Origin of the sequence: Sphaerisporangium krabiense, from assembly GCF_014200435.1 — a bacterium.
GTDB classification, from domain to species: Bacteria; Actinomycetota; Actinomycetes; order Streptosporangiales; family Streptosporangiaceae; genus Sphaerisporangium; species Sphaerisporangium krabiense.
Window position 1 is genome coordinate 970,754 of the sequence record NZ_JACHBR010000002.1, and the last position, 209,247, is coordinate 1,180,000.

General features: G+C 72.9%; 179 protein-coding genes, 6 tRNA genes and 1 pseudogene (2 of these 186 only partly in view). 123 read left to right on the top strand and 63 right to left on the bottom strand.

The features are described 5' to 3' along the window. The 4 genes from glgA to pgeF all read left to right on the top strand — a co-directional run. Nucleotides 1-856, top strand: the 3' portion of a protein-coding gene (glgA, locus tag BJ981_RS32215; protein WP_184617140.1) for a glycogen synthase. The gene continues 320 nt to the left of window position 1, outside the view; 856 of the gene's 1,176 nt are visible here — the last part of the coding sequence; its start codon lies beyond the left edge, outside the window; its stop codon occupies nucleotides 854-856. A gap of 190 nt (nucleotides 857-1,046) precedes the next feature. Then, nucleotides 1,047-2,876, top strand: coding sequence for an AbeC-like domain-containing protein (locus BJ981_RS32220; RefSeq protein ID WP_184617141.1), 1,830 nt, complete (start codon nucleotides 1,047-1,049; stop codon nucleotides 2,874-2,876). 21 nt (nucleotides 2,877-2,897) lie between these two features. After that, nucleotides 2,898-3,239, top strand: coding sequence for a hypothetical protein (locus BJ981_RS32225; protein WP_184617142.1), 342 nt, complete (start codon nucleotides 2,898-2,900; stop codon nucleotides 3,237-3,239). Between the two features lie 71 nt (nucleotides 3,240-3,310). Further along, on the top strand, nucleotides 3,311-3,997 hold the full coding sequence (gene pgeF / locus BJ981_RS32230) for a peptidoglycan editing factor PgeF (protein WP_184617721.1): 687 nt from the start codon (nucleotides 3,311-3,313) through the stop codon (nucleotides 3,995-3,997). Here the strand turns inward: pgeF and BJ981_RS32235 are convergent. Beyond that, nucleotides 3,940-5,340 (bottom strand): acyltransferase family protein, encoded by a 1,401-nt coding sequence (locus BJ981_RS32235; RefSeq protein WP_184617143.1) that lies wholly within the window; start codon nucleotides 5,338-5,340, stop codon nucleotides 3,940-3,942. The two genes, pgeF and BJ981_RS32235, sit on opposite strands and share 58 nt — an antisense overlap. A 203-nt stretch (nucleotides 5,341-5,543) precedes the next feature. Here BJ981_RS32235 and BJ981_RS32240 point away from each other — a divergent pair, with 203 nt between their 5' ends. After that, a complete protein-coding gene (locus BJ981_RS32240; protein WP_184617144.1) occupies nucleotides 5,544-6,791 on the top strand; it encodes a sensor histidine kinase in 1,248 nt (415 codons plus the stop codon). After that, entirely contained in the window at nucleotides 6,782-7,429 is a 648-nt protein-coding gene (locus tag BJ981_RS32245; protein WP_184617145.1) for a response regulator, read from the top strand. Before BJ981_RS32240 ends, BJ981_RS32245 begins: the two co-directional genes overlap by 10 nt. A 7-nt stretch (nucleotides 7,430-7,436) precedes the next feature. On the opposite strand, the gene BJ981_RS32250 is transcribed toward BJ981_RS32245, so the two are convergent. Continuing rightward, nucleotides 7,437-8,180 carry a GNAT family N-acetyltransferase gene (locus BJ981_RS32250; RefSeq protein ID WP_184617146.1) on the bottom strand — a complete coding sequence of 248 codons (744 nt, stop codon included), beginning with the start codon at nucleotides 8,178-8,180 and terminating at the stop codon, nucleotides 7,437-7,439. Between the two features lie 327 nt (nucleotides 8,181-8,507). On the opposite strand from BJ981_RS32250, the gene BJ981_RS32255 reads away from it, so the two are divergent. Together BJ981_RS32255 and BJ981_RS32260 are read left to right on the top strand one after the other, a co-directional pair. Continuing rightward, the gene (locus tag BJ981_RS32255) at nucleotides 8,508-9,209 is read left to right on the top strand and encodes a hypothetical protein (protein WP_184617147.1); all 702 of its coding nucleotides are present in this window, start codon (nucleotides 8,508-8,510) and stop codon (nucleotides 9,207-9,209) included. Continuing rightward, the gene (locus BJ981_RS32260; RefSeq protein ID WP_184617148.1) at nucleotides 9,206-10,693 is read left to right on the top strand and encodes an NADH-quinone oxidoreductase subunit NuoF family protein; all 1,488 of its coding nucleotides are present in this window, start codon (nucleotides 9,206-9,208) and stop codon (nucleotides 10,691-10,693) included. The genes BJ981_RS32255 and BJ981_RS32260 overlap by 4 nt, the downstream gene beginning before the upstream one ends. Nucleotides 10,694-10,754: 61 nt before the next feature. Here the strand turns inward: BJ981_RS32260 and BJ981_RS32265 are convergent, their stop codons facing one another. Then, entirely contained in the window at nucleotides 10,755-11,540 is a 786-nt protein-coding gene (locus BJ981_RS32265; RefSeq protein ID WP_184617149.1) for a zf-HC2 domain-containing protein, read from the bottom strand. Beyond that, nucleotides 11,537-12,082: a sigma-70 family RNA polymerase sigma factor gene (locus BJ981_RS32270; protein ID WP_184617150.1), complete on the bottom strand. Its 546-nt coding sequence runs from the start codon at nucleotides 12,080-12,082 to the stop codon at nucleotides 11,537-11,539. Before BJ981_RS32270 ends, BJ981_RS32265 begins: the two co-directional genes overlap by 4 nt. A 166-nt stretch (nucleotides 12,083-12,248) precedes the next feature. Between BJ981_RS32270 and BJ981_RS32275 the strand changes: the two genes are divergently transcribed. After that, entirely contained in the window at nucleotides 12,249-12,887 is a 639-nt protein-coding gene (locus tag BJ981_RS32275) for a DUF4142 domain-containing protein (protein ID WP_239139613.1), read from the top strand. A 142-nt stretch (nucleotides 12,888-13,029) separates the two neighbouring features. On the opposite strand, the gene BJ981_RS32280 is transcribed toward BJ981_RS32275, so the two are convergent. The 4 genes from BJ981_RS32280 to BJ981_RS32295 all read right to left on the bottom strand — a co-directional run bounded on the left by BJ981_RS32280 (nucleotide 13,030) and on the right by BJ981_RS32295 (nucleotide 20,599). Continuing rightward, nucleotides 13,030-15,396 carry a GMC oxidoreductase gene (locus BJ981_RS32280; protein ID WP_184617151.1) on the bottom strand — a complete coding sequence of 789 codons (2,367 nt, stop codon included), beginning with the start codon at nucleotides 15,394-15,396 and terminating at the stop codon, nucleotides 13,030-13,032. A 64-nt stretch (nucleotides 15,397-15,460) separates the two neighbouring features. After that, nucleotides 15,461-16,561, bottom strand: a complete 1,101-nt coding sequence (locus BJ981_RS32285; protein ID WP_184617152.1) for an alpha/beta hydrolase — start codon at nucleotides 16,559-16,561, stop codon at nucleotides 15,461-15,463. Between the two features lie 149 nt (nucleotides 16,562-16,710). After that, entirely contained in the window at nucleotides 16,711-19,614 is a 2,904-nt protein-coding gene (locus BJ981_RS32290) for a helix-turn-helix transcriptional regulator (protein ID WP_184617153.1), read from the bottom strand. A 325-nt stretch (nucleotides 19,615-19,939) separates the two neighbouring features. Then, a complete protein-coding gene (locus BJ981_RS32295) occupies nucleotides 19,940-20,599 on the bottom strand; it encodes a TetR family transcriptional regulator (protein ID WP_184617154.1) in 660 nt (219 codons plus the stop codon). A gap of 120 nt (nucleotides 20,600-20,719) precedes the next feature. Here BJ981_RS32295 and BJ981_RS32300 point away from each other — a divergent pair, with 120 nt between their 5' ends. Continuing rightward, on the top strand, nucleotides 20,720-21,916 hold the full coding sequence (locus tag BJ981_RS32300) for a cytochrome P450 (protein WP_184617155.1): 1,197 nt from the start codon (nucleotides 20,720-20,722) through the stop codon (nucleotides 21,914-21,916). 12 nt (nucleotides 21,917-21,928) lie between these two features. Next, nucleotides 21,929-22,129, top strand: a complete 201-nt coding sequence (locus BJ981_RS32305; RefSeq protein WP_184617156.1) for a ferredoxin — start codon at nucleotides 21,929-21,931, stop codon at nucleotides 22,127-22,129. Nucleotides 22,130-22,162: 33 nt separating this feature from the next. Here BJ981_RS32305 and BJ981_RS32310 read toward each other — a convergent pair whose 3' ends face one another. Next, a complete protein-coding gene (locus tag BJ981_RS32310; protein ID WP_184617157.1) occupies nucleotides 22,163-22,636 on the bottom strand; it encodes a hypothetical protein in 474 nt (157 codons plus the stop codon). 244 nt (nucleotides 22,637-22,880) lie between these two features. On the opposite strand from BJ981_RS32310, the gene BJ981_RS32315 reads away from it, so the two are divergent. Next, on the top strand, nucleotides 22,881-24,371 hold the full coding sequence (locus BJ981_RS32315) for a DUF1996 domain-containing protein (protein WP_239139612.1): 1,491 nt from the start codon (nucleotides 22,881-22,883) through the stop codon (nucleotides 24,369-24,371). 108 nt (nucleotides 24,372-24,479) lie between these two features. Here BJ981_RS32315 and BJ981_RS32320 read toward each other — a convergent pair whose 3' ends face one another. Then, entirely contained in the window at nucleotides 24,480-24,626 is a 147-nt protein-coding gene (locus tag BJ981_RS32320) for a hypothetical protein (RefSeq protein ID WP_184617159.1), read from the bottom strand. A 314-nt stretch (nucleotides 24,627-24,940) separates the two neighbouring features. Here BJ981_RS32320 and BJ981_RS32325 point away from each other — a divergent pair, with 314 nt between their 5' ends. From BJ981_RS32325 to BJ981_RS32335, 3 genes are all read left to right on the top strand, one after another. Then, entirely contained in the window at nucleotides 24,941-26,320 is a 1,380-nt protein-coding gene (locus BJ981_RS32325; protein ID WP_184617160.1) for a cytochrome ubiquinol oxidase subunit I, read from the top strand. Beyond that, the gene (locus BJ981_RS32330) at nucleotides 26,320-27,333 is read left to right on the top strand and encodes a cytochrome d ubiquinol oxidase subunit II (RefSeq protein ID WP_184617161.1); all 1,014 of its coding nucleotides are present in this window, start codon (nucleotides 26,320-26,322) and stop codon (nucleotides 27,331-27,333) included. Before BJ981_RS32325 ends, BJ981_RS32330 begins: the two co-directional genes overlap by 1 nt. 193 nt (nucleotides 27,334-27,526) lie before the next feature. Next, nucleotides 27,527-29,413 carry an ABC transporter ATP-binding protein gene (locus BJ981_RS32335; protein ID WP_184617162.1) on the top strand — a complete coding sequence of 629 codons (1,887 nt, stop codon included), beginning with the start codon at nucleotides 27,527-27,529 and terminating at the stop codon, nucleotides 29,411-29,413. A 441-nt stretch (nucleotides 29,414-29,854) separates the two neighbouring features. On the opposite strand, the gene BJ981_RS32340 is transcribed toward BJ981_RS32335, so the two are convergent. Together BJ981_RS32340 and BJ981_RS32345 are read right to left on the bottom strand one after the other, a co-directional pair. Beyond that, entirely contained in the window at nucleotides 29,855-30,220 is a 366-nt protein-coding gene (locus BJ981_RS32340) for a hypothetical protein (RefSeq protein WP_184617163.1), read from the bottom strand. Between the two features lie 352 nt (nucleotides 30,221-30,572). Next, nucleotides 30,573-30,938: an STAS domain-containing protein gene (locus tag BJ981_RS32345; protein WP_184617164.1), complete on the bottom strand. Its 366-nt coding sequence runs from the start codon at nucleotides 30,936-30,938 to the stop codon at nucleotides 30,573-30,575. Nucleotides 30,939-31,612: 674 nt separating this feature from the next. Here BJ981_RS32345 and BJ981_RS32350 point away from each other — a divergent pair. Beyond that, complete coding sequence (locus BJ981_RS32350; RefSeq protein ID WP_184617165.1) at nucleotides 31,613-32,338, top strand: sulfotransferase family protein; 726 nt, start codon at nucleotides 31,613-31,615, stop codon at nucleotides 32,336-32,338. Between the two features lie 209 nt (nucleotides 32,339-32,547). Here BJ981_RS32350 and BJ981_RS32355 read toward each other — a convergent pair whose 3' ends face one another. Both BJ981_RS32355 and BJ981_RS32360 read right to left on the bottom strand, forming a co-directional pair. Further along, nucleotides 32,548-33,570: a sporulation protein gene (locus BJ981_RS32355; RefSeq protein ID WP_184617166.1), complete on the bottom strand. Its 1,023-nt coding sequence runs from the start codon at nucleotides 33,568-33,570 to the stop codon at nucleotides 32,548-32,550. A gap of 138 nt (nucleotides 33,571-33,708) precedes the next feature. After that, nucleotides 33,709-34,074 carry a YybH family protein gene (locus BJ981_RS32360; RefSeq protein ID WP_184617167.1) on the bottom strand — a complete coding sequence of 122 codons (366 nt, stop codon included), beginning with the start codon at nucleotides 34,072-34,074 and terminating at the stop codon, nucleotides 33,709-33,711. A gap of 103 nt (nucleotides 34,075-34,177) precedes the next feature. Here BJ981_RS32360 and BJ981_RS32365 point away from each other — a divergent pair, with 103 nt between their 5' ends. Together BJ981_RS32365 and BJ981_RS32370 are read left to right on the top strand one after the other, a co-directional pair. Next, complete coding sequence (locus tag BJ981_RS32365) at nucleotides 34,178-35,089, top strand: LysR family transcriptional regulator (protein ID WP_184617168.1); 912 nt, start codon at nucleotides 34,178-34,180, stop codon at nucleotides 35,087-35,089. A gap of 58 nt (nucleotides 35,090-35,147) precedes the next feature. Beyond that, nucleotides 35,148-35,957, top strand: coding sequence for a thioesterase II family protein (locus BJ981_RS32370; RefSeq protein WP_184617169.1), 810 nt, complete (start codon nucleotides 35,148-35,150; stop codon nucleotides 35,955-35,957). 84 nt (nucleotides 35,958-36,041) lie between these two features. On the opposite strand, the gene BJ981_RS32375 is transcribed toward BJ981_RS32370, so the two are convergent. After that, the gene (locus BJ981_RS32375; RefSeq protein ID WP_184617170.1) at nucleotides 36,042-37,496 is read right to left on the bottom strand and encodes a glycosyltransferase family 39 protein; all 1,455 of its coding nucleotides are present in this window, start codon (nucleotides 37,494-37,496) and stop codon (nucleotides 36,042-36,044) included. Between the two features lie 439 nt (nucleotides 37,497-37,935). Here BJ981_RS32375 and BJ981_RS32380 point away from each other — a divergent pair, with 439 nt between their 5' ends. Continuing rightward, nucleotides 37,936-38,205 carry a hypothetical protein gene (locus BJ981_RS32380; protein WP_184617171.1) on the top strand — a complete coding sequence of 90 codons (270 nt, stop codon included), beginning with the start codon at nucleotides 37,936-37,938 and terminating at the stop codon, nucleotides 38,203-38,205. A gap of 52 nt (nucleotides 38,206-38,257) precedes the next feature. Here the strand turns inward: BJ981_RS32380 and BJ981_RS32385 are convergent, their stop codons facing one another. Continuing rightward, on the bottom strand, nucleotides 38,258-38,758 hold the full coding sequence (locus BJ981_RS32385; protein ID WP_184617172.1) for a GyrI-like domain-containing protein: 501 nt from the start codon (nucleotides 38,756-38,758) through the stop codon (nucleotides 38,258-38,260). Nucleotides 38,759-38,813: 55 nt separating this feature from the next. Continuing rightward, entirely contained in the window at nucleotides 38,814-39,839 is a 1,026-nt protein-coding gene (locus tag BJ981_RS32390; protein ID WP_184617173.1) for a sigma-70 family RNA polymerase sigma factor, read from the bottom strand. A gap of 63 nt (nucleotides 39,840-39,902) precedes the next feature. Between BJ981_RS32390 and BJ981_RS32395 the strand changes: the two genes are divergently transcribed. After that, nucleotides 39,903-40,265, top strand: a complete 363-nt coding sequence (locus BJ981_RS32395) for a YciI family protein (RefSeq protein ID WP_184617174.1) — start codon at nucleotides 39,903-39,905, stop codon at nucleotides 40,263-40,265. A gap of 41 nt (nucleotides 40,266-40,306) precedes the next feature. Here the strand turns inward: BJ981_RS32395 and BJ981_RS32400 are convergent, their stop codons facing one another. Both BJ981_RS32400 and BJ981_RS32405 read right to left on the bottom strand, forming a co-directional pair. Continuing rightward, the gene (locus BJ981_RS32400; protein WP_184617175.1) at nucleotides 40,307-41,173 is read right to left on the bottom strand and encodes a glycerophosphodiester phosphodiesterase; all 867 of its coding nucleotides are present in this window, start codon (nucleotides 41,171-41,173) and stop codon (nucleotides 40,307-40,309) included. A 131-nt stretch (nucleotides 41,174-41,304) separates the two neighbouring features. Continuing rightward, nucleotides 41,305-41,472, bottom strand: coding sequence for a hypothetical protein (locus BJ981_RS32405; protein WP_184617176.1), 168 nt, complete (start codon nucleotides 41,470-41,472; stop codon nucleotides 41,305-41,307). A gap of 72 nt (nucleotides 41,473-41,544) precedes the next feature. Between BJ981_RS32405 and BJ981_RS32410 the strand changes: the two genes are divergently transcribed. After that, a complete protein-coding gene (locus tag BJ981_RS32410) occupies nucleotides 41,545-42,144 on the top strand; it encodes a dihydrofolate reductase family protein (RefSeq protein ID WP_184617177.1) in 600 nt (199 codons plus the stop codon). Between the two features lie 136 nt (nucleotides 42,145-42,280). Here the strand turns inward: BJ981_RS32410 and BJ981_RS32415 are convergent, their stop codons facing one another. Together BJ981_RS32415 and BJ981_RS32420 are read right to left on the bottom strand one after the other, a co-directional pair. Continuing rightward, nucleotides 42,281-42,493, bottom strand: a complete 213-nt coding sequence (locus BJ981_RS32415) for a DUF3072 domain-containing protein (protein WP_184617178.1) — start codon at nucleotides 42,491-42,493, stop codon at nucleotides 42,281-42,283. Nucleotides 42,494-42,569: 76 nt separating this feature from the next. Beyond that, nucleotides 42,570-43,220, bottom strand: coding sequence for a winged helix-turn-helix transcriptional regulator (locus tag BJ981_RS32420; protein ID WP_184617179.1), 651 nt, complete (start codon nucleotides 43,218-43,220; stop codon nucleotides 42,570-42,572). Between the two features lie 115 nt (nucleotides 43,221-43,335). On the opposite strand from BJ981_RS32420, the gene BJ981_RS32425 reads away from it, so the two are divergent. Continuing rightward, the gene (locus tag BJ981_RS32425) at nucleotides 43,336-44,040 is read left to right on the top strand and encodes an alpha/beta fold hydrolase (RefSeq protein ID WP_184617180.1); all 705 of its coding nucleotides are present in this window, start codon (nucleotides 43,336-43,338) and stop codon (nucleotides 44,038-44,040) included. A gap of 140 nt (nucleotides 44,041-44,180) precedes the next feature. Continuing rightward, nucleotides 44,181-44,693 (top strand): SRPBCC family protein, encoded by a 513-nt coding sequence (locus BJ981_RS32430; RefSeq protein WP_184617181.1) that lies wholly within the window; start codon nucleotides 44,181-44,183, stop codon nucleotides 44,691-44,693. Between the two features lie 410 nt (nucleotides 44,694-45,103). Here the strand turns inward: BJ981_RS32430 and BJ981_RS32435 are convergent, their stop codons facing one another. After that, nucleotides 45,104-46,834: a penicillin-binding transpeptidase domain-containing protein gene (locus BJ981_RS32435; protein WP_184617182.1), complete on the bottom strand. Its 1,731-nt coding sequence runs from the start codon at nucleotides 46,832-46,834 to the stop codon at nucleotides 45,104-45,106. Nucleotides 46,835-47,001: 167 nt separating this feature from the next. Further along, the gene (locus tag BJ981_RS32440) at nucleotides 47,002-47,511 is read right to left on the bottom strand and encodes a hypothetical protein (protein WP_184617183.1); all 510 of its coding nucleotides are present in this window, start codon (nucleotides 47,509-47,511) and stop codon (nucleotides 47,002-47,004) included. Nucleotides 47,512-47,979: 468 nt separating this feature from the next. On the opposite strand from BJ981_RS32440, the gene BJ981_RS32445 reads away from it, so the two are divergent. Next, nucleotides 47,980-49,575 carry a PP2C family protein-serine/threonine phosphatase gene (locus BJ981_RS32445; protein WP_184617184.1) on the top strand — a complete coding sequence of 532 codons (1,596 nt, stop codon included), beginning with the start codon at nucleotides 47,980-47,982 and terminating at the stop codon, nucleotides 49,573-49,575. Next, on the top strand, nucleotides 49,575-49,943 hold the full coding sequence (locus BJ981_RS32450) for an STAS domain-containing protein (RefSeq protein WP_184617185.1): 369 nt from the start codon (nucleotides 49,575-49,577) through the stop codon (nucleotides 49,941-49,943). The genes BJ981_RS32445 and BJ981_RS32450 overlap by 1 nt, the downstream gene beginning before the upstream one ends. Nucleotides 49,944-49,946: 3 nt before the next feature. Here BJ981_RS32450 and BJ981_RS32455 read toward each other — a convergent pair whose 3' ends face one another. From BJ981_RS32455 to BJ981_RS32470, 4 genes are all read right to left on the bottom strand, one after another. After that, complete coding sequence (locus BJ981_RS32455; protein ID WP_184617186.1) at nucleotides 49,947-50,993, bottom strand: hypothetical protein; 1,047 nt, start codon at nucleotides 50,991-50,993, stop codon at nucleotides 49,947-49,949. A gap of 147 nt (nucleotides 50,994-51,140) precedes the next feature. Next, nucleotides 51,141-51,215 (bottom strand) — tRNA-Val (locus tag BJ981_RS32460). Nucleotides 51,216-51,230: 15 nt separating this feature from the next. Continuing rightward, a tRNA-Gly gene (locus BJ981_RS32465) sits at nucleotides 51,231-51,303 on the bottom strand. 67 nt (nucleotides 51,304-51,370) lie between these two features. Then, the gene (locus BJ981_RS32470; RefSeq protein WP_184617187.1) at nucleotides 51,371-52,027 is read right to left on the bottom strand and encodes an ACT domain-containing protein; all 657 of its coding nucleotides are present in this window, start codon (nucleotides 52,025-52,027) and stop codon (nucleotides 51,371-51,373) included. Nucleotides 52,028-52,191: 164 nt separating this feature from the next. On the opposite strand from BJ981_RS32470, the gene dusB reads away from it, so the two are divergent. Beyond that, nucleotides 52,192-53,304 (top strand): tRNA dihydrouridine synthase DusB, encoded by a 1,113-nt coding sequence (gene dusB / locus BJ981_RS32475; RefSeq protein WP_239139611.1) that lies wholly within the window; start codon nucleotides 52,192-52,194, stop codon nucleotides 53,302-53,304. Nucleotides 53,305-53,340: 36 nt separating this feature from the next. On the opposite strand, the gene BJ981_RS32480 is transcribed toward dusB, so the two are convergent. Next, the gene (locus BJ981_RS32480) at nucleotides 53,341-55,824 is read right to left on the bottom strand and encodes a DEAD/DEAH box helicase (RefSeq protein ID WP_184617188.1); all 2,484 of its coding nucleotides are present in this window, start codon (nucleotides 55,822-55,824) and stop codon (nucleotides 53,341-53,343) included. A gap of 144 nt (nucleotides 55,825-55,968) precedes the next feature. Between BJ981_RS32480 and BJ981_RS32485 the strand changes: the two genes are divergently transcribed. Together BJ981_RS32485 and BJ981_RS32490 are read left to right on the top strand one after the other, a co-directional pair. Next, a complete protein-coding gene (locus tag BJ981_RS32485) occupies nucleotides 55,969-56,610 on the top strand; it encodes a hypothetical protein (protein ID WP_184617189.1) in 642 nt (213 codons plus the stop codon). A 45-nt stretch (nucleotides 56,611-56,655) separates the two neighbouring features. Next, on the top strand, nucleotides 56,656-57,276 hold the full coding sequence (locus BJ981_RS32490) for an HD domain-containing protein (RefSeq protein WP_184617190.1): 621 nt from the start codon (nucleotides 56,656-56,658) through the stop codon (nucleotides 57,274-57,276). 124 nt (nucleotides 57,277-57,400) lie between these two features. Here the strand turns inward: BJ981_RS32490 and BJ981_RS32495 are convergent, their stop codons facing one another. After that, entirely contained in the window at nucleotides 57,401-57,862 is a 462-nt protein-coding gene (locus BJ981_RS32495; protein ID WP_204070597.1) for a MarR family winged helix-turn-helix transcriptional regulator, read from the bottom strand. Between the two features lie 57 nt (nucleotides 57,863-57,919). On the opposite strand from BJ981_RS32495, the gene BJ981_RS32500 reads away from it, so the two are divergent. Continuing rightward, nucleotides 57,920-58,312, top strand: a complete 393-nt coding sequence (locus BJ981_RS32500; RefSeq protein ID WP_184617192.1) for a VOC family protein — start codon at nucleotides 57,920-57,922, stop codon at nucleotides 58,310-58,312. A 15-nt stretch (nucleotides 58,313-58,327) separates the two neighbouring features. Here BJ981_RS32500 and BJ981_RS32505 read toward each other — a convergent pair whose 3' ends face one another. Both BJ981_RS32505 and BJ981_RS32510 read right to left on the bottom strand, forming a co-directional pair. After that, nucleotides 58,328-59,071, bottom strand: a complete 744-nt coding sequence (locus BJ981_RS32505) for a rhomboid family intramembrane serine protease (RefSeq protein ID WP_184617193.1) — start codon at nucleotides 59,069-59,071, stop codon at nucleotides 58,328-58,330. A gap of 156 nt (nucleotides 59,072-59,227) precedes the next feature. Next, nucleotides 59,228-59,635 carry a nitroreductase family deazaflavin-dependent oxidoreductase gene (locus tag BJ981_RS32510; protein ID WP_184617194.1) on the bottom strand — a complete coding sequence of 136 codons (408 nt, stop codon included), beginning with the start codon at nucleotides 59,633-59,635 and terminating at the stop codon, nucleotides 59,228-59,230. Nucleotides 59,636-59,784: 149 nt separating this feature from the next. Here BJ981_RS32510 and BJ981_RS32515 point away from each other — a divergent pair, with 149 nt between their 5' ends. The 8 genes from BJ981_RS32515 (at nucleotide 59,785) to BJ981_RS32550 (ending at nucleotide 69,716) form a co-directional block, all read left to right on the top strand. Continuing rightward, nucleotides 59,785-61,254 (top strand): SDR family oxidoreductase, encoded by a 1,470-nt coding sequence (locus BJ981_RS32515; protein WP_184617195.1) that lies wholly within the window; start codon nucleotides 59,785-59,787, stop codon nucleotides 61,252-61,254. Between the two features lie 121 nt (nucleotides 61,255-61,375). Beyond that, nucleotides 61,376-62,521, top strand: a complete 1,146-nt coding sequence (locus tag BJ981_RS39525; protein WP_184617196.1) for an endonuclease domain-containing protein — start codon at nucleotides 61,376-61,378, stop codon at nucleotides 62,519-62,521. Next, a complete protein-coding gene (locus BJ981_RS32525) occupies nucleotides 62,514-63,167 on the top strand; it encodes a hypothetical protein (protein WP_184617197.1) in 654 nt (217 codons plus the stop codon). Before BJ981_RS39525 ends, BJ981_RS32525 begins: the two co-directional genes overlap by 8 nt. Further along, entirely contained in the window at nucleotides 63,164-66,562 is a 3,399-nt protein-coding gene (locus BJ981_RS32530) for an ATP-binding protein (protein WP_239139610.1), read from the top strand. The genes BJ981_RS32525 and BJ981_RS32530 overlap by 4 nt, the downstream gene beginning before the upstream one ends. Nucleotides 66,563-66,896: 334 nt before the next feature. Beyond that, a complete protein-coding gene (locus BJ981_RS32535; protein ID WP_184617198.1) occupies nucleotides 66,897-67,943 on the top strand; it encodes a hypothetical protein in 1,047 nt (348 codons plus the stop codon). Between the two features lie 166 nt (nucleotides 67,944-68,109). Next, nucleotides 68,110-68,826: a hypothetical protein gene (locus BJ981_RS32540; protein ID WP_184617199.1), complete on the top strand. Its 717-nt coding sequence runs from the start codon at nucleotides 68,110-68,112 to the stop codon at nucleotides 68,824-68,826. Nucleotides 68,827-69,008: 182 nt separating this feature from the next. Beyond that, a complete protein-coding gene (locus tag BJ981_RS32545) occupies nucleotides 69,009-69,173 on the top strand; it encodes a hypothetical protein (protein WP_184617200.1) in 165 nt (54 codons plus the stop codon). 114 nt (nucleotides 69,174-69,287) lie between these two features. Then, nucleotides 69,288-69,716, top strand: a complete 429-nt coding sequence (locus BJ981_RS32550) for a hypothetical protein (RefSeq protein WP_184617201.1) — start codon at nucleotides 69,288-69,290, stop codon at nucleotides 69,714-69,716. 13 nt (nucleotides 69,717-69,729) lie between these two features. On the opposite strand, the gene BJ981_RS32555 is transcribed toward BJ981_RS32550, so the two are convergent. Together BJ981_RS32555 and BJ981_RS32560 are read right to left on the bottom strand one after the other, a co-directional pair. Continuing rightward, entirely contained in the window at nucleotides 69,730-70,638 is a 909-nt protein-coding gene (locus tag BJ981_RS32555) for a MurR/RpiR family transcriptional regulator (RefSeq protein ID WP_184617202.1), read from the bottom strand. A gap of 111 nt (nucleotides 70,639-70,749) precedes the next feature. Continuing rightward, nucleotides 70,750-72,252, bottom strand: a complete 1,503-nt coding sequence (locus tag BJ981_RS32560; RefSeq protein ID WP_184617203.1) for a glycoside hydrolase family 3 protein — start codon at nucleotides 72,250-72,252, stop codon at nucleotides 70,750-70,752. Nucleotides 72,253-72,628: 376 nt separating this feature from the next. Between BJ981_RS32560 and BJ981_RS32565 the strand changes: the two genes are divergently transcribed. From BJ981_RS32565 to BJ981_RS32575, 3 genes are all read left to right on the top strand, one after another. Then, complete coding sequence (locus BJ981_RS32565; RefSeq protein WP_184617204.1) at nucleotides 72,629-74,197, top strand: glycoside hydrolase family 10-like protein; 1,569 nt, start codon at nucleotides 72,629-72,631, stop codon at nucleotides 74,195-74,197. A 58-nt stretch (nucleotides 74,198-74,255) separates the two neighbouring features. Then, entirely contained in the window at nucleotides 74,256-75,254 is a 999-nt protein-coding gene (locus tag BJ981_RS32570; RefSeq protein WP_184617205.1) for an N-acetylglucosamine kinase, read from the top strand. A gap of 130 nt (nucleotides 75,255-75,384) precedes the next feature. Beyond that, the gene (locus BJ981_RS32575; RefSeq protein WP_239139609.1) at nucleotides 75,385-76,026 is read left to right on the top strand and encodes a hypothetical protein; all 642 of its coding nucleotides are present in this window, start codon (nucleotides 75,385-75,387) and stop codon (nucleotides 76,024-76,026) included. A 7-nt stretch (nucleotides 76,027-76,033) separates the two neighbouring features. On the opposite strand, the gene BJ981_RS32580 is transcribed toward BJ981_RS32575, so the two are convergent. Next, nucleotides 76,034-76,615: a hypothetical protein gene (locus BJ981_RS32580; RefSeq protein ID WP_184617206.1), complete on the bottom strand. Its 582-nt coding sequence runs from the start codon at nucleotides 76,613-76,615 to the stop codon at nucleotides 76,034-76,036. A gap of 140 nt (nucleotides 76,616-76,755) precedes the next feature. Between BJ981_RS32580 and BJ981_RS32585 the strand changes: the two genes are divergently transcribed. The 3 genes from BJ981_RS32585 to BJ981_RS32595 all read left to right on the top strand — a co-directional run bounded on the left by BJ981_RS32585 (nucleotide 76,756) and on the right by BJ981_RS32595 (nucleotide 82,008). Next, nucleotides 76,756-78,414, top strand: a complete 1,659-nt coding sequence (locus BJ981_RS32585) for an NAD(P)/FAD-dependent oxidoreductase (protein WP_184617207.1) — start codon at nucleotides 76,756-76,758, stop codon at nucleotides 78,412-78,414. Further along, nucleotides 78,411-79,865, top strand: coding sequence for an ATP-binding protein (locus BJ981_RS32590; protein ID WP_184617208.1), 1,455 nt, complete (start codon nucleotides 78,411-78,413; stop codon nucleotides 79,863-79,865). Before BJ981_RS32585 ends, BJ981_RS32590 begins: the two co-directional genes overlap by 4 nt. 97 nt (nucleotides 79,866-79,962) lie before the next feature. Continuing rightward, nucleotides 79,963-82,008: a family 20 glycosylhydrolase gene (locus BJ981_RS32595; RefSeq protein ID WP_184617209.1), complete on the top strand. Its 2,046-nt coding sequence runs from the start codon at nucleotides 79,963-79,965 to the stop codon at nucleotides 82,006-82,008. A 121-nt stretch (nucleotides 82,009-82,129) separates the two neighbouring features. Here BJ981_RS32595 and BJ981_RS32600 read toward each other — a convergent pair whose 3' ends face one another. Together BJ981_RS32600 and BJ981_RS38810 are read right to left on the bottom strand one after the other, a co-directional pair. Continuing rightward, entirely contained in the window at nucleotides 82,130-83,248 is a 1,119-nt protein-coding gene (locus BJ981_RS32600) for a YeiH family protein (protein WP_184617210.1), read from the bottom strand. Then, the gene (locus tag BJ981_RS38810) at nucleotides 83,248-83,379 is read right to left on the bottom strand and encodes a hypothetical protein (RefSeq protein WP_260325344.1); all 132 of its coding nucleotides are present in this window, start codon (nucleotides 83,377-83,379) and stop codon (nucleotides 83,248-83,250) included. The genes BJ981_RS32600 and BJ981_RS38810 overlap by 1 nt, the downstream gene beginning before the upstream one ends. Before the next feature lie 302 nt (nucleotides 83,380-83,681). Here BJ981_RS38810 and BJ981_RS32605 point away from each other — a divergent pair, with 302 nt between their 5' ends. Continuing rightward, complete coding sequence (locus tag BJ981_RS32605; protein ID WP_184617211.1) at nucleotides 83,682-85,196, top strand: serine/threonine-protein kinase; 1,515 nt, start codon at nucleotides 83,682-83,684, stop codon at nucleotides 85,194-85,196. Between the two features lie 176 nt (nucleotides 85,197-85,372). Here BJ981_RS32605 and BJ981_RS32610 read toward each other — a convergent pair. The 3 genes from BJ981_RS32610 to BJ981_RS32620 all read right to left on the bottom strand — a co-directional run bounded on the left by BJ981_RS32610 (nucleotide 85,373) and on the right by BJ981_RS32620 (nucleotide 85,631). After that, a tRNA-Val gene (locus tag BJ981_RS32610) sits at nucleotides 85,373-85,447 on the bottom strand. 11 nt (nucleotides 85,448-85,458) lie between these two features. Then, a tRNA-Cys gene (locus BJ981_RS32615) sits at nucleotides 85,459-85,529 on the bottom strand. A gap of 29 nt (nucleotides 85,530-85,558) precedes the next feature. Next, nucleotides 85,559-85,631: transfer RNA gene (locus tag BJ981_RS32620), tRNA-Gly, on the bottom strand. A gap of 171 nt (nucleotides 85,632-85,802) precedes the next feature. On the opposite strand from BJ981_RS32620, the gene BJ981_RS32625 reads away from it, so the two are divergent. Then, nucleotides 85,803-86,543: an ArsR/SmtB family transcription factor gene (locus BJ981_RS32625; protein ID WP_184617212.1), complete on the top strand. Its 741-nt coding sequence runs from the start codon at nucleotides 85,803-85,805 to the stop codon at nucleotides 86,541-86,543. A gap of 15 nt (nucleotides 86,544-86,558) precedes the next feature. Continuing rightward, nucleotides 86,559-88,130 carry a histidine ammonia-lyase gene (gene hutH, locus BJ981_RS32630; protein WP_184617213.1) on the top strand — a complete coding sequence of 524 codons (1,572 nt, stop codon included), beginning with the start codon at nucleotides 86,559-86,561 and terminating at the stop codon, nucleotides 88,128-88,130. A 7-nt stretch (nucleotides 88,131-88,137) separates the two neighbouring features. Here the strand turns inward: hutH and BJ981_RS32635 are convergent, their stop codons facing one another. After that, nucleotides 88,138-89,355: an NAD(P)-binding domain-containing protein gene (locus BJ981_RS32635; RefSeq protein WP_184617214.1), complete on the bottom strand. Its 1,218-nt coding sequence runs from the start codon at nucleotides 89,353-89,355 to the stop codon at nucleotides 88,138-88,140. 60 nt (nucleotides 89,356-89,415) lie between these two features. Between BJ981_RS32635 and BJ981_RS32640 the strand changes: the two genes are divergently transcribed. The 3 genes from BJ981_RS32640 to BJ981_RS32650 all read left to right on the top strand — a co-directional run bounded on the left by BJ981_RS32640 (nucleotide 89,416) and on the right by BJ981_RS32650 (nucleotide 92,279). Further along, nucleotides 89,416-90,342: a LysR family transcriptional regulator gene (locus tag BJ981_RS32640; protein ID WP_221315421.1), complete on the top strand. Its 927-nt coding sequence runs from the start codon at nucleotides 89,416-89,418 to the stop codon at nucleotides 90,340-90,342. Nucleotides 90,343-90,355: 13 nt separating this feature from the next. Next, complete coding sequence (locus BJ981_RS32645) at nucleotides 90,356-91,342, top strand: chorismate-binding protein (RefSeq protein ID WP_239139607.1); 987 nt, start codon at nucleotides 90,356-90,358, stop codon at nucleotides 91,340-91,342. 106 nt (nucleotides 91,343-91,448) lie between these two features. Then, nucleotides 91,449-92,279, top strand: a complete 831-nt coding sequence (locus BJ981_RS32650; protein WP_184617215.1) for an aminotransferase class IV — start codon at nucleotides 91,449-91,451, stop codon at nucleotides 92,277-92,279. Here the strand turns inward: BJ981_RS32650 and BJ981_RS32655 are convergent, their stop codons facing one another. Beyond that, nucleotides 92,280-93,701, bottom strand: coding sequence for an LVIVD repeat-containing protein (locus tag BJ981_RS32655; protein WP_239139606.1), 1,422 nt, complete (start codon nucleotides 93,699-93,701; stop codon nucleotides 92,280-92,282). A gap of 96 nt (nucleotides 93,702-93,797) precedes the next feature. Between BJ981_RS32655 and BJ981_RS32660 the strand changes: the two genes are divergently transcribed. After that, nucleotides 93,798-94,436, top strand: coding sequence for a DUF305 domain-containing protein (locus tag BJ981_RS32660; protein ID WP_239139605.1), 639 nt, complete (start codon nucleotides 93,798-93,800; stop codon nucleotides 94,434-94,436). Between the two features lie 50 nt (nucleotides 94,437-94,486). On the opposite strand, the gene BJ981_RS32665 is transcribed toward BJ981_RS32660, so the two are convergent. Continuing rightward, complete coding sequence (locus tag BJ981_RS32665) at nucleotides 94,487-94,900, bottom strand: SsgA family sporulation/cell division regulator (protein WP_114032276.1); 414 nt, start codon at nucleotides 94,898-94,900, stop codon at nucleotides 94,487-94,489. 449 nt (nucleotides 94,901-95,349) lie between these two features. Between BJ981_RS32665 and BJ981_RS32670 the strand changes: the two genes are divergently transcribed. From BJ981_RS32670 to BJ981_RS32700, 7 genes are all read left to right on the top strand, one after another. Continuing rightward, nucleotides 95,350-95,421: transfer RNA gene (locus tag BJ981_RS32670), tRNA-Val, on the top strand. Nucleotides 95,422-95,604: 183 nt separating this feature from the next. Further along, nucleotides 95,605-96,510, top strand: coding sequence for a helix-turn-helix domain-containing protein (locus tag BJ981_RS32675; protein WP_184617217.1), 906 nt, complete (start codon nucleotides 95,605-95,607; stop codon nucleotides 96,508-96,510). A gap of 150 nt (nucleotides 96,511-96,660) precedes the next feature. Next, nucleotides 96,661-97,134 carry an SPW repeat protein gene (locus BJ981_RS32680; protein ID WP_184617218.1) on the top strand — a complete coding sequence of 158 codons (474 nt, stop codon included), beginning with the start codon at nucleotides 96,661-96,663 and terminating at the stop codon, nucleotides 97,132-97,134. Nucleotides 97,135-97,218: 84 nt separating this feature from the next. Then, nucleotides 97,219-98,235 carry a DNA topoisomerase IB gene (locus BJ981_RS32685; protein WP_221315422.1) on the top strand — a complete coding sequence of 339 codons (1,017 nt, stop codon included), beginning with the start codon at nucleotides 97,219-97,221 and terminating at the stop codon, nucleotides 98,233-98,235. Nucleotides 98,236-98,271: 36 nt separating this feature from the next. Further along, nucleotides 98,272-98,700, top strand: coding sequence for a phage holin family protein (locus BJ981_RS32690; RefSeq protein ID WP_184617219.1), 429 nt, complete (start codon nucleotides 98,272-98,274; stop codon nucleotides 98,698-98,700). Then, on the top strand, nucleotides 98,697-99,338 hold the full coding sequence (locus tag BJ981_RS32695; RefSeq protein WP_204070591.1) for a DUF3618 domain-containing protein: 642 nt from the start codon (nucleotides 98,697-98,699) through the stop codon (nucleotides 99,336-99,338). Before BJ981_RS32690 ends, BJ981_RS32695 begins: the two co-directional genes overlap by 4 nt. Before the next feature lie 176 nt (nucleotides 99,339-99,514). Beyond that, a complete protein-coding gene (locus tag BJ981_RS32700; RefSeq protein WP_184617220.1) occupies nucleotides 99,515-100,483 on the top strand; it encodes an alpha/beta hydrolase in 969 nt (322 codons plus the stop codon). 6 nt (nucleotides 100,484-100,489) lie between these two features. On the opposite strand, the gene BJ981_RS32705 is transcribed toward BJ981_RS32700, so the two are convergent. Then, on the bottom strand, nucleotides 100,490-101,353 hold the full coding sequence (locus BJ981_RS32705) for an NAD(+)/NADH kinase (protein WP_184617221.1): 864 nt from the start codon (nucleotides 101,351-101,353) through the stop codon (nucleotides 100,490-100,492). Nucleotides 101,354-101,813: 460 nt separating this feature from the next. On the opposite strand from BJ981_RS32705, the gene BJ981_RS32710 reads away from it, so the two are divergent. The 3 genes from BJ981_RS32710 to BJ981_RS32720 all read left to right on the top strand — a co-directional run bounded on the left by BJ981_RS32710 (nucleotide 101,814) and on the right by BJ981_RS32720 (nucleotide 104,808). After that, nucleotides 101,814-102,146, top strand: a complete 333-nt coding sequence (locus tag BJ981_RS32710) for a histone-like nucleoid-structuring protein Lsr2 (RefSeq protein WP_184617222.1) — start codon at nucleotides 101,814-101,816, stop codon at nucleotides 102,144-102,146. A 1,040-nt stretch (nucleotides 102,147-103,186) separates the two neighbouring features. Beyond that, nucleotides 103,187-103,636 (top strand): hypothetical protein, encoded by a 450-nt coding sequence (locus BJ981_RS38815; protein ID WP_184617223.1) that lies wholly within the window; start codon nucleotides 103,187-103,189, stop codon nucleotides 103,634-103,636. After that, nucleotides 103,633-104,808 (top strand): zinc-dependent alcohol dehydrogenase, encoded by a 1,176-nt coding sequence (locus BJ981_RS32720; protein ID WP_184617224.1) that lies wholly within the window; start codon nucleotides 103,633-103,635, stop codon nucleotides 104,806-104,808. Before BJ981_RS38815 ends, BJ981_RS32720 begins: the two co-directional genes overlap by 4 nt. Before the next feature lie 233 nt (nucleotides 104,809-105,041). Here the strand turns inward: BJ981_RS32720 and BJ981_RS32725 are convergent, their stop codons facing one another. Continuing rightward, a complete protein-coding gene (locus BJ981_RS32725) occupies nucleotides 105,042-105,404 on the bottom strand; it encodes a hypothetical protein (RefSeq protein ID WP_221315423.1) in 363 nt (120 codons plus the stop codon). A gap of 111 nt (nucleotides 105,405-105,515) precedes the next feature. Between BJ981_RS32725 and BJ981_RS32730 the strand changes: the two genes are divergently transcribed. From BJ981_RS32730 to BJ981_RS32745, 4 genes are all read left to right on the top strand, one after another. After that, nucleotides 105,516-106,928, top strand: coding sequence for an outer membrane protein assembly factor BamB family protein (locus BJ981_RS32730; RefSeq protein ID WP_184617226.1), 1,413 nt, complete (start codon nucleotides 105,516-105,518; stop codon nucleotides 106,926-106,928). Between the two features lie 105 nt (nucleotides 106,929-107,033). Next, entirely contained in the window at nucleotides 107,034-107,702 is a 669-nt protein-coding gene (locus BJ981_RS32735) for a CBS domain-containing protein (protein ID WP_184617227.1), read from the top strand. 35 nt (nucleotides 107,703-107,737) lie between these two features. Next, complete coding sequence (locus BJ981_RS32740) at nucleotides 107,738-108,607, top strand: universal stress protein (RefSeq protein ID WP_184617228.1); 870 nt, start codon at nucleotides 107,738-107,740, stop codon at nucleotides 108,605-108,607. Nucleotides 108,608-108,701: 94 nt separating this feature from the next. Continuing rightward, entirely contained in the window at nucleotides 108,702-110,339 is a 1,638-nt protein-coding gene (locus BJ981_RS32745; RefSeq protein WP_184617229.1) for a GAF domain-containing protein, read from the top strand. Nucleotides 110,340-111,130: 791 nt separating this feature from the next. On the opposite strand, the gene BJ981_RS32750 is transcribed toward BJ981_RS32745, so the two are convergent. The 4 genes from BJ981_RS32750 to BJ981_RS32765 all read right to left on the bottom strand — a co-directional run bounded on the left by BJ981_RS32750 (nucleotide 111,131) and on the right by BJ981_RS32765 (nucleotide 115,052). Then, a complete protein-coding gene (locus BJ981_RS32750; RefSeq protein WP_184617230.1) occupies nucleotides 111,131-111,781 on the bottom strand; it encodes a response regulator transcription factor in 651 nt (216 codons plus the stop codon). A 371-nt stretch (nucleotides 111,782-112,152) separates the two neighbouring features. Further along, nucleotides 112,153-112,542 carry an Hsp20/alpha crystallin family protein gene (locus BJ981_RS32755; protein WP_239139604.1) on the bottom strand — a complete coding sequence of 130 codons (390 nt, stop codon included), beginning with the start codon at nucleotides 112,540-112,542 and terminating at the stop codon, nucleotides 112,153-112,155. A 477-nt stretch (nucleotides 112,543-113,019) separates the two neighbouring features. After that, nucleotides 113,020-113,286: a DUF1876 domain-containing protein gene (locus BJ981_RS32760; protein ID WP_184617232.1), complete on the bottom strand. Its 267-nt coding sequence runs from the start codon at nucleotides 113,284-113,286 to the stop codon at nucleotides 113,020-113,022. Between the two features lie 119 nt (nucleotides 113,287-113,405). Then, a complete protein-coding gene (locus BJ981_RS32765; RefSeq protein WP_184617233.1) occupies nucleotides 113,406-115,052 on the bottom strand; it encodes a bis-aminopropyl spermidine synthase family protein in 1,647 nt (548 codons plus the stop codon). A gap of 148 nt (nucleotides 115,053-115,200) precedes the next feature. Between BJ981_RS32765 and BJ981_RS32770 the strand changes: the two genes are divergently transcribed. The 3 genes from BJ981_RS32770 to BJ981_RS32780 all read left to right on the top strand — a co-directional run bounded on the left by BJ981_RS32770 (nucleotide 115,201) and on the right by BJ981_RS32780 (nucleotide 118,610). Continuing rightward, nucleotides 115,201-115,815: a glycoside hydrolase family 25 protein gene (locus BJ981_RS32770; RefSeq protein WP_184617234.1), complete on the top strand. Its 615-nt coding sequence runs from the start codon at nucleotides 115,201-115,203 to the stop codon at nucleotides 115,813-115,815. A gap of 78 nt (nucleotides 115,816-115,893) precedes the next feature. Continuing rightward, nucleotides 115,894-117,861 carry a threonine--tRNA ligase gene (thrS, locus tag BJ981_RS32775; RefSeq protein WP_184617235.1) on the top strand — a complete coding sequence of 656 codons (1,968 nt, stop codon included), beginning with the start codon at nucleotides 115,894-115,896 and terminating at the stop codon, nucleotides 117,859-117,861. Between the two features lie 203 nt (nucleotides 117,862-118,064). After that, nucleotides 118,065-118,610: an HIT family protein gene (locus tag BJ981_RS32780; protein WP_372436985.1), complete on the top strand. Its 546-nt coding sequence runs from the start codon at nucleotides 118,065-118,067 to the stop codon at nucleotides 118,608-118,610. A 119-nt stretch (nucleotides 118,611-118,729) separates the two neighbouring features. Here BJ981_RS32780 and BJ981_RS32785 read toward each other — a convergent pair whose 3' ends face one another. The 3 genes from BJ981_RS32785 to BJ981_RS32795 all read right to left on the bottom strand — a co-directional run bounded on the left by BJ981_RS32785 (nucleotide 118,730) and on the right by BJ981_RS32795 (nucleotide 125,364). After that, nucleotides 118,730-120,847, bottom strand: a complete 2,118-nt coding sequence (locus BJ981_RS32785) for a hypothetical protein (protein ID WP_184617237.1) — start codon at nucleotides 120,845-120,847, stop codon at nucleotides 118,730-118,732. A 327-nt stretch (nucleotides 120,848-121,174) separates the two neighbouring features. Continuing rightward, entirely contained in the window at nucleotides 121,175-122,824 is a 1,650-nt protein-coding gene (locus BJ981_RS32790) for a glycoside hydrolase family 10-like protein (protein WP_184617238.1), read from the bottom strand. Nucleotides 122,825-123,210: 386 nt separating this feature from the next. After that, nucleotides 123,211-125,364 (bottom strand): elongation factor G-like protein EF-G2, encoded by a 2,154-nt coding sequence (locus tag BJ981_RS32795; RefSeq protein WP_184617239.1) that lies wholly within the window; start codon nucleotides 125,362-125,364, stop codon nucleotides 123,211-123,213. A 298-nt stretch (nucleotides 125,365-125,662) separates the two neighbouring features. Here BJ981_RS32795 and pgsA point away from each other — a divergent pair, with 298 nt between their 5' ends. From pgsA to BJ981_RS32885, 18 genes are all read left to right on the top strand, one after another. After that, nucleotides 125,663-126,262, top strand: coding sequence for a phosphatidylinositol phosphate synthase (gene pgsA / locus BJ981_RS32800; protein WP_184617240.1), 600 nt, complete (start codon nucleotides 125,663-125,665; stop codon nucleotides 126,260-126,262). 49 nt (nucleotides 126,263-126,311) lie between these two features. Beyond that, complete coding sequence (locus tag BJ981_RS32805) at nucleotides 126,312-127,226, top strand: phosphatidylinositol mannoside acyltransferase (protein WP_184617241.1); 915 nt, start codon at nucleotides 126,312-126,314, stop codon at nucleotides 127,224-127,226. A 7-nt stretch (nucleotides 127,227-127,233) separates the two neighbouring features. Then, nucleotides 127,234-128,448, top strand: coding sequence for a glycosyltransferase family 4 protein (locus BJ981_RS32810; RefSeq protein WP_184617242.1), 1,215 nt, complete (start codon nucleotides 127,234-127,236; stop codon nucleotides 128,446-128,448). Continuing rightward, nucleotides 128,445-128,984, top strand: coding sequence for a LemA family protein (locus tag BJ981_RS32815; protein WP_204070589.1), 540 nt, complete (start codon nucleotides 128,445-128,447; stop codon nucleotides 128,982-128,984). Before BJ981_RS32810 ends, BJ981_RS32815 begins: the two co-directional genes overlap by 4 nt. 158 nt (nucleotides 128,985-129,142) lie before the next feature. Beyond that, complete coding sequence (locus BJ981_RS32820) at nucleotides 129,143-130,159, top strand: DUF3048 domain-containing protein (protein WP_184617243.1); 1,017 nt, start codon at nucleotides 129,143-129,145, stop codon at nucleotides 130,157-130,159. A gap of 134 nt (nucleotides 130,160-130,293) precedes the next feature. Next, the gene (gene pdxS / locus BJ981_RS32825; RefSeq protein WP_184617244.1) at nucleotides 130,294-131,208 is read left to right on the top strand and encodes a pyridoxal 5'-phosphate synthase lyase subunit PdxS; all 915 of its coding nucleotides are present in this window, start codon (nucleotides 130,294-130,296) and stop codon (nucleotides 131,206-131,208) included. Nucleotides 131,209-131,618: 410 nt separating this feature from the next. After that, nucleotides 131,619-133,118 (top strand): alkaline phosphatase D family protein, encoded by a 1,500-nt coding sequence (locus tag BJ981_RS32830; RefSeq protein ID WP_239139601.1) that lies wholly within the window; start codon nucleotides 131,619-131,621, stop codon nucleotides 133,116-133,118. A 148-nt stretch (nucleotides 133,119-133,266) separates the two neighbouring features. Further along, nucleotides 133,267-133,848, top strand: coding sequence for a pyridoxal 5'-phosphate synthase glutaminase subunit PdxT (pdxT, locus tag BJ981_RS32835; RefSeq protein ID WP_184617732.1), 582 nt, complete (start codon nucleotides 133,267-133,269; stop codon nucleotides 133,846-133,848). Between the two features lie 3 nt (nucleotides 133,849-133,851). Next, nucleotides 133,852-134,604 (top strand): YebC/PmpR family DNA-binding transcriptional regulator, encoded by a 753-nt coding sequence (locus BJ981_RS32840; RefSeq protein ID WP_184617246.1) that lies wholly within the window; start codon nucleotides 133,852-133,854, stop codon nucleotides 134,602-134,604. A gap of 54 nt (nucleotides 134,605-134,658) precedes the next feature. Beyond that, nucleotides 134,659-135,843, top strand: coding sequence for a GNAT family N-acetyltransferase (locus BJ981_RS32845; protein WP_184617247.1), 1,185 nt, complete (start codon nucleotides 134,659-134,661; stop codon nucleotides 135,841-135,843). A gap of 134 nt (nucleotides 135,844-135,977) precedes the next feature. Next, nucleotides 135,978-136,523, top strand: coding sequence for a crossover junction endodeoxyribonuclease RuvC (gene ruvC, locus BJ981_RS32850; protein ID WP_184617733.1), 546 nt, complete (start codon nucleotides 135,978-135,980; stop codon nucleotides 136,521-136,523). Next, the gene (ruvA, locus tag BJ981_RS32855; protein ID WP_184617248.1) at nucleotides 136,520-137,140 is read left to right on the top strand and encodes a Holliday junction branch migration protein RuvA; all 621 of its coding nucleotides are present in this window, start codon (nucleotides 136,520-136,522) and stop codon (nucleotides 137,138-137,140) included. The genes ruvC and ruvA overlap by 4 nt, the downstream gene beginning before the upstream one ends. A 9-nt stretch (nucleotides 137,141-137,149) precedes the next feature. Then, on the top strand, nucleotides 137,150-138,199 hold the full coding sequence (gene ruvB / locus BJ981_RS32860; RefSeq protein WP_184617249.1) for a Holliday junction branch migration DNA helicase RuvB: 1,050 nt from the start codon (nucleotides 137,150-137,152) through the stop codon (nucleotides 138,197-138,199). A 358-nt stretch (nucleotides 138,200-138,557) separates the two neighbouring features. Next, nucleotides 138,558-138,950, top strand: a complete 393-nt coding sequence (gene yajC, locus BJ981_RS32865; RefSeq protein ID WP_184617250.1) for a preprotein translocase subunit YajC — start codon at nucleotides 138,558-138,560, stop codon at nucleotides 138,948-138,950. Nucleotides 138,951-139,029: 79 nt separating this feature from the next. Further along, a complete protein-coding gene (gene secD / locus BJ981_RS32870) occupies nucleotides 139,030-140,775 on the top strand; it encodes a protein translocase subunit SecD (protein WP_307837851.1) in 1,746 nt (581 codons plus the stop codon). Beyond that, nucleotides 140,775-141,857: a protein translocase subunit SecF gene (gene secF, locus BJ981_RS32875; RefSeq protein ID WP_184617251.1), complete on the top strand. Its 1,083-nt coding sequence runs from the start codon at nucleotides 140,775-140,777 to the stop codon at nucleotides 141,855-141,857. Before secD ends, secF begins: the two co-directional genes overlap by 1 nt. Before the next feature lie 92 nt (nucleotides 141,858-141,949). Then, the gene (locus tag BJ981_RS32880; protein ID WP_184617252.1) at nucleotides 141,950-142,468 is read left to right on the top strand and encodes an adenine phosphoribosyltransferase; all 519 of its coding nucleotides are present in this window, start codon (nucleotides 141,950-141,952) and stop codon (nucleotides 142,466-142,468) included. A gap of 234 nt (nucleotides 142,469-142,702) precedes the next feature. Beyond that, on the top strand, nucleotides 142,703-144,892 hold the full coding sequence (locus tag BJ981_RS32885) for a RelA/SpoT family protein (protein WP_184617253.1): 2,190 nt from the start codon (nucleotides 142,703-142,705) through the stop codon (nucleotides 144,890-144,892). A 373-nt stretch (nucleotides 144,893-145,265) separates the two neighbouring features. Here the strand turns inward: BJ981_RS32885 and BJ981_RS32890 are convergent, their stop codons facing one another. Both BJ981_RS32890 and BJ981_RS32895 read right to left on the bottom strand, forming a co-directional pair. After that, a complete protein-coding gene (locus BJ981_RS32890) occupies nucleotides 145,266-146,498 on the bottom strand; it encodes a DUF349 domain-containing protein (RefSeq protein WP_184617254.1) in 1,233 nt (410 codons plus the stop codon). A 58-nt stretch (nucleotides 146,499-146,556) separates the two neighbouring features. Continuing rightward, complete coding sequence (locus tag BJ981_RS32895) at nucleotides 146,557-147,411, bottom strand: peptidylprolyl isomerase (RefSeq protein WP_184617255.1); 855 nt, start codon at nucleotides 147,409-147,411, stop codon at nucleotides 146,557-146,559. A gap of 191 nt (nucleotides 147,412-147,602) precedes the next feature. Here BJ981_RS32895 and BJ981_RS32900 point away from each other — a divergent pair, with 191 nt between their 5' ends. The 3 genes from BJ981_RS32900 to aspS are packed head-to-tail and all read left to right on the top strand — an operon-like array spanning nucleotide 147,603 to nucleotide 151,299. Then, entirely contained in the window at nucleotides 147,603-148,286 is a 684-nt protein-coding gene (locus tag BJ981_RS32900) for an MBL fold metallo-hydrolase (protein WP_184617256.1), read from the top strand. Next, nucleotides 148,286-149,545, top strand: coding sequence for a histidine--tRNA ligase (gene hisS, locus BJ981_RS32905; protein WP_184617257.1), 1,260 nt, complete (start codon nucleotides 148,286-148,288; stop codon nucleotides 149,543-149,545). The genes BJ981_RS32900 and hisS overlap by 1 nt, the downstream gene beginning before the upstream one ends. Then, nucleotides 149,542-151,299: an aspartate--tRNA ligase gene (gene aspS / locus BJ981_RS32910; protein WP_184617258.1), complete on the top strand. Its 1,758-nt coding sequence runs from the start codon at nucleotides 149,542-149,544 to the stop codon at nucleotides 151,297-151,299. The genes hisS and aspS overlap by 4 nt, the downstream gene beginning before the upstream one ends. A gap of 75 nt (nucleotides 151,300-151,374) precedes the next feature. Here aspS and BJ981_RS32915 read toward each other — a convergent pair whose 3' ends face one another. After that, a complete protein-coding gene (locus tag BJ981_RS32915; protein ID WP_184617259.1) occupies nucleotides 151,375-152,301 on the bottom strand; it encodes a peptidylprolyl isomerase in 927 nt (308 codons plus the stop codon). A gap of 306 nt (nucleotides 152,302-152,607) precedes the next feature. Here BJ981_RS32915 and BJ981_RS32920 point away from each other — a divergent pair, with 306 nt between their 5' ends. From BJ981_RS32920 to BJ981_RS32960, 9 genes are all read left to right on the top strand, one after another. After that, nucleotides 152,608-153,069, top strand: a complete 462-nt coding sequence (locus tag BJ981_RS32920) for a DUF2231 domain-containing protein (RefSeq protein ID WP_184617260.1) — start codon at nucleotides 152,608-152,610, stop codon at nucleotides 153,067-153,069. Between the two features lie 79 nt (nucleotides 153,070-153,148). Beyond that, nucleotides 153,149-154,465, top strand: a complete 1,317-nt coding sequence (locus tag BJ981_RS32925; protein WP_184617261.1) for a replication-associated recombination protein A — start codon at nucleotides 153,149-153,151, stop codon at nucleotides 154,463-154,465. A gap of 195 nt (nucleotides 154,466-154,660) precedes the next feature. Beyond that, nucleotides 154,661-155,047 (top strand): DUF948 domain-containing protein, encoded by a 387-nt coding sequence (locus BJ981_RS32930; RefSeq protein WP_184617262.1) that lies wholly within the window; start codon nucleotides 154,661-154,663, stop codon nucleotides 155,045-155,047. Continuing rightward, nucleotides 155,044-155,316, top strand: coding sequence for a hypothetical protein (locus BJ981_RS32935; RefSeq protein WP_184617263.1), 273 nt, complete (start codon nucleotides 155,044-155,046; stop codon nucleotides 155,314-155,316). The genes BJ981_RS32930 and BJ981_RS32935 overlap by 4 nt, the downstream gene beginning before the upstream one ends. Nucleotide 155,317: 1 nt before the next feature. Next, nucleotides 155,318-157,990 (top strand): alanine--tRNA ligase, encoded by a 2,673-nt coding sequence (gene alaS, locus BJ981_RS32940; protein WP_184617264.1) that lies wholly within the window; start codon nucleotides 155,318-155,320, stop codon nucleotides 157,988-157,990. A gap of 178 nt (nucleotides 157,991-158,168) precedes the next feature. Further along, nucleotides 158,169-158,666, top strand: coding sequence for a Holliday junction resolvase RuvX (ruvX, locus tag BJ981_RS32945; RefSeq protein WP_184617265.1), 498 nt, complete (start codon nucleotides 158,169-158,171; stop codon nucleotides 158,664-158,666). Further along, nucleotides 158,663-160,042 (top strand): endolytic transglycosylase MltG, encoded by a 1,380-nt coding sequence (gene mltG / locus BJ981_RS32950; protein ID WP_204070586.1) that lies wholly within the window; start codon nucleotides 158,663-158,665, stop codon nucleotides 160,040-160,042. Before ruvX ends, mltG (BJ981_RS32950) begins: the two co-directional genes overlap by 4 nt. 157 nt (nucleotides 160,043-160,199) lie before the next feature. After that, the gene (gene mltG, locus BJ981_RS32955) at nucleotides 160,200-161,363 is read left to right on the top strand and encodes an endolytic transglycosylase MltG (protein WP_184617266.1); all 1,164 of its coding nucleotides are present in this window, start codon (nucleotides 160,200-160,202) and stop codon (nucleotides 161,361-161,363) included. Then, the gene (locus BJ981_RS32960) at nucleotides 161,363-162,199 is read left to right on the top strand and encodes a shikimate dehydrogenase (protein ID WP_184617267.1); all 837 of its coding nucleotides are present in this window, start codon (nucleotides 161,363-161,365) and stop codon (nucleotides 162,197-162,199) included. The genes mltG (BJ981_RS32955) and BJ981_RS32960 overlap by 1 nt, the downstream gene beginning before the upstream one ends. Here the strand turns inward: BJ981_RS32960 and BJ981_RS32965 are convergent. Together BJ981_RS32965 and BJ981_RS32970 are read right to left on the bottom strand one after the other, a co-directional pair. Next, nucleotides 162,174-162,596, bottom strand: coding sequence for a type II toxin-antitoxin system VapC family toxin (locus tag BJ981_RS32965; RefSeq protein WP_184617268.1), 423 nt, complete (start codon nucleotides 162,594-162,596; stop codon nucleotides 162,174-162,176). The genes BJ981_RS32960 and BJ981_RS32965 overlap by 26 nt on opposite strands. Then, nucleotides 162,593-162,841, bottom strand: a complete 249-nt coding sequence (locus BJ981_RS32970) for a type II toxin-antitoxin system Phd/YefM family antitoxin (protein ID WP_184617269.1) — start codon at nucleotides 162,839-162,841, stop codon at nucleotides 162,593-162,595. The genes BJ981_RS32965 and BJ981_RS32970 overlap by 4 nt, the downstream gene beginning before the upstream one ends. A 394-nt stretch (nucleotides 162,842-163,235) precedes the next feature. On the opposite strand from BJ981_RS32970, the gene infC reads away from it, so the two are divergent. The 7 genes from infC to BJ981_RS33005 all read left to right on the top strand — a co-directional run bounded on the left by infC (nucleotide 163,236) and on the right by BJ981_RS33005 (nucleotide 170,570). Beyond that, nucleotides 163,236-163,817: a translation initiation factor IF-3 gene (infC, locus tag BJ981_RS32975; RefSeq protein WP_311745968.1), complete on the top strand. Its 582-nt coding sequence runs from the start codon at nucleotides 163,236-163,238 to the stop codon at nucleotides 163,815-163,817. Between the two features lie 153 nt (nucleotides 163,818-163,970). Next, complete coding sequence (rpmI, locus tag BJ981_RS32980) at nucleotides 163,971-164,165, top strand: 50S ribosomal protein L35 (protein WP_184617270.1); 195 nt, start codon at nucleotides 163,971-163,973, stop codon at nucleotides 164,163-164,165. A 24-nt stretch (nucleotides 164,166-164,189) separates the two neighbouring features. Further along, nucleotides 164,190-164,573: a 50S ribosomal protein L20 gene (gene rplT / locus BJ981_RS32985; protein ID WP_184617271.1), complete on the top strand. Its 384-nt coding sequence runs from the start codon at nucleotides 164,190-164,192 to the stop codon at nucleotides 164,571-164,573. A gap of 113 nt (nucleotides 164,574-164,686) precedes the next feature. Next, nucleotides 164,687-165,499: a TrmH family RNA methyltransferase gene (locus BJ981_RS32990; protein WP_184617272.1), complete on the top strand. Its 813-nt coding sequence runs from the start codon at nucleotides 164,687-164,689 to the stop codon at nucleotides 165,497-165,499. Between the two features lie 150 nt (nucleotides 165,500-165,649). Continuing rightward, complete coding sequence (locus tag BJ981_RS32995) at nucleotides 165,650-166,735, top strand: sensor histidine kinase (RefSeq protein ID WP_184617273.1); 1,086 nt, start codon at nucleotides 165,650-165,652, stop codon at nucleotides 166,733-166,735. Between the two features lie 257 nt (nucleotides 166,736-166,992). After that, entirely contained in the window at nucleotides 166,993-168,033 is a 1,041-nt protein-coding gene (gene pheS / locus BJ981_RS33000; protein WP_239139603.1) for a phenylalanine--tRNA ligase subunit alpha, read from the top strand. After that, nucleotides 168,033-170,570, top strand: coding sequence for a phenylalanine--tRNA ligase subunit beta (locus BJ981_RS33005; protein WP_184617275.1), 2,538 nt, complete (start codon nucleotides 168,033-168,035; stop codon nucleotides 170,568-170,570). The genes pheS and BJ981_RS33005 overlap by 1 nt, the downstream gene beginning before the upstream one ends. A 48-nt stretch (nucleotides 170,571-170,618) precedes the next feature. On the opposite strand, the gene BJ981_RS33010 is transcribed toward BJ981_RS33005, so the two are convergent. The 5 genes from BJ981_RS33010 to BJ981_RS33030 all read right to left on the bottom strand — a co-directional run bounded on the left by BJ981_RS33010 (nucleotide 170,619) and on the right by BJ981_RS33030 (nucleotide 180,094). Then, complete coding sequence (locus BJ981_RS33010) at nucleotides 170,619-173,807, bottom strand: penicillin acylase family protein (RefSeq protein WP_184617276.1); 3,189 nt, start codon at nucleotides 173,805-173,807, stop codon at nucleotides 170,619-170,621. Nucleotides 173,808-173,924: 117 nt separating this feature from the next. Beyond that, nucleotides 173,925-175,697, bottom strand: a complete 1,773-nt coding sequence (locus BJ981_RS33015; RefSeq protein WP_184617277.1) for a hypothetical protein — start codon at nucleotides 175,695-175,697, stop codon at nucleotides 173,925-173,927. Nucleotides 175,698-175,718: 21 nt separating this feature from the next. Beyond that, the gene (locus BJ981_RS33020) at nucleotides 175,719-177,671 is read right to left on the bottom strand and encodes a hypothetical protein (RefSeq protein WP_184617278.1); all 1,953 of its coding nucleotides are present in this window, start codon (nucleotides 177,669-177,671) and stop codon (nucleotides 175,719-175,721) included. After that, nucleotides 177,668-178,669, bottom strand: a complete 1,002-nt coding sequence (locus tag BJ981_RS33025) for an ATP-binding protein (RefSeq protein ID WP_184617279.1) — start codon at nucleotides 178,667-178,669, stop codon at nucleotides 177,668-177,670. The genes BJ981_RS33020 and BJ981_RS33025 overlap by 4 nt, the downstream gene beginning before the upstream one ends. Nucleotides 178,670-178,693: 24 nt before the next feature. Beyond that, nucleotides 178,694-180,094, bottom strand: a complete 1,401-nt coding sequence (locus tag BJ981_RS33030) for an amino acid adenylation domain-containing protein (RefSeq protein WP_184617280.1) — start codon at nucleotides 180,092-180,094, stop codon at nucleotides 178,694-178,696. A gap of 264 nt (nucleotides 180,095-180,358) precedes the next feature. Here BJ981_RS33030 and BJ981_RS33035 point away from each other — a divergent pair, with 264 nt between their 5' ends. From BJ981_RS33035 to BJ981_RS33075, 9 genes are all read left to right on the top strand, one after another. Further along, nucleotides 180,359-181,789: a DUF4407 domain-containing protein gene (locus tag BJ981_RS33035; RefSeq protein ID WP_184617281.1), complete on the top strand. Its 1,431-nt coding sequence runs from the start codon at nucleotides 180,359-180,361 to the stop codon at nucleotides 181,787-181,789. Next, on the top strand, nucleotides 181,782-183,413 hold the full coding sequence (locus tag BJ981_RS33040) for a protein kinase domain-containing protein (RefSeq protein ID WP_184617282.1): 1,632 nt from the start codon (nucleotides 181,782-181,784) through the stop codon (nucleotides 183,411-183,413). The genes BJ981_RS33035 and BJ981_RS33040 overlap by 8 nt, the downstream gene beginning before the upstream one ends. A gap of 135 nt (nucleotides 183,414-183,548) precedes the next feature. Next, a complete protein-coding gene (locus tag BJ981_RS33045) occupies nucleotides 183,549-188,387 on the top strand; it encodes a hypothetical protein (RefSeq protein ID WP_184617283.1) in 4,839 nt (1,612 codons plus the stop codon). 1 nt (nucleotide 188,388) lies between these two features. Then, nucleotides 188,389-189,573, top strand: coding sequence for a multicopper oxidase domain-containing protein (locus tag BJ981_RS33050; RefSeq protein ID WP_184617284.1), 1,185 nt, complete (start codon nucleotides 188,389-188,391; stop codon nucleotides 189,571-189,573). Next, nucleotides 189,566-191,245: a multicopper oxidase domain-containing protein gene (locus BJ981_RS33055; RefSeq protein ID WP_184617285.1), complete on the top strand. Its 1,680-nt coding sequence runs from the start codon at nucleotides 189,566-189,568 to the stop codon at nucleotides 191,243-191,245. Before BJ981_RS33050 ends, BJ981_RS33055 begins: the two co-directional genes overlap by 8 nt. A gap of 197 nt (nucleotides 191,246-191,442) precedes the next feature. After that, nucleotides 191,443-192,339: a multicopper oxidase domain-containing protein gene (locus BJ981_RS33060; RefSeq protein WP_184617286.1), complete on the top strand. Its 897-nt coding sequence runs from the start codon at nucleotides 191,443-191,445 to the stop codon at nucleotides 192,337-192,339. Between the two features lie 38 nt (nucleotides 192,340-192,377). Beyond that, entirely contained in the window at nucleotides 192,378-192,941 is a 564-nt protein-coding gene (locus BJ981_RS33065; RefSeq protein WP_184617287.1) for a hypothetical protein, read from the top strand. Nucleotides 192,942-193,056: 115 nt separating this feature from the next. Then, complete coding sequence (locus BJ981_RS33070; protein WP_184617288.1) at nucleotides 193,057-195,105, top strand: copper resistance CopC/CopD family protein; 2,049 nt, start codon at nucleotides 193,057-193,059, stop codon at nucleotides 195,103-195,105. Next, nucleotides 195,102-197,015 (top strand): S8 family serine peptidase, encoded by a 1,914-nt coding sequence (locus tag BJ981_RS33075; protein ID WP_184617289.1) that lies wholly within the window; start codon nucleotides 195,102-195,104, stop codon nucleotides 197,013-197,015. Before BJ981_RS33070 ends, BJ981_RS33075 begins: the two co-directional genes overlap by 4 nt. 1 nt (nucleotide 197,016) lies before the next feature. Here the strand turns inward: BJ981_RS33075 and BJ981_RS33080 are convergent, their stop codons facing one another. After that, nucleotides 197,017-198,327 (bottom strand): MFS transporter, encoded by a 1,311-nt coding sequence (locus BJ981_RS33080; RefSeq protein WP_239139600.1) that lies wholly within the window; start codon nucleotides 198,325-198,327, stop codon nucleotides 197,017-197,019. A gap of 64 nt (nucleotides 198,328-198,391) precedes the next feature. Continuing rightward, nucleotides 198,392-200,065: a class I adenylate-forming enzyme family protein gene (locus tag BJ981_RS33085; protein WP_184617290.1), complete on the bottom strand. Its 1,674-nt coding sequence runs from the start codon at nucleotides 200,063-200,065 to the stop codon at nucleotides 198,392-198,394. 180 nt (nucleotides 200,066-200,245) lie between these two features. On the opposite strand from BJ981_RS33085, the gene argC reads away from it, so the two are divergent. From argC to tyrS, 10 genes and pseudogenes are all read left to right on the top strand, one after another. Further along, nucleotides 200,246-201,268 carry an N-acetyl-gamma-glutamyl-phosphate reductase gene (gene argC, locus BJ981_RS33090; protein ID WP_184617291.1) on the top strand — a complete coding sequence of 341 codons (1,023 nt, stop codon included), beginning with the start codon at nucleotides 200,246-200,248 and terminating at the stop codon, nucleotides 201,266-201,268. 40 nt (nucleotides 201,269-201,308) lie between these two features. Next, nucleotides 201,309-202,460: a bifunctional glutamate N-acetyltransferase/amino-acid acetyltransferase ArgJ gene (argJ, locus tag BJ981_RS33095; protein ID WP_184617292.1), complete on the top strand. Its 1,152-nt coding sequence runs from the start codon at nucleotides 201,309-201,311 to the stop codon at nucleotides 202,458-202,460. Next, the gene (gene argB / locus BJ981_RS33100) at nucleotides 202,457-203,389 is read left to right on the top strand and encodes an acetylglutamate kinase (protein ID WP_184617293.1); all 933 of its coding nucleotides are present in this window, start codon (nucleotides 202,457-202,459) and stop codon (nucleotides 203,387-203,389) included. The genes argJ and argB overlap by 4 nt, the downstream gene beginning before the upstream one ends. Further along, nucleotides 203,386-204,588: an acetylornithine transaminase gene (locus tag BJ981_RS33105; protein ID WP_184617294.1), complete on the top strand. Its 1,203-nt coding sequence runs from the start codon at nucleotides 203,386-203,388 to the stop codon at nucleotides 204,586-204,588. Before argB ends, BJ981_RS33105 begins: the two co-directional genes overlap by 4 nt. After that, nucleotides 204,585-205,514 (top strand): ornithine carbamoyltransferase, encoded by a 930-nt coding sequence (argF, locus tag BJ981_RS33110; protein ID WP_184617295.1) that lies wholly within the window; start codon nucleotides 204,585-204,587, stop codon nucleotides 205,512-205,514. The genes BJ981_RS33105 and argF overlap by 4 nt, the downstream gene beginning before the upstream one ends. Then, nucleotides 205,511-206,026 carry an arginine repressor gene (locus tag BJ981_RS33115; RefSeq protein WP_184617296.1) on the top strand — a complete coding sequence of 172 codons (516 nt, stop codon included), beginning with the start codon at nucleotides 205,511-205,513 and terminating at the stop codon, nucleotides 206,024-206,026. The genes argF and BJ981_RS33115 overlap by 4 nt, the downstream gene beginning before the upstream one ends. Before the next feature lie 12 nt (nucleotides 206,027-206,038). Continuing rightward, nucleotides 206,039-206,281 (top strand): annotated as a pseudogene (locus BJ981_RS33120) (hypothetical protein); the annotation flags it as partial. Between the two features lie 56 nt (nucleotides 206,282-206,337). Then, nucleotides 206,338-207,753 (top strand): argininosuccinate lyase, encoded by a 1,416-nt coding sequence (argH, locus tag BJ981_RS33125; RefSeq protein ID WP_184617297.1) that lies wholly within the window; start codon nucleotides 206,338-206,340, stop codon nucleotides 207,751-207,753. Further along, the gene (locus tag BJ981_RS33130) at nucleotides 207,735-208,382 is read left to right on the top strand and encodes a DNA-3-methyladenine glycosylase (protein ID WP_184617298.1); all 648 of its coding nucleotides are present in this window, start codon (nucleotides 207,735-207,737) and stop codon (nucleotides 208,380-208,382) included. Before argH ends, BJ981_RS33130 begins: the two co-directional genes overlap by 19 nt. Nucleotides 208,383-208,494: 112 nt before the next feature. Further along, nucleotides 208,495-209,247: the 5' portion of a tyrosine--tRNA ligase gene (tyrS, locus tag BJ981_RS33135; RefSeq protein WP_184617299.1), read on the top strand. The gene runs 510 nt beyond the window's last position; 753 of the gene's 1,263 nt are visible here — the first part of the coding sequence; it begins with the start codon at nucleotides 208,495-208,497; its stop codon lies off the right edge, out of view.

Sequence of the window (209,247 nt, forward strand, 5' to 3'; positions counted from 1 at the left end):
GGTCACCACCCACAGCCTGGAGCCGCTGCGCCCCTGGAAGGCCGAGCAGCTCGGCGGCGGCTACACCCTGTCCTGCTGGGCCGAGCGCACCGCGCTGCTCGCCGCCGACGCGGTGATCGCCGTCTCGGAGGGCATGCGCCGCGACGTGCTGGCCTGTTACCCCGAGATCGCGCCCGAGCGGGTCAGCGTCATCCACAACGGCATCGACACCGCGCAGTACGCGCCCGACCGCGGCACCGGCGTCCTGGCCCGCCACGGCATCGACCCCGGCCGGCCGTACGTGGTCTTCGTCGGCCGCATCACCCGGCAGAAGGGCCTGGCCCACCTGCTGCGCGCCGCCCGCGCCTTCGACCCGGGCGCCCAGATCGTGCTCTGCGCGGGCGCTCCCGACACGCCCGAGATCGCGGCCGAGGTCACCGGCCTGGTCGAGGAACTGCGGACGGGCCGGGCGGGCGTCGTGTGGATCTCCGAGATGCTCCCGAGGCCCGAGGTGATCCAGATCCTCACCGGCGCCTCGGTGTTCGTGTGCCCCTCGGTGTACGAGCCGATGGGCATCGTCAACCTGGAGGCCATGGCCTGCGAGACCGCCGTCGTGGCCACCGCGACCGGCGGCATCCCCGAGGTGGTCGCCGACGGCGAGACCGGCCTGCTCGTGCCCATCGACCAGGGCGTCGACGGCGAGCCGCACGACCCGGAGGCGTTCGCCGCCGCCATCGCCGAACGCGTCAACGCCCTGCTCGCCGACCCGGCGCGCGCCGCCGCGATGGGCGAGGCCGGCCGCCGCCGCGCCGTCGAGCACTTCTCCTGGCCCGCGATCGCGGCGCGCACTCGGGAGCTCTACGCGACATTGCTCTAAGAAACGTTATTAGCGTCGGTCCGAAAAGGGGCTCGACCCCCGGCCGTTCCTACTGATTCCCGGAAGATTCTCGCCGTACGTCGCGCCCTTTGCCGGTATCTCTGAAACATCTCTGGAAAAGCCCCCTTATAAAGGTGGGCCGCTCTAGGCTTGCCGCAGCCGTGACGCTCGGAGGACGCCGGGAGGACGCATGGTCGTGGAGGATCCCCGGGCGGGCGGGCCCCAGGCGGGGCAGGCGGGCCAGACCGGGCAGTACGGGGCGCCGTACGCGGTCCGGCCGCCCATGGGCAACACGACGCGCTACCTGTGCGCCGGGGCGTACCTGGACACCGGATTCCGGAACAGGGTCCTGGAAGAGACATTGCGCGATGAGTTCCGCGCGATTCCCCCCTCGTACGGCGATTTCGACGTGGCCCCGGTCATCCACCACTGCCGTCGCGCCCGCACCATGCTGGCGGTGCGCGACCTGCTCATCACGCTCGTCTTCGTCGTGGGGCTCTTCACGCAGTTCGTCACCACCTTGGGCTGGCTGTTCGTCCTCACCCCGTACGCCCTGCTGACGCTCGACCGGATACGCCGCGGGCCGCTGGTCGTCCGCCTGCTGCTGTGGGCCTGGGCGATCTACTCCGGCTTCACGATCGTGATCACCGCGCTGGTCGCGTTGTTCGTGAGCGTGCTCGGCCCCCTGGTCGGCCTGTTGTTGTTCGGCGCGCCCGGCACCGGCGCTTCCAGCCTGATGCTGCGCTCGGCCGGGTCCACGCCGGTCGGCGTGTTCGCCGTGCCCCTGGCCACGCTCGGCATCGCCCTCGCCTACCGCGTCGTGACCTACCTGACGCTCGTCGGCTCCCTCAAGCCCGGCTCGCCCGAGCCCGAGCCCGCCCGGCCCGACCCGCCCAAGCTCGCGCGCCGTCTCGACTACATCCGCAGGGCCCAGCGCGGCAACGTCACCATGTACGCCAACGAGGACGCGTTCATGGGCGCCGGCGCCATCGAGCGCGCCTGGTCCATCGCGGTGGAGCTGGACCGCGCGCGGGGCGCCGACGGCGGAGAGCGGCGGCAGGCGCCCGCCGACATCGACCCGGTGGAGCTGCACGCCCACGTCCGCGACCGGCTCGTCCAGATGCGCGACGGCGTGCTCAGGCAGAACGAGAGCCTCCACCTGCTGCGCATGGGCGACCACGTCGTCACCCGCGGGGCGTTCGGGACGCCGGGCCCGGGACGTCCCCTCCACCCGCTGATCATCCACGGCGGGCCGGGGAAGGCGCCCGGCCACGAGCGGCCCGAGGACCAGGGACGCCCCCGCTACCAGGCCACCCCCGAGGAGATCGCCGCCGTCATCCGCCACCCGCAGGGCGGCGTGCGCTACTACCAGCGCGTCACGGTCGGCGGCTCGGGCCAGGAGATCCGGGACGCGCACGGCGGGCTGGTCGCGCCCGCGGAGGACCTGGAGGTCCTCACCTCGGCCTTCATCTACCTGGCCGTCGAGGGCCGCATGCTGTACACGCAGTTCGTCGTCACCGTGCTGCCGCCCGCCAAGGCCCTCTACCACATCGTCGACGAGCTGCCCACGATGAACGTGGCACGCCTGGTCTGGGAGGCCGTCCGCGCGCTGAAGCTCCACCTGCTCGCCGACGTGGCCGCGGCGCCCGCGCGCCTGGCCCGCACCGCCTGGCAGGCGGCCCGCCGGGCCCTCACCGCCCCCGACCCCGCCGACTACCTGGTCTACCGGTACGGCGCGCGGCTGAGCGCGCGGGAGATCGGGGCCGCCCCCGAGCCCCAGACGCACATCCAGGTGCTGGACACCCTCAAGTACACCAAGCTGATCGAGCAGCGTCTCACCGAGGCCGTGCTCGACTTCCTGGAGGAGCGCGGGATCGACACCGCCGGCTACCGCCTGCAGGCCGCGAGCGTGTCGATGAACACGCTCATGGTCGGCGCGGGCGGCACCGTGAGCGGGCCGGTCAGCTTCGGCGCGCACTCCTCCGCCACCGTCAACAACCTGGGCCGCGCGCCCGTCTGAGGCGATCGGGAGGACCATCCGATGGGCGACGAGTATCGCGTCGAGGTGAGCGGGCGCGCCGACGGGCCGATCGCGCTCGGCCCGCACGCCCGCGCCACCGTCAACAACATCGGCGCGCCGGTCTCCCGGGACGACGCCGCCGAGCTGCTCGACCGGCTGGAGCGGCTCATCGACGCGCACGCCGGCGAGATCCGCGACCCTGACAAGGCGTCCAGGGACCTGGCGGACGTGCGCGGCGAGCTGGAGGAGGCGTCCCCCGACCGCGACCGCGTCCTGGACGCGCTGCGGCGGCTCGCGGCCCGGGCGGCGGAGGTGACGGTCATCGTCGAGGTCGTCTCCCAGGTGCGGGAGCTGTTCTCCTGACCCACGCGCCCCGCCCCGTCCCCGCGGGCGCTCAGTACACTGGCGGCGTGCTCGTGATCGACCGGGTCAGGATGGCCTTCACCGACCGCCACGGGGGAGTCAGCTCGGGGGCGTACGGCACGCGCAACCTCGGCGGCGGCGTGGGGGACGACCCCGGGGCCGTCGCGGAGAACCGCGCGCGCACCGCCGAGGGCTTCGGCCTCGACCCCGCGGGCGTGGTGTTCATGCGGCAGGTCCACGGCCGCGACGTCGCCCACGTGACCGGGCCGTTCGGCGGCGAGCCGCCCCCGCTCGACGGCGTGTTCACCGACAGGCCCGGGCTCGGACTGGCGGTGCTGGTCGCCGACTGCGCGCCCGTCCTGCTCGCCGACCCCTCCGCCGGCCTGGTCGGGGCCGCGCACTCCGGCCGCGCCGGCACCGCCGCCGGGGTGGTGACCGCCCTGGCCGAGGCCATGCGCGCCCGCGGCGCCCGCGACCTGGTCGCGCTGGTCGGCCCGCTCGCGTGCGGTGCCTGCTACGAGGTGCCCGAGGCGATGCGCGCCGAGTTCGCCGCCGCCCTGCCCGAGGCGTGGTCGACCACCCGCGCGGGCACCCCGGCCCTGGACCTGCGGGCCGCGATCGCCGCTCAGCTCGCCCGTGCCGGAGTGGAGGACGTCCGCCACGACGCGCGCTGCACCATCGAGACCGCCGAGCTGTTCTCTCACCGGCGCGACCGCCCGACCGGCAGGTTCGCCGGATACGTCTGGCTGGACGGCTGAGCGGCCGGCGCCGAGAGCCCCGCCACCGCCGCCGTGCGGGACGCGCGTGCGCTCGCCCGCCGCCGCATCGGCGTGACCAGCGCCACCCCCGTCAGCACGGCCGCCGCGCCCAGCATCGGGGCGACGCCCGGCGCGAAGCCGGTGACGGTCAGCGTGAGCAGCCCCGCCCCCGCCAGGCCCGTCGCCGCGGCGACCCGGAGCGCGCCCGGGTCCGCGCCGGCCGCGGCGGGCGGCTCCTCGTGCCGCGCGAACAGCCGGATCAGCGGCCAGGCCACCAGCGCCAGCGCGGCCAGCCACAGCGGCCACCCCGCCAGCCACGCGGCGCTCGCCGGTGCGGGGGTCGCCAGGCCGAAGCCGACCACGGCCACGCCCGCGACGACGAACAGCGCGCTCATGTGCCACAGGTAGACGGTCATCATGCGCGGGCCCGCCCACGCCGCGACCCGCGCCACCCGGGGACGCGCGGCCAGGCGGACGATGCGGGGACGCAGCAGCATCGCCAGCCCGATCTGCCCGAACGCCACGCCGAGCAGCGCCACGGTCGGCGGGGCCATGTTGGAGATCGCCCCCGGCAGGCCGATCATGCTGCCCGGGTACGGCCCGAAGGCGACCAGGGCGGCGGCGGTGGCGAACCCGCCCGCGGCCATGAGCCGGAACCCGGCGAGCCTGCCCTTGGCGTAGAGGAAGCCGAGCTGGTGGACCGCCAGCCAGACGAACACCACGTTGGCGTACCCGGCCGCCTCGGCGCCGGTGAACCGGATCACGTCGGTGAGCACGGCGGCCACGGCCAGCGCGGCGGGCACGCGCCCGCCGAACCGTTCGCCGAGGCGCAGCAGCCACGGCGTGGCCGCCACCGCGACCAGGTAGATCGCGAGGAACCACAGCAACTGCCCGGCCAGCCGGGCGGCGACCAGCACGGGCTGCTCCGCCAGCCCGAGCGCCAGCAGCAGGTGGGGGAGCGGGATCCACACCACCGCCAGCGGGAGCACCGGCCAGGCCAGGCGCCGCACGCGGCCGGCCAGCCAGCGCGCGTCCCCGCCGCCGCGCGCGGCGTGCGACCGGTGGCTGATCGCGTTGGCGGCGCCGCCGGCGAAGAAGACCAGCGGCATGACCTGGGTGATCCAGGTGATCAGGAACGCGCCCGGCGCGCTGAAGGCGTTGCCCGTGGTGACCTGTCCCCCGGCGTAGGAGAGGACCGGGATGCTCCAGTGCTCCAGCACCACCATCCCGATGCCGAACAGCCGCAACAGGTCGATGAACACGTCGCGGCCGGGGCGGGTCCTGGCAGCCGGGGGCGGTGGTCCGGCCGGGGTGACCGGGGGGACGGCGAGCTGGGCGGGCATGAGGGCACCTCGTATGACGGGGAGAGGAATCCGGGTGGAGAACCCGTGCTCCGACCCTCTCGCCGCGGGCGGGGCGCGCGCAGTGACGGCTGCGGGTGTCTTGCCGTCCGCTCACCTGACCGGTCGCGGTAGTGCTGGCCCTACCGTCCACTGGCCTGTGCGCTGGCTCGAAGCGCCCCCTCGGGCCTCGTACCTTTGAGGGCATGACCTCCCCTTTCAAGCGTCTCGGCACGGACACCCGCTATCTGCTGCTGGGCTTCCCCCTGGCCGTGCTGAGCTTCTGCCTGCTGCTGCCGGGCCTCGTGGCCGGGATCGGCACGGCCGTGGTGTGGCTGGGGCTGCCGATCCTGGCCGTGACCCTGCTGGCGGCCAGGGGTTTCGCCAACGTCGAGCGCGGCTGGCTCCCCGAGATCCTCGGCAGGCCCGTGGCCCTGCCGCGCCGCAAGCGGGCGCCTGAGGGGGCGGGCCGGACGCGCCGGCTGATCCAGCCGCTGCTGGACGGCCAGTCGTGGCTGGACCTGCTGCACGGCATCGTGGTGTTCCCCGTGGCGGCCATCACCTTCGTCCTGACCGTTGCGTGGTGGGGCGTGACGCTGACCGGGCTGCTGTACCCCCTGTACGGATGGATCATCCCCCAGTCGCACGACAACGTGCAGCTCCCCGAGCTGCTCGGCCTCGGCAGGGGCTACACCGTGGACGCGCTGTTCTACGTCGCGGTCGGGGCGGTGTTCGGGCTGACCCTGCCGCTGGTCCTGCGGGGCGCCGCGCTGGTGCAGGCCGGTCTCGGCCGGGCGCTGCTCACCGGGGTGGCCGAGCTGCGCGAGCGCATCGACGACCTCACCGAGGGACGCGCCGCCGCGGTGTCGGCCGAGGCCGACGCCCTGCGCAGGCTGGAGCGCGACATCCACGACGGGCCGCAGCAGCGCCTGGTCCACCTGGCGATGGAGCTGTCGCGGGCCCAGCGCCAGATGCGCAAGGACCCACAGGCCGCCCAGGCGACGATCGCCGAGGCGATCACCGCGACCCGTGACACGCTGGACGAGCTGCGCGCCCTGTCGCGCGGCATCGCGCCGCCGATCCTCAGCGACCGCGGCCTCGCCCCCGCGCTCGCCGCGCTCGCCGGCCGCTGCACGGTCCCGGTGGAGCTGGACGTGCAGACCGCCGAGCGGTACACGGCCGTCGTCGAGAACACCGTCTACTACGTGGCGGCCGAGTCGCTGACCAACGTCGCCAAGCACAGCAGGGCCGAGCTCTGCACGCTGTCGCTCGTCCGCCTGGGGGACACGCTGGTGCTGAGCATCGGCGATGATGGGGTCGGCGGCGCCCACGTCGCCAAGGGGCACGGTCTGTCCGGCCTCGCCGACCGGCTGCGCGCGGTCGACGGCGAGCTGGCCGTCCAGTCGCCCGTCGGAGGTCCCACTTTGATCGTCGCGGAGGTGCCGTGCGGGTAGTCGTCGCCGATGACGCCGTGCTCATCAGGTCCGGCCTGATCAGGCTGCTGGAGGAGTTCGGCTGCGAGGTGGTGGACGCGGTCGGCGACGGCGACGCCCTGGTGAAGTCCGTCGTCGCCCACCGTCCCGACATCTCGGTCGTGGACGTCCGCATGCCGCCCGGCTTCACCGACGAGGGCCTGCGCGCCGCCGTGGAGGCCCGGCGGCGGGTGCCGGGCTCCCCGATCATGATCCTTTCGCAGTACGTCGAGGTGTCCTACGCCGACGACCTGCTGGCCGACGCGCGCGGCGCGGTCGGCTACCTGCTCAAGGACCGCGTGGCCGACGTCGACGAGTTCCTGGAGGGGCTGCGTCGCGTGGCCTCCGGCGGCACCGTTTTCGACCCCCAGGTGGTGGCCCAGTTGATGGTCAGGCGACGGCGCGACGACCCGCTCGCGTCGCTGACCCCGCGCGAGCGCGAGGTGCTCGGCCTGATGGCCGAGGGGAAGTCCAACCCGGCGATCGGCCGGCAGCTCGTCATCACCGACGGCGCGGTCGAGAAGCACGTGCGCAGCATCTTCAACAAGCTCGGCCTGTACGCCGACGACGGCGACCAGCACCGGCGGGTGCTCGCCGTGCTGGCCTACCTGCGCTCCTGACCGCCGCTCAGCCGGGGACGACGACGGTGACCGACGAGAGCACGTGCCGGAACCCGAGGCGCTCGTACAGCCGCCGGGCCGGGTTGCCCTCGGTGACGGCCAGGCCGAGCGCGGGCAGCCCGTGCAGGGTGGCCAGGGCGAGCGCCCGGCGCAGCATCACGGCGCCGAGGCCGGCGTACCGCGGGTTCGGGTCGCGGAAGACCTCGTAGATCCACGGGCCGGCGAGCGGGGGGTCGCCGTGGCCGCCGACGAGCACCCCGGCGACCACGCGGTCGTCGCGCAGCAGCAGCCCCCCGCAGGGCAGCAGCGGGCCGTAGGACTCGCCGGCCAGCAGCGGCGCGAGCTCCCCTTCGAGGGCCTCGGCGTCGGTGATGGGATTGTGGTCGGGGTGGCCGGCCGGATAGGCGGCGCGCCAGGCGGGGAACACCTCGGCGGCGGGGACGGCGTCGCAGGACACCACGCCGTAGCCGGTCTCGGCCCATTCCGCGGGGGCGGGGTCGACGCGCAGGTCCCGCGAGTGGACGTGGGCGTGCCGCCGCGGGCGGGCGCCCGCGGCGACCAGGCGGCGGGCGAGGTCCTCGTCGCAGGAGATCACCCAGCCCGGCATCTCGCGCAGGATCACCTCGACCGCGCCGGGGGCGAGCTCGCGGGCGAGGTCGGCCCAGGGACGTCCGGCGCGCGTGCTCTCGACGTAGCTGAGCACCGGGCGTCCGGCCTGGTCGGTGGCCGTCCGGCGGCTGAGAGTCTCCACGCCGTCCAAGTTAGGGCCGTCCGGACCGAACGGCCACTGCTTTTCGGGTGATTTGCCCTGGTTGCCGACTCTGTGCGCGAATCATCCGGCAGAGATTTACCGGAGTCAGGATCCCATTCAAGTGCCCGAGATTTATGTAACGTTCTGGTACCAGCGGGACCGGTGAGGCGCTAGTGTGATCGCGCGCGCAAATGTCCCGATGATCCCGGTAGGCACCCAGCAGCACGTTGTCCGGTATGGACCGGCCGACGTTATCTGGCGGAGGACGGGATGAAAGAAACGCGGCATAGACGTGCCCCGCAGCGAACCCGCCCACGAGGCCCCCTCGTGGCAGGCCTGTTCACGTCCACGTCGCTGATCGCCGGGACGGCGCTCTTCGGGGCGTCGGTCTTCGGCGACGTGCAAGGCTTCCTCATCTTCTACTCGGGGGTGTTCACGCTCGTTGCGCTGACGGCGACGGTGCTGGCCGGCCTGGCCGCCACCGACCGGATCCTCCTCGCGGTACGGCACCGCGTGCGTCTCCAGGCCGTTCACCGGGCCGCCGCGGTCCTGTCCGCCGGCTTCCTGATCACACACGTCGTCCTCCAGATCCTGCGAGGACGCCTGGACCCCGCGGCGGCGTTCCTCCCCGGACGGGCCGGGCAGGCGGTCGGCCTCGGCACGATCGCCGCCTACCTGCTCGTCCTCGCCGCCGCGACCGGCGCCTTCCGCGGGCGCTTCGCCACCATGTCCCGCCCATGGGTGTGGCGCACCCTGCACGTCACGGCCTACCTGTGCTGGCCGCTCGCCATCGTGCACGGGCTGACCGCCGGGCGCGAGCCCGCCGACTGGGTGACCTTGTGTTACGTCGCCTCGCTCGTCGCGGTCGGGCTCGGCCTGCTGGTCCGCATGGTCGTCACCGTCGGCCCGAGGCGGGGCGCCCCGGCCGCCCGTCCGGCCACCATCGGCCGCAAGGCCGAGTACATCCGGGTCGACGACGTCTTCGACGAGGAGTTCTGGGTGACCTTGAGAAAGGAGGTGCGGCGATGAACGGGCCCGGCGTGCCCGAGGTGTTCAGGATCGGCCCCGGCCGGCTCACCGCCGGCCTCGACCGCACTCCCCGCCTGGACCACGACACGCACCGCAGGGTGCACGGCCGCCTGCCGCGGCTGCCCGTCGACGATCTGATCGCCCTGGCCGAGCTCGGCGACCTGCGCGGCAGGGGAGGCGCGGGCTTCCCCTTCGCCCGCAAGCTCCGCGCGGTCATCGACGCGGCCGGCCGCCGGGGCGCGCCCATCACGGTGGTCGTCAACGCGACCGAGGGCGAGCCCGCCGCCGCCAAGGACAAGGTGCTGCTCACCCGAGCCCCCCACCTGATCCTGGACGGCGCGGACCTGGTCGCCCGCGCGCTGGACGCCCGAGAGATCGTCGTGGGCGTCGCCCACGGCGGCCCGGGGGAGCGGTCCCTGCTCAACGCCGTGCACGAGCGCGGCATGACCGACACCGTGCGCGTCGTCCGCATGCCCGACCGGTTCATCTCCGGCGAGAGCGGCGCCCTGATCGCCGGCATCAACGGCGAGCGCCCGATCCCGCCGGGCCGCAAGGTCCGCGCCAGCGAGATGGGCGTCGGCGGCATGCCGACCATGCTGTCCAACGCCGAGACCTACGCCCAGCTCGCGCTGCTGGCGATGCTCGGGGTGGACCTGTACTCCTCGGTCGGCACCCCGCTCGAACCGGGCACTGTCCTGCTGTCGGTCAGCGGCTCGGCGCGGCGCCCCGCCGTCGTGGAGACCCCCACCGGGGTGCGGCTGCGCGAGGTGCTCGACCTGTGCGACGCCGTCGTGGGCAAGGGCGTGCTGCTCGGCGGCTACCACGGCACCTGGATGTCCGCCGAGGCCGCCGAGCGCGCGGAGGTGTCGCGGGCCGGGTTCGAGGCCCTCGGCGGGGCACTCGGCGCGGGCATCGTCGTCCCGCTCGGCGAGGGCTCCTGCCCGCTCGGCGAGACCGCCAGGGTGGCCAGGTACATGGCCGAGCAGTCGGCCGGGCAGTGCGGCCCCTGCTACATGGGCCTGCCCGACCTGACGCGGGCGTTCGGCGCGCTCGCCGACGGCGACGGGCACATCGAGGCCGTCAGGCGGGCCGCCGAGATCATCCGCGGGCGCGGAGCCTGCGGCCACCCCGACGGCACCGCGCGGTTCGTGCTGTCGGCCGTGGACGTCTTCGCCGAGGACATCATGACCCACGCCGCGTACGGCACCTGCGGGCTGCCGGTGCGCGGGGTGCTCCCGCTGCCACAGGAGAACCGGGTCAAGGCCCGGGAGGCGCAGCTCACCGTGGACTGGTCGCGGTGCGAGGGGCACGGCCTGTGCGCCCACGTCGTGCCGGAGCTCATCGGCCTGGACCAGCACGGCTATCCCGTGGTCAGCACCGCCTCGGTGCCGTTCCGGCTGGAGGGCGACGCGCGCCGGGCGATCGAGATGTGCCCCGCGCTCGCCCTGCGCCTGGCGCCCGCGCCCGCCGAGGCGAGGAGGTAGGGAGAGGGGGCACACGGGGCGTGGCGGACGTCCGTGGCGGCCATGCCCGCCACGGGCGTCGTCAGGCGACGGGGATCTCCAGCAGGCGCACGCCGTCGTCCCTGCGGACCTCGAAGCGGGCGATCTCCGCGGTGGCGAGCGCGGTGGCGCCGGTCAGCCGCAGGGGATCGGGGTGGCCGGGGACGCCGAAGCCGTCCCCGGGCCGGATGCGCCAGCCCGACACGACGTCGGTCCCGCCGTCGCGCGAGACCGCCACCAGGCTGCACCGTTCCGGACCGGTGACGCCGCTGAGCTGGAAGGCGACCTCGGTGCCCCAGCTTCGCGGCGTCAGGCCGACCTTGCCGCTCACCCCCGTGCCTGAGCTCGCGCCCTCGCGGAACTCGGTCGTCGCCGGGGCGCCGGCGGGAGCCGCCACGGCGCCGCCGATGCCGGGCCACAGCCGGGAGGCCGCCACGCCGCCGGTGACGCCGATGAACAGCACGGCCGCCACGCCCAGGGCGACGGCGCGGCGGCGCCGGGCGAGCTCCTCCCGCGACTCCCCGGCGCGGGGCTGCGCGTGCCGCCGGGCGCGGCGGCGGGGCGGCGGCAGGTCCCTGACGACGCGGCCGGGCGCGGGGGAGCCGTGCGGCCCGTCGAGGGATCCGGCGGGCCGCGGGACGGCGCCGCGCACGTCGCCCCTGATCAGGTCCAGGGCGTCGGGCAGCGCGTACATCTCGCGCAGCTCGTCCTGGCAGCTCGGGCAGTCGAGCAGGTGACCCTCGAACGCCTCGGAGTCCTCCTCGTTCAGCACCCCGAGGATGTACGCCGCCACCTCGGCATGCGGGGGCGAACCCATGAGGCCGGTCACCCCCTCTCCTTCATCGTCTTCTGCAGGGCGCGCAGCGCGTAGTACACCCGGGACTTGACCGTCCCGGGCGGCACGCCGAGCACCTCGGCCGCCTCATTGATCGTACGGTCGTGCAGGTAGGTCTGCACGAGCGCTTCCCGATGCTCCTCCGACAGGCTGTACAGGGCCTCCGACACCACCATCGCCGACAGCGTCGGCTCCGAGCCGTCGGGGACGGCGACGCTGTCGAGCCGGTCGGGTTCGACCTCCTGCGGGCGCGCCGAGCGCTGCCGGCGCGCGTCGATGACGATCCTGCGCGCCACGGTCATCAGCCAGGCCCACAACAGGCCGGGTTCCCTGTTCAGCTTCCCCGCGTTCCGCCACGCGCGGAAGACGGTCTCCTGGACGACATCCTCTGCCCATTGCCGGTCGCCTCCGGTCAGTCTGCGCACGTTGCGGAGGAGGGGGCCGCCGAACTCGCGATAGAGCGTCGCGACCAGCTGCTCGTCCGACTCGTCGTGCGGCACCTCCGGTCCGGACCGGACGCTGCGATGACGCTGCACAGGCACATGGTGGCAGCGCACCACCGGTCACGTGAGCAAATCACACAACTTCCGTAAAGATTTAAATTCCCTCCGAAATCCATGAACCGCCCCCTGGCGTGGGCCGTACCTCCCCCTGACAAGCGCGCCCTTGGGATCCGGGACGACGGAAGGGAGAAAGCGTTCGGTGAACCGGCTTCAGCTCAGGTCCATACGGCTCGTCGAGGTGCTCGCCGCGCTCGCGTTCCTGGTCATCGCCACGATCACGGTCTTCGCCATCGCCCCCGGCATCGTGCCGGGCGCCGGCGGGGCCTCGGGGGAGTGGACCGGGACGGAGTCGGGCCCGCTCGGGCCCGCCGACCGGGACTTCCTGGTGAAGGTGCGCCAGGCCGGCCTGTGGGAGATCCCGACCGGGCAGCAGGCGCAGGAGCGCGCGGGCAGCGAGCGGGTCAAGGAGGTCGGCCGGCACCTCGTCGCCGACCACACCAAGCTCGACGAGCAGGTGCGCGCCCTGGCCGCGCAGCTGAAGGTCCCCCTGCCGAGCACGCCCACGGCCGACCAGCAGAACTGGATGGCCGAGCTGTCCACCAAGACCGGAGAGGAGTACGACCGCACCTTCGCCGACCGGCTGCGCTTCGCCCACGGCAAGGTGTTCGCCGTCGTCGCCGCCGTGCGCGCGGGCACGAGGAACGACGACATCCGGGCGTTCGCGCAGGTCGCGGTCGACGTGGTCATGAAACACATGACGCTTCTCGAAAGCACGGGCAAGGTCGACTTCGCGTCGTTGCCCACGCCCCCGCCTCCCTCCCCTAACCCCTCCAAGTAGGGGACGAAGGCGTCAAGGTCATCGTCTCAGTCAGGAAAAGCCACGTACGACCGCGACCGCGCCGCGGAGACCCGGAGCCGGCGGCCGATCGGCGGGGGATCCACCTCCCACTCGACCGATCGGCCGCCTCGGGGTTTCCGCCTCACCCCGGTCCGTAGACGTCCCAGAGCTGGCCGACGAAGAACCTCCCGAACCGCGCCAGCGCGGTGAGGCCGTGCGGCCCCTCGGTGGAGAAGCTCTTCAGCGTCGCGGCGAGTTCCATGGGCTGGATGTGCAGCGTCCCCGCGCCGACCACCACCGCCTTCTCGTCCTCGCCCTCCGGGACGTGACCCTCCAGCAGACGCGTGTAGAGGGTCGATGTGTCGAGCCACAGCCGTGTGGCGGGCCCGTGATGAACGTCCTTGTACCCGGCGAGCGTGCGGCGCCTGTCCTCGCCGTCGGTGAACCACAGCCGGTAGCGCATCTCGCGGTGGTCGGGCCGCTCGCCCGGCGCGAACAGGTTGAACCAGCCCCGCTCCACCGGGCGCCGCCCGCCGAGGAAGTCCGCCTCGACCCAGCCCTCGGCCCGCGCCGGATGCGCCGGCAGGGCCAGGAAGCGGTCCACGTCGTCGACCTCGATGGTGAGCTCGAACGACACCCGGTCCCCGTGCGACCTGCCGTTGACCTCACGGGACCGCGGGTCCGACACCCCGACGGAGACGAACCCCGCCATCTCCTCACTGAAGGACAGCGACGTGGGCTCGGGGGCGGGCTCGCCCGCCGTGACCGGCCTCCGCGCCTCCTGCGGCGGGCTCGCCGCCGCGCTTCCGTTCATCACGCTCATCAGAGCCCGGCCTCCTCCATGCCGGCGTCCGGCCGGCCGTCGTTCCAGGATGCGGGTGCACATGCGGTCGGCGAGCGCCGCTATCGTCAGCGAGGGGTTGGCCCCCACCGGACCCGGCAGGGCGGCCCCGTCGGCGACGTACAGCCCGGGATGGCCGAACATCTCGCCGTGCGCGTCACACGCGCCCTCGCCGGCGTGACGTCCCATCGGCACGCCGCCGAGCGGGTGGACCGTGATGATGCGCTTGCCGAGCCAGGCGGGCATGTCGGAGTGCTCGGCGCCGAGCACGTCCGACACCCGGCGCATCGTCGCGCGCAGCCGGTCGAAGTGCTCCTCGCTGCCCTCCGAGCTCCACTGGACGTCCAGCTTGCCGTCGCGCAGCCGCAGCCGCCCGTCCGGGACGTCCCTGCCCATGCCGAGCAGCGGCAGCGAGCTGCCCGACAGCTCGCCCCGGCCGATCAGGTCGGCGATCTCGGCCGACATGTTGGTGTCGCGGGTCAGCAGCGCGCGCAGCCGGTCGGCCAGGAAACGCGCCGCCCGCTTCACCTCGCTGCGGACGTCGGCCCCCTCGACCAGCCAGTCGATGAACGCGGGGTACCCGCCGTCCTGGATGTAGGCGCCGCGGCCGACGTCGCGCGGGCCGTCCAGCTCGTCGGCCAGGCGGATCGCGCTCGTGATCACCGGGCCGCGGCTCGCGGTGATCGTGCGGGTCCTGCTGCGGTCCTTGGCCCGCAGCAGGAACGTGAGCAGGTCGCCGTTGCCGGAGAACCGGGTGCCGAGCGCGTCGCTCAGCCCGGGCAGGTTCGGGCGGCTGCGCAGGAGCAGCAGCGTCGTGCCGTAGGTGCCCGCGGCGAGCACCAGCCGGTCGCAGCGGATGGTCCGCCGCCCCGAGCCCGGGTGGTGGCGCACGTAGTCGACCTCGTACCCGCCGTCCGGGTGCGGCCTGACCTCCTTGGCCTCGCGCAGCGTGCGCAGGTCGGCGCCGTGGTGGCGCGCCGCGGAGAGGTAGGTGTGGTCCAGGCTGTTCTTGGAGCCGTCGTTGCAGCCGAAGTCGCACTCGCCGCACAGGCGGCAGGTGCGGCGCGGCACCCCGTGCAGGTTGCCGTACGCGGGGTCGGAGATGGGCACGCCGATGCCCGGCTCGGCGCCGGGGAAGGGGGCGAAGTTGATCGCCAGCGGCGGCAGCCGCCAGTCCAGCCCCAGCTCGGCCGCCGCGTCCTGCATGGCCCGGGTCTTCGGCGTGTCCGAGTACACCGGGTGGTCCAGCGGGTACGGCGTGACGCCGACCATCTTCTCGACCGCGTCGTAGTGCGGGTCCAGCTCGGCCCGGGTGACCGGCCACGTCTCGTACCCGCCCGTCGGCAGCGGCTCCTCGTGGACGAACCAGCGCTCGTCCTTGCGGAGCATGACGTTGGCGTAGATCAGCGAGCCGCCCCCGAGCCCGCTGCTCACCACCGAGTCACAGCCGCTGAAGCTCCACACGTCGAACATGCCGTAGTGGCCCTCGGCCGGATCCCAGAACGCCTTGCTCATCTCGGCGGGGCTGCGCGGGAACATGCCCGGCGCGTAGGCACGGCCCCGTTCCAGCACCACCACCGACAGCCCCGCCGAGGCCAGGCGATACGCCGCGACCGAGCCCCCGAATCCGGACCCGACGACGACGGCATCGACATGCTCTGTGCTCATCGCGCGAACTCCGTTCGCGCGGTGTTCGGGCGCGATTCATGGGTCTTCATGGCGTTCATCGCGATCACCCGGCGTGGCGCTTGAGGAAGTCGAGGATGCGCGGGAACACGTCGACGTGGGCGTTCTTGCCGATCAGGGGGTCGATGTGCCCGTAGCCGGGGACGATTTGGAGCTCGTGCAGGCCGGGGGCCCGCTTGGAGAGGATCCTGTGGCAGACGATGTTGCTGTCGGCGAACACGTCGTTGTGGTCGCCGGTCATGAACAGCACCGGCGTCTCGACCTGCCCCGCCTCCGCCAGGTAGTCCTCCGGGAGGCGGTCGTGTAAGGGGTTGCCGGGGTCGCACTTGACCGCGCGCCCGGCCATCGCCATCTTGCGCATGTGCCGGTAGTAGTTGACGTCGGCCGCGCCGTTGAGGTCGGCGAGGCGCTCGTGGACATGGGTCCGCGGCGCGAGGTTCGCGTGCCGGTACATCGCCGGCCGGCCACTTCCCCACATGAAGCTCTGCATGTGGCAGGCCGGCTCCCGGCACTCCGGATGGAAGAACGAGACGAGCCGCGAGAGCATGCGGCGGCGCGTGAACGGCGGGGCCTCGCTGAACCGGGGGTCCAGGTACGAGACTCCGAGACCGTACTCCAGCAGCGCGGGCCCGAGGAGCAGTTTGACGCGGGACCAGGCCGGCACCCGCGGGGTCAGGCCCACGCTGTTGGCGACCATGCTCGTGACGCCGTCGAGCGCGCCGCCGAACAGGCTCATCTGGAAGGAGACCGACCCCAGGCAGTGCGCGATGACGTGGATCCGCCGTGCCCCAACGTGACGGCGGAGCTCGGTCATGGCGGCCGGGTGGTCGAAGGCGGCGATGTCGTCGAGCGACTGCCGCCGGGTCTCCATGTTGTAGGGAAACCTGTTGCTCATCCGGAAGTCGAGCGTCCAGACGTCGCCGAAGCCGCTGTCCAGCAGGAAGCCCACCAGGTTGCGGTGCTCCGGCATGATGAACATGTCGCTGGACGAGGTCAGGCCGTGGATGAGAAGGACGACGTCGTCGGACTCCGCCCCGTGGAATCGCGTCAACGTCAGGCCGAGCTCGTCCTCGGTCGAGAAGGGGTGGACCGAGACCTCGGCACCCGTCACGCCTTCCAGCGTGTACCGCGGGATGCGATGCTCCATCTGACCGTCCTCCTACTGGTGACCCGCTCCAACAATGCCAACGGGCGGGTGCGCGCGGCATCGTGGAAACCCCGTACATCGGTGCGGAAACCCCGTACGTCGCCCTCAGGGGTCTCCCGTAGGTGAGACAACGGTTCCGCGCCCGTGGTTCACGCCCGGTTCAGCTTCGTCGCCACGCCGACGCGCGAGGTGACGCCGAGCTTGGCGAACACGCGGGACAGGTGGGTCTCGACCGTGCGGACGCTGAGGAACAACTGCTCGGCGATCTGCTGGTTGGTCAGGCCCTCGGCGACCAGGCGCGCGATCTCCGACTCGCGGGGGGACAGGCCCTGCGCGCCGCCCTGCCCCGCCGGGGCCGCGGACGACACCCGCACGCCGAGGCGGCGCTGCTCGCGGGCGGCCTGGGCCGACAACGCCTTGGCCCCGCAGTCCTGGAAGATGTCGGCGGCGTCGCGCAGGTACTCGAGGGCCCGGCGCCGCTCGCCGGCCTCGCCGTAGGCCTGCCCGGCCGTCATCAGGGCGCGCCCGGCGTCGATGCGCCGCTCGCCCGCGGTGAGCAGGCGGGCCGCCTCGCGCGCCAGCTCCGCGGCCCGCGCCGGGTCGGAGGGACGGACGGCGTGCGCCCGGGCGAGGGGGAGGAACCCCGAGAAGACCGGCAGCGCGGGCGCGGTGATGTGGGTGGCCGTCTCGGCCCAGCGGGCCGCCTCCTCCACGCGGCCCCGGGACGCCTCGGCCAGCGCGAGCAGCTCGCAGCTCGCCATGAGCGTGCCCCGGTCCAGGCGGGGGTCGTCGAACCGGCCGCACGCCTCGACGATCGCGTCGACGCCCTCGTCCAGCCGCCCGGCCGCCACCAGCGCGACGCCCCGGGCGTGCCGCGCCATGTCCACCCACACCTCGCCGAGCCCGACCCCCGAGCGCAGGGACTCGTCCACGGCGGCGAGCGCGGCGTCGTGGTCGCCGGCCCACGCCGAGGACAGGCAGGACTGGGTGAGCGCGAAGACCAGTTGCTGGCCCGACTTCAGCAGCCGGGCGCCCTCGACGGACTCCATGGCCGTGGCCCGCGCGTCGGGCAGCCTGCCGAGCACGGTGAGCGTCCTGGCCCGGCCCGCGAGCAGGTTGGTCAGGATGTAGGTCTGCCCGGTGGAGCGGGCGACGGCGATGGCGCGCTCGAAGTGGCGCAGCGCCACCGAGTAGCGCCCGAGGTTGGTCTCGGCCCAGCACAGCCAGGCCACCGCGTCCAGCCATTCGGCGAGATGCTCGTCCAGGGCGGTGCTGACCAGGCGGTCGGCGGCGTCGGCCGCGCGCAACGCCTCGGCCATGCGCCCGGCGGCGAAGGCGGGCATCGGGCGCAGCGCGGCCACCGCCATGGCGAGGTCGGGCTCCCAGTCGTCGCCGGAGTCGGGCATGAGATCGAGCACGGCCTGGGCGGCGCGGAAGTCGACGCGCATCATGCTCTCGGCCACCAGGCGCATGCGCAGCGGGATGGCCGCGGCGGCGCGCGGGTCGGGCATGCGGCGCAGCTCGTCCAGCAGCAGGGCGCGGGCCTCGGCGGGCCGGTCGAGCTGGCGCTCCATCAGCGCGCAGATGCGGGCGGCCCTGGCGCGGCGGGCGTGGTCGTCGGCGGGCAGCAGGCGCAGCAGCTCACGGGCGGTGTCGCGGCCCTCGGCCAGCCGGCCGCTGACGCCTTGGGCGCGGGACAGCTCCATGAGTAGCTCCAGCCGGTCCTCCAGCGTCCCCGGTTCCTCGGGGGTCAGGTCCAGCGCCTTGCGCAGCCAGTGCGAGGCGGTGACCGGGGCGTGCGGCGCGACCGCGCGCGCCGCCTCCACCAGCGTGGCGATCGCCCGCTGGTCGCCGAAGGAGCCCGAGCGTTCGACGTGGTGCGCCTGGACGGTGGCGGGGGCGCCGAGCTCGGCCAGGTGAGAGGCCAGCCGGGCGTGCGCGGCGAGCTGCCACCCGGCCGCCGCCGACTCGTAGGCCGCACGCCGCACCAAGGGGTGGCGGAAACGGAAGCGCCCGGCCGCGGCCGGGCGCACGATGTCTCGGGCGACCAGTTCGTTGAGGCCGTCCAGCGCGACCGCGTCGGGCACCTGCGCCGCGATCGCCGCCAGCGCCGGCACGAACTCGTCGGCGGTCACCGCGGCGGCCTGGGCGATCAGCAGCGAGTCTCCGGACAGGTCGCTGAGCTCGGCCCGCAGCGCGGCCCGCACCGTGAGCGGCAGGTCGCCCACCTCCAGCTGGCCCATGCGGGCCAGCGCCTCCAGGTAGAAGGGGTTGCCGCCGCTGGCCTCGTACAGGGCGCGGATGCGGGTCCTGTTGACGCGGGGGCCGAGGAACTCCTCGACCTCGGCCTGGTTGAGCGGGCCGACGGTGACCTGCCGGCCGCGGGCGCCGGCGCTGAGCGCGAGCGCGGCCAGCCGGGGGGTGACCTGGGCGGGGCGGTAGGCGACCGCGACCAGCACCTTGCCGCGCGGCGGGTGGCGCACCAGGTGGTCCAGGAACTCCGCGGAGCTGTCGTCGGCCCAGTGCACGTCGTCCAGGATCAGGGCCAGCCCGGCGGGGCCGGCCAGTTCGTCGATGAGCTGGCGCAGCGCGCGGTAGAGCCGGTAGCGCACCATGCCGCTCTGGTCCTCGCCCTCGGGCGGGGCGGCGTCCTCGGCCTGGTACATCTTGGCGGCGAGGGCGGGGAACACCGTGGCGAGCCGGTGGGCCTGGGCGGTGCTCAGCCGGCCCGCCAGGTCGTCGCGGCGGCTCTCCAGGTGGTCGTCCAGGGCGTCGATCAGCGCGCTGAAGGGCATCATCTGCTCGAATTCGGCGGCCCTGCCCCACAGCGTGGTGAGGCTACGGGCGGCGGTGAGGCCGGCGAGTTCGGTGAGCAGCCGGGACTTGCCGGCGCCCGGCTCTCCGACCACGGCGAGGAACTGGAACCCGGTGGACGTCGCGTCGACCGTCCGGCCGAACTCGCGCATCGCGTCGCGGCGGCCGACGAGCGGGGTCCCACCGGGGCGGGCCGTCTCGGTGCCCTCGCCGGATGGCAGCGTCTCAGGACCGTTCATGTCTGTACCCCACAGCGAGACGGAACACCACGAACAGCCGCGCCGCAATCCAATTCCGTGACGGATTTGAGGCGGTGCTCCACCGGAGTCGCGGTGTCCACGGTCGAGGGCTCGCCGTTCGCACGCCCTCGGAGCATGATTTTGTCGTAAAACGGGCTGGTGGCGGGGTGATCAGCCCGATCAGACCTTTTGTGACCAATTCACGCGGCCTGTGGCGTGATCAGTTAGTCTTATGTGGCGGTTTCGCACACCGTGCGTTGGGCTATAGTTCCGCCTCTATGTCGTCGCTGTCCGGATGTGGACGCTCACGCTGGGCGGAGGGTGATCAGGCGCGCCCGGCGCCGCCCAGCGAGCCGAGCCCGAGCGCGGCGATCTCGGCCCCTCTGAGCGCCGCGGCCCACATCGCCTCGGCCGACTCGTCGCGTCTCCGGCACGCCATGGCCGCCACCTTGGCCGCGCCGACGAACGCCCCCACGGCCGCCGCGGCCTCGACGTGGTCCAGCTCGCCCTCGTAGGCGCGCTCGACGGCCTCGACCAGCTCCATCTGGACGTCGAAGAGCAGGTGCAGGGCCCGGGCCTGCAGCGCGGGGACGGACATGATCAGCCGGTTGCGGGCCGGCAGCAGCCTCATGGCGAGCCGCGCGTCCTCCAGGGCGTCGTTATCCTCCTCGTCCTGCGGGCCGCGCGGGCCGCGGAAGATCGCTTCGGCGACGCGGCGCAGCAGGTCGACCACGGGCTCGCCGGGCGCGCGGTCCGCGATGATCGCGAGCGCGCGGTCGCTCCGCGCCCGGGTGTCGAAGAAGATCACGTCTTCCTTGCTCGCGAAGTAGCTGAAGAACGTGCGCGTCGAGACCTCGGCGGCGGCGGCGATCTCGGCCACCGTCGTCTCCTCGAAGCCCTTGCGCTCGAAGAGCCGCACCGCCGTCTCCACCAGCGTGTGACGCGTGCGCAGCTTCTTGCGCTCTCTCAGCCCTGGACCGTTCATACGCGAATTTTACTGCATGCACTGCTTCTTTTCATCCGTTGCAATTTCGGAGGATGTACTGTTTTCTTAGGACCTGCAGGCGTGTCAAGTCTGGACGGACTTCCAGTCAAGGAGCGTGTCATGACCAACGCGATGCACGAGCCGGTCACCTTTCCCGTGACGCGTGAGCACCCCCTCGATCCCCCCCAGGACTTCACCCGGTGGCGCGAGGACGCCCCCCTCCGCCCCATGCTCTTCGCCGACGGCCACGTCGGCTGGCTCGCCACCGGGTACGCCGCCTCCCGCGCGGTGCTCGCCGATCCGCGGTTCAGCAACGACGTCCAGGTGACGCACCCGCCGATCCCGCAGCGCATCCGGCAGCAGACCCTCGCCAAGTTCCCCGGGTTCTTCCTGCGCGAGGACCCCCCGGAGCACACCCGGTTCCGCCGCCTGCTCACCGGGCAGTTCACCGTGCGCCGCATGCGGCTGCTGGAGCCCCGGATCGAGAAGATCACCTCCGACCGGCTGGACGCCATGGAGCGCGAGGGCTCGCCGGTGGACCTGGTGCAGAGCTTCGCGCTGCCGATCCCGTCCCTGGTGATCTGCGAGCTGCTCGGCGTCCCCTACTCCGACCACGACCGGTTCCAGCGCGACTCCTCCGCACTGCTGAACCTGGACAACTCCATCGAGCGGGCGCGTGAGGCCATGGAGAGCCTGCTGGACTACGTCAGAGGGCTCGTGGCGCGCAAGCGGGAGGAGCCCGGCGACGACCTGATCAGTGGTCTCATCGCCACCGGAAAGCTCACCGACGTCGAGATCACCGGCGCCTCGGTGCTCATGCTCGTGGCCGGCCACGAGACCACGGCCAACATGCTCGCGCTCGGCACCTACACTTTGCTGCGCAACCCCGCCCAGCTCGCCGCCCTGCGCGCGGACCCGTCACTGGCCGAGCCCGCCGTCGAGGAGCTGCTGCGCTACCTCACCATCGTCCACCTCGGCCCGGTCAGGACCGCCACCGAGGACGTCGAGATCGAAGGGCGGACGATCAGGGCCGGCCAGTCGGTGACGGTGTCCCTCTCCGCCGCCAACCGCGACCCCGGGCGCTTCGGGGATCCCGACAGCCTGGACATCACACGACAGGCCACCGGGCACCTCGCGTTCGGGCACGGAATACACCAATGCCTCGGACAGCAACTCGCCCGGATCGAGATGCGCATCGGCTACCCTGCACTGCTGGGGCGCTTTCCCGGCCTGCGCCTCGCGACTCCCGGCGAGGAGGTCGCGATGCGGTCCAACATGGCCATTTACGGAGTTCACCGCTTGCCGGTCGCTTGGTAGGAGGTAGCCCTCATGCGGATCAAAGCCGACACCGAAGTCTGCATCGGCGCGGGCATGTGCGTGTTCACGGCGGGTGACGTCTTCGACCAGGACGAGGACGAGGGCACCGTCGTGGTGCTCCTGCCCGAGCCGCCGCCCGACAGGCACGCGGCGGTCCGGCGCGCCGTGCAGGTCTGCCCGTCCGGCGCCCTGTCGATCTCGGAGAACGCGTGAGGTCCGCGCGTCCGTGAGCACATCCCCGGCGGCTCATCGCGGCGGCGCCCCGGCGCCCGCGGGCGCCGCCGGGCCGGACTCCGCCCGCGACGGCATCGCGTGCCCGCCGCCGACGACGCCGCCCCCGAGCGTCGCGCGGAACGACTCCAGCATCTCCGTGTCGTTGCCCGAGATCACCCATCGGGCGCCGACGAGGTAGGCGCCGCCCCACTTCCTGGCCTCCGCGAGCCACGCGTCCCTGCCCTCGTCGGTGGAGAACGTGGTCACCGTGTACTGGCCCGTGCCGGTCCCGCACACGCCCTGCCGCAGTTCCTCGGCGTCGGTCTGGACCCGCGGTCTCGCGCAGCCGGTCCTGGCGGCGAGCTGCTTCAGCGTGGCGGGCGGCCCCGGGTTCGCCCCGGCGGCGGGCGCGCCGGAGGGCTCGCCGCACCCGGTGACGAGCGCGAGGGCGAGTGCGGACCCGAGAAGCGCGGACGCGCGGGCCGCGGCGGAGGTGGGACGTCGCATGGCAGGTCTCCCGTTCGGTGTGAAGTGCCGGGGGCGTCGGGGAATCGGCCGCCGACAGCGGGTACGGCGTCTCCACGCTCCCGGTTCACAGCACTTCGTCCGCCGCGGGCCTGTCGCGGCGCGGCGGCATGCCCGGCACAGAACTTCCCGCGATCGTCGAACCGTCGCGCCGTCGCCCGCGTACCTCGTCCCGATGGGCCACGACACCAGGCCTCCACGAGCACAGACTCCGGGAGGGGTTCGAATGATCCGAGACAGGCACAGACGGCGGCGCCGGCCGGTCCTGCGCGCGCTGGCTCTCGGCGGGGCAGGGGTGGGCCTCGTCCTGGCGAGCATGACGCCGGCCGCGTGGGCGGACGAGACACCGTCACCCGCGCCCGCCTCCGCCTCCGCCCCCGCCTCCGCCTCCGCCGAGCCGGAGGCGGGCGCGCGGAGCGCGGTCCGCCGGGAGGCGGGCCGGGTGAGCTGCCCGTCGGTCGCCGAGCGGCTGAACGGCCTGGGCTCGGCCGCCGACCCCGCGGTGCGGCGCGACCTCGCCCTGCTGGACCGCCAGATCGCCCAGGCCGACCGGCGCCTGGCCGGGCTCGGATCCCGCGCGACCGCCGGTCAGATCAGGGCGTTCGTCCTGAACCCGCTCCGGCTCCAGCGGCAGGCCGTCGTCGGACGTGTCGCGGACGTCCTGCGGCGCGCCGGCGAGGACGTCACGGTGCTACGCGGGGTGACCACGTGCACGGTCGCCGAGGCCGGCCAGGAGCCGTCCCCGAGCCCCACCGCGACCGGCCCGGCGGCGTCCCCTTCCCCCACGGGGGACGGCGGCGGCGCGTCGCCGTCGCCGAGCCCCACCGCGACCGGCGCCGGCGGGCCGTCTCCTGACGACTTCGTCGACATCCGCCGCGTCCGGCCCAACGTGAACACCCCCGCCGTCCGGCGGGGCGGCTCGCGGGGCACGTTCGTCTCCCGGTGCGGGCGCAACGAGCAGGGCCACCACAACTCCGACAACGTCATCGTGGCGCCGGGCGTGACCAACGGCGCGCACCACGTCCACGACTACGTGGGCAACCTCGACACCAGCGGCCTCTCCACCAACGAGAGCCTCCAGGCCGCGGGCACGACCTGCGCCAACGGCGACAGGTCCGCGCACTACTGGCCGGTCCTGCGCCTGCGGAGGGGCCAGGGGAGCGACGCCGGCGAGCCGGGCGGCGGCCTGGACGGCAACGTCGGCCGGATACTCAGGCCCGCCTCGGTGACGCTGACGTTGCGCGGCAACGCCACGGCCAAGGTGGTCGCGATGCCGGCCTTCCTGCGCGTCATCACCGGCGACGCCAAGTCCTTCACCAACGGCACGACCAACGCCAACGCCCGCTGGACCTGCACCGGGTTCGAGAACCGTCAGCTCACCGACAAGTACCCGATCTGCCCGCGCGGCAGCCAGGTCGTGCGGCTGCTGCGGTTCCAGAGCTGCTGGGACGGCAGGAACACCGACAGCGCCAACCACCGCACGCACGTCGCCTTCACCGCGGCGGACGGGTCGTGCCCCGAGGGCTTCCAGGCCGTCCCCGCCCTGGAGCAGCGCGTCGCCTACGACGTGCCGCCGGGGCCGGTGTTCGCGCTGGACAGCTTCCCCGAGCAGCTCCACAAGCCGGTCACCGACCACGGTGACTTCATCAACGTCATGCCGGACACGCTGATGAGACAGGCCGTCGCCTGCATCAACAGCGGCCGTCGCTGCGGCTGACCCCCCAGGCCGCGCACGGCGAGGCGCCGCCCCGCGACTCGGTTCGCGGGGCGGCGCCGTAACCGTCCTCAGGGCTGGGTTCGCCCCGTGCCGGCGACGTCGCCGGGGTCAGTCCCAGTCGTCGTCCCAGTCATCGTCGTCGTCCCAGTCGTCGTCCCAGTCGTCGCCGCCGCGAAGGCGGGCGGAGGCGGGCGCCGTGACGGTGAGCACGGCGACGGTGAGAAGGATGCCGGTGGCGATGAGTCGTCTGAGCATGAGAATCAACTCCGTAACCCTGGTGGCGCTGATCTGTGAGTGTCGCGATGGGTTCCCGGGATACGCAGTACGGCGCAGTACAGCCCAACCCTAACCACGCCATCACCGCAGAAGCACCCGGAAGCGGGCAAACCACCGGCATGGGTTCGGACAAAGCGGACGTCGTGCCTTTCCCGTGTCCGCCCGCCGTCAAACGGCTCGCGCGGCGCGCCGCCCAGAAGCCGCCCTCGCGTCCGTCCACGGCTTAACCTGCGGAAACGGAGATCATTTCGCGTGCCGGCCCTGCGGCGCGCACGGGAGCGGGGGAGAGGCGGATGGGGACGTGGCAGTGGGCCGCGGGCCTGGTGGCGGGCCCGGCGAGCCCACAGGACCTCATCGCGGCGCGCACGCAGATGGCGTTGTCGCTCGGCTGGCACATCGTCCTCGCCTGCCTGGGCGTCGGCATGCCCACGCTGATGGTCCTCATCGAATGGCGCGGCCTGCGCACCGGCGACGAGGCCTACCGGCGGCTCGCCCTCCAGTGGGCCAAGGCGATCGGCGTGCTGTTCGCCGCCGGCGCGGTGTCCGGCACCATCCTCAGCTTCGAGCTCGGGCTGCTGTGGCCGGCCATGATGGGCATGTACGGCCAGGTCATCGGACTGCCGTTCGCGGCAGAGGGCATCGCCTTCTTCATCGAGGCCATCTTCCTCGGCATCTACCTCTACACCTGGAACCGCGTGCCGCCCAAGGCGCACCTGTTCGCCGGCCTGGCGGTGGCGTTCTCGGGCGCCCTGTCGGCATTCCTCGTGGTCTGCGCCAACGCCTGGATGAACACGCCGGTCGGCTTCGCCGTGGCGGGCGGCCGGGTGCGGCAGGTGAGCCCGTGGCGCGCCATGTTCAACCCGGCCGTGCCGCACGAGGTCCTCCACATGATCGTGGCGGCGTTCATGGTCACGGGCTTCCTCGTCGCCGGGGTCTACGCGGTGGGCCTGCTGCGGGGCGGCACCGACCGGCGCCACCGGCTGGGCTTCATCGTGCCCTTCACCCTCGCGGCGGCCTTCACGCCCGTCCAGATCGTCGTCGGCGACTACGCCGGCAAGTCCATCCACGAGCTGCAACCCGCCAAGCTCGCCGCGGCGGAGGCGCTGTTCCGCACCCAGGCGGGCGCGCCGCTCAGCGTCGGCGGCTTCGTCTCCGGCGACCGGCTGCACTACTCCATCGAGATTCCGAAGGCGCTGTCGGTGCTGGCCGGAGGCAGCTTCGACACCGTCGTGCAGGGCCTGGACCAGGTGCCGAGGGCCGACCGCGCGCCGGTCGCCATCGTCCACCTCGCCTTCGACCTCATGGTGGCCATGGCGTTCGCGCTCCTGCTGCTGTCGGCCTGGTTCGCCTGGAGCTGGTGGCGCAGGCGCGACCTGCCCCGCTCGCGGTGGTTCCTCCGCTTCGCGGCGCTGTCCGGCGTGGCGGCGGTGGTCGCCACCGAGGCGGGCTGGACGGTCACCGAGGTCGGCAGGCAGCCCTGGACCGTGTACGGCCACATGCGCACCGCCGACGCGGTGAACCCCGCCCCGGGCCTGTGGGTCGGCTTCGCCCTCGTCCTGCTCGTCTACCTCGTGCTGACCGTCGTCATCCTGTACGTCCTGCGGCTGCTCAGGACCGAGCGTCCCGTCGCGCCCCAGGAACCCGAGGAGCTGCCCGAGGCGAAGGCGCGCTGATGGACCTCGCGCAGATCGTTCTCGTCGTGATGTGGGCCGGCGTCACCCTGTACGCGCTGCTGGCCGGGGCCGACTTCGGCGCGGGCGTCTGGGACCTGCTGGCCGGGCGCAGCCGAGAGGGCATGCCCCGCCGCGAGTTCATCGAACGGGCCATCGGGCCGGTCTGGGAGGCCAACCACGTCTGGCTCGTCTTCGTGCTCGTGGTGCTGTGGACCGCCTTCTCCGGCGTCTTCGCCGCCGTGATGTCCACCCTCTACATCCCGCTGACGCTCGCCGCGCTCGGCATCATCGCCAGGGGGACGGCCTTCGCGTTCCGCAAGGCGGCGCGCGAGCTCTGGCAGCAGCGCCTGTTCGGCGGGGCCTTCGCCCTCTCCTCGGTGCTCACGCCGTACTTCTTCGGCGCGGTCGCGGGCGGCATCGCCTCGGGGCGGGTGCCGGCGGGCCTGGCCCGCGGGAGCATCTTCACGAGCTGGCTCAACCCGACCTCCGCGCTGGGCGGCGTGCTCGCCGTCCTGGTGTGCGTGTACCTGGCGGGGGCGTACCTGTGCGGCGACGCGGTCAAGGGGGGACGGCCGGACCTGGCCGAGTGGTTCCGCGTGCGCGCGCTGGCCGCGGCGGCGGTGATCGGGGTGGTCGCCCTGGGCGGCATCGCGATCCTGTGGTGGGACGCCCGGCCGCTGTACGAGGGCCTGACCCACCGCGCCCTGCCGATCCTGCTGGCGAGCGTGGTGTTCGGCTCGGCGTCGCTGGTCCTGCTGTGGTACAGGCGGTATTCGCCGGCCAGGGCCGCGGCGATGCTCGGCGTCATCGCGATCCTCTGGGGCTGGCCGCTCGCGCAGTATCCCGTCATGCTGCCGCCGGCCCTGACCTACCGGCAGGCGGCCGCGGAAATGTCGGTGCTGGCCGCCACAATCGTCGTCATCGCGGTGGGCGTGCTGTTGATCGCTCCGTCCATGGCGTGGCTGATCAGCGTCCAGCGGCGCGGTCTGCGCGGCGAAGAGCCGCCGGCCTGACCCGTCCGCGCGCCCGGCCCGCCGTGCACGGCCGGTGACACGCGGGCCCTTGACCTCAAGATTAGTTGAGGTTCTAGGGTTCCGAGGTGGGTCACCGGTCCGGCGGAGAGCACGCCCCGGTGATCGGCGACCGCCGCGAGCGGCGACCGTACGGAACAGGAGCGGCCGGAGCGCCGGGAGACGGGGTGTCGTGATGGACATGGAAGTGACGGCGTGGCATTCGCTGTATCACGCGATGCACGCCAACGAGGACCGGCGGCCCTTCTCCGGGGCGACGCTGCGGCGCATCGCCGCCTTCGCCCGGCCGCACCGCCGCATGCTCGTCTTCTACTTACTGCTCAGCGTCGTGGGCGCGGTGCTCGCCGTCGCCTCGCCCGTGCTCGCCGGGCGCGTGGTCGACGCCATCGTGCGGCGCGAGGCCCTGGACCTCGTGGTCACCCTCGCCGTGCTGATCGCCGTCATCGCCCTGGTCGACGCCGGGCTCGGCCTGGTCACCCGCTGGCTCTCCGCCAGCATCGGCGAGGGCCTCATCCTCGACCTGCGCAGGGCCGTCTACGACCACGTCCAGCGCATGCCGGTCGCGTTCTTCACCCGCACCAGGACCGGGGCGCTGGTCAGCCGCCTCAACAACGACGTCATCGGCGCCCAGCGGGCCTTCAGCGACACGCTGTCCGGCGTGGTCGGCAACGTCGTCACGCTGATCCTCACGCTCGTCGTCATGATCGGCCTGTCCTGGCAGGTCACGCTGCTGGCGCTGCTGCTGCTCCCCGTCTTCGTGCTGCCCGCGCGGCGCATGGGCTCGCGCCTCGCCCGCCTGGAGCGCGAGGCCGCCGGCCACAACGCCCACATGAGCACGCAGATGACCGAGCGCTTCTCCGCGCCCGGCGCGACGCTCATCAAGCTCTTCGGCAGGCCCGCCCGCGAGTCGGCCGAGTTCGCCGCGCGCGCCAGCCGGGTCCGTGACATCGGCGTGCGCACGGCGATGGTGCAGTCGGTGTTCGTCACGGCCCTCACCCTGGTGTCCGCCCTCGCGCTCGCCATCGTCTACGGCCTCGGCGGCTTCTACTCCCTGCGCGGCGGGCTGGAGGCCGGCGACGTCGTCGCCCTCGCCCTGCTGCTCACCCGCCTGTACGCGCCGCTGACCGCCCTGGCGAGCGCGCGCGTCGAGGTCATGAGCGCGCTGGTCAGCTTCGAGCGGGTCTTCGAGGTGCTCGACCTCAAGCCGCTCATCTCCGACAAGCCCGACGCCCGCGCCGTCCCCGAGGGGCCGGTCTCGGTCGAGTTCGACGACGTGCGCTTCTCCTATCCCTCCGCGGACAAGGTGTCGCTGGCCTCCCTCGAAGAGGTGGCGACCCTCGACACCCGCGGCGGCGCCCAGGTCCTGCACGGTGTGTCCTTCGCGGTCGAACCCGGGCAGATGGTCGCGCTCGTCGGCTCCTCCGGCGCGGGCAAGTCGACGATCGCCCAGCTTCTGAACCGCCTGTACGACGTCGACTCCGGCGCCGTGCGGCTGTCGGGCGTCGACGTCCGCGACCTCGCCGGCGAGTCGATCCGCGACACGCTCGGCATGGTCACCCAGGACGGCCACCTGTTCCACGAGTCCGTCCGCGCCAACCTGCTGCTGGCCAGGCCCGAGGCGAGCGAGGACGACCTGTGGGAGGTGCTGCGCCGCGCCCGGCTGGACGCGCTGGTGCGGGCGCTGCCCGACGGGCTCGACACCATCGTCGGCGAGCGCGGGTACCGGCTGTCGGGCGGCGAGCGCCAGCGCCTGACGATCGCGCGCCTGCTGCTCGCCCGCCCGCGCGTCGTGATCCTCGACGAGGCCACCGCGCACCTGGACTCCACCTCCGAGGCCGCCGTGCAGGAGGCCCTGGGCGAGGCCCTCGCCGGGCGCACCGCCGTTGTCATCGCCCACCGCCTGTCCACGGTCCGCGCGGCCGACCTCATCCTCGTCATCGAGGACGGCCGGGTGGTGGAGCGTGGCACCCACCTCGACCTGCTGGCCGCCGGCGGCCGCTACGAGCAGCTCTACCGCACCCAGTTCGACGAACACCCCACCCCCGAACCCGCCACCCGCTGACCCCTCACCGTTCCCCACCCTCACGCCCCGCCGACGCCGGATGGCCGTGCCCGCACCGCTCTTCAGTGCGTGCCGCACGGCCGTCCGGCGTGCCGGCCGCGCGTGACCGGGCCACGGCCGGCACGGACGTCTTCTTCCCGCGAGGGAGGGTTCCGGCCAGGCCGGTCACCGGTTGAGCCTCGCGGGGCTCTTCCGGCAGGGGAGTGGCCGGGTGGGCACTCCCCGGACGTGAGGGCACGACGGTCTCGTAGGGAGGGCGGGAAAGTTCGGTGCTCTCCCACGGACGGCGATGTGCGGTGCCCAGGCTGAAGTGGTGTGCGGTCTCCCTGCGGAGAACCGGTGCCATCTCCAAGGCGCGACAGGTGCGGAACCTCCGAAGGGGGAGACGGGGAGTCTTCCGGTGGAAGTGAGAGGGCGGTATCGGGGGGAGTGGTGGGTGGGTCAGCGGTCCCAGGGGGCGGTTTCGCCCATTTTTGCGTAGTAGCGGGCGAGGTGGGCTTTGACGCCTTCCACGTCGGCCTTGGGGATGTCGATGCCGCCGCGCGCGCCCTGCATGATGGCGCCGGCGGCCATCACGGCGTGCGGCACGACGGTCAAGCGCCCGTTGATGACGTCGGCGATCGGCAGCTTGTAGGAGCCGAACTCGTCGGGCTTGTCGCCGTCGTACCAGATGTGGGCCTCGCGGTAGCGGGCGTTCGGCTCCTTCTCCGCGCCGGCCCATTCCCGGACGTGCTTGTCGGCGGCGGCCCCGTCCCACTCGCGTTCGCGGTCGGCCAGCGGCAGGTCCTGGAACTTGGTGACGGTCATGGTGACACTCCTCCCCGAGCCGCGCGCAGGACGCGCGTACATGGCTGTGCCTACCCGTTCCCGGCTCACCGAACGAGCACGCCCGCCACTTCGCCCGGCGCGCCGGGGTAGGGAAGAGCGGCATTGTGAGATGACCCGCGCGGGCCGCGTCAACTGCGAGACCCCTCCGTGCGGGGTCAGTAGTGCGACGGCTCCAGGGGCCAAGGGGCCGGAGTGCGACGGCTCCGTGTGTCCGGGAGTTCGCAGTGCGACGGCTCCGTGCGGCCGGGGCAGAGTGGGAAGGGTGCGGAACGGCCGTGGTCGAGAGTGCGACGCGGGCGGGACGGCCGGGGGCGGGAGCGTATGGGTCGGGTCAGGAGAAGGTGAGGGAGGCGCGGCTTTCCAGGGGGCCGCCGGCGAGGGCGGCGTCGACGGTGGGGTAGATGTCGAAAGCGGCGTCTATGCCGGTCAGAGTCATGATCCTTCTCGGGGTGGGGTGCAGGGAGCACAGCGCGCACGTGCCGCCGCACCTCTGCGCCTTGGCGCCCGCGCGGACCAGGACGCGCAGGCCGGAGGAGTCGATGAAGCTCATACGCGAAAGATCGAAGATCAGTTGAGGTGGTCTGGCGCGGAACGCCTCGTCGATGTCCTCGCCCAGCCTGGGAACCCCGTTGCGGTCCACCTCGCCGATGATGGCGATGACGGTGAACTCGCGACGGTTCTCCCGACTTACCGTCAACGGCATGTCGTAACCTCCACGGCTGGGGACCTGCCCCTTACAGTCTGTTCCCGGTGGACGTGCGATTACAAGAACGTGGGGCACGCAAAACGTCCGGAGTCAAGTATTCACCCAACCCCGACACCTGTGATCCATCCCGGTCCTGACAGCCGCCCGCAGGGCCGCGCGGTATGTCGGACCTGCGTGGACGGTCTCGTTTGCGGCTTTTCACCCGCGCCTGATGCCAGTGGTTTATCCAGGTCCTGACGTTCTTTCGTGGGTTCGTGCGGTGTGTCGGCCCTGCCTGGATGGTCGCCGTTTGTCGCTATTCGACCGTGCCTCGTGCCGGTGGGGTTGTCCGGATTCTGATGTCTTCCCGTGGAGCGCGCGGTGTGTCGGTCCTGCGTGGACGGCCTCTGTGGCCGGGCATTCATCTGCGCCTGGTGCTGGTGGTCTGTCCTGGTTTCGACGTCCTCCCGCGGAGCCGCGTGGGGGTGTCGGACGCACGTGGGCGGTCTCTGTTCGTGGTGTTCGCCTGTGCCCGGTGCCGGTGATCCCTCCAGGGGCCGGCCTCTTCCGTGGGGGCGTGCGGTGTGCTGGTGCTGCGGGACGGGGTCTCTTTGTGGGGATATGGGGCGGGTTTTGCTTGTTCGGCGGGAGTCTGGGGGGAGGGGGCGGCGCGGTGGGGGAGGCGTATGCGGGTCATCGGAGTGGGGTTCGGCCGGACGGGGACGTTGTCGCTGAAGGCGGCGCTGGAGAGGCTGGGGTTCGCTCCCTGCAATCACATGCGGGAGGTCATGGCCAGCCCCGCGCTGATCCATGGCTGGCTCGACATCGTCGAGGGCCGATCCCGGGACTGGGACGGGGTGCTCGGCGGGTTCGACGCCACCGTCGACTGGCCGGCGGCCGCGTACTGGCGGGAACTGGCCGCGCACTATCCGGCCGCCAAGGTCGTGCTCACGGTCAGGGACCCCGAGGCGTGGTACGCGAGCATGTGCGCCACGATCTTCGACGAGGCTCGCGCCCACGGGCCGGCGGTGCGACTGCTGGCGCGGCTCAGCGCCGACTACCGCGCGTTCCGCCGCATGGCCTACCTCGCCGTGATCCAGCGGTCGCTCGGCGGCGTGGGCACGGACAAGGAGGCGCTGATCCGGCGCTTCGAGGAGCACGTGCGCGAGGTGCGCGCGGCGATCCCCGCGGAGCGGCTGCTGGTCTACGACGTGCGGCAGGGGTGGGCGCCGCTGTGCGCGTTCCTCGGCGTGCCCGTGCCGGACGAGCCGTTCCCCCGGCTCAACGACCGCCAGACCTTCGGCCGCCTGCTGCGGAAGTTCATGCTCCGCACGGCCTTCCGTCTCTCTCCGGCACGCGGCCGGCGCCCCCCGACTCTCCCGTCCCCCCGAGGAGCCCGCCCCCGCTCATGAACCGCCCCGTACGCACCGGCGCCCCACGCCCGTACCCCCGCCACTGACGCGACCTCCCACGGCGGCGTCCGTGCTCATGCGAACCCTCGCGCCTGTACCCCCGTCCGCGGCTCACGCGACCTCCCAGGTCGGCGAGCCCCCGCTCGGCGGCTCCCGTGCGGCGCGGTCAGCGTCGCCGGGAGTCTGGCACGGGGGTCGTGGGTGCGGGTTCACCAGTCGCCGTCGCCGTCGTCGCCGTCGAACAGGTCGCCGATCTCGTCGATGGCCTCGGCCGCCACGATGCCGCCGATGACGCCGGCCGCTCCGGCCGCCGCCACCGTGCCCCAGCCGGGGCCGTGGTGGCGGTCGTCGTAGTGGCCGCCGTGCGGGTGGTGCGGGTCGCCGTGGTGGCCGTACGGGCCGTGGCCGTACGGGTCGTGACCCATGCCGTGGCTCATCCCGTGACCCATGCCGTGGCCGCCGCGGTGGGCCAGGCCGTCCATCCAGCGGGCGATCTCGGCGGCCCAGTCCATCTGCAGGGCCTGCTCGTGGCCGACCTGGAAGCGGCCGTAGACGTCGTGCCCTGAGGTGAACAGGCCGCCGCGCTTGTCGGCCTCCAGGACGACGGCCAGCCCGTGCGGGTCGGCGACGAACGTCAGCTCGACCTCGTTGACCCGGCCGGCCCACTGCGCGGGCGGGTAGTACTCGATCTCCTGGAAGAACGGCAGCCGCTGGTGGACGCCGTGGATGCGGCCCGCCTCCATGTCGGCCTTCTTGAGGTGGAAGCCGAGCCGGGCGAAGGCGTCGAGGACGCGCTCCTGCGAGGGCAGCGGCATGACCGCCACGGGGTCGAGGTCGCCCTTGTCGACGGCCCTGGCCACCGAGAGCTCGGTGCGCACCCCGACCGTCGCGCCGCGCAGCGGGCCGCCGAGGGCCTCGGTGATCGGCGTCTCCCAGGGGATGGAGAACTGGAACGGGACGGCGTGCCGCCGGCCCGCGCCCAGGTGGAAGGGCCCGGAGACCCGGACCTGGAAGAACTCCGAGGTTCCGGTGTGCTCGTGGTCTCCGGACTCGATCTCGACGCGCGTGACGAGCCCGAGCGCGATGTACTCGACGTCGAAGTCCAGCTCACCGCCCTGGACGCGCACCTCTCCGCTCAGCGTGCCGCCGGGGCGCACGCGCGGCGTGGCGAGGACCGTGTCCACCGAAGGACCCCCGACCCCCAAGGCTCCCAGCATCCTCTTGAAGACCACGGCCACCTCTCCTGCTGTCGTCGGGCGTGACGAAGACTCTAAGCGGACTCAGGCCGGACTCTGATCGGACTGATCGGATTCCGGTCGAAGAGGCAACGAGCCGCGCCCGGCGGCGGTTCCCGCGTCGCGGGGGCCGGCTCACCCGGTGGGCGTGACGAATTCGGGGCGGTCCAGCACGCGCAGCCAGGTGCCGTCCTGCTGGCGGCGCGCCACCTGCGCCCGCGCGCCCGCGCCGTCCTTCGGCGGGGTGGAGGTCAGCGCCAGATCGCCGCTGACCAGCGTGGGAAGCGGCGTCTCCGGCGCGAAGCGCGGCGCCTGGGCCAGCACCTTCTCCCACAGCGCTCGGATCGCCTCGCGGCCCGTGGTGAAGCTCCCGGGCGGGTAGGCCATGACGGCGTCCTCCTCATAGAGGGCGGCGACCCCTTCGGCGTCGCCGGCGTTGGCCCGTTCGACGAACAGGCGCGTGAGGTCCTCGGGCCTGCGGGCACGCTCGCGTTCCGTCATGACGATCTCCGATCCGGTGGTCTTCTGCTGACAGCACCGAGCCTGCCAAGCGAGCGGCCAGAAGTCCAACAGATGGTTCTGCTGAGATCTAGAATCATCTCTTATGGAACTGCGGCAACTGGAGTACTTCGTCGCGGTGGCCGAGGAGGGTGGCTTCACCCGCGCGGCCGAACGCGTGCACATCAGCCAGTCAGGGGTGAGCGCCCAGATCCGGCAGCTCGAGCGCGACCTCGGCGCCCCCCTCATCGACCGCTCCGCCCGCACGGTGACGCTGACCGCCGCGGGGGCCGCGGCGCTGGAGCACGCCCGCGCCGCGCTGGCCTGCGCCGACGCCGTCCGCAAGGCCGTGGACGAGGTGAACGGGCTGGTACGCGGCCGTCTGACGGTGGGCATGGTCACCGGCTGCACCGTCACGGGCCTGTTCGACGCCCTCGCCGCCTTCCACGGACGCCACCCCGGCGTGGAGATCACCCTGGTCGAGGACAACTCCGACCGGCTGGTCGAGCGGGTCCGCGCCGGCGCGGCGGACCTGGCGCTGATCGGCGCCTCGGGCGCGCCCCCCGAAGGGCTGCGGGCGCTGCCGATCATCAGCGAGCCGCTCGTCGCCGCCGTGCCGCCCGGCCACCCCCTCGCGACCCGGCCCGCCGTGACCCTGGACGAGCTGGCAGGCCATCCGCTCGTGTGCCTGCCCGAGGGGACGGGCATCCGCGCGGTCCTCGACGAGGCGTGTGCCGCCCGCGGCGTCCGGCCCGGCATCGCGCTGCAGGCCACCGCGCCGGGCACGGTCGCCGACCTGGCCGTGCGCGGGCTCGGCGTGGCCGTCCTGTCGGAGTCCATCGCCGCCGGGTACGCGGGCTCCCTCGTGGCGCTGCCCATCGAGGACGCCGGCACGCCCGCCGTCCTGGCGCTGGTCTGGAGGCCCGCCGCCGGCCCCGCGCCGCACGAGTTCGTCCGGCACGCCCGCGAGGCGTTCGACGTCCCTGAAGATCGCGGACCGGTGGCGCGGGCGCGATGATAGGGAGGCCGGCGGGCGCGGTCCCGCCGCCGGATCCTGTGAGCAGAGTGGGGAGATCATGTCCGTGCCGCCCGGCCCGTCCGACCGTCCCGTCCCGTCCGCGCTGCCGTTACGGTCGGGGAGGTCCGCCTGGTCCACCTGGTTCCGGTGCACCAAGACCCGTCCGTTCGCGAGGCTCAGGCTGTTCTGCTTCCCGTACGCGGGCGGGTCCGCCGCCATCTACCACGACTGGCACCAGGGGCTTCCCCCGGCCGTCGAGGTGCGCGCCGTGCAGTACCCCGGCAGGGCCGACCGCATGTCCGAGCCGCTGGTCGGCGACGCCGGGCGGATGGCGGAGCTGATCACCGAGGCGATGGGCCCGCTGCTCGACCGCCCGGCCGCGCTGTTCGGCCACAGCATGGGCGCCCTGCTCGCCTACGAGGTCACCCGCGCGCTGCGCGACCTCGGCACCCCGCCCGTGCACCTGTTCGTCTCCGGCAGGAGGGCGCCGCACCTGCCGTCGCGGGAGGTGCCGGTGGCGGACGCCGACGACGCGACCTTCATGAGCCAGCTGAGCGCCCTCGGCGGCACCGACGCCGACATGCTCGCCGACCCGCAGATCCGCGAGCTGACCTTCCCCTATCTGCGCAACGACTTCCGGCTGGTGGAGACCTACGTGCACCAGGACGGGGTGCCGCTGGACGTCCCGGTCACCGCGCTCGCGGGCGACGCCGACGCCACCGCCACCCCGGACGAGGCCGCCCGCTGGAGCGAGACGACGACCGGTGCCTTCACGGCGCGGGTGCTGCCCGGCGACCACTTCTACCTCGTCCCCCGGCAGGACGAGGTGCTCGCCGAGATCACCGCGGCGCTGGACCCGTACCTGTAGCCCGTCCCGGCGAGGCGGGCGCCCGCGAGGAACCGGTACCTGGTGTGGCGGCCCGCCGCGGCCGGTGGCCCGGCACGCGGTGGGTCAGCGGGGCTCGCGTTCGAGGAACAGCACGGTCACGCCGCGCAGCGACCACAGCCGCCGCACCGCGTACCTCTTCTCCAGCAGGTAGTTCACCTTCGGCAGGGCCACCTCTCCCACACCGAACCGTGAGGGGGCCGTGGTGCCGGGCCGCACCGCGCGGTCGGTCTCCTCGCGCACGAGCCAGACACGGTCCCCGATGTCGGTGCGCGGGTTCAGCTCCGCGGGCATCCGCCCGTAGTGGGCCAGGCCCTCGCGGACCCACGGCGCGGCGTACGCGATCGTGTCGCCCGGCCGGAGCATCGAGCCGATGACGGCCGCGGCGTCCCGGTAGGCCACCTGGTGACCGGTCGCGCCGCGGGCGTGGATCTGCTGGGGGAGGGCGAGCGCGGCGGCGACGGCCAGGGCGGCGACCTGGAGCCAGGGCCGTGCCCGCGCGAGGGCGGCCCCGGCGAGCAGGGCGAAGGCGGGCGCCGAGGCCAGCACGTACCGGGAGTTGTAGACGGGCGTGCCGAGGTAGGAGACCGCCACCAGCACGACGACGGGCAGCACGCCCCAGACCACGGCCCCCGCCACGAACGCGCGCTCGCGCGGCTCGCGCCGGGCCAGGTACACCGCGCCGGCGAGGCCGCCCAGTGCCAGGAGCCAGCCGAGCACCACGGCGGGCAGGTCGCCGGGCTCCGGCTCGGGCAGCCACGCGGTGACCGTGCTGCGCACGAGCACCAGGTTCTGCCAGGCGGGCGTGCCGAGCCAGTCGACCTGTCCCACCTGCCCCGCCGACAGCGCGGCGAGCGCGACCGCGGGCGGCGCGCCGAGGGCGAGCCACGGCAGGCACCGCCGGGTGATGACGAGATGCGCGGGCAGCACGAGCACGGCGAACAGGTGCGTGCAGGGCAGCAGCGCGACGGCCAGGACGTACCGGCCCCAGCGGCCGGTCTCGGTGGCGCGGCGCAGTGCCCAGAAGGAGAAGACCGCGGCGGCGACGGCCATCGCGTAGGGCCGCGCCTCCTGGCCGAACCGGGCCATCGACGGCAGGAGCAGCAGCGCCGCCCCGGCCGGTACCCCGGCCCGCGCGCCCGCCAGGCGGCGGCCGAGGTCGGTGAGCAGCCCGGTCGCGGCGGCGACGGCGAGCGCGGAGGGCAGCCGGACCCACCAGTCGGCCGTGCCGAGCCGCGTCCACGCGTACATGAGCAGGTAGTACGGCAGGAAGACCGCGTCGCGCTGGCGCAGCGTCTCCCACAGCGTGTCCAGGGACGTCACCGCGCCGAGGGTGGCGAGCTCGTCGGCCCACATCGACGGCGCCCAGGACCACGCCACCGTGACCGTGAACGCGACCGCGGTCATGACGGCCACGGTGGGGTGGAGGCGTGCGCCGCGTGGCCGGGACGCGTGCGCGCCGCGCTCCCGCGCGGCCGCCGTCCGCTCGCCGCCCGCCACGCCGGGTGCCGATATTTCCATGGACGCACATATTGGCCGAGACATCATGCGGTGCCAAACGAACGGCTTTCGGTACGGAGGTCGCGACGGCCCACGGCCGGTGGCCGCCGGCGGCCCGCCCGGCGTGCCCCGCGGGCGCCGCGTGCTCCGTACGCCGATCTCCGGAATTGTCGGTTTTATGGGTATAAGTGCATTTGTCGCGGTCCGACGGAGGCTTTCCCAGCTGATATCGCCACCCCTGGAAAGCCCACGGAAAGCCTATTCGGCGGAGGATCTCGGGTGATTCGGAGGTATAGGTCTGAATGAACGCATGATTCGGTCATCCGCCGGTGAAACATGAGCAGGTGTATGCCTGTCGTGTCCCCCGATGCGACGGTTCCGGCGGGGGTGCGATCGGCGTAGACTGCTCCACCACGATGATCCCGGGGCGCCGTCGTGGCGCCGGACGAGGACGGTGGCGATGCTGGTCGAGCTGACGATGCACAGCGCCGGGCTCGGCCCCGCGCCGAATTCGCCGATCGACGGCATTCGCATATTGGCCCTGCTGCCCGAAGAATGGCGTAAAGACCTGCGGCAGGCCAATGGCGAGATCGTCATCCGCGTCGAAACCGGCGACGACGTCACCAGCACCGAGATCAGCGCCCGGGTGGAACAGGCGCTGACCGACCCCGCCGTCAGCCACTGGCGCCTGCACGCCTGCGACCCCGTGCCGGGCCCGGACGCCGTGTGAGCGCCCCGCCGGGCCCGGCGGGCGTGTGCCACCCGCCGGGCGCGCGCGGGACTCAGGCGTCGCCGGCGAGCCGGTAGGCGATCTCGATCGACCACTTGTCCATGTCGGGCTGCACGGCCGGGTCGCTCAGGTAGAACTCGAACCGCCCGCCCCACACCTCGTGGCCGTCCTCGTGCCGGTTGTCCCACCGCAGCCCCTGGGCCGGGCCCCACTTCTCCAGGGCGGTGAGCGACTCCAGCAGGCGGTCCGGGTGCCCGGCGTGGAGCAGCGTGGCGTACCTGCCGCCGGGGATCACTCCGGCGATCACCCGGCCGTCCCCGGTCACCGGGGCGCCGACCGGCACGCCGACCTCCAGGCTGATGTCCCCCCGCGGGTCCACCGTCCAGTACCGGTAGAACAGCGGGCCCGCGGGCGGGACGCCCCGGTCCCGCAGCCACGTGTAGACCTCGGGCACCAGCGCGTTCACCCGGTCCCACTCCCGCAGCGGCGCGGTGATCGGGATGGCGGCGTACGGCCGCTCCTCCCGGGTCTCGACCGTCGGTTCGTTGGTCATGATTCCCCCTTCAGGGTCGTCGTCATACCCCTGATACGAGCCGGAGGGCCGGAACTCATCGCCCGCCAGGCCGGGCGGGCGGCCCGAACAGCGGGAAGAGCGCCTCGGCGTCGAGGAACGTCGTCACGCCCGTGATCCGGCCGCCGCGCACGTCCAGGATCAGCAAGCCCCACGGCGCGAGGACCCCCTCCCGCGGGGTGTACTGCGCGAACGCGGGAGAGCCGTTGGCGGCGACGGGGACCAGCCGCGACCCGTGACAGTGGCCGTCCGCCCCGAGCAGCGCCGCGCGGATCGCGGACCGGCCGCGCAGCCACCACCCGAACGGCGGCATCTGCATCGTGGCGTCCTCGTGGAGCAGCGCGACCATGCCCTCGACGTCGTGGCGCTCGAAGGCGTCCGCGTACCGCGCCAGCAGCGCACGCTGCGCCGCGTCCAGGGGCGCGAACGGCTCGCCCGGGTCGGGGTCGCGCTCCTTGAGCGTCGCGCGGGCCCGTTGCAGGGCGCTGTTGACCGCCGTGACGGTGACGCCGAGCAGCCCGGCGACCTCCGCGGCCGTCCAGCGCAGCACGTCGCGCAGGATCAGCACGGCCCGCTGGCGGGGCGGCAGGTGCTGGAGCGCGGCGACGAACGCCAGCCGGATCGTCTCGCGCGCGACGGCCAGCTCGGCGGGGTCGCCGGACGGCAGCACCCGGTCGTCCGGGACCGGCTGGACGAACGCCCGCCAGGGCAGCGGCGGCCCGAGCGGCGTGCCGGGCTCGCAGGCCGGGCCGAGGTCCACGGCCAGGGCGCGGCGGCGCGCGCCCCGCAGCATGTCGGTGCAGACGTTGGCCGCGATCGCGTGCAGCCACGCCTTCGGCGACGCCCGGCGCTCGTCGTAGCGGTCGAACGCCTTCCAGGCGCGCACGAGCGTCTCCTGCACGGCGTCCTCGGCCTCGAACGCCGACCCGAGCATGCGGTAGCAGAACCCGGTCAGCGCGGTCCGGTGGCGTTCCAGCAGCTCGGCCGGGTCGCCGGCCGCCGCGGGGCGGCCGGAGGAAGACTCGTGAAGATTTTCCGCCGCCGCGTGTCGAGGAACCGTCATGCGCTCCGACCCATGTGTGTGACGCGCCCGCCGCGGGCGCGCGAGACCGTGAGGAGCACCGGGATGAAGTACATGCTGCAGATCTACATGAACCCCGCCGTCTGGGAGTCGGTGTCCGAGGACCAGCGTAACGAGGTCTTCGCGGGTCACGGGCGGTTCATCAAGCTCATCACCGAGTCGGGGGAGATGGTCGGCACCGAGGCGCTGGCCGATCCCTCGGCGGGCGTCACCGTCCGGGTGCGCGGCGGGGTGGTCACGCCGACGGACGGGCCCTACGCCGAGGCCAAGGAGTTCTTCTGCGGCTACTACGTGGTCGACTGCGAGAGCAGGGAGCGCGCGGTCGAGCTGGCCGCGCTCATCCCCGACGCGGCGCTCACCGGCATCGAGGTCCGGCCGTTCCTGGACACCAGCGGAGCCGACGTCTGACCGGCGGGGGAGCGCCCACACGGGCGCTCCCCGGCCGACCGCTACTTGGGCAGCGCCCCGGCCAGCGTGGCCGGCTTGTCGGTGAGGATGCCGTCCACCCGGTAGGCGGCCAGGCGGCGGGCGACCGCGGGGTCGTCCACCGTCCAGGTGAAGACCCGCATGCCGAGCCGGTGCACCCGCCGGACGTACCCGGCGGTGAGGTCCTGGTACGGCGGGTTGATCTGCCGGGCGAACGCGGCCAGGCCGGCCAGCCGCCCGGCCGGGGGCGTGCCGAGCAGGCCGACGGGGACCTCGGGCATGAGCCGGTGGAACCGCCGCATCGAGCCCCAGTCGAAGGACTGCACGACCAGACGTCCCGGGCGGAGCCAGGCGGGGTGACGCCGCAGCTCGCGCTCGACACGGGCCTCGATGCCCGGGTACAGGCCGGGCGCCTTGACCTCCAGCAGCAGGCCGAGCCCGCTCGCCTCCATCGCGCGCAGCGCCTCGCCGAGGGTCGGCACGCGCTCGCCACGGTACCGGGCGGAGAACCACGCGCCCGCGTCGAGCCTGCGGATCTCGTCGAGCGTGAGGTCGCGGACCCGCCACGGCGACCGGCCGGGGAAGACCCGCTCGGCGTCGGTGGTGCGGCCGAGCGTCGTGTCGTGCACGAGGACCAGCCGGTGGTCCTTGGTCTCCTGCACGTCGGTCTCGAACATGTCGGCGCCCTGCCGGCCCGCGAGCCGGAAGGCCGCGACCGTGTTCTCCGGCGCGTGGGCCGACGCCCCGCGGTGCGCCACGTTGACGATCTTCGCCGGCGCCGCCGCGGCCGTGTCGGGCGGTCCGTCCAGCGCGTGCGCGGGCGGGATCAGGAGGGCGAGGGTGGTCGTGAGGATCGTGGTCGCGAGGATGAGGCCCGGTCGTCGGAACATGCGTCTCCTCAGGCTCGGCGTTGCCCCTGCATTCTGAACCTGACCGCTGAGCACGACCACGAGTTGATGGTTGGGTAACCCTTAGGTGCCTGCTAAATGAGTATTTGTCCGTAGCCGTTCCGGCCGGTGGCTCATTGAGCGGACGCGGTGCCGGTCTCGGTGCTGGTCAAGGGGCCGGCCGCCGGGCCGGCCTCCGACAGGGCCGGCCGGGTGAGCGGGAGCTCGCCGACGCGCCCCTTGACGACGTGGACGTGCCCGCCGCCGCCCGGGGTCCGCCGCCGCCCGGCGCAAGTGCGCAATCCCGCGCGTATACAAGCCCGTGCCGCCGATAGGACGATTGCCGCAGTTCTTGGTGGTGAAGGGAGCGAGCTATGAAATTGACGTTGACGACCTTCCTCTCGCTGGACGGGGTGCTGCAGGCCCCGGGACAGCCCGACGAGGACCGTGAGGGCGGGTTCGAGCACGGCGGCTGGCTGATCCCGCACGCCGACGAGGACATGGGCACGTTCGTCGGCGAGTGGTTCGAGGACGCCGACGCGTTCCTGTTCGGCCGCAAGACGTATGAGATCTTCGCGGCGCACTGGCCGAACGTCGTGGACGACGACGACCCGACGCCCACGCGGCTGAACAAGTGCCCGAAGTACGTCGTCTCACGGACGCTGGACACCCCGGACTGGGCCGGGACGACCGTCATCAAGGACGACGTCGTGGCCGAGGTCCGGCGGCTGAAGAGCGAGCCCGGCAACGAGCTGCAGGTGCACGGCAGCGGCGAACTGGCCCGCACGCTGATCGAGCACGGCCTCGTCGACGAGTACCGCCTGTGGTTCTTCCCGGTCTTCCTCGGCTCGGGCAAGCGGCTGTTCGAGGGCGCGAAGGTTCCGGCCACGCTCCAGCTGGTCGACAGCAAGAAGACCAGCACCGGGGCCGTCATCCACATCTACCGCCCGGCGCCCGAGACCCCGGAGTCCTGAGCCGGTCCTCAACCGGGCACGCCGGGGACGCCGTTCCCCGGCGGAGCCCTCCGGCGCCGCGGACGGCACAGGCCGTCCGCCGCGCACGGCCCGGCGGCGCCGCAGGGAACGCCGCGGCGCCGCCGGGCCGCCCGGGTCAGCGGCCCTTGCCCTCGGCGGGCCCCAGCCGGTCGCTCTGCCGCTGGAGCTCGTCGATGAGCTTGGACGCCTCGGCCTTGCTGAGGCCGTCGGGGACGTCCCGGCCCGCCTCCCTGGCCAGCGTGCTCAGGTACGACTCCTGCGGCGCGGTCATCGGCTCATCGCCGGTGGCCCACTCCTCCGGGTCCTTCTCCACGGGTCCTCGGCTCATGGCGCTCCCTTCCTCGAACGCCCGTTCTACCCCTGCGACCTCGCCGTAACCGCCGCGCGGGGTAAAGGCCGGTCCGTCACGGCGCGGGAGCCGGACGCGGGAACAGGGTGAGGAACCGGTCCGCCGTCCCGGCGTCGCCGGTGAGCCTCAGGTCGCCGGCCGCGATCGCCTCGGCGGGCGGCAGCCGCCGGAAGACCAGGGACCGGAGCGTGGCGACGTCGGTGTCGAGGACGGCGTCGGGCCGGTCGGAGTCACCCCGGACGATCTCGATGCGGCCCCCGGCCACCTCGGCGCGGAACCGGTCGTCCCCGAGCGTCAGGCCGATCGTGGCGCGCATGTCCCCGGCCGCGGCGGCGTCGAAGGTGGTCCGCAGCGCGAGCACCAGCGCGGCCGCGCTCAGCTCCGCCCGGCTCGCCAGCGGGGCGCGGCCTCCCCACCGCGCCAGGGGTACCAGGACCGCCTCCAGCTCCCGCCCCCGGCCGGTCAGCTCGTACACCCAGGCGTCCAGCGGCGGCCCCAGCCTGCGCCGCCGCACCACCCCCGCGGCCCGCAGCTCGCGCAGGCGCTGGGACAGCACGTTCTGGCTCGCGCCCGGCAGGCCCGTCCGCAGGTCGGTGAAGCGCCTCGGGCCGGCGAGCAGCTCGCGGACCACCAGCAGCGCCCACCGCTCGCCGATCACGTCGAGGGCCCGCGCGACGCCGCACGGGTCGTCGTAGCTGCGTGCCATGGGCCGAGCATACGTGGCCTTTACCTTCGTGAATCCTCGCACCTGAGCAGGAGCCGGTGCTAACTTAGGACCTCTATTCGAACGCATTCGAACCCGAGAAGAGGAAGCCTCCGCGATGGCCACCTACGTCCTCGTCCACGGCGCGGCGTCCGACTCCTGGTACTGGCACCTGGTCGCCCCGGAACTGCGGGCGCGCGGCCACGACGTCGTGGCGCCGGACCTGCCGTGCGGCGACGACGCGGCCGGCTTCCCCGAGTACGCCGACACGGTCGTGGCGGCGATCGGCGACCGCGTCGCCTCCGGCGCCGACCTGATCCTGGTCGCGCAGTCGCTCGCCGGGTTCACCGCCCCGCTGGTGTGCGAGCGGGTCCCGGTGCGCCTGCTGGTGATGCTCGCCGCCATGGTGCCCGCCCCGGGGGAGTCCGCCGGCGACTGGTGGGGCAACACCGGGCAGCCGCAGGCCGCGCGCGAGCTTGCCGAGCGCGAGGGCCGTTCCGTGGAGTCCGGCGAGGCCGTCACCTTCCTGCACGATGTCCCGCCCGCCGTCGCCGGCGAACTGCTGTCCAGGCCTTCGCCCGGCCAGTCCGGCACGCCGTTCGCCGCGCCGTGGCCGCTGGACGCCTGGCCGCGGGTGCCGACCCGCTTCCTGCTCTGCCGGGACGACCGGCTGTTCCCCGCGCCGTTCATGCGGCGGGTCGTCCGGGAGCGCCTCGGCATCGTCCCCGACGAGATGGACGGCGGCCACCTGCCCGCGCTCGCCCGTCCCAAGGAGCTCACCGAGCGTCTGGAGGCCTACCGTGAGGACGTGGGGCCGCGCTGAGCCGCCCCGACCCCAGAGACACCCCTATCGGGCCGGGCACGGGGAACGCGGCGCGTGTCCGGCCTGATATCTAGCGTAAGGAAATCGAGCTACGCAAGGACGGCGCCGCGCCCCGGTGCCGGCCGACCACGGAGGTCCACATGGAGGATTACGGCGTCACCGGAGCGCGGGTGGACCTGGAGGTCACCGTCGACCTGCCCCCCGACCGCGTCTGGGAGCTCATCACGTCGGTGTCCCGCATCGGCGACTGGAGCCCGGAGTGCCGGTTCGAGGGCTGGGTCGGCGAGGACGGCCCCGTGCTGCCCGGCACGCGCTTCGAGGCGCGTAACCGCAGGCAGGACATGGAATGGACGGTCACCTGTGAGGTGACGGAGGCGGAGCGGCCCACCACGTTCGCCTGGGTGGTCCTCGACCCGAAGGGCGACCCCGACGCCCCCTCGTCGCACTGGCGCTACGACCTGCGGCCCGGCGACGCCCCCGGGCAGACCGTCGTGCGCCACGGCTTCGAGCACGGCGCCGGCCACAGCGGCCTGCGCGACATCATCGCCCGCGATCCCGAGCACGCCTCCGCCATCCTCGCGGGCCGCCTCCAGGAACTGCGCGCGCACATGACCCAGACCCTGGGGGCCATGACCCTGACCCCGGCCTCCTGACCCGCGCGCCCTTGCCGGAGGCCATCCCCTCCGGCAAGGTTCCACGGTGAGATGACCGCCCTGCTCGTGGGCGACCACGGGCGTCCACATCGTCCCGTGGCGTCGAGCTCGTCGAGCACCCAGAAGGCGACCTCGACGGGGTGAGGCTGGATGCCCGGCCCCCGCAGATCGGGCTCCAGCGCGTTGCCGAGGCCGCCGTCGGAGTTCTGGTGGACCCGGAGAGCGCCGAGCGCGCGCGAGCGCGACCCGTCCCGGAGCGGCGCCGCGAACCGCGAGCGGTCGATCAGGCGGGCGTCACGCTCCAGGTGTCTCTCGGCCGAGGCGAGCGCCTCGGGGGTCACCGTCTTCATGCCGGCGACCATACGGGTCCCCACCGACAATTCCGGTCCGGCCGACCTCGGCCGCGGGTTTCACTCCAGGGACTTGAGGAACCTCGCGGCCACCGGGGCGGCCACCTGGCCGCCGGCGCCGCCGTTGCGCACCAGGACGGCGAACGCCAGGGAGCCGCGGTAGCCGACGAACCAGGCGTGCGCCGCGGCGCCGGAGACCTCGGCGGTGCCCGTCTTGCCCGCGGTGCCCGGCGGGAGCCCGGCCCGCGCGGCGGTGCCCTCGGTGACCACGGCGGCCATCATCGTGCGTAGACCGGCGGCGATCCCCTGGTCCAGGGGCGCCTCGGGGGCGCCGCGCCCGGCGTCCGGCCTGATCACCGCCTGGCGCCAGGCGCCGCCCGCCACCGCCGCCGCGACCTCCGCCATGCACAGCGGGCTGGCCTGCACCGAGTTCTGCCCGATGGCGTCGGCGCCGAGCCCGTCGGCGTCCCGGGAGTCTCCGATCCTGCAGGAGCTCAGCCCCGGCTTCTCGCGGAAGCCGAAACGGTCGGCGGCCTCGGCGCGCAGCCGTCCGTCGCCCAGCCGCTCGTAGGCCTGCCGCACGAAGGTGGTGTTGCAGGACAGGGCGAAGGCCTTGGTCAGCGAGATGTCGCCGTGGTCGGCGCCGCCGTCGTTGGTGAAGCGGCGCGCGTTGGGGATGGTGTATGCGCCGGGGCAGGCCACCGTGGAGCCGGGGCCGAGGCCGGCGCGCAGCAGCGCCGCGGCGGTGACGATCTTGAACGCCGATCCGGGCGGGTACAGGCCGTTGAAGGCCCCCTTGCCGCCGAGGGTGTCCGCCACCGCGCGGATCTCGCCGCTCGGCACGTCCACGGCCACCAGAGCCGCGGGACGCCCCACGCCTTCCAGCGCCCGCGCCGCGGCGGCCTGGACCGGGCCCGAGATCGTCGTCCTCTCCTGGGCGGAGGCGGGCGGCGCCGACGACAGCAGCACCCGGCCCGAGGGCCGCTCCTCCAGCCGCAGCTCGGTGACCGCGCCGTCCAGCCCGGCGAAGTAGTCGCCCGCCTTGCTGTCCGCGGGGAAGGGCTTGCCCTCCCGGGTGAGCGCGGCGGGACGCCGCACCTTGTTCTCCACGAGGCGCACGGAACCGCCGTCCTTCAGCGCGGGGTGCAGGACCTCAGGCGACCAGAGCACCTTCCACGCCCCGGCGCGCACGCCGAGGCGCAGCACCGAGGAGAACGGCCACGAGCCGAGCCCGGCCACCTGGCGGACGCCCTGGAACGGCATCTCGGCCGTCTCGGCGCCCTGCCGGACGAGCGGCCCGGGGGAGAGCGACAGGGCGGTGACGCGCAGGTCGCGCGTGAAGGCGCGGTGCCGCTCGGCGAGGTCGGCCGGCGGGTCGGCGACGGTGCCGCGCATGGCGGTGTAGTCGCCCTTGAGCCAGGCGCCGAAGAACCGCGCCGCCACGGGCTCGGGCCCCTCCGTCCCGGCGGGCGCGGACGTCGCGGGCGTGACGGCGGGAGCGCCCGTCGCCGCGAGCGGCTGCCCGGGGACCGAGGGCGCGGGGACCGGCGGGAACGTCCCGGCGTCCGGCACCGGCGGCGCGGACACCGCGGGCTCGGACACCGCCGGCGCGGGGGCCGCGGGCGTGGGGGAACCCGCGGCGGCGCGCGAGGCGTCGCGCGCCGGAGGTTCCACCGGGCCGGGGGAGCCGAGGAGCATGTACACGGCGCCGAAGGCGACCATGACGATCACGAGGCCCACCATGACCTGGGGCCATTTGGCGCGGAGGCCGCCGCCTCCCGGCACGCTCATCGAAAAGCCCACCCGTTTCCCATCGAGACAGATGCTAAATGAGACGACCGCGCGGGGTGCCTGGTTGTGGTGAATTCGGCGTTCTGTCCGCCCCCGTATTCGGAATGACCGTCACGCAGGGTATTCCGCGGCGGCCCGTACGTGAGCGGCGGGCCTGCCGGCGGGTTTCATGGGCCGGGCGCGGGAGTGCCGTACGGCCAGATGCACTGGTCGAGATAGCCGAGCACGTGCAATTTATGGACGCTCGGATAATGGGCGACCGCCAGCCAATATCCCTCCCGGCCCGGATATATCCTCCAGCCGCCGCCGTGGCGTTCCACCCGGGCCGCCCTGGCCCGCCAGTGCGCCACCACGGCCGCCTGGAAGCGTTCGATCTCGCGCCGTGAGACGTTCCGCGTGGACGCGGTGTACAGCACGCCGGGTTCGATCCGCCCGGTCGTCCCGGCCCCGAACATCTCCGTCCCGCAGTCGGAGGGGGACTCCTCGTAGGTCTCGTCCGGGGTGCGGACGAGCGCGAGCCCGCCGGGGGGAGCGGCACGGAAGGTCTCCTGCAGGTAGCTTTCGATGCGCGCCTGGGCCTGCGCCTTGGTCATCGTGTGATCGGGCGCCCCGCATCCCGGCGCCAGAGAGAGCACCGCCGCCGCCGTGGCGGCCCAGCCGCCCGCCCGCGACCTCATCGCGGCCCCGCCCCGGCTCCGTACGCGCCGGCCCATTCCTCACGGCCGCGCCCCGCCGTGGACGGCCTCACTCGTAAGCCGGCCGGCATACCGCCCTCGTTCATCGCTCCCCATTTCGAGAAAGGTCCGGGAAACGTGTTTCTCCCGGCCCGAAAACCCGGACGCCTGAGGATTCGAGCCCCCGCCTCGTCGGCCTCGTGGAGCTTTTGACTACCGTGGCCCGTCATTGGTTCCACCGGATATTTCCCTCGTGTCCGGTGAATCGGGGCGGCCTAGGGCGCTCCGCGGACGCGGTGCCGCCGAGCCGACACTCCGGGCACCGAGGGAGGCGACGACCCTGACCGCCCGGGCTCGGGCATGGAACACTGTTGTCTGCCGCACGGCCGACACGCCGGTCCGCGGCGTCGCGACGCGGAAGGCGGGTGATGGGCCATGGGCGGAGGTGACTCCGTCTTTCACGCCACCTCCGTGACCACGTCCACCGGCCGCCCGGCCGCACCGCCGGCCAAGCCCGTGCCCCCTGTGCCCGCCGCGCCGCACGCGCGCGACGCCGCGGAGGCCGTGGCGCTCGTGCAGGCCGTGCTGGACGGGGTCCCGGCGCAGGCCGCCTGGTCGGTGCCCGTCCACGACGGGGACGGCGAGATCGTCGACTTCGAGCTGCGCGCCGCGAGCCCGCAGGCCAGGGACATCCACGGCCGCGTCGGCAAGGATCTGATCGGCGTCCGCGTCACCGCCGCCTACCCCTCGGTCAGGGACACCGAGCTGTGGCGCAGCTACCTGCGGGTCATGAGCACGGGCGAGCCCGAGGAGGTCGCCCGCTACCAGCACGTCGAGACGATCGAGGGCCTGCCGCACCGCTCCGTCTTCACCGTCAGGGCCACCCGGGTCCTCGGCGGCCTGCTCGCCGCCTGGATCTGCGACGACGAGAAGGACCGCCTGGTCACCCGCCTCGGGCACACCGAACGCCTGGCCAACCTGGGCTGGGGGCACTGGAACCTGGTCACCGGCGAGGTCGAGTGGTCCCCGCAGCTCTACGCCCTCCTCGGCAGGGACCCGGCCGACGGGCCGCTGGACCCGAGCGGCTACCGCGCCATCACCCATCCCGACGACCTGCCGGTCATCGACGACGCGCTCGCCGCCCTCCGCCTCGCCGACTCGCCGTGCGAGTTCGAGGTGCGGGTGCGCGCCGGCGGCGAGGTGCGGCTGGTCCGCGCCGTGGTCGAGGTCAGCAGGGACGGCGCCGGCCGTCCCACCGAGGTCCACGGCCTGATCCAGGACGTCACCGACTGGCGGAGCACCGCCGACCAGCTCGCCGTGGCCAGGCGCCTGCTCGCGGAGGAGTCACGGCTGACCGCCGAGCTGCAGCACATCATCATGCCGGTGCAGGAGGACTTCCTCACGCTGCCCGGCCTGCGGGTCGGGGTCCGCTACGACGCCGCGGCCGCCGCGCCGCTCGGCGGCGACTGGTACCAGGCCCTCCCGCTGGACGGCGACGAGGTGCTGCTCGCGGTCGGGGACGTCGCGGGAAGCGGCCTGCCCGCCGCCTCGGCGATGGCCAAGCTCCGTCACGCGATCACCGGCCTGGCCTTCGCCCAACAGCGCCCGGACGAGATCCTCGTGGCGCTGAACCGCCTGCTGCGCCGCCTGCGCCCCGACGTCCTCGCCACGGCCGTCGTCGCCCGCTTCCGCCCGCGGGACCGCACGCTGACGTTCACGCACGCGGGCCACCCGCCCATGCTGCTGGTCCGGGGCCACACGGTGCGCAGGCTCCTGCACCCCGGGGTGCTGCTCGGCGTCTTCGACGACGTCGAGTACACCCCCGCGACCGTGCGGCTGGAACAGGGCGACATGCTGGTCATGTTCACCGACGGCCTGATCGAGCTCCCCGGCCGCGACCTGTTCGAGGGGCTGGACGAGCTGGCGGCGACGATCGCCGAGGTCATCGCCGCCCGGCCGCCCGACCGGCTGGCGGCGGTGATGGACGCGATGGTGCCGAGCAACACCGGCGACGACACCTGCATCCTGGTCGCCGAGCTGACCCCCGCCACATCGGAGGCGGTCTGATGACCGAACCCCGCCTCGCGACCGCCGCGTCGTTCAGCGCCGTGAGCCGGGCGGGCGCCGGCGTGCTGACGATCCGGGGGCGGCTCGACTTCACCACCGAGCGGCGCGCCACCGAGTTCCTCGACCGGGCGTTCGCCCGGTTCGGCCCGAACCTGGTGCTGAACCTGCTGGAGGTGGACTTCCTGGACTCCCGGGCCACGGGCCTGATCGTCTCCTGCTGGCGGCGCGCCGCGGACGCGGGCGGGCGGCTGGCGCTGGTCGCGGTCGAGCAGGGCTCGGCGCGGGTGCTGTGGATCACCGGGATCGCCGGCCGGGTGCCGGTCTTCCCCACCGTCGAGGAGGCCCTCGCGGGCGCGCCGCCCGCCTGACGGTCAGCCGGTCCCCAGCGCGGCGTGACGCTCGCGCACCTCGGCCCAGCGCCGCCGGTGGAACGTCACGGTCCCGTGCACCAGGCCCGCCAGCTCCACGCTCAGATCGCCGTCCAGCCCCGCGTACAGGTCGTCCAGGGCGGCGTCCCCGTCCGGGTGCGGAGCGTCGCCGGCCGTGAGCTCCCCGGTCGGCAGGCAGCGCAGCACGGCGCGGGCGAACGCCTCCAGGCGCGAGGGCAGACCGGCGCCGGGCAGGGCCTCGGCCGCCGCGGTGATCCTCTCCCGCACCGGCGCGTACTCCAGGCGCAGCCGCCGCAGCTCGGCGGCCACCTCATGGACGCGGCGCGGGAAGCGCGGCGTCTCCTCCTCCCACGCCTCGGGCACCCGGGCGGCCAGGGACTCCAGCACGCGCAGGTACCCCTTGTGGACGGCGTGAAGGTCGGCGAACAACGGCTCCAGGCCCTCCGGCGCGACCGGCGGGGACGCCAGGATCTCGCGTAATCGGTCGGCGGCCTCCCGCGTCGCGGCGGCCGAGCCGATCTCGGGCATGCCGCTGCGGACGATGCGCGCCCGCAGCCGCGCGACGTCCGTCTCCCAGGAATTCCGGCGCAGCTCGATTCCCTCCAGCGACGCGAGCGGCTTCAGCCCAGGCGACTTCGGGAAATCATTCGGCCGCAGGGCGCGCGCCCCGTCCACATAGACCGGAATCACCGCCACGGGCGCGTTCAACGCCGATTCACACACGCGCCGGACGTGGTCGCCGGGCAGGTCGACGCGCCGCCGCCCCTCCCCGTCCGCGAGCCACCGCACACCGATCATGACGATCACCACGGCGGAGCGTTCCAAAGTCGCGATGACCTGGGCGGACTCCGGCGCGACCTCCTCGGCGGCGGCGGCGCCGTCCCCGGCCGGGGAGGGGGCGAGGTGGACGTGGCGCGGGCCGAAGACCTGGCGCAGTTCACGCGCGAGCGCGACGGACGTTTCCCCGGTGTCGTCGGCGCGATGGCTGATGAGAATCAGCGGATCGAGTGTTCCGGAAGGGGCGGGCATGCGACATACGTTACCGTCGCCATGATTTTCCGACCGGTATCGAGAAAAGGCGAAATTTCACTGTTCTGCGCCGGGAATTTTCCGGAATTCGGCCGTTCCGCGACCGCGCGCGACCCCGGCGGAACGGAGCCGCCGGGGCGCGGAAGATGGTGGGCGATACTGGGATTGAACCAGTGACCTCTACCGTGTCAAGGTAGCGCTCTCCCACTGAGCTAATCGCCCTCGATGAGGGATCAGAGCGGACGACGGGATTCGAACCCGCGACCCTCACCTTGGCAAGGTGATGCTCTACCAGCTGAGCCACGTCCGCGTGCCCCGCCCCTGGCCACCGCCCGGGGGGACGACACGAGACTCTAGCGGGTTTTCCCCGCGCGTGCCTAACCGGCGTGGGATCCGCGGAAGCCGCGCGCGACGCCCCGCTCGATCGCCGGCAGCGTCAGGAAGATCTCCAGGATGCGGGTGAGCCGGTGCACCTCGATGCGGTGGAAGGGCGGCCCCTCGGCCCTGGCCAGCAGGAACGTCAGCGCGAGCGGCGGCAGCGGCGCCGCGATGATGTGCAGCCCGGACGGCAGCGTGTGCGCCTCGGGACGCAGGGGCGTGATCGAGGGGAACGGCACGTCGTCCGGGGCGCGCCAGCTGGAGTGCAGCACGGTCCGCGGGACCTTCTCGGTCGCGGCGGCGGCCCAGTCGGCGCTGAACAGCACCGGCATCGAGTCGATCATCGTCGCCAGCGCCCGGTCGCCCGCCGCGGTGATGTACTTCAGGATCTCCAGCTCGGGGTAGGTGCCCGGCGCCTCGCGCGTGCTCCACACCCCTTCGACGACCACCCCGGACACGCCCTCCAGCCCCTGCGTGAGCGCGTCGCGCGGCGCGGAGTCCGGCCAGTACACGGTGAGATCGTCCACGGCCCTGCCCTCGCCGCGCTCCAGCACGACGAGCTGGATGATGTCGGCCCCCGCGACGCCCAGCACCCGGGTCACCTGGCCCAGGGCCCCCGGACGGTCGGGCAGGGAGATCCGCAGCCTCAGCAGCATCCAGGCCCCTCCCCGGTCGCGTTCGGCGGCACCCCTTCTCGAACCCAGTCCCAATGTAGCCGCACGCGCTCGGGCCGGTCCAAGACGCCCGCTCGTGGCGCGCCCGCCCGGCCGTGTACGGCGATTCGACCCGTCCGGTCCGGGTGTGGGGTACAAATGGGCTGGTGAAGATAGGGGCGATCGACGTCTGGCCTCCCGTGGTGCTCGCTCCCATGGCGGGCGTCACCAACGCGGCGTTCCGCACGCTGTGCCGCGAGCAGGGCGGTGGACTGTACGTGTCCGAGATGATCACCACCCGGGGCCTGGTCGAGCGCAACCCCAAGACGCTGGCCATGATCCGGTTCCCTGAGGGGGAGGCCCCGCGCAGCGTCCAGCTCTACGGCGTGGACCCTGAGGTCGTGGGCAGGGCCGTCCGGATCATCGCGGAGGAGGGCCTCGCCGACCACGTCGACCTCAACTTCGGCTGCCCGGTGCCCAAGGTCACCCGGCGCGGCGGCGGCTCGGCGCTGCCCTACAAACGCGGCCTGCTGCGGCGCGTCCTGCGCGCGGCGGTAGCGAACGCCGGCACTCTCCCCGTCACGATGAAGATGCGCAAGGGCATCGACGACGACCACCTGACCTACCTGGACGCCGGCCGCATCGCCGCCCAGGAGGGGCTGAGCGCGGTCGCCCTGCACGGCCGCACGGCGGTGCAGCACTACGGTGGGACGGCCGACTGGGAGGCGATCGCCCGGCTGAAGGACGCCGTCCCCGAGATCCCCGTGCTCGGCAACGGCGACATCTGGACCGCCGACGACGCCCTGCGCATGATCCGCCGCACCGGCTGCGACGGCGTGGTGGTGGGCCGCGGCTGCCTCGGCCGTCCCTGGCTGTTCCGCGACCTCGACGACGCCTTCGAGGGCCGCGCCGAGCGGGCCCGCCCCACCCTCGGCGAGGTCGCCGCGACGATGGCCCGGCACGCCGCGCTGCTCGTGGAGTGCTTCGGCGGCGAGGCGCACGCCGTGCTCGACTTCCGCAAGCACGTCGGCTGGTACCTCAAGGGCTTCGAGGTCGGCGCGGACCTGCGCCGCGACCTGGCCACCGCGGGCTCCCTGGAGGAGCTGCGCGGCCACCTGGCCCGCCTGCCGGCCACGCTGCGGTGGCCGGGCGCGGCGGCGGACGGCCCGCGCGGCAAGACGAACGCCCGTGACCGCGTGCACCTGCCCGTCGGCTGGCTCGACGACCAGGGCGACGTCACGGTCTCCGCCGAGGCCGAGCTGGACGTCTCGGGAGGCTGAGCGCCACGGGACTCCGAGCCGGTTTCCGAGCCGGCCTCAGAGGCGGTTGAGCCCGACGACGTGGACGACCGCCCGCCCCTCCTCGTCGGAGGCCGCGAGGTCCACCTGGGCGTCGATGCCCCAGTCGTGGTCGTCGGCCGGGTCGTGCAGGACCTGCCGCACCCGCCACAGCTCCTGCTCCTCCTCGATCTGCAGCAGGGCCGGGCCGCGGGCGTCCGGGCCGGTGCGGATCTCGTCGTGCTCCTCGTAGTAGGCGTCCAGGGCGGCCGGCCAGTCGATGTCGGCCAGCTCGGCGAGCTCGTCGTACTTCTCCAGCGCCGCCAGCTCGACCATGCGGAACATGGCGTTGCGCACCAGGACCCGGAACGCCCGCCGGTTGCCGGTGACCGGCCGGGTGTTCTCCTCCAGGCCCGGGCGCTCCACCTCCTCGGAGGGGTTCTGCAGCTTCTCCCACTCGTCCAGCAGGCTGGAGTCGACCTGGCGCACCAGCTCGCCCAGCCACTCGATCAGGTCCTGGAGGTCCTCGGTCTTCATGTGGTCGGGGACCGTGCGGCTGAGCGTGCGGTAGGCGTCGGCGAGGTAGCGCAGCACCGTGCCCTCCGAGCGCGCCAGCTCGTAGAACTGGACGTACTCGGCGAAGGTCATCGCCCGCTCGTACATGTCGCGCACCACCGACTTGGGGCTCACCGCGTGGTCGCCCACCCACGGATGCCCGCGCCGATAGGTCTCGTACGCGCCGAACAGCAGGTCCTCCAGCGGCATGGCGTAGGTGACGTCGGTGAGCAGCTCCATGCGCTCCTCGTACTCGACGCCGTCGGCTTTCATCTGCGCCACGGCCTCGGCGCGCGCCTTGTTGAGCTGGGAGTGCAGGATCTGCCGTGGGTCGTCCAGCGTCGACTCCACGATCGACACCACGTCCAGGGCGTAGGTGAGGGAGGCGGAGTCGAGCAGCTCGAAGGCGGCGAGCGCGAAGGTCGACAGCGCCTGGTTGAGCGCGAAGTCCTCCTGCAGGTCCACGGTCAGCCGCGCCATGCGGCCGTGCTCGTCCGGCTCGCTCAGCTTCTCCACGACGCCGCCCGCCAGCAGCGAACGGTAGATCGCGATCGCGTGGCTGATGTGCCGCCGCTGCGCCTTGCGCTCCTCGTGGTTGTCGGTCAGCAGGCTCTTCATCGCCGCGAAGCAGTCGCCCGGCCGGTTGATGACGGCGAGGAGCATCGCGTTGCTGACCTTGAACCGGGAGTTCAGCGGCTCGGGCTCGGCCTTCTGGAGCCGCTCGAAGGTCTCCTCGCTCCAGTTCACGAAGCCCTCGGGCGGCTTCTTGCGCACCACCCTGCGCCGCTTCTTCGGGTCGTCGCCCGCCTTGGCCAGCGCCTTCTCGTTCTCCACGACGTGGTCGGGGGCCTGGCAGACGACGTGGCCGAGGGTGTCGAAGCCCGCCCGCCCGGCCCGTCCGGCGATCTGGTGGAACTCGCGGGCGCGCAGCAGGCGGACGCGGTTGCCGTCGAACTTGCTGAGCGCGGTGAACAGCACCGTGCGGATCGGGACGTTGACGCCGACGCCCAGCGTGTCGGTGCCGCAGATGACCTTCAGCAGGCCGGCCTGGGCCAGGCGCTCGACCAGGCGGCGGTACTTCGGCAGCATCCCGGCGTGGTGGACGCCGATGCCGTGCCGGACCAGCCGCGACAGCGCGCGGCCGAACCGCGTGGTGAACCGGAAGTTGCCGATGAGCGCGGCGATGGCCTCCTTCTCGGCCTTGGTGGACATGTTCACGCTCATCAGGGCCTGCGCCCGCTCCATCGCCGCGGCCTGCGTGAAGTGCACGACGTACACCGGCGCCGACTTCGTGGCCAGCAGCTCTTCGAGCGTCTCGTGCAGCGGCGTGGTGCGGTAGCCGTAGAACAGCGGCACCGGGCGCGTGGCCGACCGCACGACCGCGGTCTCGCGGCCGGTGCGCCGCGTCAGGTCCTTCTCGAAGCGGGTGACGTCTCCCAGCGTGGCCGACATCAGGATGAACTGCGCCTGCGGCAGCTCCAGCAGGGGCACCTGCCACGCCCACCCGCGGTCGGGCTCGGCGTAGAAGTGGAACTCGTCCATCACGACCTGGCCGATGTCGGCCCGGGCCCCGTCGCGCAGCGCGATGTTGGCGAGGATCTCGGCCGTGCAGCAGATGATCGGCGCGGAGGCGTTGACCGAGGCGTCGCCGGTCATCATGCCGACGTTCCCGGTGCCGAACAGCGCGACCAGGTCGAAGAACTTCTCCGACACCAGGGCCTTGATGGGCGCGGTGTAGAACGTCCGCCGCCCGTCGGCCAGCGCCGCGAAGTGCGCCCCGGCGGCGACCAGGCTCTTACCGGAACCGGTCGGCGTGGAAAGGATCACGTTGTTGCCCGAGACGACCTCGATCAGCGCCTCCTCCTGCGCCGGGTAGAGGGTCAGCCCGCGGTCGGCGTTCCACGCCGCGAACGCCTCGAACAACGCGTCGGGGCCGGTGTCCTGGGGGAGGTGCTGGAGGAGGCTCACCCCTCAATACTGCCGAAGGCCGCGCCGTGGTCGGGCCACCTTTCGCTCTCGGCGCGCGGCCCGGCGCCCCGGCGGTGAACCGTGGGCGGCCCCGCCGCGTCTTCTGCCGGGGCCCGGGCGGGTCCCGGTGGAAGGGAGATCCGAATGCGTGGAGCGAGGACCGCCGCGGCGCTGGCCGCGGCGGCGATGATCGTCGTACCGGCGAGCGCCGAGGCGGCGGCGGCCCAGGCGCACGTCCCGGCGGCCGCCGCCGCCGCGAGCCCGGCGAAGGTCGCGAACAAGCTGCTTCGGGCCTGGCTCCGCGACGACAGGGCGGCCGCGGCGGCCGTGGCGTCGCCCGCGGCCGTGAAGACGCTGTTCGCCTACGTGTACCGGGCGCCGGACGAGTTCAACGGATGCGCCGGCAACGCCTGCCGGTTCACCCACACCAGCGTGCGCGTGCCCGGCGGCCTCAACGGGATCCTGATGATCGTCTCCGGCGGCAAGGTCGCCAAGGTGTACGAGTCCCGGCACGTCACCGCGCCGGAGAAGGCCGCGCAGTACCTGTTCGCGGCGTGGAAGGCCGGCGACAGGAACCGCGGCCTGGAGATCGCGTCCACGGGCGCGGTGAAGACGCTGTTCCGCACCAGGTTCGGCGGGGCCGGCTACATCTTCCAGGGCTGCCAGGCCGAGCGCGGCGGCAGATCCTGCGCCTACTCCTACGAGGGCGGCGCCATGTTCCTGCACCTGCGCGGGAGCAAGATACGCGGCTACGAGGTGCGGTCGATCTCCTACATCGCCGACTGAGCGCCGACTGCGCGCCGAGGCGGCGGGCGGTGGCACGATGGGCGCATGCGTGACCTGCCCGCCGCGTGGCGCGCGCTCGCCGGGGACTCGGCCGCGTCCCAGGCCGTCGGGGCCGAGCTGGCCGCCCGCTGGGCCGAGCCGCACCGCCGCTACCACACCCCGGCCCACCTGCGCGCCGTGCTCGCCGCCACCGAGCCGCTCGCCGGCCACGCCCGCGACCTGGTGGCGGTGCGGCTGGCGGCCTGGTTCCACGACGCCGTGTACGAGGGCAGGCCGGGGTGGGACGAGGAGCGCAGCGCCCAGCTCGCCTCCTCCCGGCTCGCGCGCCTCGGCGGCGGCCTCGCGCGACGCGCCGGGGAGGTCGCCCGGCTCGTGCGGCTGACCGCCGGGCACGGCCCCGAGCCCGGCGACCGCGACGGCGAGGTGCTGTGCGACGCCGACCTCGCCGTGCTCGCCTCGCCCGGCTACGACGCCTACGCCCGCGCGGTCCGCGAGGAGTACCGCCACGTGCCCGAGGAGGCGTTCAGGACGGGCCGGGCATGCGTCCTGGCGGGGCTGCTGGCGATGCCCGCCCTCTACCGGACCGCGCCCGCGCGGGAGATGTGGGAGAAGACGGCCCGCGCGAACGTGCGCGCCGAACTCGCCGCGCTGACCGCCCCCCGCTGACCGTCCGGCCGCCCCCCGCTGACCGTCCGTCGTCCGCGACACGTCCGCGGCCCAGGCGGTGACGGACGCCGTCCGGCGAGCCGCCACCGTCCGGGGTACCGCTCCCGTCCGGGGACCCGGGGGGTCACGGATACGCGGCCCGCGCGTCCAGCCCCGCGTACGCCTTGCGCAGCAGGTGGTGCAGCGTGCGCCGCTCGTCCGGGTCGAGGGCCGCGAGGACCGCCTCGTGGGCGTCCTGCGCCGAGCGGACCGCCTCGGCCAGGGCGCGGCGGCCCTCGTCGCTGACGCGCACCGAGTAGCGGCGGCGGTCGGCGGGGTCGCGCCCGCGCTCGACCAGGCGGCGGGGGAGCAGGACGTCCATGACCGCGACCAGGTCGCTCGGGTCGATGCCGAGCCGCCTGCCGAGATCGCGCTGCGAGGCCGGCCCGAAGTCGGCGAGCGCGGCCAGGACCGCCAGGTGCCACAGGCCGAGCCCCAGCGGCTCCAGCCGTTCCCCGACGGCCCGCCTGCCCGCCTGGCCGGTCTTGGACAGCACGAAGGCCGTGATTCCGAGCAGGGACGGCGGCAGTTGCGGCACATCGGTCACCCCGGCATGATAGGGCACCACCAATCGTTGGTACTCCCCAACCATTTGGAGCGCGTGATGGACGCCCTGTACCCCCGGGTGCTGGCCGGTGACTTCGCCGGCTGCTTCCGCTTCTACGACGGCCTGCTCGGCAAGGTGGCGGGCGGCACCCTTGTCAAGGGCGACCCGTCCGGGCCGTACGCCAACTGGGACCTCGGAGGCGAGGCCCTGCTGGCGCTGCTGGACAGGTCGATGATGGACGGGGTCACCCCGCTCGCCCCGTCCGGGCCCTGCGACGCGGTCATGCTCGTGCTGAAGGTCGAGGACGTGGGGGCCGCCGCGGCGGTCGCCCGCGAACACGGCGGACGCCTGGTCGCACCGCCGGTCGCGCGCCCCCAGTGGGGCCCCACGGTGAGGACCGCCCACCTGCGCGACCCCGACGGCAACCTGGTGGAGCTCCAGTCGTACTGACCGCTCCGGGGCCGCTCACAGCCCTAGGTCGTCCAACTCCTTGTAGAGGGCGGCGCGCGAGGGGTCCACGGCGGCCGGACGGCCCGCGGGCGGCGGCCCCGCGGGCACGCCCGGGACGGGCCTGGCCGCGCCCGGCACCGGCCGGGTGGCGGCCTGCGGCGGGACGGCCGCGGCGCGGGGGCGGCGGTCGCGGAAGAACCAGCCGCCGAGGATGCCCCCGGCGAAGCCGAACAGGTGGCCCTGCCAGCTGAACTCGTCGGTCGGCAGCAGACCGGTGAAGTGGTAGGCGAAGCACAGCGCCATGACCAGCCCCACCACGATGTCGATGCCGTGCCGGTCGAACAGGCCCTTGACCAGCACGTAGCCGAAGTAGCCGAACACCACGCCGCTCGCGCCCGCGGTGACGCTGTGCGGGCTCGCCACGAACCACACGCCGAGGCCGCTGGTCGCCGCGATGATCGCGGTCACGCCCAGGAACTTGCCCACCCCGCGATAGGCGGCGAGGAAGCCGAACACGAACAGCGGGCCGGAGTTGCCCTCGATGTGCGCCCAGCTCCAGTGCAGGAACGGCGCGGTGACGATGTCGGGTAACCGGGCCGGGTCGCGGGCCGCGATGCCGAACGACTGGCTGAGGGAGTAGCCGGTGGCCCAGTTGGCGATCTGGACCAGCCAGATCAGGGCCAGGAAGCCGACCATGACCCAGAACGCCTTGCGGGCCTCGGCGATCATGATCTCGGCCGTCCGGGAGTCGCCGCCCATGCTGTCTCCTGCCTCGTGCACGCGCCGGAACCTGTGGCCGGACGCCCGGGCAGCACCCCGTCGGTCCGTCACGGTATTTTCGCAAACACCGCGCCGGTAGGGCCACCGGCCGCGTAACCCGTACACGACCGGTGGCCCGGCGTTCGCCCGCTCCGCTCAGCCGCCCGCGCGTTCGAGGATCACGACGGGGATGTCGCGGTCGGTCTTGGCCTGGTAGTCGTCGTACTGCGGCCAGGTGGCGGCCATCAGCCGCCACACCTCCGGCTTCTCCTCCGGCGTGGCGGTGCGGGCGCGTGCGGTGAACCTGTCACCCTCGACCTGCACCTGGACCTCGGGGTTGGCGGTCAGGTTGTGGTACCAGTCGGGCGACTCGGGCGCTCCTCCCTTGGAGGCCACGATGACGTAGTCGTCCCCATGGCGCTGGTAGATGAGCGGTGTGGTGTGCTCCCGGCCGCTGGCGCGGCCGGTGGTGGTCAGCAGAAGGACCGTGGTGCCGTTCCAGTCGTGCCCTTCCTTGCCGTCCGTGGCGCGATATCTGTCGACATGCTCTTTTCCGTAAAGCATCCGTTCACCCTCCGGGTCGACCTGTACGCGGATGGCCTACCCCCTGCGGCGTGGCTCATCCAGTGTCGGATCATGCCCTCGGTGAACCCCGCACGGAAGCGCAACCGCGGATCCCGCCGGGTACGAAGTCGGCATCGGGGGTGATGCGGATGACCCGGTGCCTCGTCACCGGCGCGACCGGCTACATCGGCGGCAGGCTGGTGCCCGAGCTTCTGAAGGCCGGCCACGAGGTGCGCTGCATGGCGCGCTCGGCCCGCCGCCTGCGCGACCAGACGTGGATCGGCCGCGTCGAGGTCGCCGAGGCCGACGCCACCGACCACGCGGCCACCCGGGCCGCGCTGGAGGGTATGGACGTCGCCTACTACCTGATCCACACCATGGCCGCGGGCCGCGGCTTCCCCGAGCGCGACCGCAGGGCCGCGGAGGCCTTCGCGGCGGCGGCCGAGGAGGCCGGGGTCGGCCGCGTCGTGTACCTCGGCGGGCTCGCCCCCGAGGAGCGGCCGTCGGCGCACATGGGGTCGCGGTCCGAGGTGGAGCGCGTCTTCCTGGAGTGCGCGGTGCCCGCGGTCGCCTACCGGGCCTCGGTGATCATCGGATCGGGCTCGGTGTCGTTCGAGATGCTGCGCTACCTGACCGAGCGGCTGCCGGTGATGACCACGCCCCGGTGGGTGGGCACCCGCACCCAGCCCATCGCGATCCGGGACGTGCTGCGCTACCTCGTCGAGGCGGTGCGGATCCCCCGCGAGGTGAACCGGGCCTTCGACATCGGCGGGCCCGACGTCCTGACATATGCCGACATGATGCGCGGGTACGCGGCCGTGGCCGGGCTGCCGCCCCGCCTGATCATCCCGGTGCCGCCGCTCACGCCCCGGCTCTCCAGCCTCTGGATCGGCCTGGTCACCCCGGTCCCGGCGAACGTGGCCAGGCCGCTGGTCGAGTCGCTGCGCGACGAGGCGGTCTGCCGTGAGCACGACATCGCCCGGTACGTCCCCGACCCGCCGCACGGGCTGGTCGACTTCCGCGCGGCCGTGCGGCTGGCGCTCCAGCGCGTCAAGGAGGCCGACGTCGCGACCCGCTGGTCCTCCGCCTCCACCCCCGGCGCCCCCAGCGACCCGCTGCCCACCGACCCCGACTGGGCGGGCGGCAGCCTGTACACCGACGAGCGTTCCCGGGTCGTGGACGCGCCCCCCGAGGCCCTCTGGCGGGTCATCGAGGGCATCGGAGGCCGCAACGGCTGGTACTCCCTGCCCCTCGCCTGGGACGTCCGCGGCCTGCTCGACCGGGTGGTCGGCGGGGTCGGCCTGCGCCGGGGGAGGCGCGACCCCGCGCGGCTGCGCGTCGGCGACGCCCTGGACTTCTGGCGGGTGGAGGAGATCGAACCGGGCCGCCTGCTGCGGCTGCGCGCCGAGATGCGCCTGCCCGGGCTGGCCTGGCTGGAGCTGACCTGCCGTCTCGACCACGGCCGCACCGTGTACGGGCAGCGGGCCGTCTTCCACCCGCGCGGACTGCTCGGGCACCTCTACTGGTGGGGCGTCTCCCCGTTCCACGGGCTCATCTTCGGCCGCATGCCGCGCAACGTGGCCAAGGCGGCGGAGACATTCGCCGGTTCCCGTTCCTGAATTAGCAGATATCGGGCAAAATACCGAGACTCCGGAAAAGTCATGGGCCTGGTATCCCCGACGTATAACCTTCGCACGCTGATGTGACGCAAGCGCAGAGGGAATACAGAAGGAATACGGTGTGGCGCGTTCGTGGGCTGAGTCGCCGGGAGAGGTCGCACATTCCTGGGCGGAGCTGCCCGCGGACCGGGTCGTGCTCCTGGCCGGCGCCGACGCCGCCGCGCGCGCCCTGACGGACGAGCCGCCGCCCGACGCCGCGCCCGCCATCCTCACCTACGTCCCGGTGGCCGCGCGGTCCGTCGCGGAGGCCGCGGGCCACATGCTCGACGCCCTCCAGGACGCCGCCCTCGCCCTGTTCCCCGCCTGGCTCCCGGACGCCGCCGGCATCGAACCGGGGGCCTCGGGAACCCTCGCCGTCCGGGCCCTCGCCCTGCGCGCCGCCGCCACGAGCCACCATTTCGGCCCCTTCCTCGCCGACCTCGCCGAATCCGCCCTCCACCACGCCGACGGCACCCCCCGCCACGCCGCTTCAGGCGGCCCTCCCGGAGCGCGCTCGGATGGTCTGTCCGGCACGGGCGCCTTCGCTCGGACGTCCCGGTTCGCGCCCGAGGTGCGCGCGGCCGGGCTGGCCCGCGTGCTCGCCACGGGGCTCCGGCGCTCGGGCGCCGCGCTGCTCGTACCGGTGCCCGAGGGCTTCTCCCACGCCGACCAGGACCTCCTGCTCGCCGCGGCCGAATGGCTGGCCGCGCGGGGCGGGTTCGGCGTGTGGCTGACCGGAGCCCTCTCCGCGTCCGCCGACCGCGTCACGCGCGTGACCCTGCGCCTGCCCGCGAGCGCCCGTCCCGAGCCCTCCACGCCTTCCACGCCCCCGCCGCGCGCCGTCACCTTCCCCGCCGTCACCGGGATGCCCCACCCCGCCAGCCAGGCCGAGAAGACCCTGGAAAGAGCCCTCGCCACGCGCCCCTGGTCCCACGGCCGCGCCTGGAACCAGACCTACCGGTCAGGCCCGCTCGCCAACCCGATCCGGGTCGACCTCATCTGGCGCCGCGAACGCTGCATCGTCGAAATCGACGGCGAAGACCACCACAGACCGGACCGCTACGCCGCCGACCGCCTGCGCGACGTCCAGTTGCAACTCGACGGCTACGCGGTACTCCGCTTCACCAACGCCCAGGTCCTGACGGACGTCGAAGCCGTCGCCGCCCATCTGGAGCGATTCCTGAAAACCCGCCGCGACGCACCCGCGAAAGGATCCCCCCGTGTCTGACGAGAAATTGTCCCTCCCCGAACTCGCCGTCTTGGTCGCCCTCATGCGGGAGGCCAGAGAGGTCTCCAACGCCGACCTTGAAGAGAAATACGGGTTGCGGCTCGACGGAAAGCGTCGCGTGCGGCTGAACGACATGAAGCTGGTGGAGACCCGCAAAGAGGGACGCGTATTCGTCCATATGCTGACCGACGACGGCTGGAGCCGGATGCGGAGGGAGATCGGGGCGGGGTTGCGGAACCCGCAGATCACGAAATCCCCGAAAGTGCTCGTGGAAGGCTTGGCCGCCGGGCTTTTCACCATCATGGAACGGACCGGTCACAGCCTCGCGGACGTTTTCGCGCCGTCGCCCGATCCCGCGCCGGAACCGTCGCCTGTCCCGGAACCCGGCGACGTCGAGGGACGGATACGGGCGGCTTACAGAGAGCTGGCGAACGAGCCCGGCGCGTGGGTCGGCATCGCGGAGATCAGGTCGCATCTCGGCGATGTGCCGAGGGCCGAGGTGGACGAGGCGCTGAGGGCGATGAACCGTATGGACGGCGTCAGCCTGGTCCCCGACTCCAACAACAAGGTTCTCACTGAGAAGGACCGCGAGGCCGCGGTGACGATCGGTGACCAGGACAAGCACCTCATCTGGATCGGAGCATGATGAACGGCGAGGAGCGGCGTGCTCTGGAGGCCCTGCGGTTCAACTACGCGGAGGTCGCGGATGATGTATGGCGGCCGTCGGAGTTCCATGTGGACGGCCTGCACCGCCCGACCGTGCAGGCGCTCCTGGACGGGATGGGCGAGGCGAGCGACAGCGTCACGGCCAGTCCGATCGGGGTCGTCGTCCAGGGACAGCGTGGGTCCGGTAAGACACACCTGCTCGGATGGGTGCGGGAACGTATCCAGAGAGAGGGCGGCTACTTCTTCCTCGTGAGCCTTCTCGACGCCAGGGACTTCTGGGACAGCGTCCTGGTGTCGATGCTGGACAGCCTCGCGCGTGACGCCGACGCCGACACCCAGCTCAGGACGTTCCTGAGGCAGCTCTCCTCGCGCGTCGGCATGCCGCGCGTAGAGCGTCTTCAGCTTTTCGGCCACGCGCCGCTGACCAGAACCACCCTGGACGGGTTCGTGGACGCGCTGCGCCGCTTCGATGCGCGGGTCGGACGTGAGACTCAGGACACCGTGCGAGCGCTCGTCCTGCTCGCCTCCGACGATTTCCACGCGCAGGACATCGGCACCTCGTACTTGGTGTCGCAGCCGGAGGAGGAACCGGGCGAGCGCGCGGCCTGGGGGATAAGGGAAACGAAGAAGACCGCGCAAGAGATCGTCAGGGACGTGTTCAGGCTGCTGGCCCTGACCGGGCCATCGGTGATCGCGGTCGATCAGATGGACGCGGTCATCGCGCAGACGTCGATCTCCGCCAAGTCGGGCGCGGAGTTCGACTGGCGCGAGGCGCTGGGGGTCGAGCACATCGCCGGCGGCTTGATGGCCTTGCGGGAGCACACCAGTCGCACGCTCATAGTGATCTCCTCTCTGCCGACATCATGGGTTCTGCTCAAGACACTGGCCGTGGACAGCGCGCGCGACAGGTTCCGCGAGATCACCCCGCTCCAGTCCATCCCGAGTGCGAAGATCGGAAAGGATCTGGTCGAGAAGCGGCTCGGGAAGCGTTACCGGGCCGTCGGTTTCCGTCCCCCCTATCCGACCTGGCCGGTGAAGGAGGCCGCTTTCGAGAACGCGCCCGACTTCACCGTGCGGCAGCTCCTCATAAAGATCGACGAGCATGTCAGGAACTGTCTCGTCGGCGACGAGCTTCGCGAGCTGGAGCACCTCGCCGGCGACTCCGGTCCGGTGATCGACCGGGACCCCGTGATCGACACCGCGGCGCTGAAGGTGCTGGACGAGCGGTTCGCCGCCCTGAAGGACGCCGCGGCGGCCGGTCCGGCCCTCGATCCGCAGCGCGAGGACGCGGTGATGCCCGCGCTGCTGTCCGCCGGGCTCGCCGCCTGGATCGCCGGGCACGGCGACGCCGGGCGGGAACTCGGCCAGGACGCGCCGCCGAGTGGAAAGCCGTCCCTGCACGCGCGGCTGCGGCGGAGCCTGGACGAGTCCACCGAGGACGAGGCGCACTGGGCGTTCCGTGCCATCGCCGCGCAGCATCCGATCGCCGTGCTCAACCGCCTGCGGGCCGCGTCTGTGGCCGCGGGACTCAACTCGGGGGCCTCGCGGCGGCGGCTGTTCGTCCTGCGCAACGACGAGTGGTCCGGCGGGCCTCGTACCCGCGAGGCGGTCGCGGAGTTCGAGCGGCTGGGCGGAAGGGTCCTGCCCGTCGGGGCGGAGGATCTACGGACCCTGGCGGCGCTCAAGGAGTTGATGGCGGAGAACGCGCCGCAGTTGCCCGCGTGGCTCGTGGCGCGCAAGCCGGCCACTGAGGTGACGCTGCTGAAGGACGCGCTCGCCGACGTCTGGACCGTTCCTGTCGCAGGGCGGGATGGTTCGGGGTCCGAAGCCGTGGAGGGAGACACCGGTGGCGAGCTGATCGAGCAGGAGGAGCGGGCCGCCGAAGAGCCGGTGAAGGGAGGGCTCGGCCCCAAGGGGGCGGAGGCCCTGAAAGGCGTGAGGTCGCTGCGCGTCCTGCAGAGCGCGCCGGCTGCGGCCGATGACGGGAAGGCCGCGGATCGTGCCGCGGGAGAGTCCGCCGCCGGCGCCGGCGGGCCCGCCGCGAAGGCGGATGATCGCCCCGGAGCGGAACCCCGCCTGGAAGGGGATGTCCGTGCGGGAGGGACACCTCGCCTGAGAGACGCTCATGCCGGAGCGGCACATGTGGTCGAGGTGGGGCGGGAGTTCTCGGGGGCGGAGGTGGTGGCGGTCGGTCTGGAGGGGTTGCGGAAGCACGCCGTGATCTTCGCGGGGTCGGGGTCGGGGAAGACGGTTCTGATACGGCGGGTGGTCGAGGAGTGTGCGCTGCGCGGCGTGTCGGCGATCGTGCTGGATCCGAACAACGACCTGGCCCGGTTGGGGGACGCCTGGCCGGAGGACCCTCCGCAGTGGGGGCCCGGTGACGCGGACAAGGCCAGGGAGTATCTGGCCGCGACCGATGTCGTGGTGTGGACGCCGGGGCGGGACGCGGGCCGGCCGCTCACCTTCCAGCCGTTGCCCGACTTCACCGGTGTCGTGGACGATCCGGACGAGTTCCGTGAGGCGGTCGGCACGGCGGTGGAGTCGCTGGCTCCGCGCGCGAGGCTGACCGGGAACAACACCAGGGCCCACCGGGGCATGGCCGTGCTGAGGGAGGCCCTGACCTACTACGCGCGGCGCGGCCAGGTGACGTTGAAGGGGTTCACCGAGGTGCTGGCGGCGCTGCCGGAGGGCGTGAGCGAGCTGCGCGACGCGCAGAAGCTCGCCGCGGACATCGCCGAGAACCTGCACGCGGCGACGGTGAACGACCCTCTGTTCGGCGGGGAGGGCACGCCGGTGGATCCGGGGGTGCTGCTGACGCCGGCCGCGGGCAGGCGGGCGCGGGTGTCGGTGATCAACCTGGCCGGGCTGCCGTCCGACGGGCAGCGGCAGGGGTTCGTCAACCAGCTTCAGATGGCCCTGTTCTCCTGGATCAAGCGCAACCCGGCGGGGGACCGCCCGCTCGGCGGCCTGTTCGTCATGGACGAGGCGCAGACGTTCGCGCCGTCGGGGGCGATGACCGCCTGCACGCACAGCACGCTGGCGCTGGCGTCCCAGGCGCGCAAGTACGGGCTCGGGCTGGTGTTCGCGACGCAGTCGCCCCGCGGGTTGCACAACAGGATCCCGGGGAACGCGGCGACGCAGTTCTTCGGCCTGCTGAACGCCCCGGTGCAGATCGAGGCGGCCAAGGAGCTGGCCAGGGCCAAGGGCGGCGCCGTCGCCGACGTGGCGCACCTCGGCGCGGGAGAGTTCTACGCGGCCCTGGAGGGCGGCGGGTTCCGCAAGGTGCGCACGTCGATGTGCCTGAGCCACCACCCGAAGAGCGCCCTGACCACGGACGAGGTCATCGCCAGGGCGCGACGTCCGCTGGAGGGCTGACACCGCTCGGGGGCCTTCCCGGCGACGGCGAAGGCCCCCGGAGGGTGCTGCCCGATGTCATGAGGCCCCTGGAGGGATCGCTGCCCCGATGGCGGACGGCCCTCGGAGGGATGGCCGTCAGATCTTCGACGGTGACGGCTCTGTGCCGGTTGGAGAGGGAGAAGCCCCTTGGGGATCGCTACCCCGATATGTCATTACGTGGACGAGCGTTCCGTATGTGCGGAAGACTGTCCGGATCGATCACTGGCCGAGCGGGGAGGGCACGGCCAGGCACCGCGGCCGCCTGCCTCCTCGCTCCCGACGCACCACGGGAGCACGGATGAGTGCGAGCCGCATGACCGCGACGGACCCCGGGCCCTTCAAGCTCAGGCGGAACACCCGGGACCTCCCGAAGGCCGTCGAGACGCTCGCCAAGGCGCTGCCCGCCCGCGACCTGAAGACCGTCCTGGCCGACGCCAACCGCACCGCCGTCCGCAAGGGCGGCACGTCGGCGTTCGGCGCGATGACCCCCAAGCCCGCCGACTGGTACTGCTTCGAGGAGGGCGACGACCAGACCACCGACTGGTACCCGCAGGGCGTCGCGGTGTCCGCGGAGGCGGGCCGTCCGGACCTGCGCACGTTCGCGGTGAGCTGGTACTGGAAGCCCGAGGGCAAGGCCACCGAGCGGGGCGTGCGCATCTCGTTCCTCAGCACCGACACCCGCAGGTACCGCCACGTCCTGCTGGTCGAGCCCAAGCCGGACGGCTCCTACGCCGCGGTGAACATCCACGCGGGCGGCGTCGCCTGGTACGGCGACCTGCTCTACGTGGCCGACACCTCGCGCGGGTTCCGGGTGTTCGACCTCCGGCGGATCTTCGAGGTCAAGGGGGACGACGACAAGATCGGCAAGCAGGGCGGGCGTTACCACGCGTTCGGCTACCGGTACGTGATGCCGCAGGTGGACGCCTGGTCGGCCACCGGGTCCGCCCGGTTCTCCTTCGCGGCGGTGGACCGCAGCACCACCCCGCACACGCTGATCACCGGCGAGTACGTCGACCCGGCCGAGGACCCGGGCGTGGCCGGCAGGGTGGCGCGCTGGCCGCTCGCCGCGGACGGCACGCCGGTGGCGGACGCGGACGGGACCGCCGCCGCGGCCGACGCGTTCACGCTCGCGGGCGCGAAGATCCAGGGCGCGCTGTCGCACAAGGGCGCCTGGTACCTCAGCCAGGCGGCGTCCTCGACGGTCAACGGGTCGCTGCTCGTGGTGCCGGACGGGCGGACGGCGCAGGTCAGGAGGTTCCCCGTGGGCCCGGAGGACCTGACCTGCTGGGGGGAGAAGAACCAGCTCTGGTGCGTCACCGAGTTCAAGGGGCGCCGCGCCCTGTTCACCGTCCCGCTCTGAGGCCGGCTCTCCCGTTCGGGGGACGGCCCGCTTGCACGACTTGCGGACGGCTTGCGCGGGAGGGGTCAAGCGGACGTCAAAGACCGTGCAGGCGGGCCCGCGTATCACTGGGTGTGCAAGGCCCCGGCGCCAAGGGACCGGGAAGCACTCGCCCCAGGAGAAGAAGATGAAGCGCACCCTGCTCGGTCTCGCCGCCGCCGCCACGCTGGCCGGACTGGCCGTCACCGTCCCCGCGGTCTCCGCCTCGGCGGCCACCGGCGACTTCGGCCCCGACACCTGCCGCCAGGGCTTCGTGTGGCGTGAGGCCCGTCCCTCCGACCGCGTGTGCGTCACCTCCGGGACCCGCACCCAGACCCGAAACGACAACGCCGCCGCCGCGTCCCGGTGGACCTCCGGCGCCTTCGGGCCGCACACCTGCGTGCAGGGCTACGTCTGGCGGGAGGCGTTCGCCGGCGACGACGTCTGCGTCCTGCCCGCCGTCCGCTCGCAGGCGCGCGCCGACAACGCCGCCGCGGCCGACCGCAGGGTCTCCGCCCGCCTGTGGGTCACCAAGTACACCGTGCCGCCGACCGACAACGGCGACGGCACCTCGACCACGACCTCGGTGGACGACATCCCGCGGCTCAAGCTGAGCGGCGACCACTTCAACTTCGGCCAGGTCAAGCTGTACCTGCGCTACAACACCGGCCGCACGTTCTGGAGCGGCGCCGTGGCGGCGAGCGCGCACGGCGGCTTCGCGGGCGGCAGCTTCGGCAAGAAGAGCGGGGTGTTCGACTGCTCGGGCGCCGGGCGCGCGGCCAACGGGTACGCGCAGGCGTACGACGTGGTGTCCGGCCGCTGGTCGGCCAAGGTTCCGGTGCGGATCGGCTGCGCCGTCCTGTGAACCGCGGCTCGTGGGCCGGCCCCTGCGCGAGGGGTCGGCCCTCCGGCGTTTCCAGGGAGAACACGGGAGAGAACACCGGGGGAGGGGGACCCCGGGAGCGGTCTCAGGGCCGTCCCTGACTCCTCCCTGAAGTCGCCTCCGGCCTATGTCGCCGGGCGTCGCGGCCGCCTAGCGTGAATGCCATGGGACGCATTCTTCTTATCGCCATCGCGGTCATCGCCGGTTTCTTCCTGCTCGGCAGCGTGCTGGGCCTCATCGCCGGCCTCGTCAAGTGGGCCCTGATCATCGGCGTGGTCGCCCTCGCCGTGCTGGCCCTCACCAAGATCTTCAGCTCGCGGGCGGGCTGACCCGCGCGGCGCCCGCGGGGACGCGGAGGGGCCGGGTCGCCGGGCGGGTAGCCGCCCAGGCGGATGGGGTATGTGCTCGGTAACCGGGCACATGCCTAGGAATCTGGAGGAACCATGCGATACCTCGCACGTCCCCACCAGATCCCCCCGAGAGTCGCCGTGGGCGCGTACTTCCTGGATTCGGGCCTGTCGAAGTTCGACGCCGACGAGGAGACGGCCCAGGGGGTGCACGGCATGGCCGTGCGCGCCTACCCCTTCCTCGGCAAGGTGGACCCGGTGCTGTTCACCCGGGTGCTGTCGATCAGCGAGATGGCCCTCGGGGCGGCGCTGCTGACGCCGGTGGTGCCCTCGCTCGTCGCGGGGGCCGCGCTCACGGGCTTCGCCGGCGGGCTGATCGGCCTGTACCTGCGCACACCGGGCATGACCCGGCCGGGCGGGGTACGGCCGAGCGACCAGGGCAAGGCCGTCGCCAAGGACGTCTGGCTGCTCGGCATCGGCCTCGGCCTGGTCGTCGACGAGTGCGTCCACGAGTGCGCCGGATGAGCGGCCGGCGCACTCACCAGCCCTTGCGGCCCCGCGTCCGCGTGTCCGACACGAAGGCGTCCAGGGCGTCGCGGGTCGCGCGCAGCGCCTCGTTGGCCACCTCCGACGTCCGCTGCGCCACCCCGACGAACACGTAGTCCACGATCAGCAACTGGCTGATCCTGCTGGCCAGCGCGCCGGGACGGAACGCCGTCTCGCGCCCCGCGGAGATCAGCACGTGCCCGCACACCTCGGCCAGCGACGAGCGCGGATTGTTGGTGATCGCGACGGTCGCCGCGCCCGCCTTGGCCGCGCGCCGCAGCGGCTCCACCACGTCCGGCGTCTCGCCCGTGGTGCTCACCCCCACCGCGACGTCGCCGGGCCTCAGCAGGACGGCGCTGGTCAGCGCCAGGTGGGCGTCGGTGAACCCGTGCGCCGACAGCCCGATCCGCATCAGCTTCTGCGCCATGTCCAGGGCCACCAGCCCGGAGGCCGCGACCCCGTACACGTCGACGCGCCTCGCGGCGGTGATGGCCGCCACCACCTCGCCGAGCAGCTCGGGGGAGAGCTGCGCCGCGGTGTCCTCCAGCGCCTGCGCCTCGGCCCGCGTCACCTTGGCGATCACGTCGGACAGGGGGTCGTCCGGGGCGAGGTCGCCGGGCACCAGCCGGTCGGGTCCCTGGCGCGTCGTGGCGGCCGCGGCGGCCAGCGCCAGCCGCAGCTGGGCGTAGCCGGAGAAGCCGAGGGCGCGCGCGGTGCGCACGATCGTCGCCTCGCTGGTGGCCGAGGTGGCGCTCAGCTCGGTGATCGTGCTGCGCGCCACCGTCGCCGGGTCATCGAGGATCAGCCGGGCGATGATCTGCGCCGAGGGGGTCAGCGAGGGGAGTACGGCACGCACCCGGGCGACCAGGTTCTCCGGGGTCGAGCCTTCCGGGTCGATCATGGGGGTCCTTTTCTGTTACCGACACATTACTCAATCATGGCCATTTCCGGACCGCTCCATGGCCGTGCGGCACGCGAACGCGACCAGGGGGAGGAGCGGGCGGCCCGTGGCTCAGCCGGAGGTGAGCCACTCGGCGGCGGCGATCGCGCTCACCCGCGAGTCTCCGCCCGTGGACAGATGGACCGCGCCGCAGGGACGGCCGGGCAGCCCCATCTCGATCACCACGGCGTCCGGGCGGCGGCGCAGCACCTCCGTGAGCACCCGGCGCATCCACGCGTGCCGGTGGGCGTCCCGCGTGACCACGACCGGCGGCGGATCCCCGTGGCCGCCCAGGGGAGGGACGGCGTGGTCGCCGGGCGTCAGCGTCACGCGGGCCGTGCCGGGCAGCCGCGCCGCCAGCGCCTCGGCGAGCCCGTAGGGAGGAGCGTCGCCGATCGCCTCGTGGGGGCGCACGGTCATCTCGATCACGATCGGCGCCCGGGTCAGCACCGGCCGCGCCACGGCCCCCTCGCCCGGCACGGCGCGCAGCGCCAGCCGCGCGCTCTCCAGGCCGAGCCGCGACACCCCGTACTCGGGGTCCAGCGGCACGGCGAGCCCGCCGGCGGGGCCGCCGCCCGCCCAGGCCGTCAGCGCGGCCACGCGGCCCGCCGCCTCGGCCAGCCGCGCCTCCGGCAGCGTCCCGTCGCGGACGGCGCCCGCGATCGCCTCCCGCATCGCGGCGACGTTCTCGCCTCCGGGGGAGGAGATCCCCACGCAGATCGCGTCGGCGCCCGCGGCGAGCGCGCGCACGGCCACCTCCGGCTGCGACATGCGCGCCGAGATGGCCCTCATCTCGATCGCGTCGGTCACCAGCAGGCCCTGGAAGCCGAGCTCCTCGCGCAGCAGGTCCGTCATCACGCGGCGGCTCAGCGTGGTGGTCAGGTCCGGGTCCAGGGCCGGCACCATCAGGTGACCGCACATGATCGCCTGGACGCCCGCCGCCACGGCCGCGCGGAAGGGGGGCAGGTCGCGGCGCTCCAGCAGGTCGCGGGAGGCGTGCAGGGTCGGCAGGGCCAGATGGGAGTCGGTCACGGTGTCCCCGTGGCCGGGGAAGTGCTTGGCGCAGGCGGCCACCCCCTGGGCCTGCAGCCCGGTGACCCACGCCGCCGCGTGCCGGGCGACCAGGCCGGGGTCGGCGCCGAAGGACCGCACGCCGATCACCGGGTTCGCGGGATCGGCGTTGACGTCCACGTCCGGCGCGTAGTCGAGCGTGACGCCCGTGGCCGCGAGGAGCCGTCCGATCTCGGCCGCGGTGCGCTCGGTCCTCGCCACGTCGTCGAGCATGCCGAGCGCGGCGTTGCCCGGCCACGAGCTGCCGCGGGCGGCCTCCAGGCGGGTGACCGTGCCGCCCTCCTCGTCCGCGGCCACGATGACCTCGGGGTTCTCCTCGCGGAGCCGGCGCACCACCTGCGCGGGGTCCCCGTCGATGTTGCGCGCGAACAGCACCACCCCGCCGAGCCCTCCGGCGAGCTCCCTGAGCACCCAGTCCGGCGGCGTGGTGCCGTCGAAGCCGACCTGGAGCACGGCGGCGGCCAGGCGGCCGAGATCGGACCTGCGGGACGAGCGATCGGGCATGAGAGGCGCCTCCGGTGGCGGGACGTGGCGGGCGGCCGCACCGTGGCGTCCGGGCCGGTGGAGGCCGGACGGTGCGGGCGGGTGGTCGGACGATGATCCTTCCGGGTTCTGGGCGGTGACCGCTTCGGAGGTCTTTGCCCCCGATGTGGCACTACGCGACACTTGACGTATCTTCTATGAAGATTTCCTTCATGAGCTCTCGGTTAGGTCACGGCCTGATGACAATTCTCTTCGAACCCCTCCCCCCGGATGAAAGCGACCGCCAACTCCGCCCGCGCGACGCCCAGCAGGCCCGCCCCCTCGCCGAGCCCCTCACCCGCCCCATCCCGCACCCGATCGCGCCCCGCCGGACCGGAACCCTGCCCGGAGACGTGTCATGAACACCGACCCGGTCGGCCGCAGGTCCGTGCTGAAGGGCCTGGCCGCCGCCGCGCTCGTCCCCGCCGCCTACCTCGGCGTGCGCGCCGTCACCGGCGAGGCCGGCGCCGAGGCGCCCGCGGGCGACGCCGCGCTCGAACCCGCCCTCGCGCCCGCGCCCCGCCAGATGCGCGGCATGTGGATCGGCACCGTCGACAACGACAGCTGGCCCTCCCGCCCCGGTCTCAGCGCCGAACGGCAGAAGGCCGAGTTCACCGCCTTCCTCGACTTCGCCACGGCCAAGCGCTTCAACGCGGTCTTCGTGCAGGTGCGCCCCACCGCGGACGCCTTCTGGCCCTCGCCCCACGAGCCCTGGTCGCAGTACATCACCGGCGTCCAGGGCCGCGACCCCGGCTACGACCCGCTGGCCTTCATGGTCGAGGCCGCGCACGCCCGGGGCCTGGCCTTCCACGCCTGGTTCAACCCCTACCGGGGATCCCTCCAGCCCGACCCCGCCCGGCTCGCCCCCGGCCACCCGCTGCGGCGCGACCCCGGCTGGGCCGTCTCCTACGACGGCAAGCTGTACTACAACCCCGGCCTGCCCGAGGTCCGCGCGTTCGTCCAGGACGCCATCATGGACGCGGTCACCCGCTACCCCATCGACGGCGTCCACTTCGACGACTACTTCTACCCCTATCCGGTCGAGGGGAAGTGGTTCGACGACTCCGCCGCCTACGCCCGCCACGGCGGCGCCTTCCCCGACCGCGCGGCCTGGCGCCGCCACAACGTCGACCGGTTCATCGAGGAGATCTCCCACCGGGTCCGGTCGGAGAGGCCGAACCTGCAGTGGGGCGTGAGCCCGTTCGGCGTGTGGCGCAACCGCGCCTCCGACCCCGGCGGCTCGGACACCAAGGCCCTGCAGTCCTACGACGACCAGTACGCCGACACCCGCGGATGGATCGAGAAGGGGTGGCTCGACTACGTCGTGCCGCAGCTCTACTGGACCATCGGGACGCCCGCCGCCGACTACGCCGAGCTGGCCGCGTGGTGGGCGCGGGCCGTGGCGGGCGGCGACACCCAGCTGTGGATCGGGCAGGCCGCCTACCGGGCCTGCGCGCCCGGCGAGACCGGCGCCTGGCGCGACCCCGCCGAGCTGTCGCGCCACCTGGACCTCGGCCGCGACCACCCGGCGATCGGCGGCGACGTCTACTACAGCGCCAGTGACCTGCGCGCCGACCGCCTCGGCTTCACCACACGGCTCTACCAGGACCACTACACCCGGCCCGCGCTGCCGCCGCTCCTGCCGCGGCACGCCGACGGCCCCCGGCCGCACCGGCCGGTGCTGACCGGCGTCCGCCCGGCCTCCGGCGGCGTCGAGATCTCCTTCGCGGCCCCCGAGCCGCCCCGGCCCCGCCTCTACGCCGTCTACCGCTCCGACGGCGGCGCCCCGGCCGAGCTGATCGCCACGCTGCCCGGCGCGACGGAGGGCCGCCACACCGACCCCGGCGGCCGCCAGGACTCGGTCTACCACGTCACGGCCCTGGACCACGCCAACCGGCAGAGCCACCCGAGCCGGCGCCCCGCCTGACCGTGGACGGCCGTCGGGCGCGGCCCATACTCGCGCGAATCCGGGGCAGGAGAGGCTTATGGGCGAGGCCGTGCCGTTGGTCGTCGGGGTGGACGGCGGAGGGACGAGCACGCGCTGCCTGGCCGCCACCATGGACGGCGAGATCGTCGCGCGCGGACGGGCGGGCGGAGCCAACCCCCGCTCGGCGCGCGACCCCGGCGGCAACCTGATCCGCGCCCTCACCGAGGCGCTCGCCGCGCTGCCGTCCCCCCTGAGCCCCGCCGGAGTCGCCGGCGGCGTGTTCGGCCTGGCGGGGAGCAGCGAGTCCGGGCGCAGGCAGGCCGGTGAGCTGGCCCGCGGCGCGTGGCGCGCCGCGGGGCTGACCGGGCTGCCCGTCGTCGTGCCCGACATCGTCGTGGCCTTCGCCGGCGGCACCTCCGCCCCGGACGGCGGCCTGCTGCTGTCCGGGACCGGCGCCGTGGCCGCCCGCATGGAGCGGCGCGCGATCGCGCACCGCTACGACGGCTACGGCTGGCTGCTCGGCGACAAGGGCTCGGGCTTCTGGATCGGACGCCGCGCCGTCCAGGCCGCGCTGGCCCGCCTCGAAGGCGGCGGGCCGCCCACCGTCCTCACCGACCGCGTCCTCGCCGCCCTGGAGGACACGCCTCCGGGACCGGACGGGCGCGCGGCGGCGCTGCGGGCCGAGGCCCTGATCGCGGCCGTCTACGACCACGAGCCCGCGCGGCTCGCGACGCTCAGCCCCGTCGTCGAGGCGGCGGCCAGGGAGGGCGACCCCGTGGCGCTGGCCATCCTGGACGAGGCCGCGCGCCGCCTGCTGGCGACCCTGGAGGCCGTCGGCCCGCTCGGCCCCGGGCGGCCGATCGTGCTCGCGGGCTCCTTGCTCACCGGTCCCACCCTGGTGGCCGAGCGCGTCCGCGCCGCCCTGCCGGGCCGGGACGTCTCCTACTCCCGCGACGGTGCCGCCGGGGCCGCCGCGCTGGCCCTGCGCGCCGCGTGGCCGGGCGACGGTGAGGACCCGCGCGCCGAGGCGGCGCACCGCCGCCTCCTCGCCCCCTGACACCACGGGGCCCGGGACGCCCCTGCCGCCCGGACGGCCGGATCACCTCCCGTCCCGCGAGATGATCGTGACGGTGAGGTCGCGCCGCCGTGCGGCGGGCGGCGAGGCGGCGGGACGACGGGGGAGTGCCATGGGCGGCGCGCGTGTGCCGGGTGCCGGGGAGGCGGGGGAGGCCGCGCGGGCCACGAGGTCCTCCGACGTGCTCGCCCGCTGGGTGACCGAGGTGTTCGCGCCGCAGGTGCTGGTCATCGGCCTGCCGCCCGTGGTCGGCCTGATATCGGACGGCTGGCCGGGCTTCTGGTGGGGGCTCGTGGCCTCGGCGCTGTGCGGCGGGATCCCGGCCGGCGTCATCGCGCTCGGCGTGCGCGCGGGACGGCTGGACTCGCGCCACATCGTCGACCGCTCCCGCAGGACCGGCCCGCTGCTGGTCGCCGTCGCCGCCGTCCTTGCCGCGCTCGTCCTGCTGGCCGCGCTCGGCGCGCCGCGGCTGCTGGTCTCCACGGTGGCGGCGATGCTCGCCGGGCTCGCGGTGACGGTCCCGGTGACGCTGCGCTGGAAGATCTCCTTCCACGCCGCCGTGTCCGCGGGGACGGTGCTGGTGCTGTCCCGCGTGCTGCCCGCCACGCCGACCCTGGCCGCGGGCGGCCTGGTCGTCATCCTGGTCTGCTGGGCGCGGGTGCGCCTGACCCACCACACCTACGCCCAGGTCGCGGCCGGTGCGGTCGCCGGGGCGGCCTCGGCGTGGGCGGTGCTGGCCCTCACCGGCGCGTGAGCCCGTCTCAGCCGGGAGGCAGGGGCGCCCGCTGCCACAGCGGGTCGCGGTAGAGGACCACCGCGGGGCCGCGCAGCAGCTCGTCGGGGGCCGAGAGCATCACCAGCTCGCCCGACGCCTCCAGCTCGCGCAGCACGTCGCGCACCCGCGGCCCCACCGGGAGCCGCCCGCGCGCCAGGCCGAGCGACTCGCGGACGGTGTCGGCGACCTGCGACAACCGGAACGGCCCGGAGAACCCGGCGACCACCTCGCGGACCAGGGCCGTCGTGATCACCTCGGCGGCCTCGCCGTGCGCGACCTCCCAGACGAGCTGGACGTTGCGGCGGCCGGTGGCGGCGCAGGCGGCGCACCGCTGGACGAACCCGGGCACGAGCTCCCGGTCGGCCGAGCCCAGGCACGCCGAGCACTGGCCGGTCTCCATGGCGTGCAGCTCGGCGGCGACCCTGGCCGGCAGCGGCGCGCCGCACGAGCAGGCGAAGGCGCGGAACGCCCCGCCCTCCACCAGGGCGCGCTCGTCGGCGTCCTCGGGGATCTCCTGCCAACGGGTGGTGATGGTGTGCGTCGCGGGCCGCGTGGTGTGCTCGGTCATCCCCTGTGACTCTACTCACCCCGGCGCCGCGGGGGTCGCGAAACGGACGCAAGCCGCGTCGGGGGTCACGCCGGGCGCCCGGAGGTCATGGAGCTCCAGGACCGGGCCATGTTCCCACCATGACGTGGTTTCATGGTTCCATGGCGAACCCGGCGATTTTGACCGTCGACGACGACCCGGCCGTCTCACGGTCGGTGGCCAGGGACATCAGGCGCCGGTACGGCGATCGCTACCGTGTCGTGCGCGCCGATTCCGGCCAGGCCGCCCTGGACGCGCTCCGCGAGCTGAAGCTCCGCGGCGAGCAGGTCGCCGTCATGCTCGCGGACTACCGGATGCCCCACATGAACGGCATCCAGTTCCTCGAGTCCGCGATGGACATCTACCCGCGCGCCCGCCGCGTGCTGCTCACGGCGTACGCCGACACCGAGGCGGCCATCGACGCGATCAACATCGTCGACCTGGACCACTACCTGCTCAAGCCGTGGAACCCCCCGGAGGAGAAGCTCTACCCGGTCGTCGACGCGATGCTGGACGCCTGGACGGCCGCGCCCGACGAGACGATCAACGACATCCGCGTCATCGGCCACCGCTGGTCGGCGCCCTCCTACGCGGTGCGCGACTTCCTGGCCCGCAACCTGGTGCCCTACCGCTGGCTGCTGGCCGACGACCCCGAGGGGGGCCGCCTGCTCGCGGCCGCGGGCCTCACCGTGGACGACGTGCCGCTCGTGCTCTCCTCCGACGGCACGGCCCTGGTCAAGCCCGGCGAGGCCGAGCTGGCCGCCCACGTCGGCCTGACCACCACCCCCGCCGAGGACTTCTACGACCTGGTCGTGGTCGGCGCGGGCCCGGCGGGGCTCGGCGCGGCCGTGTACGGCGCCTCAGAGGGCCTGCGCACGGTGCTGCTGGAGCAGCGCGCCACCGGCGGGCAGGCCGGGCAGAGCAGCCGCATCGAGAACTACCTCGGCTTCCCCGACGGCGTCTCCGGCGCCCAGCTCACCGAGCGCGCCCGGCGGCAGGCCCTGCGCTTCGGCGCCGAGATCCTGACCACGCGCGAGGTCGTCGGCCTGGAGTCCGGCGGCACCACCCGGCTGCTGCGCTTCGGCGACGGCAACGCCATCGCCGCGCACACCGTGGTGCTGGCCACCGGCGTCTCCTACCGCATGCTGGAGGCGCCCGGCCTCGCCGAGCTGACCGGCCGCGGCGTGTTCTACGGGTCGGCCGCCACCGAGGCCCCCGCCTGCGCGGGCGAGGAGGTCTACGTCGTCGGCGGCGCCAACTCCGCGGGTCAGGCGGCCATGCACTTCTCCCGGTACGCCCGCCGCGTCCACATCCTGATCCGCGCCGGCGACCTGCGCCGGTCGATGTCGCAGTACCTGATCGACCAGATCGAGGGCACGCCGAACATCACGGTCCATCCGTACACCTCGGTGGCCGGGGGCGCGGGGGACGACCACCTGGAGCGGCTGACGCTGTGCGACCCCCGCTCCGGCGAGGTGCGCGAGGTTCGGACGTCCTGGCTGTTCATCTTCATCGGGGCCGAGCCGCGCACCGACTGGCTGGACAAATCCATCCTGCGGGACGATCGTGGCTTCGTGCTCACCGGTTCGGACCTGCTCGCGGACGGCCGCCGGCCGCCGGGATGGTCGCTGCCGCGCGATCCGTACCACCTGGAGAGCAGCATGCCGGGCGTGTTCGCGGCGGGCGACGTGCGCGCCGCCTCCGTCAAACGCGTCGCCTCCGCCGTGGGGGAGGGCGCGATGGCCGTTTCGCTGATCCACCGTTACATGGAGACGCAATGACCGAGCCGGGCGACACCGCCGGGCGCGGCGAGGCGGGCGGTGAGCGTCTCACCCCCGGCGAGCTGCGCAGCCTGTTCCTGTTCGAGTCCCTGACCGACGCCCAGCTCGCCGTGTTCGCCGGCGAGGGCCGCGTGGAGCGCCACGCGGCGGGCGAGATCGTCTGCCACGAGGGCGACCCCGCCACGTGCTTCTACGTCCTCCTCGCCGGCACCGTCTCGCTGACCCGGCGCGTCAAAGGGGACGAGGTCGAGATCAACCGCACCGACCAGCGCGGCGTGTACGCGGGGGCCATGCAGACCTACCTCGCGGATCAGGTCAAGCAGAACTACACCGCCTCCCTGCGCGCGGTCAGCGACGTCGAGCTGTTCTCGATGCCCGCCGCCGTGATGGCCAAGGCGCTGCGCGACTGGTTCCCGATGGCGACGCACATGCTGGAGGGCATGTTCGTCGGCATGCGCGTCAACCAGACCATCGTCGGCGAGCGCGAGCGCCTGCTGGCCCTCGGGTCGCTGTCGGCGGGCCTCACCCACGAGCTGAACAACCCGGCGGCCGCGGCCGTGCGCGCCACCGCCGTGCTGCGCGAGCGGGTCGCGGGCATGCGGCACAAGCTGGCCCTGATCGCCGACGGGCGGCTGGACGGCTCGCGGCTGCGCGACCTGGTCGAGCTGCAGGAGGAGGCGGTGAAGCGGGCGGCGAGCGCGGTGCCGCTGTCGGCCCTTGAGACGGCCGACGCCGAGGACGAGCTGGGCGACTGGCTGGACGACCACGACATCGCCGGCGGGTGGGAGCTGGCCGCCACCCTGGTCGCGGGCGGCATCGACTCCCGCTGGCTGGACCGCATCAGCGGCGCGGTGGGCGGCGAGAACCTGGAGCCCGCCATCCGCTGGCTCACCTACACGATCGAGACCGAGCTGCTGATGGGCGAGATCGACGACGCGGTGAGCCGCGTGTCGTCGCTGGTCCAGGCCGCCAAGCAGTACTCCCAGCTCGACCGCACGCCGTACCAGACCGTCGAGGTGCACGAGCTGCTCGACGCCACGCTCACCATGATGCAGGCGAAGATCCCGGCGGGGGTCCGCACGGTCAAGGAGTACGATCGCACGCTGCCCGAGATCCCGGCCTACGCCGCGGAGCTGAACCAGGTGTGGACCAACCTCATCGACAACGCCCTCGCGGCGATGCACGACGGCGGCGGCGTGCTGACCCTGCGCACCGGCCACGAGGCGGACCGGGTCTTCGTCGAGATCGCCGACACCGGGCCCGGCATCCCGGACGAGATCCGGCCGCGCATCTTCGAGCCGTTCTTCACCACCAAGCCGGTGGGGGAGGGCACGGGACTCGGGCTGGACATCTCCTATCGCATCGTGGTGAACAAGCACCACGGCGACATCCGCGTCGAGTCCGCGCCCGGTGACACCCGCTTCCGGGTGATCCTTCCCATCGTGGCCTAGCGAACCCGCCGCGACCTTGACCTCCAGGCTTGACGCTCCCCTTTCTAAAAGTAAAGCTTACTAAAAATTAAGCCTCTTACGCCTGCGAGGGACGCCTATGAGCCTCTCCTTACCGTCCCGATCCTCGCCGTCCGGCCCCGTGCCGTCCGGTGCGGCGCGCCGCCTGCGGCACGCCGCCCGCCGGGCGACCGCCCGCCTCACCGTGGTCCTGACGCTGGCGGCCGGCGCCGGCCTCGTGGCGGTCACGGCGACGTCCCCGGCCTCGGCGGCGTCGATCGGCAGGATCGTGCCCGCGCCGGTCTCGGCCCAGCCCTCCGCGACCACCTACACCCTGCCGCCCGACGCCCGCGTCCAGACCCAGGCCGGGTCGGCGCAGGCGGCGGGCGTCGGCGCCTACCTGGCCGGCGTCCTGCGCCGCTCCACCGGCTACGCCCTGCCGGTGACCCCGGCGCGCGGCGCCCCGTCCTCGGGCATCTCCCTGCTGCTGACCGGCGCCCCCGAGACGGCGGGTGAGCAGGGCTACCAGCTCGACGTCACCGCCAAGGCGGTGGTGATCCGGGCGCGCACCCCGAACGGCCTGTTCAACGGCGTGCAGACGCTGCGCCAGCTCCTGCCCGCCGAGATCGAGAGCGCCACCGCGCGCCCCGGCCCCTGGGTGATCCCCGGCGGACGCGTCGTCGACCACCCCCGGTTCGCCTACCGGGGCGCGATGCTCGACGTCGCCCGCCACTTCCACCCGGTGGAGACGGTCAAGCGGTATATCGACAGGATCGCCCTCTACAAGATCAACTACCTGCACCTGCACCTGACCGACGACCAGGGCTGGCGCATCGCCGTGGACGGCTGGCCGCGCCTCGCGACCTACGGCGGCAGCACGCAGGTCGGCGGCGGCCCGGGCGGGTACTACACCAAGGCCGACTACAAGGAGATCGTCGCCTACGCCGCGCAGCGGTTCGTCACGATCGTCCCGGAGATCGACCTTCCCGGTCACACCAACGCCGCGCTCGCCTCCTACGCCGAGCTGAACTGCGACGGCGTCGCCCCGCCGCTCTACACCGGCATCCGCGTCGGGTTCAGCTCCCTGTGCACCTCCAAGGAGGAGACCTACACGTTCGTCAAGGACGTGCTCACCGAGCTGGCCGCGATCACCCCCGGCCCGTACCTGCACATCGGCGGCGACGAGGCGCATTCCACCCCTGCCGCCGACTACGCGGCGTTCATGAACCGCGTGCAGCCCATGGTGGCGGCCGCGGGCAAGACGGCCATGGGCTGGCACCAGATGGGCGCGCCCGCCGTCGGCGACGTGCCGGGCCGCGTCCTGCAGTACTGGGGGACCACGGCCTCGGACGCCACGGTGAGCGCGGCCGTCGCGCGCGGCGCCAAGGTCGTGCTGTCCCCGGCCAACAAGGCCTACATCGACATGAAGTACGACGCCTCCACGCCGCTCGGGCTGAGCTGGGCCGGCTACGTCGAGGTCCAGACGGCCTACGACTGGAACCCGGGCGCCTACCTCGCCGGGGTGCCGGAGTCGTCCGTGCTCGGCGTCGAGGCGCCGCTGTGGACCGAGACGCTCCTGACCGAGGAGCACATCGAGTACATGGCCTTCCCCCGCCTGCCCGCCATCGCCGAGCTCGGCTGGTCGCCGTGGTCCACGCACGACTGGGAGGGCTTCCGTGCCCGCCTGGGCGCGCAGGCGCCCCGCTGGACGGTCATGGGCATCGACTTCTACCGGTCCCCGCAGGTCGTCTGGAGCCCCGGCGCGGTGACGCACGAGGCCGAGGACGCCACGGTCTCCAAGGCCGCCGTGCGCGCCGACCACCCCGGGTACTCCGGGTCCGGGTACGTCGACTACACGGGCGGCAAGGGGGCCTACGTGCAGTGGGACGTCGCCGCGGCCGAGGCCGGGTGGGCGACGCTGCGGGTGCGCTACGCCAACGGAGGCCGCGACGACCGGCCGCTGACGATCGAGGTCAACGGGCGGACCGTCGCGCGGCGCCTGGCCTTCCCGCCGACCGGGTCGTGGTCCTCGTGGCGGACCAGGACGCTCACCGTGAACCTCCCCGCCGGGACCAGCACGGTGCGCGCCACCGCGGCCGGGCGCGGCGGCGGGCCGAACGTCGACCTGCTGGAGGCGCGCTTCTAGCGATCCCCGACGAAGGACGGTCCGGGCCCCGCGCGTGGGCGCGGTGGCCCGGACCGTCCCGGGCGTCCCCGCCGGTCGCGCGCGGCGGCACCCCCCGGGCCCCACGCGCGACCGCCGGGAGTCATTCCACGGTGAAGCCGCTGAACAGCAGGACCGCCAGCCCCAGCGCCACCAGGATGTTCAGGACCGTCGCCGAGGCGAAGACGGCCACGGGACGCCACCCCGCCTCGCGCAGCGCCGCGACGCGGAACTCCAGCCCGATGCTGACGAAGGCCAGGATCAGGAACCACACCCGCAGGTCGTTGGCAACGCCGATCACCGCCTTGCCCTCGGCCGCGGTGACCGTGGTGAGGTACCAGGTCGCGATGACCGAGGCGGCGACGAAGCCGAGGACGAACTTGGGGAAGCGCCGCCACAGCTCGCCCGCGCCCGGCCGCGCCGCGCCGGGACGCCGCTCGACGCGGAAGGCGAACCAGGCGGTGAGCAGCACGACCACGACGCCGATGAGGGCGTTCTGGGTGACCTTGACGATGGTCGCCACCGCCAGGGCGTTCTCACCGACGATGGCGCCCGCGGCGGTGACGGCGGCGGTGGTGTCGATGTTGCCGCCGATCCACGCCCCTGCCACCTCGGGGCTCAGCCCGAACGCCGAGGCCAGCGCGGGCAGGATGAAGATGGACGGCAGCGCGAAGACGATGACGAGGCTGGCGCTGTAGGCGAGCTGCTCGCGACGGGCCTGCACGGCGCCGGCCGCCGCGATGGCCGCGCTGACGCCGCAGATCGACACCGCCGACGACAGCAGCGCCCTGAGCTTGTCGTCCAGCCCGAGCCTGCCGCCGAGCCACCAGGTGAACAGGAAGACCGTGGTGATCAGCACGATGGCCTGGACGATCGCGGGCCCGGCCGCGGTGACGATCACCTTGAGGTTGATCGACGCGCCGAGCAGGACCAGGCCGGTCTTGATGAAGAACTCGGTCCTGAACCCGCCCGACAGGCGCTCGCGGACGCCGGCCGCGGTCAGGACGGCGTTGCCGAGCAGCCCGAGGGCGATGGCGTAGACGGGGTACTCGATCGCCTTGGCCAGGTCGGAGCCTTCGAACCAGGTGGAGACGTTCTTGTCCAGATAGCGGGTGGCCGCGCCGAGCGCCAGCACGACCAGGACGCCGAGGGCGGGCCACCACCACGCGGGGGCGGCGGGCGCGGGGGCCGGGCGGGCGGTGGTGACGTCTTCCGCGCTCATCACGGCACCAGCCCGGTCGGGATGACGCCGAGGATGACCAGGACCAGCAGGACGAGGCCGAGGATCGTGGCCGCCCAGTCCTCGTTCAGGGTGCGGCCGCCACCGGCGGGGGGCGGCTCTGGCTCGCTCATGGGAGTGGTCGCCTTTCCATGGCCGTCACGGCCATCTCTGGCCGGGCGAGGACACCCCCGGGACCCCGCCCGCGCCGCGCGGGAGATCGTGCAGCCTGATCCTGTGCCACTTTCCCCGATAAATCAATAGGGAATACATGAAAACTCGGGTGCGCCGGCCCTCCCGTGCCCGAACGGTGATCCGGGCGTGCGGGTGTTTCGGGCCCTGCGGAGGTGGCGGGCCGCCAGAATGGGCGCTGCCGAATCCCACGAGATCGCACGGAGGACTGAGCGTTGAGGCTTGCACGGATCGCGGGCGCCCGGTGACCCTGCTCGCCGGGCGGTACCGGCTGATCGCGCCCATCGGCCAGGGCGGCATGGGCACGGTGTGGCGCGCGGCCGACGAGCTGCTGCGCCAGGAGGTCGCGATCAAGGAGGTGCTCCTGCCGCCGGAGCTCGGCGCCGAGCACCGGGCCGAGCTGCGCGAGCGCACGCTGCGCGAGGCCCGCGCCGCGGCCAGCCTGCGCTCGCACCCCTCGATCGTCACGGTCCACGACGTGGTGCTGGAGGGGGGGCAGCCCTGGATCGTGATGGAGCTGGTCCGCGGCCGGTCGCTGGACAAGATCGTGCGCGAGGGCGGGCCGCTGCCGCCCGCCCGCGTGGCCGCCATCGGCCTCGCCGTCCTCGACGCCCTCGGCGCCGCGCACGCCGCGGGCATCCTGCACCGCGACGTCAAGCCCGGCAACGTGCTGATCACCGACGACGGGCGCGTCCTTCTCACCGACTTCGGCATCGCCACCATCGCGGGCGACCCCGCGCTCACCCAGGCCGGCCTGCTGAGCGGCTCGCCGGGGTACACCGCGCCCGAACGGCTGCGCGGCGAGCCCGACGGCCCGCCGTCCGACCTCTGGTCGCTCGGCGCCACGCTCTACGCGGCCGTCGAGGGGGTCCGGGCCTTCCAGCGCGACAACGCGGCGGCGGTCATGGCGGCCGTGATGATGCACGAGCCGCGTCCCCCGCTCCTGGCGGGACCGCTCGCCCCCGTGCTGGCCGCGACGCTGGAGAAGGACCCGGCGCGGCGCTGCCCCCCGGACTGGGTGGCGGCCCGGCTCCACGAGATCGCCTCGGGCGCGGTCACCGGCTCCGGCGCGACCGGCGCCGCGGGCCCCTACGGGCCGACCCGGCCGGTGCCCGTGCGGCGCGGCAGGCGCGGCACCTCCGTGATCATCGCCGCCGTGCTGGCCGTGACGGTGCCGGCGGCCGGGTTCGCCCTGTGGCGCACCGGCGTCCTGCCCGCGATCGGCGCGATCGGCGGCCCGGCCATCTCCTCGCCCGGCGCCGTCCCGCCCGCGACCGGAGGTCCGCCCGCCGCGACGGCCTCTCCCGCCCGGGCCCCGCTGAAGGCCGACCCCGAGGCGTGCGCGCTGCTCACCCGCGCGCAGGTGCGGCTCATCCTGGGCGCCCCGGGCAAGGAGCAGTTCATGACCAAGGACGCGTGCATGTGGACCGCGCCCGACGGCACGTTCGTCAGCATCCAGAAGTACCGGTTCCCCACGGTGGACGTCGCCCGCACGACCTTCGACACGACCCGGTCGAACATGAAGGACGAGCCCCGGCGCTACCCGGGCACCCGCCTGCGCGAAGGCCCGGCGGTGGGCGACGCGGCCTACGGCTGGACGCGGCGCAAGGACTCGATCGGCTCCGGCTACGAGACGACGGTCATGTTCAGGACCGCGAACGTCTGGGCGAGCCTCTACCACTTCGGCCACGAACCGGGCTTCGCCGCCGCCGACCGGATGGCCGCGTACGTCGAGAAGGCGTTCCTGGCCGCGGGATGAGGCGGGGCCCGGGGCGCGCCGCCGAGCGCGCCCACGGGTCCACGCCCGGCAGAACCGGACGGCCCGAAAAAACCGGCTGGAAAGCAAAGGGCGCCGTACCCGGCTCGGGTGCGGCGCCTCATGGCGGCCTCATCGGTCCTGGCCGTCACGGCTCAGGGACATCGACGAGGCGATGGTGGTGGGCGATACTGGGATTGAACCAGTGGCCTCTACCGTGTCAAGGTAGCGCTCTCCCACTGAGCTAATCGCCCGGGTACAACAGAGGTGGAGACGGGATTTGAACCCGTGTACGCGGCTTTGCAGGCCGCTGCCTCGCCTCTCGGCCACTCCACCGGGCAAGCCCCCTCGTGGAGACCTCTCCGAGCGGACGACGGGATTCGAACCCGCGACCCTCACCTTGGCAAGGTGATGCTCTACCAGCTGAGCCACGTCCGCGTGTTCGGCCGGTGAACGCCCGGCCTCACGCAGAGAACTCTAGCGAATCCCGGCCAACTCCCCAAACCGAAATCGTGATCCGGTGAGACGGTCCCGGCGCCGCCCGCGGGCCGGAGGTCCCGCGGGACGCTTCGACGGGGGACGAAACATGCGTGGGTTAGCGTCGGAGACATGGCAGAACACCAGGCCGGACACCAGGCCGGACACCAGGCCGAGGCCGACATCGCCTCCGTCGCCGCCCTGATCGCCGAGCCCTCGCGGGCGGCCGTGCTGACCGCCCTGCTGGACGGGCGCGCCCTCGCCGCCGGCGAGCTGGCCCGGCTGGCGGGGGTCAGCCCCGCCACGGCGAGCGCCCACCTGGCCCGGCTGCTGGACGGCGGCCTGCTGAGCGTGGCCGGCCAGGGACGGCACCGCTACTACCGGCTCGCGGGACCCGAGGTCGCCGAGATCCTGGAGGTCCTGGCCCGCGTGAGCCCGCGCCTCCCGGTGCGGTCGCTGCGCCAGTCCCGGCGGGCGCGGCTGCTCGGCGAGGCGCGCACCTGCTACGACCACCTCGCCGGGCGGGCGGGGGTCGGCCTGCTCGCCGCGATGCTCGCGGCCGGCCACCTGACCGGCGCGGACGCCTTCGAGGTCACCCCGGCGGGGGAGGAGGCCCTGGCCGGGCTGGGCGCCGACCTCACGGCGGCGCGCCGGTCCCGGCGGCGGTTCGCGGCCGCCTGCCTGGACTGGACCGAGCGCCGCCCCCACCTCGCGGGCGCGCTCGGCGCCGAGATCACCCGCGCGCTGCTGGAGCGCGACTGGTACCGGCGGGAGCCGGCCGGACGCGCGCTCCGGCTGACCGAACTCGGAGAAAAGGGGCTGGCCGCTATGTTCCCCTGTAAGGGGCTAACATCGCATACGCCAGTTACCTAGCAAGAGAGTGACACCATGCGCGACAACGAGGTCGTGAGCGCCGGGAACACCGACGCCGTCGAGGTCGGCCCCCGGCCGCTGAGTTTCGCCGAGGTGGTCCGCGTGGCCAGGCACGGCGCCGCCGTCCGTTTCAGCGATGAGGCGGTCACGGCCATGGCGCGCGCCCGCGCCCGCGTGGAGGAGCTCGCCGCGAGCCCCACCCCCGCCTACGGCGTGTCCACCGGGTTCGGCGCCCTCGCCACCCGTCACATCGACCCCGAACTGCGCGCCCAGCTCCAGCGCTCCCTCATCCGCTCCCACGCCGCGGGCTCGGGCCCCGAGGTCGAGACCGAAGTGGTCCGCGCGATGATGCTCCTGCGCCTGCGCACGCTGGCCACCGGCCACACCGGCGTCAGGCCGTCCACCGCCGCCCTGCTCGCCGGTCTGCTCAACACGGCCATCACCCCGGTCGTCCGCGAGTACGGCAGCCTCGGCTGCTCGGGCGACCTGGCCCCGCTGTCCCACGTCGCCCTCGCGCTGATGGGGGAGGGCGAGGTGCGCGACCGCGACGGCGAGCTCAGGCCCGCCCGCGAGGCGATGAAGCGGGCCGGGCTCGAGCCGGTCGAGCTGGTCGCCAAGGAGGGGCTCGCGCTCATCAACGGCACCGACGGCATGCTCGGCATGCTCGTGCTCGCCCTGGACGACCTCGGGCGGCTGTTCCGGGCCGCCGACATCGGCGCCGCCATGAGCGTGGAGGCCCTGCTCGGCACCGACCGGGTCTTCGCCGCCGACCTGCAGGCCCTGCGTCCCCACCCCGGCCAGGCCGCCTCCGCCGCCAACCTGGTCACGCTGCTGCGCGACTCGGGCATCATGGCCTCCCACCGCGACGACTCGTGCACCCGCGTGCAGGACGCCTACTCGCTGCGCTGCGCCCCCCAGGTGGCCGGGGCCGCCCGGGACACCGCCGCGCACGCCGCCGCGGTCGCGGGCCGCGAGCTGGACTCGGCCGTCGACAACCCCGTGGTGCTCGCGGACGGCAGGGTCGAGTCGAACGGCAACTTCCACGGCGCGCCGGTCGGCTACGTCCTGGACTTCCTGGCGATCGCCGTGGCCGACCTCGCCTCCATGTCCGAGCGCAGGACCGACCGCATGCTGGACGTCGCCCGCAGCCACGGCCTGCCGGCCTTCCTCGCCTCCGACCCCGGCGTGGACTCCGGGCACATGATCGCCCAGTACACCCAGGCGGCGATCGTGTCGGAGCTGAAGCGGCTGGCGGCGCCCGCGAGCGTGGACTCGATCCCGAGCTCGGCCATGCAGGAGGACCACGTGTCCATGGGCTGGTCGGCCGCGCGCAAGCTGCGCCGCGCGCTGGACGGGCTCACGCGCGTGCTGGCGATCGAGATCCTCACGGCCAGCCGGGCCATCGAGCTGCGGCTGCCGCACCGGCCGGGGCCCGCCACCGGCGCGGTGGTCGCCGCGCTGCGCCAGGAGGTGCCGGGGCCGGGCCCGGACCGGTTCCTCTCTCCGGAGATCGAGGCCGTCGTGCGCATGGTCGCCGACGGCATGGTGGTGTCGGCGGCCGAGTCCGTCACCGGCCCGCTGGCCTGACCCGGCGTCACGGGCGGGGCAGCGCCGCGACGACCTCCACCTCGATCACCAGGCCGGGGCGGAACAGGCGCGGCACCTCCACGGTGGTGCTGGACGGCGGCTCGCCGGGGACGCGCCGCCGCCGCACGGCGCCGTACGCCGGCAGGTCGGCCATGTCGGTCAGGAACGTCTTGATCGTCACCACGTCGCCGAAGTCGCACCCCTGGTCGGCGAGGATGGCCTCCAGGTAGTCGAACACGACCTCCGACTGCCGGGTGACGTCGCCCTCGCCGATCACCCGGCCGTCCGCGTCCAGCGCCGCCTGCCCGGACACGAACAGCAGGCCCCCGGCGCGCACGGCGTGCGAGTACAGCCCGGCGGGGGCGGGCACGGCGGCGGGGTTCACGCGCGCCGGCCGTTCCCGCGCCGGCGCGTCGCGCCCGGCGCCCCGCAGTGTGGGGGAGGTGACGATGGCGGTGAGGTCGGCATCGGCCAGTCCCGCCGCGGCGGCGCCGTCCAGTCGCGCGCGGGCCGCCGCGGCGAGCGTCGCCGCCGGGTGAGCGGCCAGCGCGAGGTCCTTGGCGGCCAGGCCGATGGAGTACCGCGCGGGCGGGGGCCCGGCGAGTGCCGGGCGCACCCGTTCCACCACCGGCCCGAGCGGCGTGCCCGCCAGCACCTCCAGCAGCGCCGCGGGGTCCACCCCGCGCTCGGGGGCGCGGGCCAGGGACTCGGCCAGCAGCACCTGGGCGGGGACGAGCGCGCCCATCACCGCGAGCTTCATCGCCGCGCCCGCGCCGAGCGGCCCGACCTCGCGGACCGCGCCGAACACCTCCAGCACCGGGCGGCAGCGCGCCAGGTCCTCGGGCGCGCCGCCCGCCAGCACCGTCAGCGTCCCCTCGGCCGCCGGGCCGACGCTCCCCAGCACCGGCGCGTCCACCAGCCCCACGGCGGCGGGCAGCGCCGCGCGCAGCCGCGCCACCGCCTCGGGCCCGATCGTGGACATCTCCACCACCAGCGCGCCCGGCCGTGGCCGCGCCGCGGCGAGGACCTGCTCGACGGCCGGAGGATCGGCCAGCATCGTGACGACCAGGTCGGCCTCCGCCGCCGCCTCGGCCGCCGTCGCCGCCACCGCCGCGCCCGGGACCTCCCGTGCCGTACGGTTCCACACCGTCACCTTGTGCCCGGCCGCCACGAGGCGGCGGGCCATCGGGGCGCCCATGCGACCCAGTCCGAGAAATGCGATCACGTGTCCCGACGTTATGCCGATGCCGAGCCATGCCACCAGCGACGGCTTGGTATGGGAGCCATGCGTGGGAGGAATGTGTTCGAGACCGAGGCCCTGCGGGTGCTGGACGCCGTGGCCCGCACCGGGTCGTTCACGGCGGCGGCCGAGGAGCTGAGCTACACGCAGTCGGCGGTGTCGCGCCGCGTCGCCGCGCTGGAGCGCGAGGCGGGCGGGCCGCTGTTCGAGCGCCTGGCGCGCGGCGTCCGCCCGACCCCGGCCGGCGCCGTCCTGCTCCGGCACGCCCGCCAGGTGCTGGAACTGCTCGGCCGCGCCGCCGACGACCTGGCCGCCGTCCACGCCGGCACGGGGGGCAGGCTGCGCGTGGGCGCGTTCGCCAGCGCCAACGCCGTCCTGGTGCCCGAGGCGCTGCGCGCGTTCAGGAGGTCTTCGCCGGGCGTGGAGATCTCGCTGGCCGAGGGGCTGAGCGCCGGGCTGCTGGAACGGCTGCGCGAGGGCGCCGTGGACCTCGCGGTGGTCAGCGACTACCCGTCCGGCCTGGCCGAGGCCGGGGACGCCGACCTCGTCGCCCTGGGCACCGACGAGCTGCTGCTGGCCCTGCCCGGGGGCCACCGCCTAGCGGAGCGGCCGGTGGTGGACCTGCGCGACCTGCGGGAGGAGAACTGGATCGAGGGCGCGCCGGCCGGGCACGCCACGATGCTCGCCGAGTCCTGCGCGCGCGCCGGGTTCGTGCCGAAGATCGGCGTCCGCATCGGCGAGTGGACCGGCAAGATGGGCTACGTCGCCGCCGGGCTCGGCGTGGCCCTCGTGCCGTCCATGGCCGCGGCCGCCGTGCGCGGCGACCTGGTGCTGCGGTCCCTCGGCGAGCTCGCCCCGCGCCGCCGGGTGTTCGCGGCGCTCCCGCGGCGGGTCCGGCTGCCCGCCGCCGAGACGTTCCTCACCTTCCTGCGGCGCGGCGCGGCCGGATGGCGCGCCGATGCGGTGATTTAGGGACAATGTAAACGTGTATTTCGCCCATGTCGGAGGTCGGCTGGCGACGGAACTCCAGGACGTGACCACCGACCTCGCCGCCCTGGACGCCGGCGGCTGGTGGGCCGTCGTGGTGACCTACGAGGGGAAGGTCACCTGTGCCCGCTTCCGCGACGTCCGCCCGGCCCCGCTGCCCCGCCCCTCCGGCCCCTGGCCCGGCTCCCTGCGGTGGACCTCCTCCCTGGACCGGGAGAGCTACGAGGACGGCGTGCGGCGCATCCGCTCCTATATCGAGCAGGGCGAGGTCTACCAGGCCAACCTGTGCCGCGTCCTCACCGCGGAGCTGCCGGGCGACGCCGACCCGCTCGTGCTGGCCGGGCGGCTCGCGCGCGGCAACCCCGCCCCGTACGCGGCCACCGTCGTGGTGCCGGGCATGACCGTGGTGTCCGCCTCGCCCGAGCTGTACCTGTCGCGATCGGGCGACGTGGTGGAGTCCGGGCCGATCAAGGGGACCGGCGTGACCGCGGCGGACCTGCTGGAGAAGGACCACGCCGAGAACGTCATGATCGTCGACCTCGTGCGCAACGACCTCGGCCGGGTGGCCGAGGTGGGATCGGTCACGGTGCCGTCCCTGTGCGCCGTCGAGGAGCACCCCGGCCTGGTCCACCTGGTCTCCACCGTGCGGGCCCGCCTCGCGCCCGGGCAGGGCTGGCCCGAGCTGTTCGACGCGACCTTCCCGCCCGGTTCGATCTCCGGCGCGCCCAAGTCCTCGGCCCTGAGAATCATCGCCGAACTGGAGCCGGAGCCGCGTGGGCCCTACTGCGGGGCGGTAGGCTGGATCGACGCCGACCGGCGCCGAGCGGCGCTCGCCGTCGGCATCCGCACGTTCTGGGCCGAGCGCGGCCGCCTGCGCTTCGGCACCGGAGCCGGCATCACCTGGGGCTCCGACCCCGCGCGCGAATGGCGCGAGACCGAGCTGAAGGCCGCCCGGCTCATCGCCCTCGCCTCCGGGCAGGCCTGACGTCCGTCCCTCCGCACGGCGACCTGGACGCGGTCACCCGGATCCCGGGTAGACCTCGCAGTACCCGCCGTACTTCGGCGGCCTCGTCAGAACGGAGAACTTCCCGATGAACGTACCGGTCTGGGTCAACGGCGACCTGGTGGACCCCGCGCGGGCCAGCGTCTCGGTCTTCGACCACGGCCTCATGGTGGGCGACGGCGTGTTCGAGACGATCAAATGCGTGAACGGCGAGTCGTTCGCCCTCACGCGCCACCTGGAGCGTCTCGCCCTGTCGGCCGAGCGCCTGGGCCTGCCCGCGCCGGACCTCGCCGCGATCGCCGGCGGCGTGCGCGCCTGCCTCGCCGCGGCCCCGCCGTGGCCGCTCGGCCGCGTCCGCGTCACCTACACCAGCGGGAACGGGCCGCTCGGCTCCGACCGCGGCAACCAGGGCACCACCGCGATCGTCATCGTCGGCGCGCAGGCGCCCTTCCCCGAGGCCGCGAGCGTCACCGTCGTCCCCTGGCCCCGCAACGAGCGCGGCGCGCTCGCCGGGGTGAAGAGCACCTCCTACGGCGACAACGCCAAGGCCCTGGCCTACGCCAAGGCGCACGGCGGCGAGGAGGCCGTGTTCGCCAACCTCGCCGGTGACCTGTGCGAGGGCACGGGCAGCAACGTGTTCGTCGTCAGGGACGGCCACCTCATCACCCCGACGCTCGCCTCGGGCTGCCTGGCCGGGGTGACGCGCGCGCTGGTGCTCGAATGGCACGGCGGCGAGGAGGCCGACGTGCCGGTCGCGGCGCTGCGCGAGGCCGAGGAGGCGTTCCTGACCTCCACGACCCGCGACATCCAGCCCATCCGCGTGGTGGACGGCGCCGTCCTGCCCGCCGCGCCCGGCCCCGTCACCGCCAAGGCGATGCGCGTCTTCGCCGAGCGCGCCGCGGGCGACCTGGACCCGTGATCACTCCGGGTAGGAGACCTGGGTCTGGGCGTTGAGCTCGTCCATCCGCACCGGCTTGGCCGGATCGGTGAGCGGGTCGTCGATCGCGATGACGTCCAGGCCCTTGGTGATGTCGCTGGAGTAGATGTAGCCGTTGTAGTAGTACGCCGACCACGACCCGCCGAGCCTCATGGGCTGCCCGGCGTCGGGGTCGAGCGGCCCCCGGTCGACGTACGCGATCTCCTTGGGGTGGTCGGGGTCGGTGAAGTCCGCCACCGTGATGCCGCCCTGGTACCACCCTTGCACCAGGATGGTCTTGCCCGGCACGGGGATCAGCGAGCCGTTGTGCGCCACGCAGTTCTCGGAGCTCGTCTGGTACCGCGGGATCTTGAAGTATCCCCGGCGCTTCAGCTTGCGGTCGGCCGTGATGTCGTACACCGCGTCCGCGCCGCGCAGGGGACCGGTCTCGGCGTCGCAGGTGGGCGCGATGCCGCCACCGAGCTCGTCGGAGAAGATCACCCGGCTGGCGTCGTTGGTGAAGGTCGCCGAGTGCCAGGTGGAGAAGTTCTCGGTGTCGATGACCTGCTGCAGCACCTTGGGGCGCGCGCGGTCGGAGATGTCCATCAGGATGCCGTTGCCGATGCAGGCGCCCGCCGCCAGGTCCTTCTCGGGGTAGACGGTGATGTCGTGGCAGCCGCTGGTGGCCCCCGGCTTGGAGTCGTCGAAGCCGTCGTGGAACAGCACGGGCTGGGCGACCACCTTGGCCTGGGCGGGGTTCTGGACCGGCACCTCCACGACGGCGATGGAGTCGTGCGGCGGCGGGCAGTGCGAGCCGGACGGGCCGAAGGAGGAGACGTAGAGGTACACCTTCGAGGCGTCCTTGCCGGGCACCAGGGTGTGGGTGTGCGAGCCGCAGGCGGTGGCCAGCGACTTGATGTAGCGGGGCTTGGTCTTGTCCGAGATGTCGAAGATCCGGATGCCCTCCCAGCCCTCGTCCGGGGCGCCGGGCTCGCTGGTGCAGGTGTCGCCGTCCCGCGGCTCGTCGATCGAGAGGAACAGCAGGTTCCCGGACACCGAGATGTCGTTCTGGCCGCCGGGGCAGACCACCCGCGTGACCACCTTGGGCTTGGTGGGGTCACCGATGTCGACGATCGTGAAGCCCTCGAAGTTGCCGACGAAGGCGAAGTCGCCCTGGAAGGCCAGGTCGGTGCCCCACGCGTGCTCGCCGTCGAACGGCGCCGAGGGCGGGACGTTGGCCACCAGACGGGCGTTCGGGCTGTGCTGGAGGCCGTCCGCCGAGGTGGGCGCGGCCGAGGACGCGCCGCTGGGCGCCGCCGTCCCGGCCTTCGGAGTGGTGGCGGGCTCCGGGTCGCTGACGCATCCCGCCATGACCAGGATCGCGCCCATCGCCGCGGCGGCCGTCCCGCTACGCCACCTGCCCACAAGTACCCCCCGCTATTGGAATGATCACTGGGATAGTGCCCCAGTATGGAAGCTATGTCGAAGCGGGTCGGTGCGGGTGGGGTTTTCGTAACGGTTGTGCTGGCATCCGGACTCGGGACGATCCTCGCCGGCTGCACCGGCGATCCGGCCGGCGAGCGCGCCCCCATCGTGGTCGGGAGCGGCGCTCCGGTGGTCGTCCCCGGCGCGCCCGGGCAGGACGCGCGCACCGCGACGCCGGGGGAGCGCCTCGGCCGCGAGGAGTCACGGGCCTCCGCCGCCGACGTGCTCTTCGCCGAGCGGATGATCCCGCATCACCGGCAGGCCCTGGAGATGGCCGGCCTCGCGCCCGCGCGGGCGTCCGACCCGCGGGTGAGGGCCCTGTGCGAGCGGATCGTGGCGGCCCAGCGCCCGGAGATCGACGTGATGTCCCGCTGGCTGCGCGCGCTCGGCCGGGACGTGCCCGCCGAGCATTCCGGGCACGGGGCGGACGGCTCCGGGGAGCCGGACAGGTACGGAATGGCGGGCCTGGAGGAGATGAACCGGCTGCGCGCCGCGCGGGGGGAGGCGTTCGACGCCCTGCTGCTGCGGCTGATGATCCGCCATCACGAGGGGGCGGTGGCGATGGCGGAGGAGGAACGGGCCGGCGGCACCGACCGGATACTGCGGGCCATGGCCAAGGACGTCGTCGCCGGGCAGCGGGCCGAGATCGTCAGGATGCGCGCGCTGGAGAGGTGAGAACGCGCGGAATCGGGGAAGCGTGGCGAGGGATGGCGGGACAGGGAGGTTCAGGAGCTCCAGAGCATGTTGGACAGCTCTTCGTCCAGGTCCATGAAGTCGGTTTCGCGGCCGGCGGACACCAGTTCGTAGGTGCGGTGGAGGAACTCGGTCAGCGGGTGCAGCGGCACCTCGAACAGGGCCTGACCGAAGGGGGAGGTGAGGCTGATGTTGAGCGTGCGCTCGCCGTCGGCCCGCGCGGGCCACACCTGGACGTCCCCGTCGCCGACGCGGCGCACGATGCCGACGGTCAGCAGCTCACGGGCGAAGATCCACTCGACCGGCTCGTCGTTCCCCACGTGGAAGGCCATCCTGATGGCGTACGGGTCATCGGCCGTGTAGCTCAGGCCGGCGAGCAGGGGGACGGTCGTACGGTCGGGGACCACGAGTCGAAGGCCCAGCTCGGCAGAGACGGTGGCGTTCATCGTCAGCCAAACCTTTCGTAGGTGGATCCCCTGCGCGGGGCTTGGGTCGCGGTGCTCTGAAGGACTTCGTCCGGCGCCATGTCTGCGGAACGAAGGCACTGCAGGAGAGATTCCGCTCCTGAGGGCTTCTGTAACGCATATCACAGCGCGACATTTATGCCTCTACCTGGTCAAACATCGCTTAGAGGTGCCTGTTTGCAAGGGTTTTGCGCGTCGTACCGGCCGTCCTACAGGGCATCTACGGGTGTCTCCGGGTAAAGATCATAAGTGGTGCGATTCGGATGAGTATGGGGCATGACGATGCTATGACAACAGGGCGCCACGCCGTCGGAGTCCCGCCAACCTTTCCATGATCGTTTCCGCTCGCCGGTTCGCCAGCGCCCCGCGGAGTGAGGTATGGTTTTCCGCGTCGGGCCCGCCTCACGGAGACGGGAACCCCGGCGCACGAAGGGCGATTAGCTCAGCGGGAGAGCGCTTCGTTCACACCGAAGAGGTCACTGGTTCGATCCCAGTATCGCCCACCGCATCTCCGTGCACGAAAGGCCGGTTCGCCGCAGCGAACCGGCCTTTTCCGATCTCCGGCCCCGGCGCGGGCGTCGTTCGCGGCGAGCCCGGGCACGGCGCCGCGATATCCGCACTGGGCGCGCTCCCAGCGTGGGAGGCTGGTGACGCACGGTGTACGCGCGCAGTGACGGAGATAAAGCATGAACCGTTTTCCGGCGGAGGGCGACCTGGACGAGGATCAGGTCATCGACCATCGGCGGGCCGGTCCCACGGTGCTGCGCATGCTGGTGGGAGCGGAGTTGCGCCGGCTGCGCGAGGCCGCGGGCGTCACCCGGGCCAGGGCGGGGTACGAGATCCGGGCCTCCGACACCAAGATCAGCAGGCTGGAGCTCGGCCGCACCGGCTTCAAGCCCCGCGACGTGCAGGACCTCCTCACCCTGTACGGGGTGACCGACGACGCCGAGCGTGAGCCTCTGCTGGTCATGGCGCGGCAGGCCAGCATGCCGGGGTGGTGGCACGCCTACGCCGACGTCACCCCCGCCTCGCTGGAGTCCTACATCGGACTGGAGCAGGGCGCGGCGGTGATCCGCACCTGGGATCCGCTGTACGTCCCCGAGTTGTTGCAGACCGAGGACTACGCGCGGGCGCTGGTCCAGGCGCTGAACCGCGGCGCCGCCGAGGCGGAGAACGAGCGCCGCGTCGCGCTCAGGATGCGGCGGGCGCGCATCCTCACCGACCCGGGCACCGTCACGCTGTGGGCGGTCCTGGACGAGTCCGCGCTGCGGCGCCGGGTCGGCGGCACGGCGACGATGCGCGGCCAGCTACGCCACCTGATCGAGGCGGCGGCGCTGCCGAATGTCACGATCCACGTCCTGCCGTTCAGCCACGGCGCCCACGGCGCGATGGGCGGACCGATCGCGATCATGCGGCCGCCGGCGACCGAACTGAGCGACGTGGTGTGCCTGCCGCAGCTCGTCGGGACGATCTACCCGGACCGGCAGGCCGACGTCGACCGGTACTACGCGGTCATGAACGCCCTGGTCGTCGACGCCGAATCCGCCGCCGGCACGGTGCGGCTGCTGGAGGACATGCTGAAGGAGTACTGAGCCCGCACGGGCCCGGCGGCGCGTCGGCTCAAACCAGATGATCGGCCATCATCAGCCGAAATATTTGCCGATGCCCCAGTGACCTGCGTTTTCGCCCGGGTATGGCCAAATTGATCCGTTCCGCGAAGGAAGTCGGAAGGCGGTGAGGTCATGACTAGACCGACCGGCCTGGAGGCGCATCCCGATATCGTCGCGATGCGAGCCAAGTACGAAAGGGCGGGTTCGAGCGTGGTCGCGCAGGTGATCGAGGGGCTCATCCTGCTCGCCGGGCTCTATCTCGCGATATCTCCGTGGGTTGTGGGCTTCATCACGGGCCAGCCCAGGCTCTCGGTGAACAACTTGATCACCGGGCTCGTGGTGGCCGCCCTCGCCCTGGGGTTCGCGTCCGCGTACGGTCGCACCTACGGGCTCACCTGGATGCTGCCGATCCTGGGCATCTGGACGATCATCACCCCGTGGGTCATTCGATCGGTTTCGACCGGCACGATTGCCAACAACGTCGCCACCGGCGCCGTCATCCTGCTGCTGGGACTCGGCGCCATGGCGGTGGGGACCCGGTCGCCGATGCACGGGGAGAGGATGCACGGCGACAGGCTGCACGGCAACCGGTCCGGCAGGGTGTGAGCGAGCGCCCCTCGGGTGTGGCGGCACGCCCGCCACACCCGTGCCACCGCGGCGATCGTCCTGTTTGTCGCCTCACGTAGGGGTATGGGGTTCGTCGTGACGGTGGAACTGCGGGAGAGCAGCCCGGCCGAACCGGGTATCCGCCGGCGGCGCCGGGGACGTGGTTTCAGCTACCACTGGCCCGACGGCCGGAAGGTGACGGGCCACCGGGCGCTGCGGCGCATCAGGGCCCTGGCCATCCCCCCGGCCTGGTCGGAGGTGTGGATCTGCCGGTCGGACGACGGCCACATCCAGGCGGTCGGCACCGACACCGCAGGACGGCGGCAGTACCGCTACCACCAGGTGTGGCGCGAGGAGCAGGACCGCGCCAAGCACGAGCGCGTGTGCCAGATGGCGGTCCGGCTCCCGGCCTTCCGGGAGCGCGTCGCCAAGGACCTGTCCGGAGAGGGGCTCACCCGCGACCGGGTCCTGGCCGCGGCCGCGCGGATGCTGGACATCGGGTTCTTCCGGGTGGGAGGCGAGGAGTACGACTCCTTCGGCCTGGCGACGCTCCGCATGGAGCACGTCACCTGTAAGAAGGGCCAGGTGACCTGCACCTATCCGGCCAAGGGCGGCAAGATGCGGGAGGTGGAGATCATCGACAGGGACGTGTGCCGCGTGGTCACCGAGCTCCACCGGACCGGCGAGGAGGGTGACCTGCTGCGCCACACGGACGGCTCCGGCTGGACCGACGTGCACAGCGAGGACATCAACGCCTACCTGCGCGAGACGCTGGAGTGCGAGGTGTCGGCCAAGGACTTCCGCACCTGGCACGCCACCGTGCTCGCCGCCGTGGGCCTCGCGGTCTCCGCCCGCGCCCGCCACAGGACCGGCAGGAAACGCGCGGTCAACCGGGTCGTCAAGGAGGTCGCGGACTACCTGGGCAACACGCCCGCGGTGGCCCGTGCCTCCTACATCGACCCGCGGGTGATCACCGCCTACGAGAAGGGCCGCACGATCGAGAAGGCGTTGACACGGCTCGGCGCCGAGGCCGGGTTCGGCAGCCTGGCCACCCACGGCGGCGTGGAACGGGCGGTCGTCGCGCTGCTGCGCCGCACCTAGCCCCGCCACCCCGCCGAGGAGAGAAAGGGAAACGCCATGACCGACCTGATGAGGGAAACGCGGGCCGAGACCAACCCGTACGCCTCCCTCTCGACCGCCGAGCTGATCAAACATCTGTCGGAGGACGTGTCCCGGCTGGTGCGCGACGAGATCAGGCTGGCCACCATGGAGCTGAGCCGCAAGGGCAAGCGCGCCGGGCTCGGCGCGGGCCTGTTCGGCGGCGCCGGGGTGATGGCGCTGTACGGCGGCGGCGCGCTGGTCGCCACGGTGATCCTGGCGCTCGCCCTCGTGCTCCCCGCCTGGCTCGCCGCCCTGATCGTGGGCGTCGCGCTGCTGATCGTGGCCGCCCTGATGGCGCTGGTGGGCAAGGAGCAGGTGAGCAGGGCCACCCCGCCGCTTCCCGAGGAGGCCATCCGGAGCATGAAGGCCGACGTCGACGTCCTGAAGGAGAGTGCGCATCGATGACCGAGACAGATCCCATCGGCCGCCCGTACCGGCCGACCGCCGGCGAGGTCGGCCTGCACAGGCAGGAGCCGGGCACGGCGACCAGCCCCGACTCGCTGGGCCAGTCGCTGAACATGCCGCAGGTGCACGCCGCGCCCAAGCCCTACGTCAAGCCCGTGGTCAGCCACGGCAGGGGCGATCCCCTCGCCGGGCTGTCGGAGTCCTCGCTGGAGCCGAGCCACGAGGCGCCGCCCGAGACGTACGACGAGGTGTCCGGCTACGGCCGGTCGCGCTACTACTGGAGCGAGGAGGACCGGCTGCGCGACGACATCCACCGCACCCGCGAGGAACTCGGCCTCACCGTCGAGGCGCTCGCGCAGAAGGTGGACGTCAAGGCCCGCGCCCGGCGCAAGGTGAGCCAGACCAAGGACAAGGCCGCCGAGATGGCCGGACGGCTGCGCGGCGGCCCGCACCCGCACAAGGTCACCGCGGACGGCGCGGGCACGACTCGTGCGGCCGGGTCCGTCCCGGTGGGCACCGGCGGCGCCGACCGCCGTCCCGCCGCCCTCATCGTGGCGGGGCTGGCCACCATGATCGGTGCCGGCTGGGCGGCCTGGGGGCGCAGGCGGTACCGCGGCGGCGCGCTGCGCCACCGGTGAGCCCGGCGGACGGCGGGGGCCCTCGTGCCCCCGCCGTCCGCGTGTCCGGGCCATCGTGCTCAAGAAGCGGCTGATGAGCAGGGAAACCGCGGGTCATCGGCGGCATGTCGCCGCCGGCGGCTCGCCGGGGGACGCGCATCCTGAGGGGAGCGCCGCCTTCCGCGAGGGGATGACCCATGCCGCTTCACCCGAACATCGATCCCGAGCTCGCCGAGGGCCTGGAACAGGCGTTCCTGCCGCCCGTCGACCTCGCCCGCATGGGGCACGACGAGCTTCCCGGCGTGCGCGGCCGGATGCGCGCGGCGTTCGCCGACATGCCGCCCCTCGTCGCGCCCGGGGTTCTGGTCGAGGACCTGCGCGTCCCCGGCCCGGACGGCGACCCCGACATCCGGCTGCGCGTCTACCGCCCCGAGGACGCGGACGGCCCGCTGCCCGTCCTGTACTGGATGCACGGCGGCGGCATGGTGCTCGGCATGGTCGAGATGGACGACGGCACGCTGTCGCGCTACGTCCGCGAGGCCGGCTGCGCGGCGGTGTCGGTGGAGTACCGCCTCGCCCCGGAGAACCCGCACCCGGCGCCGGTCGAGGACTGCTACGCGGGCCTGGTCTGGACGGCCAAGAACGCCGGGGAGATCGGCGTCGACCCCGCCCGCCTCGCCGTCGGCGGCTCCAGCGCCGGCGGCGGCCTCGCGGCGGGCACCGTGCTGCTCGCCCGCGACCGGGGAGGGCCGCAGGTGGTCTTCCAGATGCTGCTCTCGCCCATGCTGGACGACCGCAACGTCACCCCCTCCAGCAGGGAGTTCGACGAGGCCGTCCTGTGGAGCCGCGGGGAGAACCTGTTCGGCTGGACCGCCCTGCTCGGCGCGGACACGGGCACCACGGCCGTGTCGCCGTACGCCGCGCCCGCCCGCGCCGCCGACCTGTCGGGCCTGCCGCCCGCCTACATCGACGTCGGTGAGCTGGAGGTCTTCCGCGACGAGTGCATCGACCACGCCCAGCGGCTGCTGCAGGCCGGGGTCTCCACCGAGTTCCACCTGTTCCCGGGCGCCTTCCACGGCTTCGACGCCGTGTTGCCGGACGCCGCGGTCAGCAGGCGCGCGGTCGCGGGACGGATGGCGGCCCTGCGGCGCGCGCTGGCCGGCTGAGTCCGCTCAGTCCACCTCGGCGCTGCCGGTGACGCGCAGCTTGCGCCGTGCCCGCTCGTAGAAGGTGGTCGTGCCGAGCCGCACGACGTGCCCGGCGCCGCGCACCGCGGTGACCGTGACACGGTCGCCGGAGGACAGGCGCCCGTGCACGGCGCCGTCCACCTCCACGGCCAGCTGACCGCTGGAGGGCAGCAGCTCCAGCGCCACGTGCTCGTCGGCGGACAGGACGAGCGCCCGGTTGAACGTCGAGTGCGCCGCCGCCGGCACGACCAGGAAGCCCTCGACCCGGGGCGAGACGATCGGTCCCCCGGCCGAGAAGTTGTAGGCGGTCGAGCCGGTGGAGGTGGCCACGATCACCGCGTCGGAGGAGTAGCGCACGAACGGGTCGCCCTCCACCGAGATCGCCACCGCCGCGAGCCGGTCGCCGGGGATGCGCACCAGGGCGATGTCGTTGAACGCGGTGACCTGCCTGCCGTCCGGGAGCGACGCCCGCACCGCCATGCGCGGCTCGACGGTGAACTCGTGGTTGTCGATGGCCGACAGCGCGGGCTGCAGCTCCTCCACGTCGATCTCGGCGAGGAAGCCCAGCCGTCCGAGGTTCACCCCGAGCACCGGGGTCGAGCGTCCGGCGAGCAGGCGCATCGTGCGCAGCATGGTGCCGTCCCCGCCCAGGCTGACCACCAGGTCGGCGCGCTCGACCAGGGCGTCGGGGCCGACCGCCTCGGCGCTGCAGTCGATGCGGCCCACCTCGTCGGGCAGGCCGAGCACCGTGACCTTCCTGGTCCGCGCCCACTCGACGATGACGTCGATGGCCTCCTTGGAGTCGCGCTGCGGGTGCAGCACCAGCCCGACCGTCGTGACCATGCCCATGAGGCCACTGTACGGGCGGGCGCCGGTCGCGGGGACGGGTGTCGGCGCGCCGCTCGTGACGATGAGAGAGACCTGAGCCGCGCGGCCAATACCATTGAAGCGCCGCCCCGGTCCGGCGTTGTCCGCAAGAGGTCAGATGGGCTGCCTTATCAAGGAGCGACCACGCTTTCCGGACGCCCGTTCTTAACGCGACAACGCCCACCTCACCGGCAATCCGTGTAGTCGGCCATGGCCCGCGGCGGGCCCGCCCCTGGTCCGGGGACCATTTTTCGCGCGCCCCCGGGGCCCGGCGTCCGGGTTCGGCGCTGGTGGGCACGGCGATAATCAGGCAAGAGCCGGAAACCCGCTAAGTCGGCCACCGCGGACCGGCCAATGTGCCGTGCTGTTCTCCGAGTGGGATGCCCGGGAAACCGGGTATATTCTTGGGGTGTCAAACTAAGGCCTGTGAAAGGAGTGGGAGATGGCGACTCAGATCCAGACGCTACTCATCGACGACCTGGAAGGTGGGGAAGCAAAAGAGACCGTGTTCTTCGCCATTGACGGCACCAGCTACGAGATCGATCTGAACGACAAAAACGCCAGGAATCTCCGGGAGGCGCTTTCGCCTTTCGTGTCCAGTGCCCGCCGGGCGGAGAGTGCCCCGTCCCGGGGACGCAAGCGCGGCGCGCCGCAGCGTCCGGCCCGTGACAAAAGCTCAGAGATCCGCGCTTGGGCCAAGGCGCACGGTCTGAACGTCAGCGAGCGGGGCCGGATCGCCTCGCACATCGTGGCCCAGTACGAAGCGGCGCAGTGATTGATTAACCCGTCACGTCGCGATTAGCCATGTGGCGAGCGTGTCGTCCTCCACCGGGCACATGTCTCGCGGGCCGCTCAGCGCGGCCGAGCTCGCGCCGGGCGAATGGCCGCCGAGGCGACGAGGCGGCCCGAGCGCGGCTTTCCACCCCCGTGGCCTGCCCTCCTGTCGGCTCGCGGGGTCACGACGCTCCGGGAGCGGGCGCCCGGAGCGACGTTGCAGGGTCTAGTGCCGGGCTTCGAGGAATTTGTCGGGAAGTGCACTATTCCCATACCGGGCCGGTGCGTTAGCGCACCGGTCGCCGATCGCGGCGCCGTTCACCGGGCGCGCCGATCTGGGACCGTTCCCAAAACATGAGCGGGCATCGCGCACCGGCGCGTCACCCCTTTCCTCGTATAACGCCCGGCCCGTCCGGGTCACGCGTTCAGCGTCGCTTCCCGGGCCCCGGCCCCTATGCCAGGTGCGGATCCACGAAATCATGTGTGACGTTCGGCACTTGACGGGAGGGCGGATGTACGCCACCATCGGACGTTCCCGCGCGCCTCACTCGGCGGCGCGTCCGGTTCACGGGTGGCCCGCTTCGCGGCAAGGGGTGCCCCCTGCCGCCGGATCCGCAATCTAATGGCCATGCGAAGCGTCGATTGTCCGGTTCATTTCGCCGGGCCGGCGCAATCGCGGCGCTCCCCGAGCCCGCCCGCGTGACCGCCTCCGGCCATTCGTCCGGCCGGCTCCCTCAATCCCCGGTGTTAGAGCCCTGAACCTTAAGGCATGCCCGGCGGGGCCTGTTTTGGGCCGTTCCGGCTCTCCTTGGCCGCGAATCCCGGGCGACCCTTTCGTGCCGTTGGGACAGCAAGGTATGGCGGTATGTCCTGGCTTTCTAGCTCCTATAAGGGATAGGAGACGGCCGTCCGGAAGTCAAGCGGTTCACAACTCCTTCCCAAGTGCCCTTGCCCACAGGTAGCGATGTACGCGGATGGGTAGCGATCGAAGCAGTTGTCCATACCGGGGGAGAGGGCATGAAACGTGCTGTTTTGGGGGCGATGACGGTCGGAACCGTCGGCATCGGCGTGACGCGATGGATGGGCCGGCGTCGCACGAAGGCCAGGGCCGCGCGCGAGGCGGGCCGGTGGATGGTGGTCACCGTCAACCTCCACCCGGAAGAAGTCGTCCCCGGCGGCCGGCTCCCCGAGCCCCTCGCCGCGCTCGGGGACACGATCGAGGTGCAGGTGCGCGAGGCGCCGGGCGACCGGGGCACCGAGCTCGCCGCCCGCCCGCTCACCCGCACGCCGTCGGGCACCGAGGAGGTCCTCGCGCGGCTCGCCGGCACCGACCCACGCCAGGCGGTGCGGCGAGCCCTGCGGGAGTCCAAGTGCCTGCTGGAGACGGGCGAGATCCTGCGCCCCGACATGGAACCCTCACCGCCCACCACGCCCGGGGGGCGGCTCGTGGACGTCGCCTCGCGGCGCGGGGCAGGGGAGGGGCGGCTGTGAAGGCGCTGTGCTGGCAGGGCGTGAACGAGCTGTCGGTGGAACGCGTCCCCGACCCCCAGATCCTCAACGCCCAGGACGCCATCGTCAAGGTCACGATGACCGGTACCTGCGGCTCCGACCTGCACCTGCTCGGCGGCTACATCCCCGCCATGCGCGCCGGCGACGTCATCGGCCACGAGTTCATCGGCGAGGTGGTCGATGTCGGTTCTGAGGTCCGCCGCCACCGGGTGGGCGACCGCGTGGTCGTGTGCTCGATCATCGGCTGCGGCCGGTGCCGGCACTGCGAGGACAACGAGTGGTCGCTGTGCGAGAACAGCAACGTCAAGCCCGGCGTCACCGACCTCGTCTGGGGCGGCGCGACGGCGGGCATCTTCGGCTTCTCGCACGCCCTCGGCGGCTTCCGGGGCAGCCACGCCGAGTACGTCCGCGTCCCCTTCGCCGACCAGGGTGCCTTCGCCGTGCCGGACGGCGTCGACGACGTCAGCGCCCTGTTCGCCTCCGACGCCGCGCCCACCGGCTGGATGGGCGCCGACCTCGGCGGCGTGCGGCCCGGAGACGTGGTCGCGGTGTGGGGCTGCGGCGGGGTCGGTCAGATGGCGGCCGGCGCCGCCATGCTTCTCGGCGCCGAGCGCGTCATCGCCATCGACAAGTACCCCGAGCGGCTCGCCATGACCGAGCGCCACGTCGGCGCCGAGACCATCGACTACTCCCGCACCGACGTCATCGCCGAACTCAAGGAGCGCACGGGCGGGCGCGGCCCCGACGTGTGCATCGAGGCCGTCGGCCTGGAGGCCGACAGCAGCAGGCCGAGGCGGCTGTACGGCGAGGTCAAGCAGCGGCTGGGCCTGGAACTGGACCGCCCCTTCGCGGTCAGGGAGGCCATCTACGCCTGCCGGACCGGCGGGTCGGTGTTCATCCTCGGCGTCTTCGCCGGGCTGTCGGACCGCTTCCCGCTCGGCGCGATGATGAACAAGGGGCTCACCGTCCGGGGCGCGCAGCAGCACGGGCACCGCTATATCCCCCGGCTGCTCGACCTGATCGACAGAGGGGAACTGCGCACCGCCCACCTCGCCACGCACACCATGTCGCTGGATCAGGCGCCCAAGGGCTACGACATGTTCAAGAACAAGAAGGACGGCTGCGTGCGGGCCGTCTTCCGGCCCTGGGCGTAGGCGGGGGCGCGGGCTCGCCTGACGTGCGGCGACGGCTGATCTCAGGAGTGGCGCGGATGTGAGGGACGCCGGGGACATGCTCGGATTTCGCCGGACATGGGCGATATGGCGTCAATATCATGCACCGTGTGAATCACGGGGAATCGCATGGTCCGTACAATCCACCGCCCCCCGAGCCCGGCGCCCCGCGTCCGGGGGGCCCGCGTCCGGGGGCTCCGCACTGGGCGGGCGGATCACCTGAGGCGCCGCAGGGACAGGGCCCCTACCACCCGCACGCTCAGGGTCCCTACGACCCGCACGCTCAGGATCCCTACGACCCGCACGGCCAGGGAGGCCCGTACGCCGACCCGTACGGGCGGCCCGCTCCGCCCGTGCCGCAGGGTCCCTACGGGCAACAGGGGCCGTACGCGCCGCCGGGCGGCCCGCAGCCGCCGCAGGGACAGCCGCCGTACGGCCCGCAGGGGCAGGGCGCGCCCTACGGAGCACCAGGACGATACGGGGCGGGGCATCAGGGGGCCGGACAGTACGGCGGCGGGCAACACGGGGCGGGGCACGGGCAGCCCGGGCAGTACGCGGGCGGGCAGTACGGGACGCACAACCCGTACCCGCAGCCAGGACCGCAGGGGCCCTACGCTCCCCACCCGAACGCCCCGCAGGGCCCTTACGGCACGCCGCCCCCGCCACGGCAGGGAGGCGGGCGGGCCGCGATGATCGTCGCGGGCGCCGCCGTCCTCGTCATCGCGATCGTCGCGACGGCGCTCGTCGTCCTGCGTCCCTGGCAGAGCCGGGACCCGAGCCGTCCCAGCGGGGGCGCCACCGCGGCGGGCCGCGAGGACGAGAAGGAGCGCGAGCCCGGCGCCGAACTCGGCGGCGCGCTCGGCTGGAAGGTGCCCGCGGCCTCCGGCAGGGAGCGCGCGGGCACCTCCGGCGTCCTCGGGTCATGGGCGACGCCCACGTCCTTCGTCCGCGCCGACGACTCGGCGATCGCCTCCTTCGAGGCCGGGAGCGGCAAGCCCCAATGGCAGCTCAAGCCACCGGCGGGCGGCAAGTTCTGCGGCGTGAGCCAGGAGTCGGCCGGCGGCGCCGTCGCGCTCGCCTACGGCCTGGAGCGCGAGTCCCCCTACGTCAAGGGCGTGACCAGCGTCGAGTGCGCCGACGTCGTCCTGGTCGACCTGGCCACCGGGCGCAGCGTCTGGCGGGCCGAGCTCACCGGCACCTACACCGTCACGGCCGCGAAGCGCATCGGCGCGACGCTGCCGCGCACCATGTCGCTCGCGGTCACCGGCGAGGCCGTGGTCGTCGCCTACGAGTGGAGCGCGGTCGGCCTCTCGCTGCGCGACGGCGCCGTGCGCTGGGAGCAGAAGCGGCTGCCGGTGAAGGGCGACGGCGTGTCGTCCTGCTTCTTCAGGGACGCGCTCGCGGGCAGGGACGGGGCCGTCCTGCTCGCCACCTGCGACAGGGACAACCCGATCGCCGTGCTGGCGGTCGACCCCGCCACGGGCGAGCGGCGCTGGCGCCGCGACCTCACCGCCGCCGAGCTCGGCGACGACTCCCCGAGCGGCAAATGGCTGCTGGCGGCCGACCCCATCGTCGTGGCGGTCCCCGAGATCCAGGACTCCGGCCGTTACCTCGTGCTGGACGACACCGGCCACCTGAGGTCCACCATCGCGCAGGGCGGAGCGTACGGGAACCTGGACATGCGGCCCGTCGGGCTGAGCGGGGGCGGCCGTCCCCGCTACCGCGTGCTGGTGACGCGCGACACCCTGGTGACCGCCACCTCCGCCACCCGCGTCACCGGCCTGCGCGACACCAACAGCCTGGTCGCGTTCGACCTGGCGACCGGGCGTCCCCGCTGGACCAAGGGGCTCGGCGAGAAGGACACCGCGGTGCCCGCCGTGATCGACGGGGACACCGTGATCGCGATGCGCACGGGCACCTACGAGGACCCGCCGCAGGCGTTCCGTCTCGCGCTCGCCGACGGCCGGGGCGGCCCCATGGGCCCCGCCTACGACCGCGAGCTGATCTACACCCCGGCCAACTGCCTCTACCGGTTCTCCGGCGGGCGGCTGTTCCTGGTGAGCAACATCGACACCAAGGTCGGCGCGGTGGTGCTCCGCTGACCGGCGCCTGAGCCGAAGGTCCCCCTGGCCTGGGACCTTCGGCGCTGACGGCCGCCCGCGCGCGGCGGGATGCTCGAAGGGAGACCGCGAACCGAAGAGGCGGCGATGATCATGCGCGTGGGGGAGGTCATGGGCAGGGTGGCCATCGCCGTGCAGCCGAACACGTCGTTCGCCGACGTCGTCGAGACGATGCGCCGCTTCAAGGTGGGGGCGGTGGCGGTGATCGACGCCGACCGGCGGCCGGTGGGCATCGTGTCGGCCCACGACCTCCTGCTGCGGCAGATCGACGCGCCGGCCGGCCACTGGATCTTCGAGGGACGCGCGCGCAGGACCGAGCGGGCCAAGGCGACCGGGAGGACCGCCGCCCAGGTCATGACCACCCCCGCGATCACCGTGACCGAGGGGACGACGGTCAGGGAGGCCGCCCGGGTCATGCACGACCACCACGTCAGGCAGCTGCCGGTCATCGACCGCGACAGCGGCAAGATCATCGGCACCGTGCACCAGTCCGACCTGCTCAAGGTCTTCGAACGCCCGCCCGCCGAGGTGCGCGCCGAGGTGGAGGACGCGCTCGCGCGCGCCGCCGTGGACCCGGCCTCGGTGACGGTCGGCGTCGAGCACGGGCTCGTGTCCTTGCGCGGCACGGTGCCGCTGCGCTCGCAGATCCCCCGGATCGTGGAGGGCGTGCGCGCGATCGACGGTGTCATCCAGGTGGACGACCGGCTGTCCTACGAGAGCGACGACCTGGTCACGGTGCCGCCGCTGTTCCTGTGACCCGCCGGGTCCGCGTGGGCTCTGGGGGAGGGGCCATGACGGGAAGGATCGTCGTCGGCATCGACGGCTCGCCGTCCGCGGTGGCGGCGGTGGAATGGGCGGCCGACGAGGCGGCGCGCGCCGGGGCGGCACTGAAGATCGTCCACGTGCGCGAGCCGTGGTCGTACCAGTTCCCGGTCCGCGCGGGCACGCCCGCCCCCGACTCGCTGACCGTGTACTGGAGGCGCGTCCTGTCCACCGCCGCCCAGTGGGTGCACGCCAACCGGCCAACGGTCCCGGTGACCTGCGCGCTCGTCGTCGGCGCCGCGGCCGAGCGGCTCACCACCGAGTCCGAGGAGGCCGACGAGCTGATCCTCGGCAGCAAGGGGCTCGGCGGGCTGCCCGGGATGGTCCTGGGCTCGGTGGGACGGTCGGTCGCCGGGCGCGCCGCGGGACCGGTGATCATCGTGCGCCGCGCGGGCCACGCGCGGCACGGCGCCGTCGTCGTCGGCTTCGACGGATCGGCCTCCTCGCAGGCCGCCCTGGCCTTCGCCCTCACGCAGGCGCGGGCGCGAGGGGCGCGGGCGCGGGTCGTCTACGCCTGGCACACCCCGCCCTTCACGCCGTACGGCACCGTCTACGCGGGCGCGGCGCACGAGGCGCTCGCCGAGGAGTGCGCGCGGATCCGCGGCCTGCTCGGGCCGTGGCAGGACCGCTACCCGGACGTGCGGATGACCGGGACGGCCGTGCGCGGCCATACCGTGCCCGCGCTCGCCGACGCCTCGCGCGAGGCGGACCTGGTCGTCGTCGGCTCCCCGCCGCCGGGGCCGCCCGGGACGGCGTTCGCCGGGTCGGTGGGGCAGGGGGTGCTGCGCCGGGCGCGCTGCCCGGTCGCGATCGTGCATCCGCGGGGGACGGCCGCGTGAGGTGTGGCGGGTCCTGTCCTAAGTATTGAGAAATGTCCCGCTTGATGGTGATTTATCAAGATTTGGATGGTTCGGTGGGTGGGACAACTCCGGTATGACGGACGTGCGGCCGCGTTCGTTGATACCGCGCACGCGTCTCGACGAACTGCTGTCCGAGCTCCAGGTCCGGCTCGACACGGTGCTCGCCACCCGCGACCGCGTCCACGCGCTGCTGGACGCGGTCGTCGCCGTGGGCAGGGACCTGGATCTCGAAACCGTGCTGCGCCGCGTCGTCGAGACCGCCACCACCCTGGCCGGCGCCCGCTACGGCGCGTTCGGCCTCGTCGGCGAGGGCGGCACGCTGGCCCGGTTCCTCCCCACCGGGCTGACGGAGGACGAGATCGCCGCCATCGAGCACTGGCCGCACGGCCTCGGCCTGCTCGGCCTGCTCATCAAGGAGCCCCGCCCCCTGCGGCTGCCCCGCATCACCGGCCATCCCGAGTCGTACGGCTTCCCGCCCGGCCACCCGCCCATGGGCGCCTTCCTCGGCGTGCCCGTCCGGGTCCGCGGCGAGGTCTTCGGCAACCTCTACCTCACCGAGAAACGCGGCGGCGGCCCGTTCGAGGAAGAGGACGAGGCCGTCGTCGTCGCCCTGGCCACCGCGGCCGGCGTCGCCATCGAGAACGCCCGCCTGTACGAGGAGACCCGCGCCCGCGAGGCGTGGCTGCACGCGTCCGCCGAGATCACCACCAGCCTCCTGTCCGGCTCCGCCCCCCACGACGTCCTCACCCTCCTCGCCCGCCGGGCCCGAGAGATGGCCGCCGCGGACGTCGCCGCCGTACTCCTCCCCACGGCAGACGGCAAAAGACTCCGCGTCGCGCTCGCCGACGGAGCGGCCCCGCCGGACATCGCCGCCGGGGCGGCATCGGTGGACATCGCCGCCGGGGCGGGACCGGTGGACATCGCGGACGGGGTGGCATCGGCGAAGTTGGCGGACGGGGTGGCATCGGTGGATGTCGCTAATGGGGTGGCATCGGCGGAGTTCGCGGACGGGGTGGCATCGGTGGATGTCACCGATGGGGCGGGACCGGCGGAGTTCGCGAACCGGGTGGCACCGGCAAAGTTCGCGAACCGGGTGGCACCGGCGGACTTCGCCGACGGAATGATGCCGGAGGACGTCGCCGCCGCCGAGATCGCCGTGGACGGCTCCCTGTCAGGCCGCGCCTTCAGTGGCGGCGAGCCCGTCGTCGTCACCGGCCTCGACGAGACCGAGATCCCGGCCGTCGTCTCCGGCGGCATGCGGATCGGGCCGGCCATCGCGGTTCCGCTGGGCGCCGCCGGGGCCGTGCGGGGAGTGCTTTCGCTTGGCAGGCGGTCGGGCCGGCCGCCGTTCGACCCCGGGCACGCGCGCATGCTCGGCTCCTTCGCCGGGCAGGCGGCGATCGCGCTCGAACTCGCCGAGGCCCGCGAGGACGCCGCGCGGCTCGGCCTGCTGGAGGACCGCGACCGCATCGCCAATGACCTCCGCGACGTCGTGATCCAGCGGCTGTTCGCCGTCGCGATGACCTTGATGAGCGCGATCCGCCTGGTCGACGACCCCGAGGCCGCCTCCCGCCTCCGCCGCGCCGTGACCGAGCTGGACGTCACCATCGGCCACATCCGCTCAACCATCTTCGCCCTCCACTCCCCACCAGACCCGCCCATCCCCCGCCCACCCCTCCAACTCCCCACCCCCGCTCGCCCCCGCGCGTGACACCCGCAGTCCCCCAGCCCCGCTCGCCTGCGCGCGTGGCGCCCACCGTCCGCCAGCCCCGCTCGCTTGCGCGCGTGACGCCCGCCGTCGCTCACCCCAGCCTCCAACTCTCCGTTGCTCACCCAGCCTCCAACTCTCCGCCGCTCGTCCCCGCCGCCGCTCGTCCCCGCGGCCGTATGACCCCGCGCGTGACACCCGCTGTTCCTCGTCCGAGGCTCCGATTCCCTGCGGCTGTTTGTCCCCGCGCGTGACACCCGCCGTCCACGCCCGAGCCTCCGACTCGCCACCCCGCCCCCGCGCGCGCGACGCCCGCAGACCCATGACGCCCGCAGACCCATGACGCCCGCAGACCCATGACGCCCGCAGACCCATGACGCCCGCAGACCCATGACGCCCGCAGACCCATGACGCCCGCAGACCCATGACGCCCGCAGACCCATGACGCCCGCAGACCCATGACGCCCGCAGACCCATGACGCCCGCAGACCCATGACGCCCGCAGACCCATGACGCCCGCAGACCCATGACGCCCGCAGACCCATGACGCCCGCAGACCCATGACGCCCGCAGACCCACGACACCCGCCTCTCACCACAACCACCCGTCGAGCCCTGGTCATGGTGCCCCGACCTCTCCGGCCGTGTGTGTCCGGTCCTTCTCACACGTGGCGCCGGTCCCGCCCGGTTGTGGTGTCGGGCTTACGCCGCATAGGCATCGCTCACGCGCGGTCAGGGCGTCGCTCCCGCGCGGCCGGGGTGCTCCGGCTCGCGTGCGCCTTGTGTCGGGGCGGTTCAGTCGTCTCGGCTGTGGCGTTCCGTTCTCAGACGGGCGGCTAGGGCCGCCGCCTGGGTGCGGCGGCGCATGTCCAGCTTGGCGAGCAGGTTCGAGACGTAGTTCTTGACCGTCTTCTCGGCGAGGAACAGGCGCTCGCCGATCTGCCGGTTGGTGAGGCCCTCGCCGATCAACTCCAGGATGTGCCGCTCCTGCGCGCTCAGCGCGGCGAGCGGGTCCTTGGACGCGGCCTGCTCGCGCAGCCGGCGCAGCATCGACGCGGTGCTCCGCGGGTCGAGCAGCGACTCGCCGGCCGCCACCGTGCGCACCGCGCCCACCAGGTCCGACCCGTGGATCTGCTTGAGCACGTACCCTGCCGCCCCCGCCATGATCGACTTGTAGAGGGCGTCGTCGTCGGCGAAGGAGGTCAGCATCAGGCACGCCAGCCCGGGCGTGCGCGACCGGACCTCCCGGCAGACGTCCACCCCGTTCCCGTCGGGCAGCCGCACGTCCAGCACGGCGACGTCCGGCCGGAGCGCCGGGATCCGCGCCACCGCCTGCTGGGCCGTCCCCGCCTCCCCGACGATCTCGATGTCCTCCTCCGAGGACAACAGCGCCGCCACCCCGCGACGCACGACCTCATGGTCGTCCACCAGAAACACCCGGATCATGCCCCGACGCTAACCACTCCGCTCCTCCCACCTCGCCGAACACGCTCCGGCGTGTCCCTTCGGGTTCGCCGTGCGACGGCAGGGCGGCGAGTGGCCGCCGACGGGACAGATGGGTATCCGCCCACGGGACGATGGGTGGGGCCGTCCACGGGGATGGGTGTCCGTCCACGGGGCGATGGGTGGGGCCGTCCACGGGGATGGGTGTCCGTCCACGGGGCGATGGGTGCCCACCTGCGGCGCCATGGATACCCCGGCGGGGCGATGGGGTGATCGCCGATAGGGGCGGGGTACGGCTGTCCGAGGTGGCACGGGGCATCCGGACCCGCGCGGTGTGGCGGGTCCGGAGTGCGCCGGGCGACGGATGTCCGGGGTCAGCCGCCCTGCTTCTCGATCGGCACGCGTTGGGCCTCCGGCCGGTCCTGGGCGAGCGGCACGTCCACTTCGAGAATGCCGTCGTGGTACACCGCCTTCACGCCGGTCTCGTCGGCGTTCGGCGGCAGCGGGATCGTCCGGCTGAACTCGCCGTACACGAACTCGGTGCGGTGCGGCTCGGACTTCTCCTCCTTGCGCTCGCCGCGCACGGTCAGCATGCCGTTCTCGACGGTCACCTCCACGTCGGCCTCCGGGTCGATGCCGGGCAACTCGGCGCGGACGATGTAATGGCCGTCCCTGACAGTGTCCTCGAAGCGGACCATCCGGCCGCCGGCGTACGGCCTGGCGCCGCTGAACGGTGCTTCAAGCCAGTCCAATAGGTCAGGCACCAGGCCGCGTGGTTGACGGCGCGTTGGCATGGCCATGTGAACCTCCCCTGGCTCCTCTGGTCGTTCACCTCCATCTGACGCCGCTCCCAACCCCCGGTGCAGCGGCCGTAGGTCCCGAACCCGCAGGCCCTTGGCCCTACCTCGCGGCCCCCTCGCCCCTGCCTGCCTGTTCGCAGAAGCTTTCCGCGCGAGCCCATACGCCAGGCGAATCCACTCCGCCCGGGGCAGCCCGCCGGGCAAGTCCACTCCAAGGTCAGGTCCACATGCCAGGCGAATCCACTTCGCGCGGGGCCCGTACGCCGGGCAGGTCCACTCCGCGCGGGGCCCGCACGCGAGGCAAGTCCACTCCGCGTGGGGATCGCGCGCCGGGCAAGTCCGCTCCATGTGGCGGGTGCGTGGACGGGCCGTGGCTCCGCTCGGCGCGGGGTCACGGGCGCGTCCGGGCGTTCGGAGGGGCCGTCCCTGGCGCGTGCGGTCTTAGGCGGGGCGGCCCTGGCCGGCGAGTTGGGCGACGTCTTCGGCGGCGTCGCCGGTCAGTTTGTCGGCCAGGTCGGCCAGCGCGCGGCCGACCGCCAGCTCGTCCCCGATCTCGGGCACCGGGCGGTCGGCGGGGTTGCGCCTGGCGTACCCGATGCTCTCGTGCCGTGTGCCGGACCTGGTGAGCAGCACAGCCCTGGCCGTGGTCACATCGTCGTTGTCGTCCTCGGTGATGTGGATCTCCACGGTCCACTGCTTGTCGAACATGACGCCACCTCCCGCGGTACTTCCTCCCTCAACCATCTCGCACGCCGTTCGCGGATCCCGCGCGACCCCATACCTGGGCACGGGCCCGCGCCACCTCGCACAGGGAACGGACACGCCGCCTACCCTCGCGGCGTCGCTCGTCGGTCGACCTTGGGGCCCGGCTCGTACGGCGCCTCGGGCGCGGCCTCCTCCGACGTCTCGGCGGCGCGCCGCAGGGAGGCGGCCACGGCGCCGGGAAGGGCCTGGAGGCGGTGCGCGGGCAGTTCCAGCAGGGTGACCTCGTCCGCCCAGGGGGCGACCTCGGTGACGATCGCGCGCGCCTGTTTCTTGGTGAGATGTCCGTACGCCCTGATCAGGCCCTCGCGCCAGACGTTGGCCGCCCGGCCGTGCGCGGCGTCCAGCAGCGCCCGCAGCAGTCGCTCGTCCCGCCCCTCCGGCGGCGGCAGCCGCGCCGCCTCGACCACGCCACCCCCGGCCGTGATCGCGTACAGGGACTCCAGCGCGCCGAGATCGTGCGGCGCGTCCTCGGTGAGAACGCGGACGTGGCGGGCGCGCGTGGCGAGCAGCAGCCGGGGGAGCGCCGCGCCCAGCCCCGGCGGCAGCGCGATCGCCACCCGGGCGGGGGAGGACGCGTACGGCTTGGCCAGCCACGTGGACAGGCGCGCCCTCGGTGTCCGGGGCGCGACGTCCTTGGGCCAGTCGCCCACCAGGACGTCGAACTCGCCCTCCTCGACCCCTCGCGCCCCGGCCGTGGAAGGCGCGGGGGACGGCCGCGCCTCGACCGACTGCGGACCCTGGGTATAGATGGCGGTGCCATAGCCCTCCACCCGAGCCGCGACGGCCGGGCGGGTCTTGCTCGTGGGACGGAGGACGTACAGGTCGGCCGCCGACCCGATGGCCTCCGCCCCGAAATATCTATTGAAATCTGGATAAACAGCCTCAAAAGACAAATTGAGGTCGTAAAGGGAACGTTGCACCTTCAATGCGAGCATCGGCGTACGCTCGCTCGCCCCGTACGCCAGCAGCACCCGCCCCTGCTCGGGATCGCGCAGCCCCTCGACGGCCCGCGCCACGAACAGCCCGACGCCCTCGGGCGTGTACGGCGGGTCGGTGATCGCCAGATCGGCCTGGCCGCGCGCCGACGGCGGCAGGCCGAGGCGGAGATCGGCCCAGCGGGTCACGACGTCCAGCCCCAGGGCCTCCGCGCGTTCGCCGATGTAGGCGAGGATGCGATCGTCCACGTCCACGACGGTCACCTGGACGCCCGGGTGGATCATGGCGACCGCCAGCGAGGTCAGGTCATGGTCGCCCACGCACAGCAGCCGCGAGCCCGGCAGCCAGAACCGCGCGCCGAGCAGCAGGGCCCGGCGCACCACCGTCTCGGGGGTCGCGGCGACGTGGTCGAGGACGTGACGCCCGCGCGGCCCGCCCGCGACCAGCTCCGCCATGCGCCGCACCACGTCCCCGTACCGGGGGAGCAGATGGGCCACCGGGTCGGCGGGGGAGCCGGGCACCTCGCCGCCCTCGTCCAGCAGCGCGCGGTACGCCTGCGCCTGCTCCCCGGTCAGCCGGAAGCGCTCACCGGACCGCTGCGGCCCGGCCTCGCGCAGCAGGGCCTCGACGGCCCGCCGGGAGGTCGCCGTCTCGCGGACCAGGGCGGCCAGGGTCCACCACTCGCCGTCGCAGAGCAGCGCGAGGGCCGCGCGCAGCCGCCGCGCGTCCACCCCGGCCTCGGCCAGCAGCCTGCTCACTCCCTCGGACGCCATGCGGCAACCCTATCGGCGGCCCCGGCGCCCTCCTCCCGTCCGCGTCCCGGCTGTGGACAACCGGACGCCCGGGCGTGTCCGGCCATGCCCAGGACGGCTCTCGTGGCTAAACTCCCCCGGGGCGACCGACGGGGGGAGCGTGGCCCTGATGTTGAACGGCATAGACGTGTCCAATTGGCAGGGCGCCGTCGACTGGGCGGATCATGCCATCGACGGCGTCGACTTCGGCTTCGCCAAGGCCAGCGAAGGCACCGGGTTCACCGACAAGTGGTTCGCCCGCAACTGGGCGGCGATGCGGGAGAACTGGATGGTCTGCGGCGCCTACCATTTCGGGCATCCCAAGGGCGATCCCGAGGACCAGGTGCGCCATTTCCTGGACGTGATCGACGCGGCCGGCGGCCTGCGCAGGGGTGACCTCATCGCCCTCGACCTGGAGCGCTCCGCTCACCTGCCGCCGCACGAGGTGGCCGAGTTCGCCCGCCGCTGGTGCCGTGTGATGACCTTCGTCACCGGCGTGCGGCCGATCATCTACACCTTCCTGTCCTTCGCCAGGAAGGGCTACTGCCACGGGCTGGAGGACTACCCGCTGTGGATCGCCGCGCCGAGCCACCCCAAGGGGCGCCCGGCCGTCCCGCCGCCGTGGAACCGCTGGACGATCCACCAGTACTCGCACGGCCGCATCGACCGCAACGTCTTCCGAGGCGACCGGGCCCAGCTCACCGCCCTCGGTTTCCAGCCCGACGACGGGCGCCGCAAGGCATAGGGGCGGCGATATCGGGGGGCGGTTCCCGGTAGCATCGGGCTCGTAAACCGGAAGCCTCGCCCATTCTTGGAGCCCATCGTGTCCGCCGCCCTCGAAATACGCGTCACCCTCGCCGGAGCCGAGCGTGTGGTGGCGGGCGGCACGACGGCCGGGGAGGCCCTGGAGGCCGACGGCCGCACCGTCATCGCCGCGAGGATCAACGGCGAGGCCCGCGACCTCGCCACCGTCATCGCCGAGGGCGACGTCGTCGACCCGATCGCGATCGACGGCGAAGAGGGGCGCGCCATCCTGCGCCACTCCACCGCCCACGTGATGGCCCAGGCCGTCCAGGAGCTCTTCCCCGACGCCCGGCTCGGCATCGGCCCGCCCGTCGAGAACGGCTTCTACTACGACTTCGACGTCGAGCACCCGTTCACCCCCGACGATCTGAAGCGCATCGAGAAGCGCATGCGCGAGATCGTCAAGCAGGGGCAGCTCTTCTCCCGGCGCGCCGTCTCCGACGACGCCGCCCGCGAGGAGCTGGCCGCCGAGCCGTACAAGCTGGAGCTGATCGGGCTCAAGGGCGGCGCGGCCGACGAAGAGAGCGTCGAGGTCGGCGGCGACCAGCTCACCATCTACGACAACCTCGACGCCAAGTCCGGCGAGTTGTGCTGGAAGGACCTGTGCCGGGGGCCGCACCTGCCGTCCACCCGGGTCATCCCCGCCTTCAAGCTGATGCGCTCCGGCGGGGCGTACTGGCGGGGCAGCGAGAAGAACCCCCAGCTCCAGCGCATCTACGGCACCGCCTGGGAGTCCCGCGAGAAGCAGGACGACTACCTCCACATGCTGGAGGAGGCCGAGAAGCGCGACCACCGCAAGCTGGGCGCCGAGCTCGACCTGTTCTCCTTCCCGACCGAGCTCGGCTCCGGTCTCGCGGTCTTCCACCCCAAGGGCGGCGTGGTCCGCCGCCTCATGGAGGACTACTCGCGGCAGCGCCACGAGGAGGCCGGGTACTCCTTCGTGAACACGCCGCACATCACCAAGGAGAACCTGTACCAGATCTCCGGCCACCTGGACTGGTACGCCGACGGCATGTTCCCGCCCATGGAGCTCGAGGGCGCGCGCTACTACCTCAAGCCCATGAACTGCCCGATGCACATCCTGATCTTCCGGTCGCGCGGGCGGTCCTACCGCGAGCTGCCGCTGCGCCTGTTCGAGTTCGGCACCGTCTACCGCTACGAGAAGTCGGGCGTGGTGCACGGCCTCACCCGCGTCCGCGGCATGACGCAGGACGACGCGCACATCTTCTGCACCCGCGACCAGATGCAGGACGAGCTCAAGAGCCTCCTGCGGTTCGTGCTCGGGCTGCTGCGCGACTACGGCCTCGACGACTTCTACCTGGAGCTCTCCACCCGCGACCCGAAGAAGTCCGTGGGCAGCGACGAGGTCTGGGAGGAGGCCACCGAGGCCCTGCGCGTCGCCGCCGAGTCCGAGAACCTCGAGCTCGTCCTCGACCCCGAGGGCGCGGCCTTCTACGGGCCCAAGATCTCGGTCCAGGCCAAGGATGCCATCGGCCGCACCTGGCAGATGTCCACCATCCAGGTCGACCTGAACCTGCCCGAGCTGTTCGAGCTGGAGTTCCAGGGGGCGGATGGGGCGCGGCAGCGTCCCGTCATGATCCACCGGGCGCTGTTCGGATCGATCGAGCGGTTCTTCGGCGTCCTCGTCGAGCACTACGCCGGCGCGTTCCCTCCCTGGCTCGCGCCCGTCCAGGTCATCGGCATCCCCATCGCCGACGCCCACGTGTCGTACCTGAACGACGTCGCCAAGCGGCTGCGCGAGCACGGCATCCGGGTCGAGGTCGACTCCTCCGCCGATCGCATGCAGAAGAAGATCCGCAACGCCCAGAAGGCCAAGGTGCCCTACATGCTGCTCGCCGGCGACGAGGACATCGCTGCCGGGGCGGTCTCCTTCCGCTACCGCAACGGCGAGCAGAAGAACGGCATCCCGCTGGAAGACGCCATCGCCGAGATCATCAGCGCCGTGGAGAACCGCACCCAGGTCTGACCCGGGGTCCCCGCGCGCCGGTCTCCGGCATCGGCCCTGGTCCGTCCCCGGGCGCGTCGCGCGCGCTCGGGGTGGACTCCGGGTCCGGCCCGTTCGATCTTCCCGCCGGCCTCGGCCCGGACGCGGCGCGGGGGAGTCGGTCCTTTGTGCTGCGCACGATCCCGGCGGGCGAGAAAGGGCGGGCTGGTCCTATGCTGCAAGACATGCAGGAGCCCATTGAGCAGTCCGGTGCCGGAGAGCCCGACAACTTCCGGCGTCTGTGGACCCCGCACCGGATGGCCTACATCAAGGGCGAGAACAAGCCGACCGGCACCGGCCCCGGAGACGGGTGCCCGTTCTGCGAGATTCCCGGGATGAGCGACCAGGACGGGCTCATCGTGGCCCGCGGCTCCAGCGTGTTCGCCGTCCTGAACCTCTACCCGTACAACTCCGGCCACCTGATGGTCTGCCCGTACCGCCACGTGGCCGACTACGCCGACCTCGACGACGCCGAGACCGCGGAGCTGGCCGACTTCACCAAGCGGGCGATGCTCTCGCTGCGCAAGGCCAGCGGCGCCCAGGGCTTCAACGTCGGCATGAACCTCGGCCACGTCGCGGGCGCCGGCATCGCGGGCCACCTGCACCAGCACGTCGTGCCCCGCTGGGGCGGCGACACCAACTTCATGCCGGTCGTCGGCCACACCCGGGTGCTCCCCCAACTCCTCCAGGACACCCGGGACCTCCTCGCCGACGCCTGGCCCACCCCCTGACCGACGTTCGGCCCACGCCTCACCGACGCCTGGCCGCCTTGACGGACGCCGCCTGACCGACGCCGCCTTCTGGCATCCCCGGCGGCCCTACGGCTGGGGCCAAGAGCTCGGATGGTGGCTCAGGTCGGCAGGGGATCGAGGACCGGCTTGGGGCGTGCGGGGTCGCCGGGGGCCAGGGCGGCGATGCCGGCCGAGAGGACCAACGGGACCGCGAGGGCCAGGGCCATGGAGAGGACGGCCGCGCCCGAGTCGTTGACGAGCATGCCCACCACGCCGCTCACCAGCGTGCCGACCAGGCCCGCGCGCAAGGTGGGCGCGCGTTCGAACGCCACCGGGAGCACCCCGGCGCTGGCCGCCCCGGGACGCAGCAGCGCGAAGACCAGGAAGGCGAACGCGGCCAGCACGATCGGCATGAGGTTCGGCGAGAGAAGCGTGCTCAGCATGGCCGTCAGCTTGCGCAGGATCACCGGCAGGAAGGTGCCGTCGAGGACCTGTCCGACGAACCGCCCCAGATGCGTCTGGGACCCCGGAGGACGCAGGTGGTCCAGGTAGGCGATGGCCAGCACCAGGACGCCGCCCGCGACGCAGAACGCGCCCAGCTTGAGCACCGAGACGCGCTTGCCCGCCACCAGCAACGCGGTCACCGCGATGCCTGGCACGAAGGCGATGACCCCGCCGAAGTCGCTGCCCACCCCGGGCCAGCCGTCGAGGATCATGGCGAAGCCGCCGAGCCCCGCCACGAGCGCGACGGCCCAGGGACGGCGGCCCGTCCGGACGAGCCGGTCGGCGACCGCGGTGGCCACCAGCAGCACCGCGGTGGCGAGCAGGGCGAAGGGGATGTTCCCGAGCCCGTAGTAGCGGGCGCCGACCACGCCGGTGTAGCCCATGACGCTGTCGAGCTGCAACGGGGTGCCGGTGAGAAGGTCGCCGAGCAGCACCGCGGCCGTGACGGCCGCCACGACCGAGGAGGGGCCGAGGACGCTGGCCGCCCGGGGACGGCCCCGCAGGCGCGCCCACAGGGCCGGGACCGCGAGCGCCAGCGAGGTGAGCGCCGCCGTGCAGAGCAGGATGCCGGAGACCAGCGTGAGCGCGGGCAGCGGGGCGGCGTCCCAGGGCGTGAGGTTGATCAGGTAGGTCGAGACCGGCACCGAGGCGAGCCCGAGGGCCGCGACGCGCACGCTCTCCAGCCCGCGGCGGCGGCGCAGCAGCAGGAAGGCCACCGCGTAGAACGCCACCTGCGCCACGGCGAGCAGCGTGAAGAACAGCCCGCCCACCGCGCGGATGGTCTGACCGGCGAGATCGGCCCGCCGCAGCGACGTCACGGCGTCGTCGAGGGAGGTCGGGCGGCCGGGCGACCACGGCGTGCCGATGACGGTGGGCGGCACCGCGAGCCCGGCCGTGGCGAGCATCGACGCCGTGATGTCCGGGAGGATCACCATGTCGTCGCGCTGGGTGGACCGCGCGCCGAGGAGACGGCCCTCGGCGCCCGGCGCCCGCCACATCGCCGCGCGCAGGTGCGGCTCGGAGCCGTGGTCGGCCAGGCCGGCGACGGCGACGGCCGTGTCCGGCGGGAGCTGGGCGAGCACGGCGCCCGCCTTGGCGTCGGCCGCCTTGAGCGCGGCCTTGCGCTGGGCGGAGGAGAGCTTGTCGGGAACCTCCGCGAGCCGTTCGTCCTGGATGTAGGGGCGGATCAGATCGTCGACGTCGACGGCGAGCACCCGGCAGGCCGACCAGTCGGTGACCTTGTCGGGCGAGGACGCGTAGCGGTCGACCCGCCCGGACCGGTCGGCCAGCGCCAGGACCGCGCCGGGACCGACCGCCGAGGTGCACTGCCCGGCCGCGTGGACGGCCTCGCCCAGCGTGCCCGCGAACTGCACGTCGCGGACCGTCCAGAGCCAGTTGAAGTCGGGGATGACCGCGCCCGCGTCGCGCTGCTCCGCCGGCGGGGGAGGACCGCAGCGCGAGCCGACCGAGGAGCGGACCCCGGCCGAGACGGTCAGCCAGCCGTCGTACGGGCAAGTGGTCCTGCCGACGGCGCGGACCGACAGCGAGCCGAGCGCGCTCTGGCCCGCCAGCCGCCACAGGTGGGGAGTGTCGGCGGCGGTCACGTCGTCCCAGTGGAGGCCCGGCACGCCGATCAGGGCGACCCGGGCGGGGGGAGTGTCGGCCCGCGCGGCGGCGGGGGCCAGGAGCAGCCCCGAGATGATCACGGCCAACGCGCCGAACGCCCGCCTCACCGAAGACCTCCCATGATCGACTTCCGGCGAATTGTTGGAACCGTACGGGAAGGGCCGCCGTCCGGTCCAGGAAACGGCCGGATACGTGGGCGGCGGCCCGGGCGACCGGCCGGAGACCGGCCGTGCCCGGGTCCACAGTAGACGGCCCGGCGACCGCGAACGGCCTGGAGAACCGTATCTGTGGACAAGGAGGCGTCGTCCACAGGGACAGGCGAGGCGGCGATACGGAAGCGGGGACAGGGAGACGCCGTCCACGGCGCGGGCGGGCGGTCCGCGGACGGCCGCCCGGCGTCAGGGCGGGACGGTCCGCGGGACGGCCGCTTGGCGTCAGGGCAGGACGGTGCTCGCCGGGGGGCTCTCGTTGGTGAGGCGGTCCAGGGCCGAGACGAGATAGGTGCCGCCGTCCTTGACCGGGTAGCTCTGCTCGGCGCCCTCGGCCGCGGGGACCACGGCCAGCAGGCCGCCGGCGTCCGCGGTCGCGCACGGCCCGGCGTCGCCGTCCGTCACGCGGTAGACCGCGTACGCGCGGGCGCCGGGGGAGGACCTCCACACCAGCGTGTCGCCGGAGCGCCGCAGCCCCACGGGGGTGGCGGGCGCCGCGCCGCCACGGGCCTCCATGAGCGGGAGCAGCGCCGGGCGCGTGTAGTGGTCCTTGGCGATGGCGTCGAGCACGCCCAGCGGGTTCCTGGCGAGCTGGGCGGCGCTGAAGTAAACGTCCCCGCCGACCTCGGGGTACTTGCGGTTGAGCGTGAGGTGGGCGGGCAGCTCGCCGGGCCTGGCCCAGGCCGGGGTGTCCTCGGCGCCGACCCTGTAGAGGGCCTGGCCGACGTAGAGGTGCACTCCCGTGTCCTTGACCGCCTTGGCCCACCAGGGCACGAGCTTGGCGTAGTCGGCGGCGGCGAACCCGCGCGGCCAGTAGAGCTGCGGCATGACGTAGTCGATCGACCGGGCCTTGATCCACGCGCGCGCGTCGGCGTAGATCGCGTCGTAGGCGGACAGGCCCTTGGTGTCGGAGCCGGACGGGTCGTCGGACTTGTTGCGCCAGATGCCGAACGGGCTGATGCCGAACTTGACGTACGGCTTGGCCGTGTGCACCGCCTTGCCGACCTCGGCGACGAGCTTGTTGACGTTGTCGCGGCGCCAGTTCGCCAGCGACTTCCCGTCACCGTACTTCGTAAAGGCGGCGGCGTCGGCGAACTTCGTGCCCTTGCCGGGATAGGGGTAGAAGTAGTCGTCGAAGTGGACGCCGTCGATGTCGTACCGCTGCACCACGTCCGTGACGACCTTGACGGTGTGCGCGCGGACCTCCGGCAGGCCGGGGTTGTAGTACAGCTTGCCCTCGTGCTTCACCACCCAGTCCGGGTGCTGCCGCGCGGGGTGGCCGGCGGGCAGCTTGGCGTCGGCCTTGTCGGCGGCCCGGTAGGGGTTGAACCAGGCGTGGAACTCGAGCCCCCGCTTGTGCGCCTCGGCGATCAGGAAGGGCAGCGGCTCCCAGCCGGGGTCCTTGCCCGCGGTGCCGGTCAGCCACTGCGACCAGGGCTCGTACGGCGACTTGTAGATCGCGTCGGAGGCGGGCCTGACCTGCACGAACACGGCGTTGAACCGGAGCTTGACCGCCTGGTCGAGTATGCGGACGTACTCGGCCTGCTGCCGGGCGGGGGTGAGTCCGGTCTTGGACGGCCAGTCGACGTTGTGGACGGTGGCGATCCACACGCCGCGAAGCTGCCGCTTGGGGAAGGCGGCGCTCATCCGGCACGGCTCCGGCGCGGACTTTCCCGTGGTCCCGCGGCCGGTCGCGGACTTGCCCGCCGCCGCGCGGCCCGAGGCGGACGCGCCGGCGGTCTCGCGGCCCGAGGAGGCGGGCTTGCGGCTCTCGCTGTCCGCGGGCGCGGCGCCGGGGCCGAAGAAGTAGGCGAGGCCGGTGGTGACCACCGCGATGGCGGAGGCCGCGAGCAGAGGCCGATGTCCGTTTCGCATGAGACAGCAGTCTGGCATCGGCAAAGAGATGGTAAGGCCGGATAAAAGAAATCATCCTGTGATGCCGCCGTGACGCTCGGGACGGGGGAGGCCGGCGGTTCCGGGCCCGGAACCGGCCCGGCGGCGGCGATTTCCGGCGCCCACCTGGGGATGCGGCGGCCCGCCCGGCCATGGTCACCGGGCAGGGAAGGACAGACGGCATGTGCGGCCGCCGCGCGGGTGACATGTGGCTTACCGCCGCCCCACGCGGGAGCCGGAGCGGGCGCGGGACGTCCCGCGGCGGCCGTCCGCGACGGCGGGGGGCTCGTCATGGCGCCACCTCCCTGGACGTGACGTGGACCTGGCCGGGCGGCGGCCGCTCGCGTCCGCCGCCCGGCCGTGGCCGCCTACTCGGGCGCGGCCCGCAGCTTGTCGGCGAGGTGCGAGGGCAGCGGCTCGTACCTCAGGAACGACCGGTGGAAGCTCCCGGTGCCGTGCGACATGGACCGCAGGTCGATGGCGTACCGGGTGATCTCCAGCTCGGGCACCTCGGCCTTGACCAGGGTGCGCCCGACGCCCACCGGCTCGGTGCCGAGGACCCGTCCCCTCCGGGAGGACAGGTCGGACATGACCGCGCCGACGTGGTCGTCCTCGACGAGGATCGACACCTCGTCCACGGGCTCAAGGAGCAGCACGGGCACCTTGGCCGCCGCCTCCTTGAGCGCGAGCTGCCCCGCGATCTGGAACGCCATGTCCGAGGAGTCGACGGAGTGCGCCTTGCCGTCGTGCAGCGTCACCCGGATGTCCACGACCGGGTACCCGGCGAGCAGGCCGCGCTCCATCTGGGCGCGCACCCCCTTCTCGACCGAGGGGATGAACTGCCGCGGCACGACGCCGCCGACGATCTTGTCCACGAACTCGAACCCGCCGCCGGACGGCAGGGGCTCGACCTCGACGTGGCAGATGGCGTACTGCCCGTGCCCGCCGGTCTGCTTGACGTTGCGCCCCATGCCCTTGGTCTTGGCGCCGAGGGTCTCGCGCAGGGGGACCCGCAGGTCCACGCGCTCGACCTCGACGCCGTGGCGCTTGGACAGGTGGTCGAGCAGGACGTCGGCGTGCGCCTCGCCCATGCACCACAGCACGAGCTGCCGGGTCTCGGCGTTGTTCTCCAGGCGGAGCGTCGGGTCCTCGGCGACCAGGCGCGCCAGGGCCTGCGACAGCTTGTCCTCGTCGGCCTTGGACCTGGCGCGCACCGCGACCGGCAGCAGCGGGTCGGGCATGGTCCAGGAGCGCACGAGCAGCGGATCGTCCTTGTCGGACAGGGTGTCGCCGGTCTCGGCACGGCTCAGCTTGGCCACCGCGCAGATGTCGCCGGCCACGCAGCGGGTCGTCGTGCGCTGCGTCTTGCCGAGGGGCGAGGACAGCGCGCCGATGCGCTCGTCCACGTCGTGGTCCTCGTGGCCGCGGTCGGCCATGCCGTGGCCGGAGACGTGCACGACCATGTCGGGGCGCAGCGTGCCGGAGAACACCCGCACGAGGCTGATGCGCCCGACGTAGGGGTCGCTGGTGGTCTTGACGACCTCGGCGACCAGCGGCCCCTCGGGGTCGCAGGTCACCGCGCGCGCCGGGCGTCCGTCGATCGTGGTGACCTCAGGGAGCGGGTGCTCCATGGGGGACGGGAAGCCCTGGGTGATGACCTCCAGCAGCTCCCGCATGCCGACGACCGCTCCGGGCGCGGCGCAGGTGGCGAGCACCGGGTGGAAGCCCCCGCGCGCGACCGCCTTCTCCAGGTCGTCGATCAGCACCTTGGTGTCGATCTCCTCGCCGGACAGGTAGCGGTCCATGAGGGTCTCGTCTTCGCTCTCCTGGATGATGCCCTCGATGAGCGTGCCCCGGTAGGCGTCGATCTGCTCGCGGTAGGCCGCGTCGGGCTCCACCTCGGCGCAGGCGCCGGAGCCGTAGTCGAAGAACTTCTCCGACAGCAGCCCGATGAGCCCCTTGACCCCGCCGTCGCCCGTCACGGGCAGGTAGAGCGGCGCCACGCCGTCGCCGAAGACGTCCTGGCAGGTGGCGACGACGTCGTCGAAGTCGGCCCGCTGGTGGTCGATCTTGGTGATGACGACCGCGCGGGGCATGCCGACCGAGGCGCACTCCTCCCACAGCATGCGGGTGAGGCCGTCGATCCCGTCCGCCGCCGACACCACGAACAGGGCGGCGTCGGCCGCGCGCAGCCCCGCGCGCAGGTCGCCGACGAAATCGGCGTACCCGGGGGTGTCGAGAAGGTTGATCTTGATGCCGTTGAAGGTCAGCGGCGCGAGCGCGAGGTTGATGGAGCGCTGCTGGCGCATCTCGACGTCGTCGAAGTCGCTGACCGTGGTGCCGTCCTCCACCCGGCCCGTGCGCTGGATGGTTCCCGTCGCGGCCAGAAGCGCCTCGACGAGGGTGGTCTTGCCCGATCCGGAATGGCCGACCAGCGCGACGTTGCGCACCGCGTCCGGCCGGTCGGCCGAGGGTGCCCTGCCCGCGGCTCCTGCTGGTCCGCCCGTGGTCTTCTCCGGCACGTCGCCTCCCGCGTTTCGCCGTGAGATGCGGCCGCGCGCGGCCACATCGTCCGCCGCCGCGCCCGCCGCCCGAGAGAGCGCGGTGCCCTACACCCTTTACCTCTGTGGCGCGGATCACAAGAGGCGCCGGGCAAATGATGACGCCGGGACGTGTCCCGGCGTTCGCCGGGCGGTCGCTCCCCCGTCTTCTTCCCTTACCCTTCCGCCGGGGTCCACCCACCCGTTTTCGCGTCCGGCGGGCCGCCTCACCAGGTCTCGTTCGAATCCGGGGTCACATGTGGCCTACGATCGGACCGCGATGTTGAAGCTCCTGCGCCCCGCCGTCACCCGTGTCCTGACCCCTCTCGGCCAGGCGCTGGCCCGCCGGGGCGTCAGTCCCAATGTCGTCACGCTCGTCGGCACTCTCGGCGTGGCCGGGGGAGCCCTCGGGTTCTACCCGCGCGGCCAGTTGTTCCTCGGCACGGTGGTCATCACCGTCTTCGTGCTGGCCGACATGCTCGACGGCGTCCTCGCCCGCATGCTCGGCACCGGCAGCCTCTGGGGGGCGTTCCTGGACTCCACCCTCGACCGCGTCGGCGACGCCGCGATCTTCTCGGGCCTGATCCTGTGGTTCATGGCGACGGGCCAGCGCGTCCTGGCGGGCGTCGCCCTGTTCTGCCTGGTCGCCGGGGCGGTGGTGTCGTACGCCAAGGCGCGGGCCGAGGGGCTCGGGCTGACGTGCGACGTCGGCCTCGCCGAGCGGTCGGAGCGACTGGTCACGGTCCTGGTGGCCGCCGGCCTGTCGGGGCTCGGCGTGCCGTACATCCTGGCCGTGGGTCTCTGGCTGCTCGCGGCGGCGAGTGCTTTCACCGTGGGGCAGCGTATTCTCCACGTTTACCGTCAGACAGTGCCAACATGAACTTGAAGCGTTCTTCTCGCACGTGTCCGGCGTCTCACGACTTCTGGGGGTGACCCTCGCATTGGGTGATCGGCTCGTCGTCTGGGCCTTCCACCTCGGCTGGGTCCTCGTGCCCAGAGTGCCCGAGCGGATGGCCGCGTGGGTGTTCCGCCTCATCGCCGACGTGATGTGGCGGCGCCGGGGCAAATCGGTGCGCCGCCTGGAGTCCAACCTCGCCCGGGTGACCGGCAAGGACGCCGCGGACCCCTCGATCCGCGACCTCAGCAGGGCGGGCCTGCGCTCCTACTTCCGCTACTGGCTGGAGGCGCTGCGCCTCCCGGTGATCGGCAAGGATCGCATCCTGGCCGGCGTGCGCGCCGAGGGCAAGGAGAAGATCTTCTCGACCGTGGACGGCGGCCGGGGCATCGTGCTGGCCCTGCCCCACATGGGCAACTGGGACCTGGCCGGCGCCTGGCTGATCCACAACGGGTACCCGTTCACGACGGTCATGGAGCGGCTCAAGCCCGAGTCCCTGTACGAGCGTTTCGTCGCCTTCCGCGAGAGCCTCGGCATGGAGGTGCTCCCGCTCACGGCCAAGGGCGGCGGCACCGCGCACGCCTTCGGCACGCTGGCCAGGCGCCTGCGCGAGGGACGCGCGATCTGCCTGCCCGCCGAGCGCGACCTCACCGAGAGGGGCGTCGAGGTCGACTTCTTCGACGGCAGGACGCGCATGGTCGCCGGCCCGGCCATGCTGGCCCTGCAGACCGGCGCGCCGCTGCACCCGGCGACGCTGTGGTTCGACGGCGACGGCTGGGGCGTCCGCATCTACGACGAGGTCCCCGTCCCCGCGGAGGGCACCCGCCAGGAGAAGATCACCGCCATGACGCAGGGCATGGCGCGCGCGTTCGAGGAAGGCATCTCCGAGCACCCCGAGGACTGGCACATGCTGCAGCGAATCTGGCTCGACGACCTAGAGCCCCGGTGAGCGCGCCATGAGGGTCGGCATGGTCTGCCCCTACACCTGGGAGGTCCCCGGCGGCGTCATGGCGCACGTCCGCGACCTGTCCGAGGCGCTCATCGCCGACGGCCACCACGTCTCGGTCATCGCGCCCGCCGCCGACGACGCGCCCCTGCCGTACTACGTGACCTCGGCCGGGCGCGCGGTCCCCGTGCCCTACAACGGCTCGGTGGCGCGCCTGGCGTTCGGCTTCCTGTCGGCCGGGCGGGTGCGCAAGTGGCTGCGCGAGGGCCGCTTCGACGTCCTGCACGTGCACGAGCCGGCCGTCCCCTCGGTGGGCCTGCTGGCCTGCTGGGCGGCCCGCGGCCCGATCGTGGCCACCTTCCACGCCTCCTACCAGCGCTCGCGCGCGGTCTCGGTCACCGCGCCCGTGCTGCACACCGCGCTGGAGAAGATCACCGGCAGGATCGCCGTCTCCGACGCCGCCCGCAAGACGCTGGTCGAGCACCTCGGGGGCGACGCCGTGCTCATCCCCAACGGCGTGACGGTCTCCCGGTACGCCGAGGCCGAGCCGCTGCCCGGCTGGGGCCCCGACGGCGGGGTCATCGGCTTCCTCGGCCGCATGGACGAGCCGCGCAAGGGCCTGCCGATCCTCCTGGAGGCGTTCACGCTGCTCGCCCCGGAGCGCCCCGGGCTGAGGCTGCTCGTGGCCGGGCCGGGCGACGCCGCCGACGCGCTCGGCAGGCTCCCCGCCGCGCTGCGCGACCGGGTCGGCGTGCTCGGCATGGTCAGCGAGGAGGACAAGACCCGCGCCTACCACTCCGTCGACGTCTTCTGCGCCCCGAACACCCACGGCGAGAGCTTCGGCATCGTCCTGGCCGAGGCCATGGCGGCCGGCGCCACCGTCCTGGCCAGCGACATCCCCGCCTTCCGCCGCGTGCTCGGCGAGGGCCAGGCGGGCGCGCTGTTCACCACCGGCGACGCCGCCTCGCTTGCCCGCGAGGCCGCGGCCCTGCTGGACGACCCCGAGCGCCGCGCCAAGCTGGCGGACGAGGCGCGGGTGGCCGTCCGCAGGTACGACTGGTCCACGGTCGCGCGCGACGTGGTCCGGGTGTACGAGACGGTGACGGCGACCGCGGGCGGGGGAGTCGAGGAGGAGCAGCAGGCCCGGGGTGGCCCGCGGCGGCACGCGAAGCACCCGGCGGGGGCCGGCGAGGGCGCGCGCTCGGACCGGCGTGAGGCGCCGTGATCAGCCGGTTCCTGATCCTGGGCGTCCTCCTCGTGCTGGTCGCCGTCTACATCTCCTGGCGGGCGGGGCGGCTGGACCGCCTGCACATCCGCCTGGAGACCGCGCGCGCCGCCCTGGACGCCGCGCTCGTGCGCCGCGCCGCCGTCTGCATGGAACTGGCCGCCTCGCGCGTGCTGGACCCCGCGACCAGCCTCGTGCTGGCCGCGGCCACGCACGAGGCCCGCACCGCCGGGCCCGACGAGCGCGAGCACGCCGAGAGCGACCTGTCGCGCACGCTGCGCGCGGTGATGGACCAGGAGCGGTTCCGCGAGCGGCTGGCCGAGACCCCGGCGGGCGCCGAGCTCATGGCGGAGCTCGACACCGCGGTCACCAAGGTCATCTACTCGCGCCGCTTCTACAACAACGCGGTGGGGGTGACCCGGCAGGCGCAGCGCCGCTGGCTGGCGCGCGTGCTCCGCCTGGCCGGGCACACCGAGTATCCGTCGTTCTTCGAGATCGACGACGCCGAGCCTGCGGCCTTCGCGCAGCAGTCCTGACGGGGACCGGTCCATTTCCGGCCGCTCTTGGGCATCTCTTGACCTTGGTTCCCGACGCATCCCCATGAATCGGGAAAAGTTCGGCGGAGCAGCGGGAAGCCGTTCCGTCCATCGGTAAGCTCATGGCGTTTTCATGAGAAATCGGGAGGAGCCGAACTGTGCGGGTAAAACGGGTCATCAGTGTCGCGCTGGCGGGTACCGCCGTGCTGACGCCCGCGGCGGCGTGCTCCTCCTCGGGCGGCGGCGCGTCGCCCGCGGGCGAGGCCACGCAGCCGGTCGCCTCGCCGTCGTCCTCCCCGGCCCCGCCCCCCGAGCACCCCTTCACCGGTCAGCCGGTGGCCGGACGTAAGCCGGTGCTCGCCGTGAAGATCGAGAACACCGCGGCGGGCAAGCCGCAGCTCGGCCTGCGCAGCGCCGACCTGGTGTTCGTCGAGCAGGTCGAGGGCGGCCTGACCCGCCTGATGGCGATCTTCTCCTCCAAGCTGCCCGCCAAGGTCGGGCCGGTCCGCAGCGCCCGCATCTCCGACCTGCACCTGCTGCCGATGTTCGGCAAGCCCGCGCTGGCCTACTCCGGCGTGCAGTCCAAGATGATCCCGCTGGTCCAGGCGGCATCCCTGTTCGACGTCTCCGACAGCGCGCAGCCGGGCGCGTACTTCCGCCAGCCCGGGCGGGTCGCCCCCTACAACCTGTTCGCCGACACCAAGAAGCTCCTGGCGGGGGCGCCCAAGGCGACCAAGGCCCGCGACATCGGCTTCACGTTCGGCGACGCCCCGGACGGCGGCACGCCTAGAAAGAGCTTTACCGTAAAATATCCGGCCGCGCGGTTCACCTTCACCTGGTCGGAGGACGCCAAGCGCTGGCTCGTCGCCCAGGACGGGAAGCCGGACAAGGCGGCCGAGGGCGGACAGCTCGGCGCCCCCACCATCGTCGTGCAGTACGCCAAGACCACCCGCTCGGAGTTCCACGACTTCACCGGCAGCTACACGCCGCTGATCCAGAGCACCGGCACCGGCAGGGCCGTCGTGCTGCGCGACGGCAAGGCGTACAAGGCCAAGTGGTCGCGCTCCTCCGAGAAGCAGGGCACGACGTTCACCACCGAGTCCGGCGACCCCATGCCGTTCAGCCGCGGCCAAGTGTGGATCGTGCTGGCCGCGCCCAAGCCCGTCCAGCCCTGACCGGAGCCGTCCCGTCCGGCCGTACGGCCTGTCCAAAGGTCGCCCGAACTTGTGACGAACCGGCGCGTCGAAGCGGGCGCTGATCAGCGCCTACCATGGACGGGAACCCATTGTCGCGCTCGTGAGGTAAGACCGTGTCCAGCAGCACCCCCGAAGTCCCCGCCCCCGCCGTCACCGGCACCGCCCGTGTGAAGCGTGGCATGGCCGAGATGCTCAAGGGTGGCGTCATCATGGACGTCGTCACGCCCGAACAGGCCAAGATCGCCGAAGATGCCGGCGCGGTCGCCGTGATGGCCCTTGAGCGTGTGCCGGCCGACATCCGCGTCGAGGGCGGCGTGTCGCGCATGAGCGACCCCGACATGATCGACGGCATCATCCAGGCCGTGTCGATCCCCGTGATGGCCAAGGCCCGCATCGGCCACTTCGTCGAGGCCCAGGTTTTGCAGGCCATCGGCGTCGACTACGTCGACGAGTCCGAGGTGCTCACCCCCGCCGACGAGGCCAACCACATCGACAAGTGGGCCTTCACGGTCCCCTTCGTCTGCGGCGCCACCAACCTCGGCGAGGCCCTGCGCCGCATCGCCGAGGGCGCGGCGATGATCCGCTCCAAGGGCGAGGCCGGCACCGGCAACGTCGTCGAGGCCACCCGCCACATGCGCCAGATCCGCGGCGACATCAAGCGCCTGGCCGCCCTCGACGAGGCGGAGCTGTACGCCGCCGCCAAGGAGCTGCGCGCGCCGTACGAGCTGGTCGCCGAGATCGCCAAGACCGGCAAGCTGCCCGTCGTCCTGTTCACCGCGGGCGGCATCGCCACCCCCGCGGACGCCGCGATGATGATGCAGCTCGGCGCCGAGGGCGTCTTCGTCGGCTCGGGCATCTTCAAGTCCGGCGACCCCGCCAAGCGCGCCGCCGCGATCGTCAAGGCCACCACCTTCTACGACGACCCCGACGTCCTCGCCAAGGTCTCCCGCGGCCTCGGCGAGGCCATGGTCGGCATCAACGTCGCCACCCTCCCCGAGTCGGAGCGCCTGGCCACCCGAGGCTGGTGAGCCGTGTTCACGGCGCCGCCTCCGGCGTCGCGGTGTGAGGGCGCTGTGTTCATGGCGCCGCCTCCGGCGTCGCGGCGTGAGGGCGCTGTGTTCATGGCGCCGCCTCCGGCGTCGCGGCGTGAGGGCGCTGTGTTCATGGCGCCGCCTCCGGCGTCGCGGCGTGAGGGCGCTGTGTTCATGGCGCCGCCTCCGGCGTCGCGGCGTGAGGGCGCCTTTTAGCCGGTGCTCTTCGGTCGTCGGGCGCAAGGGATCGTTCCTCACCCTTGCGCCCTCCTCTCTCAGAGCACCGGCGCGCCTTCACGCGGGGCGTCTTGGGACGACGCGGCAAGGCGGAACACAACCGCATATATCCCCTCTGACCTGGGTGTGCCTATACCCGGTGTTTGCTGGCGATAGTTGATGATCGTCATGTGATCGACAGGCGATCGTTCCTCGTGCTGGGGCTGGCCTCCGGAGTGCCGCCCCTGCGGGTCTCCTATGGGGACCCGTTCACGCTGGGCGTCGCCTGCGGCGATCCCTCACCGGACGGGTTCGTCATCTGGACCAGGCTCGCCCCGGCGCCGCTGGCCGAGGACGGTCTCGGCGGGATGCCCGCGGCGCCGGTGCCGGTCTACTGGGAGGTCGCCACCGATCCCGCCTGCGCGCGGGTGGTGCGGCGCGGCACCGAGGAGGCCGTGCGCGAGTGGGCGCACAGCGTGCACGCCGAGGTGGCCGGGCTGGAGCCGGGCCGCGAGTACTGGTACCGCTTCAAGGCGGGCACCTACGTCTCGCCGATCGGCCGTGCGCTCACCGCGCCGCCGCCCGCCTCGCTGCCGAAGGCGCTCACGCTCGCGGTGGCCTCGTGCGCCAACTACCAGCACGGACACTTCACCGCCTACAGCAGGATGGCGGGGGAGCACCCCGACCTGGTGCTGCATCTCGGCGACTACATCTACGAGTACGGCAAGGGCGAGATGCCGTGCCCGGGCGGCAACGCGCGCGAGCACGAGGGCCCCGAGGCCCGCACGCTGACCGGCTACCGCCGCAGGCACGCCCTCTACAAGACCGACGCCGACCTGAGGGCGGCGCACGCCGCCGCGCCGTGGGTGCCGATCATGGACGACCACGAGGTCCGCAACAACTGGACGAGCCTGCTGCCCGCCGAGCGGCGCGAGGCGGCGTTCCGCGCGTACTACGAGCACATGCCGCTGCGCCGCTCGTCCGTCCCGCGCGGGCCGATGATCAAACTGTTCCGGCGCCTGCGCTGGGGGCGGCTCGCCACCATCCACATGCTGGACACGCGCCAGTACCGGGACCCGCTGATCTGCGGCGCGGGGTTCGAGGAGTGCCCCGAGTCGCGCGAGCCCGGCCGGACGATCACCGGCGCGGAGCAGGAGCGCTGGCTGCTGGAGGGCTTCCGCGAGTCCGGGGCGCTGTGGGACGTCATCGGCCAGCAGGTCTTCTTCGGCCAGCGCGACCGGGGGCGCGGCGGCGAGAAACTGGTCAGGCAGGACGCCTGGGACGGCTACTCCGCCTCGCGCACCCGGGTGACCCGCGGCTGGCTGGACGCGGGCGTGCGCAACGCCGTCGTGCTGACCGGGGACGTGCACTCGCACTGGGCGGGCGACCTGGCGCTGGACTACGACGACGACGCCTCGACCCTGGTCGGCACCGAGCTGGCCGTCACCTCCGTGACCAGCGGGGGCGACGGCCGCGACCATGACCGGGCCAGGGAGGCGCTGCTGGCGAAGAACCCGCACCTGAAGTTCCATCTGAGGCGCCGCGGCTACCTCATGGTCAAGGTGGAGCCCACCGCGCTGGTCGCCGACTTCAAGGTGCTCAAGTACGTGAGCACGCCCGGCGCTCCGGCGCACACCGCGGCGAGCTTCGCGGTGCCCGACAAGATCCCCGGACTGCTGCGCAGGCCCTGAGCCCACCAGGGGAAGTCCTGGGCGGTTTGGGGTGTTGTTCCGCTTGGCCCTACGCTTTTGACGCCCGTCGCCGCAGGAGGCGTCCGACCCCGCGCGCGACCGCCCGAGCGATGAACGGAAGGAACGACCGGTGACCTCTGCGCCGACGATGCCGACGATCGGCGTGCTCGCCCTCCAGGGCGACGTGCGTGAACACGCCCGATCCCTCGAGGCCGCCGGGGCCAGGGCCGTGGCCGTGCGCCGCCCGGCCGAGCTGGACGCGGTGGACGCCCTGATCGTGCCCGGCGGGGAGTCCACGACCATGTGGAAGCTCGCGGACGCCTTCGAGATGCTCGAACCGCTGCGCGCGCACATCAAGGGCGGCATGCCGACCTACGGCTCCTGCGCCGGCATGATCATGCTGGCCGACCGGATCGAGGGCGGCATCGACGGCCAGCAGACGATCGGCGGCATCGACATGGTCGTGCGCAGGAACGCCTTCGGCCGCCAGATCGATTCTTTTGAGGCATCCTTGGACTTCGCGGGACGCGGCCCGCTGCGCGCCGTCTTCATCCGCGCCCCATGGGTGGAATCCGTGGGGCCGGACGTCGAGGTGCTGGGGGTGGCCGAGCCTGGGGATAGGATCGTCGCGGTCCGGCAGGGACCTCTGCTCGCGACGTCCTTCCACCCCGAGCTGACCGGGGACGCGCGGGTTCATTCGTATTTTGTCGAGATGGTGAGGGAGCTCTAGCCGATGTCCGGCCACTCCAAATGGGCGACGACGAAGCACAAGAAGGCCGCGCTGGACGCCAAGCGGGGCAAGCTTTTCGCCAAGCTCATCAAGAACATCGAGGTGGCGGCCCGCACCGGCGGCCCGGACGCGGACGGTAACCCCACCCTCTACGACGCCATCCAGAAGGCGCGCAAGAGCTCGGTGCCGATCGAGAACATCGAGCGCGCGCGCAAGCGCGGCGGCGGCCTTGAGGCCGGCGGCGCCGACTGGCAGACCATCATGTACGAGGGGTACGCGCCCGGCGGCGTGGCCGTGCTGATCGAGTGCCTCACCGACAACCGCAACCGCGCGGCGTCGGAGGTGCGCGTGGCCATGACCCGCAACGGCGGCTCCATGGCCGACCCCGGCTCGGTGGCGTACATGTTCAACCGCAAGGGCGTCGTCATCGTCCCGAAGGGCGGCGGCCTGGGCGAGGACGACGTGCTGACCGCGGTCCTGGACGCCGGCGCCGAGGAGGTCAACGACCTCGGCGAGTCGTTCGAGGTCGTGTCCGAGGCGGGCGACCTGGTGCCGGTCCGCAAGGCCCTGCAGGAGGCCGGCATCGACTACGACTCGGCCGAGAGCAGCTTCCTGCCCACGCTGAGCGTCCCTCTGGACGAGGACGGCGCGCGCAAGGTGTTCCGCCTGATCGACGCCCTGGAGGACAGCGACGACGTGCAGAACGTCTACGCCAACTTCGACGTCAGCGACGACGTCCTGGCCAAGCTCGACTGAGCCACCGGAAATCGGTTCGCCCGGTTAGGTGGGTTTCGCCTAGGTTTGTCCGTCGTGCAGATCCGTGACCTGACGCCCGGCGACCTGGACGCCGTGCTGGACAACCGCAAGCGGGCGTTCGGCCCCCTGCCCGCGAGCAGCGCCGCCACGTGGCGGGCCCTGGTCTCCCCGGTGCTCCCCGAAGGCCGCTACCTCGGCGCCTTCGACGGCGGCCGGCTGGTCGCCACCAGCCGGATCAACCACTACGAGCAGTGGTGGCACGGCCGCGCGCTGCCCGCGGGCGGCATCGCGGGCGTCACCGTCGCGCCCGAGGACCGCGGGCGCGGGGTCGGCGGCCTGCTGATGCGGGCCACCATCGAACGCTGCGCCGAGCTCGGCCACGCGGTCTCGGCGCTCTACCCCACCACCACACCGCTGTACCGGGGCACGGGCTGGGAGCACGCGGGCGCCCGCCTGCGCGTCACCGTGCCGGCCGAGGGGTTGCGGGCGCTCGCCCCCCGCGACACCGCGGTCGCGGTGCGCCGCGCCGGGCCCGGCGACGTCGCCGCGATCCGGGCCCTGCTCGGGCGCCTGCACGCCGCCACCCGCGCCTGCGGCCCCGTGGTCGAGGAGGAGCGGGTCCTGCGCCTCTGGCTGGAGGACGACGACGACTTCTCCTACCTCGCCGACGACGGCTACCTGCTGTACCGCTGGGACGGCGACGGGCTCGACGTGGACAACCTCGTGGCCGGCTCCGAGGCGACGGCGCGCGCCCTGTGGTCGCTGGTCGGCAGCGCCTCCTCCGTGGCCGCCACGGTGACGGCGACCGTCGAGCCGGACGACCCGATGCTGTGGCTGCTGCGCGACCGCTCCACCGACACCGTCAAGCGCACCGGGTGGATGTTCCGGATCATCGACCTGCCCGCCGCCGTGGCCGGGCGCGGATACCCGGCCGGGGTCACGCTGGACGCGGTCGTCGAGGTGAGCGACCCGCAGCGCCCCGCGAACTCCGGGTCCTGGCGGCTGTCGGTCGCCGCGGGCCGCGGCGAGGCCGTCCGCGCCGGCCGGTCCTCCGGTCAGGGCCTTCGACCCGGTGAGGACGTCACCCGGCTCACCATCGGCGGCCTGTCGGCCCTGTTCGCGGGCGTCCAGGTGAGCGCCCTGCGCCGCGCCGGGCTGCTGACCGGCGGCGCGCCCGCGACCGACGACCTCCTCGCCTGCGCCTTCGCCGCCAAGCCGTACATGATCGACTACTTCTGACGGCGCCGCCGCCGTCCGCCGCGCCGGGACGCCCGGTGTGTCGGAGGGTGCGCGGCCGCGGCGGCCGGGGTAGAGTTCGGGGCCGAACAGGTGTTCGGCGGTCTTGGGGAGGCGTGCCGGTGCGGCTACCGGAGCTGAGGGTCATGGGGGTCGATCCCGGCCTCACCCGGTGCGGCCTCGGCGCCGTCGTCGGCCGCGCGGGCGCGCCGCTCACCCTCGTCAAGGTCGGCGTCGCGCGCACGCCCGCGGGCGACGAGATCGGCGCGCGCCTGGCCGCCATCGAGACCGAGATCGAACGCTGGCTCGACGAGGTCAGGCCCGACGCGGTCGCCGTCGAGCGCGTCTTCAGCCAGAGCAACCTGCGCACCGTCATGGGCACCGCCCAGGCGTCCGCCGTGGCCATCCTGTGCGCCGCGCGCCGCGGCCTGCCCGTCGCGCTGCACACGCCCTCCGAGGTCAAGGCCGCGATCACCGGGTACGGCAACGCCGACAAGGCCCAGGTCGGCACCATGGTCACCCGCCTGCTCCGCCTCGACGCCATGCCGAAACCGGCCGACGCCGCCGACGCGCTGGCGCTCGCCATCTGCCACATCTGGCGCGGCGGCACCCAGAACCGCCTGGCCCAGGCGCTCGCCAGGGCCAGGCCCGCCCCCGCGCCCGCGAAGGGAACCGCCCCGTGATCGCCTCCGTCTCCGGGCGCGTCGCCGGCCTCGCCCCCGACTCCGCCGTGCTGGAGGTCGGCGGCGTCGGCGTCCTGGTCCACTGCACCCCGGCCACGCTCGCGTCGCTGCGCGCCGGCGAGCAGGCCAGGCTCGCCACCTCCCTGGTCGTCCGCGAGGACTCCCTCACGCTCTACGGCTTCGCCACCGACGACGAGCGCACGGTCTTCGAGATGCTCCAGACCGCCTCCGGCGTCGGCCCCAGGCTGGCGCTGGCCATGCTCGCCGTCCACACGCCGAACGCCCTGCGGGTGGCGGTGGCGAGCGCCGACGTCAAGGCGCTGACCATGGTGCCGGGCATCGGCCAGAAGGGGGCCCAGCGCATCATCCTGGAGCTGAAGGACAAGCTCGGCACGCCGGACGAGGCCGTCGACGCCGCGCTCAACGGCCGCGCCCGCAGGCAGGCGTGGCGCGACCAGGTCCACTCCGGCCTGGTCGGCCTCGGGTACTCCTCCAAGGACGCCGACGAGGCCGTGGCCGCCGTCGCGCCCGACGCGGACGCCGAGGAGGCCGCCGGCCGCGAGCCGTCGGTCGCCACCCTCCTGAAGGCGGCCCTGCGGGCCCTGAGCGTGCGATAGGGGCCCGCGATGAGCCTGGAGAGAGATCTGGTGTCCCCGGACGCCGAGGGCGACGAGCGGGCGATCGAGTCCGCGCTGCGCCCCAAGCGTCTGGCCGAGTTCATCGGCCAGACCCGCGTGCGCGAGCAGCTCTCGCTGGTGCTCGAGAGCGCGCTGCGCCGCGACCGCCCCCCGGACCACGTCCTGATGAGCGGCTCGCCCGGCCTCGGCAAGACCACCCTCGCCATGATCATCGCCGCGGAGCTGGGCATGCCGCTGCGCCTGACCTCCGGCCCCGCCCTGGAGCGCGCCGGCGACCTCGCCGCCATCCTCTCCACGCTGTCGGAGGGCGAGGTGCTGTTCATCGACGAGATCCACCGCATGTCCCGCCCCGCGGAGGAGATGCTCTACCTCGCCATGGAGGACTTCCGCGTCGACATCGTCGTCGGCAAGGGTCCCGGCGCCACCGCCATCCCCCTGGAGATCGCGCCGTTCACGCTGGTCGGCGCCACCACCCGCGCGGGCCTGCTGCCCGCCCCCCTGCGCGACCGGTTCGGCTTCGTCGCCCACATGGACTTCTACGACGTCGAGGAGCTGGAGCAGGTCCTGCGCCGCTCGGCGGGCCTGCTCGCGCTGCGCCTGCCCGAGGAGGCCGCCCACGAGATCGCCCGCCGCTCGCGCGGCACGCCCCGCATCGCCAACCGCCTGCTGCGGCGGGTCCGCGACTTCGCCGAGGTCCGCACCGACGGCGTGATCACCCGCGACATCGCCTCGGCCGCGCTCAACCTGTACGAGGTCGACGCCGAGGGCCTCGACCGGCTCGACCGCGCCGTCCTCGGGGCGCTGCTGCGCAAGTTCGGCGGCGGCCCCGTCGGCCTGTCCACGCTGGCGGTCGCGGTGGGGGAGGAGCCCGAGACCGTCGAGGTCGTCGCCGAGCCGTTCCTCGTGCGCCAGGGGCTGCTCGCCCGCACGCCCCGCGGACGCGTCGCCACCGCCGCGGCCTGGTCCCACCTGGGGCTCACCCCGCCGCCGGACGCCTTCGGCGCGCAGGCGCCGCCCACCCTCTTCGAGGACCCCTGACGCGCCGCCCGCACCGGAGCTCCTGACAACCGTCTTTACAGGTGAGGGCGGTCGAAACGGCGCCGCGGCCTCGGGTATGCCCCCTTATCCGGCGTACACCCATTTCCGTATGGGATGCCCCCAGAGACGGTCACGGCGGTACGGAAAGTTTCAAAAATGTCGTATCGGCTGGTCACAGATCGGTGACAACGGGAACTTTCCTGCTCACGCGAGCGTGGGTTCGTTGCCGGGCTTTGACAAGCTCGCCTAAACTCCGTGGCTTGGCTGGCTGTGTACGCTGACATGTTCAGCGTGGCCGTGCTCATCGCCTCAAGACCTCCGGCGCAGGCCGGTCAGTTCGTAACCGGAAGGAAGCCCCGTGCAGGGCCTTGGATCGTTCGTGCCACTGATCTTGCTGGTCGTGGTCTTCTACTTCTTGCTCATCCGCCCTCAGCGGAAGCGTCAGCAGGAACAGCTGCAGATGCAGAACAACCTGGCGCCGGGAACCCGGGTGATGACCACCACCGGCCTCTTCGGCACCGTAACCGCCATCGACGACGACGACGTCGTGATCGAGATAGCGCCGGGCATCGAGACCCGGTGGACGAAGGCGGCCATCGGCCGCGTGGTCACTCCGGTGGAAGAGCCGGGTGACAATGAGATCGGTGACGCCGACGGCGCCCCGGAGGTCCGGGACACCGCAGCGGAAGAGAGGGTGCACGACGCCCCGGAACGCCGGGGAGACGAGGGCTCGACCAGCGCGAAGTCCTGAGTAGGTTCAGCAAACCCCTTGACGAAAGAACTGACCACCAGTGGCCCCATCGACCAGTAGCCAGAGCAAGCCGGGGCGAGTGCTCCTGGCGCTCCTGGCGCTCATCCTCGCCATGGGCGGGGTGATGCTCCTGCAGAAGTCGTTCGTGCCGAAGTTCGGGCTCGACCTCGCCGGCGGCACCACGGTGACGCTGTCCCCGGTCACCCAGAGCGGCGCGACCCCTTCCCAGGAGAGCCTCGACCTGGCCGTCAACATCATCCGTGAACGGGTGAACGGCAGCGGCATCTCCGACGCAGAGGTCGCCAAGGCGGGCGACAACATCGTCATCTCCGTCCCAGGCGCGGGCCAGGAGGAGGTCGTCAAGCTGGTCGGTACCACGGCCGAGCTGCGCTTCCGTCAAGTCCTCGCGGTCGCGCCGGCGAACGCCACGCCGGGCGCGCTGCCGACCGCGCCGGCCACCCCCGCCCCCTCGGGCAGCGGGGCGCCGCAGCCGAGTACCACGGCCAAGCCGTCGTCCACGGCCAAGCCGGCTCCGAGCGGCACCCCGGCCGGCCGGGCCCTGTCCTCGGCCCTGACGAACCCCACCCCGGCGCCCTCCGCGTCGGCCACGGGGCAGGGCGACAAGAAGGACGACAAGAAGGGCTCCGGCAAGGACGAGGGCAAGGCGACGCCCACGCCCAGCGGCTCGGCGGCGCCGTCGGCGCCCCCCACCGAGGACCCCTTCGCCGGCGTCGACCTGACCGGCGTCGACCCCGTGGTGGCCGAGCAGTTCAAGAAGCTCGACTGCACCAAGAAGGATCGCGGGCAGGGCATCCAGGACGAGCCCGACAAGCAGCTCGCCGCCTGTAGCGACGACGGCGTGGCCAAGTACGTCCTGGACAAGGCCGCCGTCAAGGGCACCGAGGTCGCGGGCGCGAACTCCGGCGTCGACTCCACCACCGGCGAGTGGATCGTCCAGGTGAACTTCAAGAGCGCCGGCGCCAGCCAGTTCGCCAAGATCACCGGTCAGATCACCAGCGCCCCGCAGCCGCGCAACCAGCTCGCGATGGTGCTGGACGGCGTCGTCATCTCCGCCCCGGTCATCGAGGAGCCGATCCCGGGCGGCCAGGCCCGCATCTCCGGCAGCTTCACCCAGAAGACCGCCGACGACCTGGCCAACCAGCTCAAGTACGGCGCCCTGCCGCTGAAGTTCGTGCAGAGCTCCATCGAGGAGGTCTCCTCCACGCTCGGCGCCGACCAGCTGCGCGGCGGCCTGCTCGCGGGCGGCATCGGCCTCATCCTGGTCGTGCTGTACTCGCTGCTGTACTACCGGGGCCTCGGCCTCGTCGCGGTGGCCAGCCTCGCGGTGGCGACGATCCTGACCTACCAGGCGGTGGTCCTGCTCGGCCACAACGCCAACTTCCGCCTGTCGCTGCCGCACATCATCGGCCTGATCGTCTCGATCGGTATCACCGCCGACTCCTTCATCGTCTACTTCGAACGCATGCGCGACGAGATGAAGGAGGGCAGGCGCTCGCTGCGGGTGGCCGTCGAGGTCGCCTGGGTGCGCGCCCGGCGCACGATCCTGATCGCCGACGCGGTCATGTTCATCGCCGCCGTGGTGCTCTACTTCCTGGCGGTCGGCGGCGTCGCGGGCTTCGCCTTCGCGATGGGCCTCACCACGCTCATCGACATCGCCGTCGTGTTCCTCTTCACCAAGCCGTTCGTCGCGCTGCTGGCCAGGCTCTCCTTCTTCGCCAAGGGCCACAAGCTGTCGGGTCTGGACGCCGAGCGCATGGGCCGTGACGCGCCCGTCGCCCGCACGACCGTTTCGCAGGAGGGCTGATGTCGCGCATCGGTGTGATCGGCCGCCGGCTGTACCGCGGCGAGGTCGACATCGACTTCGTCGGGCGCTACAAGCTGTGGTCCGCGGTGTCCGGCCTGCTGCTGGTGATCTCCATCGTCGGCCTGGTCTTCCAGGGGCTCAACCTGGGCGTCGAGTTCAAGGGCGGCTCGGTCTTCAGCTTCGACAAGCCGCGCGCCTCCACCATCGAGACCGTGCGCTCCACGGTCGAGGAGGCCGGAGCCCACCAGGTCTCCGTGCAGGAGGCGGGCAACCGCTGGCGGGTGACCACGCAGAGCCTCGCGGCCTCCCAGGTCACCACTGTCCAGAACGCCATCTCCAAAGAGTTCGGCATCGCCGGCAACCAGGTGAGCAAGCAGATCATCGGCCCCACGTGGGGCGGTGAGGTGCTCAAGAAGGCCGTCATCGGCCTGATCGTCTTCATGATCGCGATCATCCTGTACCTGACGATGGCCTTCGAGTGGAAGATGGCGCTGGCCGCGGTGGTCGCGCTGTTCCACGACCTCGTCATCACCGCCGGCATCTACGCCTGGTCCGGCTTCGAGGTCACCCCGGCGACCATGCTGGGCTTCCTGACCATCCTCGGTTATTCGCTGTACGACGCGGTCGTGGTGTTCGACATGATCAAGGAGGTCACGGCCAAGCTCGGCACGACCTCCAAGATGACCTACACCCAGGCCGCCAACAACGCGCTGAACCACACGCTGATCCGCTCGCTGAACACCAGCCTGGTGGCGATCCTGCCCGTGGCCGCCATCCTGTTCATCGGCACCACGCTGTTCGGCGCGGGCACCCTGAAGGACCTGTCGCTGGCCCTGTTCGTCGGCATGATCGTCGGCACGTACTCCTCGCTGTGCGTGGCGACGCCGCTGCTGGTCAACCTCAAGGAGCGCGAGCCGAAGTACATGGCGATCGCCAAGCGGCTGGCCTCCAACAAGGGGGGCTCGCCGCAGGACGCCCCGCCGGCGGGCAAGGGCAAGGAACCCGCCGCGGCGGCCACCTCCACCGGCCCGGCCGCCTCGCAGAACGGTTCGGTGTCCCCGCAGAAGCGCAAGAAACGCTAGAGAGGGCTCCTCTCCCGTGGCGCCCCCGTGATGCCCGCCGGCGTCCGGGGGCGCTTCGCTGCCCTCAGGCCCGCCCCTCAGGAAGGACTCCGATGAGCGACCTCGCAGAAACGATCCTCGGCCGGATCCGCGACGTCCCCGACTATCCCAAGCCCGGCGTGGTGTTCAAGGACATCACCCCGCTGCTCGGCGACCACGGCGCGTTCGCCGCCGTCGTGGACGCCCTGGCCGACGGGCTGGAGGTCGACAAGGTCGTCGGGATCGAGGCCCGCGGCTTCATCCTGGCCGCCCCGGTGGCGTACACGGCGGGCGCGGGGTTCGTGCCCATCCGAAAAAAGGGGAAACTCCCTGCCGCGGCCCACGCGGCGTCCTACGATCTGGAGTACGGCTCCGCCGTCATCGAGGTCCACCGCGACGCCTTCGCCCCTGGCGACCGCGTGCTGATCGTCGACGACGTGCTCGCCACGGGGGGCACCGCCCGTGCCGCGGTGGAGCTGGTCGGCCGGGCCGGTGCCGAGGTCGTGGCCGTGTCGGTGCTGATGGAACTGGCCTTCCTCAAGGGCCGTGAGCGTCTGAGCGGCGTTGACGTGCGCGCTTTGGTGGTCGTCTGATCCACGGGCGGGAGGGAGGGCCTCTCCAGCGTGGATACACTGGAGAATCTGGACTCGACGTGAGGAGTCTGAGTGCCCCGTGATGTGGCCTTGCCCGAGGTGACCGACACCCCAGCGCCGGTTTCCGCGCCCGCGGACGAGACGGGTCCAGCCACGCCCGCGGGCACGGAGGACAGACCGGCGCCTGTCGTACGACGCAGGCTGTCCCGGTTCGGGGGGCAATGGGGTGGAGCAATGAATCCGGTTCTGGAACCGCTGTTCAAGACGGTCCGGGCCACTCATCCCAAGGCCGACCTCCGTCTGATCGAGCGCGCCTACGATGTCGCGGCCTACCACCACCGTGACCAGAAGCGCAAGAGCGGGGACCCTTACATCACCCACCCGCTGGCCGTCGCCACCATCCTCGCCGAGCTGGGCACCGACGACGAGACCCTGTGCGCGGCCCTGCTCCACGACACCGTCGAGGACACCGCCTACGGCCTGGACGAGCTGCGCGGCGACTTCGGCGAGAACATCGCGCTGCTCGTCGACGGCGTCACCAAGCTGGACAAGGTCAAGTTCGGCGACGCCGCGCAGGCCGAGACCGTGCGCAAGATGGTCGTCGCCATGTCCCGCGACATCCGGGTCCTGGTGATCAAGCTCGCCGACCGGCTCCACAACATGCGCACGCTGCGCTACCTGCCGCGTCACAAGCAGGAGCAGAAGGCCCGCGAGACGCTGGAGATCTTCGCGCCGCTGGCCCACCGGCTCGGCATGAACACCATCAAATGGGAGCTGGAGGACCTGGCGTTCGGCATGTTGTACCCGAAACGGTACGACGAGATCGCCCGCATGGTCTCCGAGCGCGCCCCCCGGCGCGACCTGTTCCTGCAGGAGGTCATCGAGAAGGTCGCCGGCGACCTGCGCGAGGCCAAGATCCGCGCGACCGTCAAGGGCCGGCCCAAGCACTACTACTCGATCTACCAGAAGATGATCGCGCGCGAGGTGGCGTTCGACGACATCTACGACCTGGTGGGCATCCGCGTCCTGGTCGACACCGTCCGCGACTGTTACGCCGCGCTCGGAACGATCCACGCACGGTGGAACCCGGTGCCCGGCCGGTTCAAGGACTACATCGCGATGCCCAAGTTCAACATGTACCAGTCGCTGCACACGACGGTGATCGGGCCGGAGGGCAAGCCCGTCGAGCTGCAGATCCGCACCCGCGCGATGCACCACCGCGCGGAGTACGGCGTCGCGGCGCACTGGAAGTACAAGGAGGAGATGGCGGCCTCCGGCCCGGCGGGGGCCCGGATGAAGTCGGCCGGCGACATGGCCTGGCTGCGCCAGCTCCTCGACTGGCAGAAGGAGACCAGCGATCCGGGCGAGTTCCTGGAGTCGCTCAGGTTCGACCTGTCGGTGTCGGAGGTGTTCGTCTTCACCCCGCGCGGCCAGGTGATCGCGCTGCCGGAGGGCGCCACCCCCGTCGACTTCGCCTACGCCGTCCACACCGAGGTCGGCCACCGTTGCATCGGCGCCCGCGTGAACGGCCGCCTGGTGCCGCTGGAGAGCCGGCTGAGCAACGGCGACACCGTCGAGATCTTCACCTCCAAGTCCCCGGACGCCGGGCCCTCGCGCGACTGGCTGAAGTTCGTCAAGAGCGGCAGGGCGCGCAACAAGATCCGCCAGTGGTTCTCCAAGGAGCGCCGCGAGACCGCGATCGAGGCGGGCAAGGAGGCCATCGGCAGGGCCATGCGCAAGCAGGGCCTTCCCTTGCAGCGCCTGATGTCCGGAGAGAGCCTCCTGGCGCTCGCCAGGGACCTCCGGTACGCGGACGTCTCGGCGCTGTACGCGGCCGTCGGAGAGGGCCACACGGCCGCGCAGGCGGTGGTCCAGAAGCTCGTGCAGTCCCTGGGCGGCGTCGAGGGCGCCGAGGAGGACATCGCCGAGGCCGCCGTCCCCACCAAGCTGCGCGGCCGCCCGCCCCGCAGCGGCACCAACGCGGGTGTGATCGTCGCGGGCGACTCCGACGTCTGGGTACGCCTGTCCCGCTGCTGCACCCCCGTCCCCGGCGACGACATCGTCGGTTTCGTCACGCGCGGCCACGGCGTCTCGGTGCACCGCACCAACTGCCCCAACGTCGAGCAGCTCAGGGCCGAGCCGGACCGCCTGGTAGAGGTGAGCTGGTCGCCCACCGACGACTCGGTGTTCCTGGTCGCCATCCAGGTGGAGGCGCTCGACCGCCCGCGCCTGCTCTCCGACGTCACGCGCACGCTGTCCGACCAGCACGTCAACATCCTGTCGGCGTCGGTCACCACCTCCCGCGACCGCACGGCCGTCAGCAAGTTCACCTTCGAGATGGGCGACCCCAAACACCTGGGCCACGTCCTGAAGGCCGTACGCAACATCCAGGGCGTCTACGACGTCTACCGCGTCACCAACTGACCCACCACCCCCACCGGTCTCTCTCCGCCCCCCTCAGCCCCTCCGCAAGCACCGGCGACCAGCACATAAGGGCGCCGTCGCTTGTGCAGGGTCGGGGAAGGAGTCCCTTCCGCTGATGAGAAGCGCCGACTCAGGGACCTCCCGACGTGTGCTCTTGACGCGATGCACAAAAACCCGCGTGAGGGCGCGCCGGTGCTCTGAAGGAGGAGGGAGGAAGGGGGTGAGGAACGATCCCCCTTCCGACCGACGACGAAAGAGCGCCGGCTCAAAGGCGCCCTCACGCCGCGCGAACGAAGAGAGCGCCATAAACGCAGCCCGGCCGGTCAGGTCGGCCGGGACGCCCCTTGGTACCGGGGGAGCGGGCGGGACGTCGTCAGGAGGAGAACTCGGCGAGCGTGCGCTCGGCCTCCTCCAGCCAGGAGCGGCGGGCGGCGATGGCCTCCTCGGCCTCCTTGACGTCCTTGTCCTTGCCCGCGGCCCTGGCCTTGCCCAGGCGGGTCTCCAGCTGCTCGATCGAGCGGCGCAGCTGGTCCACGGTGTTCTGGGCGCGGGCGCGCGCCTCGGGGTTGGACCGCTTCCACTCGGCCTCTTCGGCCTTGCGCACGGCCTCGTCGACGCGGCGCAGCCCGCCCTCCAGCCGGTCCCTCAACTCCCGCGGCACCGGCCCGACGGCCTCCCAGCGCTCCAGGACGCCGCGCAGCGCGGCGCGTGCGGCGCGGGCGTCGGTGACCGGCAGGATGCGTTCGGCCTCGGCGAGGATGCGTTCCTTGGCCTCGGCGTTCTCCCGCAGGGAGGCGTCCCGCTCGGCGAAGACCGCGGAGCGTGCCTGGAAGAACTGGTCCTGGGCGGCCTTGAAGCGGCCCCACAGCTCGTCCTCCGCCTCGCGGGAGGCGCGTCCCGCGGCCTTCCAGCGGCGCATCAGGTCGCGGTAGGCCGATGCCGTCTCTCCCCAGTCGGTGGAGGTGGCGAGTTCCTCGGCCTCGGCGACGATGCGCTCCTTGGTGGTGCGCACGGACTCGCGCTGCTCGTCCAGGCCGGCGAAGTAGGACTTGCGCCGCTTGGCGAAGGCCGTCCTGGCCGCCGACAGGCGCTTCCACAGGGCCGCCTCGGTGACCCGGTCGATGCGCTCGGCCGTCTTCCACTCTTCGACGAGCTGGCGCAGGCGTTCGCCGCCGGACTTCCAGTGGGTGGTGTCCTCGGCGATGCGCTCGGCCTCGGCGACGATGCGTTCCTTGACCTCGCGGGACTGGGCCCGCGCCTGGTCCCGGGCGGCTCGTACCTCTTCGCGGCGCTTGCCGACCAGGTCGGTCAGCGCCTCCAGGCGCGAGGAGAGCGCCGCGAGGTCGCCGACGGCGTGGGCCTCGGCGATGGAGTCGCGCAGCTTGACGATCGTCGCCTCGGCCTGCGCCGGGGGCAGGTCGGTGCCCCGCATCCGCTGTTCCAGCAGCTCCACCTGGGTCGCCAGCTCGTCGTACTTCCGATGGAAGTAGGCCAGCGCCTCTTCGGGCTCACCGGCCTGCCAGGACCCGACGGCCCGTTCTCCCTCAGCCGTACGAACGTAGACGGTGCCGTCGTCGTCTACCCGGCCCCACGGGTCGGTGCTCACCGTGTCCTCCCGCACTCGAATCAGCCTCCAGGAGGCTATGCGTCCTTGTTGTATTACGTCAGCTCTTGCCAGAGATTGTCACGTGTTTGATTTCGACCGGGTCCTTGGGAGCACCCGTGCCGTCGCCCATGCCCCCCGACAGGACGCCCTTCTTGCTCACATCGTCCAGGATTTCCAGCCCCTTTGTGACGGTACCGAACGGTGTGTAGTTCGGGGGCAGCTGGAGGTCCCCGAAGATGATGAAGAACTGGCTTCCGTTGGTGCCGGGGCCGCTGTTGGCCATCGCCACCACGCCGCGCTTGTACTGGGCGCCGGTCAGGTTCTCGTCGGCGAACCGGTAGCCGGGCCCGCCCTGGCCGTCGGTGGCGCTCTTGCCGTCCGCCTTGGCCAGCGGGTCGCCGCACTGGATCATCGGGAAGGCCGCCTCGCCCATGCGGTGGCACTTGGACCCGTCGAAGTACTTCTGCTTGGCCAGGAACGCGAAGGAGTTGGCCGTGCAGGGGGCCTTGGCGGTGGCCAGGTCGATCACGATGTCGCCGTGGTTGGTCTGCAGCGTCATCTTCTCCAGGGAGGTGTCCGCCTTGGCCGGCGGCATGCCGACGTTCTTGGCCGGCCCTCCGGAGCTGTCGGCGACGTAGTCGCACGTGCCGGTCGCCGCGTCGTACGGCTTGGGGCTCGGCCCCTCGGATGGCGGAGCCGACGCGGACGGGGTCGTCGCGGCCTCGGTCTTCGAATCGCCGCCTCCGACCAGCGCGACGGCCGCGAAGATGCCGCCCACGACGACGAGCACGCCCAGGCTGGTGCCGATGATCGCGACGCGCTTCTGCCGGGCCTGCCGCTCGACGCGCCGCTGCGTCTGCCGCTCGTAGTGCTCCCGTGCCAGCTGCTTTTGACGGTCCTTGCCGGTCGTCACCGCTGTGCCCTCCCGACTGTCCGAGTTGGTCTGTTTGGTCGTCTGACTGGACGACCGCCACCTTTATGGAGTGGGCGAATCGTATCGGCCCACGGGCAATGGTTCGCAGCCCGGCGACCCGCACCGGTACCCTTCGGTTACATTCCCATCCGCTTTCCTTGACGAGATCGATCACACCGAGGTCCGCTTCCGTGCTCATCGACGGCTTTCCCGCCGGGTCCTTGCAGGCCAACTGCTACGTCGCCGCTCCCGCCCCCGGCGAGGAATGCGTGATCGTCGACCCAGGCCAGGACGCCATGGCCGGCGTCGACGCGCTGCTGCGCGAGCACCGTCTCAAGCCCGTCGCGGTGCTCCTGACACACGGCCATCTCGACCACGTGTGGTCGGTCGCGCCGGTGTGCGGGGCGCGCGACGTCCCGGCGTGGATACACCCCGAGGACCGCGAGCTCCTCAGCGACCCTGCCAAGGGCTTCTCGCTCATGCCCGGCCAGGATCTCTTCGGGGGGCTCACGTTCACCGAGCCCGACGACGTGCGCGAGCTTTCCGACGGTTCGGTGCTGGAGATCGCGGGCATGGCCATCACCGTCGACCACGCGCCCGGCCATACCAGGGGGTCGGTGACGTTCAGGCTCGCGGAGGAGCGTGTGATGTTCTCCGGAGACCTGCTGTTCGCCGGCTCCATCGGACGCAGCGATCTTCCGGGCGGTGACTACCCGACCATCCTGCGCAGCCTGGGCCGCGTGTGCCTGACGCTGCCGGACGACATCGCGGTGCTGCCCGGTCACGGACCACAGACGACGATCGGCCGCGAACGCGCCACCAACCCGTACCTCGCCGAGGCGGCGCCGTTCGCGGGTCCAACCAGGGGACTGTAATGAGCTTTCAGGCGCCCAAGGGCGTACAGGAATACGTTCCGCCGCAGTCGGCGACGTTCCTCGCGGTGCGCGCGGCCTTCTCCGGCGCGGCCGCCAACGCCGGCTACTCCTACATCGAGGTGCCGGTCTTCGAGGACACCCAGTTGTTCGCGCGCGGCGTCGGCGCGTCCACCGACGTCGTGACCAAAGAGATGTACACCTTCTCGGACAAGGGCGGGCGGTCCATCACGCTGCGGCCCGAGTTCACCGCGGGCGTGATGCGCTCGGCGCTGGAGCACGGCCTGCACCAGGGCCAGCTTCCGGTCAAGCTCTGGACCACCGGCCCGGCCTTCCGGTACGAGAGCCCGCAGTCCGGCCGCTACCGGCAGTTCTACCAGTTCAACCTGGAGGCCATCGGCACCGAGGACCCGGCGGTGGACGCCGAGACCATCGCCGTGGCCTGGACGGGCTACCAGGCGCTCGGCCTGACCCAGGTCCGGCTGAAGCTGAACACCCTCGGCTGCAAGCAGTGCCGCCCGGCCTACCGCGCCGCCCTGCAGGACTTCCTGCGCGGGCTCGACCTGGACGAGGCCACCCGGGCGCGCGTCGAGATCAACCCGCTGCGCGTGCTGGACGACAAGCGGCCCGAGGTCAGGGCCCAGGTCGAGGACGCCCCGCTGATCACCGACCACCTGTGCGCGTCCTGCAAGGCCCACCACGACCGGGTGCGCTCCCTGCTGGAGGATCTCGGCGTCCCCTGGGAGGACGTCCCTCGCCTGGTGCGCGGGCTGGACTACTACACCCGCACCACCTACGAGTTCGACCACCCGCTGCTCGGCGCGCAGTCCGGCATCGGCGGCGGCGGACGCTACGACGGCCTCTCGGAGGACATCGGCGGCCCGCCGCTGCCCGGCATCGGCTTCGCCGTCGGCGTCGACCGCATCATCCTCGCCGTCGAGGCCGAGAACCTCGCTCAGGAGGCCCCGCCGCGCGTCGCGGTGTTCGGGGTCCCCCTCGGCGAGGAGGCCGCCAGGCGCCTGTTCAGGCTCGTGCACGAGCTGCGCGCGGCGGGCGTGCCCGCCGACATGGCCTTCGACGGCAAGGGCCTCAAGGGCGCCATGAAGGGCGCCGACCGTTCGGGGGCCGCCTACGCGGTGATCCTCGGCGACCGCGACATCGCCGCCGGGGCCGCCCAGGTCAAGCACCTCGCGAGCGGCGGCCAGACCGCCGTACCTCTCGCCGAGATCGTCACGACTTTGAAGGAGAGACTGACCAAATGATCCGCACGCACACCGCCGGATCGCTGCGCAAGGAGCACGCCGGCCGGCAGGTGACGCTGGCCGGGTGGGTGGCGCGCCGCCGCGACCACGGCGGCGTGGTCTTCATCGACCTGCGCGACGCCTCGGGCACCGCCCAGGTGGTGTTCCGCGAGGAGGACCACGCGCACGACCTGCGCTCGGAGTACTGCGTCAGGATCTCAGGCGAGGTGCGCACCCGTCCCGAGGGCAACGAGAACCCCGACCTGCCCACCGGTGAGATCGAGGTCGTCGCCTCGGAGGTCGAGGTGCTGAGCGAGTCCGCGCCGCTGCCGTTCCCCATCGAGGGCGGCGCGGGCGTCTCGGAGGAGGCCCGGCTCAAGTACCGCTACCTCGACATCCGCCGCCAGCAGGTCGCCGACGCGCTGCGCGTGCGCTCGACCGCCACCTACCTGGCCCACGACGTCATGCGCGAGCACGGCTTCGTCTACGTCGAGACGCCCGACCTCACCCGCTCGACCCCCGAGGGCGCCCGCGACTTCCTGGTGCCGGTGCGCCTGCAGCCCGGCTCCTGGTACGCCCTGCCGCAGTCGCCCCAGCTGTTCAAGCAGCTCCTCATGGTGGGCGGGCTGGAGCGCTACTACCAGCTCGCGCGCTGCTTCCGCGACGAGGACCTGCGCGCCGACCGCCAGCCGGAGTTCACCCAGATCGACGTCGAGATGTCGTTCGTCGACCAGGACGACGTGATCGCCCTCGGCGAGGCGCTGATCGGCCGGATCTGGAAGGAGACCCTGGGCTACGAGATCCCCCTGCCGCTGCCCCGGCTCACCTACCGCGAGGCCATGGCCCGCTTCGGCTCCGACAAGCCCGACCTCCGCTTCGACTGCGAGCTGGTCGAGATGACGGACTACTTCGCGGGCACGTCCTTCCGGGTCTTCCAGGCGCCCTACGTCGGCGCCGTGGTGATGCCGGGCGGCGCCTCCCAGACCCGCAAGGAGCTGGACGCCTGGCAGGACTGGGCCAAGTCGCGCGGCGCCAGGGGCCTCGCCTACGTCCTGGTCGGCCAGGACGGCGAGCTCGGCGGCCCCGTCGCCAAGAACCTCACCGACCAGGAGCGCGCCGGCCTCGCCGAGGCCGTCGGCGCCGCGCCGGGCGACGCGGTGTTCTTCGCCGCGGGCGCGCCCTCGGCCTCGCGCGACCTTCTGGGCGCGGCCCGCCTGGAGATCGGGCGGCGCTGCGGCCTGATCGACGAGTCGCGGTGGAGCTTCCTGTGGGTGGTCGACGCCCCCATGTTCGAGCCGGTGCTCGACGAGGTCGGCCGCCAGACCGGCTGGACGGCCGTGCACCACCCGTTCACCGGCCCCAAGCCCGAGTGGGCCGACACCTTCCAGGACCACCCCGGCGAGGCCCTGGCGTACGCCTACGACATGGTGTGCAACGGCATGGAGATCGGCGGCGGCTCGATCCGTGTCCACCGGGCCGAGATGCAGCAGCGGGTCTTCGACGTGCTCGGCATCTCCAAGGAGGAGGCCGAGAGCAAGTTCGGCTTCCTGCTGGAGGCGTTCAAGTACGGTCCGCCCCCGCACGGCGGCATCGCCTACGGCTGGGACCGCGTCTGCATGCTGCTCGCGGGCGGCGAGTCGATCCGCGACGTCATCGCCTTCCCCAAGACGGCCTCCGGCTTCGACCCCCTGACGGCCGCGCCCACGCCCATCACCCCCGAGCAGCGCAAGGAGGCCGGGGTCGACGCGCGGCGCGCCCCCGCCCCCGGCGCCTGACGGCATCCGTGAAGGCCCGGGCCCGGCGCGCGGACGCGCGCCGGGCCCGGGCCTTTCGCCGTGGGCGTCCGGCCGTCAGCGGCTGACGCGCAGGTCCTTGATGATGACGGGCAGCTTGGGGGCGTTGGAGCCCTCGCCGCGCACGTCGGCCATGGGGTCGCCGTTGAAGGGGATGATGCCGCCCTTGGCGATCTTGTCGATGACGTCCATGCCCTTGGTGACCACGCCGAACGGGGTGAAGGCGGCGCCCTGGTCGCTCAGCTGGGTGTTCTCGTCGGAGAAGCTGAACCAGAACTGGCTGCCGTTGGAGTTGGCGTCCTCGCTGGACTGGGCCATCGCGACCGTGCCCCGGCCGAGCGACATGCCGCCCAGGTTCTCGTCCTCGAACAGGTAGCCCGGGCCGCCGGTGCCGTCCCCCGCGGTCTTGCCGTCGCCCTTGGCCAGCGGGTCGCCGCACTGCAGCATGCCGAGCCCGACGGTCTCTGGGGTGGCGAGGCGGTGGCACCGCGTGTTGTCGAAGTAGTTCTTCTTGGCGAGGAACTCGAACGAGTTGATCGTGCACGGCGCCTGCTGGGTGGCGAGCTGGATGACGATCTGACCCTGGTTGGTGTCGATCGTCATCCACTTGGCCTTCAGGTCGGGCTTGTCGGGCGGCGTGCCGACGCTCTTGGCCGGCGACCCGCTGTCGTCCTTCCGGTACGTGCACTTGGTGGCCGCCGGAGCGGCGGTCGAGCCGGGCAGCGCGGCCGTGGTGCCGCTGGACGGGGTCGCCGACGCCGACGCCGAGGCCGTGGGGGAGGTCTCCGGGGCGGCGTTCCCCGGATCCTTGTCGTCGCCGCCCATGAGGGTGGTGGCGGCGATGACGCCGCCCGCGACGAGGACGACGCCCGCGACGGCGCCGATGATCGTGTTCCGCTTGGAGGACGAGCCGCCCTTGACCCGCTGCTCCTGTCGCTCGCGGTGCTCCCGTGCCAGCTGGGTCTGGCGATCCACGTCGGTCACGGTATGCCTTCCATTTGCCGATAGATGACTTGAGATGCTCGGGAATCGTACCGGCCTTTACGTTGAGGCCGCATAAAACGCGCAGTTCGCGCGCCTGTGAAGATCATTATTGACCTACCGTACCCCTTGTCCAGATCTTTGCGGAGCGGAAAGTTGCACTGCTGACTTCTTACGCGGACTTCACGTCGACGAGGCGATCATCGGGGTGGCACGGTCACGGGCCGCCGGCCGGGGGGATGTTCTCGAGAACCGGGAGCGGGCCTTATCCGTATTAGGGACGACACGTCACACCACAGGAGCCAAGACATGTTCGAAGAGGTCCTCGGCCTGCCCGCCCACCCGCTGATCGTGCACACCGCGGTGATCTTCATTCCGCTGCTCGCGGTCGGTTCGGTGGTGTACGGCGTGGTCCCGCGCTGGCGCCCCTCCCTAGGCTGGGCCGTGGCGGCGCTGGCCGTGGCCGCCCCCCTGACCGCGTTCGCCGCCCGCCAGAGCGGCGAGGCCTTCGAGGAGCGGCTCTTCTCGGGTGGCGCGCCCGAGGGCGTGATGGCCCAGCGCATCCAGGAGCACGAGAGCTACGCCCTGCCCCTGCTGCTGACCTCCATCGGGCTGGGCGTGGTCGCGCTCCTGCTCGTCTACTCCACCGCCAGGCTCGGCAGGACGGCCACCACGGTCCTGTCCGTCCTCACCGTCCCGCTCGCCCTGGTCGCCGGGTTCTACGTCCTGCGCGCCGGTCACACCGGCGCCACCGCCGTCTGGGGCGGCTGACCGCACGACCCCTGCCGGCCCCATGCGAGGGCCCCGCCGCCGCGGCGTGGGCCTTCGCCGGCGGCGGTAATGTCGACGCGTGGAGAGTTTGTTCGATGCGGCGGCCGAGGAGGCGCACAAGAGCCAGGAGCCCCTGGCCGTGCGCATGCGGCCGAAGACGCTCGACGAGGTCATCGGGCAGCGCCACCTTCTCGGGCCGGGAACGCCCCTGCGCCGGCTCGTCGAGAGCGACGCGCCCATGTCCCTGTTCCTGTGGGGCCCGCCCGGCACCGGCAAGACCACGCTCGCCTACGTCGTCGCCGGCGTCACCGCCCGGCGCTTCGTCGAGATCTCCGCGGTGTCCGCCGGGGTCAAGGAGGTCCGCGCGGCCATCGAGCAGGCCAGGGCCGAGCTCGGCATGAGCGGCCGTCAGACCGTCCTGTTCGTCGACGAGGTGCACCGCTTCAACAAGGCCCAGCAGGACGCCCTGCTGCCCGCCGTCGAGAACCGCTGGGTGACGTTCATCGGAGCCACCACCGAGAACCCCTTCTTCTCGGTGATCTCCCCGCTGCTGTCGCGCTCCCTGCTGCTGACCCTGGAGTCCCTGTCGGAGGACGACGTCCGCGCCGTCCTGGAGCGCGCCGCGCGCGACCCGCGCGGGCTCGGCGGCCGGGTGACCCTGACCGCCCCCGCCCTGGACCATCTCGTGCGGCTGGCCGGGGGAGACGCGCGCCGCTCCCTCACCTACCTGGAGGCGGCCGCGCTGCTCGTCCCCGACGGCGAGATCACCGTCGAGACCGTCGAGAAGGCCGTCGACAAGGCCGCCGTCCGCTACGACCGGCAGGGCGACCAGCACTACGACGTCGTCAGCGCGTTCATCAAGAGCATGCGCGGCTCCGACGCCGACGCCGCGCTCCACTACCTCGCCCGCATGATCGAGGCGGGGGAGGACCCGCGGTTCATCGCGCGCCGCGTCATGATCTTCGCCTCCGAGGACGTCGGCATGGCCGACCCGACCTGCCTGCAGGTCGCCGTGGCCGCGGCCCAGGCCGTCCAGATGATCGGCCTGCCCGAGGGACGGCTCAACCTCGCCCAGGCCGTGATCCACTGCGCGCTCGCGCCCAAGTCCAACGCCGTCATTAAGGCCATCGGCGCCGCCGCCGACGACGTCAGGCGCGGGCTGATCGGCCAGATCCCCGGCCACCTGCGCGACGCCCACTACCCCGGCGCCGCCAAGCTCGGGCACGGCAAGGGCTACCAGTACCCCCACGACTTCGAGCACGGCCTGGTCCGCCAGGAGTACGCGCCCGAGCCGATCCGCGACCGCCGCTACTACGAGCCCACCCGGCACGGCAGCGAGCAGCACTTCGCCGACCGCTGGTCCAAGATCAGGGAGTTCCTCCGCGGCGGCCCGTGACCGTGCCGCACCAGGGGTACCCCCGGACGCCCGCCGGTCTCCGGCGATCCGCCCGCCCGTCCACAGGCGGCGCCCGTCGTCCACAGCGGGGCGTGCTGGGCGCGGGCCAGGCCGCCGGGCGCGATAGGGTCTCCCCATTCCACCGCCCTAGCCGGGCCGCACATCCGCAAGGCGCCTACGAGGGGACGCACCGACATGCTTACCGCCGGAGAGGTCGCCGGCCTCATCGTCGCCATGTTCTGGGCGATACTGGTCTGCTTTCTCGCAGTCGTGCTGGTCAGGCTGGCCAGGCTGCTCACCCAGACCACCAAGCTGATGGCCGACCTCAACGAACGGGTCATCCCCCTGCTCGACGACGTCAGCCTCACCGTCGCCGAGGCCAACCGGCAGCTCGTCGCGGTCGAGGCCATCGCGGGTGACATGAAACAGGTCAGCGGCAACATGGTCAGGGTCACCGGAGTCGCCTCCACGTTCTTCGCCAAACCGCTGATCAAGGCCTCGGCCCTGGCGCACGGCGTGCGCCGCGCCGTGGCCGCGCGCCGCGCCCCCCGGCCCTCCCTCGAAGGGCGGCGGCGCGCATGATCCGCCGGCTGATCTACCTCGGCCTGGGCGCGTACATCGGCATCTGGACGATGCGTAAGCTGCAAGCGTTGAAGCCCGACCACGTCGCGCGCCGCGCCGCCGACGGAGCCCTCGGCCTGGTCGCGGAGGCCAGGCTGTTCGCCAGGGACGTCCGGGGCCTGGCCGCCGGGCGCGAGGCCGAGCTGCGGGCGCACTACGCGCTCGAACCCGCCGGGGAGACCCGGCCCACCCAGGAAACCCACCACAACGACGTAAAGGACGGCCGCTGAGATGGAGTCGGCAGAGATCGCCCGCCGCTTCCTGCGCTTCTTCGAGGAGCGCGGTCACACCGTCGTGCCCTCGGCCAGCCTTGTCGCGGAGGATCCCACGCTGCTGCTGGTCAACGCGGGCATGGTGCCCTTCAAGCCCTACTTCCTCGGGCAGAAGAAGCCGCCCTTCCCGCGCGCGGCCAGCGCCCAGAAGGTCATGCGCACCCTCGACATCGACGAGGTCGGCAAGACCACGCGCCACGCCAGCTTCTTCCAGATGCTCGGCAACTTCTCCTTCGGCGACTACTTCAAGGAGCAGGCGCTCCCGTACGCCTGGGAGCTGCTGACCAGGCCGGAGTCCGAGGGCGGGTTCGGCTTCGCCCCCGAGCGCCTGTGGGTCACGGTCTACCACGACGACGACGAGGCCGCCTCCATCTGGCAGCACAAGATCGGCGTCCCCGCCGACCGCATCCAGCGCCGCGGCATGGCCGACAACTTCTGGTCCATGGGCGTCCCCGGCCCGTGCGGGCCGTGCTCCGAGATCTACTACGACCGCGGCCCCGAGTACGGCCGCGACGGCGGGCCCGTCGCCGACGAGAACCGCTACCTCGAGGTGTGGAACAACGTCTTCATGCAGTTCGAGCGCGGCGCCGGCGGCGGCAAGGAGGGCTTCCCGATCCTCGGCGAGCTCCCCGCCAAGAGCGTCGACACCGGCATGGGCCTCGAGCGCATGGCCGCCATCCTGCAGGGCGTCGACAACATCTACGAGATCGACACCACCTACAAGATCCTCGACAGGGCCGCCGAGCTCACCAGATCCCGCTACGGCAGGAACGACCGCGCCGACGTCTCGCTCCGCGTCGTCGCCGACCATATGCGCGCCGGCGTCATGCTCGTCGGCGACGGCGTCCTGCCCTCCAACGAGGGCCGGGGCTACGTCCTGCGCCGCATGCTGCGCCGCGCCATCCGCAACCTGCGCCTGCTCGGCGCGGGCGAGGAGCGCTACATGCACGAGCTCACCGCCACCACCATCGAGGTCATGGGCCGGCAGTACCCCGAGCTGAAGGTCGACGCCGCCAACATCCACACGGTGATCGACGCCGAGGAGACCTCCTTCCTCGGCACGCTGCGCACCGGCACCGCGATCTTCGACGCCGCCGTCGAGGAGACCAAGCGCAAGGGCCGCGCGGTCCTCGCCGGCCCCCAGGCCTTCCAGCTCCACGACACCTACGGCTTCCCCATCGACCTCACCCTGGAGATGGCCGCCGAGCAGGGCCTCAAGGTGGACGAAGAGGGCTTCCGCCGCCTCATGCAGGAGCAGCGCGACCGCGCCAAGGCCGACTCCGCCGCGAAGAAGACCGGCAACGCCGACGTCTCGGTGCTCGGCGCGATGCTCGACAAGGCCGGCCGCGTCGACTTCCTCGGCTACGACCTCACCGTCGCCGAGGCCACCGTCGTCGGCGTCCTGGTGGACGGCGCCTCCGTGCAGGCGGCCGGCGCGGGCGCCACCGTCGAGGTCGTCCTCGACCGCACCCCCTTCTACGCCGAGGGCGGCGGCCAGCTCGCCGACCAGGGCGTGATCCGGTCCTCCGGCGCCTCGGTCGAGATCGTCGACGTGCAGTCCCCGTTCGCGGGCCTGGTCGTCCACCGCGGCAAGGTGAGCGAGGGCGAGATCCGCGTGGGCGATCCCGTCCAGGCCGAGATCGACGTCGAGCGCCGCCGCGCGATCTCGCGCAGCCACACCGCCACCCACCTGGTGCACCGCGGCTTCCGCAACGCCCTCGGCGAGAGCGCGGCCCAGGCCGGGTCGGAGAACTCTCCCGGGCGCTTCCGCTTCGACTTCACCGCCGCCGGGGCCGTCGCGCCCGCCGTGCTGCGCGACGTCGAGGACGAGGTCAACGCCATCCTCATCAACGACCTGAAGGTCCACGCCTACCACACCTCGCTCGACGAGGCCCGCGCCATGGGCGCGCTGGCCCTGTTCGGCGAGAAGTACGGCGACGAGGTCCGCATCGTCGAGGTCGGCGAGTACTCGCGTGAGCTGTGCGGCGGCACGCACGTCGCCAGCTCCGGGCAGCTCGGCCTCGTCAAGGTGCTCGGCGAGGCGTCGATCGGCGCGGGCGTCCGCCGCGTCGAGGCCCTGGTCGGCATCGACGCCTTCCGGTTCCTCGCCCGCGAGAGCGTGCTCGTCGCCCAGCTCAGCGAGCAGCTCAAGGCCCGCCGCGAAGAGCTGCCCGAGCGCATCGACGGCATCGTCACCCGCCTGCGCGCCGCCGAGCGCGAACTGGAGAAGGTCCGCTCGGCCCAGGTGCTGGCCGCGGCGGGCGAACTCGCCGCCTCCGCCCGCGACGTCGACGGCGTGTCGGTCGTGACGCACCGCGCGCCTGACGGAACTTCCGCCGATGACCTGCGTAAACTCGCTCTGGAAGTGCGCGGGCGTTTCCCCGGTGACCGCGCCGCGATGATCGTGGTCGCCGGTGTGCCCGCAGACCGGCCGGTCGTGGTCGCCGCTGTGAACGATGCGGGACGCACCCGGGGCCTTGCGGCCGGGCGACTGGTCGGCGTCGCCGCCAAGGCACTTGGGGGTGGCGGTGGCGGTAAAGATGACGTCGCACAGGGTGGCGGAGCCCGCCCGGAGGCGATCGGTGACGCGCTCGACGCCGTCGACCGCGCGATCCGGGAGACCCTGTCCTGACCGACCAGGCGAGCCCCGTCCGGACGGCCCAGGTGAACCGAATGCCGGCCGGCCCGCGAGACCCTGCGCCGGTCGGTGCGCGAGACCCTGCGCCGGCCGGCCCGCGAGGCTCTGTGCAGGCCGGCCCGCGAGGCCCTGTGCAGGCCGGCGCGGGCTCGTGGGTTCTGGGGTGTGCCGGGTGAGGCGGGGGGTACGGCTCGGGGTGGACGTCGGGTCCGTCCGGGTGGGGGTCGCGCGCAGTGACCCCTCCGGGCTGCTCGCCACCCCGGTCGAGACCGTCCGCCGGGGCCGCGGCGACCTGGACCGCATCGCGGCCGTCGCCGAGGAGCACGAGGCGATCGAGATCGTCGTCGGCCTGCCGACCTCGCTGTCGGGCCGCGAGAGCCACGCCGCCGCCGCCGCGCGCGAGTTCGCCGTGCGCCTGGCCGCGCGGCTGTCGCCCACGCCGGTGCGCCTGTACGACGAGCGGCTGACCACCGTGACCGCCCAGCAGGGCCTGCGGGCCAGCGGGGTCAAGGCGAAGAACCAGCGCGCGGTCGTCGACCAGGCGGCGGCCGTCGTGCTGCTGCAGGCCGCCCTGGACGCCGAGCGCGCGAGCGGCGCGCCACCGGGCAGACCCGTCGAGCCGCCGGGGCGGCGCCCCGGCGGAGAATCGAGCGCCGGGCCGGTCCAGTGACCCGCCCGCCCGGCCCGCCCCACGAGCCGGAGCACCACGACGACACCTCCGCCGTCCCCGCCGCGCCCGGGGGCGCGCCGCCGCCGTCCGAGACGCCGGCCGCGGGATCGGCGGGGCCGCGACCGCGCGGCCGATCCGGCCAGGAGCCCTCCGACGACCCGTCGGGCCCGGCGGCCCCCGACCATCCGGACGGCGTCCACAGGACGGTGAGCCCCGATGGTCCCGACGAGACGGGTGCCCCGGAGGACTCGGGGAGTGCCGAGGACGTGGAGGCGGACGGGCTCATCCGGTTCAGGGACGAGGTGGAGAAGGAGAGCGAGGGGGAGCGGAAGGAGCGGGGGCGGCGGGGGCTGATCGCGCTGGTGGCCGGGGGGAGCGCGGTGCTGGTCGCCGCGGGGCTGGCCGGGGCGTTCGTCCTGTTCAAGCCGCTTCTCTCACCGCAGGACTTCGACGGCCCGGGGACCGTTCCCGTCGTCGTCCGCATAGCGCCGGGCGCGAGCGCGGGCGAGATCGCCGAGACGCTCGTGCGCGCCGAGGTCGTCGCGAGCGCCAGGTCGTTCGTCGGCGCGGTGGAACGGCGCGGCAAGGAGAACAGCCTCAGGCCCGGCCACTACCGGATGCGCAAGCGCATGGCCGCCTCGATGGCCCTCGACCTGCTGCTGTCCTCGCAGGCCAGGATCCGCAAGCGGGTCACCCTCCCGGAGGGCCTGCGCGCCGTGCAGAGCGTCGCCCGTCTCGCCAAGGGCTCGGGCCTGCCCGCCGCCGAGTTCGCCCGGCTGGCCGCCGCGCCCGCCGGGCTCGGCCTGCCCCCGTACGCCAACGGCGCGGTCGAGGGCTTCCTGTTCCCCGCGACCTACGAGGTGGAGCCGTCCACCGCGCCGCGCGACCTGATGCGGGCGACCGTCCGCCGGTTCAAGCGCGCCGCCACCCGTGTGGACCTGGAGGCGGGGGCCGGGCGGCTGAAGATCACGCCCCGCGAGGTGGTGATCGTCGCCAGCATCGCGCAGGCCGAGGGGGGCAGGGTCGCCGACTATCCGAAGATCGCGAGAGTCATCTACAATCGGCTGGCCTCCCGAGCCAAGCTGGAGATGGACAGCACCGTGATGTACGGCCTGGGCAAGCACGGCATCGTGGCCTCACATGCCGAGATCAAGCGTGACACCCCTTACAACACCTACATGCACCCCGGGCTGCCGCCGGGCCCGATCTGCAACCCCGGCGAGGCGGCACTCCGGGCGGCGCTAAGCCCGGCAAAGGGTGATTGGTACTGGTTCGTCACGGTTGACCCAGCGCGTAGAATCACGAAATTCACTGACAAAGAGAGCGAGTTCGTGAAGTTCCGAGCAGAGCTAAACAAGCGTCTCGGGCAGCACTGATGCCCATCGGGACGGTTGCCACCTCCATGACAACTCGGGCGATCTTCGACGATCAGTCCTATGGTGGTGCAACGACGACTTGCCTGGTATGCCCCACCAACATCGGGCGCTTGCGCGACGATGGGCAGGTCGGACAGGGAGATAGGCGTGCGCACATATGAACGATCTCGACCTCGATAGTCTGCTCGGCGCCGAGGACGACGAGGGCCCGCGACGCAAGGGCCGCGGCTCCCGGGTCAACCGGGCCCGCAGCAGGAGGCGCCAGCGCCGCCAGCGGCGCAAGGGCTTCGTGGCGTTCTTCGTGGCGATGGTCATCATCGTCGGCGTCCTCGGTGTCGGCGGCTACTACGGCTACCAGTGGGTCCGTGACATGGCGGTCGCCGAGGACTACGCCGGGCCGGGCACCGGCGAGGTCATCGTCGAGATCAAGGACGGCCAGAGCGCGGGCGACGTGGCGCAGACCCTCGTCGAGCAGGGCGTCGTCGCCAGCGAGCGCGCGTTCGTCAACGCCATCGACGCCGCCGGCAAGACCGGTTCCCTCCAGCCCGGCCAGTACAAGCTGCGCAAGGGCATGGCCGCCGTCGTCGCCGTCCCGCTTCTCGACCCCAAGCTCAGGCTCCAGACCACGCTGACGATCCGCGAGGGCCTGCGCCTCTCCCAGATCCTCCAGCAGCTCTCCACCGCCACGGGCAAGCCGGTGACGGTCTTCCAGAAGGCCGCCAAGGACGCCGAGTCCCTCGAACTGCCCGCCTACGCCAAGGGCCGCCTCGAAGGGTTCGCCTTCCCCGCGACCTACGAGATCTCTCCCAAGTCCACTCCCGACGAGATCCTCGCGAGCATGGTGGCGCGCTTCAGTGAGGCCGCCGAGCAGGCCGACCTCGTGGCGGGCGCCAAGAAGGTGGGCCGCACGCCCCTGGAGATCGTGACGATCGCGAGCATCGTCCAGGCCGAGTCGGGCAACGTGCGCGACATGGCGAAGGTCGCCCGGGTGATCTACAACCGGCTGAACCGCGACCCCGAGATGAAGCTCCAGATGGACAGCACGGTCATGTACGGACTCAACAAGTTCGGCATCGCGGCCACGCACGAGGAGCTGAAGAGCAAGTCGCCGTACAACACCTACGCGCGCCTCGGCCTGCCCCCCGGCCCCATCGGCAACCCCGGCGACCACGCCATCGAGGCGGCGCTGAACCCGGCGAAGGGGAACTGGCTGTTCTTCGTCACCACCGACCCCAAGAGGGGCATCACGAAGTTCACCGACTCGGAGACGGAGTTCTTCAAGCTCGCCGAGGAGTTCAACAAGAACCACGGGGCGGGCTGATGGAGCGGCGCGCGGCCGTTCTCGGCTCCCCGATCGCGCACTCGCTGTCGCCCGCCCTGCACCGGGGCGCGTACGCCGCGCTCGGGCTGAAGGGATGGCGCTACGACGCGATCGCCTGCGACGAGGCGGGGCTGCCCGGCCTGATCGCGGGCCTCGGCCCCGAGTGGGCGGGGCTGTCGCTGACCATGCCGCTCAAGCGGGCCGTGCTGCCCCTGCTCGACAGCGTCGCGGACCTGGCGGTCGAGGTCGGCGGCGTCAACACCGTCCTACTGCGTGACGGCGCCCGGCACGGCGAGAACACCGACGTGCACGGCATCGTCCAGGCCCTGGCCGAGTCGGGCGTGCGGGCGCCGCGCAGCGCGACCATCCTCGGCGGCGGGGCAACGGCGGCCTCGGCCCTGGCGGCCCTGCGCGAGCTGGGCCTGTTCGAGGCGGCGCTGGTCGTGCGGGACAGGACCGGCGCCCGGGAGACCGAGGAGGCGGCCGAGCGGCTGGGCATGCGGGTGACGGTCGAGACGTTCGACAAGCTGGACGTTCTGCTGGATGTGGACCTGGCCGTCTCCACCCTCCCACCGGGCGCGGCCGATCTCTACGCGCCGTCGCTCGCGGGGGTGCCCACGGTCTTCGACGTCGTCTACACTCCCTGGCCGACCCCTCTGGCACGAGCCGTGGCCGGCGCGGGCGGCACGGTCGTGAGCGGCTTCGCCATGCTGGTGCACCAGGCGGTCCGCCAGGTCGAGCTCTACACGGGTCTGGGCCGGGGAGTGGTGCCCGTGGATCTCGTCAGGGCGGCCGGCGAGGCCGAGATCGCTAGACGATCGGCTCGAACGGATTGAGCACGCGGACTCCGGTGCCCGCGACGTCCTTCACGTTGCGGGTCACCAGAGTCCATCCCTTGATCAGTGCGGTCGCGGCCAGTAGCCCGTCGACGGCAGGAAGCGGGCAGACCGTGCGGAGGCGTCCCCATTCCTCGGCGATGTCCGCGGTCACCGGGATGATGCGATCGCGGAAGTCGCGGTAGACGGCGTCGAGCCACACGTCGATGGTTTCCGCCCGCCGGGAGTCCCGCTGCCGGATGCGCTCGACGCCGTAACGGATCTCACCGAGCACCATTGTGCTGAGGTAGAGCGCCGGTCCGTTGATCGAGTCGACCCACTCCATGACCTGAGGGTCGGGAGTGCGCTTTCGCACTTCGGACACCACGTTGGTGTCGAGGAGATATCCCGTACTCATCGAGCGAACTCCACCTCACGGGCTGAGTCCCGGGCCGGGAGCTCCAGCTCGTCCCAGGGGGGCGAGGACCTGAGGAACTCCTTGAAGTCGGGAGCGCCATACCGGATGCGCCGGTACTCCGCGATGTCGATGACGACGGCCACCTCCTCACCGTGCCGGGTGATCACCTGCGGACCCTCCTCGTGGGCCCGCCGGAGCACCTCGCTGAACTTCTGCTTCGCTTCCTGCAACTGCCACTCCGCCATGCGGATCTCCTGTCTAGTTGCTCTAGATTGCCGGGCCGATGCTATCGATCGATTGCGTTGCGTGTCTGGGAAATCGCTCCATGTGATCGCGGTGAGGAAGATTCGGCGGACACGCCGTGTTGTGGTAGTGTGACTGCTTGATCGGTCCGGCATGAATGCTGGACGCGCAAGCGGAGGTCTTCCTCCCACCTGATCGGCCGCGAGGCCGATGGGTTCAGGATCACTCCGGAGCTTTCCGGGGGGCCCCGAGGCCGGGTGGCCGATGGGTTCCAGTGGCCCCGCATGCGCGACGTGCGGGGCTTTTCGCTTTCCGGGCGAAGGCCGCCGTCACGGTCGAGCACTCACGCGGACAAATGCCAGGCACCTAGGAGGTCCCATCAGCACTGAGCCCCGCATCAACGAGCGTATTCGCGTGCCCGAGGTCCGTCTCGTGGGGCCGAACGGCGAGCAGGTCGGCATCGTCTCGATCGGCGACGCCCTGAAGCTGGCCCAGGAATCGGATCTCGACCTGGTCGAGGTCGCGGCCACGGCCCGTCCGCCCGTGTGCAAGCTCATGGACTACGGCAAGTTCAAGTACGAGTCGGCCATGAAGGCACGCGAGGCGCGCCGCAACCAGGCGCACACGATCATCAAGGAGATCAAGCTCCGGCCGAAGATCGATCCGCATGACTACGAGACCAAGAAGGGTCACGTCGTGCGGTTCCTCAAAGCGGGGGACAAGGTCAAGGTCACCATCATGTTCCGCGGACGCGAGCAGTCGCGTCCCGAGCTGGGCTTCCGGCTTCTGCAGAGGCTCGCGGAGGACGTCACCGAACTCGGCTTCGTGGAGTCCCAGCCCAAGCAGGACGGCCGGAACATGATCATGGTGATCGGGCCGCACAAGAAGAAGGCCGAGGCCAAGGCCGAGCGTGTCGCGGCCCGCACCAAGGGCGACGAGCCCGGCGAGGCGGACGCGAGCACCCCGGACGTGGCGTAGGCCGCGCGGCCGCGCCAGTGAGAGACCCCGCCTGACGATCCGGCGGGATGTGGACACCGAGACCGGGTCAGGGGCTCACCGGGTGAGTCCCCGGATGAGGTACCTTGACCCGGGCCATCGGCACGGACGAACGACGAGGGAGATACGGCTGTCATGCCGAAGATGAAGACGCACAGCGGTGCGAAGAAGCGGTTCCGGCTCAGCGGGTCCGGCAAGGTCATTCGCCGCCGCGCCAACCGTGCCCACTACAACGAGCACAAGCCGTCCACGCGGACGCGCCGTCTCGCGCCTGAGGTCGTCATGTCCGATGCCGACACCAAGAAGATCAAGAAGCTGCTGGGCAAGTAACCGAACCCCCGGGGAGATAGAACAATGGCACGCGTAAAGCGGGCGCTCAACGCCAAGAAGAAGCGCCGCGTCGTCCTCGAGCGGGCGAGTGGTTACCGGGGCCAGCGGTCGCGGCTGTACCGCAAGGCCAAGGAGCAGATGCTCCACTCGCTGACCTATGCCTACCGCGACCGCAAGGACAAGAAGGGCGCGTTCCGGCGCCTGTGGATCCAGCGCATCAACGCCGCCGCGCGCGCGAACGGCATCACCTACAACCGGTTCATCCAGGGCCTGAAGGCCGCCGGTGTCGAGGTGGACCGCAAGATCCTCGCCGACCTGGCCGTCAACGACGCCCAGGCGTTCGCCGCGCTGGCCGAGGCCGCCAGGAAGGCGCTTCCGGCCGACGTGAACGCGCCGGTCGCCGGCTGACGTCCGGCGCACACACGAACTCAGGTGGACGACTCGTTCTCTCGCGGAGCGGGTCGTTCGCCGTTCCGGGGCCCGCGCGCGGCCGCCCCGGCAGGGCCGTCCAGGGGGACACAATGGCGGGGCCGGAGCTGACCAACATCAAGTCGCCGCGGGTCAAGGCCGCCAGGCGGCTGGCCAAGCGCGCCTTCCGCGACCGCGACCGCGCGTTCCTGGCGGAGGGCCCGCAGGCCGTCAGGGAGGCGCTGGCGCTGCCCGGCGTCACGGTCGAGCTGTTCGCCACCGCGGAGGCCGAGGCGCGGCACGCCGACATCGTGGCCGCCGCGCGCGAGGCCGGGGTGCCGGTGTTCGGGGCCAGCGGCGAGGTCATGGCCGAGCTGGCCCAGACGGTCACCCCGCAGGGCCTGCTGGCCGTCTGCCGGTTCGTGCACGTCCCGCTGGCCGAGGCGGCGCCCGCGGGCGCGGCCCTCGTCGCGGTGCTCGCGCACGTCCGCGACCCCGGCAACGCGGGCACGGTGCTGCGGACGGCCGACGCGGCCGGCGCGGACGCGGTGGTGTTCACCGACGCCTCGGTGGACCCCTACAACGGCAAGTGCGTCCGGGCGAGCGCCGGCAGCCTGTTCCACCTGCCGGTCGTCACCGCAGCCCCGGTGGCGGAGGCGGTGCGCCACCTGAAGGACGCGGGCCTGCGGGTCCTCGCCGCCGACGGCGCGGGCACCCGCACGCTGGACGACGTGGACCTGGCCGGGCCCACCGCCTGGATCTTCGGGAACGAGGCGTGGGGCCTGCCGGAGGAACTGCTCAAGCTCGCCGACGAGGTCGTACGGGTGCCGATCTACGGGCGCGCCGAGAGCCTGAACCTCGCGACGGCGGCCGCCGTCTGCCTGTACGCCTCGGCACGGGCCCAGCGGGCCGCCGCGGCGCGCTGAGACGGGGCGGCACGGCCGTGCGGGCCGCGGCGGGCGGGGCGCGGCCGCGGGTAGTCCCATCGGGCATGGCGGAGCGCCCGATGCCCGGCGTAGGGCTGCCGTCGGGCACGGGAAACCCGCTATTGTCGGCCCTGTAGGGTCGAGGAGGCGATGGTGCGCGGCGGACGAACCCACGGGCAGGAGGCCGATGCCGCATGCCTGATCGACGTCGACGACCTTCCCGACGGGGTGATCGTGGCCGACGCGCGCGGCCGGGTGGTCGCCTTCAACCACGCCGCCTCCAGCCTGACGGGCGCCGACCGCGAGGCCGTCCTCGGCGGTCACCTGCCCGAGGTGCTGCCCTTTCGGGACAACGACGGCCGCGACTGGTGGAAGTGGCTGGACGCCTACGGGGGGCTGCGCATCCGCAGCCGCCAGCCGGAGTGCTCGCTGTACCTGCCGGGCCGCCACGAGATGCTGGTCTCGGTCCGTTTCGTGCGCAGCCCTCGCCGCGGCGGCGACGTCGTCCGCGTGGTGATCACGCTGCGCGACGCCGCGGCCCGTGCCCGGCTGGAGCGCAGCAGGGCCGATCTGGTCTCCACCGTCGCCCACGAGCTGCGGTCCCCGCTGACCAGCGTCAAGGGGTTCACCGCGACGCTGCTGGCCAAGTGGGGCCGCTTCACCGACGACCAGAAGCGCGTGATGCTGGAGACGGTGAACGCCGACGCCGACCGCGTCACCCGGCTGATCACCGAGCTGCTGGACGTCTCGCGCATCGAGTCGGGCCGGCTGCAGATCCACCGCCAGGTCGTGGACGTCCCCGCCCGCGCCCGTAAGATCATCGAAGGCCGGGTGGCGGCGGGGGAGCCGGAGGACCGCTTCCGGCTCGACGTACGGGGCGGGCTTCCCGAGATGTGGCTCGACCAGGACAAGATCGACCAGATCCTGGGCAACCTGCTGGAAAACGCGGTGCGCCACGGACGCGGTACCGTGACGATAGTGGTGGAGCCGGTCGAGTGGGGAGTCGCCGTGTCCGTGCGCGACCAGGGTGAGGGTGTCGCACCCGAGCTGGCCTCGCGCGTCTTCCGCCAGTTCTGGCGGGGCAACGGGCGGCGCCGGGGTGGCACCGGTCTCGGCCTGTTCATCGTCAAGGGCTTGGTCGAGGCGCACGGTGGGACGATCACCGTGCAGCGTGCTCCGGGCGGCGGCGCGGAGTTCCGATTTACCATGCCCGCCGGCACTCCCGACTTCGCCTGAGGCGTCGCGCGAGTCGGCCGGCGGGCGGACCGCCGTGATTCACCGGCCGGCCGGTGCCGTGTCCGGGAAGCAGCAAAAGCCCGAAAAGCCGAAACAAGCGGTCCACGAGGGCTCCACGGCCACCGGCGCCAGGCCGGTCACCGGCCCTGGACGGACTAGAATCGTGCCCGCTCAAGCCCTGAATACGGAGCTCACTCTTGTCGAACACCTATGACCCGGTCGAGGTGACGCCGTTGCACGCCGACGAGGTGGCGCGCATGCAGGCCGAAGCCCTGGCCGCCATCGACGCGGCGGCCGACCTCGACGAACTCAAGCAGGTGCGCCTCGCGCACGCCGGCGACCGCTCGCCGATCGCCCTGGCCAACCGCGAGATCGGCGCGCTGCCGCCCCAGGCCCGCGCCGAGGCCGGCAAGCGCATCGGCGGCGCGCGCAAGGCCATCGGCGAGGCGCTCGCCGCCCGGCAGGACGTGCTGACGGCCGAGCGCGACGAGCGCGTCCTGGTCGAGGAGACCGTCGACGTCACCCTGCCGTGGGACCGCGTGCCGCAGGGGGCCAGGCACCCCCTCACCACCCTGCAGGAGCGCATCGCCGACGCGTTCACCGCGATGGGCTACGAGGTCGCCGAGGGGCCCGAGCTGGAGGGCGAGTGGTTCAACTTCGACGCCCTCAACATCGCGCCCGACCACCCCGCCCGCTCCGAGCACGACACCTTCTTCGTCGGCTCGGTCGACTCGGGCATGGTCCTGCGCACCCAGACCTCGCCCGTGCAGATCCGCGCGCTGCTGTCGCGCGACCTGCCGGTCTACGTCGTCTCGCCCGGCAAGGTCTTCCGCACCGACGAGCTCGACGCCACCCACACCCCGGTGTTCCACCAGGTCGAGGGCCTGGCGGTCGACGAGGGCCTCACCATGGCCCACCTGAAGGGCACGCTCGACCGGTTCGCCGAGGTCATGTTCGGCGAGGGCATCGACACCCGGTTCCGGCCCAACTACTTCCCCTTCACCGAGCCGTCGGCCGAGATGGACCTGCGCTGCTTCGTCTGCCGCGGCGCCTCGGCCGTCCCCGGCAACCCGCCGTGCCGCACCTGCAAGTCCGAGGGCTGGATCGAGTGGGGCGGCTGCGGCATGGTCAACCCGCGCGTGCTCGTCGCCTGCGGCGTCGACCCCGAGCGCTACAGCGGGTTCGCGTTCGGCATGGGCGTGGAGCGGACGCTGATGTTCCGCCACAACGCCGAGGACATGCGCGACATGGTCGAGGGAGACGTGCGCTTCACTCTCCCCTTCGGTATGGAGGTCTGATGAAGTTCCCGCTCTCCTGGCTGCGGGAGTACGTCGACCTGCCCGCCGTCACCGCCCACGAGGTCGCCGACAGGCTCACCGCGGCCGGCCTCAAGCTGGAGTCGATCGAGTCCGTCGGCTACGACATCAAGAACGTCGTCGTCGGCGAGGTGCTCTCCATCGAGGAGCTCACCGGCTTCAAGAAGCCGATCCGCTACTGCTCGGTGGAGGTCGGCGAGGCCGCGCCCCGCTGGATCATCTGCGGCGCCACCAACTTCGCGGTCGGCGACCGGGTGGTGGTGGCGCTCCCGGGCGCCGTGCTGCCCGGCGGCTTCGAGGTCGGGTCGCGCAAGACCTACGGCCACGTGTCCGACGGCATGATCTGCTCGGCGCGCGAGCTCGGCGTCGGCGACGACCACGACGGCATCCTGATCCTGCCGTCCGACAGCCACCTCGGCGCCGACGTGGTCGAGCTGCTCGGCCTGCGCGACGACGTCATCGAGATCGAGGTCACCCCCGACCGGGGGTACGCCCTGTCGATCAGAGGGGTGGCGCGCGAGGCCGCCGCCGCGTTCGGCGTGCCCTGGCACGACCCCGCCGACGTGGAGCCTCCGTCCTCCACCGGCGAGTCGCACCCGGCGTCCATCGCCGACCCCACCGCCTGCGACCGCTTCGTGCTGCGCTCGGTGACCGGGTTCGACCCCAAGGCCGAGACCCCGATGTGGCTGCAGGTCCGCCTGATCCGCGCGGGCATGCGCCCGGTGTCGCTGGCCGTGGACGTCACCAACTACGTGATGCTCGAGCTCGGCCAGCCGCTGCACGCCTTCGACCGCTCCCGGCTGAGCGGCCCCATCGTGGTGCGCAGGTCCGAGCCGGGGGAGACGCTGGAGACCCTCGACCACGTCGTGCGCGAGCTCCACCCCGATGACATCCTGATCACCGACGAGTCCGGGGCGATCTCCATGGCCGGCACCATGGGCGGCCTGGAGACCGAGATCTCCGACGAGTCCACCGACCTGGTCATCGAGGCCGCCCACTTCTCCGCGGGCGGCGTCGCGCGCATGTCGCGCCGCCACAACCTGGTCAGCGAGGCCTCGCGCCGCTTCGAGCGCGGCGTGGACCGCGAGCTGCCGGTGTACGCGTCGTGGCGCGCGGTGCAGTTGCTGGTCGCGTTCGGCGGCGGCACGGCCGGCGCCGGGGTCACCGACGTCTCGATCGACGTCGAGCCCGAGACGATCACGATGGCGGCCGACCACCCCGACCGCGTGGCGGGCGTGACCTACGGCCGTGACACGGTGGTGCGCCGCCTGGAGCAGGTCGGGTGCACGGTCGTCGGCGCCCCCGATCCCACCGGGCAGGAGGGCGGCGAGGCGCTCCCGGCCGACGTCCTGGAGGGCCCGAGCGGCGCGGCGGGCACGCTCACGGTGACGCCGCCGTCCTGGCGTCCCGACCTGACCGACCCCAACGACCTGGCGGAAGAGGTCATCCGGCTGGAGGGGTACGACAAGCTCCCCTCGGTGCTGCCGGCCGCCCCCGCCGGGGCGGGCCTCACCGAGGCGCAGCGCCTGCGCCGCCGCGTCGGCCGTGCCCTGGCCGCCGCCGGGTACGTCGAGACCCTGGCCTACCCGTTCATGGGCGCGCGCGACCTGGACGCCCTGCAGCTCCCGGCCGACGACGCGCGGCGCCGGGCCGTCCGCCTGGCCAACCCGCTCAGCGAGGACGAGCCGCTGCTGCGCACCACGCTGCTGCCGGGGCTGCTGAAGACCCTGGTCCGCAACGTCGGGCGCGGCTTCGGCGACGTCGCGCTGTTCGAGTCCGGCCTGGTCTACCGGCCCGAGGCCGGGGCGCCGGAGCAGGCCCCGGTGCTCGGCGTGGAGCGCCGTCCCACCGCGGAGGAGCTGGCCACGATCACCGCGGCGCTGCCGCGTCAGCCGCTGCGGCTGGCCGTCGTGCTGGCGGGCGAGCGTGACCGGTCCGGCTGGTGGGGCGGGGGCCGCCAGGCGTCCTGGGCCGACGCGATCGAGGCCGCCCGGGTCGTCGCCCGTCAGGCAGGCGTCGAGCTCACCGTCACCGCCGACCGGCACGAGCCGTGGCACCCGGGCCGGTGCGCCGCGCTCCACCTCGGCGAGACCCTGGTCGGCCACGCCGGCGAGCTGCACCCCCGGGTGGTCGAGGCGCTCGGGCTGCCGCCGCGCACCTGCGCGATGGAGCTGGAGCTGACGGTCCTGGAGGCGGGCCTGACCGGTCCGGCCCAGGCGGCGGCGGTGTCGGCCTACCCGGTCGCCACGCAGGACGTCGCGCTGGTCGTGCCGGTCGGCGCGCGGGTGGCCGACGTCGAGGCGGCGCTGCGCGAGGGCGCGGGCGAGCTGCTGGAGTCGATCCGGCTGTTCGACGTCTACACCGGGGAGCAGGCCGGCGAGGGCAACAAGTCCCTGGCCTACAGCCTGCGGTTCCGCGCCCCCGACCGCACGCTCACCGTCGAGGAGACCACCGCGGCGCGTGACGCCGCCGTGGCCCTGGCCGCCGAGCGCACCGGCGCCCGGCTGCGCGGAGCCTGAGCCGGCGGGCGCGGCGCGGACGTCCTCCGCGCCGCACCCGCCGCCGGGTCAGCGCGGGTAGACCTCCATCTCGTACAGCGAGTAGCCGTAGGACGTGCCCCGCGTGATGCCGCGCATGCGGACGTAACGGGTCGTCACGGGGGCGAAGGTCAGGTTGTCGACGCCGCCGTCGCCCCCGGCCGTCGCGGCGGCCGTGGTCCAGGCCGACCCGTCGGAGGAGGTCTGGATCTCGTACGCCGCCCCGTAGGCCGCCTCCCAGCGCAGCACGACCCGGGACACCGTCTTCGGCGCCCCGAGGTCCACCTGGAGCCACTGGCCGTCGCTCGCCTGACTGGCCCAGCGCGTCGTGGGGTTCCCGTCGACCGCCTGGCTCGCCGGGTAGTAGGGGATGAGCTGCGTGCTGGACGCCCGCGCGGACGCCCCGGCGGCGAGGTCGCCGATCGGGTCGCCCCGGTGGGCGGGGAACGAGACGGCCTGCTGGTAGGTCGGCCGGTTCTGCCAGGAGATGAGCTGCTGCTTGATGCCGCCGAGCGGGGAGTGCCGCACGGCGTCGGCGCACCACTGGTCGCCCGCGGCGCACGCCTCGTCGGCGGGGTAGGTCGTGGCGGCGGGCTCGGCGAGGGCCGCGGCCAGGCTGCTCAGCAGGACGGCGCGGCAGCCGGCGAGCGTGCCGTCCCCGCAGTAGCGCCGGGGGAGCGGGCCGGCGACCCGGTCGCCGAGCACGGTCCTGAGGTCCTTGCTCACATAGCCCCACCAGCCGTACTGGAACGCCGAGCCCTTGTGGGCCTGCGCCTCGTTGGCGGAGGTGGGCAGCGAGGACACGTCGCCCTGCTGGCGCCCGGACGGCGACTCGTTGACCTGCAGCGCGTCGACCAGCGCCTGGTACAGCCCGTCGCCGAGGCCGGGCTTGAACTGCGCCCGGACCAGCAGCGGCCACCAGGCGTCGAAGGCGCGTATCGCGTCGGCGTGCGCGTACGCCCTGCTGCCGGGCGAGGTCTCCAGCCGCCGGGCGCCGGAGGTGGCCCAGGCCGACAGCTTGGACACCGCCGAGGCCAGGGACGGGTCGGTGACGGGCGCGCTGGTGAGCACGCGCAGCAGGTCGGGCAGGACCTTCCTGCCGCGCAGGTCGGTGACGGCGGCGTCGGCCATGATCCGCACGGTGCCCGCGCGGTCCAGCCTGCCCGTGCCCGCGAGCGCGGCCTTGACCGGGGCGTCCAGCAGGTCCACCCGGTGGACCGGGCCGAAGCTGAAGTTGCCGTCGGCGGCGCCGTAGTCCTTGGCCTGCTTGTTGTTCCAGCTCACCAGGTAATCCTGGTTCGCGGTCTGCGGGTGGGCGGCGGGCGGGGTGTAGGACGCGGTGTTGGTGGCGGGGTCGAAGCCGGCCCACTCGTGGGCGGCGTCGGCGGTCATCGGCAGGCCCGGGTCGGCGGCGGGCGGACGGACCGGGGTGTCGCCGGACATGAAGTACGCCGCGTCGGTGGAGTTCACGAAGAACCAGTTGAACGCGAAGCCGATCTTCGACGCGGAGGCGGTGAAGGCGGCCGCGTCGCCCATCTGGGCGGGGTCGTTGAACATCTGGAAGCCGATGGCCGAGTCGGCCTCGTGCCGGTAGGTGGAGCGCAGGGTGGTGAACGCGGCGGGTTTCCCGCCCACGGTGCCGCGCCAGGTGACCAGGCCGTACTTGGTGCGCTGGATGACCAGGTCGTAGGACCCGGCCGCGGTGGAGTCGGCGACGGTGGGCTTCCAGGAGTTGGTCTTGCGCAACGTCTCCATGGGCGTGCAGACGCCGCGGTACAGGTAGTGGGAGGTGGCGGCGGTGACCGGGCCGCCGCCGGGCTCGCACAGCTCCAGGGCGTAGGTGTCGGTGATGTCCTGGCCGCTGGAGGTGGCGCTCCAGGCGTAGTCGGTGCCCCGGCCGAGCAGCACGTACATGTTGAGCCCGGCGAACGCCGCGCCGCGCGCCCGGACGCCGGGGCCTGACAGCTCCTGCAGCATGAGCAGTTGCGGGGCGAAGTAGCCGGTCTGGGGTCCGAACACCGCGATGGGGTGGCCGGTGGCGGACTCGGCGGCCGAGACCACGATCGCGTTGGACATGCCCGGCCGGGAGTTGTCGACGGTGAGGCCGCCGAGCACGCCGGTGCCGCGGGCGGCGGCGGGGACGGGGGCGGTGGCCGAGCCCTTCTCGTTCTGGGTGATGTCGACGGGCGCGGCGGCGTCGGGCAGCACGACGCCGGTCGCGGCGGGCGCGTCGCCGGAGGGGAAGCTCTGCCCGTTGTGCAGGGTGAGGGTGGCCTCGGGGTCGTTGCGGGCGCGGAACGCCTCCCAGGCCTGGTCGCCGGCCGCGGCGCCGTACTTGGCGCGGGCGGCGACGCGGACCAGCGCCGACCGCATCTCGGCCCCGCCGCCCCCGCCGAAGAGGCCGCCGATGACGCCGGAGATCGCCACCACGTCGGTGAGCGTGAAGCGCTGGGGCCCGCCGGCGTTGGTGACCGCGTCGAGGTGGCCGGTGAGCACGTACTCGCCGGGGCAGTTCCGGCCGGCCATGCACCGGTCGATGTAGGCGTTGATCCCGGCGACGTACTGGCTCACGTCGGCGTACAGCCGGGCGCCGGGCGGGCCGGAGTCCCTGAGCCGGGTGATCTGGGCCTCCAGGTCGGCCTCGGTGTAGGGGGAGTTGCGCCAGACGCTCTGCTCCAGCTCCCGGTTGCCGGGGGCGCCGCCCGCGAACGACGTCAGCTCGCCCCGGCCGACGTGCCGCATCAGGTCCATGACCCACAGCCGGTCCTCGGCGCCCGCGTACCCGGCGCCGAACATCGTCCCCTCGCGGGTCGTGCCGGTGACGTGCGGGACGCCGGTCGCCTTGTCCCTGACGATCGTCACGTCGGAGCGCGGGCTGACGGTGCTCTCGACCTGGCCGGCGGGCACGCCGAAGGAGGCGTCGCCGAAGAACCGCGAGATCTGGTCCTCGGTCAGCCCCGTGTAGCCGGAGATGAGGCCGGCGTACTTGGCGAGCTGGTCGCCGGAGTGCGGGGGCATGGTGCCGAGCGCCTGGTGGGCGAGGATCTCGGCGAGGGTCGCGTCGCCGTTCTGGCCGGGCGGCAGGACGTCCGCGCACTGGCCGAGGCAGTAGTCGTCGGGGGTGTAGACGGCGGCGGAGACGGGGACGACGGGGGAGGCCAGCGCGACGATCACCAGCGCGGACGCCGCGGTGATCACCCGCCGGAGACGAGCGTGCATGGAGAACCCCCAAAACATGAGGCGGACTCGGAAGTCGCTGAGCTTGGGAGGAACATACGCTCGCGCGCGGACGCGATCAATGGGCCGTGTGGAATCCCTCCACCGGAGCGGTCAAGTTCAGCTCCGCCGGCGGCGCAGGCCGAGCAGGCGGGTCGCGCCGCGGTCCTGCGGCGGGAGGGGCCGCTGCGGGCCGTCCGGGGTCGGCGCGGGGGACAGCCCGCGCTTGAGCGTGTCCTCGCCGATCTCGGCCTGGCGCAGCAGGTCGGCGAAGACCCACTCCAGCAGCTCCTGGCGCGCCTCGGGCGCGCACATGCCCGACACCGCCGCCAGCAGCGACGCCGACGGCGCGCCGGACTGCGACAGGAACTCCTTCTCCACGGTCGGGCGGTCGAGCACCGGCCCGTAGGCCGCGGTCAGCAGCGTGTGGAACCGGCGTATCTGGTTCTCCGGGTCCCCCGGGTGCAGCCGGTGGACCACCGCCGCCAGGTGCCCGCGCCGCCGCAGCGCCTCGCCGATCCTCGGGCGCTCCGCCGCGTCGGCCCCGCGCGCCGAGAGCTCGCCGCACATCGCGTACACCGACGCCGGGTCCAGCGGCTCGCGCAGCGCCGCCTCGACCAGCGCCTCGGGAGGCAGTGCCGACAGCAGCGGGGCCGCCTCGCCCCTGTCCAGGTACGGCGCGAGCCGCAGCGCCACGGCCGGCTCGGCCGCGGACATCCGCCGCATGGCCGCCGCGAGCGGCGGCGGCAGCCAGTGCTCGGCGTTGCCGCGGATCTCCTCGAAACCCTCCAGCGTGAGCCGCGGCCCATAGGCGAGCGGCAGCAGCACGTCGTACAGCTGCTCCTCGGTCGCGGCGTCCAGGGCGCGGGCGGCCACGAAGACGCGGCGGTCGGCGATGATCCGCCGCAGGTCACGGCCGCGGTCGGCGGGCCGGGGGCCGCGGGCGACGGCGGCGAGCGCGTCCAGGGTCCTGGCGAGCCGCCGGGCGTCCCCCTGGGCGATGCTGTCGGCGCAGGCCCTCAGCAGGTCGGCGGCCGACTCCCGCTTCGCGGCGCGGGCGGCGTCCAGGTCGCCGATGGAATCGGCCACGCCCGCCGGGTCGGCGGCCTTGATCGTGCGCGGCCGGGTGTCGCGCGCGAACCGCTCCACCGCCTCGGCCAGGTCGCCGCAGGCGGTCAGCGCGGTCATGTACCGCCGCGCGACCGGCGGCAGCTCGTCCGCAGGGGTCTCGCCGCTCCAGGAGACCGCGTGCGCGCCGGCGGGGGCGTGCCGGGCGAACGACAGCGTGATGCGGTGGTGGGAGGCGGCGTCGGTCCACGTCGAGGCGGTGAGCCTGCTGCGGAACCCGTACGGCAGCAGGCACGTGACCGCGTCCAGGAACCGCAGCCGGGCCTCCAGCGGCTCGGCCTCCGCGCCCACCACGCAGACCGGCTCGTCGGTCAGCAGCAGGGCCGCGGCCTCCATGGCCTTCGCGCCCGCCGCCTCCGCCGTCGCGTGCGCGTCCAGGGCCGGGGCCTCGGCCTCCACCGGCCCGTCCGCGGGCAGGGCGCGCCCGCCGAGCGCCTCGTAGAGACCCGCGTAGCCGACCGGTCCCTCGGCCAGGCGGGCGAACGGCACGCAGAAGTACCGGGTCACGGGGATGTTGCGCCCGAAGGCGTCCCGGTGGGGCGACCACTCCTGGACGGCCATGCCCGTGTACAGGGCCGAGCCGTCGCTGACCCAGCTCATCGTCACCTGGGGCAGGTCGGGGGTGAAGCCGGGCGCGTACCGCGCGATGATCGTCGCGAACTCGTCGCGGGTGAACAGGCCCCGGCTGTGCGCGAGGACGGCGTCCTCGTCCCCGGTGCCGGGCCGTTTCCCCCGCAGGGCCCACGCGGCGGTGATCGATGCCATCGCTCTCCTCGTCCGGCGCGCTCAGCGTCCGATGAGCCAGTACAGGCCTGTGAGGGCGAGGACGGCCAGTGGCACCGCGATGGCCAGGAAGCGCGCGAGTTCCACCATGGCGCCGCGCGTGTGCTCGTCGGCGGGCGCGGGGAGGACCTGCGGGCCGCCGTGGCGGCGGGTGCGCAGGAAGAAGCGCGTGGGCGCCGTGTCGGAGATCGGGACGCCCGCCGCGACCGCCGGCCCGGCCGCGTGAGGACCGCCGGGCGCCGCCTGCCGGAGCAGCCCGGCCCTGCTGCGCAGCGCCTGCCACAGCGCCCGGGGGCGCGACCTCCTGGCACGGGTGCTCGCCGCCGCGACCAGCAGCATCGCGACGTGGGGCTCCACGGAGCGCGCGACGATCGCGCCGAGCCGGTCGTCGGCGGGGGACCGGCCGTAGGCGATGTGCAGGAACTCGTCCAGCACGTTGGCCTGCGACTCCGGGTCGCCCGGATACGCCGCCGCCACCGCGGCGGACAGGAACGCGTGCTCCTCCAGCGCGAGGGCGATCTCGGCGTTGCCGGTGAGCCGGTCGGGGTGTCTCGTCACCCTGTCGCGGAGATACCGGACGACCTCGGGGTCGGACGGCTCCTGCGCGGCGACCGGGATCAGCAGGGCGATGGAGATCCGTCCCACCAGGTGCGCCAGGGGGCTGTCCGGGGCCCGCACGGCCACCCGTACCTGCACGAGGTCGTCGGCCAGGGGCATGCGCGCCATCGCGGCGTACAGCTCGGCGCTCGGCGCGCCCGCCCGGGCGATCGAGTCCAGGTCGGCGGAGGTGAGCGCGTGCCCGTATCCCAGGCGCAGGATCAGGTCGTAGAAGGACTCGTCCGGGCCCCGGGGACCGGTCGCGGCGGCGGGCAGCACCCTGGTCTCGATGATCTGACGATGCCGGGCCCGCTCCTGCCGGCCCGGCTCGCGCCCGTCCGCCAGCGTCCTGAGCCCGGCCGCGGCGAGGCCGAGATCGCCGTAGTCACGCGCGTCCAGCGCCGCGGCGCACCGGTGCAGGAGCTCCTCGATCGTCGGCGGGCTCTCCGGCACGGCGGGGAGCTCGGGAGGCGCCGGTGGCCCGGGAGGGGCCGGGACGTCCAGGATGTCACCGGTCATCGGCACGCCCTCCAGGACGGCGTCCGCCACGTCGAAGGCGTGCCTGAACCCCACGGGCTTGGTCGCGGCGGCGAGCGCCCTGACGACGGTCGCGGGCGGGCGGCGCACCAGGGCGGCGAAGTACTCGCGTGTGGTCTGGCTCCACGGCCGGCCCGCCGTCGTGTTCAAGTACAGGGGGAAGGCGTCCTTCTTGGCGTGCCGGGCGAACGAGAGCTTGATCCGGTGCGGCGTCGCGCTGTCGGTCCACGTCGAGGCCGTGAGCCGCGTGCGCACGCCGTAGGGCAGCAGCGCCGCCACGGTGTCCAGGTAGCGCAGGCGGTCCAGGACGTGCAGGTTCTCGCCGCCCAGCACGCAGATCTGCTCCTCGGCGAGGAGGAGGGCCGCCGCGGCCATCGCCGTCTCGCCGGCCCTGGCCGCGATGGCGGCGAGCTGGGGCTCGTCCAGGACGGGGACCGTGAGCACCACCGGGTCCTCGCCGGTGGGGGCGCAGGCGGCGACGGCGGCGTACAGCGCCTCGTAGGACACCGGCGTGTCCTGCAGCGGGGTGTAGGGCACGCAGTAGTAGCTGGTGAGGGCGACGGGGCGGCCCTCGTGGTCGCGCCGGTTCGACCAGTCGTGCACGGCCAGCCCGATGTAGGCGCCCTCGTCGTCCACCCTGAGGCAGCTGATCGTCACCTCGGGCGGGGTGACCTGGCCCGGCGACCAGCGGAAGAGGATGTCGTGGAACTCGTCCCGGCTGAACTCGCCCCGGCTGGAGGCGATGATGCCGTAGTCGCCGCCCGCGCCGGAGTCCTTGCCGAACTGGGCCCAGTCGGCGGTGAGCCGCACCACGCCGCTCACCCCGCCTCCCTGCCCTGCCGGTCGGCGGACATCTGCCGCCCGAGCCACAGCATGGGCTCGATCACGTTGATGGGGTGCGCCGGGCCGCGGATCTTGAAGGCGCCGGCGGGCTCGCCGCGGCCGGAGGGGGCGGGCGGCGCGGCGTCGGGCAGCCGGTTCTGGTAGTCGTCCGGGTCGAACCGTCCCGTGGCCGGGTTCAGGTAGAACCCGATGGAGGAGGTCACGAAGAACCTGATGTGGTCCTTCCAGAAATACTTTTTCAGCGTGGGCACGACCATCTTGGCGTACCCGCTGGAGGAGACGCCGCACAATTCCTGGAACAGCTCCTCGGCGTTGTCGCTGTCGATGTGCGGAAAGCCGTAGGGGTCCTCCGGGTTCGGCGTCAGCAGTCCGTTCTCCTGAGCCGTCATGAAGACGCGCGGCTCGTCGAATTTGGTGACGCAAACCGCCAAATAGTGGGGCAAAGTATCACCGGCGAACCGGTTCTTCGAGATCATCCGCCCGGCGAGCTCGGTGAGCACGGTGTTCAGGTAGGTGAACGCGTCGCCCTTCCTGTGCTCGCGCGTGGGATCGAAAAGGTAGACGATGCCCCGGCTTCTCTCCAGGTTCTCCAGCAGCGGCTCGCGCTCGGCCCCCGAACCGGCGCGGTCGGCGCCGAAGAACCCGCCCGGGGCGTCCAGCACCTCCAGCCCGATCCGTTCGGGGCGCGCCCTGCGGAACAGCCCTTTCGGCTGCTTGTCGGGCTGCCTGCTGAAGAACCACTTGTAGTGGCGGAGCGTGACCGTCGCGGGCGGGAACCTCTGCTCCTGGAACGACGTGGTCATGTCGGTGAGGAAGTCCTGGGAGTCGGGATCGTCGGTGAAGATCCGCCACGGGCTGTCGTTGAGGATGAGGGCGATGTTGAGCGCGGCGAGGAAGGTCGTCTTGCCGCAGCCGGGCGCGCCCCAGATCGCGATGTTGTGCTCGGGCGGGGCGGCGCCGTGTCGCTGGTTGGCCATGCTGTACCTCACTATGGTGGGCGGCTACACCGCGATGAACGGGAAGGGGACGGGCTGGACCGGCGGCACGGCCAGGCCGAGCCGGGCGCAGACCTCCTCGGCGTCCGCCGTGGCCAGTTCGGCGGGCGCGCCGCCTCCCAGGCGCGACCAGGCGCGGTGGGCCCGCTCCGCGGGCAGGTCGCAGACGGCGGCGAACGTCACGGCGTGGTCGCGCTCCAGAGCGGTGAGCAGCGACTCCCAGTCGTGCTTGTCCCGGCACGGGATGATCTCGGAGAGGTCCGTCCGCGGCGGGTGCGGCGGACGGTCCCCGACGGTGAGCAGCGCCGCCGGCCCCCGCCCGGCGGCCTCGACCAGCCTGCCCGCCTCGACCAGCATGTCCTCGATCCGCGCGGCGTAGGGATAGCCGCGGGCCATGGCCTCGCGCATCCCCGGCAGCCGACGCTCCTCCAGCCTGTGCAGCGCCTCCTGGGCCTGCTCGGGGGTGACCCGTTCGCACTCGGCCCTGGCGGGCTGCTCGGGGTCGCCCCGGTGCACGGCGTGCGAGCCGTAGGTGACGAGGGACACCCGCAGCCAGCCCTGCGGGCCGTCCGCCACCATGCCGAGGAACCCGCCGACCCACTGCACGCGCGACAGCACGCGCTCGTAGGGCCCGCTGAGCTGGATCGCGCAGATCAGATGCGCCGGGTCGGCGAAGCGGTCCAGCCGGGGCGGCACCGCCGCCACCAGGTCCCCCCAGGGGACCTCGCACCGCTCGGCGGCGTCCGGCAGGCCGTGGAAGCGCACCCTCCCGGGCCGTTCCAGCTCGGCCTGCAGTTTGTACGGCCCCGGCGCGAGCTTGGCCGCGTGCGCGGAGACCAGCCGGGGACGGCGGTGGTCCTCCCACGCCGTGACCGCGAAGACCGTGCCGCGGTCGTCGCTCGGCTCGCACCGCACGGTCAGCTCGACATGGTCGCCCGAGCGCGCCTCGCGGCCGAAGAGGGGGTGTCCCGCGAAGTGGAGCGTTCCCTCCCTGGGGTGCCGCCGGAGCACGACCAGGTCGTAGGGCTGGGTGAGGGGCTCCTCGCTGATGGCCCTGCGCAGCGCGTCCCCGGCGCGCGCGCCCGGCTCGGTGAAGACGCGGGCGCCGGGGTTCGCGGCGCGCAGCACCTCCGCCGCCTGGGCCGCCCGCGGGTCGGCGGGGGAGGCGCACCGCAGGATCACGGTGGTGTCGCCGGGCCGGGGCCGGGGCAGGTCCGCGGCCAGCCGGGCGGCCGCGACGACGCCCCCCTCGCGCGGCACGAGCGGCTCGACCAGGCCGCGGGGGGTGCCGGTGTCGTCCCGGTGGACGTCGAAGACGGTGACGCCCCCGGCGGTGACCTCGAAGACGATGAGATGCCGGGAGCCGGTCAGTTCCGTGACGGCGGTCACGAGAGCTGGGCCGAGCATTTCAAGACCTGACGTGGTCAAATACTGCTCCCCTTGGGTATTAGCAACAAAACGACCATAGGTCCCCATATTGGACGTTTGCCCCCGAGCTGGAGCTCCGGCTATCTAGGCGGCCTCTTAACGGCGACCGCCCGTCGCCTGGTCTTCTGATCAAAATATTCCGGCACATGTATAGCTTAAGCCCACTACAAGGTGATGGTGTTGCCCTGTATCCGATTTATGATGTAGTCAGCCCCAGTCGCCGCGTGATAGCGGGGAGAATAGATGAGAAAGTTCCTAATTGTCCTATCCGGTGCCCGGCCGGAGATCCTCGAACGCTGTCCCACCGACCGCGGCAAGTTCGAGGGCATCGGCGGAGCGGTGCTCACCACCAGCGTGCTGGCCACCATCTCCATGTCCTTCGCCCTCGGCAGCGCCCTCGGTCTCAGCTACTTCGTCGCCGTCCCCGCCGGCATCCTCTGGGGCCTCGCGATCCTGAGCCTGGACCGGTGGCTCGTCGGCTCCATCCCCGCCGAAGGCCGGCGCCGGTGGCGGCTCGCCGTCCCCCGCGTCCTCATGGCCGTGCTGCTCGGCGTGGTCATCTCCACGCCCCTGGTCCTGCAGATCTTCAAGACCGAGATCGACGCGCAGATCGTCGAGATCAGGCAGGAACGTGCCAACGCCTTCACCACCGAGCGGATGAAGGGCGACGCCGGCAAGGAACTGATCCGGCTGCGCGCCGCCGTGGCCGAGCAGGAGAACATCGTCGCCTCCCGCGGCGAGAAGGCGCAGGACCCGCGCAACGACCCGCGGTTCAAGGCCCTGACCGCCGAGCGCGACGCCCAGCAGAAGCAGGCCACCAAGCACTACGACGAACTGCAGTGCCAGCTCTACGGCGGACCCGGGTGCTCCAAGAAGGGCGACGGCGAGCTCGCCCAGGCGAGCAGGGACGCCATGAACAAGGCCAAGAAGCGCGTCGAGGAGCTCAACAAGCAGATCGACGCCCGCAAGAAGGAGCTCACCGCCTCCGACAAGCAGGCCAGGGCCACCCGGCTGGAGTCGGCCACCGAGCAGCTGAAGGAGCTGCGCCCCCAGCTCGCCGCGGCCGAGGAGCAGCAGCGCACGCTGCAGAGCTCCTTCAACGACGAGAACGAGAGCCTCAACGGCCTGCTCATCCGGCTGCGCGCCCTCAACGAGGTCTCCGGCAAGGACGTCACCCTCAACGCCGCCCGCACCCTGCTCTTCCTGCTCTTCCTGCTCATCGAGTGCCTGCCGGTGGCCGTCAAGCTCATGCAGAAGCCGGGCAACTACGAGAAGCTGTTCGAGATGGAGGCCCGCAAGGAGCTGATGGAGGCCCGGACGGGGATGCGGGTCGCCGCGCGGCCCGCGCCGGACGGCGCGCAGGGCCGCCGCACCACCCGGCAGATCTGGGACGCCGAGTCCGCGCTCGACCAGCCGCCGCCGGACCCCACCGTCGTCGGCCCGCCCACCGTCCTGGACGACCCGCAGGAGCACCGGCCCGGCCCGCTGCCGGAGCCGCTGCCGGAGCCGCTGTCCGAATCGCTGTCGGGGCCGCTCAGCATGCCGCACGAGTTCGGCGGCATGGAGGACGAGGCCCTGCGCGGCATGGCGGGCACGCGGGCGCCGGCCGTCTCCAACGCCGCGCGGCCCGAGCGCACCCGCGCCCGCAACCTGTTCCCGGACGACGATGACTGACCGCGCGGCGCCGCCCGCGTCCGCCCGGCTGCTGAGGAACCGCTACCGGCTCCTGCTGCGGCTCGGCAGCGGCGGCATGGGCGACGTCTGGCTGGCCGCCGACCAGGTCCTCGGCCGCCAGGTCGCGATCAAGGAACTGGTCGTCGCCGACGACGGCGAGTCGCTCCCCGTGCGGCGCGAGCGCGCGCTGCGCGAGGCGCGCGCCGCCGCGGGCGTCGAGCACCCCAACGTCGTCGAGATCTACGACGTGTTCGAGGAGCGGGGCCGCCCCTGGATCGTCATGGCCTACGTCAAGGGCCGCTCGCTGCGCGCCCTGATGGACGAGGGCAGGATGGAGGAGCGCGACCTGGCCAAGATCGGGGTCCGCGTCCTCGGCGCCCTGAACGCGGCGCACCGCGCCGACGTCCTGCACCGCGACGTCAAGCCCGCCAACATCCTGATCAGCGAGGCCGGCCGCGTCGTCCTGGTGGACTTCGGCATCGCCCACGTGTCCGGCCAGAGCACGCTCACCTCCCGCAACGGGTTCATCGGCACCGTGGAGTTCATGGCGCCCGAGCGGATCAGGGGCCACGTCCTCGGCCCCGCCTCGGACATGTGGTCCCTCGGCGTCACCTTCTTCTGGGCCCTTGAGGGGTACTCGCCGTTCGGCCGCGGCGACGCGCTGCTCACGATGCGCGCCATCCTCGACGAGGACCCGCCGAAGCCCGTGCGCCCCGGCCCCCTGGCCGACGCGGTGGCGCGCCTCCTTCACAAGGACCCCGAGCGCCGGATGACCGGCCACGAGCTCGACCTGGTCCTGCGCTCGGTCATCGGCGGCGCCTCCCGGCCGCGTCCCAGACCCGGCGGCCCCGCCGTGCCGCCGGCGGCGCACCCGGCCGCCCGCCCGTCGCCCCCGCCCCCGAGCCCTCCGCCCCCCTCGGGTCCGCCAGGCTCGGGTCCTCCGCCCGCCGCTGAACCTCCGCCGTCCGGGCGCCCGGCGGAGCCGTCGCCCGCGCGTCCGGCCGGCCCGCCGGTGGCACGGCAGCGGCCCCGCTCGCCCGCGCCGGCGACGCCCCCCGTGGCCTCCGGATCCGCCGCCCGCTACGCGGCGATGGCCCCCGAGACCGCGGGCGAGCTGCTGGCCGAGGCCGAGCCGCGGTTCGCCGCCGGCGTCCTGCTCGCCCTGCCCGGCGCCAAGGCCGCCGCCGTGCTCGGGGCCGTCCCGCCCAAGGCCGCCGCCGGCATGCTCACGGCCATGGCGCACAGCCCCCGCGAGGCCGCCGCGGTGCTGCGGTTGCTGGCGCCCGCCCACGCCGGGCGCGCCGTCGACTACCTGGACAGGTCCGGCGCCGCCGCCCTGGTCGGCCGCGTGCGGCCCGGCGAGGCCGCGCGGATCCTCGCGCACGCCGGCCCGAAGACCGGGGCGGCCGTGCTGGACGCGCTGGCCGTGAACTCCGTCCTGGTCTCGCTGGTCGAGGCGATGGCGGAGCGGTCGGTGCGGCGGGCCGGCCGCGTGCTCGCCTACGTCCCGCCCGCCAAGGTCGCCACGCTGCTGACCTCCCTGCCGGACGAACTGTCCCGCGCCCTGCTGGACGCCCTGGACCCCTCGGCCCGCGACCGGGTGCGACGCCACCTGGGACGCTGACCCCGTGGGCGTGTGACAGCCGCCTGACAGTCGCATGACAGCCCCGTCATGAAGCGTGGCCGTCCGGCGGCCCGCTCCGATGATCCGAGCATGAGGAGAGCTCGAGCAACGCGCCGCCGTAGGCGAGGAGCGGTCGTGTGGGCCGCGATCAGCGCCCTGGTCATGGCGATCGCGCCCGTGCTCGGGGTGACGCCGCCCGCCGGGGCCCAGGCGGGCTCGATCACCATCGAGGCGCGCGACCTCGCCACGGGCGCGGCCCTGCCGGCGTTCCAGTACCTGGTCAACCTGGACAACTCACGCCTGCCGGACGACCCCGACCCGGCCCTGCGCACCGGCGTCGCCGCCACCGAGAGCAACAGCCCCATCGTCGCCAAGGGCGACCAGAGCAGGCCCGCCGTCGACCTGCCCGACGGACGCTACCTGATCTCGGTCAGGGCCGCCGGCCACAAGATGTGGGGCCGGCACATCACCCTGCCGCGCGACGCGGGGACGGTCCGCGTCGACCTGTCGGAGGCCAGCGAGGCCCACCCGCTGCCCCTGGGCAAGATCCGCGTCTTCGTCTTCGACGACTCCCGGTGGACCAACGGCGCCCCCGACACCGGCGAGGCCGGCCTCGGAGGCTTCCAGGTCACCCTGCGGGAGCAGACCGACTCCCAGGTCTCGGTGAACTACCACAACGAGCCGCTGTGCGGCGGGGACTGCCGCACCGCCTCCGACGGGTTCGTCCAGGTCGACGACCTCGGCCCCGCCACCTACTTCATCTACGTGACGCCCCCCGACCACTGCGGCCGCGACGGTTCCGGCACCTGGACCCAGACCACCACCATCGACGGCGGCGTGGGCCTGCAGGCCGGCGTGGAGGAGGGCAGCGACGGCACCGGCGCGCCCGGCGAGGCCCTGTGGGAGCCGCCGGACCGCCGCACCGGCTACTGGTTCGGCTTCGTCTGCACGGCGACCGACTTCCCCGCGCCCGGCACCGGCTCCATCAGCGGCACCGCCAAGAACTGGAAGGCGTGGCCGCCGTTCGAGGTGCTGTCCACCGCCGAGCCGGTCGAGAGCCCGTACGTGGCCCTGACCAGCAGCGCCAACGACACCACCGTCTACGTGGGCCGCGGCGACGCCGACGGCGGGTTCCGGATCCCGCGCGTGCCGCCCGGCTCCTACATCCTGTCGATCTGGGACGAGCAGCTCAGCTACATCATCCGCTTCCTCCCCGTCGACGTCCCCGCCGGCCGGAACGTGGACCTCGGCGACGTGGGCGTGTCCCGCTGGTTCGGCTGGCTGTCCGGCCACGTCTACCAGGACACCGGCGTCGCCAAGAACGGCGACGCCCTGCCCGCGGGCAGCAAGGCGAACGGCGTCCGCGACTGCGCCGACCTCGGCGACGAGGACACCTGCGAGCCCGCCGTCCCGAACACCGACGTCGACCAGCGCTGGCGCGACGGCTCCATCAAGGACGCGACCTTCACCGACGCGCAGGGCCGCTACGAGTACACCAACGCCGAGGGCGGCCCGCTCGGCAAGTGGTTCATCGGCGAGACCGGCTTCTCCCGCTTCGGCACCACGGGGGCGTCCGTCCACAGCGAGTACGACCGCACCCGCGCGACCCGCGTGCCGACCGACGTCGGCGGCGGCCTGCTGACCAACCAGCTCGTCATCGAGGGCCACCACAGCGAGGTCGACTGGGGCAAGTACCAGTACCGCGACGACGAGCCCGGCCAGATCGTCGGCATCACCTACTTCGCCACCACCCGCAACGAGTTCGACGCGCGCATGCAGGCCCACGAGGACTACGAGCCCGCCATCCCCGGCGTCACCGTGCGGCTGGAGGGCCCCGGCCCCGACGGCGTGCCCGGCACCGCCGACGATCCCGTGCTGAACGAGTACGTCACCGACCACTGGGAGCCATCGAAGGACTGCGACGTCCTCGACAAGGACGGCAAGGACATCGGGCCCCAGCTCCACCCGCTGATCGGCCCCAAGTGCGTCGAGGTCCCCGCCACCGGCAACGAGACCAAGGACGCGGCCTTCGACGGCGGCTACGCCTTCTCCGACTACTGCCCGCCCGCCACCGGCGGCTTCGGCCACTTCGGCGACGAGGGCGAGACCGTCTGCCGCGACGGCAGCGCGCCCGTCCCGCTCGTGGCCGGCACCTACATCACCCACGCCGTCATGCCGGCCGCCGCCGGCGACGACCGGCCGTGCAACCCGGCGGGGGAGAAGTACGTCAGCGGCCCCGGCGGCACCGGCTGCCTGTACCGCCCGGTACGCGAGGAGGACGTCAACGTCGACCTCGGCGCCCAGTTCACCCCGGCCATCCCGCCGCCCGCCTGCGCCGGCGACCCGCACGTCATCGACCAGTCGACGCTGACCTCGCGCAGCCCCTACCACGGCGTCACCCCCAGCCCCTCCCGGCCGCTGTGCGACAAGCGGCTGGTCGTCCTGCAGAACAAGCAGAACGCCAACGCCGACTTCTTCCTGATGACCGCGTTCAAGAACGGCCCGGACGTCGCCGAGCCCGGCCGCATCGTCGGCCTGGTCTCCGACGACATCTACTTCGACCGCGACGCCAAGTCCATCTGGTACGGCGAGCCGCGGCCCATCGGGAAGATCCCCATCGGGATCCGCGACTACAACTGGCGTCTGATCAGCACGGTCACCACCAGCGAGAACGGCTCCTACGAGGCCCTGCTGCCCTCCACCGAGACCTACAACTGCCCCATCCCGCAGGGACCGTGCCCGGGCATGTACGTCGTGGTCGTCAACGACCCCGGCGACAAGGCGCACCCGAACCCCACCTTCAACCCCAACTACCTGACGGCGAGCTTCGCCTGGGACGTGTGGCCCGGCCAGACCGACCAGCTCGACACGCCCCTCGACCCGATCTCCGGCACGGCCTGCGAGCTGCCCGTCAACACCCCCGAGCTGCTCCAGGTGTCCAAGCCGTACGTCACCGCGGGCGACCCGCCCGAGGCGCGCCAGATCACCGTCCAGGGCGACTTCTTCGGCGCCGCACCCGGCTCGGTCGTGCTCGGCGACCCGGCCACCGTCCAGACCCGTGTGCTGACGACCGCCAACGGCGGCATCGTGAGCTGGGGCGATCGCAAGATCGTGATCCGCGTCCCGGCGACCGGCGTCCTGCCCACGCAGATCCGGCCGGGGCCGAAACAGCTCACCGTCCGCACCGCGGCGGGCGTCCCCACGCCCAACGGCCTGACCCTGCACGTGCGCGGCGAGGCCGGCGGCGTCGGCTACCTGCCGCCCGTCGTGAACGTCGCCGGGCCCGGCACCCCGGGCGCGATCCAGAGCGCCGTCAACGCCGCCGCCGACGGAAGCCTGCTCGTGCTCCAGCCCGGCGTCTACCACGAGAACGTCCTGCTCTGGAAGCCGCTCATCCTGCAAGGAGTCGGCCCCGGCGGCCTGGTCGGCGCCCGCGAGCAGCAGGAACGCGCCCCGGAGGACCCGAGGTTCGACATCCCCGGCACCGTCATCGACGGGCGCTTCTTCCATGACAACAAGCCCACCTGGACCGCCGCGCTGGCCGCCGCCGGCACGCTGGCCGGGGTGGACGCCGGCCACCCGGTGTTCGAAGGCGCCGGCATCACGGTCGCCGCCAAGACCCCGACCGCCTTCCCCTCCGGGACGCGCGCGGCCCGCATCGACGGCCTCGCCATCACCACCGGCCAGGGACAGGGCGCCGGAGGCGTCCAACTGCAGGCCTACGCCGCCAACCTGCAGATCACCAACGACGTCCTGGAGAGCGACGGAGGCATCTTCGCCGGCGGCATCGGCATCGGCCAGCCCTACTACGACTCCCACAACACCGGCGTGCGCATCGCCCACGACCGCGTCATGGGCAGCGGCGGCCTCACCCGCTCGGGCGGCATCGGGATCTTCCGCGGCTCCGGCGGCTACGAGATCGCCGACAGCGTCATCTGCGGCAACTTCGGGGTCGAGTACGGCGCCGGCATCTCGCACTGGGGCCTGTCACCCGGCGGCTCCATCCACGACAACAAGATCTACTACAACGACTCCGTCGACTCCGGGGCCGGCGTCACCATCGCCCAGGAGGTCCCCCAGCCCCTGCCCGACGGCACCACCCCGCTCGGCGACGGCTCCGGGGCCGTCGACCTCGACCGCAACGTCATCCAGGCCAACTACTCGGGCGACGACGCCGGCGGCCTGTTCGTCGAGGGCGCGCACACCGCGCGCGTCAACGTCCGCAACAACATGATCGTGGACAACGGGGCGGCCGACCTCGGCGGCGCCGTCCTGCTGGACGACTCCTCCAACGTCGCCCTGGTCGGCAACACCCTGGCCAACAACGTGTCCACCGCCTCCTGCGAGACCTGCGACACCACGCCGCACGCCGCCGGGCTCGCCGCCGAGGCCAACGACCCGCTGTTCCAGGCCACCCTGCCCCCGGGCGCGCCGAAGTTCTCCGACCCGGTCGCGCTGTTCGACAACATCTTCTGGCACAACCAGGCCTACACGCTCAGCCACCCCGGGCCCGGCGCCACGCTGGTCTCCGAGGGCTACATCGACATGGAGGTGCACGGCACCACCGGCGCCGCCGACACCTTCACGCCGCGCTACTCGCTGCTCGGCGCCGCGACCATCCGCGGCTCGGACGGGGCCGACCACCCGCTGCCCGGCGGCCAGGGCAACATCGTCGGCCAGGACCCGCAGTTCGTCCTGCCCTACACGCTGGAGCTGGCGGTCGCGGGCTCGCGCCTCGACCCGCAGATGGCAGCGGTCACCATCACCGGACAGGACCCGCCGGTCGGCCTCGCCGGCGACTACCACCTCAGGCCGACCTCACCGGCGATCAACAAGGGCCCGGCCTACGGCGACTACCCGGCCCCCAGGACCGCGACCAGCATCCCGGCGCCCACCGTCGACATCGACGGCCAGGCGCGCCCGGCCTCCCCCCAGCCCCTTCCCTTCGATCTTGGCGCGGACGAGGTGCGATGACATGAGACGAAGGGACCTTCTCAAGGCGGGAGCCCTCACGGGCGGCCTGCTCGTCGGAGGGCGGGCCCTCACCGGCACCGCCCAGGCCGCCGGGCAGACCACGATCTCCCTCGCCGGGACCGACGGCCACATCATCCTCCCCGGCCGGGCCCCGCTGTACGTGTTCGGGTTCGTCGCGGTGCCGGCGACCATGTCCGTCAACGACCTGGTCGCCACCTACAAGGGCAAGGCGCGGCATGTCTCGCCCGTCCTGGACGTCAAACAGGGCGACGACGTCTACATCACCCTCACCAACCTCGGGCTGGTCGGCCGTCCCGACCTCGTCGACTCCCACACCATCCACTGGCACGGCTTCCGCACCCCCACCGCGCTGTTCGACGGCGTGCCCGAGGTGTCGGTCGGCGTGCCGATCCACCGCCGGTTCACCTACTACTACCGCCCGCACGACCCGGGCACGTACATGTACCACTGCCACTTCGAGGACGTCGAGCACGTGCAGATGGGCATGACCGGCATCGTCTACGTCCGGCCCGCCCAGGACGGCGACCCGGCCCCGGACCCGCTGCACCGGACCACGTCCTACGCCTACAACGACGGCGACGGCTCCACCGCCTACGACCGGCACTTCGCGATCCTGCTCAACGAGATCGAGGAGCGCGAGCACGACGCCGACGAGCTGATCCAGGAGTTCATCTTCACCGACTACGACCCCCAGTACTTCACGATGAACGGCCGGGTCTACCCGCAGACCGTCCTTCCTGCGGGCGACCCCTCGCTGCCCTACCAGCCGGTCTCGTCGCTGATCCAGGCCAACCCCGGCGACCGGGTGCTGCTGCGGCTCGCCAACCTCGGATACCTGCAGCACGCGATGCAGCTCCCGGGGATCCCGCTGAAGGTCGTCGGCGAGGACGCCACGCTCCGCAAGGCGCCGTACGTCACCAACACCCTCTACATGGGCCCCGGCGAGGCGCGCGACGTGCTGTTCACCGCCCCGCCGTTCAACCCCTCCGCGCCGGTCGCCTCCGACGCCCGGGGAGCGTACAACACCTATCTGTTCAAGAACCGGGACTTCCGGCGCCTGACCAACCGCGGCGCTCCGGGACTCGGCGGCATGGTGACGGAGGTCAGGGTGTACCAGGGATCGCCGCTGCCCGCGCAGACCGTGGTGGGGGAGACCTATGCGTAGGCACCTGCGCAGGGCGGCGGTCGTGGCCGCCGCCCTGCTGGTCGCGTTCGCGCCCAGCGCCGAGGCCCAGGCCCCGGCGCCGCCGCGCCAGGGGATGGTCTGCGCAGACGGCCCCGACTTCGACCTGACGGCGACCCGCGGCTACGCCGAGACCCCGGACGGCAACAGCGTCCTGATGTGGAGCTACGCCCCCACCGGCGGCGCCTTCCAGAGCCCCGGCCCCGTGCTCTGCGTCGAGCAGGGCGCGACGGTCACGGTCCGCCTGCGCAACGACCTCACCGAGCCCGTCTCGATCGTCTTCCCCGGCCAGACCGGGATCCAGGGAAGCGGCAGCCCCGGACTGCTCGCCGACGAGGCTCCCCCCGGCGGCCAGGCCACCTACACCTTCACCGCCGGCGAGCCCGGGACCTACGTCTACGAGAGCGGCACCGACCCCGCCAAGCAGGTCGAGATGGGCCTCTACGGCGCGCTCGTCGTCCGTCCGGCCGGGCACCCCGACTACGCCTACGACGCGGCGACGCGGTTCGACCCCCGCCGCGAGTACCTGCTGCTGCTCAGCGACATCGACCCCGACCTGCACCACGCCGTGGAGACCGGCGCCCCCTACGACTTCGGGACGCTGCGCAGCCGGTACTTCGCCATCAACGGGCGGCAGTTCCCCGACACCCTCCAGGACAACGGCGTCTCCTGGCTGCCCGCGCAGCCGTACGGCGCGCTCGTCCGCGTCAAACCCTACGACGCGACCGGCAACCCGCTGCCCGCGCTGATCCGGATGGCCAACGTCGGCACGCTCAACCACCCCTTCCACCCGCACGGCAACCACATCAAGGAGATCGCCCAGGACGGCAGGCCGCTGCGGACCCCGGCCGGCGGCGACGCCTCCGGCGACCACTTCGCCGCCACCATCGGCACCGGCCAGACCGAGGACTACCTGTTCTCCTGGACCGACCAGGACTCCTGGGACGCCGGGAGCAACCCCCTGCCGTCCTCCGTGGCCGCCCCCGACTACCGCAACCTGGACTTCAAGGGCGGCGACACCTGGTCCAGCGGCGGCGCCTACCTCGGCGCCAAGGGCACCCTGCCCGTGGGCACCACCTCGCAGAACATCTGCGGCGAGTGGTACTTCCCCTGGCACAGCCACGCGCTCAACGAGTTCACCAACTACGACGCGGGCTTCGGCGGCATGGCCACCCTGCTACGGGTGGACCCGCCCGGCGGGTGCGCCGCCGCCGCGGGCTCCGCCGCCGTCACGGCCGGCGTCCTGGACTCCGGCAACGTCGCCGCGCTCGCCGCCGCCGACGCCTCCTACTACCGGGTCGGCTCCACCACCACCGGCGCCAGGACCACCGACTGGTACGGCGGTTTCGCCGGCGTGCCCGCCGGGTCCACCGCGCTCACCGTCACCTACACCGGCCGCGACTCGATCGCCGCGCTCCCCACCACGCTGTGGATCTGGAAGTGGTCCACCGGCACATGGACCCAACTCGGCCCCGCCGCCACGATCGGCACCACCGACACCACCCTGACCAGAACCGTCCCGGCCCCCGAGTCCCCCTACATCGGAACAGGCGCCAACGCCGGCAAGGTCCGCGTCCGCGTCCTCACCACCGGCGCCGCCACCCCCTTCGTGACGCAGGGCAACCTGCTCAAACTCACCTACGACGCGCCATGAGTCCCAACACGCGCACAACCCACGCCCAAGCGGGACGCCCTCCCCAAGCTGATCTACGACGCGCCATGAGGACAAGAATGCGTGCTCCCCGATCTCGCGTGTGGCCCACCGACGACCGACGCCACGCCACAAGCGCGACAGCGCGTGCGGTCCGGCTCCGCGCGGGCCTCCTCCGCCAAGGTCGGTCGCGCCCCGTCATGAGGACCGTGATGCGGCGGGTCCTGGTGCCCATCCTGGTCGCGGCGGGCCTGACCGTCCCGGCCTCGCCCGCCCACGCGGCCGACGTCGCGATCGACCTCTGCGCCGCCGCGGGCACCCTCACGCTCCCCGGCCCGGTCACCGTGAACGTCTGGGGCTTCGCCCGGGCCGGCTCCGGCGGCTCGTGCGCGGGCGTCACACCCTCGGTGCCCGGCCCGGTCCTCACGGCCGGACAGGGCGACCAGGTCTCGGTCGTCCTGCGCAACACCCTGGACACCCCGGTGTCCCTGGAGATCCCAGGGGTCTCGTTCGGCCAGGGCGCACGCGTCACCGCCCCGCCGGACGGCACGGCCACCGCCACCTTCACCGCGTCCGCGCCCGGCACCTACCTCTACCAGGGGACCGAACGGCAGCTCCCGATGGGACTGTACGGCGCGCTCATCGTCCGCCCCGCGGTGGCGGGCCGTGCCTACGAGCCGGCCTCCACCGCCTACGACCGCGAGGCGCCCCTGGTGCTGTCCGCCATCGACCCGGCCTTCAACGCCGCGCCGCTGTCCGCCGACCTCTACCGGTACGCGCCCAAGTTCTGGCTCGTCAACGGCAAGGCGTACCCCGACACCGACCCCGTGCACGGCGTGGCGCCGGGGACCAAGGTGCTGCTGCGCTACCTCAACGCGGGCTTCGACAACACGACGATGCGGCTGCTCGGCGCCTACGAACGGGTGATCGCCCGAGACGCCCGCCCACTCGCCGCCCCCTTCGACGCCACCGCCGAGACCATCCCGGCCGGCGGCACCGAGGACGCCGTGGTCACCGTCCCCGCCTCGGGCACCCGCTTCCCCCTCTACAACCGCCAACTCCACAAGACCATGCTGACCTTCCTCCAGATCCCGTGACCCCGCCACCTCAGGAGAGCCCTGCACCGGGCCGGGGGATGACCGGGCACGCGCCCGAGCGGGGGAGGACCGGGCGCACGTGGCGGCTGGCCCTGCTCGCCATCGTCCTCACCGTGGCGGCAGGAGCGACCCCTCTCGGACCCCCGCCCGGAACGGCCGGTCCTGCCTCCGCCGACGCCCTTGCCACCGCCCCCGCCCTCACCGGCCAGACCTCGCGGCGTCCCGGCGTCCTGGCCGTCGACGCCAGGACCGCGCTGCGGCGCCCCTCCGTCGCGGCGGACGACCTGCCCGGCCGGGCGGGAGTCCGGCTCGTCCGGGTGGCGGTGAGCGGCGGCGGGGGACTGGTCGACCTGCGCTTCCAGGTCCTCGACCCCGCGAAGGCCCAGGCCCTGCACGACGCCGCCACCCCGCCCATCCTCGTCGACGAGACGTCCGGCGTGATCGTCAAGGACCTCTACATGGGCCACTCCCACACCGGCCCCTACAAGGCCGCCGTCACCTACTACCTGGTCTTCATCAACCCCGGCAACTGGATCCGCCGTGGCACCAAGGTCACCGTCCTCCTCGGCGCCACCCAGGTCCCCCATGTCCCCGTCTCGTGACAACCCCCACCCAAGCGGCCCGCGCCACACTCCACCCGACCCACCCCGAACGCTCGAATCCACGCCCCGACGCGGACAAGCGCGAGGCATCGTGGAGCGTGTCCGCGCCGTTTTGATGGCAGGGCTGGTAGCGGGGTTGGCCGTGGTGTTGTGGGCGTCGCCGGCGCGGGCGCACGCCGAGCTGGTCGAGTCCGACCCGATCGCCGGGGCGGCCCTCCCCGAGGCGCCGCGTGCCGCCGTCCTGGCGTTCAGTGAGCGTGTCGCGCCGCGGCTCAGTTCGGCGCGGCTCCTGGACGGCTCGGGCCGTGTCCTTCCCGGCGCGAGGACCGTCGCCACCGGCGACCGCCTCACCGTCGAGCTTCCCCGCCTGGCCGTGGGCGCCTACGGCATCGCCTGGCGCGTCGTCTCCGAGGACGACGCGCACACGACCGACGGCGTCCTGCTCTTCACCGTGGGATCGGCGCCCCCGTCGGCCCTGGCGTCCGCCTCGTCGCCGTCCTCCGGCCCCCGGCCCTTCGACGTGGCGCTGCGCTGGGCGCGCCTGTGCCTGCTCGCCGGGTTGGCCGGCGGCCTGTCCACGGCCGGGTTCGTCCTCCGCCGGGTCCGCCCGCCGGTACCGCCCCTGCGGGTCGCCGCGGCCCGGCACCGCCTGGTCACGTTCGCCGCCGCCTGCGCCGCCCTCGCCGTCGCCGCCGGCCTCGCCGAACTCGCCGGAAAACCCCCCGCCCCCCAGTGGGAACGACTATGGCTCGCCCGCACCACGGCTCTGGCCATCCTCGCCGCCTACGCCCTGGCCCTCCGCCGCGCGACCTCCCACCACGCCAGATCCCTGCGAACCACGGCCACCCTCCACCCGGCCCCTTCCCGACCCTCTACCGCATCCGGGCTTCCATCCGCCGTCACCACCTCCACCATCCAGGAACGTCTCGCCATCCTCACCACCGCTCCCGAACGCGACACCTCCCCGGCGGCGGGCTACGGGGAGAGTTCGGCAGCGGTCTCGGTGGCGCAGGTCCCTGTGGCGGGGATGCCTGGTGACGGGGCCGTGGGCGGCTTGGCCGGGGGAGGGCCGCAGGTGGCAGCCAGGGAGCCGTTGCTCGTGAGGTGGCCGGTGGCCGGGGCCGTGCTCGCCGTACCGGCGACGGGCGTCGTGGTGACGGCCGAGGCATGGGCCGGGCACGCCGCCGCTCTCGGCGCTCCGGCGGTCGCCGCAGACGCCGTCCACATTCTGACCGCCCTGCTCTGGCTGGGCACGGTCACCGCGCTCGCCGTCCTGTTCGCGGCGAGCCCGGGGGACGGCCGCCCGCTGGTCCGCGCCTACCGTGCCCCCCTCACCCGTCTCGCCCTGGCGGGCGCCGTCCTGGCCGGGCTCACGGGCCTCCTGCACGCCCTGCTCCAGCTGGCCCCCTCCGCCGCCCCCCTGACCTCGCCGTACGGCAGGACACTGCTGGTGAAGGGCGCGATCGTCATCGTGGTGGCCGCCCTCGGCCTGACCGGCGCCCTCCGCTCCCGCGAACCCCGGCCCCTGGACGCGGTCCGCCCTCGCGGAAGCCGGGTGGCCGCCAAGGCCGTGTTCGCCCTGGCGGGCACCCTTCACTCCCGGAAGCCGGGGTACTCGGGCGTGCTCGGCTCTCGCGGGCACGGACGCAAGGCGACCCCCGAGGCGACCCCCTTCCGCTCCCGCGAACGGAGACGGGGAGACGCCCTTCCGTCCCACGAGGGGACGTCGGCGGACGTCCTTGGCGCGCGGACGCGCGGGCGGTGGGTGGCCGCCGAAGCCGTGGCGGGGGCCGTGCTGCTGCTGGCCGCGGGAACCCTCGCCGAGACCAGCCCCTCGCGGCGGCCCCCGGTTCCCGTGGCGGCGCGCACCCGTAGCGCGACCGTGACCGTGGACGACCTGGTCGTGGGCCTTTCGGTGACCCCCAACCGGGCGGGCGTCAACGGTTTCACCGTCACCGCCACCAGCTCGCGCCGCCCCGCGCCCGCGCCCATCGACGGCGTCGCGCTGGAGCTCCCCTCGGGCGGCACCGTGCTCCGTCCGACGGACCCCGGCCGTTACTTCGGCACCGCCGCCCTGAACCTGCTCGGCCCGGTACGGCTGACCATCGTGGTCCACCGCGCGGGCGCCCGCCTGGAAGTCCCCATGGTCTGGACCGTCGGATGAGACGCCCGCTCGCCATCGCCTTCCTCGTCCTGCTCGCGACCGCGCCCGCCCTCCCCGCGGCGGCCGTCGAGGCGGCCCCCAAGACCCCGGTGATCGTCGTGCTCAAGGACCAGGCGGACCCTGCCTCCCTCACCCGCGGCACACCCGGACGGCACGGGCGCAGGGCCGCCGTGGAACACGGGCTGCGGGCCAGGGCCGCGGCCGGGCAGAAGGACCTGCTGGCGCTGCTCCGCGCCCGCCGCTCCGAGGGCCTGGTCTCCGCCATCACCCCGCTATGGATCGTGAACGGCGTCGCGGTGACCGCCACCCGGCGGGTCCTGGCGGAGCTGGCCGCGCGTCCCGAGGTGCGCGAGATCCGGCCGGACCTGACGATCGCGGCTCCGGCGCTCGCCCGGTCCGCCGCCCCCGCCGAACCCGGCGTCGCCCGGGTCGGAGCCCCCGGCCTGTGGGACCTCGGGTACCGGGGGCAGGGCGTGGTCGTGGCCGCCCTGGACACCGGCGTGGACTCCACCCACCCCGACCTGGCCGGCCGCTTCCGAGGCGGCGCCCAGAGCTGGTACGACCCGAACGGCGAGCACCCGTCCACGCCCGTGGACGTGAACGGCCACGGCACCGCCACCATGGGCGTCATGGTCGGCGGCGACGCGGGCGGCACCGCCGTGGGCATGGCGCCGGACGCCCGCTGGATCGCCGCGAAGATCTTCAACGACCGGGGCGTGGCCACCGCCACCGGCATCCACCTGGCCCTGCAGTGGGCGCTGGACCCGGACGGCGACCCCGCCACCCCCGACGGGGCCGACGTCGTGAACAACTCCTGGACCGGCGCGACGACCGGATGCTCCCTTGACTTCCAGCTCGACCTGCGCGCCCTCCGCGCGGCCGGAGTGCTCCCGGTGTTCGCGGCGGGCAACTCCGGCCCCGAGCCCGGCTCGGTGCGCGCGCCCGCCGGCGACCCCGAGGCGTTCGCCGTCGGCGCCACCGACACGGCCGACGCGCTGGACCCGTCCAGCGGCCGCGGGCCCTCCGCCTGCCCCGGCGCGATGGCCCCGGCCCTGACCGCGCCGGGGGTGGACGTCAGGACCACCGACCTCTACGGCCTCTACACCGTCGCCTCGGGCACCTCTCTGTCCGCGCCGCACGTGTCGGGCGCCCTGGCCCTGCTGCTCAGCGCCTACCCCGACCTGGACGCCGACCGCCAGGCGGCGGCGCTGCGCGCGGGCGCGGCCGACCTCGGCGGCGCGGGCTTCGACGACGATTACGGAAGTGGCAGGCTGGACGTCCTCGCCTCCTATCGATGGCTCGCCTCCGCGCCCGGTTTCACGCTGGCCGCCACCCCCGCGTCCGCGACCGCCCAGGTGGGCGGGAGCGCCTCCTACACGGCCGTCGTCGCGGCGATGAACGGTTCCACCGACGAGGTGACCCTGTCGGCGACGGGCCTGCCCGCCGGGACGACCGCCGCCTGGACGCCCCCGAGCGTCACGGGCACGGGCGAATCCCGGCTCACGGTGACCGTCCCCCCGGAGACACCCCCCGGCGCCTATCCCTTGACGATCACCGGCACCTCCGGAAGCGCGACCCACTCCCGGCAGGTCACCCTGGTGGCCGCCACCGGCGACTTCACCCTCGCGGCCACGCCCGCCACCCTGTCGGCCCCCCGCGGCGGCTCGGCGAGCAGCATCGTCTCGGTCGCGCTCACCTCCGGCTCCGCCCCGAGCATCTCCCTTTCGGCGACCGGCCTGCCCGCGGGCACCACGGCGACCTTCGCCCCGAACCCGGTCACCGCCCCCGGCACCTCCCGCCTGACCGTACGCACCACCTCGTCGACCCCCCGCGGCACGTTCACCGTGGTCGTCACCGGAACCGCGGCCCCCCTCGCCCGCCGCACGACGATCACGTTCACCGTGCGCTGAGTCACGAGGCCGCGGCGGCCTCGCGGCGGGCGCGTTCGGCGAGGGCGTGTTCGTCGGTGCGGGCGTCGTAGGTGCGGAAGCGGGGGAGGGCGGCGGCCATCGCGGCGACCGCGCCCATGCACAGCAGGCCGCCGACGCCCAGGGAGAAGCGGGCGCCGCCGGCCTGGGCGAGGAGGCCCGCCCGCGCGTCGCCGAGCATCGGGCCGGTGGAGTACGACAGCAGTTCGATGCCGGCGAGCCGGCCGCGGTACTCGTCGGGGATGGTCTGGTTCCAGATCGTGCCGCGGAACACGCCGCTGATCATGTCGGCGCCCCCGGCCAGCGCGAGGAACGCCGCCATCAGCCAGATGTTGGGCATGATCGACGCCAGGACCACCCCGGCTCCCCACAGCGCCGCCGCGACGATCACCGCGCGGCCGTGGCGGTGGATGTGGGACGTCCAGCCTGAGGTGAGCGAGGCGATCACCGAGCCGACGCCGCCCGCCGCGTACAGCACGCCGAGCGCGGCGGGCGCGCGCAGCTCGTCGGCGAGGAAGGGGTAGAGGGCGTTGGAGAAGGCGAACACCATGGCGGCGATGTCGACCAGGTAGGTGCCCATGAGGTCGGGCCGGCGGACGGCGTAGCGCACACCTTCGACGAGGGAGCGCAGCGAGGCGGTGCCGTCCTCGCGGATCAGCGGGACGGGCCGCACGCGGACGAGCAGCACCAGCGACAGCACGAAGGTGACCACGTCCACGCCGTAGGAGACGGCCGGGCCGAGGGCGACGACCACGACGCCGCCGACCGCCGGGCCCACGATCATGCCGGCGTTGCGGGCCAGGGACTGGATCGCGAACGCGGCGCCCATCTGGTCCAGCTTGAGCACCCGGTTGATGATCGCCTGTTCGCTCGGCTGCCGCAGGCTGCTGAGCCCGGCGGCCAGCGCGGCCACCACGTACAGGACCGGGATCTGCGCGGCGCGGGGGAGCAGCACGGCGTTGGCCACCAGCAGGAGCGAGGTGACGCACAGGCCCGCCTCGGCCCAGATGACGATCTTGCGCCGGTCCAGCGCGTCGGCGATCGCGCCTCCCCACAGCCCGCACACCACCATGGGCACGAACTCCGCCAGGCTGACCAGGCCGACCGCGACGTAGGAGCCGGTGAGCTGCTTCATCTGGTACGGCACGGCGACCATGGTGAGCACGCTGCCGAACATGGAGATCATGCTGGAGCCGAGCAGCAGCCGGAAGTCTCGGGACTCCCGCAGGGGGCTCACGTCGAGACGCAGCCGCGCCAGCAGCGTTCTCAGGGATCGGGAAGGACCGTCGGACACAGGCGGCAGTGTGGAGGGCGCGCCGCGCCGCGGGCAACAGGTTTTCCCCGCCCGGCGCGCCGCCTCACAATCCCAGCGTCTCCTTGCGCAGCAGCGTCTTGAGGATCTTGCCACCCGGGTTGCGGGGCAGTTCGGCCTCGCGGAACCAGTACCGGACGGGGATCTTGAACGGCGCCAGCGTCCCGCCGAGGAAGCCCGACAGCTCATCGGCGGTCGCCGTGGCCCCGTGCCGCAGCCGCACGACCGCCCCGACCTGCTCGCCGAGTTCCTCGTCGGGGATGCCGATCACGGCGGCGTCGTCCACGTCGGGGTGCTCGAACAGGGCCGCCTCGACCTCCGCGCAGTACACGTTCTCGCCGCCGCGGATGACCATGTCCTTGGCGCGGTCGACGATGTAGACGTACCCCTCCTCGTCGACCCTGGCCAGGTCGCCGGTGTGCAGCCAGCCCGCGGCGAAGGTCTCCGCGGTGGCCTCCGGCCTGTTCCAGTACCCGGCGATGACGTTCGGCCCGCGCAGGCACAGCTCGCCGACCTCGCCGGTGGGCACCTCGTCGCCGAGCGGCCCGCAGACGCGCACGTCGCACACCGCGAGCGGCAGGCCGATGCTGTCCGGCCTGGCCAGGTAGGCGGGGCCGCTGTTGTAGATGGCGAGCGCGGTGGTCTCGGTCATGCCGTACCCGTTGGACGCCTGCCGCCGGGGCAGCCGGTCGCCGATGCGCTCCAGCAGCTTGGGCGGGGCGGGTGCGCCTCCGTAGCTCACCCCGCCAAGGCTGGATATGTCGTACTTATCCAGGTCGGGGTGGGACAGGAGCTGCCAGGTGTTGGTGGGCACACCCGTCATGATCGTGACCTTCTCGCGCTCGATGAGGGCGAGGGCCTCCCCGGGATCCCACTTGTACATCAGCACGAGCCCGCCTCCGGTGAACAGGGTCGGCGTCAGCACCGCGAAGCACCCGGTCGCGTGGAAGAGCGGCACGGTGAGCAGGGTTATCCGGCGCGTGGCGGCGGCCGAGGAGGGGTCCTTGCCCGCCAGGACGACGCTGCGCAGCAGCGCGTACGCCACGCTCATCGGCGACTGGCCGAGGTTGCGGTGGCTGCCGAGCGCGCCCTTGGGCAGCCCGGTCGTGCCGGAGGTGTAGAAGATCGTGGCCGGGTCCTCGGGCTCCAGGTCGACCGCGGGGAGGGTCACGCCGGCGCGCACCTCGCCGAGCACCTCGGAGAACTCCCGCGCCCCCGCGGGCGGCTCGCCGGAGAGCCGGGCGACGATCATCGGGACGCCCGTCGCCGCCAGCCGCGCGGCCCGCTCGCCGTCGGTGATGACCAGCCGCGCCCCGGAGTCCGTCACGCCGTACTCCAGCTCCTGCGCCGTCCACCAGGCGTTCAGCGGCACCGCGATCGCCCCGGCGGCGAGCACGGCCGAGAAGGCGATGATCCACTCGGGGTAGTTGCGCATGGCGATCGCGACGCGGTCGCCCTTGCTCACGCCGTACTCCCCGGCGAGCCGGTGCGCCAGCGTGGCCGCCCGCCGGTAGTGCTCCTCGAAGGTGAGGCGCTCGTCCTCGTAGACGACGAAGACCTTCTCGCCGTGGAGGCGGCTGTTCTCCAGCAGGGCCCGGAACGTGAGCGGGGCGTGCCGCCACGTCCGCACGCGCGCCCCGCCGGCCTCGATCTCCTCCATCTCGAAGAGCTGTCCGGGACCGGTCAGCCGTGCCAGGGCCTGCTCGTGCGTGACAGTCATGCGCCGTGACTCCCGAGGAGTAGTGCGAGTGCCTTTCCCCGACGATACCGACCGGTAAGTACGGCGAACAGGGGCCGCGCGGCCGGAGGAAGTCTTGCATAATGATGCTGAGCGATGCATACTCTCTCCCAGGCAGGTTCATGAGGGGCAGTGCATGAATATGCAAAAAAGGGGGAGCGGATGAAGGCGGCGATCGCCGGAGCCAGCGGCTACGCGGGAGGCGAGCTGCTGCGCCTGCTCCTCGACCACCCCGCCATCGAGATCGGCGCCCTCACGGCCGGCTCCAGCGCCGGCGACCCGCTCGGCGCCCACCAGCCGCACCTGCCCTCGCTGGCCGGCCGCGTGCTGCTCGACACCACCCCCGAGGCCCTCGCCGGCCACGACGTCGTCTACCTCGCGCTGCCCCACGGCCACTCCGCCGCCGTCGCCGAGATCCTCGGCGACGACACGCTCGTCGTCGACTGCGGCGCCGACTTCCGCCTCCAGGACGCCGCCGCCTGGGAGCACTTCTACGGCGGCCCCCACGCCGGGACCTGGCCGTACGGCCTCCCCGAGCTGCCCGGCCAGCGCGACCTGCTCAAGGGCGCCCGCCGCGTGGCCGTCCCCGGCTGCTACCCGACCTCGGTCACCCTGGCCCTGTTCCCCGCCTTCGCCGCGGGCCTGGCCGAGCCCGACGTCGTCGTGGTCGCCGCCAGCGGCGCATCCGGCGCGGGCAGGTCCCCCAAGCCGCACCTTCTCGGCAGCGAGGTCATGGGCTCGGCCACCGCCTACGGCGTCGGCGGCACCCACCGCCACACCCCCGAGATGGAGCAGAACCTCTCGAGGGTCGCCGGCCGGCCGGTCACGGTGTCCTTCACCCCGGTCCTGGCCCCGATGAGCCGCGGCATCCTCGCCACCTGCACCGCGCCCGCCGCTCCCGGCCTGACCGCCGCGGCGCTGCGCGAGGCGTACGCCGCGGCGGTCGAACACGAGCCGTTCCTGCGCCTGCTGCCCGAGGGCGTCTGGCCCGCCACCTCCATGACCCTCGGCTCCAACACCGCCGCGCTCCAGGTGACCCTCGACGAGCGGGCGGGCCGCGTCGTCGCCGTCATCGCCATCGACAACCTCACCAAGGGCACCGCGGGCGGGGCGATCCAGAGCACCAACATCGCCCTCGGCCTCGCGGAAGAACTCGGCCTTCCCCTCAACGGAGTCGCACCATGAGCGAGCCCACCACGCCAGGACCCACCTTCGGGGGGCACGCGTGAGCGTCACCGCCCCCCTCGGCTTCCGCGCCGCCGGCGTCACCGCCGGGCTCAAGCAGCGCGGCGCCCGCGACATCGCCCTCGTCGTCAACGACGGCCCCTCGCGCGCCGCCGCCGGCGTCTTCACCCGCAACCGCGTCCAGGCCGCGCCCGTCCTGTGGAGCCGGCAGGTCCTCACCGGCGGCAGGGTCAGGGCCGTCGTCCTCAACTCCGGCGGCGCCAACGCCTGCACCGGCCCGGCCGGCTTCCAGGACACCCACGCCACCGCCGAGAAGGTCGCCGAGCTGCTCGGCGACTCCGCCGGCGAGGTCGCCGTCTGCTCCACGGGGCTGATCGGCGAGCGCCTGCCGATGGACCTGCTGCTGCCGGGCGTCGAGGCCGCGGCGGGCCAGCTCTCCCGGGACGGCGGCCTGGCCGCCGCCGACGCCATCCGCACCACCGACACCGTCACCAAGATCTCCTTCCGCAGGGGAGAGGGGTACATGGTGGGCGGCATGGCCAAGGGCGCCGGCATGCTCGCCCCCGGCATGGCCACCATGCTCTGCGTGATCACCACCGACGCCGACGTGCCCGCCGCCGAGCTGGACCGGGTGCTGCGCGCCGCCGTGTCCGTCACCTTCGACCGCCTGGACACCGACGGCTGCATGTCCACCAACGACACCGTCCTCCTGCTCGCCAGCGGGGCCTCCGGCGTCACGCCCGCCCCCGGCGAGCTGGAGCGGAAGGTCACCGAGGTCTGCGCCGACCTGGCGCGCCAGCTTCTGGTCGACGCCGAGGGCGCCACCAAGGCCATCGCCATCGAGGTCGTCGGCTCCGCCTCCGAGGCCGACGCCGTCGAGGTCGGCCGCGCCGTCGCCAGGTCCAACCTCCTCAAGTGCGCCATCCACGGCGAGGACCCGAACTGGGGCCGCGTCCTGTCGGCGGTGGGCACCACCGGGGCCGCCTTCGAGCCCGACCGCGTCAACGTCGCGATCAACGGCATCTGGATCTGCCGCGGCGGCGCGGCCGGAGACGACCGCGCCAAGGTCGACCTGCGGCCCCGCGACGTCACGATCACCATCGATCTGTCCGCGGGACCGCACTCCGCGACCGTCCACACCACCGACCTCACCGCGGAGTACGTCCACGAGAACTCGGCGTACTCGACATGAGCGCCCCCGGCGAGACCACCGGGACCGGCCCCCTGCGCGCGCCGCACGCCAAGGCGGCCGTCCTCATCGAGGCCCTGCCGTGGCTGGAGCGCTTCCGCGGCCGCACGGTCGTCGTCAAGTACGGCGGCAACGCCATGACCGACGAGTCCCTGCGCCGGGCGTTCGCCGACGACATGGTCTTCCTCCTGCACGCCGGCCTCAAGCCCGTCGTCGTGCACGGCGGAGGGCCCCAGATCAACGCCCACCTGGACCGCCTCGGCATCGAGAGCAGCTTCACCGCGGGGCTGCGCGTCACCACGCCCGAGGCCATGCAGGTGGTGCGCATGGTGCTGGTCGGCCAGGTCAACCGCGACGTCGTCGGCCTGATCAACCGGCACGGCCCCTTCGCCGTCGGCATGTCGGGCGAGGACGCCCACCTGCTGACCGCCGTGCGCAAGCACGCGCAGGTCGATGGCCGTAAAGTGGACATCGGCCAGGTCGGCGACATCGTCAAGGTGGAGGCCGGGGCCGTGCGCGCCCTGCTGGACGACGGCCGCATCCCGGTCGTGTCCTCCATCGCCCGCGGCGAGGACGGCGAGGTCTACAACGTCAACGCCGACACCGCCGCCGCGGCCCTCGCGGTCGCGCTGGAGGCGGAGAAGCTCGTCGTGCTCACCGACGTCGAGGGTCTGTACGCCGACTGGCCCGCCTCGGGCGACGGCGGCGCCGCCGCCAAGGTCATCAGCCACATCACCGCACCCGAGCTGAAGGCGCTGCTGCCGAGCCTGTCCAGCGGCATGGCGCCCAAGATGGAGGCGTGCCTGACCGCCGTCACCGGCGGCGTGCCGCAGGCGCACGTCCTGGACGGCAGGGTGCCACACTCGGTGCTGCTCGAAATCTTCACGGACGAGGGGATCGGAACCATGGTGTCGCCGGAGGCCCGGTCATGACCGGCCAGGGCGCGAGCGCGGGCTCGCTCCAGCAGCGCTTCGAGGCGTCGTTCATGCCCACCTACGGCGTGCCGCCCGTGGTGCCGGTGCGCGGCGAGGGCTGCCACGTGTGGGACGCCGACGGCGCCCGCTACCTCGACCTCATCGCGGGCATCGCGGTCAGCTCCCTCGGCCACGCGCACCCCGCGCTGGTCGAGGCCGTCACCCGCCAGGTCGGCGCCATCGCCCACACCTCCAACCTGTTCGTCAACGAGCCCGAGGTCCTGCTCGCCGAGCGCCTCCTCGGCCTGCTGAAGGCCCCGGCCCGCGTCTTCATGGCCAACTCCGGCGCCGAGGCCAACGAGTGCGCGCTCAAGCTCGCCATCCGGCACGGCAAGACCACCGGCAGGACGTACTTCGTCGCCGCCGAGAACGGCTTCCACGGCCGCACGCTCGGCGCGCTGTCGCTGACCGGCAAGCCGTCCATCCGCGACCAGTTCGGGCCCTTCCCGCTCGACATCCGCTTCGTCCCCTACGGCGACCCCGACGCGCTCAAGCAGGCCGTCACCGAGGACTGCGCCGCCGTGTTCCTCGAGCCGACTCAGGGCGAGGCCGGCGTCGTCCCCCCGCCCGCCGGCTACTTCGCCGCCGCCCGCGAGGTCTGCGACGCCACCGGCGCGCTGCTCGTCCTGGACGAGATCCAGTCCGCGATCGGCCGCACCGGCCACTGGTTCGCCCACCAGCACGACGGCATCATCCCCGACGTCCTCACCCTCGCCAAGGGCCTCGGCGGCGGCCTGCCGATCGGCGCCTGCGTCGGCTTCGGCGACGCAGGCACGATCTTCGCCAAGGGCGACCACGGCTCCACCTTCGGCGGCAACCCCGTCTCCAGCGCCGCCGCCCTCGCCGTCCTCGACACCATCGAGCGCGACGACCTGCTCGACCACGTCCGCACCATCGGCGCCCGCCTCGCTGCCGGCATCGACACCGTCGGCCACCCGCTGCTCGCCCGCGTCCGCGGCCGGGGCCTGTGGCTGGCCGCCGTGCTCACCTCCGACGCCGCCCCGGCCGTCCAGGCCGCCGCCCAGCGCGCCGGCTTCCTGGTCAACGCCGTCCAGCCGGACGCCATCCGCATCGCCCCGCCCCTGGTGATCACCGCCGAGCAGGCCGACTCCTTCGTCGAGGCCCTGCCCGCGATCCTGACGGAGGCGTCCGGATGACCCACGACACCCCGCGGCACTTCCTGCGCGACGACGACCTCACGCCCGCCGAGCAGGCCGAGGTCCTCGACCTCGCCGAGGCCCTCAAGAAGGACCGCCACGGCCACCGCCCGCTCGCCGGCCCCAAGACCGTCGCGGTGCTCTTCGACAAGCACTCCACCCGCACCCGGGTCTCCTTCGCGGTCGGCGTCGCCGAGCTCGGCGGCCACCCGCTGATCATCGACGCGGCGGGCTCCCAGCTCGGCCGCGGCGAGCCCGTCGAGGACACCGCGCGCGTGCTGTCCCGCCAGGTCGCCGCCATCGTCTGGCGCACCTTCGGCCAGGAGCGCATCGACGCCATGGCCTCGGCCTCCACGGTGCCGGTGGTCAACGCGCTCACCGACGAGTTCCACCCCTGCCAGATCCTCGCCGACCTGCTCACCGTGCGCGAGCGCCTCGGCGGCACGGCCGGGCACGTCCTCACCTACCTGGGCGACGGCGCCAACAACATGGCCCACTCCTACCTGCTGGGCGGCGCCACCGCCGGCATGCACGTGCGGATCGCCGCCCCGCCCGCCCACCACCCCGACACGCTGATCCTCAACCGCGCCGCCCAGATCGCGGCCACCACCGGCGGCTCGGTCACCGTCCTGACCGACCCCGCCGTCGCCGCCGCGGGCGCGCACGTCCTGGCCACCGACACCTGGGTCTCCATGGGCCAGGCCGGCAAGGACGAACGCGTGGCCGTCCTCATGCCCTACCAGCTCAACGCCGAGACCCTCGCCCTGGCCGCGCCCGGCGCCGTCGTGCTGCACTGCCTGCCCGCCTACCGCGGCATGGAGATCACCGCCGAGGTCCTCGACGGTCCGCACAGCGCCGTCTGGGACCAGGCCGAGAACCGCCTGCACGCGCAGAAGGCCCTGCTCCAATGGCTGGTCGGCCGATGACCGTCCCGCTCACCAAGGCCGGAAGGCACGCCAAGATCGCCGAGCTGGTCACCCGTCACAAGGTGAGGTCCCAGCCCGAGCTGGCCCGGCTGCTCGCCGAGAGCGGCGTCGAGGTCACCCAGGCCACCCTCTCGCGCGACCTCGACGAACTCGGCGCGATGAAGCTGCGCGCCGACGACGGCTCGCTGGTCTACGCCCTGCCGGGCGAGGGCGGCGGCCGCATCCCCCTGGCCCGCGTCGGCACTGGCGAGACCCCCGCCGCCCGGCTGCGCCGCGTGGCGGAAGAGCTCCTCGTCTCGGCCGAGGCCTCGGCCAACCTCGTGATCGTGCGCACGCCACCGGGCGCCGCGCAGTTCCTGGCCTCCGCCCTCGACCACGCCGACTGGCAGTCCATCCTCGGCACGGTCGCGGGAGACGACACGGTCCTGGTCATCAGCCGGGACCCTCAGGGAGGCGAGTCGCTCGCCGGATCACTGGTCCGCCTGACGGACCGACGAGGCCAGACCGCATGAGACGACCGCCCCGCCCGGCGCCATGTCTCCGGCGAGATCCGCATGACCCTGCACGCCGGCCGGGCCGTCGTGAGCGGGCGGCGCTCCGAGACGTCGCTGTACGACTTCTCGCTCGCCACCTACGACACCGGCGACGCCTTCGACCAGTGCCTGGCGAAGGGCTTCGTGCAGCTCTGGAGCCTGCCCTCCAAGATCGCCGCCGCGCGCGACGGCCGTCTCGGCCGACCTCGGTTTTGGGCTAGGGTCGCGGATTGAGCGTTCGGACAGGGAAGTCGAGAGAAGAGGAAACGGTGGCTGAGGGTGGTAAGCCCATGCGGCTCTGGGGTGGCAGGTTCGAAGGCGGTCCGGCCGACGCGCTGACCCGATTGTCGGTCAGCGTGCAGTTCGACTGGCGGCTCGCGCCGTACGATCTGCTGGCGTCCCGGGCCCACGCCCGGGTGCTCCACCGCGCGGGGCTGCTCAGCGAGGACGAGCTGACGCGCATGATCGGAGCCCTCGAGGATCTCGAGGAGGCGTGCAGGTCCGGCTCCTTCCGGCCGACCGTGGCCGACGAGGACGTCCACACCGCGCTGGAGCGCGGGCTGCTGGAGCGTCTCGGCTCGCTCGGCGGCAAGCTCCGCGCCGGCCGCAGCCGCAACGACCAGGTCGCCACCGACCTGCGCCTCTACCTGCGCGACCACGTCCGCCACATCGTGTCCCGGCTGGTCGAGCTGGAGACCGCGCTGATGAGCCAGGCCGAGGAGCACGCCGCCACCGCGGCGCCCGGCATGACCCACCTGCAGCACGCCCAGCCGGTCTCCTTCGGCCACCAGCTCCTGGCGCACGTCCACCCGATCTCCCGCGACATCGACCGGCTGCGCGACTGGGACCGCCGCGCGGCCGTGTCCCCCCTCGGCGCGGGCGCCCTGGCCGGGTCCTCTCTGCCCCTGGACCCGCAGGCCGTCGCCGAGGAGCTCGGCTTCGCCGCCGCGGCGCCCAACTCCATGGACGCCGTCGCCGACCGCGACTTCGCCGCCGAGTTCCTGTTCTGCGCGGCGCTGATCGGCGTCCACCTGTCGCGGCTCGGCGAAGAGATCGTCCTGTGGGCCTCCCAGGAGTTCCACTGGATCGAGATGGACGACGCCTACTCCACCGGCTCGTCGATCATGCCCCAGAAGAAGAACCCCGACGTCGCCGAGCTGGCCCGCGGCAAGTCCGGCAGGCTCATCGGCAACCTGGTGTCCCTGCTCACCGTCCTCAAGGGCCTGCCGCTCACCTACAACCGCGACCTGCAGGAGGACAAGGAGCCGATCTTCGACACCGTCGACACGCTCCTGCTCGTCCTGCCCGCGATGTCCGGCCTGGTCGCCACCATGCGGGTGAACACCGCCCGGCTGGAGTCCTCGGCCCCCGACGGCTTCGCGCTGGCCACCGACCTCGCCGAGCTCCTCGTCCGCAAGGGGGTGCCCTTCCGCGACGCCCACGAGGCCGTCGGGCACCTGGTCGTCTGGTGCCAGGTCAACGACACCACCTTCGAGAGGCTCACCGAGGACGACCTGGCCAAGATCTCCCCCCACTTCGCCGCGGCCACCGGCGAGGGCGGCAGCCCCCTCGACGTCCTCAACGTCCAGGGCGCCCTGGCCTCGCGCAAGGCCCACGGAGGCACGGCGCCCGACCGGGTGCGCGACCAGCTCGCCGTCCTCCGCGAGATCGTCGACGGCCAGGCGGCGTGGGCGAGCGGCTCCTAGGCAGGGAGTTCTTCGACCGGCCCTCGGACGTGGTCGCCCCCGGCCTGCTCGGGCGCGTCCTGGTCCACGGGCCGGTCGCCGTGCGCCTCACCGAGGTCGAGGCGTACGGCCCGCCGGGGCACGACCCGGCCTCCCACACCTACCGCGGCCGCACGCCCCGCAACGCCGTCATGTTCGGCCCGCCCGGCCACCTGTACGTCTACTTCACCTACGGCATGCACTACTGCGCCAACCTCGTCTGCCTGCCCGAGGGCATGGGCTCGGGCGTGCTGCTCCGCGCCGGAGAGGTCATCGAGGGCGCCGACGTCGCCCGCGCCCGCCGCCACCGGCCCGCCACCTCAGGCCCGCTCACCCATCCCGGCCGCGTGCCCGCCGAACGCGACCTCGCCCGGGGGCCCGCCCGGCTGGCCGTCGCGCTCGGCATCGGCAGGGAGCACAACGGCCTCGACTGCTGCGTCCCCGGCGAGCTGCGCGTGCTCGAGGGCGACCCCCCGAGCCCCGCGGCCGTCCGCTCCGGCCCGCGCACCGGCGTCTCCAGCGCCGCCGACACCCCCTGGCGCTTCTGGATCGACGGCGACCCCACCGTCTCCCCGTACCGCAAGCACGTCCCTAAGACCCGCCCGAACTGACCCCGCGACCTCGTCACGGCGCGGCTATCAAGTGGCGCGGTGGTGAGATGATCGGGCAGGCTGTAACCAGGCGAAAGCCTTCCCTATCACATCGACGACGAAAGCCGGGATCGTGACCGACATCCTCGACGACCTTGCGTGGCGCGGCCTGATCGCGCAGTCCACCGACATCGACGCCCTTCGCGCGGCGATGGCCGAAGGTCCCATCACGGTCTATTGCGGCTTCGACCCGACCGCGCCGTCCCTGCACGTCGGCAACCTGGTCCCGCTGCTCACGCTCGCGCGCATCCAGCGGGCGGGACACCGCGCCATCGGCCTGGTCGGCGGCGCCACCGGGCTCATCGGCGACCCCAGCGGCAAGAGCGAGGAACGCGCCCTCAACTCCACCGAGGTCGTCGCCGAGTGGGTGCGGCGCATCCGTGTCCAGGTCGAGAAGTTCATCGACCTCACCGGCGACTCCATCCTGGTGAGCAACCTCGACTGGACCCAGGGACTCTCGGCGATCGACTTCCTGCGCGACGTCGGCAAGCACTTCCCGGTGAACCGCATGCTCGCCCGCGAGTCCGTCTCGGCCCGCCTCGCCGGCGAAGGGCTGAGCTACACCGAGTTCAGCTACCAGATCCTCCAGGCCAACGACTACCTGGAGCTGTACCGGCGGCACGGCTGCACCCTGCAGATCGGCGGCAGCGACCAGTGGGGCAACATCACCGCAGGCTGCGACCTCGTCCGCCGCGTCGAGGGCGGGCACGTCCACGCCCTGACCGTCCCGCTCATCACCAAGGCCGACGGCACCAAGTTCGGCAAGACCGCCGGCGGAGCCGTCTGGCTCGACCCCGAGCTGACCTCGCCCTACGCCTTCTACCAG

Coding starts and splice junctions, on each gene's coding strand:
- BJ981_RS32220 (WP_184617141.1), top strand. CDS start 1,047: ATGGTCGTGGAGGATCCCCGGGCGGGCGGGCCCCAGGCGGGGCAGGCG.
- BJ981_RS32225 (WP_184617142.1), top strand. CDS start 2,898: ATGGGCGACGAGTATCGCGTCGAGGTGAGCGGGCGCGCCGACGGGCCG.
- pgeF (WP_184617721.1), top strand. CDS start 3,311: ATGGCCTTCACCGACCGCCACGGGGGAGTCAGCTCGGGGGCGTACGGC.
- BJ981_RS32235 (WP_184617143.1), bottom strand. CDS start 5,340: ATGCCCGCCCAGCTCGCCGTCCCCCCGGTCACCCCGGCCGGACCACCG.
- BJ981_RS32240 (WP_184617144.1), top strand. CDS start 5,544: ATGACCTCCCCTTTCAAGCGTCTCGGCACGGACACCCGCTATCTGCTG.
- BJ981_RS32260 (WP_184617148.1), top strand. CDS start 9,206: ATGAACGGGCCCGGCGTGCCCGAGGTGTTCAGGATCGGCCCCGGCCGG.
- BJ981_RS32280 (WP_184617151.1), bottom strand. CDS start 15,396: ATGAGCACAGAGCATGTCGATGCCGTCGTCGTCGGGTCCGGATTCGGG.
- BJ981_RS32285 (WP_184617152.1), bottom strand. CDS start 16,561: ATGGAGCATCGCATCCCGCGGTACACGCTGGAAGGCGTGACGGGTGCC.
- BJ981_RS32290 (WP_184617153.1), bottom strand. CDS start 19,614: ATGAACGGTCCTGAGACGCTGCCATCCGGCGAGGGCACCGAGACGGCC.
- BJ981_RS32295 (WP_184617154.1), bottom strand. CDS start 20,599: ATGAACGGTCCAGGGCTGAGAGAGCGCAAGAAGCTGCGCACGCGTCAC.
- BJ981_RS32300 (WP_184617155.1), top strand. CDS start 20,720: ATGACCAACGCGATGCACGAGCCGGTCACCTTTCCCGTGACGCGTGAG.
- BJ981_RS32305 (WP_184617156.1), top strand. CDS start 21,929: ATGCGGATCAAAGCCGACACCGAAGTCTGCATCGGCGCGGGCATGTGC.
- BJ981_RS32310 (WP_184617157.1), bottom strand. CDS start 22,636: ATGCGACGTCCCACCTCCGCCGCGGCCCGCGCGTCCGCGCTTCTCGGG.
- BJ981_RS32315 (WP_239139612.1), top strand. CDS start 22,881: ATGATCCGAGACAGGCACAGACGGCGGCGCCGGCCGGTCCTGCGCGCG.
- BJ981_RS32320 (WP_184617159.1), bottom strand. CDS start 24,626: ATGCTCAGACGACTCATCGCCACCGGCATCCTTCTCACCGTCGCCGTG.
- BJ981_RS32325 (WP_184617160.1), top strand. CDS start 24,941: ATGGGGACGTGGCAGTGGGCCGCGGGCCTGGTGGCGGGCCCGGCGAGC.
- BJ981_RS32330 (WP_184617161.1), top strand. CDS start 26,320: ATGGACCTCGCGCAGATCGTTCTCGTCGTGATGTGGGCCGGCGTCACC.
- BJ981_RS32335 (WP_184617162.1), top strand. CDS start 27,527: ATGGACATGGAAGTGACGGCGTGGCATTCGCTGTATCACGCGATGCAC.
- BJ981_RS32340 (WP_184617163.1), bottom strand. CDS start 30,220: ATGACCGTCACCAAGTTCCAGGACCTGCCGCTGGCCGACCGCGAACGC.
- BJ981_RS32350 (WP_184617165.1), top strand. CDS start 31,613: ATGCGGGTCATCGGAGTGGGGTTCGGCCGGACGGGGACGTTGTCGCTG.
- BJ981_RS32360 (WP_184617167.1), bottom strand. CDS start 34,074: ATGACGGAACGCGAGCGTGCCCGCAGGCCCGAGGACCTCACGCGCCTG.
- BJ981_RS32365 (WP_184617168.1), top strand. CDS start 34,178: ATGGAACTGCGGCAACTGGAGTACTTCGTCGCGGTGGCCGAGGAGGGT.
- BJ981_RS32370 (WP_184617169.1), top strand. CDS start 35,148: ATGTCCGTGCCGCCCGGCCCGTCCGACCGTCCCGTCCCGTCCGCGCTG.
- BJ981_RS32375 (WP_184617170.1), bottom strand. CDS start 37,496: ATGGAAATATCGGCACCCGGCGTGGCGGGCGGCGAGCGGACGGCGGCC.
- BJ981_RS32380 (WP_184617171.1), top strand. CDS start 37,936: ATGCTGGTCGAGCTGACGATGCACAGCGCCGGGCTCGGCCCCGCGCCG.
- BJ981_RS32385 (WP_184617172.1), bottom strand. CDS start 38,758: ATGACCAACGAACCGACGGTCGAGACCCGGGAGGAGCGGCCGTACGCC.
- BJ981_RS32390 (WP_184617173.1), bottom strand. CDS start 39,839: ATGACGGTTCCTCGACACGCGGCGGCGGAAAATCTTCACGAGTCTTCC.
- BJ981_RS32395 (WP_184617174.1), top strand. CDS start 39,903: ATGAAGTACATGCTGCAGATCTACATGAACCCCGCCGTCTGGGAGTCG.
- BJ981_RS32400 (WP_184617175.1), bottom strand. CDS start 41,173: ATGTTCCGACGACCGGGCCTCATCCTCGCGACCACGATCCTCACGACC.
- BJ981_RS32410 (WP_184617177.1), top strand. CDS start 41,545: ATGAAATTGACGTTGACGACCTTCCTCTCGCTGGACGGGGTGCTGCAG.
- BJ981_RS32415 (WP_184617178.1), bottom strand. CDS start 42,493: ATGAGCCGAGGACCCGTGGAGAAGGACCCGGAGGAGTGGGCCACCGGC.
- BJ981_RS32420 (WP_184617179.1), bottom strand. CDS start 43,220: ATGGCACGCAGCTACGACGACCCGTGCGGCGTCGCGCGGGCCCTCGAC.
- BJ981_RS32425 (WP_184617180.1), top strand. CDS start 43,336: ATGGCCACCTACGTCCTCGTCCACGGCGCGGCGTCCGACTCCTGGTAC.
- BJ981_RS32430 (WP_184617181.1), top strand. CDS start 44,181: ATGGAGGATTACGGCGTCACCGGAGCGCGGGTGGACCTGGAGGTCACC.
- BJ981_RS32435 (WP_184617182.1), bottom strand. CDS start 46,834: ATGAGCGTGCCGGGAGGCGGCGGCCTCCGCGCCAAATGGCCCCAGGTC.
- BJ981_RS32440 (WP_184617183.1), bottom strand. CDS start 47,511: ATGAGGTCGCGGGCGGGCGGCTGGGCCGCCACGGCGGCGGCGGTGCTC.
- BJ981_RS32450 (WP_184617185.1), top strand. CDS start 49,575: ATGACCGAACCCCGCCTCGCGACCGCCGCGTCGTTCAGCGCCGTGAGC.
- BJ981_RS32455 (WP_184617186.1), bottom strand. CDS start 50,993: ATGCCCGCCCCTTCCGGAACACTCGATCCGCTGATTCTCATCAGCCAT.
- BJ981_RS32470 (WP_184617187.1), bottom strand. CDS start 52,027: ATGCTGCTGAGGCTGCGGATCTCCCTGCCCGACCGTCCGGGGGCCCTG.
- BJ981_RS32485 (WP_184617189.1), top strand. CDS start 55,969: ATGCGTGGAGCGAGGACCGCCGCGGCGCTGGCCGCGGCGGCGATGATC.
- BJ981_RS32490 (WP_184617190.1), top strand. CDS start 56,656: ATGCGTGACCTGCCCGCCGCGTGGCGCGCGCTCGCCGGGGACTCGGCC.
- BJ981_RS32500 (WP_184617192.1), top strand. CDS start 57,920: ATGGACGCCCTGTACCCCCGGGTGCTGGCCGGTGACTTCGCCGGCTGC.
- BJ981_RS32505 (WP_184617193.1), bottom strand. CDS start 59,071: ATGGGCGGCGACTCCCGGACGGCCGAGATCATGATCGCCGAGGCCCGC.
- BJ981_RS32510 (WP_184617194.1), bottom strand. CDS start 59,635: ATGCTTTACGGAAAAGAGCATGTCGACAGATATCGCGCCACGGACGGC.
- BJ981_RS32515 (WP_184617195.1), top strand. CDS start 59,785: ATGACCCGGTGCCTCGTCACCGGCGCGACCGGCTACATCGGCGGCAGG.
- BJ981_RS32530 (WP_239139610.1), top strand. CDS start 63,164: ATGATGAACGGCGAGGAGCGGCGTGCTCTGGAGGCCCTGCGGTTCAAC.
- BJ981_RS32535 (WP_184617198.1), top strand. CDS start 66,897: ATGACCGCGACGGACCCCGGGCCCTTCAAGCTCAGGCGGAACACCCGG.
- BJ981_RS32540 (WP_184617199.1), top strand. CDS start 68,110: ATGAAGCGCACCCTGCTCGGTCTCGCCGCCGCCGCCACGCTGGCCGGA.
- BJ981_RS32545 (WP_184617200.1), top strand. CDS start 69,009: ATGGGACGCATTCTTCTTATCGCCATCGCGGTCATCGCCGGTTTCTTC.
- BJ981_RS32550 (WP_184617201.1), top strand. CDS start 69,288: ATGCGATACCTCGCACGTCCCCACCAGATCCCCCCGAGAGTCGCCGTG.
- BJ981_RS32555 (WP_184617202.1), bottom strand. CDS start 70,638: ATGATCGACCCGGAAGGCTCGACCCCGGAGAACCTGGTCGCCCGGGTG.
- BJ981_RS32560 (WP_184617203.1), bottom strand. CDS start 72,252: ATGCCCGATCGCTCGTCCCGCAGGTCCGATCTCGGCCGCCTGGCCGCC.
- BJ981_RS32565 (WP_184617204.1), top strand. CDS start 72,629: ATGAACACCGACCCGGTCGGCCGCAGGTCCGTGCTGAAGGGCCTGGCC.
- BJ981_RS32570 (WP_184617205.1), top strand. CDS start 74,256: ATGGGCGAGGCCGTGCCGTTGGTCGTCGGGGTGGACGGCGGAGGGACG.
- BJ981_RS32575 (WP_239139609.1), top strand. CDS start 75,385: ATGGGCGGCGCGCGTGTGCCGGGTGCCGGGGAGGCGGGGGAGGCCGCG.
- BJ981_RS32580 (WP_184617206.1), bottom strand. CDS start 76,615: ATGACCGAGCACACCACGCGGCCCGCGACGCACACCATCACCACCCGT.
- BJ981_RS32585 (WP_184617207.1), top strand. CDS start 76,756: ATGGCGAACCCGGCGATTTTGACCGTCGACGACGACCCGGCCGTCTCA.
- BJ981_RS32590 (WP_184617208.1), top strand. CDS start 78,411: ATGACCGAGCCGGGCGACACCGCCGGGCGCGGCGAGGCGGGCGGTGAG.
- BJ981_RS32595 (WP_184617209.1), top strand. CDS start 79,963: ATGAGCCTCTCCTTACCGTCCCGATCCTCGCCGTCCGGCCCCGTGCCG.
- BJ981_RS32600 (WP_184617210.1), bottom strand. CDS start 83,248: ATGAGCGCGGAAGACGTCACCACCGCCCGCCCGGCCCCCGCGCCCGCC.
- BJ981_RS38810 (WP_260325344.1), bottom strand. CDS start 83,379: ATGAGCGAGCCAGAGCCGCCCCCCGCCGGTGGCGGCCGCACCCTGAAC.
- BJ981_RS32625 (WP_184617212.1), top strand. CDS start 85,803: ATGGCAGAACACCAGGCCGGACACCAGGCCGGACACCAGGCCGAGGCC.
- hutH (WP_184617213.1), top strand. CDS start 86,559: ATGCGCGACAACGAGGTCGTGAGCGCCGGGAACACCGACGCCGTCGAG.
- BJ981_RS32640 (WP_221315421.1), top strand. CDS start 89,416: ATGCGTGGGAGGAATGTGTTCGAGACCGAGGCCCTGCGGGTGCTGGAC.
- BJ981_RS32650 (WP_184617215.1), top strand. CDS start 91,449: ATGAACGTACCGGTCTGGGTCAACGGCGACCTGGTGGACCCCGCGCGG.
- BJ981_RS32665 (WP_114032276.1), bottom strand. CDS start 94,900: ATGAACGCCACCGTCTCTGCCGAGCTGGGCCTTCGACTCGTGGTCCCC.
- BJ981_RS32675 (WP_184617217.1), top strand. CDS start 95,605: ATGAACCGTTTTCCGGCGGAGGGCGACCTGGACGAGGATCAGGTCATC.
- BJ981_RS32680 (WP_184617218.1), top strand. CDS start 96,661: ATGACTAGACCGACCGGCCTGGAGGCGCATCCCGATATCGTCGCGATG.
- BJ981_RS32685 (WP_221315422.1), top strand. CDS start 97,219: ATGGGGTTCGTCGTGACGGTGGAACTGCGGGAGAGCAGCCCGGCCGAA.
- BJ981_RS32690 (WP_184617219.1), top strand. CDS start 98,272: ATGACCGACCTGATGAGGGAAACGCGGGCCGAGACCAACCCGTACGCC.
- BJ981_RS32695 (WP_204070591.1), top strand. CDS start 98,697: ATGACCGAGACAGATCCCATCGGCCGCCCGTACCGGCCGACCGCCGGC.
- BJ981_RS32700 (WP_184617220.1), top strand. CDS start 99,515: ATGCCGCTTCACCCGAACATCGATCCCGAGCTCGCCGAGGGCCTGGAA.
- BJ981_RS32705 (WP_184617221.1), bottom strand. CDS start 101,353: ATGGGCATGGTCACGACGGTCGGGCTGGTGCTGCACCCGCAGCGCGAC.
- BJ981_RS32710 (WP_184617222.1), top strand. CDS start 101,814: ATGGCGACTCAGATCCAGACGCTACTCATCGACGACCTGGAAGGTGGG.
- BJ981_RS38815 (WP_184617223.1), top strand. CDS start 103,187: ATGACGGTCGGAACCGTCGGCATCGGCGTGACGCGATGGATGGGCCGG.
- BJ981_RS32730 (WP_184617226.1), top strand. CDS start 105,516: ATGATCGTCGCGGGCGCCGCCGTCCTCGTCATCGCGATCGTCGCGACG.
- BJ981_RS32735 (WP_184617227.1), top strand. CDS start 107,034: ATGATCATGCGCGTGGGGGAGGTCATGGGCAGGGTGGCCATCGCCGTG.
- BJ981_RS32740 (WP_184617228.1), top strand. CDS start 107,738: ATGACGGGAAGGATCGTCGTCGGCATCGACGGCTCGCCGTCCGCGGTG.
- BJ981_RS32745 (WP_184617229.1), top strand. CDS start 108,702: ATGACGGACGTGCGGCCGCGTTCGTTGATACCGCGCACGCGTCTCGAC.
- BJ981_RS32750 (WP_184617230.1), bottom strand. CDS start 111,781: ATGATCCGGGTGTTTCTGGTGGACGACCATGAGGTCGTGCGTCGCGGG.
- BJ981_RS32760 (WP_184617232.1), bottom strand. CDS start 113,286: ATGTTCGACAAGCAGTGGACCGTGGAGATCCACATCACCGAGGACGAC.
- BJ981_RS32765 (WP_184617233.1), bottom strand. CDS start 115,052: ATGGCGTCCGAGGGAGTGAGCAGGCTGCTGGCCGAGGCCGGGGTGGAC.
- BJ981_RS32770 (WP_184617234.1), top strand. CDS start 115,201: ATGTTGAACGGCATAGACGTGTCCAATTGGCAGGGCGCCGTCGACTGG.
- BJ981_RS32780 (WP_372436985.1), top strand. CDS start 118,065: ATGCAGGAGCCCATTGAGCAGTCCGGTGCCGGAGAGCCCGACAACTTC.
- BJ981_RS32790 (WP_184617238.1), bottom strand. CDS start 122,824: ATGCGAAACGGACATCGGCCTCTGCTCGCGGCCTCCGCCATCGCGGTG.
- pgsA (WP_184617240.1), top strand. CDS start 125,663: ATGTTGAAGCTCCTGCGCCCCGCCGTCACCCGTGTCCTGACCCCTCTC.
- BJ981_RS32810 (WP_184617242.1), top strand. CDS start 127,234: ATGAGGGTCGGCATGGTCTGCCCCTACACCTGGGAGGTCCCCGGCGGC.
- pdxT (WP_184617732.1), top strand. CDS start 133,267: ATGCCGACGATCGGCGTGCTCGCCCTCCAGGGCGACGTGCGTGAACAC.
- BJ981_RS32840 (WP_184617246.1), top strand. CDS start 133,852: ATGTCCGGCCACTCCAAATGGGCGACGACGAAGCACAAGAAGGCCGCG.
- ruvB (WP_184617249.1), top strand. CDS start 137,150: ATGAGCCTGGAGAGAGATCTGGTGTCCCCGGACGCCGAGGGCGACGAG.
- secF (WP_184617251.1), top strand. CDS start 140,775: ATGTCGCGCATCGGTGTGATCGGCCGCCGGCTGTACCGCGGCGAGGTC.
- BJ981_RS32880 (WP_184617252.1), top strand. CDS start 141,950: ATGAGCGACCTCGCAGAAACGATCCTCGGCCGGATCCGCGACGTCCCC.
- BJ981_RS32885 (WP_184617253.1), top strand. CDS start 142,703: ATGAATCCGGTTCTGGAACCGCTGTTCAAGACGGTCCGGGCCACTCAT.
- hisS (WP_184617257.1), top strand. CDS start 148,286: ATGAGCTTTCAGGCGCCCAAGGGCGTACAGGAATACGTTCCGCCGCAG.
- aspS (WP_184617258.1), top strand. CDS start 149,542: ATGATCCGCACGCACACCGCCGGATCGCTGCGCAAGGAGCACGCCGGC.
- BJ981_RS32920 (WP_184617260.1), top strand. CDS start 152,608: ATGTTCGAAGAGGTCCTCGGCCTGCCCGCCCACCCGCTGATCGTGCAC.
- BJ981_RS32930 (WP_184617262.1), top strand. CDS start 154,661: ATGCTTACCGCCGGAGAGGTCGCCGGCCTCATCGTCGCCATGTTCTGG.
- BJ981_RS32935 (WP_184617263.1), top strand. CDS start 155,044: ATGATCCGCCGGCTGATCTACCTCGGCCTGGGCGCGTACATCGGCATC.
- alaS (WP_184617264.1), top strand. CDS start 155,318: ATGGAGTCGGCAGAGATCGCCCGCCGCTTCCTGCGCTTCTTCGAGGAG.
- mltG (WP_184617266.1), top strand. CDS start 160,200: ATGAACGATCTCGACCTCGATAGTCTGCTCGGCGCCGAGGACGACGAG.
- BJ981_RS32960 (WP_184617267.1), top strand. CDS start 161,363: ATGGAGCGGCGCGCGGCCGTTCTCGGCTCCCCGATCGCGCACTCGCTG.
- BJ981_RS32965 (WP_184617268.1), bottom strand. CDS start 162,596: ATGAGTACGGGATATCTCCTCGACACCAACGTGGTGTCCGAAGTGCGA.
- BJ981_RS32970 (WP_184617269.1), bottom strand. CDS start 162,841: ATGGCGGAGTGGCAGTTGCAGGAAGCGAAGCAGAAGTTCAGCGAGGTG.
- rpmI (WP_184617270.1), top strand. CDS start 163,971: ATGCCGAAGATGAAGACGCACAGCGGTGCGAAGAAGCGGTTCCGGCTC.
- rplT (WP_184617271.1), top strand. CDS start 164,190: ATGGCACGCGTAAAGCGGGCGCTCAACGCCAAGAAGAAGCGCCGCGTC.
- BJ981_RS32990 (WP_184617272.1), top strand. CDS start 164,687: ATGGCGGGGCCGGAGCTGACCAACATCAAGTCGCCGCGGGTCAAGGCC.
- BJ981_RS32995 (WP_184617273.1), top strand. CDS start 165,650: ATGGTGCGCGGCGGACGAACCCACGGGCAGGAGGCCGATGCCGCATGC.
- pheS (WP_239139603.1), top strand. CDS start 166,993: ATGCAGGCCGAAGCCCTGGCCGCCATCGACGCGGCGGCCGACCTCGAC.
- BJ981_RS33005 (WP_184617275.1), top strand. CDS start 168,033: ATGAAGTTCCCGCTCTCCTGGCTGCGGGAGTACGTCGACCTGCCCGCC.
- BJ981_RS33010 (WP_184617276.1), bottom strand. CDS start 173,807: ATGCACGCTCGTCTCCGGCGGGTGATCACCGCGGCGTCCGCGCTGGTG.
- BJ981_RS33015 (WP_184617277.1), bottom strand. CDS start 175,697: ATGGCATCGATCACCGCCGCGTGGGCCCTGCGGGGGAAACGGCCCGGC.
- BJ981_RS33025 (WP_184617279.1), bottom strand. CDS start 178,669: ATGGCCAACCAGCGACACGGCGCCGCCCCGCCCGAGCACAACATCGCG.
- BJ981_RS33030 (WP_184617280.1), bottom strand. CDS start 180,094: ATGCTCGGCCCAGCTCTCGTGACCGCCGTCACGGAACTGACCGGCTCC.
- BJ981_RS33035 (WP_184617281.1), top strand. CDS start 180,359: ATGAGAAAGTTCCTAATTGTCCTATCCGGTGCCCGGCCGGAGATCCTC.
- BJ981_RS33040 (WP_184617282.1), top strand. CDS start 181,782: ATGACTGACCGCGCGGCGCCGCCCGCGTCCGCCCGGCTGCTGAGGAAC.
- BJ981_RS33050 (WP_184617284.1), top strand. CDS start 188,389: ATGAGACGAAGGGACCTTCTCAAGGCGGGAGCCCTCACGGGCGGCCTG.
- BJ981_RS33055 (WP_184617285.1), top strand. CDS start 189,566: ATGCGTAGGCACCTGCGCAGGGCGGCGGTCGTGGCCGCCGCCCTGCTG.
- BJ981_RS33060 (WP_184617286.1), top strand. CDS start 191,443: ATGAGGACCGTGATGCGGCGGGTCCTGGTGCCCATCCTGGTCGCGGCG.
- BJ981_RS33065 (WP_184617287.1), top strand. CDS start 192,378: ATGACCGGGCACGCGCCCGAGCGGGGGAGGACCGGGCGCACGTGGCGG.
- BJ981_RS33070 (WP_184617288.1), top strand. CDS start 193,057: ATGGCAGGGCTGGTAGCGGGGTTGGCCGTGGTGTTGTGGGCGTCGCCG.
- BJ981_RS33075 (WP_184617289.1), top strand. CDS start 195,102: ATGAGACGCCCGCTCGCCATCGCCTTCCTCGTCCTGCTCGCGACCGCG.
- BJ981_RS33085 (WP_184617290.1), bottom strand. CDS start 200,065: ATGACTGTCACGCACGAGCAGGCCCTGGCACGGCTGACCGGTCCCGGA.
- argC (WP_184617291.1), top strand. CDS start 200,246: ATGAAGGCGGCGATCGCCGGAGCCAGCGGCTACGCGGGAGGCGAGCTG.
- argB (WP_184617293.1), top strand. CDS start 202,457: ATGAGCGCCCCCGGCGAGACCACCGGGACCGGCCCCCTGCGCGCGCCG.
- BJ981_RS33105 (WP_184617294.1), top strand. CDS start 203,386: ATGACCGGCCAGGGCGCGAGCGCGGGCTCGCTCCAGCAGCGCTTCGAG.
- argF (WP_184617295.1), top strand. CDS start 204,585: ATGACCCACGACACCCCGCGGCACTTCCTGCGCGACGACGACCTCACG.
- BJ981_RS33115 (WP_184617296.1), top strand. CDS start 205,511: ATGACCGTCCCGCTCACCAAGGCCGGAAGGCACGCCAAGATCGCCGAG.
- argH (WP_184617297.1), top strand. CDS start 206,338: ATGCGGCTCTGGGGTGGCAGGTTCGAAGGCGGTCCGGCCGACGCGCTG.